The 227858-nt window shown below is 65.2% G+C and carries 225 protein-coding genes, 2 tRNA genes and 2 pseudogenes (2 of these 229 only partly in view); 152 read left to right on the top strand and 77 right to left on the bottom strand.

Going from position 1 to position 227858, the window contains the following annotated elements; all coding sequences use genetic code 11:
- The 4 genes from WDM91_11660 to WDM91_11645 all read left to right on the top strand — a co-directional run.
- A protein-coding gene (locus WDM91_11660; protein ID MEI9995242.1) for a TonB-dependent receptor crosses the window boundary here: on the top strand, positions 1-1083 show its final stretch. The gene continues 2238 nt to the left of window position 1, outside the view; the window shows 1083 of its 3321 coding nt (coding positions 2239-3321); the start codon falls outside the window, past its left edge; its stop codon occupies positions 1081-1083.
- Between the two features lie 168 nt (positions 1084-1251).
- Entirely contained in the window at positions 1252-3078 is a 1827-nt protein-coding gene (locus WDM91_11655; protein ID MEI9995241.1) for a S9 family peptidase, read from the top strand.
- The gene (locus WDM91_11650) at positions 3075-4886 is read left to right on the top strand and encodes a DUF885 domain-containing protein (GenBank protein MEI9995240.1); all 1812 of its coding nucleotides are present in this window, start codon (positions 3075-3077) and stop codon (positions 4884-4886) included. The genes WDM91_11655 and WDM91_11650 overlap by 4 nt, the downstream gene beginning before the upstream one ends.
- Positions 4887-4909: 23 nt before the next feature.
- Positions 4910-6040 carry a membrane dipeptidase gene (locus WDM91_11645; protein ID MEI9995239.1) on the top strand — a complete coding sequence of 377 codons (1131 nt, stop codon included), beginning with the start codon at positions 4910-4912 and terminating at the stop codon, positions 6038-6040.
- Between the two features lie 295 nt (positions 6041-6335).
- Here the strand turns inward: WDM91_11645 and WDM91_11640 are convergent, their stop codons facing one another.
- The gene (locus WDM91_11640) at positions 6336-8027 is read right to left on the bottom strand and encodes an alpha/beta hydrolase-fold protein (GenBank protein ID MEI9995238.1); all 1692 of its coding nucleotides are present in this window, start codon (positions 8025-8027) and stop codon (positions 6336-6338) included.
- 176 nt (positions 8028-8203) lie between these two features.
- On the opposite strand from WDM91_11640, the gene WDM91_11635 reads away from it, so the two are divergent.
- The 3 genes from WDM91_11635 to WDM91_11625 are packed head-to-tail and all read left to right on the top strand — an operon-like array spanning position 8204 to position 13779.
- Complete coding sequence (locus WDM91_11635) at positions 8204-11020, top strand: pitrilysin family protein (protein MEI9995237.1); 2817 nt, start codon at positions 8204-8206, stop codon at positions 11018-11020.
- A 39-nt stretch (positions 11021-11059) separates the two neighbouring features.
- The gene (locus WDM91_11630; GenBank protein MEI9995236.1) at positions 11060-12472 is read left to right on the top strand and encodes an amidohydrolase; all 1413 of its coding nucleotides are present in this window, start codon (positions 11060-11062) and stop codon (positions 12470-12472) included.
- Positions 12469-13779 (top strand): amidohydrolase family protein, encoded by a 1311-nt coding sequence (locus WDM91_11625; protein MEI9995235.1) that lies wholly within the window; start codon positions 12469-12471, stop codon positions 13777-13779. Before WDM91_11630 ends, WDM91_11625 begins: the two co-directional genes overlap by 4 nt.
- On the opposite strand, the gene WDM91_11620 is transcribed toward WDM91_11625, so the two are convergent.
- The 3 genes from WDM91_11620 to WDM91_11610 all read right to left on the bottom strand — a co-directional run bounded on the left by WDM91_11620 (position 13776) and on the right by WDM91_11610 (position 17051).
- Positions 13776-14483: a hypothetical protein gene (locus WDM91_11620; protein ID MEI9995234.1), complete on the bottom strand. Its 708-nt coding sequence runs from the start codon at positions 14481-14483 to the stop codon at positions 13776-13778. The two genes, WDM91_11625 and WDM91_11620, sit on opposite strands and share 4 nt — an antisense overlap.
- 444 nt (positions 14484-14927) lie before the next feature.
- Positions 14928-16058: a hypothetical protein gene (locus WDM91_11615; GenBank protein ID MEI9995233.1), complete on the bottom strand. Its 1131-nt coding sequence runs from the start codon at positions 16056-16058 to the stop codon at positions 14928-14930.
- 24 nt (positions 16059-16082) lie between these two features.
- Positions 16083-17051, bottom strand: coding sequence for a hypothetical protein (locus WDM91_11610; protein MEI9995232.1), 969 nt, complete (start codon positions 17049-17051; stop codon positions 16083-16085).
- Positions 17052-17305: 254 nt separating this feature from the next.
- On the opposite strand from WDM91_11610, the gene WDM91_11605 reads away from it, so the two are divergent.
- The 5 genes from WDM91_11605 to WDM91_11585 are packed head-to-tail and all read left to right on the top strand — an operon-like array spanning position 17306 to position 29381.
- A complete protein-coding gene (locus WDM91_11605) occupies positions 17306-20974 on the top strand; it encodes a DUF6603 domain-containing protein (GenBank protein MEI9995231.1) in 3669 nt (1222 codons plus the stop codon).
- Between the two features lie 3 nt (positions 20975-20977).
- Positions 20978-22441, top strand: a complete 1464-nt coding sequence (locus WDM91_11600) for a hypothetical protein (protein ID MEI9995230.1) — start codon at positions 20978-20980, stop codon at positions 22439-22441.
- A complete protein-coding gene (locus WDM91_11595) occupies positions 22438-23319 on the top strand; it encodes a hypothetical protein (GenBank protein MEI9995229.1) in 882 nt (293 codons plus the stop codon). Before WDM91_11600 ends, WDM91_11595 begins: the two co-directional genes overlap by 4 nt.
- The gene (locus WDM91_11590) at positions 23316-27524 is read left to right on the top strand and encodes a hypothetical protein (protein MEI9995228.1); all 4209 of its coding nucleotides are present in this window, start codon (positions 23316-23318) and stop codon (positions 27522-27524) included. Before WDM91_11595 ends, WDM91_11590 begins: the two co-directional genes overlap by 4 nt.
- A 36-nt stretch (positions 27525-27560) precedes the next feature.
- A complete protein-coding gene (locus tag WDM91_11585; GenBank protein ID MEI9995227.1) occupies positions 27561-29381 on the top strand; it encodes an FISUMP domain-containing protein in 1821 nt (606 codons plus the stop codon).
- A gap of 285 nt (positions 29382-29666) precedes the next feature.
- Here the strand turns inward: WDM91_11585 and WDM91_11580 are convergent.
- A tRNA-Val gene (locus WDM91_11580) sits at positions 29667-29741 on the bottom strand.
- Positions 29742-29783: 42 nt separating this feature from the next.
- On the bottom strand, positions 29784-30443 hold the full coding sequence (locus WDM91_11575; GenBank protein MEI9995226.1) for an HAD-IA family hydrolase: 660 nt from the start codon (positions 30441-30443) through the stop codon (positions 29784-29786).
- Positions 30444-30538: 95 nt separating this feature from the next.
- Here WDM91_11575 and glmU point away from each other — a divergent pair, with 95 nt between their 5' ends.
- Positions 30539-31879: a bifunctional UDP-N-acetylglucosamine diphosphorylase/glucosamine-1-phosphate N-acetyltransferase GlmU gene (gene glmU, locus WDM91_11570; protein ID MEI9995225.1), complete on the top strand. Its 1341-nt coding sequence runs from the start codon at positions 30539-30541 to the stop codon at positions 31877-31879.
- Positions 31880-32030: 151 nt separating this feature from the next.
- Positions 32031-33860, top strand: a complete 1830-nt coding sequence (gene glmS / locus WDM91_11565; GenBank protein MEI9995224.1) for a glutamine--fructose-6-phosphate transaminase (isomerizing) — start codon at positions 32031-32033, stop codon at positions 33858-33860.
- Here glmS and WDM91_11560 read toward each other — a convergent pair.
- A complete protein-coding gene (locus WDM91_11560) occupies positions 33847-34350 on the bottom strand; it encodes a shikimate kinase (protein MEI9995223.1) in 504 nt (167 codons plus the stop codon). The genes glmS and WDM91_11560 overlap by 14 nt on opposite strands.
- Positions 34351-34430: 80 nt before the next feature.
- On the opposite strand from WDM91_11560, the gene WDM91_11555 reads away from it, so the two are divergent.
- Both WDM91_11555 and rpiA read left to right on the top strand, forming a co-directional pair.
- Complete coding sequence (locus WDM91_11555; protein MEI9995222.1) at positions 34431-35567, top strand: acyltransferase; 1137 nt, start codon at positions 34431-34433, stop codon at positions 35565-35567.
- Positions 35564-36271, top strand: coding sequence for a ribose-5-phosphate isomerase RpiA (rpiA, locus tag WDM91_11550; GenBank protein MEI9995221.1), 708 nt, complete (start codon positions 35564-35566; stop codon positions 36269-36271). Before WDM91_11555 ends, rpiA begins: the two co-directional genes overlap by 4 nt.
- Here the strand turns inward: rpiA and WDM91_11545 are convergent.
- Complete coding sequence (locus WDM91_11545) at positions 36252-37436, bottom strand: alpha/beta hydrolase (protein MEI9995220.1); 1185 nt, start codon at positions 37434-37436, stop codon at positions 36252-36254. The genes rpiA and WDM91_11545 overlap by 20 nt on opposite strands.
- A gap of 99 nt (positions 37437-37535) precedes the next feature.
- On the opposite strand from WDM91_11545, the gene gor reads away from it, so the two are divergent.
- On the top strand, positions 37536-38924 hold the full coding sequence (gor, locus tag WDM91_11540) for a glutathione-disulfide reductase (GenBank protein ID MEI9995219.1): 1389 nt from the start codon (positions 37536-37538) through the stop codon (positions 38922-38924).
- A 13-nt stretch (positions 38925-38937) separates the two neighbouring features.
- Here gor and WDM91_11535 read toward each other — a convergent pair whose 3' ends face one another.
- Together WDM91_11535 and WDM91_11530 are read right to left on the bottom strand one after the other, a co-directional pair.
- A complete protein-coding gene (locus WDM91_11535) occupies positions 38938-39321 on the bottom strand; it encodes a hypothetical protein (protein MEI9995218.1) in 384 nt (127 codons plus the stop codon).
- 82 nt (positions 39322-39403) lie between these two features.
- Positions 39404-40987 carry an AMP-binding protein gene (locus tag WDM91_11530; protein ID MEI9995217.1) on the bottom strand — a complete coding sequence of 528 codons (1584 nt, stop codon included), beginning with the start codon at positions 40985-40987 and terminating at the stop codon, positions 39404-39406.
- Positions 40988-41153: 166 nt separating this feature from the next.
- Between WDM91_11530 and WDM91_11525 the strand changes: the two genes are divergently transcribed.
- From WDM91_11525 to WDM91_11510, 4 genes are all read left to right on the top strand, one after another.
- Complete coding sequence (locus tag WDM91_11525; protein MEI9995216.1) at positions 41154-42029, top strand: transglutaminase-like domain-containing protein; 876 nt, start codon at positions 41154-41156, stop codon at positions 42027-42029.
- Between the two features lie 119 nt (positions 42030-42148).
- The gene (locus WDM91_11520) at positions 42149-42505 is read left to right on the top strand and encodes a hypothetical protein (GenBank protein ID MEI9995215.1); all 357 of its coding nucleotides are present in this window, start codon (positions 42149-42151) and stop codon (positions 42503-42505) included.
- Between the two features lie 75 nt (positions 42506-42580).
- Complete coding sequence (locus tag WDM91_11515; GenBank protein MEI9995214.1) at positions 42581-43975, top strand: 3-deoxy-7-phosphoheptulonate synthase class II; 1395 nt, start codon at positions 42581-42583, stop codon at positions 43973-43975.
- 166 nt (positions 43976-44141) lie between these two features.
- Positions 44142-44894 carry a hypothetical protein gene (locus WDM91_11510; protein ID MEI9995213.1) on the top strand — a complete coding sequence of 251 codons (753 nt, stop codon included), beginning with the start codon at positions 44142-44144 and terminating at the stop codon, positions 44892-44894.
- A gap of 47 nt (positions 44895-44941) precedes the next feature.
- Here WDM91_11510 and WDM91_11505 read toward each other — a convergent pair whose 3' ends face one another.
- Positions 44942-45961, bottom strand: a complete 1020-nt coding sequence (locus tag WDM91_11505) for an NADP-dependent oxidoreductase (GenBank protein MEI9995212.1) — start codon at positions 45959-45961, stop codon at positions 44942-44944.
- Positions 45962-46108: 147 nt separating this feature from the next.
- On the opposite strand from WDM91_11505, the gene WDM91_11500 reads away from it, so the two are divergent.
- The 6 genes from WDM91_11500 (at position 46109) to rarD (ending at position 54736) form a co-directional block, all read left to right on the top strand.
- Positions 46109-47077: a Gfo/Idh/MocA family oxidoreductase gene (locus tag WDM91_11500; GenBank protein MEI9995211.1), complete on the top strand. Its 969-nt coding sequence runs from the start codon at positions 46109-46111 to the stop codon at positions 47075-47077.
- A 209-nt stretch (positions 47078-47286) separates the two neighbouring features.
- Positions 47287-48954: an NAD+ synthase gene (locus WDM91_11495; protein MEI9995210.1), complete on the top strand. Its 1668-nt coding sequence runs from the start codon at positions 47287-47289 to the stop codon at positions 48952-48954.
- Positions 48955-49119: 165 nt separating this feature from the next.
- Positions 49120-50460, top strand: a complete 1341-nt coding sequence (gene gltX, locus WDM91_11490; protein MEI9995209.1) for a glutamate--tRNA ligase — start codon at positions 49120-49122, stop codon at positions 50458-50460.
- A gap of 274 nt (positions 50461-50734) precedes the next feature.
- Positions 50735-52069: a cysteine--tRNA ligase gene (gene cysS / locus WDM91_11485; protein ID MEI9995208.1), complete on the top strand. Its 1335-nt coding sequence runs from the start codon at positions 50735-50737 to the stop codon at positions 52067-52069.
- Positions 52066-53664 carry a citramalate synthase gene (cimA, locus tag WDM91_11480; GenBank protein MEI9995207.1) on the top strand — a complete coding sequence of 533 codons (1599 nt, stop codon included), beginning with the start codon at positions 52066-52068 and terminating at the stop codon, positions 53662-53664. The genes cysS and cimA overlap by 4 nt, the downstream gene beginning before the upstream one ends.
- Positions 53665-53827: 163 nt before the next feature.
- Entirely contained in the window at positions 53828-54736 is a 909-nt protein-coding gene (rarD, locus tag WDM91_11475) for an EamA family transporter RarD (GenBank protein ID MEI9995206.1), read from the top strand.
- Here the strand turns inward: rarD and WDM91_11470 are convergent.
- Positions 54713-55390 (bottom strand): TIGR00730 family Rossman fold protein, encoded by a 678-nt coding sequence (locus WDM91_11470; protein MEI9995205.1) that lies wholly within the window; start codon positions 55388-55390, stop codon positions 54713-54715. The genes rarD and WDM91_11470 overlap by 24 nt on opposite strands.
- Positions 55391-55435: 45 nt before the next feature.
- On the opposite strand from WDM91_11470, the gene WDM91_11465 reads away from it, so the two are divergent.
- Positions 55436-57298: an ABC transporter ATP-binding protein/permease gene (locus WDM91_11465; protein MEI9995204.1), complete on the top strand. Its 1863-nt coding sequence runs from the start codon at positions 55436-55438 to the stop codon at positions 57296-57298.
- Here WDM91_11465 and WDM91_11460 read toward each other — a convergent pair whose 3' ends face one another.
- From WDM91_11460 to WDM91_11440, 5 genes and pseudogenes are all read right to left on the bottom strand, one after another.
- A complete protein-coding gene (locus WDM91_11460; GenBank protein MEI9995203.1) occupies positions 57299-60511 on the bottom strand; it encodes an efflux RND transporter permease subunit in 3213 nt (1070 codons plus the stop codon).
- Complete coding sequence (locus WDM91_11455; GenBank protein ID MEI9995202.1) at positions 60508-61647, bottom strand: efflux RND transporter periplasmic adaptor subunit; 1140 nt, start codon at positions 61645-61647, stop codon at positions 60508-60510. The genes WDM91_11460 and WDM91_11455 overlap by 4 nt, the downstream gene beginning before the upstream one ends.
- A gap of 17 nt (positions 61648-61664) precedes the next feature.
- Positions 61665-62198 (bottom strand): PadR family transcriptional regulator, encoded by a 534-nt coding sequence (locus WDM91_11450; GenBank protein MEI9995201.1) that lies wholly within the window; start codon positions 62196-62198, stop codon positions 61665-61667.
- Between the two features lie 160 nt (positions 62199-62358).
- Positions 62359-62856, bottom strand: a complete 498-nt coding sequence (locus tag WDM91_11445) for a cold shock domain-containing protein (protein ID MEI9995200.1) — start codon at positions 62854-62856, stop codon at positions 62359-62361.
- A pseudogene (locus tag WDM91_11440) lies at positions 62842-63087 on the bottom strand (cold shock domain-containing protein). Before WDM91_11440 ends, WDM91_11445 begins: the two are co-directional and overlap by 15 nt.
- A 699-nt stretch (positions 63088-63786) precedes the next feature.
- On the opposite strand from WDM91_11440, the gene WDM91_11435 reads away from it, so the two are divergent.
- A complete protein-coding gene (locus tag WDM91_11435) occupies positions 63787-65049 on the top strand; it encodes a DEAD/DEAH box helicase (GenBank protein MEI9995199.1) in 1263 nt (420 codons plus the stop codon).
- On the opposite strand, the gene WDM91_11430 is transcribed toward WDM91_11435, so the two are convergent.
- Both WDM91_11430 and WDM91_11425 read right to left on the bottom strand, forming a co-directional pair.
- On the bottom strand, positions 65046-65360 hold the full coding sequence (locus WDM91_11430; GenBank protein ID MEI9995198.1) for a hypothetical protein: 315 nt from the start codon (positions 65358-65360) through the stop codon (positions 65046-65048). The genes WDM91_11435 and WDM91_11430 overlap by 4 nt on opposite strands.
- Positions 65353-65973, bottom strand: a complete 621-nt coding sequence (locus WDM91_11425; protein MEI9995197.1) for a hypothetical protein — start codon at positions 65971-65973, stop codon at positions 65353-65355. Before WDM91_11425 ends, WDM91_11430 begins: the two co-directional genes overlap by 8 nt.
- Positions 65974-66029: 56 nt before the next feature.
- Between WDM91_11425 and WDM91_11420 the strand changes: the two genes are divergently transcribed.
- From WDM91_11420 to WDM91_11405, 4 genes are all read left to right on the top strand, one after another.
- A complete protein-coding gene (locus tag WDM91_11420; protein ID MEI9995196.1) occupies positions 66030-66497 on the top strand; it encodes a YaiI/YqxD family protein in 468 nt (155 codons plus the stop codon).
- A gap of 55 nt (positions 66498-66552) precedes the next feature.
- Entirely contained in the window at positions 66553-67755 is a 1203-nt protein-coding gene (locus WDM91_11415) for an acyl-CoA dehydrogenase family protein (protein MEI9995195.1), read from the top strand.
- A gap of 3 nt (positions 67756-67758) precedes the next feature.
- Positions 67759-68448: a glutathione S-transferase family protein gene (locus WDM91_11410; protein ID MEI9995194.1), complete on the top strand. Its 690-nt coding sequence runs from the start codon at positions 67759-67761 to the stop codon at positions 68446-68448.
- A gap of 125 nt (positions 68449-68573) precedes the next feature.
- Positions 68574-69413 (top strand): L,D-transpeptidase, encoded by an 840-nt coding sequence (locus WDM91_11405; GenBank protein MEI9995193.1) that lies wholly within the window; start codon positions 68574-68576, stop codon positions 69411-69413.
- On the opposite strand, the gene WDM91_11400 is transcribed toward WDM91_11405, so the two are convergent.
- On the bottom strand, positions 69414-71009 hold the full coding sequence (locus WDM91_11400; GenBank protein MEI9995192.1) for an NAD(P)/FAD-dependent oxidoreductase: 1596 nt from the start codon (positions 71007-71009) through the stop codon (positions 69414-69416).
- Between the two features lie 185 nt (positions 71010-71194).
- Here WDM91_11400 and WDM91_11395 point away from each other — a divergent pair, with 185 nt between their 5' ends.
- Positions 71195-72307: a TIGR03862 family flavoprotein gene (locus WDM91_11395; protein MEI9995191.1), complete on the top strand. Its 1113-nt coding sequence runs from the start codon at positions 71195-71197 to the stop codon at positions 72305-72307.
- A complete protein-coding gene (locus tag WDM91_11390) occupies positions 72304-73062 on the top strand; it encodes a PIG-L family deacetylase (GenBank protein ID MEI9995190.1) in 759 nt (252 codons plus the stop codon). Before WDM91_11395 ends, WDM91_11390 begins: the two co-directional genes overlap by 4 nt.
- A gap of 80 nt (positions 73063-73142) precedes the next feature.
- Here WDM91_11390 and WDM91_11385 read toward each other — a convergent pair whose 3' ends face one another.
- Together WDM91_11385 and WDM91_11380 are read right to left on the bottom strand one after the other, a co-directional pair.
- Positions 73143-74660: an altronate dehydratase family protein gene (locus WDM91_11385; protein ID MEI9995189.1), complete on the bottom strand. Its 1518-nt coding sequence runs from the start codon at positions 74658-74660 to the stop codon at positions 73143-73145.
- A 45-nt stretch (positions 74661-74705) separates the two neighbouring features.
- Positions 74706-76169 (bottom strand): NAD-dependent succinate-semialdehyde dehydrogenase, encoded by a 1464-nt coding sequence (locus WDM91_11380; GenBank protein MEI9995188.1) that lies wholly within the window; start codon positions 76167-76169, stop codon positions 74706-74708.
- A 112-nt stretch (positions 76170-76281) separates the two neighbouring features.
- Between WDM91_11380 and WDM91_11375 the strand changes: the two genes are divergently transcribed.
- From WDM91_11375 to WDM91_11360, 4 genes are all read left to right on the top strand, one after another.
- Positions 76282-77310 carry an aldo/keto reductase gene (locus WDM91_11375; GenBank protein ID MEI9995187.1) on the top strand — a complete coding sequence of 343 codons (1029 nt, stop codon included), beginning with the start codon at positions 76282-76284 and terminating at the stop codon, positions 77308-77310.
- 260 nt (positions 77311-77570) lie between these two features.
- Positions 77571-78791 (top strand): acyltransferase family protein, encoded by a 1221-nt coding sequence (locus WDM91_11370; protein MEI9995186.1) that lies wholly within the window; start codon positions 77571-77573, stop codon positions 78789-78791.
- Positions 78788-79405 (top strand): hypothetical protein, encoded by a 618-nt coding sequence (locus WDM91_11365; GenBank protein MEI9995185.1) that lies wholly within the window; start codon positions 78788-78790, stop codon positions 79403-79405. Before WDM91_11370 ends, WDM91_11365 begins: the two co-directional genes overlap by 4 nt.
- A gap of 4 nt (positions 79406-79409) precedes the next feature.
- Complete coding sequence (locus tag WDM91_11360; GenBank protein MEI9995184.1) at positions 79410-79715, top strand: transcriptional regulator; 306 nt, start codon at positions 79410-79412, stop codon at positions 79713-79715.
- Here WDM91_11360 and WDM91_11355 read toward each other — a convergent pair.
- Both WDM91_11355 and WDM91_11350 read right to left on the bottom strand, forming a co-directional pair.
- Positions 79712-81118: an oligopeptide:H+ symporter gene (locus WDM91_11355; protein ID MEI9995183.1), complete on the bottom strand. Its 1407-nt coding sequence runs from the start codon at positions 81116-81118 to the stop codon at positions 79712-79714. The genes WDM91_11360 and WDM91_11355 overlap by 4 nt on opposite strands.
- A gap of 211 nt (positions 81119-81329) precedes the next feature.
- On the bottom strand, positions 81330-81566 hold the full coding sequence (locus WDM91_11350) for a hypothetical protein (GenBank protein ID MEI9995182.1): 237 nt from the start codon (positions 81564-81566) through the stop codon (positions 81330-81332).
- Between the two features lie 162 nt (positions 81567-81728).
- On the opposite strand from WDM91_11350, the gene WDM91_11345 reads away from it, so the two are divergent.
- Both WDM91_11345 and WDM91_11340 read left to right on the top strand, forming a co-directional pair.
- Positions 81729-82094 (top strand): metalloregulator ArsR/SmtB family transcription factor, encoded by a 366-nt coding sequence (locus tag WDM91_11345; protein MEI9995181.1) that lies wholly within the window; start codon positions 81729-81731, stop codon positions 82092-82094.
- Positions 82095-82104: 10 nt separating this feature from the next.
- Complete coding sequence (locus WDM91_11340; GenBank protein MEI9995180.1) at positions 82105-82599, top strand: SRPBCC family protein; 495 nt, start codon at positions 82105-82107, stop codon at positions 82597-82599.
- A gap of 95 nt (positions 82600-82694) precedes the next feature.
- Here WDM91_11340 and WDM91_11335 read toward each other — a convergent pair whose 3' ends face one another.
- Genes WDM91_11335 through WDM91_11325 form a run of 3 tightly spaced genes read right to left on the bottom strand, consistent with a single transcriptional unit; the run spans position 82695 to position 87097 of the window.
- Positions 82695-84962, bottom strand: a complete 2268-nt coding sequence (locus tag WDM91_11335; protein MEI9995179.1) for a transferrin receptor-like dimerization domain-containing protein — start codon at positions 84960-84962, stop codon at positions 82695-82697.
- A 36-nt stretch (positions 84963-84998) separates the two neighbouring features.
- Complete coding sequence (locus WDM91_11330; GenBank protein MEI9995178.1) at positions 84999-86576, bottom strand: AMP-binding protein; 1578 nt, start codon at positions 86574-86576, stop codon at positions 84999-85001.
- The gene (locus tag WDM91_11325; protein ID MEI9995177.1) at positions 86573-87097 is read right to left on the bottom strand and encodes a MaoC/PaaZ C-terminal domain-containing protein; all 525 of its coding nucleotides are present in this window, start codon (positions 87095-87097) and stop codon (positions 86573-86575) included. The genes WDM91_11330 and WDM91_11325 overlap by 4 nt, the downstream gene beginning before the upstream one ends.
- A gap of 219 nt (positions 87098-87316) precedes the next feature.
- Here WDM91_11325 and WDM91_11320 point away from each other — a divergent pair, with 219 nt between their 5' ends.
- From WDM91_11320 to WDM91_11310, 3 genes are all read left to right on the top strand, one after another.
- On the top strand, positions 87317-88885 hold the full coding sequence (locus WDM91_11320) for an alpha/beta fold hydrolase (protein ID MEI9995176.1): 1569 nt from the start codon (positions 87317-87319) through the stop codon (positions 88883-88885).
- Positions 88886-88946: 61 nt separating this feature from the next.
- Positions 88947-89939, top strand: coding sequence for a threonine/serine dehydratase (locus tag WDM91_11315; GenBank protein ID MEI9995175.1), 993 nt, complete (start codon positions 88947-88949; stop codon positions 89937-89939).
- A complete protein-coding gene (locus WDM91_11310; GenBank protein MEI9995174.1) occupies positions 89936-90943 on the top strand; it encodes an asparaginase in 1008 nt (335 codons plus the stop codon). Before WDM91_11315 ends, WDM91_11310 begins: the two co-directional genes overlap by 4 nt.
- Positions 90944-90972: 29 nt before the next feature.
- Here the strand turns inward: WDM91_11310 and WDM91_11305 are convergent, their stop codons facing one another.
- Entirely contained in the window at positions 90973-92430 is a 1458-nt protein-coding gene (locus WDM91_11305) for an MFS transporter (GenBank protein MEI9995173.1), read from the bottom strand.
- 263 nt (positions 92431-92693) lie between these two features.
- Between WDM91_11305 and WDM91_11300 the strand changes: the two genes are divergently transcribed.
- The 8 genes from WDM91_11300 (at position 92694) to WDM91_11265 (ending at position 104902) form a co-directional block, all read left to right on the top strand.
- Positions 92694-93461 carry a TetR/AcrR family transcriptional regulator gene (locus WDM91_11300; GenBank protein MEI9995172.1) on the top strand — a complete coding sequence of 256 codons (768 nt, stop codon included), beginning with the start codon at positions 92694-92696 and terminating at the stop codon, positions 93459-93461.
- Positions 93462-93616: 155 nt separating this feature from the next.
- Entirely contained in the window at positions 93617-94747 is a 1131-nt protein-coding gene (locus WDM91_11295) for a hypothetical protein (GenBank protein MEI9995171.1), read from the top strand.
- Positions 94747-96819, top strand: coding sequence for a prolyl oligopeptidase family serine peptidase (locus WDM91_11290; protein MEI9995170.1), 2073 nt, complete (start codon positions 94747-94749; stop codon positions 96817-96819). The genes WDM91_11295 and WDM91_11290 overlap by 1 nt, the downstream gene beginning before the upstream one ends.
- A gap of 338 nt (positions 96820-97157) precedes the next feature.
- Entirely contained in the window at positions 97158-98441 is a 1284-nt protein-coding gene (locus WDM91_11285) for a hypothetical protein (GenBank protein ID MEI9995169.1), read from the top strand.
- A gap of 75 nt (positions 98442-98516) precedes the next feature.
- Entirely contained in the window at positions 98517-100397 is a 1881-nt protein-coding gene (locus tag WDM91_11280) for a serine hydrolase (GenBank protein ID MEI9995168.1), read from the top strand.
- Positions 100398-100434: 37 nt separating this feature from the next.
- Entirely contained in the window at positions 100435-101589 is a 1155-nt protein-coding gene (locus WDM91_11275) for a serine hydrolase domain-containing protein (GenBank protein ID MEI9995167.1), read from the top strand.
- Positions 101590-101797: 208 nt separating this feature from the next.
- Positions 101798-104038: a TonB-dependent receptor gene (locus WDM91_11270; GenBank protein ID MEI9995166.1), complete on the top strand. Its 2241-nt coding sequence runs from the start codon at positions 101798-101800 to the stop codon at positions 104036-104038.
- Positions 104039-104209: 171 nt separating this feature from the next.
- Positions 104210-104902 (top strand): XRE family transcriptional regulator, encoded by a 693-nt coding sequence (locus WDM91_11265; protein ID MEI9995165.1) that lies wholly within the window; start codon positions 104210-104212, stop codon positions 104900-104902.
- A 13-nt stretch (positions 104903-104915) separates the two neighbouring features.
- On the opposite strand, the gene WDM91_11260 is transcribed toward WDM91_11265, so the two are convergent.
- Positions 104916-106283 carry a serine hydrolase domain-containing protein gene (locus WDM91_11260; GenBank protein ID MEI9995164.1) on the bottom strand — a complete coding sequence of 456 codons (1368 nt, stop codon included), beginning with the start codon at positions 106281-106283 and terminating at the stop codon, positions 104916-104918.
- 192 nt (positions 106284-106475) lie between these two features.
- On the opposite strand from WDM91_11260, the gene WDM91_11255 reads away from it, so the two are divergent.
- The 3 genes from WDM91_11255 (at position 106476) to WDM91_11245 (ending at position 109854) form a co-directional block, all read left to right on the top strand.
- A complete protein-coding gene (locus WDM91_11255) occupies positions 106476-107663 on the top strand; it encodes a diaminopropionate ammonia-lyase (protein ID MEI9995163.1) in 1188 nt (395 codons plus the stop codon).
- A 5-nt stretch (positions 107664-107668) separates the two neighbouring features.
- Entirely contained in the window at positions 107669-109414 is a 1746-nt protein-coding gene (locus tag WDM91_11250; GenBank protein ID MEI9995162.1) for a D-aminoacylase, read from the top strand.
- A gap of 62 nt (positions 109415-109476) precedes the next feature.
- Entirely contained in the window at positions 109477-109854 is a 378-nt protein-coding gene (locus WDM91_11245; protein ID MEI9995161.1) for a hypothetical protein, read from the top strand.
- 279 nt (positions 109855-110133) lie between these two features.
- Here WDM91_11245 and WDM91_11240 read toward each other — a convergent pair.
- The 21 genes from WDM91_11240 to WDM91_11140 all read right to left on the bottom strand — a co-directional run bounded on the left by WDM91_11240 (position 110134) and on the right by WDM91_11140 (position 120242).
- Positions 110134-110207, bottom strand: a tRNA-Gln gene (locus WDM91_11240).
- A gap of 153 nt (positions 110208-110360) precedes the next feature.
- Positions 110361-111521 (bottom strand): hypothetical protein, encoded by a 1161-nt coding sequence (locus WDM91_11235; GenBank protein ID MEI9995160.1) that lies wholly within the window; start codon positions 111519-111521, stop codon positions 110361-110363.
- Positions 111472-111783, bottom strand: a complete 312-nt coding sequence (locus WDM91_11230; GenBank protein ID MEI9995159.1) for a hypothetical protein — start codon at positions 111781-111783, stop codon at positions 111472-111474. Before WDM91_11230 ends, WDM91_11235 begins: the two co-directional genes overlap by 50 nt.
- Positions 111780-112202 (bottom strand): DUF4326 domain-containing protein, encoded by a 423-nt coding sequence (locus tag WDM91_11225; protein ID MEI9995158.1) that lies wholly within the window; start codon positions 112200-112202, stop codon positions 111780-111782. Before WDM91_11225 ends, WDM91_11230 begins: the two co-directional genes overlap by 4 nt.
- Complete coding sequence (locus tag WDM91_11220) at positions 112178-112393, bottom strand: hypothetical protein (protein ID MEI9995157.1); 216 nt, start codon at positions 112391-112393, stop codon at positions 112178-112180. Before WDM91_11220 ends, WDM91_11225 begins: the two co-directional genes overlap by 25 nt.
- Positions 112394-113323: a hypothetical protein gene (locus WDM91_11215; GenBank protein ID MEI9995156.1), complete on the bottom strand. Its 930-nt coding sequence runs from the start codon at positions 113321-113323 to the stop codon at positions 112394-112396.
- Between the two features lie 5 nt (positions 113324-113328).
- Entirely contained in the window at positions 113329-113748 is a 420-nt protein-coding gene (locus tag WDM91_11210; GenBank protein MEI9995155.1) for a hypothetical protein, read from the bottom strand.
- Positions 113741-113941 carry a hypothetical protein gene (locus WDM91_11205; protein MEI9995154.1) on the bottom strand — a complete coding sequence of 67 codons (201 nt, stop codon included), beginning with the start codon at positions 113939-113941 and terminating at the stop codon, positions 113741-113743. The genes WDM91_11210 and WDM91_11205 overlap by 8 nt, the downstream gene beginning before the upstream one ends.
- Entirely contained in the window at positions 113938-114918 is a 981-nt protein-coding gene (locus tag WDM91_11200) for a reverse transcriptase/maturase family protein (protein MEI9995153.1), read from the bottom strand. The genes WDM91_11205 and WDM91_11200 overlap by 4 nt, the downstream gene beginning before the upstream one ends.
- Before the next feature lie 37 nt (positions 114919-114955).
- Positions 114956-115330 (bottom strand): hypothetical protein, encoded by a 375-nt coding sequence (locus WDM91_11195; protein ID MEI9995152.1) that lies wholly within the window; start codon positions 115328-115330, stop codon positions 114956-114958.
- Positions 115331-115645: 315 nt separating this feature from the next.
- Positions 115646-116017: a diversity-generating retroelement protein Avd gene (avd, locus tag WDM91_11190; protein ID MEI9995151.1), complete on the bottom strand. Its 372-nt coding sequence runs from the start codon at positions 116015-116017 to the stop codon at positions 115646-115648.
- A 35-nt stretch (positions 116018-116052) separates the two neighbouring features.
- Positions 116053-116970 (bottom strand): hypothetical protein, encoded by a 918-nt coding sequence (locus WDM91_11185; protein ID MEI9995150.1) that lies wholly within the window; start codon positions 116968-116970, stop codon positions 116053-116055.
- Positions 116971-117012: 42 nt separating this feature from the next.
- Positions 117013-117906 (bottom strand): hypothetical protein, encoded by an 894-nt coding sequence (locus tag WDM91_11180; protein ID MEI9995149.1) that lies wholly within the window; start codon positions 117904-117906, stop codon positions 117013-117015.
- Positions 117907-117914: 8 nt separating this feature from the next.
- Positions 117915-118076: a hypothetical protein gene (locus tag WDM91_11175; GenBank protein MEI9995148.1), complete on the bottom strand. Its 162-nt coding sequence runs from the start codon at positions 118074-118076 to the stop codon at positions 117915-117917.
- Positions 118073-118411: a hypothetical protein gene (locus tag WDM91_11170; GenBank protein ID MEI9995147.1), complete on the bottom strand. Its 339-nt coding sequence runs from the start codon at positions 118409-118411 to the stop codon at positions 118073-118075. Before WDM91_11170 ends, WDM91_11175 begins: the two co-directional genes overlap by 4 nt.
- Entirely contained in the window at positions 118408-118905 is a 498-nt protein-coding gene (locus tag WDM91_11165; GenBank protein MEI9995146.1) for a hypothetical protein, read from the bottom strand. Before WDM91_11165 ends, WDM91_11170 begins: the two co-directional genes overlap by 4 nt.
- Entirely contained in the window at positions 118902-119186 is a 285-nt protein-coding gene (locus WDM91_11160) for a hypothetical protein (protein MEI9995145.1), read from the bottom strand. Before WDM91_11160 ends, WDM91_11165 begins: the two co-directional genes overlap by 4 nt.
- 18 nt (positions 119187-119204) lie before the next feature.
- Positions 119205-119462 carry a hypothetical protein gene (locus WDM91_11155; protein ID MEI9995144.1) on the bottom strand — a complete coding sequence of 86 codons (258 nt, stop codon included), beginning with the start codon at positions 119460-119462 and terminating at the stop codon, positions 119205-119207.
- 35 nt (positions 119463-119497) lie between these two features.
- A complete protein-coding gene (locus tag WDM91_11150; protein MEI9995143.1) occupies positions 119498-119638 on the bottom strand; it encodes a hypothetical protein in 141 nt (46 codons plus the stop codon).
- On the bottom strand, positions 119635-119970 hold the full coding sequence (locus WDM91_11145) for a hypothetical protein (GenBank protein MEI9995142.1): 336 nt from the start codon (positions 119968-119970) through the stop codon (positions 119635-119637). Before WDM91_11145 ends, WDM91_11150 begins: the two co-directional genes overlap by 4 nt.
- On the bottom strand, positions 119967-120242 hold the full coding sequence (locus WDM91_11140; GenBank protein MEI9995141.1) for a hypothetical protein: 276 nt from the start codon (positions 120240-120242) through the stop codon (positions 119967-119969). The genes WDM91_11145 and WDM91_11140 overlap by 4 nt, the downstream gene beginning before the upstream one ends.
- Before the next feature lie 9 nt (positions 120243-120251).
- Between WDM91_11140 and WDM91_11135 the strand changes: the two genes are divergently transcribed.
- Together WDM91_11135 and WDM91_11130 are read left to right on the top strand one after the other, a co-directional pair.
- Positions 120252-120389: a hypothetical protein gene (locus tag WDM91_11135; GenBank protein ID MEI9995140.1), complete on the top strand. Its 138-nt coding sequence runs from the start codon at positions 120252-120254 to the stop codon at positions 120387-120389.
- Positions 120390-120540: 151 nt separating this feature from the next.
- Positions 120541-120900 carry a hypothetical protein gene (locus WDM91_11130; protein ID MEI9995139.1) on the top strand — a complete coding sequence of 120 codons (360 nt, stop codon included), beginning with the start codon at positions 120541-120543 and terminating at the stop codon, positions 120898-120900.
- On the opposite strand, the gene WDM91_11125 is transcribed toward WDM91_11130, so the two are convergent.
- Complete coding sequence (locus WDM91_11125) at positions 120897-121208, bottom strand: hypothetical protein (GenBank protein MEI9995138.1); 312 nt, start codon at positions 121206-121208, stop codon at positions 120897-120899. The genes WDM91_11130 and WDM91_11125 overlap by 4 nt on opposite strands.
- A gap of 150 nt (positions 121209-121358) precedes the next feature.
- On the opposite strand from WDM91_11125, the gene WDM91_11120 reads away from it, so the two are divergent.
- Positions 121359-121745 (top strand): hypothetical protein, encoded by a 387-nt coding sequence (locus WDM91_11120; GenBank protein ID MEI9995137.1) that lies wholly within the window; start codon positions 121359-121361, stop codon positions 121743-121745.
- Between the two features lie 4 nt (positions 121746-121749).
- Here the strand turns inward: WDM91_11120 and WDM91_11115 are convergent, their stop codons facing one another.
- Positions 121750-122409 carry a S24 family peptidase gene (locus WDM91_11115; GenBank protein ID MEI9995136.1) on the bottom strand — a complete coding sequence of 220 codons (660 nt, stop codon included), beginning with the start codon at positions 122407-122409 and terminating at the stop codon, positions 121750-121752.
- 85 nt (positions 122410-122494) lie between these two features.
- Here WDM91_11115 and WDM91_11110 point away from each other — a divergent pair, with 85 nt between their 5' ends.
- Positions 122495-122767 carry a YdaS family helix-turn-helix protein gene (locus WDM91_11110; GenBank protein ID MEI9995135.1) on the top strand — a complete coding sequence of 91 codons (273 nt, stop codon included), beginning with the start codon at positions 122495-122497 and terminating at the stop codon, positions 122765-122767.
- Positions 122768-122986: 219 nt separating this feature from the next.
- Here WDM91_11110 and WDM91_11105 read toward each other — a convergent pair whose 3' ends face one another.
- A complete protein-coding gene (locus tag WDM91_11105) occupies positions 122987-123133 on the bottom strand; it encodes a hypothetical protein (GenBank protein MEI9995134.1) in 147 nt (48 codons plus the stop codon).
- Between the two features lie 127 nt (positions 123134-123260).
- Positions 123261-123524, bottom strand: a complete 264-nt coding sequence (locus WDM91_11100; GenBank protein MEI9995133.1) for a hypothetical protein — start codon at positions 123522-123524, stop codon at positions 123261-123263.
- 47 nt (positions 123525-123571) lie between these two features.
- Between WDM91_11100 and WDM91_11095 the strand changes: the two genes are divergently transcribed.
- From WDM91_11095 to WDM91_10815, 57 genes and pseudogenes are all read left to right on the top strand, one after another.
- Positions 123572-124018 (top strand): hypothetical protein, encoded by a 447-nt coding sequence (locus WDM91_11095; protein ID MEI9995132.1) that lies wholly within the window; start codon positions 123572-123574, stop codon positions 124016-124018.
- Positions 124015-124317, top strand: a complete 303-nt coding sequence (locus WDM91_11090; GenBank protein MEI9995131.1) for a hypothetical protein — start codon at positions 124015-124017, stop codon at positions 124315-124317. The genes WDM91_11095 and WDM91_11090 overlap by 4 nt, the downstream gene beginning before the upstream one ends.
- A 115-nt stretch (positions 124318-124432) precedes the next feature.
- Positions 124433-125017, top strand: coding sequence for a hypothetical protein (locus WDM91_11085; protein ID MEI9995130.1), 585 nt, complete (start codon positions 124433-124435; stop codon positions 125015-125017).
- On the top strand, positions 125010-125294 hold the full coding sequence (locus WDM91_11080) for a hypothetical protein (protein MEI9995129.1): 285 nt from the start codon (positions 125010-125012) through the stop codon (positions 125292-125294). Before WDM91_11085 ends, WDM91_11080 begins: the two co-directional genes overlap by 8 nt.
- Positions 125291-125755 carry a hypothetical protein gene (locus WDM91_11075; protein ID MEI9995128.1) on the top strand — a complete coding sequence of 155 codons (465 nt, stop codon included), beginning with the start codon at positions 125291-125293 and terminating at the stop codon, positions 125753-125755. The genes WDM91_11080 and WDM91_11075 overlap by 4 nt, the downstream gene beginning before the upstream one ends.
- Positions 125756-125768: 13 nt before the next feature.
- Positions 125769-126095, top strand: a complete 327-nt coding sequence (locus tag WDM91_11070; GenBank protein ID MEI9995127.1) for a DUF2312 domain-containing protein — start codon at positions 125769-125771, stop codon at positions 126093-126095.
- 54 nt (positions 126096-126149) lie between these two features.
- The gene (locus WDM91_11065; protein ID MEI9995126.1) at positions 126150-126656 is read left to right on the top strand and encodes a hypothetical protein; all 507 of its coding nucleotides are present in this window, start codon (positions 126150-126152) and stop codon (positions 126654-126656) included.
- Positions 126653-127408, top strand: a complete 756-nt coding sequence (locus WDM91_11060) for an RNA ligase family protein (GenBank protein ID MEI9995125.1) — start codon at positions 126653-126655, stop codon at positions 127406-127408. The genes WDM91_11065 and WDM91_11060 overlap by 4 nt, the downstream gene beginning before the upstream one ends.
- On the top strand, positions 127405-129996 hold the full coding sequence (locus tag WDM91_11055; GenBank protein ID MEI9995124.1) for a DNA cytosine methyltransferase: 2592 nt from the start codon (positions 127405-127407) through the stop codon (positions 129994-129996). The genes WDM91_11060 and WDM91_11055 overlap by 4 nt, the downstream gene beginning before the upstream one ends.
- Positions 129993-130190, top strand: coding sequence for a hypothetical protein (locus tag WDM91_11050; GenBank protein ID MEI9995123.1), 198 nt, complete (start codon positions 129993-129995; stop codon positions 130188-130190). Before WDM91_11055 ends, WDM91_11050 begins: the two co-directional genes overlap by 4 nt.
- A 29-nt stretch (positions 130191-130219) precedes the next feature.
- On the top strand, positions 130220-130780 hold the full coding sequence (locus tag WDM91_11045) for a hypothetical protein (protein MEI9995122.1): 561 nt from the start codon (positions 130220-130222) through the stop codon (positions 130778-130780).
- The gene (locus WDM91_11040) at positions 130777-131193 is read left to right on the top strand and encodes a hypothetical protein (protein MEI9995121.1); all 417 of its coding nucleotides are present in this window, start codon (positions 130777-130779) and stop codon (positions 131191-131193) included. The genes WDM91_11045 and WDM91_11040 overlap by 4 nt, the downstream gene beginning before the upstream one ends.
- Entirely contained in the window at positions 131190-133163 is a 1974-nt protein-coding gene (locus tag WDM91_11035; GenBank protein MEI9995120.1) for an MT-A70 family methyltransferase, read from the top strand. Before WDM91_11040 ends, WDM91_11035 begins: the two co-directional genes overlap by 4 nt.
- A pseudogene (locus tag WDM91_11030) lies at positions 133160-134062 on the top strand (DNA methyltransferase). The gene WDM91_11035 and the pseudogene WDM91_11030 overlap by 4 nt, the downstream one beginning before the upstream one ends.
- 67 nt (positions 134063-134129) lie before the next feature.
- Positions 134130-134318, top strand: a complete 189-nt coding sequence (locus tag WDM91_11025; protein ID MEI9995119.1) for a DNA methyltransferase — start codon at positions 134130-134132, stop codon at positions 134316-134318.
- Positions 134315-135061 carry a DNA N-6-adenine-methyltransferase gene (locus WDM91_11020; protein ID MEI9995118.1) on the top strand — a complete coding sequence of 249 codons (747 nt, stop codon included), beginning with the start codon at positions 134315-134317 and terminating at the stop codon, positions 135059-135061. The genes WDM91_11025 and WDM91_11020 overlap by 4 nt, the downstream gene beginning before the upstream one ends.
- A gap of 238 nt (positions 135062-135299) precedes the next feature.
- A complete protein-coding gene (locus WDM91_11015) occupies positions 135300-135821 on the top strand; it encodes a hypothetical protein (GenBank protein MEI9995117.1) in 522 nt (173 codons plus the stop codon).
- On the top strand, positions 135818-136375 hold the full coding sequence (locus WDM91_11010) for a Rieske 2Fe-2S domain-containing protein (GenBank protein ID MEI9995116.1): 558 nt from the start codon (positions 135818-135820) through the stop codon (positions 136373-136375). Before WDM91_11015 ends, WDM91_11010 begins: the two co-directional genes overlap by 4 nt.
- Positions 136372-136632, top strand: a complete 261-nt coding sequence (locus WDM91_11005) for a DUF4031 domain-containing protein (GenBank protein ID MEI9995115.1) — start codon at positions 136372-136374, stop codon at positions 136630-136632. The genes WDM91_11010 and WDM91_11005 overlap by 4 nt, the downstream gene beginning before the upstream one ends.
- Positions 136629-137147 (top strand): hypothetical protein, encoded by a 519-nt coding sequence (locus WDM91_11000; protein ID MEI9995114.1) that lies wholly within the window; start codon positions 136629-136631, stop codon positions 137145-137147. Before WDM91_11005 ends, WDM91_11000 begins: the two co-directional genes overlap by 4 nt.
- The gene (locus tag WDM91_10995; GenBank protein ID MEI9995113.1) at positions 137147-138577 is read left to right on the top strand and encodes a replicative DNA helicase; all 1431 of its coding nucleotides are present in this window, start codon (positions 137147-137149) and stop codon (positions 138575-138577) included. The genes WDM91_11000 and WDM91_10995 overlap by 1 nt, the downstream gene beginning before the upstream one ends.
- Positions 138574-138993 (top strand): hypothetical protein, encoded by a 420-nt coding sequence (locus WDM91_10990; protein ID MEI9995112.1) that lies wholly within the window; start codon positions 138574-138576, stop codon positions 138991-138993. The genes WDM91_10995 and WDM91_10990 overlap by 4 nt, the downstream gene beginning before the upstream one ends.
- Positions 138990-140024, top strand: a complete 1035-nt coding sequence (locus WDM91_10985; protein MEI9995111.1) for a helix-turn-helix domain-containing protein — start codon at positions 138990-138992, stop codon at positions 140022-140024. Before WDM91_10990 ends, WDM91_10985 begins: the two co-directional genes overlap by 4 nt.
- A complete protein-coding gene (locus WDM91_10980) occupies positions 140021-140515 on the top strand; it encodes a hypothetical protein (protein MEI9995110.1) in 495 nt (164 codons plus the stop codon). The genes WDM91_10985 and WDM91_10980 overlap by 4 nt, the downstream gene beginning before the upstream one ends.
- Before the next feature lie 44 nt (positions 140516-140559).
- Positions 140560-141114, top strand: coding sequence for a hypothetical protein (locus WDM91_10975; protein ID MEI9995109.1), 555 nt, complete (start codon positions 140560-140562; stop codon positions 141112-141114).
- 112 nt (positions 141115-141226) lie between these two features.
- On the top strand, positions 141227-141574 hold the full coding sequence (locus tag WDM91_10970) for an HNH endonuclease signature motif containing protein (GenBank protein ID MEI9995108.1): 348 nt from the start codon (positions 141227-141229) through the stop codon (positions 141572-141574).
- A 164-nt stretch (positions 141575-141738) separates the two neighbouring features.
- Complete coding sequence (locus tag WDM91_10965) at positions 141739-142350, top strand: hypothetical protein (protein ID MEI9995107.1); 612 nt, start codon at positions 141739-141741, stop codon at positions 142348-142350.
- Positions 142347-144101: a terminase TerL endonuclease subunit gene (locus WDM91_10960; protein ID MEI9995106.1), complete on the top strand. Its 1755-nt coding sequence runs from the start codon at positions 142347-142349 to the stop codon at positions 144099-144101. The genes WDM91_10965 and WDM91_10960 overlap by 4 nt, the downstream gene beginning before the upstream one ends.
- Before the next feature lie 3 nt (positions 144102-144104).
- Positions 144105-144281, top strand: a complete 177-nt coding sequence (locus WDM91_10955) for a hypothetical protein (protein ID MEI9995105.1) — start codon at positions 144105-144107, stop codon at positions 144279-144281.
- Positions 144282-144283: 2 nt separating this feature from the next.
- On the top strand, positions 144284-145567 hold the full coding sequence (locus WDM91_10950) for a phage portal protein (GenBank protein MEI9995104.1): 1284 nt from the start codon (positions 144284-144286) through the stop codon (positions 145565-145567).
- Positions 145568-145594: 27 nt separating this feature from the next.
- Positions 145595-146485, top strand: a complete 891-nt coding sequence (locus WDM91_10945; GenBank protein MEI9995103.1) for a S49 family peptidase — start codon at positions 145595-145597, stop codon at positions 146483-146485.
- Positions 146486-146576: 91 nt separating this feature from the next.
- A complete protein-coding gene (locus WDM91_10940) occupies positions 146577-147914 on the top strand; it encodes a phage major capsid protein (protein MEI9995102.1) in 1338 nt (445 codons plus the stop codon).
- A 61-nt stretch (positions 147915-147975) separates the two neighbouring features.
- Positions 147976-148446, top strand: a complete 471-nt coding sequence (locus WDM91_10935) for a hypothetical protein (GenBank protein MEI9995101.1) — start codon at positions 147976-147978, stop codon at positions 148444-148446.
- Between the two features lie 96 nt (positions 148447-148542).
- Positions 148543-149250, top strand: coding sequence for a hypothetical protein (locus WDM91_10930; protein ID MEI9995100.1), 708 nt, complete (start codon positions 148543-148545; stop codon positions 149248-149250).
- Positions 149251-149255: 5 nt separating this feature from the next.
- Positions 149256-149909, top strand: coding sequence for a hypothetical protein (locus WDM91_10925; GenBank protein MEI9995099.1), 654 nt, complete (start codon positions 149256-149258; stop codon positions 149907-149909).
- The gene (locus tag WDM91_10920; protein ID MEI9995098.1) at positions 149906-150241 is read left to right on the top strand and encodes a hypothetical protein; all 336 of its coding nucleotides are present in this window, start codon (positions 149906-149908) and stop codon (positions 150239-150241) included. Before WDM91_10925 ends, WDM91_10920 begins: the two co-directional genes overlap by 4 nt.
- 6 nt (positions 150242-150247) lie before the next feature.
- Positions 150248-150934 (top strand): hypothetical protein, encoded by a 687-nt coding sequence (locus tag WDM91_10915; GenBank protein MEI9995097.1) that lies wholly within the window; start codon positions 150248-150250, stop codon positions 150932-150934.
- A gap of 3 nt (positions 150935-150937) precedes the next feature.
- Positions 150938-151384: a phage tail terminator-like protein gene (locus tag WDM91_10910; GenBank protein MEI9995096.1), complete on the top strand. Its 447-nt coding sequence runs from the start codon at positions 150938-150940 to the stop codon at positions 151382-151384.
- Between the two features lie 11 nt (positions 151385-151395).
- Positions 151396-151617: a hypothetical protein gene (locus WDM91_10905; GenBank protein ID MEI9995095.1), complete on the top strand. Its 222-nt coding sequence runs from the start codon at positions 151396-151398 to the stop codon at positions 151615-151617.
- Positions 151618-151689: 72 nt separating this feature from the next.
- The gene (locus tag WDM91_10900) at positions 151690-153177 is read left to right on the top strand and encodes a phage tail tube protein (protein ID MEI9995094.1); all 1488 of its coding nucleotides are present in this window, start codon (positions 151690-151692) and stop codon (positions 153175-153177) included.
- A gap of 53 nt (positions 153178-153230) precedes the next feature.
- Positions 153231-153956 (top strand): hypothetical protein, encoded by a 726-nt coding sequence (locus tag WDM91_10895; protein MEI9995093.1) that lies wholly within the window; start codon positions 153231-153233, stop codon positions 153954-153956.
- Positions 153957-154099: 143 nt separating this feature from the next.
- Positions 154100-154549 (top strand): hypothetical protein, encoded by a 450-nt coding sequence (locus WDM91_10890; GenBank protein ID MEI9995092.1) that lies wholly within the window; start codon positions 154100-154102, stop codon positions 154547-154549.
- 170 nt (positions 154550-154719) lie between these two features.
- Positions 154720-154914 carry a hypothetical protein gene (locus WDM91_10885; GenBank protein ID MEI9995091.1) on the top strand — a complete coding sequence of 65 codons (195 nt, stop codon included), beginning with the start codon at positions 154720-154722 and terminating at the stop codon, positions 154912-154914.
- Positions 154914-155213: a hypothetical protein gene (locus WDM91_10880; GenBank protein ID MEI9995090.1), complete on the top strand. Its 300-nt coding sequence runs from the start codon at positions 154914-154916 to the stop codon at positions 155211-155213. Before WDM91_10885 ends, WDM91_10880 begins: the two co-directional genes overlap by 1 nt.
- Positions 155213-158998 (top strand): phage tail length tape measure family protein, encoded by a 3786-nt coding sequence (locus WDM91_10875; protein ID MEI9995089.1) that lies wholly within the window; start codon positions 155213-155215, stop codon positions 158996-158998. The genes WDM91_10880 and WDM91_10875 overlap by 1 nt, the downstream gene beginning before the upstream one ends.
- A 3-nt stretch (positions 158999-159001) precedes the next feature.
- Positions 159002-159478 carry a hypothetical protein gene (locus WDM91_10870; protein MEI9995088.1) on the top strand — a complete coding sequence of 159 codons (477 nt, stop codon included), beginning with the start codon at positions 159002-159004 and terminating at the stop codon, positions 159476-159478.
- Positions 159475-159972: a hypothetical protein gene (locus tag WDM91_10865; GenBank protein MEI9995087.1), complete on the top strand. Its 498-nt coding sequence runs from the start codon at positions 159475-159477 to the stop codon at positions 159970-159972. Before WDM91_10870 ends, WDM91_10865 begins: the two co-directional genes overlap by 4 nt.
- A 1-nt stretch (position 159973) precedes the next feature.
- Positions 159974-160276: a hypothetical protein gene (locus WDM91_10860; GenBank protein MEI9995086.1), complete on the top strand. Its 303-nt coding sequence runs from the start codon at positions 159974-159976 to the stop codon at positions 160274-160276.
- The gene (locus WDM91_10855; GenBank protein MEI9995085.1) at positions 160273-162921 is read left to right on the top strand and encodes a host specificity factor TipJ family phage tail protein; all 2649 of its coding nucleotides are present in this window, start codon (positions 160273-160275) and stop codon (positions 162919-162921) included. The genes WDM91_10860 and WDM91_10855 overlap by 4 nt, the downstream gene beginning before the upstream one ends.
- A gap of 11 nt (positions 162922-162932) precedes the next feature.
- The gene (locus WDM91_10850) at positions 162933-164051 is read left to right on the top strand and encodes a hypothetical protein (GenBank protein MEI9995084.1); all 1119 of its coding nucleotides are present in this window, start codon (positions 162933-162935) and stop codon (positions 164049-164051) included.
- A gap of 63 nt (positions 164052-164114) precedes the next feature.
- The gene (locus WDM91_10845; GenBank protein MEI9995083.1) at positions 164115-167204 is read left to right on the top strand and encodes a GDSL-type esterase/lipase family protein; all 3090 of its coding nucleotides are present in this window, start codon (positions 164115-164117) and stop codon (positions 167202-167204) included.
- A 21-nt stretch (positions 167205-167225) separates the two neighbouring features.
- Positions 167226-167777, top strand: coding sequence for a hypothetical protein (locus tag WDM91_10840; protein MEI9995082.1), 552 nt, complete (start codon positions 167226-167228; stop codon positions 167775-167777).
- A gap of 89 nt (positions 167778-167866) precedes the next feature.
- On the top strand, positions 167867-168115 hold the full coding sequence (locus tag WDM91_10835; protein MEI9995081.1) for a hypothetical protein: 249 nt from the start codon (positions 167867-167869) through the stop codon (positions 168113-168115).
- Positions 168116-168296: 181 nt separating this feature from the next.
- Entirely contained in the window at positions 168297-169082 is a 786-nt protein-coding gene (locus WDM91_10830) for a hypothetical protein (protein MEI9995080.1), read from the top strand.
- Between the two features lie 42 nt (positions 169083-169124).
- Positions 169125-169418: a hypothetical protein gene (locus tag WDM91_10825; GenBank protein ID MEI9995079.1), complete on the top strand. Its 294-nt coding sequence runs from the start codon at positions 169125-169127 to the stop codon at positions 169416-169418.
- Positions 169419-169473: 55 nt separating this feature from the next.
- Entirely contained in the window at positions 169474-169839 is a 366-nt protein-coding gene (locus WDM91_10820) for a hypothetical protein (GenBank protein MEI9995078.1), read from the top strand.
- Positions 169840-169970: 131 nt separating this feature from the next.
- Positions 169971-170228 (top strand): hypothetical protein, encoded by a 258-nt coding sequence (locus WDM91_10815; GenBank protein MEI9995077.1) that lies wholly within the window; start codon positions 169971-169973, stop codon positions 170226-170228.
- 320 nt (positions 170229-170548) lie between these two features.
- On the opposite strand, the gene WDM91_10810 is transcribed toward WDM91_10815, so the two are convergent.
- From WDM91_10810 to WDM91_10780, 7 genes are all read right to left on the bottom strand, one after another.
- Positions 170549-170740, bottom strand: coding sequence for a hypothetical protein (locus tag WDM91_10810; protein ID MEI9995076.1), 192 nt, complete (start codon positions 170738-170740; stop codon positions 170549-170551).
- 123 nt (positions 170741-170863) lie between these two features.
- A complete protein-coding gene (locus WDM91_10805; protein ID MEI9995075.1) occupies positions 170864-171073 on the bottom strand; it encodes a hypothetical protein in 210 nt (69 codons plus the stop codon).
- Between the two features lie 10 nt (positions 171074-171083).
- The gene (locus WDM91_10800; GenBank protein ID MEI9995074.1) at positions 171084-171548 is read right to left on the bottom strand and encodes a hypothetical protein; all 465 of its coding nucleotides are present in this window, start codon (positions 171546-171548) and stop codon (positions 171084-171086) included.
- Positions 171549-171551: 3 nt separating this feature from the next.
- Positions 171552-171785 (bottom strand): hypothetical protein, encoded by a 234-nt coding sequence (locus WDM91_10795; GenBank protein ID MEI9995073.1) that lies wholly within the window; start codon positions 171783-171785, stop codon positions 171552-171554.
- A 97-nt stretch (positions 171786-171882) separates the two neighbouring features.
- The gene (locus WDM91_10790; protein ID MEI9995072.1) at positions 171883-172065 is read right to left on the bottom strand and encodes a hypothetical protein; all 183 of its coding nucleotides are present in this window, start codon (positions 172063-172065) and stop codon (positions 171883-171885) included.
- A complete protein-coding gene (locus WDM91_10785; GenBank protein MEI9995071.1) occupies positions 172062-172373 on the bottom strand; it encodes a HigA family addiction module antitoxin in 312 nt (103 codons plus the stop codon). Before WDM91_10785 ends, WDM91_10790 begins: the two co-directional genes overlap by 4 nt.
- Before the next feature lie 10 nt (positions 172374-172383).
- The gene (locus WDM91_10780; GenBank protein MEI9995070.1) at positions 172384-172662 is read right to left on the bottom strand and encodes a type II toxin-antitoxin system RelE/ParE family toxin; all 279 of its coding nucleotides are present in this window, start codon (positions 172660-172662) and stop codon (positions 172384-172386) included.
- Positions 172663-172870: 208 nt separating this feature from the next.
- Between WDM91_10780 and WDM91_10775 the strand changes: the two genes are divergently transcribed.
- The 6 genes from WDM91_10775 (at position 172871) to WDM91_10750 (ending at position 177039) form a co-directional block, all read left to right on the top strand.
- On the top strand, positions 172871-173389 hold the full coding sequence (locus WDM91_10775; GenBank protein MEI9995069.1) for a hypothetical protein: 519 nt from the start codon (positions 172871-172873) through the stop codon (positions 173387-173389).
- 8 nt (positions 173390-173397) lie between these two features.
- On the top strand, positions 173398-174084 hold the full coding sequence (locus WDM91_10770) for an SOS response-associated peptidase family protein (GenBank protein MEI9995068.1): 687 nt from the start codon (positions 173398-173400) through the stop codon (positions 174082-174084).
- A 468-nt stretch (positions 174085-174552) separates the two neighbouring features.
- Positions 174553-175569: a Ppx/GppA phosphatase family protein gene (locus WDM91_10765; protein MEI9995067.1), complete on the top strand. Its 1017-nt coding sequence runs from the start codon at positions 174553-174555 to the stop codon at positions 175567-175569.
- Entirely contained in the window at positions 175566-176252 is a 687-nt protein-coding gene (locus WDM91_10760) for an RlmE family RNA methyltransferase (GenBank protein ID MEI9995066.1), read from the top strand. Before WDM91_10765 ends, WDM91_10760 begins: the two co-directional genes overlap by 4 nt.
- A 257-nt stretch (positions 176253-176509) precedes the next feature.
- On the top strand, positions 176510-176713 hold the full coding sequence (locus tag WDM91_10755) for a cold-shock protein (protein MEI9995065.1): 204 nt from the start codon (positions 176510-176512) through the stop codon (positions 176711-176713).
- A gap of 71 nt (positions 176714-176784) precedes the next feature.
- Positions 176785-177039: a hypothetical protein gene (locus tag WDM91_10750; GenBank protein MEI9995064.1), complete on the top strand. Its 255-nt coding sequence runs from the start codon at positions 176785-176787 to the stop codon at positions 177037-177039.
- Positions 177040-177117: 78 nt separating this feature from the next.
- Here WDM91_10750 and WDM91_10745 read toward each other — a convergent pair whose 3' ends face one another.
- Positions 177118-177603: a DUF992 domain-containing protein gene (locus WDM91_10745; protein ID MEI9995063.1), complete on the bottom strand. Its 486-nt coding sequence runs from the start codon at positions 177601-177603 to the stop codon at positions 177118-177120.
- Positions 177604-177827: 224 nt separating this feature from the next.
- On the opposite strand from WDM91_10745, the gene guaB reads away from it, so the two are divergent.
- Entirely contained in the window at positions 177828-179303 is a 1476-nt protein-coding gene (guaB, locus tag WDM91_10740; protein MEI9995062.1) for an IMP dehydrogenase, read from the top strand.
- Positions 179304-179344: 41 nt separating this feature from the next.
- Here guaB and WDM91_10735 read toward each other — a convergent pair whose 3' ends face one another.
- Positions 179345-180616: an NAD(P)/FAD-dependent oxidoreductase gene (locus WDM91_10735; protein ID MEI9995061.1), complete on the bottom strand. Its 1272-nt coding sequence runs from the start codon at positions 180614-180616 to the stop codon at positions 179345-179347.
- A gap of 39 nt (positions 180617-180655) precedes the next feature.
- Here WDM91_10735 and WDM91_10730 point away from each other — a divergent pair, with 39 nt between their 5' ends.
- Together WDM91_10730 and guaA are read left to right on the top strand one after the other, a co-directional pair.
- Positions 180656-181912 (top strand): RsmB/NOP family class I SAM-dependent RNA methyltransferase, encoded by a 1257-nt coding sequence (locus WDM91_10730; protein MEI9995060.1) that lies wholly within the window; start codon positions 180656-180658, stop codon positions 181910-181912.
- Positions 181913-181987: 75 nt separating this feature from the next.
- On the top strand, positions 181988-183532 hold the full coding sequence (gene guaA / locus WDM91_10725; GenBank protein ID MEI9995059.1) for a glutamine-hydrolyzing GMP synthase: 1545 nt from the start codon (positions 181988-181990) through the stop codon (positions 183530-183532).
- Between the two features lie 197 nt (positions 183533-183729).
- Here the strand turns inward: guaA and WDM91_10720 are convergent, their stop codons facing one another.
- Both WDM91_10720 and WDM91_10715 read right to left on the bottom strand, forming a co-directional pair.
- Positions 183730-185802 carry an ATP-binding cassette domain-containing protein gene (locus tag WDM91_10720; GenBank protein ID MEI9995058.1) on the bottom strand — a complete coding sequence of 691 codons (2073 nt, stop codon included), beginning with the start codon at positions 185800-185802 and terminating at the stop codon, positions 183730-183732.
- 539 nt (positions 185803-186341) lie between these two features.
- On the bottom strand, positions 186342-186845 hold the full coding sequence (locus WDM91_10715) for a hypothetical protein (GenBank protein ID MEI9995057.1): 504 nt from the start codon (positions 186843-186845) through the stop codon (positions 186342-186344).
- Between the two features lie 232 nt (positions 186846-187077).
- On the opposite strand from WDM91_10715, the gene WDM91_10710 reads away from it, so the two are divergent.
- A complete protein-coding gene (locus tag WDM91_10710; GenBank protein ID MEI9995056.1) occupies positions 187078-189912 on the top strand; it encodes a hypothetical protein in 2835 nt (944 codons plus the stop codon).
- A gap of 194 nt (positions 189913-190106) precedes the next feature.
- Here the strand turns inward: WDM91_10710 and WDM91_10705 are convergent, their stop codons facing one another.
- Complete coding sequence (locus WDM91_10705) at positions 190107-191699, bottom strand: MFS transporter (protein ID MEI9995055.1); 1593 nt, start codon at positions 191697-191699, stop codon at positions 190107-190109.
- A gap of 197 nt (positions 191700-191896) precedes the next feature.
- Here WDM91_10705 and WDM91_10700 point away from each other — a divergent pair, with 197 nt between their 5' ends.
- A complete protein-coding gene (locus tag WDM91_10700) occupies positions 191897-192388 on the top strand; it encodes a MarR family winged helix-turn-helix transcriptional regulator (GenBank protein ID MEI9995054.1) in 492 nt (163 codons plus the stop codon).
- A 594-nt stretch (positions 192389-192982) separates the two neighbouring features.
- On the opposite strand, the gene WDM91_10695 is transcribed toward WDM91_10700, so the two are convergent.
- Both WDM91_10695 and WDM91_10690 read right to left on the bottom strand, forming a co-directional pair.
- Positions 192983-194149 carry an MFS transporter gene (locus tag WDM91_10695; protein MEI9995053.1) on the bottom strand — a complete coding sequence of 389 codons (1167 nt, stop codon included), beginning with the start codon at positions 194147-194149 and terminating at the stop codon, positions 192983-192985.
- Positions 194150-194156: 7 nt separating this feature from the next.
- The gene (locus tag WDM91_10690; GenBank protein ID MEI9995052.1) at positions 194157-195191 is read right to left on the bottom strand and encodes an aldo/keto reductase; all 1035 of its coding nucleotides are present in this window, start codon (positions 195189-195191) and stop codon (positions 194157-194159) included.
- An 86-nt stretch (positions 195192-195277) separates the two neighbouring features.
- Between WDM91_10690 and WDM91_10685 the strand changes: the two genes are divergently transcribed.
- The 17 genes from WDM91_10685 (at position 195278) to WDM91_10605 (ending at position 215685) form a co-directional block, all read left to right on the top strand.
- Positions 195278-196183 (top strand): LysR family transcriptional regulator, encoded by a 906-nt coding sequence (locus tag WDM91_10685; protein ID MEI9995051.1) that lies wholly within the window; start codon positions 195278-195280, stop codon positions 196181-196183.
- A 196-nt stretch (positions 196184-196379) separates the two neighbouring features.
- Positions 196380-197360, top strand: coding sequence for a hypothetical protein (locus tag WDM91_10680; GenBank protein MEI9995050.1), 981 nt, complete (start codon positions 196380-196382; stop codon positions 197358-197360).
- A 255-nt stretch (positions 197361-197615) separates the two neighbouring features.
- Positions 197616-198968, top strand: coding sequence for a metallopeptidase TldD-related protein (locus WDM91_10675; protein MEI9995049.1), 1353 nt, complete (start codon positions 197616-197618; stop codon positions 198966-198968).
- A 17-nt stretch (positions 198969-198985) separates the two neighbouring features.
- The gene (gene tldD, locus WDM91_10670) at positions 198986-200443 is read left to right on the top strand and encodes a metalloprotease TldD (protein ID MEI9995048.1); all 1458 of its coding nucleotides are present in this window, start codon (positions 198986-198988) and stop codon (positions 200441-200443) included.
- 1 nt (position 200444) lies between these two features.
- Positions 200445-201566: a PLP-dependent cysteine synthase family protein gene (locus WDM91_10665; protein MEI9995047.1), complete on the top strand. Its 1122-nt coding sequence runs from the start codon at positions 200445-200447 to the stop codon at positions 201564-201566.
- Between the two features lie 168 nt (positions 201567-201734).
- Positions 201735-203549 (top strand): ATP-binding cassette domain-containing protein, encoded by a 1815-nt coding sequence (locus WDM91_10660; GenBank protein ID MEI9995046.1) that lies wholly within the window; start codon positions 201735-201737, stop codon positions 203547-203549.
- 61 nt (positions 203550-203610) lie between these two features.
- A complete protein-coding gene (locus WDM91_10655) occupies positions 203611-204198 on the top strand; it encodes an RNA polymerase sigma factor (protein ID MEI9995045.1) in 588 nt (195 codons plus the stop codon).
- Positions 204199-204224: 26 nt separating this feature from the next.
- A complete protein-coding gene (locus tag WDM91_10650; protein ID MEI9995044.1) occupies positions 204225-205157 on the top strand; it encodes a FecR domain-containing protein in 933 nt (310 codons plus the stop codon).
- Positions 205158-205239: 82 nt separating this feature from the next.
- Positions 205240-207822: a TonB-dependent siderophore receptor gene (locus WDM91_10645; GenBank protein ID MEI9995043.1), complete on the top strand. Its 2583-nt coding sequence runs from the start codon at positions 205240-205242 to the stop codon at positions 207820-207822.
- An 87-nt stretch (positions 207823-207909) separates the two neighbouring features.
- Positions 207910-209106, top strand: a complete 1197-nt coding sequence (locus tag WDM91_10640) for a LuxR C-terminal-related transcriptional regulator (GenBank protein ID MEI9995042.1) — start codon at positions 207910-207912, stop codon at positions 209104-209106.
- Between the two features lie 431 nt (positions 209107-209537).
- Complete coding sequence (locus WDM91_10635) at positions 209538-210047, top strand: RNA polymerase sigma factor (protein MEI9995041.1); 510 nt, start codon at positions 209538-209540, stop codon at positions 210045-210047.
- Positions 210048-210134: 87 nt separating this feature from the next.
- The gene (locus WDM91_10630) at positions 210135-211043 is read left to right on the top strand and encodes a FecR family protein (GenBank protein MEI9995040.1); all 909 of its coding nucleotides are present in this window, start codon (positions 210135-210137) and stop codon (positions 211041-211043) included.
- Between the two features lie 34 nt (positions 211044-211077).
- Entirely contained in the window at positions 211078-211434 is a 357-nt protein-coding gene (locus WDM91_10625; GenBank protein MEI9995039.1) for a hypothetical protein, read from the top strand.
- Positions 211435-211611: 177 nt separating this feature from the next.
- Complete coding sequence (locus WDM91_10620; protein MEI9995038.1) at positions 211612-213234, top strand: ATP-binding protein; 1623 nt, start codon at positions 211612-211614, stop codon at positions 213232-213234.
- A 320-nt stretch (positions 213235-213554) separates the two neighbouring features.
- The gene (exbB, locus tag WDM91_10615; protein MEI9995037.1) at positions 213555-214376 is read left to right on the top strand and encodes a tonB-system energizer ExbB; all 822 of its coding nucleotides are present in this window, start codon (positions 213555-213557) and stop codon (positions 214374-214376) included.
- A gap of 5 nt (positions 214377-214381) precedes the next feature.
- Positions 214382-214810 carry a TonB system transport protein ExbD gene (exbD, locus tag WDM91_10610; protein MEI9995036.1) on the top strand — a complete coding sequence of 143 codons (429 nt, stop codon included), beginning with the start codon at positions 214382-214384 and terminating at the stop codon, positions 214808-214810.
- On the top strand, positions 214807-215685 hold the full coding sequence (locus WDM91_10605) for a TonB family protein (protein ID MEI9995035.1): 879 nt from the start codon (positions 214807-214809) through the stop codon (positions 215683-215685). The genes exbD and WDM91_10605 overlap by 4 nt, the downstream gene beginning before the upstream one ends.
- On the opposite strand, the gene WDM91_10600 is transcribed toward WDM91_10605, so the two are convergent.
- Complete coding sequence (locus WDM91_10600) at positions 215669-216301, bottom strand: helix-turn-helix domain-containing protein (protein MEI9995034.1); 633 nt, start codon at positions 216299-216301, stop codon at positions 215669-215671. The two genes, WDM91_10605 and WDM91_10600, sit on opposite strands and share 17 nt — an antisense overlap.
- Before the next feature lie 93 nt (positions 216302-216394).
- On the opposite strand from WDM91_10600, the gene WDM91_10595 reads away from it, so the two are divergent.
- Positions 216395-217441 carry an aldo/keto reductase gene (locus WDM91_10595; protein ID MEI9995033.1) on the top strand — a complete coding sequence of 349 codons (1047 nt, stop codon included), beginning with the start codon at positions 216395-216397 and terminating at the stop codon, positions 217439-217441.
- 190 nt (positions 217442-217631) lie between these two features.
- Positions 217632-218282, top strand: coding sequence for a heme-binding beta-barrel domain-containing protein (locus WDM91_10590; GenBank protein MEI9995032.1), 651 nt, complete (start codon positions 217632-217634; stop codon positions 218280-218282).
- An 85-nt stretch (positions 218283-218367) separates the two neighbouring features.
- On the opposite strand, the gene WDM91_10585 is transcribed toward WDM91_10590, so the two are convergent.
- The 3 genes from WDM91_10585 to WDM91_10575 form a co-directional block, all read right to left on the bottom strand.
- A complete protein-coding gene (locus WDM91_10585) occupies positions 218368-218868 on the bottom strand; it encodes a Spy/CpxP family protein refolding chaperone (protein MEI9995031.1) in 501 nt (166 codons plus the stop codon).
- A 25-nt stretch (positions 218869-218893) separates the two neighbouring features.
- Positions 218894-219256, bottom strand: coding sequence for a hypothetical protein (locus WDM91_10580; GenBank protein MEI9995030.1), 363 nt, complete (start codon positions 219254-219256; stop codon positions 218894-218896).
- A 157-nt stretch (positions 219257-219413) separates the two neighbouring features.
- Positions 219414-219818 (bottom strand): MerR family transcriptional regulator, encoded by a 405-nt coding sequence (locus WDM91_10575; protein MEI9995029.1) that lies wholly within the window; start codon positions 219816-219818, stop codon positions 219414-219416.
- 71 nt (positions 219819-219889) lie between these two features.
- Between WDM91_10575 and WDM91_10570 the strand changes: the two genes are divergently transcribed.
- Positions 219890-220762, top strand: a complete 873-nt coding sequence (locus WDM91_10570; GenBank protein ID MEI9995028.1) for an aldo/keto reductase — start codon at positions 219890-219892, stop codon at positions 220760-220762.
- 70 nt (positions 220763-220832) lie between these two features.
- Here the strand turns inward: WDM91_10570 and WDM91_10565 are convergent, their stop codons facing one another.
- The 3 genes from WDM91_10565 to WDM91_10555 are packed head-to-tail and all read right to left on the bottom strand — an operon-like array spanning position 220833 to position 221697.
- Positions 220833-221087, bottom strand: a complete 255-nt coding sequence (locus WDM91_10565) for a hypothetical protein (protein ID MEI9995027.1) — start codon at positions 221085-221087, stop codon at positions 220833-220835.
- Positions 221084-221545, bottom strand: coding sequence for an alpha/beta fold hydrolase (locus WDM91_10560; GenBank protein MEI9995026.1), 462 nt, complete (start codon positions 221543-221545; stop codon positions 221084-221086). The genes WDM91_10565 and WDM91_10560 overlap by 4 nt, the downstream gene beginning before the upstream one ends.
- The gene (locus WDM91_10555; protein MEI9995025.1) at positions 221545-221697 is read right to left on the bottom strand and encodes a hypothetical protein; all 153 of its coding nucleotides are present in this window, start codon (positions 221695-221697) and stop codon (positions 221545-221547) included. The genes WDM91_10560 and WDM91_10555 overlap by 1 nt, the downstream gene beginning before the upstream one ends.
- A 61-nt stretch (positions 221698-221758) precedes the next feature.
- Between WDM91_10555 and WDM91_10550 the strand changes: the two genes are divergently transcribed.
- The 5 genes from WDM91_10550 (at position 221759) to WDM91_10530 (ending at position 225873) form a co-directional block, all read left to right on the top strand.
- Positions 221759-222376, top strand: a complete 618-nt coding sequence (locus WDM91_10550) for a TetR/AcrR family transcriptional regulator (GenBank protein MEI9995024.1) — start codon at positions 221759-221761, stop codon at positions 222374-222376.
- Positions 222377-222468: 92 nt separating this feature from the next.
- Entirely contained in the window at positions 222469-223293 is an 825-nt protein-coding gene (locus tag WDM91_10545; GenBank protein ID MEI9995023.1) for an alpha/beta hydrolase, read from the top strand.
- Between the two features lie 190 nt (positions 223294-223483).
- Entirely contained in the window at positions 223484-224020 is a 537-nt protein-coding gene (locus tag WDM91_10540; GenBank protein ID MEI9995022.1) for a hypothetical protein, read from the top strand.
- Between the two features lie 10 nt (positions 224021-224030).
- The gene (locus tag WDM91_10535; protein MEI9995021.1) at positions 224031-225590 is read left to right on the top strand and encodes a radical SAM protein; all 1560 of its coding nucleotides are present in this window, start codon (positions 224031-224033) and stop codon (positions 225588-225590) included.
- Positions 225591-225708: 118 nt separating this feature from the next.
- The gene (locus tag WDM91_10530; protein ID MEI9995020.1) at positions 225709-225873 is read left to right on the top strand and encodes a hypothetical protein; all 165 of its coding nucleotides are present in this window, start codon (positions 225709-225711) and stop codon (positions 225871-225873) included.
- A 13-nt stretch (positions 225874-225886) separates the two neighbouring features.
- On the opposite strand, the gene WDM91_10525 is transcribed toward WDM91_10530, so the two are convergent.
- A complete protein-coding gene (locus WDM91_10525; GenBank protein ID MEI9995019.1) occupies positions 225887-227773 on the bottom strand; it encodes an asparagine synthase-related protein in 1887 nt (628 codons plus the stop codon).
- Positions 227774-227791: 18 nt separating this feature from the next.
- Positions 227792-227858, bottom strand: the 3' end of a protein-coding gene (locus WDM91_10520; GenBank protein ID MEI9995018.1) for a PqqD family peptide modification chaperone. 209 nt of this gene lie beyond the right edge of the window; the window shows 67 of its 276 coding nt (coding positions 210-276); its start codon lies beyond the right edge, outside the window; its stop codon occupies positions 227792-227794.

Genomic DNA, 227858 nt, shown 5'->3' with positions numbered 1-227858 from the left:
ATCTCGGGCTGGGGCGACGGGCTGGTGTTCCGCGGCGTGTTCATGCACGCCATCCGCTCGCCCGCCATCACGGAGTTGTTCTCGGGTGTCACCTCGGCCCGCAGCGGCATCTCCGATCCCTGCGATGCAAGCCTCTACAACGCGGGTCCGAACCCGACGGTGCGCGCCGCGAACTGCGCCACGGCGCTCCAGGCGTTCGGCTATGCGAGTCCGGCGGATTTTCACTCCACGACGGCGGCGATTTCGGCGCTGGGCACGATTTCGGGCAATCCCGATCTCAAGAACGAGACGTCGAATTCGTGGACGCTCGGGTTCGTTTACCAGCCGAGCCTGCTTCCCAGGTTCAGGTTCTCCGCCGATTGGAGCTCCATAAACCTGACGGGCGGCATCGAGAATCTGAGCATCAACCAGGTTCTGCAGGCCTGCTACGACAGCCCGAACTATCCCAACGACCCGGCTTGTTCGGCCGCCCGGTTCATGCGCCTGCCGGCAGCCAATGCGGGCGCCGGAACGGCGAACCCGGTACGCGTGGCCGGAGATATCTCCGACGGCTACAACACCGGCTATATCAACACCTCCTCGATCAAATTCGATGGTCTGATCGTTTCCGGCGAGTATGGCTTCGACCTCGGCGACCTCGATGAAGATTGGAGTTCCGACGGCAGCGTGACCCTTGGCACGAAGATGTTCTACACCGCCAAATACGACATGGTGGCGTTCGAGGGGCAGACCGTCCTGCACCGCGTGGGCAATGTCGGAACGCCCGCTTTTTCCAGCCAGTTCAACGTCGATTACACGTTGCACAAGCTGGATGTGATGCTGCAAGGCCTGTTCATCAGCGCGGTCAAGAACAACACCACGCTCGACAGCTCGGTGCTCTCCGATCACTGGAACGACGTTCCGGGCTATTGGAAGTTCAACGGCTCGATCGGATACCAGATCACGCCCGAGCTGCGGACCCAGCTGGCCGTCAGCAACCTCCTGGACAGGAAGCTGACCGACTCGCAGCTCTACTCCGACTCCTATTCGACCTACGACCTCATCGGCCGCAGTTTCATGATTTCTGTGACCGCCAACTACTGATTTGAGGCGCCGGGCGGCGGGATGAACCTTTCCCGCCGTCCGGCGCAGGATCGCAGGATCATGCAGCGCGTCGCACCCCGTTTTCTTCTCGCCCTTCTTTGCCCGGCACTTGCGGGGACGGATGCTCATGCCGCGCCCCCCGTCCGGAGCTACAGCATCGAAAGGCTGATGGCGTCGAATGCCTATGGCGGGCTGTCGTTCTCGCCCGACGGAGCCACCCTGCTGGTGGACAGTGCGGAGAGCGGAATTCCCAACCTCTATGCCGTACCCGTGGCAGGCGGCGCGACGGTCGCGCTGACGCATTCGACGACGGATCCGATCGGCGCGATCGGCTATTTCGCCGATGACAACCGCGTTCTTTACATCAAGGATCATGGCGGGGACGAACGCAATCACGTCTTCGTCCTGAAACCGGACGGCTCCAGCGTCGATCTGACGCCGGGCGAGACGCTCAAGGCGAAATTCGTCGCCTGGGCGGCGGACCATGAATCCTTCTTTCTGGCGACCAATGAGCGCGATCCGCGCTTTTTCGATCTCTATGAGTACGATGCCGCGAATTACGCGCGGCGTCTTCTGTTCAAGAACGATGGTGCCTATCAGATTTGCGCGGTCAGCCCCGACCGCCGCCATGTCGCGCTCATGCGGATCGTCGACAACGCCAACATCCATGCCTATCTGTACGACACGGCGACCGGCTCGCTACGTCAGCTGACGCCCGACAATTCCGGAATCTCGGAGGTGCCGCAGGTCTTCACCGCTGACGGAAAGGGCCTGATCTATACCAGCGACGCCGGCAGCGAGTTTGCCTATCTCGAACGGCTCGATCTCGAGACCGGCGGCAAACGCGACGTGTATCGGACCCATTGGGACATCCAATCCGCGGGCTTGAGCAGGGACGGCCGCTATCTGGCTGCCGTGGTCGACGAAGACGCGCGCGAAACGCTTCGCCTGTTCGACGCCGCGACGCTGCGGCCGGTCGCCGTGCCGGATCTCGGCCCCGGCGCCGTCAAATCCGTCGCGATCGCGAATGGCGCGCCGCTGGCCGCGGTGGTCGAATCCGATGGCCAGACGCCCGGCGACGTGGTGCTGGTCGATTTCAAGGCCGGCACGAAGCGGCTGCTGCTGCAGTCGCTTTCGCCCGACGTCGCGGCGTCGGACCTCGTTCTCGGCAAGGTCGTGCGCTTCAAGTCGTATGACGGGCTTGAAATCCCGGGAATCCTCTTCATACCGCACCAGGCGGAAGCGGCTGGGCGCGGTCCGGCCGTCATCTTCGTTCACGGGGGACCGGGCGATGAAAGCCAGGTCGGCTACAAGCCGCTCACGCAATATCTCGTCAATCGCGGTTATGTCGTGTTCGAGATCAACAACCGCGGCAGCCGCGGCTCGGGAAAGACCTTCTCCCATCTCGACGACCACCATCACGGCAGCGTCGATCTGGACGATGTGGTGTCGGCGAAGACGATGCTGGCCGCTACCGGCTATGCCGATCCGGCGCGGGTCGCGATCATGGGCCAGAGCTATGGCGGGTTCATGGCTTTGGCCGGACTTGCGTTCCGGCCGCTCGCCTTCGCCGCGGGCGTCGATCTCTACGGCGTTTCCGACTGGGTGCGCCTTCTGCCGAACACGCCAAGCTGGTGGGAAGATCTGCGCCGGTCCCTGATGAGCGAGATGGGCGATTGGCGCGATCCGGCGCAATTGCAGCATCTCAAGGACATTTCGCCGGTCCTCCACGCCCGGAGCATCCGCCGTCCGCTTCTGGTGCTGCAGGGAGCGAACGATCCGCGCGTGCTGCCGGATGAATCGAAAAGCATCGTTGCGGAGGTCAAGGCCAACGGCGTGCCGGTGCAATACGTCGAATTCCCCGACGAGGGACACGGCTTCCGCAAGAAGGCGAATCAGATCGTCGCCTACGGCGCCATCGCGGCATTTCTCGACACCTATGTCGGCGACGGCATTGCGCCGAAGCCGCATGCTTCTCAGGAGACTGGCCGATGAGGTTTAGGGCGCCCAACCGCCGCGAGATTCTGGCTTCCGGCGTGGCCATGCTTGTCGCGGCGCCGATGCCTCTTCGTGCCGGCCAGTCCGAGGATGCGCGGCTCAACACCTTCCTGGACGACGCGTTCGACAGGCTCATGGCGCGAAGCCCGATCCGGCAGTCGCGCATCGGCGTCAAGACGCAGCAGGACCGGTGGGACGACATTTCCGAAGCCTACGCGATCGAAGGCGCGGCTGAAGCCCGTAGCGATTTGGAAGCGCTAAAGGGCTTCAACCTGTCTCGATTGTCGCACGAAGCGGCGATCAGCTATCGCATGTTCGCGTTCGAGACGCGGCAGCAGCTGGAGGATTTCCGCTGGCGCCGGAACAATTATCTGGTGAGCCCGATGGGCGGCATCCACAGCACCGTGGCCGTCACGCTTCAGAACAATCACCCGATCGAGACGCGTGCGGACGCCGCCGCCTACATATCGCGGCTGTCGCGCGTGCGCCCGCTGATGGGCCAGCTCGTCGTCGAACTGGAGCGGCAAGAGGGGGCCGGCGCGAGCCTGCCGCGCTTCTCGTACGACCTCGTCATCAGCGATGTCGAGAACCTGTTGAGAGGCGCCCCGCTCGAAGCCGGCGCCGCCGACAACCCGATCTTCTCCGACTTCAAGACCAAGATCGCAGATCGCCCATGGCCCGATTCCGAAAAGGCCGCGTTCATCGCGCAAGCCGCTGCAGCTCTGCGCGACGATTTCGGGCCGGGCTATCGCGATCTTCTGGCCCATCTCAAGCGTGCGCAGCTGCGCGCGACCGACGACGCGGGCGTCTGGAAATTGCCGCAGGGCCAAGCCTATTACCGCTACAAGCTGGAGGAGGCCACCACGCTGCCGGAGACTGCCGCGGCGCTGCACGCCTTGGGACTGCGGGAGATGGAGCGCATTCACGGCGAAATGCGCGGAGTGATGAAGGATCTGGGCCACACCGGTTCGCTGCGCGACTTCTTCGAATTCATCCGCAGCGATCCGGCGCTCTTCTACCCGAACGATGATGCCGGCCGCGCCCAATTCCTGAGCGACGCGACGGCCCTGTTGGCCGAAGTGGTGGCCCGCGAGGACGAATTCCTGTTGCACAAGCCGAAATCTCCCATCGTGGTGCAGGCGGTGGAGGCTTGGCGCGCAAAATCGTCGCCGAAGGCGTTCTATCATCACGCGCCGCCCGATGCGTCGCGGCCCGGCATTTTCTATATCAATCTGTACGACATGCGCGCCGCGCCGAAATACCAGTTGGCAGCAGAGCTTTTCCATGAGGCCGTGCCGGGTCACCACATCGAAACCATGCTGGCCTATGAGAGGACCGGCCTGCCGAAATTCCGCAGATTCGCGAGCATCGCGGCCTATAGCGAGGGATGGGCTCTTTACTCCGAAGGGCTGGCCAAGGAGCTCGGCCTCTACAAGGACCCGTATCAGGAGTTCGGCCGCTTGTCGCTGGCGGCCATGCGGGCGGGCCGGCTTGTCGTCGATACGGGCATCCATGCGATGAAGTGGACGCGCGAGCAGGCCACGAAATATTTCGACGATAACATTCCAGGCACGCATTACGACAACCTGCGTGAGATCGATCGCTACATCGTCGATCCGGGGGTGGCGACGGCCTATTACGTCGGCATGATGAAAATCCTTGCACTGCGCACCAAGGCGAAGGCGGCGCTCGGTGCGAAGTTCGACCTGCGCACGTTTCACGACGCGGTTCTGCGCGAGGGGCCGCTCCCGCTTCCGATGCTCGAGGGCAACATCGATGCCTGGATCGCGTCCGCACGCTCCTGACATTTTCATAGGTGGCTGAAACCATGCTGAAATTCGATCGTAGGGAATTCATCGCGGCCGCAAGCGCCACGGCTCTGGCCACCGCCGCGCGCGCGACGGCCGGGACCGGCTTCGGCGCGGAACGCTACCGCAACGCCGTCGTCATCGATGCTATGGGCGACATCGTGGACCCCGACCGGACATTGCCGCTGGAGGCGCCGCCTTCGCCGCGAATGCTTGACGACATCAAGGCGAGCGGCGTCACGGCCGTCAGCTTGACCTTGAGCGTCGGCCTTAGCGGCGACCGCATGGCGAAGGCGATCCGCCTGATCGCCGTGCTGGACGAGAAATGCGCCGCCGCGCCGCAAGCGCTGCTGCGCGTGCGCACGGCGGCGGATTTGAAGCTGGCCAAGAAGACCGGCCGACTGGGCCTCATATACAATTTGCAGGATACGGAGCTTCTCGAGAACGATCTCGGCCGGGTCGAAACCCTGGGGCTGTTGGGCCTGCGGCAGATCCAGCTCACCTACAACATCCGCAATGCTGCGGGCGACGGCTCCAACGAGCCGGCGAATTCCGGACTCAGCCTGTTTGGGCGCCAGCTCGTGGAAGAGCTCGAGCGCCAGCGCATCGTCATGGATTTGAGCCATGGCGGCCAGAACACCATCGCCGAGGCGATCGCGCGGGCGAAACGGCCGCCGGTCATCAGCCATACGGGCTGCCGCGACCTGATCGATCTCCCCCGCAATGTCTACGACCGCGAATTGCGCGCTCTGGCCGACAAGGGCGGCGTGGTCGGTATCTATCTCATGCCGTTCCTCGTGCTCAAAGGGGTGGCGCACAAGGAGGATCTGATCCGCCATCTGGAACATGCGGTGAAGGTCTGCGGCGAGGATCATGTCGGCATCGGCTCCGACAACGCGATCTCCACCACCGTGATCGACCAGGCCTACAGGGACGCCAAGCGGCGGTCGTTCGAGACGCGCAGCAAGCAGAACGTCGCCGCCCCCGGCGAAGGGCCGGATTCGATCGAGATCATACCGGAATACAACGATCCCCTGCGCTATCTGCACCTGGCGGACGATCTGGCCCGGCGCGGCTGGCCCGCCGCGCGCATCGAGAAGATCCTCGGCGCGAATTTCGCGCGCGTCTATGGTGAGGTCTGGGGCGCTTAGGGTCGGTTGTGATCAGATGGGGTTATCGAAACCGTGTCATGGCTCGCGAAAGCGGGCCACCCAGGTGACGCCTGCACCTGCTTCGGAAAGAAAACAGCCATTCATCTTGCCGAATTCGTACAGAGCCCAACTGGGTGGCCCGCTTTCGCGGGCCATGACACCGAGTTGGGGTTGCATCAACTTGAAAAAACCGGCTTTAAGGCCCGTCTGGTGCCTGATTTTGGTATCGGCTGCTTGCAGTCAGGACGGCGGCTTGGTTCGGCACGCGCCGCCGATCCAAGCCGCCATCCCGCCGTCAATAATGCCACTGCGCCGTGTTCTCGCCCGCCGGCGCGTTGCCCAACGCCTGTGCCGCCATCTCCTGTACGACGCCGGCCCAGTCCTTGTGATGCCAGTTGTGCCCTTTCTTCGGGCGGCCGAAGACGAAGCGCGCCGGGTAATCGGGCCCGCCCATCTTCTCGATCATGGCCTGGAAATCGTAGACGGCATTGTTCAGGTAGAACCAATCCATGTCGCCAGAGATGATGTTGAGCTTGCCCCGCAGCTTGGGACCCAGCGTCGCCCAGTTGCGTTCGGTGTAGTCGGTCAGGTCGTAGCCGTGGTCGCGCATATAGGCGGCGACCGAATGGTCGATCCGTCCGGTCGCCTTGTCCCAAAGCGGCTTGGGATAGCCGTCCTCGCCCACTGGCCCGTAGATCGCTTCCCAGCATTCGAGCTGGAAGCCGGAGCGGCCCTTGTCGCCCAGCGCCGCTTCCAGCGCCGAAAGCTGGCGAATGGTCAGAAGAACCTGGCCTTCCACCGTACGCTTCATGGACCGCTCCGCATGCATCCAGGACGAGAGCGGGACTTCGAACGCGTTGTCGTCCTTGTAGATGTCGATCAGCTGATAGTGGCGAAAGGAGATCGGATCGGGATTGAAGGTCCAGGTCCCGCCGAAATAGTCGGGGTATTTGAGCTGGAGCGCCAGCGATTCCCAGCCGCCGGTCGAGGCGCCCTCCACGAAGCGGGCATAGGGCTTTCCGATCGCGCGGAATTTCTTCTCGAGATAGGGGAACAGCTCCTTCGTCAGCGCCTCGCCATAAGGGCCGCAATTGGCCGAGTCCACGGAATAGGCTTCCACGAAATAGGGGCAGGGCTGCTCGACGGTCGCCGCGAGGATCCGTGGGAATTTGTCCCAGGTCCAAGATTGAAAGAACTCATATCCGGTCTGCAGATTGGCGTCGCGTAAGGCGGCATCTTCCGGACTAGGCCCCGGCTTGTCGCTGATGAAGAACGGATCGGCGCTGAAGCTCTGCAGATAGACGATCGGGTAATGCGCGTCCGGATGCTCGGCATAGCCTTTCGGCAACAGGACATTGGCGCCCAGATAGATCGGCATGCCCCAGAAGCGGCTGAGGATCTCGCTCTTGACGCGCACGCGCTTGATCCAGGCCGTATCCGGCTGTCGGCTCTCCGGGATGATCTGGTTCAGCTTCAGGCGCACGTCGAAGCCGGCGGCGGGATCCAGGTGAACCTTCACCGGTGCGCTATAGAGATTTCCGGGGAAGGCGAAGGGAACGCCCTGGCCCGGATGCGAAACCGCCCATATCGTGTGCCCGTCGGCGCGGTGCACCTGCCGGTAGGGCTCGACGATCGCCTGGACGTAGTAGTCGCCGGCCGGCAATTTGGCGGTGCTGGCCACGGGATAGCCGACGGCCGCGGCGCCAAGCGATGCGCTCTCGCCCGGCCTCAGACCATTGAGATCGATGCCGAAGATAGGCGCGCCATACATGCCGATCTGTTGGCGCGGCTCGGCCCCCGCCTTGTCGGTCACCACGACGAGAAGCCGGCCGGTCAGGGGCTCGCTGCGAAACGAGGCGTCGAAGCTCACCGTGAAGCGCGCCTCGGCCGCCGAAGCCGCCGCCGTCCCATAGGTCCAGATGGTGAGCGCGATGGCCGCAAGCCGCAAGCCCGCGCGCGCCAGCCGGATCGTTTTCAGATTTGTCATGGATGCCTTCCCTCTGCCGCCGGTCCCCTCCGGACCTGGCCGGAAGAACGACGCGCGGCCACTGCGTAATCCGCCATTCGCGGCTTACGGACCGGCGACATGTCGCGATTTATTGTCGGCGATGAATGGCGGCAATCCGGTTTTCGTTCCTCGTTCATGGACAGGAGGACTGGGTCATGAAAAATGCTGTCCACGGTTTGGTGGTCGTCGTTTCCGTACTTCTTTTGGCAGGGGCGGCCGCGGCGCCCGCGCCGGCCATCGTCGTTCCGCCGCTGCGCTATACGGAGCGCACGCTGGCCGACGGGTTGAAGCTCTATGCCTTGCCCGATCCGACAAGCTCCAGCGCGACGGTACATGTCTGGTACGGCGTCGGTGCGAAGGACGATCCGAAAGGGCGCGCGGGCTTTGCGCATCTGTTCGAGCACATGATGTTCCGCGACACCAAGAACCTGGCGTCGGAACAGGCCCGCGACCTCACCACCGGCGGCGGCGGCGAACACAACGGTTCGACCCTTTTCGACTTCACCGTCTATTCGTCGACCGCGCCGGCGGGATTCCTCAAGACGTTGCTGTGGTACGAAGGCGAGCGGATGGCGAACCTCGTCGTCGACGACGCCGCCTTCAATGCCGAACGCCATATCGTCGAGGAAGAGCTGCGCCAGCGCATCTTTGCGCCGCCCTATGGCCGCATCCTCTATATCCTGATGCCGAAATTCACCTACACCACCGAGCTCTACAAGCGGCCGTTCGGCGGCACGTTCGAAAACCTCGATGCGGCGACGGTGGATGACGCGCGCGCCTTTCACGAAACCTATTACCGGCCGGACAATGCCACCGTCGTGGTGTCGGGCAATTTCAATCCCAAGGAGCTCGACGCCTGGGCCGACAAATATCTGGGGCACATTGCCCATCCGCAAGCGCCGATCCCGCGGACCGCGATAACGCATGCCCCCCGCACCGTCCCGCTTCAGGTGACGACCTACGCCCCGAATGTGCCGTCGCCCGCGGTCGTTCACGCCTGGGTCGCGCCCAAGGTGGCCGATCCCGACACCGCGGTCATGCTCCTCATCGAAGCGATCCTGGGTCACGGCAAGTCGTCGCGGCTCTACGACGTGCTGGTGGGGCAAAAGCAGGTCGCGACGCGCGTCTATGTCTCCAACCTGCTCGCCAAGGACGGTGGCGTGTTCGCGCCGACCGTCATACTCGCGCCGGGAAAGACCGTCGCCGAGGGCGATGCTGCGCTTTCCGCCGTCATGGACGATTTGCGCAACACGCTCATTGGCGATGCCGAGCTGACCACGGCGAAGAACGAGCTTCTGGCCGATTCCCTGGCGATGCGCGAAACCACCTCCGGCCGCGCGCTGCTTCTGGGGCAGGGCCTCGCGCTCGCCGGCGATCCGGGCTGGGCCGACAGATCGCTCAAGCAGATCCAGGCCGTCACGTCCGCGGACGTCCAGCGCGTGGCGCGGAAATATCTGTCGGCCAATGGCGTGGTCGACATCCACTACCTGGACGAAGCCGCGCGCGCCACGGGTGCGCCGGAAACGCCGATGCCGTCGACGGACGATATCGGAACGACGATCCCGCCCGCGAAAATCGCGCCGGTTGCGCTGCTTCCAGCCGATCGCCGTGCCAAGCCGCCGACGCCCGAACCGCCCAAGGCACCCACGCCACCCGAAGTTTCCATGCGTACATTGCCGAACGGCCTGCGCGTGGAGGTGGCGAGATCGACGGAGGTTCCGATCGTCCAGCTCGCGCTCAGCGTGCAAGGCGGAACCGCCGCCGATCCCAGCGCCAAGGTCGGGCTCGCGCAGATCACGGCAAGTCTGCTCTTGCGTGGGAGCGAGACGCGAAGCGCTTCCGATATCGACCGGCGCGTCGAGGCGCTGGGCGGCAAGCTCGATGCCAGCGTCGCGCCGGACGGCGCCGCGCTGGTGCTGTCCGCGCCGGCGGCGAATATCGATGCGGCCGGTGCGATGCTGGCCGATACGGTCCTGCATCCCGCTTTCGCGCCGTCCGAATTCGCACGCGAACAAGGCCAGCAGATCGCACGATGGCGCGAGACGATGGGCCAGCCGCGCGAGGCGGCGCTTCAGTTCGTTCCGGCGCTGGAATTTGGCGCGTCCCCCTACGGCCAGCTCGCCACCGAAGCGACATTGCAGGCGATCACGCGCGACGACGTTCTTGGCGAATATCGCACGCTCTGGCGCCCCGACAATGCGACGCTCGTCATCACCGGATCGCTGAGCGCGGAGCAGGGCTTCGCCCTTGCCGAGCGCCTCTTCGGCGGATGGGCGCGGCCGGACGCGCCGCTGCCGCCGGTCTCTGGGGCGGCCGGCGCGGCCGGGCACCGTATCGTGGTGCTGGACATGCCGGGCGCGGGCCAGGCCATGGTGACGGCTGCGATGCGCGCCATCCCGCGGGGCGGCGATGATTACGCTCCGCTGACGATCGGAAATCTTCTGCTCAACAAAGTGATCGTCACCGAAGTTCGCTTGAACCGCGGCCTCAGCTACAGCGTGGATGCCACGCTCGATGCCCGCCGCGCCGCCGGCATGCTCTATGTCGCCGCCTCGACCAAGAACGAAACGGTGGCGGAAGTCTGCGATCTCATTCTTGAGAGGATGGCGAGGGCGGGAAGCACGCCACCGGATGCGGATGAACTGCGCAAGCGCGCCGTCTTCCTCGCCTTCTACACGGGCCGTCAGGTCGAGACCGCGGACGGCTTGAGCAAGGCGCTGGTGGAGCTGTCGCAGGACGGCGTGCCTGCCGCGGCCCTGGGCCGATATCTTTCGGGTGTTCTGGCCGCGACGCCCGAACAGGTGCAGGCCGCCGAAAGATCGCGGCTCGGTACCGGCGCGATCAGTGTGCTGATCGTCGGCGACGCTACGAAATTCATCGGCGCGTTGCGGCAGAAGCATCCGGCGGTCGAAGTCATCCCGCTCAAGGATCTCGACCCCGGCAAGCTTCGGTCACCGGGGAAAGGCGGGTAAGTGAAGCCGCCGCGATTTATCGCATGCGTTTCGGTCGGCTTGGCCGTAGCGGCCGTGCTGGGGCTTTGCGCTTGCTCGAAGAAACCGCAAACCTCCGGCAAGGGCGGATCGGCGCAGCTCGCGCGGGGCATCGATCCTCTCAAGGATGAAAATCCGTTTCCCAGCACCTATAAGCCACTGCCGAGCGTGCCGACCGCGATCACCGGCGTGACGATCCTGACCGCCACCGGCGAGAAGATCGACAATGGCACTGTCCTGATGCGCGGCGGCAAGATCGAGGCCGTGCGTCGCGGCATCGTCCGTCCGGCCGGCTATCGGATCGTGGCGTTGAAGGGCGGCTGGGTGACGCCGGGCGTGATCGACCCGCACTCGCATCTGGGCGTCTATCCCAGTCCCGGCATCGACTCGCTGGCCGACGGCAACGAGATGACCGATCCCGATACCGCGCAGGTCTGGGCCGAGCATTCCATCTGGCCGCAGGATCCCGGCTTCAACGCCGCGCGCGCCGGTGGCGTCACCACGCTGGAGATTCTGCCCGGCTCGAGCAACCTGTTCGGCGGCCGGTCCGTGATCCTGAAAAACGTGCCGTCCGAGACGGTTCAAGGCATGAAATTTCCCGGCGCGCCGCAAGGCCTGAAAATGGCGTGCGGCGAAAATCCCCGGCGCATCTACGGTGCGAAGGGGCGGGCGCCCTCCACCCGCATGGGCAGCATGGCCGGCTATCGCGAAGCCTGGATCAAGGCGGCCGAATACAGGCAGGCCTGGGATGCCTACGACGCCAAGGTCAGGGCGGGCGAGAAGGCCGATCCGCCCAAGCGGGACTTGCAGCTCGATACGCTGGCCGATGCGCTGCGCGGCAGGATCGGGGTCCAGATGCATTGCTACCGGGCCGACGAGATGGCCTACATGATCGATCTGGCAAAGGAATTCGGCTACCGCATCGTCGCGTTCCACCACGCCTCCGAAGCCTACAAGATTCCCGGCCTTCTGAAGGCGAACGGCATCTGCGCCGTCGTCTGGGGCGCCGGATGGTGGGGCTACAAGATGGAGGCGTTCGACGGCATCGAGGCGAACGCCGCCATGCTTCAGAAAGCCGGCGTATGCGTATCGCTGCATTCCGACGACGCGACGGTCGTTCAACACCTTCCACGCGATGCCGCCATTGCCATCGCCGCCGGCCGGCGCATGGGCATCGACATCGGCGAGGCCGACGCGGTGAAGTGGTTCACGATCAATCCGGCCAGGATCATCGGCGTCGCGGAGCGGACCGGTTCGCTCGAAAACGGCAAGGATGCCGATGTCGTCCTGTGGGATCGCGATCCGTTCAGCGTCTATGCCGTCGCCGAGAAGGTCTATGTCGACGGCGCGCTGGTCTATGACGCGCACGATCCGAAATACCAAGCCAAATCCGATTTCGACGTCGGTCTGCCGGCCGAGGAGGGGATGCCGTGAAGCTCCGTCCGTTGCTGCTCGCAGCCAGTCTTCTTGCCGCGCCCGCCTCCGCGCAGAGCATCGCGATCGTCCATGCGCACATCCTCAGCGAAGGCGCGGCCGGAGAGATCCCGTCGGGCACGTTGGTCCTGAAGGATGGCAAGATCGCCGCGCTGGGCGCCGGCCTTGCCGTGCCCGCTGGTGCCATCGTGATCGATGCCAAAGGCGGACCGGTCACGCCCGGATTTATCGCGCCGGATGCGCAATTGGGGCTGGTGGAAGTCGGGCAGGAACCGTCGACCGTGGACCTGGTCAATTACAACGACCAGCTGAGCGCGGCGTTCGACGTCGAATACGGCCTCAATCCCTATTCGGTGCCCATTCGCGCGGCGCGGCTCGGCGGCATCACCCGCGCCATCGCGACCCCGGGCTATGCCGATGAGCGGCCCGGATTTCATCCGCCGCCCGGCCGCCAGTTCCTGTTCGCCGGTCAGGCGGCGGCCATCCATCTGGGTGCGGCGGAAGACATTCTGGTCAAGCCGAAGGTCGCGATGGTGTTGGCGCTGGGCGAGTCCGGTTCGGCCCGGGCGGGCGGCGCGCGGGGTGCCGCGATCGGCCAGCTCGAAACCGTGTTCGACGACGTTCGCTGGTACGAAGGCCACCGGAATGCCTATAACAATGGGGCATCGCGCGCGCTTTCCCTGTCGCGCGCCGATCTCGAAGCGCTGGTTCCGGTGGTGCACGGAACCACGCCTGTCCTGATCTACGTGCATCGCGCGTCCGACATCCACGAAGTTCTCAGATTGGCGCAGCGCGAGAGGCTAAGAGTCATTCTGGATGGTGCCGAGGAGGGCTGGAAGGTGGCTGGCGAGATCGCCGCCGCCCATGTGCCCGTCATTCTCGGACCGTTGGACGATTTGCCGGCGACCTTCGAATCCATCGGCGCGACGCTGGACAACGCCGCGGCGCTGCGGAAAGCCGGCGTCCTGATCGCCTTTCACAGCAGCGCCGGCGGCAGTTTCCGTATCCGCGAGCTTCGCTACGATGCCGGCGTTGCGGTGGCCCACGGCCTTTCGCATGCCGATGCCTTGGCTGCCATCACCATCAACCCGGCGCGCATCTTCGGCCTTGACGAACAGGTAGGTTCGCTCGATCCGGGAAAGGAGGGCGACGTCGTGGTGTGGAGCGGCGATCCATTCGAACCCTATTCCCAGCCGGTTGCGATCTTCATTCGCGGCCGGCAGCAATCGCTCGGGAGCCGCGCGGACGACTTGGCCGCACGCTACCGCACGAGACCGGCCGGCGGCTATCCGCCGCAATACCGCTAGGGCGTGACCGTCTTTGTCACCTTGCCCGTCGCATCGACGAATTCGATGGCTGCTTTTCCATCCTTCGACACGGTCAGGCGCAGCCGGTCGTGGCCATCCTCGTCCTTGAGCGTCAGCATCGACGCACCGTCCTGCTTGCCCAGGAAGACGCGCGGGTGATTGCCGACGACCCCTTCGCTGACGAGCTTTGCAATGCCGGCCGTTCTCTCCGGCCCCTCGGGCAATGTCACGATGTCTTGAATCCCGGGGATGTTCATCGATTTGTCGGGCCGGTCGACGATCGTCAGCCCTGCCGTGCGGCGACCGTCGCTTTCGGCTTGCTCCAAAGTGACGACCTGGTCCTGTTCGTATTGGTCGAAGCTCAGATGGCCGAAGCTATGCACCTTGCCGTCATTGGCGCCGCCGAAGGTGAGCCCGCCATTCTCGGTACCTTCATCGTTGAAGAACAGCATGCCGGCGACATTGGTGCGGCTGGTATGCGGATAGTCCTTGTTGCGCCAGATAAGACCGGGAAAGCGGTCGCGGTCCGAGACGACCATTCTCAGCGTCCCGTCCCTTTCTCGGATGTTGATCCGTTGCACGTCGATCTCGCCGAAGCTCGTCTTGTCGGGTGCGCCGACAGCCTGGCCGACCTGCTGGCCGATCAGCAGCGTGGTGATCGCCGCCGAATATGCCGCCAACAGCTTGTAAAATGGAAGTTTCATGGCATCGCCCCTTTTCGTGTTTCGAACCGGTCTGCACCGGCTCCGAAAGGTTCGAGGCTTGATGGGCTCTTTTCCACTATTTCGAGGCCATGCGCAGCGCGCCGATGCGCAAGACAGGCCGCAAAATGGTGGGCGACAGGGATTGAACCTGTGACCCCTCCCGTGTGAAGGGGGTTGCGTCCGCAGAATTCCCGGTTTTTTGGTTGTAGGATGCGGTTTCCACGTCTTTTCCACGGGTTGTTCGGCGGACGTTCTTCACAATATCATTCAGCGGTTTGCACGCCTCCGTTGCATGTACGCTTAACCGGTGGCTTGCATCAGAACGGCGCAGTGCTCACCAAGACTTGCTCGAGCTAGCTAGCCGCGCACACCGGCGATGTCGGCGGCAACCAGCTCTGTCAGCGCCTCCGGCAATGTCCACGAATAGGAGTTTTGCGGCGTGCGTTATCTAGACGGGGCATTTCCGTCCGCCAGATAAGACATCTTCAGTTCCATTTTCTCCACCGTCAGCACGCTGAACAGGCCCAGGCTGCCCGACATGCCGACATCGAGGTCGAAGCCGGTCGCCTTGCCGCCGCTGTCGACGGTAATATCCATCTCGAGAGTGGTCAGGATGATGTCGTCGCCAAGGCCGATGCTGCCGACGCCCAAGTCCTGCAACGCCGTGTTGACCGTGATCGACTGCTCGTTCTCCAGGGTGGCCGAAACGGCGAAATTGTTCAGGTCCATGCTCATGTCGAGCGCGAGATCCGGATTCTGATAATTGCCGGGCCTCAGATGCGAGCAGAGCGCGAGCGTTCCCATGAGGGCCCAAGTGAAGGTGGGCGCGCCGTCTGGGGCGGCGATGGTGACCCAAACCGCCAGCGGGCTTAGATAGAGCACGTTCTCAATCAGTGCCTGGCCCGTGAAACCGATGCCGATGGCCACAGAGGCGAAGGCGATCGAGAACGGGTCCAGCGCAAGATACAAGTCCACTGAAAGGCCGATCAGCGTCAACGAGGTCTGCGAGAACGGACCGAGCTGGTCGGCGGGAAACCAGCCCGCGCCGACCTTGCTGGTCAGGAAGTCGAGATCGTCGATGCCGATCGCGATTCCGGTCGTCTCGACCTCGATCGTGCAGAGGCCGCCGTTCATCGGTACCGCGCCGGCGAGCGTCACCGTGTCGCCGCCCAGAGAGAGTGCGATCGAAAAGCTGAGATCGTCGGTACCCGGCCCGGTATCGGCGCTATCGCTCGCTGCGGCGATCGTGGACACGGACATGCCGACCGCGGTGATCTTCGGACCGAGCAGCGGGATCGCGCTTATGGCGTCGAGCCCGAACGCGCCGGTGGTTGAGGCCAGCGTCACGGTCAGCGTGGTGTCGTCGTCGCTGACACTGCCGGACAGGGGGATGGCGGTTGCGCCGCTCAGTTGGCCCAGCGTTTCCAGCGCGACCCCGCTCGCGGCCACGTCTAGCGTTCCGGCAAAGGCCGAGCCCGTCAGCGAATGATCGGAAAAGACAAGCAGGCTGAGAACGGAGCTGGCCAGCGCGGGGTAGCGCGCGGCGTAGTCGTCGGCGAAAGTCCAGTTCGGCATGATCTACGTCCGGAGAGCTGCGGCTTACCAGTTGACGCTAATCGGTAGGTGATCGCTGACGGTTCGGGCGGCGTTGAACGTCGCCACGGCGTTCTTGCTCCAGGTCGGGGCATTCTGGCAGAGATCGATCACCTTCACTGTCGCTCCTGGTAGTGCGCCGCACACGATATTGTCGTAGGGCTGGCTGAGATAGCCGGGCGGTTTGGTGGATTGATCGGCGCTTTGCAGCAGGCTGGTCTTGGTGCCGGTGAGCAACGGCACGGTGTAGGCGCAAGCGATCAGGTCGGCGAAGGCGCTGATCTTGGCGTTCTTGCCGTTGTTGCTCTTCGAATAGGTGTTAGCGCCGTCGCAATTGAAGTCGCCGCCGATCAGGGTGGCTTGCTTGGGGATAAAGCCGGTCTGCGCGATTTGCGCGATGTCGGCCAGCTTGTTCGTGTAGGAGACCGCCGCGGTATAGATGTCCGAGCTTGGTTTCGAGGTGGGACCGTGCACGCCGATCAGGTTCAGCGCCGTGGTTGTCGATCCCACGGTGAATTTCGCCCAGAGGGGCGAGCGTTTGGGAAGGAATTTGTTGTCCGTATCCCGCATGACCGCGTCGCTCACATAAGTCAGCGTGGCCGCGTTGTACAGGATGCCAACGGTCTCCCGATGTCCGGTGATCTTGGGGACAATGTGCCTGTAAGTCGGCAACGGGTTTAAATTTGCCGCAACGGCGGCCGCATTCAACGCGCCCTCGAGCTTCGTGAGCGCGGGCAGGCAAGTACCGGTGGCGTCACCCCCCTTGTCGCTGCCGCCGCTGACGAGCTCGATGATGACGAATGCATCGGCAGGCACGCCCGTCGCGGTCGCCCAGACCTTGTCGTCCAGAACGATCTTGACGACATAGTCCGCGACGTTGTTACCCAAGCCATTGGACCCGATGATAGCGGAGTTCAGATTCTTCTTGAGCTTGCCTTCCGACGCTTTCTGAATATTCCAGAATACGATCTTCATATGGATACTTCGATGTCTGCCAGCCAAAAATACTTATACGAAACATAACCTAATTTCCAAGATGGCTATCCCGAAATTTGTAGTGAAGGCGATTGACGTATTTAAATTGACGTATTTAAAATGATTGGGAGCTCCATAAGAAGGTCCGTGCACGACTTCAGTAGCACAAAAAGATCACGATTTCTTCCGTGGTTTGCATTTGATCGCCTGGTCATCAGACATCATTCTTTCGTCCTATCCAGCCGAGTGCAGAGATGTCGTTTGGTTTTTGTTTCTCGGTGCATCTGTGCGTCGGCGACGTTGCCGTCCCCTTGCTGTCGGAGCTGGTCGCCGATACGGCGGATGCAGCCGACGGGACATCCGCGGGGTTTCTGTTCCGGCTGGACCTGAAGCACACTTGCGGGCCGCTCCAATTCAACTTGGGCGATCTGATCGGCCTCGTCGAGCAGCAACTGGGTGCCGGAGTCGGCAGCCTGCGCAACGCGCCCGGCATCGGCGACATCGCAAGCGCCTTCTCCGACTTCCTCGACGCGGAGGCGTTCACCTCGGACAACGCGCTGCTGGTCCAGGTGAAGGCATTCGAGATCAGCTCGAGCGCGACGAAAAAGCTCTTCAACATCAGCGTCGAGGTCGAAAGCGCCGATCCCACGCAAGGCGCGATCCCCCTGCCGGCGCCCCTGGTACGCTGGCTCGCCATCGACAACCTGGCCATCGCTTTCAAGGCCACGGACACCGTGGCCGGTGGCGCTGCGACCGCAGTGAACCTGCAGGTCGGACTCAATGCTCTTCTCGCCGGCGTCCCCGTCGCGCTGGCGGCCACCGTCGACAAGACAGGCGACGGCAGCACGTTCACCTTCGACGGCAGCGTGCAGAGCGCAATCGTGCCGCTCGGCGAATTCCTGGCGCTGGTTGCAAGCCAGTTCGGCGTCACGGTCCAGCTGCCGCCGGAGCTGAATCTCGACGCGGCGATCGACTATGTCGTCGGGCAGGTGGTCCACACCGCGCCGTCCTCCGGCACCTCCAGCACGCAGTTCGGCGCGGCGGCGAAGTTCGGCCTGACGGTCGACGGCAACGGCTACACCATGATCTGCTTCGCGGCCACGGCGCCGGCTGCCCCCTCGGATACGTCGGGTCTCTTCGCGGTGGGTGCCACCTTCGCGCCGTCGGAGGGCGCGCTGCGGCTCTCCAGCCTGCCGCTTGTCGGCGACGTCCCCGGCTTCGGCCAACTGACGCTCGACCGGCTCGGCTTCACCTATTCCAGCGTGCCGGTCGGCGGGACACCGGTCGCGTTCGCGATCCCGCAAGTCGCCGCCGCATCCAATCCGCTCTATACGCGCAGCGACGCGAGCGCGCCGGAAGCATCCACCTACGCCATCATCGGCGGCACCACGCTGGGTGCGCCGGGCGCGGGCTTCTCCCTCACGGCCAGCCTGCTGGACCCGTCGGGGAATCCGCTGGGCACCTTCGCCTTGCCGCTTTCGCTGCCGGCGGCAACACCGCCCGCCGATCCGGCGTTGCCGGTTCCCTATTCCGCGACGAACACGTCCAGCCCGGCGAGCCCGGTGCATTGGATCCGGATCGGCAAGAGCTTCGGCCCCGTAACGTTGCAGCAGATCGGCCTGGATTACGATGCGAGCGGCCGCGCGACGTTCGGCTTGGTGGCCGCCTTCGCACTGGGAGGCTTCTCGCTCGACCTCGACGGATTGACCGTCGTGTTTCCGCTGCCGCTGCCCGGCGCCTCTGTCGGGAGCGATCTGTCGGTCGCCTTTGGGCTTCAGGGCCTTTCGCTGGGATTCGCCAGCGGCCCGCTCTCGATCGCCGGCGGCTTTCTGCGCGCCACGGGCGCCGAGCCGGGCTATTTCGGCGAAGTCAGCGTGCAAGTGGCCAATTTCGGTCTTCGGGCGATGGGCGGCTACGTCCCCGGACCGCCGGCGTCCTTCTTTTTATACGGCATGGTGGACGTGCCGTTGGGCGGGCCGCCCTTCCTCTTCGTGACGGGGCTCGCCGCCGGCTTCGGCGTCAACACCGCGCTGGTGGCGCCCACGCTAGCCACCCTGTCGGGCTATTTCCTGCTGCCGCAGAACGCGCCTCTGCCGGGCGCCACGCCCGCCGCGACCATGACCACGCTGCTGCCGCAGCTGCAAAGCAACTTCCCGCCGCAGGCCGGAGCCTATTGGGTCGCGGCGGGGGTCCAGTTCACCTCGTTCGAGATGATCGAGGGCTTTGCAGCCCTGACGGTCGCCTTCGGGGTCGACCTCCAATTCGGGTTGATCGGTAGCTGCGCCATGTCGTTGCCGCTCGGCGAGCCGGCCGCCTATATCGAGATCGACATGGCGGCGTCGTTCGGCGCCACGAGCGGCCAGCTCTCGGTGCAAGGCAAGCTGTCGCCGGCGTCGTATCTCTTCGGCAGCTTCTGCCGGCCGACGGGCGGCTTTGCCTTCAATATCTGGACAAGCGGCGCCAACGCCGGCCACTGCGTTGTGACGGTGGGCGGCTACAATCCCGGATTCACCCCGCCGGACGGCTACCCGGCCGTGCCTCGGCTCGCCATCAATTTCGGCCTTGGGGCCTTCCAGGTCACCGGCTCGGCCTATTTTGCGCTCCTGCCCGCCATGATGATGGGCGGCGTAGCGATGTCGGCTACCTGGAATTCGGGTGCGGTCAAGGCCTGGTTCAATGCCGGCGCCGACTTCCTGATCGCGTGGTCGCCCTTGAGCTATCAGGCCGATGCCTATGTGGCACTGGGCTGTGCGCTCAATCTGGGACTGCACACGCTCAAAGTGCAGGTCGGCGCGGATCTGCAGATTTGGGGTCCGTCATTCGGCGGCCAAGCTCATGTGCATCTGGACGTCGTCTCATTCACCGTTGCGTTCGGCTCCTCGGCTCCCGCGCAGGCGCCGCCTCTGGCTTGGAGCGGGTTCAAATCCTCTTTCCTGCCGACAGGCTCATCGTCGCCCCGGACTGGCCTGCTGAGAACCGGCCGGTCGGCCGCGACGGACGACACGCCGACGACGGACGCCGGCGTCGTACTGGCGAGCGTGCCATCCGGCCTCATCGCGAGCGGCCAGACCGCCGCGGATGGCACGGTCTACGATTGGATCCTGGATCCCGACACGTTCAGCCTCCTGACCAGCAGCGCCGTTCCGGCGAACTGCGCCGAATGGACCACCAACCCTACCGCGGGGACCGTCTACGTCATCCCCAACACCGTCACGAGCTACAACGTCGCGCCGGCGGCGGGCGATCCCTACCTGTCGCTGCCGGCCGGGACGCCGACTTATGGAGGCGTCGACCAAGACCACCCCGACGCCGTCTGGTGCCCTGATCTGGCGATCGCGCCGATGCACCTGAATTCGATTCAAAGCTTCCACACCGTCACGCTGATGACCGCCGCAGGGGTGCCGGTCACGAGCGTCTCGGTCCAGCCCATGCTGATGGCTTCGAGCGCCGCGCTATGGGCACCCGACAAGGGGGCAGGTCGCCAGCCGAACGACCCGCCCATGGTGCCGTTCGCGCTCACGGGCTTCCTGATCAGCCCAATCCCGCAGACGCCGGACACCTTGTCCGCCATCCCGGTATCCGACCTGTTGTTCCGCGAGGATCCGCCGCAGACCGGCTTCACCGATGGCAGCGCGGCGGTATCCACAGACTACGAAGTCGTAGGAAGGGTATCGGGTCCTCCCGGTGCTGCGAGCCTGTCGATCGCGGTGTCCGGCAGCGCGAGCGAGCAGCTCCCCAATGTCGACCACGTCCTGTCCTCGCTCGCCGATTCCTGGGTGGCGCAACAACGGACGGCCATCCTCGACGATCTGACGAGCAACGGCTTCGCGACATGGGCCTCGGCTGCCGTCGATGTGACCGCCATGTCGACGACGACCGCGCTTTGGGATTGGCCCGCCGTGGGCCTGTTGGGGAGCATTTGAGCGATGGCGACGCCCATGTCCGACCCTCTGCAAGACGAAACCGTGACGTTCATCCAGCACCATCTGCCCGGCCTCGACGACGGCGACTACACGCTCACCGTCGCGCAGCGCATCACCGGGATCAGCGACGATCCGATGTCGCATAGCTACGCCTTTGCCGTGCTCGGCGACCGTTTCACGTTGCGGTCGCCGGCCACGCAGGTGCAGTCCGTCTTTCCGCCCGACGGCGCGGTCGGCGAATTCACCAATGTGCTGCCGCATGTGGTCTTCTCCCAGCCGACTTTGCCGTGGAGTCGCCGGATCGGCGGGCCAGCGGACAAGGACGTCACGGCCGGCGCGCCGCCGGCCGACGTGTCCACCTGGCTCACCATCCTGTTGCTCGATGCCGACGACGTGGCGGCCCATCCAGGACTTCTGCTCGCGCCCCAGCCGGCGACGGTGGGCGACCTCTTTGCGACGAACGCATACGCCGCCAGCAGCCTGCCCGCGTCCGCCTATTCCTATTTCTGGCAGGCGATCGATACGAGCGGTCTGGAGCTGAACCAGACCACCGCCAGTCCCGTGCAGGTGCTCGACATTCCGTTGAGCCTCTTTTGGCAGATCGCTCCCACCGCCGCCGATCTGGGGCTTACGGCGCACGTTAGGCGCGTGAACCTGTGCAACAAGCCGACGGGGCAGCAACCCGGCGCGGGCGTTCCTACAGGGACTGTGTCGGTCGTCTTCGGCACGCGCCTGCCGCAGATGGGCAGCGACGGTGCCGGTCGCAAGACCTACGCCTATCTGGTCTCCCTGGAAGGACTGGAAAGTTTTCTGCCGACCGACGAGCAGGGAGGAGCGCCGTCCGGTTCCGACTTCACCGGCACGACGCTGCGCCTGGCCGTGCTGCAGAGTTGGACGTTCTTCACCTCCGGCGACAATAGCGGCTTCGCCGATCGCGTGCAGGCGCTCAACGGCCGGCCTGCGGGCGACACCGCCGATGCCGCGCAGACCATGCTCCAGGTGCCGTATGTCGGCGGCAACGTTGCGACGGCGGCGGCGCTGGGCATGGGCTATGTCCCGCTGAACGAGAGCTTGCGCGACGGCAGTAAGACCGTCTGCTGGTACCGTGGCCCGTGCCTGCCCTATCAGAATACCGCTCCGGCGTTGGCGCTGCCTTTTGCATCGTCCGACCAAGCCCTGGTTTTCGATCCGACGAGCGGAATGCTGGACGTGTCTTACGCTGCGTCATGGACGCTGGGACGATTGCTCGCGCTGCAGGACAAAGCTTTTTCCGTGGCGCTGTATAATTGGAAGAACGGGCTCACAGCGGCCGCCATCGCAACGGTGGAGGACGCGCTGCTTGCCGAATCGTTCCAGGCCGTGCTGTCAGGGAATTGGGCGCGGACCCCCAAGTCCGCAGCTCCCGCGACGACGCGAGCGCTTCTTTCCCACACCGTCCGCCGTCTGGCCGATCGGGGCGATCGATGAAGGCCCGTTTCTCGCGCCGGCAATTGAGACGCCGCATCGGCGAGGCCCTGTCCGATCCGGCGGTTTTCGGCGGCGTCACGGTCCCGGACACGATCGTCGACTGGCTTAATCGGCTCGCGTTGCTGAAGGGTGTCCCGTTGAACTATCTCGTGCCGGACGAGCGCATGCTCCCGCCCGAGTCGATCCGCTTCTTTTACCTGAATCCGAGCTGGATCGACGCCCTCGTGGACGGCGCCATGAGCATCGGCCGCAACCTGTCCGTCGCCACGGCGGCAGGGCTTCCGGCCGTAGAGCACGTCGCTGTCGCGGCGGCCCTGGCCGCCTTCCGGGCAAATGCGGGCCGGATGCGCGCGCGCAAGCTCGGGGTTGCAACGGCGACCGTCGCCTCGAACCTAGTGTCTGGCTTCCTGCTTCGATCCTCCGTGGTGCGGGATTTTCCCGGCCTGGGCGTGAACGCCTACAGTCAGGGAGGGGATGCCGGCACGCCGCTGACCATCCTAAGGCTGGAGCAGCTTGGGTCGCAGTCCGACACCATGATCTGTCTGGTGGATGGCGACGCACAGCGGTTCGACCTGCATGAGGCGCCCGAGGCCCTGCATTTCGGGTTGGACAGCTTCGATCCCGGCACCACGCCCGTCACCGCGACCAAGACGGTGTGGACCTTCGCGCCGGGACCGCCGCTGGACATTACCGGATCGGTCCCGCTTGCCGGCGTCTCCGGTTGCCTGCGCAGTGCGCAGCCGCGCAGCATGATGATGACGGCGTTTCAGCAGGCCATCAACATTGCGACGGGCAATCCGATCACCTCTGCGGAGATGGGCTTCGAGATGACTCTCGGCGTCGCGCAGGTCAGCTTCGTCAAGCGAGGGCCGGCATGACGGCCATAGTTCCGCTCAACATCGCCGCGCTGCGCGTGAGTCTGGCCGACAACACGCAGATCGCGCCGAACTTCAAGGGCCGGACGGCGGTGTTCGAGAAGATACCGTGGGTCGCCGACGCCACCACGGCCAGCACCGGCGACGCCATCGCGCGCCCGCTCGAGGACAACGACTCGCCCGCCGAGACCTTGGACATCGGCGTGCATCTGCACTGGGAATTGCCCGACTTCTTCCGCCGCGGCAGCCAGCTCTCCGCCGGCGGCCCCGTCGTCTTCCCGCAGGTGCCTAATCGCTGGCTGGTGATCCGCTACTTCAGTCTCTTCCAGGATGGCGGTTGGAGCGCTCCGACCGCCGCCGCCTTCCTGGTCGAGAGCGACTATCTCGCGGTCGCCGCGCCGTCGTCGCCGTGTGTTTCGGTGCCGCTGACCGACGCATCGACGCAGCAGCCCTATCTCTATATGGGACGCCAACGCGTCTACGGCCCGGCCACCGGGCCGGCGCAGTTTCTGCCCGACTATAACGACGAGGACGGCAACCCCTGCATGCTGACTTCGGTCGGCTTCGTGGGCCCGGGCTTCTCCAGCTTCTATCCGGAGTGCAGCAGCGTCTTCGGATTCTTCGACGACTTCTCCGATCAATCGATCGGGAATGGCCAAAACGTCGGCACGGTGCTGGCGGCGGGATCGGCGATCCACTTCAAGGCGAGCTACCAGGTGATCGGCTGGATCGATCCGACGGGCACCGATCCGCTGGCCGGTCTCCAGAAGACCGTCACCGAAGCCTGGACCGCCTACGCGACGCAGTGCTCCGATCAGGGTGTCGCGCCGACCCTGGCGCCGTCCGATATCCTCGACAGCATCGTGACGCAGCAGTTCGGCTGGCAGCTGCAGGGGCTCGATCCCACCCAGTCCATCGCCGGCCTCGCCGTTCCGTCGCAAACCCTGGTTGCGGGGATCATGCAGGAGCTGGTCTGGGACACGGCCGTCGCGCAGCAGAACGGCGGCTTTCTCGCCAGCACCTCGACGACGACGCCGGCGGTGTGGCGGGGCCAAGGCGAGGTGGCGATCGGCAACACGACCACCGAAGCCCTCTCGGCGCTGCTGCGGAACGATCTCGCCGGCGCGGGGGCCGTTCCCGCGGCGCTCGATGACTACGAATATCTGCTCAACGCGCTCCAGCTGGGCCTCGTCCAAAACGTCGAGAACGGCACTGCCCATCCGGCGCAGATGGACGAAGACCTGCACGGCAAAGCCTTCGCGACCGAATTCGGCGGCTGGATCTGGGAGCTCGTGCAGCCTTCATCACCCCAGGGCCAGGCCCCGGAGCCCGGCAGGGCGGCCGACCTGCAAGACGACATAGCGGCGCTGCTGGCCGCGCTCAACGCGGCGCAGAAGGCCTATGACCAGGATCGCTTCTCGGTCGAGCTGCAGCGTAAGCAGCTGTTCATGGACTGGTACCGGTACGTCACGATGTTCTTCACGATCGACCCCAACCAGCCGGCCTACTCGTTCGAGGAGCTCACCAATTTCCTCGACACCAACGGTCCGTGCGAGCTCAACGCCGTTCAGGGCGCGGGCAACCAGGTGGGCCTCCTGCAGTACAAGCTGGATGGGAGCGGCAACGCCGTCGCGCCGGCACCGCCCGCATCCACGACCAGCTTTGCAGGGGCCGTCTATGGTTGCTACGCTAGTCTGGTCGCGGCGTTGACAGCTCCGGGATGGAGCCTGCGAGCGGTGCCGGCTCCATCCTTCTGCATGCCGACCGACCCGGTGCTGCTTGCCGAAGGATCCCAGCTGCAGCGCGCGCAGCGCAACGGGCCGGGACCGACGATCGCGGTGCGGACCAGTGGGCAATTGCTGACGACGCTCGCCGCAAGCGGATCGGAAAAGACGACCGACCTCCCCAACCTTTCCTGGGGCGGGCTGACGACCGTCCTCGCCGGCACCCCGGCGCAAGCCGATGTGCAGGCCTTGATCACCGAGGCGGTTCTGCTGATCCCCATGTTGGCCACCGTGGTGCAGCAGGCCATGGCGGCCGTGGGTGGCGATGCGAATCCCGCGACTGCCTCGCCGGCGGATTTCGTCGCCGCTCTTCAAGCTGCACAGGGTGGCCTCAGTCCGCAGGACGGTGGGCCGGGCGCCGGTCTGTTCGCTTGGCTGCGCGCGCCGCCGCCGTCGGTGGCGCCGAATCCTTCCCAGTCCGTTGATGCGCCGATGGCCCTGACCTTCACCTGGAGCAATGCTGGCGGCACCGCCTATCCGCCGGACCCGGTCGGCTGGATGGCGCAGTGCGCCGTGCCCAATCTCAGTGCCTCCCGTTCGGACCCGTTCCTGCCGATCTTCATGATCTGGAATGCCTGGTTCTCGCCCTTGCAGATGCAGGGCAAGGACGCCAATTCTTGGCCGGCCTACAGCGCCGGCAACCTCACGCAGTTCTTCACGCTGGACGACGACGGTGCGGACTATGCCTATGTCACGTCCAACGGCTTCACACAGCCGGCCGATCAACTCTACGGCTACTCCGGCTCGGCGGCGCTTTCGACGCGGGCGGCCTACAGCCTGGGCTCGCAGATCCAGGCTTATCTGAACGCCTTTCCGTCGGATACCGAAGCCGATCCGTCGCTTCAGGTCGCGCAAGCCGCCTATAATAGCCGCAACTTCGTCTCGCAGGCGATGAGCGGTCTGGGCGCGCAGCAGATCCAGCAGGCCTTCCTGCCGCAAATCCCGGTGGAGAACCTGGTGAGCAACCCGGGCGGGCAGGGCGTCGATCTCGTCACCTCCGATATCAGCGCGGCCGCCCTGCTCACCGGAGACAATTGGTACGACGGCGCCTTCAACGCCGTGAAGCCCCTTTCCGCCGGCCGTGATTTCGGGCCGTTGCGCGCCGGCTTCCTGGCGCTGCGGTCGCTGCAGATCGTGGACGTCTTCGGCCAAACGATGCAGTTCGCGACGGGCGCCGGCAGCGTGAGCCTGACGCCGGTCGTCGCGGCAAGCCTGCAGCCGAATGCCGATGATGTCGCGCATCAGGGGCAAGCCTATCTTCCCCCGCGCCTCCTCACCCCAACCCGGCTCTGGTTCCGGTGGCTTTCCGCCCGGACCTTCGGCGACACGTCCGCCTCCGTGGTGGAGTCGAATTCGCATCCGGCCACCTCGCCCGTGTGCGGCTGGCTGATGCCGAACGACCTGAACGACAGCCTTTTCTTCTATGATGCCGACGGCTCGTCGATCGGCTCCATCGGCATCGAGCACGGGGCGGTCGTCTATCGCACCGCGCCGGGCAATCTCGAACCCTACGGCACGCCGATCACGACCGACACCGCCGCCGTCAACCCTTTCCTTTCCCAGTTCATGAATCACGTCTACGGCCAAAGCACCGGCTTCGTGCAGGATCTGCTGACCGCCATCGTCGGCGCCGCGGCCTTCAGCCAGCCAGCCGGTTCCGCGCAGGATGCCGCGCTCGCCGTCCTGCTGGGTCGCCCGCTGGCCATCGTGCGCTGTACATTGGGGCTCGAGACCAGCGGAAATCTGCTGCCGCTCAGCCAGGACAACAGCGCCGAGGCCGCTCCTTTCACGCAGGACGTCTTGGCGAGCGCGGCCAGCCCCGACCCCAACAACCCCAGCCAGCGGCAGCAGTACAGCCCCGCCCAGCGGCAACAGTACAGCACCGCAGCGCTCGGCGCGGTACAGTTCCCAGCGCGGCTGGGCGATCCGGTCGATATGAACGACGGACTGATCGGCTATTTCGTCGAGCAGACGCCCGGTGGCGCCTACGGCTCCTTCTATTCGCAGGCGGCGCCGGCGGAGGGAGGCAACGGCGTGGTGCAGCCCTCGGCGGCCGATCCGGCCCTTCTGCTGACGCTGAACGCGCCCACGACGCTGACGATGTTGGTTGACCCGCGGACACAGGTGCACGCGACGACGGGGGTTCTGCCCGTGGTTAGCCTCTCCATCCCGCCCGACCAATACAGCTCCGCCATGAGCAAGCTGGCGGCGACCTTCTTCACCGCGCCCGTGCTCTCGCCGGCCTCCGGCCTCGCGGTGCCGCTGCCGCAGGAGAACGGTTATGACTGGAGCTGGATCGCTCCGGGCGCCTCGGCTCCGATTTCGCTGTCGCCCGACGCCGTCACCGAGAACGCCGTCTTCGGATACTCGCCGCAAACGGTTCTGGAAGGATGGCTAGATCTAACCCCTGATCCGGCCACGTGAAGCGGCGCGACCCTAAGCTTCGATCGGAGAGCTGCCATGGCGAGTAGCATCACCTTTACCATCACCAATCCGGCGGTCAGCACGGAACCGGCCGCCGTGCTGTACATCAACGTCGCCGCGAATCTCACCATGGTTCTGACGAACGGCACGGGCCAAGATATCGACTTGCCAGCAAATGGGGATGCGTTTTCGCTGGTCGCTCCCCGCTGTTTCACCGTGACGCAGATTCAGGCCGCGACGTTGACCGTTCCCGCGGGACTGACCGCCACGCAGAATGGGAATGGCTTTGCGGTCAGCACGGGCTCGAGCGATTACATATGGTCCAACGGTGCGACCCTGACCTGCACGCTCTGCGCGATCCAGAGCGTCGGACCGGCCGGAACCTATTTTTTCAGCCTTGAGTTCGAAGCGTCCGGCTTGCCCAAGCAGTTGACGGCAAAAATCGCGTTGCAATCCGCGCCCGTGGTCGAGAATCCGGATCTTTCGAGCGTGCTCGCCGTCACCTTTCAGCCTGACGGCTTCAACGAAGTGTACGTTTCCACCATTCAGCCTTACCTGCAGAACACGCTCATCTTCAACATCAACAATCAAAGCAATGCGCCCATCTTTACGGGGAACGGAAACCCCGATTCGCCGCCCCAGGTCATCGCCAGCTTCACCTATGGCTCCGACGATGGCTCGCTGACGCCGACCGACGTCATTGTCGGCGCCAGCCTCTCCATCACCAGCACGGAAGGCAACGCCTGGACTTCCGCGTGGAATGCGGGCGACCTGAGCTGGACGCTGACGGCGCCGGCGGCCGATCCGATCGGCACCGGCTCCGGCGCCAACGTTACCTTTCAATTTCAGAACATCGTCGCATTGACCGCCGCGGGAAACATGACCCAGCTGATGCTGCAGTTCATCAATTTCCAGCAGACCGACACCATCGCCTACAATCCATGGCTCTTCTTTCTGCCCATCGACAAGCTCGTCGGCCCCGAAGACCGCGGCGTGTACAAATTCACGAGCCCCACGATCGAACTATTGGCCAACAGTCCGACCGACGAGCTGGAGATCGGATTCACCTGGATGATGAACTTCGTCGCCAGGGTGAAGCTCTGCTATGTCCTGGGCGACCAGACAGTCACGGCGATCGATCGGTCCTACAACACGCAAAGCTCCGGCGCGACGGATTCAGGCACCGTGACGGTGCCCGGCATCACGCAGGACGGCTCGATGAGCGTCACCCTGTGCGGCTATGACGAGAACGGCATCCAGATCAACTCGCAGCAATACAGGGTGTCCGTCCGGGCGTGTTACTTCTTGGATACCCGAGACCAAACGGTCTATCCCGCGACGCCGATCGGCCAGCTGCTCTGGATGACTCAAAATCTGACCTGGGACGCGCCCAACGCGGCTCCTCCCAACGGTTCCTCCGATAATGTGGCGGTGTATGGGCGCCTTTACCGCTATGACGACGCAAATTCCCTGCAGTCCACCGGCGGCTGGCGATTGCCGACGCAGGCCGACTGGCAGACGCTGACCGATACGCTCGATTTCGATCAACTGATAGCCTCCGGGCTGAATAGTCCCGCGCTCGAACTCGCGGGGTCTGCGATGGGCACCGCGCTTTCGGACTTGACCTATTACGGTTGCGGCGATGACGGCACATACTGGACGAGTACGATTGGCAATTCCACTTCGTTTGAATCTCCGATGGTCCAAATCCTGATCGTGGAGGAGAGCAGATACGGGTATGATCAGCTGCCGACGGAAACATTGGTCAAAGGAGGCGGCTATTTTTGGCTGGCAGTGCGTTACGTTCGCGATTTGCCGGTCCTTGACGACGCCGCGACCGGCCAGGCGACGACCTAACTCTTCGATGCCAATGAGCGCCGCTTTGAATGCGCGGCGGAGCATATCCGGTTCGGCGGCCGCGAAAGAAGCCAGATGTGATTCCATGCGCATGCGCACTCCGGCCTGCCTGCCGATCGCCTCTGAACGTCCTGCGAGGGCGTGCAGCGCCATCTCGGACGCGAGTGGCCGCGCGCGCCGGCGTCGATCTGTGAAAGGCCGGTGAGACGGCCAGAAGGCGGTTATGCCGCCAGATGCCGAACAGCGGGAGATCGACAATGCATAGCCGTTTGACTCGTTGGCGGCTGGTGGGCGCGACAGGGATTGAACCTGTGACCCCTCCCGTGTGAAGGGAGTGCTCTCCCGCTGAGCTACGCGCCCGCCTTGGCGGACCCGCCGTATAGGGTCAGCCTGCCCGGCCCGTCAAGCGAGGCCGGCCGCCAGCGCCGGGATCTGCCGGAAATCGTCGGTCACCGCATCGCCGCCCAGCGTGTGCGCCGGTTCGGGCGTGTAGCCGTACGAGACAAGGATCACCGGCGCCTTCGCCGCCCGCGCCGTCGCTACGTCGGTCACGCTGTCACCGATCATGATCGCCGCGTCCCCGCCGCCCAGCTCGCGCACCACGTCGTGGAAAATCCGCGCATCCGGCTTCACATAGCTCATCCGTCCCGCCCCATAGACCACCGGGAAGAAGCGATCGAGCTTCAGCGCCTTGAGCAGCAGGTCTGCCATCTCCTGCGGCTTGTTGGTCAGCACGGCCAACCGCATCTTCTGCGCCGCCAGATCCGCCAGCGTCTCCCTGACGCCCGGAAAGGGCCGGCTGTCGTCCGCGATATGGGCGCGGTAATGCACCACGAAGCGGTCGACCAGCTCGGCCAGGCGTGCGTCCTCGACGCCCGGCCCCGTCGCCGCCATGGCCTGCTGGATCAGCGAGCGCGCCCCGAATCCCACCATGTGCCGCAGCGTGGCGGGATCGACTTCCCGCCGCCCTTCCGAGCGCAGCACCGCGTTGGTGGCGCCCAGCAGGTCGGGCGCAGTATCCACCAGGGTTCCGTCAAGGTCGAAGATCAGGGCAGGGCGCATGGCGTGCAATTAACGAATCCGGCAAAAGCTGGGAGCAATATAGCGTCGCAAATCGTCATTTCTTCCTTTTTCTGAGGGGGCTTAAGGGAATCTCCATGGCGCGAGCATGCATCATCCTGGCGGCGGGTCAGGGCACGCGGATGAAATCCGCGACGCCCAAGGTCATGCACGCCGTCGCCGGCCTTCCCATTCTCGGCCATGTCATCGCCGCCGCGCGCGGGGCGGGGGCGGAGCGCATCGTCGTCGTCATCGCGCCCGGCGCCGCCGAGGTGAAGGCGTTCGCCGAAAAGCTCGGGGCGGAAACTGCGGTGCAGGACAAGCAACTCGGTACCGGCCACGCCGCGCGCTGTGCGGCGGAGGCCTTGCAGGATTTCGCGGGCACGCTGGTCGTCACCTATGGCGACATGCCCATCGTCACCGCCGCGACCTTCGAAGCGAGCTTCGCGGCCCAGGCCAGGACCGGCATGGCGATCGTCGCCTTCGAGTCCCAGAGCAAGACGTATGGCCGGGTCATCACCCGCGGCGACGGGCTGCTCGACCGCATCGTGGAGTATCGCGACGCCAACGCCGCCGAACAGAAGGTGACGCTGTGCAACGCCGGCATCATGGCCGCGAACGCGAAGAGTTTCTTCCGCTGGGCCGGGGAGCTGAAGGACGCCAACGTCCAGAAGGAATTCTACCTCACCGACATCCCCACCATCGCGCGGGCCGACGGCGTGGGCTGTGCCGTGGTGGTGGTGGCGGAAGCCGAGACCATGGGCGTGAACTCCAGGGCCGAGCTCGCGGCGGCCGAAGCGGCGATGCAGGCCCGTTTGCGCGCCCGCGCGCTGGACGCCGGGGTCGGCATGACCGCGCCGGAGACGGTGTTTCTGTCGTATGATACGGTGCTCGAGCCCGACTGCCATGTCGGCCCCTATATCGTCTTCGGCCCCGGCGTCACGGTGAGGAGCGGCGCGCAGATCAAGTCCCATTCCCATCTCGAAGGCGCCGTCGTCGGCGCCGGCGCGGTGGTCGGTCCTTATGCGCGGCTGCGCCCCGGCGCGGTACTGGAGGAAGACGTCCATGTCGGCAATTTCGTCGAGGTGAAGAACGCCCGCATCGAAAAAGGCGCCAAGGCGAACCATCTGAGCTATCTGGGCGATGCGCGGGTCGGTGCGGGCGCGAATATCGGCGCCGGCACCATCACCTGCAACTACGACGGCTTCGACAAGCACCACACCGACATCGGCGCCGGGGCCTTCATCGGTTCGAACAGCGCGCTGGTCGCGCCGGTGACGGTGGCCGACGGCGCCTATGTCGGCGCCGGTTCGGTGGTCACCAGGGCCGTGGCGAAGGACAGTCTCGCCGTCACCCGCGCCGAGCAGAAAGACATTCCCGGCTGGGCGGAGAAATTCCGCACCCGCAAGATGGCCGAAAAGGCCGCGAAGAAGAAATAGCCGCGTTCAGTTCTTGTTCAGGGTGGACCGGCGATGAACGTGTCTTGTGAGCAAACAAACCTGTCATGCCCGCGAAGGCGGGCATCCAGTGGGGCGGGCGACACCGGATTCCCGCCTTCGCGGAAATGACAGCCGACGAAAGGATTTGAATATGTGCGGCATCGTTGGCATCGCGGGCACGCGCGACGTGGCGCCGGTCATCCTCGACGCGCTCCGGCGCCTGGAATATCGCGGCTACGACTCCGCGGGCATCGCCACGCTGGTCGGCGGACAGATCTCGCGCCGCCGCTCGCCCGGCAAGCTCGGCAAGCTGGGCGAGGTGCTGCAGGGCAGCCCGCTCGCCGGCCACACCGGCATCGGCCACACCCGCTGGGCCACGCATGGCGCGCCGACCGAGGTGAACGCCCATCCGCATGCATCGTCCAAGGTCGCCATCGTCCACAACGGCATCATCGAGAACTTCCGCGAATTGCGCGAAGAGCTGGTCGCCAAGGGCCACGCATTCCAGTCTGAGACGGACTCCGAGGTCGCCGTGCACCTGGTGACCGACTATCTCGACCAGGGCATGAGTCCGAAGGAGGCCGCGATCACCGCGGTGCGCCGTCTCACCGGCGCCTATTCGCTCGCGATGATCTTCAACGAGCACGAAGGGCTCCTGATCGGCGCCCGCAAGGGCGCGCCGCTCGCCGTCGGCTATGGCGAGACCGAAGGCTATCTGGGCTCCGACGCCTTCGCCCTGGCGCCCTTCACGAACAGGGTTTCGTATCTGGAGGATGGCGACGTTGTGGTGGTCGACGGCCCGCAGATTTCGATTTTCGACGAGCAGGGCCGTCCCGCCAACCGGGAAGTCAAGGTCACCAGCGCTTCAGCGGCGATCGTCGACAAGGGCGGCAAGCGTCACTTCATGGCCAAGGAGATCGCCGAGCAGCCCGAAGTCATCGGCCACACGCTGTCGCATTACATCGATGCGGTCGGTCCGAACGTGGCGCTGCACGAACACGGCCTCGCGCATGCGCTGGCCTCGGCGCCGCGCCTGCTGATCTCGGCCTGCGGCACCTCCTACTATGCCGCCCTGGTCGGCAAATACTGGTTCGAGAAATACGCCCGCATGCCGGTCGAGGTCGATGTCGCGTCCGAGCTGCGCTACCGCGATCCGGTCTATGCCGAGGGCGGCGCGGCGCTCTTCATCTCGCAATCGGGCGAGACCGCCGACACCCTGGCGGCGCAGCGGCATGCGAAGGAACACGGCCAGGTCACGCTCGCCATGGTCAATGTCGTCGAGAGCTCCATCGCGCGCGAGGCCGATATCGTGGTGCCGACCTTCGCAGGTCCGGAGATCGGCGTCGCTTCGACCAAGGCCTTTACCTGTCAGCTTTCCGCCCTGGCGGCGCTCGCCATCGCGGCCGGCCGGGCGCGCGGCATGCTCTCGGCGGAGGAAGAAGCGCGGCTCTGCGCCGCTTTGCTCGAAACCCCGCGTCATATCGTCGAATTCCTCAAGCAGGAGCCGAAATTCGAGGAGCTCGGGCAGGAAATCGCCAAGGCCCGCGACGTGCTTTATCTGGGCCGCGGTCCGTCCTTTCCCATCGCGCTCGAGGGGGCTCTGAAGCTCAAGGAAATCTCCTATGTCCACGCCGAAGGTTATGCCGCGGGCGAGATGAAGCACGGGCCGATCGCGCTGATCGACGAGAACGTCCCAATCATCGTCATCGCGCCGCATGACGCGGTCTACGAGAAGACGATCTCCAACATGCAGGAGTCGATGGCGCGCGGCGGCAAGGTGATGCTGATCTCCGACGCCGAGGGTATCCGCAAAGCCGGCGACAAGCTGTGGCACGCCATCGAGGTGCCGGATGCCGATCCCCTGATCGCGCCGATCCTCTATTCGATCCCGGTGCAGCTGCTGGCCTATTACGCCGCCATCGCCAAGGGCACCGACGTCGACCAGCCGCGCAACCTTGCCAAGAGCGTCACGGTCGAATAGCCAGCCGAGCCCGCACGGCCTGGGTCAACCGGGTGGCGGTCTCGTCGAACGGGCCAGCGTCCGTGTCGAAGACGAAGTCGCTGAACGGCCTGGCGCCATAGCCTTCGCCGATCATCTCCCGGATGCGGTTGTGCTCCCACGGTGCGAAGACGCGACCGCGCGCCGGATTTGTGATGCTCTCATAGGAGGCCCGCAGCGATACGAACAGCGGTGTCGCGCCGGCATCGCCGAATTTGCGCCGGAAATAGATCCAGTTCATGCAGCCCAGCGGATAGGCAACGACCACGGCCGGGACCGTCTCCAGCGCCGACAGGCCGTTTGCGACGATCGCTTCGCTCGTCCGCTTGATGGAGCAGTACCACGGCCGCGTCTGATCCGTATATCCATCGCCGTCGATGAACTCACCGCCCAGCCGTTCCGCCAGAGCCCGGCCCAGCGTCGTCTTGCCGGTACCGATCGGCCCACTGAGAAAGATCGCATGTCCTCGCATCGCATCACCGATACCGCGTCGGCCCATTATCGTCGTTGTGCGCCGTTGCGGCGCGCCGATTTTGCGGCAGAATAGCCGTGATGGGGATGGTTCGCGACGCAGGAACGGAGGACGCGCCGGCGGCACTCGCCTTGCTGCCCAACAATTTCGATCTGCTGCGTCTCGCCGCCGCGGCGCAGGTTCTGATCGTCCATCTCTGGGACCAGTTCTTTTCCACCGAACCGCTGTTCATTCATCTTCTGCGCCAGGCGCCAGGCGTGCCGGTATTTTTCTTCATCAGCGGTTTTCTGATCTCAGCCTCCTGGGAACGCAATCCCGATCCTTCTGCTTTCGCGCGCAACCGGCTGCTGCGTCTCGCGCCCGCCTACCTGGCGGTCACGCTGTTCACACTTGCCTGCATCCTCGCCTTTGCGCATCTGCCGCTGGCGCGCGACGGCGGCCGGCTGGTCCTGTGGCTCGGCGCGCAGCTTGTGCTGCTCTGCGACTGGAATCCGCGTTTTCTGCGCCACTACGGCGACGGCGTCGCCAATGGCTCGCTCTGGACCATTCCGATCGAGGTCGCGTTCTACATTGCCACACCGATCCTCTATTGGCTGATGCGCAGGTCGGGGCGCGCCGCGACGGTCCTGGGCACCGCCATCGTGCTGTCCTTTGCGGTCGATTACCTGGACCATCGCATCCTGGGAAACGGCCTGCCGTTCAAGCTGCTCAGCCTCACCCCGCTGCCCTGGTTCGGCATGTTCTGCTGCGGGATCGCGGCGCGGCGCAACCTGACGGTCCTGATGCCGCTGCTGCGCGGCCGGGTTTGGTTGTGGGCGGCGTTATGCCTCGTGTTGATGGTCCTCTGCCTGCGCTGGCGCATTCCGCCGATCCTGATGAGCGGCAGCCGGTTCGTCGGGCTGGCGAATTTCGCGGTGCTGGCGATGCTGACGCTGTCGGCGGCCTATACCAGGCCCTGGCTGGCGACGCGGCTGCTGCGCCGCAACGACATCTCCTACGGGCTTTATCTGGTCCATCTGCCGGTCGGCAATGCGCTGCTCGCCAACGGTTTCGTCGGTCTTACCGGCGTCCTTGCGGCGGCCGGCCTCTCCGTCGCCCTGGCGATCCTGTCCTGGTTCGCCATCGAAAGGCCTGCCCTGGCCCGCCGCATCAGCGCGCTCTATCCACATGCGCCGCTTGTGACGGCCCGGACGCCGCCTGCTAGGCTCGCGCCATGACCACCGACCTGAACGCTCTCAAGCGTGCCGCGGCCGCCAAGGCTCTCGACTACATCCAGGACGGCATGAAGCTGGGTCTCGGCACCGGCTCGACCGCGGAGATATTCCTCGACCTCCTCGCACCGCGCCTGCGGGGCGGCCTCAATGTGCTGGGCGTCGCGACCTCCGAGAAGACGGCGACGAAGGCGCGCGCGCTGGGCATCTCGCTCGCCCCGCTGGATGATCTGGCGCCGCTGGATCTCGCGATCGACGGCGCCGACGAGGTCGACCGCGAGCTGACGCTGATCAAAGGCGGCGGCGGCGCTCTGCTGCGCGAGAAGATCGTCGCGGTCTCGGCCAGGCGGATGATCGTCATCGCCGATGAAAGCAAGCTGGTGGCGCGCCTGGGCAGATTCCCGCTGCCCGTCGAAGTCCTCGAGTTCGGCCACAAGACGACGGCGGCGCGGCTGGCGGCGGCCGCGGCGGCGCTCGGCTATGGCACGATCAGCATCACCCTGCGCAGCCGCGATGGCGCCACGGTGCGCAGCGATTCCGGCAATGTGATCTATGATTGCGCCTTCGGGGCCATCACCTCGGCGCCGAAACTGGCACAGGCCGTCGCCGAGATCGCCGGCGTGGTCGAGCACGGCCTGTTCACGGGCATCGCGACGACGCTCCTCATCGCCCATCCGGGCGAAGTGGAGATCATTGAACGCGGAAGATAAGCGGCCATAGCGCCCGCAGCAGCCGCGTCTGGAAATCCGGCCCACGCGTCTTGGCAACGCGCAGCACCCAATGTCCGCCGGGGCAGGCGGCGTCGCCGGCCGCCGCGCAGGCCAGGGTCGGTCCGCCCAAGGCCGCCGGATCCGCCCGCCGCGCGATGGGCAGGCCGGAAAGGACCCACATCATGTCGTCCATCATCTCGTAGGACAGCACGAAATACCCATGCCCGAAGGGATCGCCGGGGGCCGCGCTCGCGTCCACGATGTCGATCCTGTCGGCAAAGCCGGCCGCCGGATATTGCAGGTCGCGTTCGGGCACCCGCCCGGCGCGGGGAATCCCGCCATGCACGCCCTCGGAGGTGACCAGGATCAGATCGTTGTCCGAGGCATAGACCGTGGCGCGGTGCACGCAGGCCGCGCTGTGCTCCAGCATATGCCCGAAATCGTCATTGTCGTGCTCGGCGCTGACATCCGGCGCGGCCAGGATCAGCTCGTTCGCAATGGGGCTGGCGCCGTGTCCGCACAACGCGGCCAGCGCGCCCAGCGTCACCCGCGCCCCCATGCTGTGCGCCACGATGTCGACCTTCAGCCCGGCAGCGGCCAGCGCGCGCAGCGCGTCGATCAGCAGCGGCACGGCATAACCGCTGCGTTCGATGTCGGCGGCATAGCGGTCGTATTTGCCTTCGCTGCTCCAACTGAACAAGGCGGTGGCGCAGCGCCATTGCGTGTCGGTCGCGAGCTGACCCGCGCGCATCAGCGCCGACTGGAAGGTCTGGTTGTAGCCATGGACGAACAACAGCACCCGGTCGCAATGCCGCGCCTTCGCCGCATCGGCCACCGCCTGCGCGAACGCGCCCATATCGGTCCGGCCGTCGCATTTGAAGTCGCCGGTGCGCTCGGCTGCCGGCCAGTGAGGCATGGCGCGGGGCGCGAAAGCGCTGGGGATCGACAGCCTTGCCGTCCCGCAATGCGCTGCCGCGCTCCAGTGCAGGCCATAGCCCAGCGCGCTGCCGTCCGGCTCGCGGTCGGTGGCGAAGATCACGGTCTGCTCGACCACCGCATTTCCCGGCTGGGCCCAAAGCGACCGGATGTCGTCATGCCGCAGCGAATCCGACAGCGTGCAGGCCGCCGTCGCCAGCGCGGCGCATAGCAGGGCTGCGCAGCGCATGCCCGTCCGCCCCTGTCGCATGCCGGTTCAGCCCCTACATTGTGCGGAGATCAAAGCTCGTCTATGCGACGGCTGGCAAGTCCCACGAAAGCGCATCCCATGGCCCAGTACGATTACGACCTTTTCGTCATCGGCGGGGGCTCGGGCGGGGTGCGGGCGAGCCGCATGGCAGCCCAGGCCGGCGCCCGCGTCGCGCTGGCGGAGGAATCGCGGATGGGCGGCACCTGCGTGATCCGCGGTTGCATCCCCAAGAAGCTGTTCGTCTACGCCGCCGAATTCGCCGAAAGCTTCGAGGATGCCAAGGGCTTCGGCTGGACCGTCGGCAAGCCGGAATTCGACTGGCCAACCCTGGTCGCCAACAAGGACGAGGAGATCGCGCGGCTCGAAGGGCTCTATACCAAGAACGTCCTCGCCGCAGGCGTGAAGATATTCTCCGACCGCGCCGCGTTCGAGGGACCGCACACGCTGCGCCTGCTGAACGAGGACCGCACGGTCACGGCGGAGACCATCCTGATCGCCACCGGCAACCGTCCGACCCGCGAGCTCGGCACCAGCCATCTCATTCCCGGCGCAAATCTCTGCATCACGTCGAACGAGGCGTTTCATCTCGAAAAGCTGCCCAAGCGCATCCTGATCGCCGGCGGCGGCTACATCGCGCTGGAATTTGCGCATATCTTCCACGGCCTGGGTGCGAAGGTCTCGCTGCTCTATCGCGGCGAGAAGGTGCTGCGCGGCTTCGACGAGGACATCCGCGACGCGCTGCACGAGAACATGGCCAAGCTCGGCCTGCATGTCTCGGTGGGCTGCGAATTCACCAAGATCGAGAAGCGCGGCGACTGCCTCCACGCCGAGACCAACAAGGGCGACGTGATCGAGTGCGACCAGATCATGCTCGCCATCGGCCGCGCCCCCAACACCGAGGCGCTGCATGTCGACAAGGCCGGCGTCGAACTCGGCAAGCGCGGCGAGGTGCTGGTCGACCGCTATTCGCGGACCAATGTCGAGCACATCTACGCCATCGGCGACGTCACCGACCGGCTCCAGCTCACGCCGGTGGCGATCCACGACGCGATGTGCTTCGTGAAGACGGCTTTCCAGGGCATCCCGACGCCGGTCGACCACGCGGACATCCCGACCGCCGTCTTCACCACGCCGGAGATCGGTACCGTCGGCATGAACGAGACGAAGGCGCTGGGCCTGGGCCACAGCATCGACGTCTACAAATCGGTCTTCCGCCCGCTGAAGCACACGCTCAGCGGCCGCGAGGCGCGCAGCACCTTCAAGCTGATCGTCGACAGCAAGACCGACAAGGTGCTGGGCTGCCACATCTTCGGCGATCACGCCGCCGAGATCATCCAGATCGTCGCCGTCTGCCTCAAGATGGGTGCGACCAAGGCCCAGTTCGACTCGACCATCGCGCTGCATCCCAGCGCCGCCGAGGAACTGGTGACGATGCGGACCAAGAGCTACTCCAAGACGCCCGGCTGATGCTGCGGGCGCTTCAAGCCCGCTTGATCAGCATCGTCTGCGGCACCACCCGCACCCGCACAGTTTGCGCGCCGTCGCGGTGGAGCTTCGCCAGGCGGTGCACGCCGTCCAGCACGACCCAGCGGTCTTCGTGCCAGGCGATGTCGATCGGATAAGAGGTATCGGAGCGCGCCAGGCGGACGAATTCCGCGCTATGCACCTTGGGCGCCGCGAGGACCTCGAGCGGCGTCAGCGAATAGGGGCCTTGCGGTCCGGGCCATATGGGCAGTTCCAGCATCCATGCCAGATCCGCGATGGGGCGCTCCTCGACGCCGAGCGACAGTCCCCAGATCGCTTCGACATCCCAGTCGAAGGCATAGAGATAACGCTCGATGAGCTTGGATCGTCCGCTGGTCACGCCGCTGGCCGCTAAAGGGAACCGGCGCCGGTTCGGCGCCCGCCTCTCGATACACTCTTTGGCAGGCGAAGCGAAATCGCCCCTAAATCTGCACCTTGCGGCCCTCCCAGAAGGGCTTGCGCACGTCGCCGCGCTTGATCTTGCCGGCGGCGCTGCGCGGCAGCGCGGCGACGAAATCGATGCTGCGCGGAACCTTGAAGCCGGCCAGCCGGCCGCGCACCGAGGCGATGATCTCCTGCTTGAGGTCCTCGCTTCCCACCCAGCCCGGCTTCAGCATCACGACGGCCTTCACCGCCTCGCCCCATTCCGCGTCGGGCACGCCGATGGTGCAGACGTCCTCGACCGCCGGGTGCTTGAGGATCTCGTTGTCTACCTCCTGCGGATAGATGTTCACCCCGCCCGAGATGATGATCTCCGCCGAGCGCCCGGTGAGGAACAGATAGTCGTCCGCGTCGAAATAACCGATATCGCCCAGGGTGAAGAAATCGCCGCGATGCGACGCGGCGGTCTTCTTGTCGTCCCTGTAATAGGAGAACGGATTGGCCTTCTGCGTCTCGTGGTAGATCAGACCCGCTTGGCCGCTGGGCAATTCGTTGCCCTCCTCGTCGAGGATCTTGACCCGTTGCAGGGTCGGCCGCTTGCCCACGCTGCCGGGCTTCTGCAGCCATTCCTCGGCGCGGATATAGAACCCGGCGCCGCCCTCGCTGCCCGCGTAGTACTCGAAGAGCTTGGGTCCCAGCCAGTCGATCATCGCGCGCTTGATCTCCGGCGGGCAGGGCGCCGCGCCATGGATGATCAGCTTGAGGCTCGACAGGTCGTATCTCTTCTTCAGGTCGTCGGATGCCGCCAGCATGCGCTGCATCATGATCGGCACCAGATGCGCGTGCGTCACGCGCCGCGTCTCGATGGTGCGGAACACCTCTTCGGTATCCCAGCGCTCCCCCAGAAAGGCGATCGGCACGCCGCTGGCCTGCGGAACCGCGATGTCGAAGGCGAGCGGCGCGGCGTGATAGCCGGGCCCCGCGCACATCTGCACGTCGCTGTCCGGATCGTAGTTCGCGTTCGAGCCGGCGAATTGCGGCGGTGTTGCGACGCCATGCGGCCGGTGCACGCCTTTGGGCCGGCCCGTGGTGCCAGAGGTGTAAAGCATCTGGCTGCCCATCTGCGGATCGGGCAGGTCGCGCCCGTCGACGCCGTCGAGCGCGCTGTCGTAGTCCTCGAACCCGTCCGACAATCCGCCCACGGACAGTTTGAGGCCGATCTCCGGCGCCTGCTTCACCGCCTCGCGGAGGGTCCCGAACTTGGTCTCCGCCACCAGTGCGCGCGCCTCGCAGTCGTTCAGGATGTAGGCGATCTCATCGGGCGCCAGATGCCAGTTCACCGGCGTCACGCGCAGGCCCGAGCGGCGACAGGCGTTCAGCGTCTCCACGAACTCCGTCCGGTTGGTGCAGAACAGCGCCACGCCATCGCCGGGCTGCAGTCCCGCGCCGCGCAGTACCCGCGCCAGCCGGTTCGAATTGGCGTTAACCTCGGCATAGGAGTGTTCGCCGAAGCGGTCCCAGATCGCGGTCGCGCCCGGCTTCACCCGTGCCCAGAAGGCGCTGACCATCCCGACGCTCGCATGGGCGAGCAGCGCTTCGAGGAATTGCGGATCCGAGGTGTCCATGGTCTCTCCCGAATGGCGGCTCGGAAAGGCCGCGCTTGCGTTACGCTATCGTCCGCTCCCGGCGAACGCCACGGGTAACACCGCAAGCCCAAATTGTCGCAAGATCGGTCGGGAAATGCGCCGCGACCTTCGCTACCCTGACGACGGTTTCAGGAGACCTATCGCCATGCCGCTCCCGCTTGAGATCGCCGGTTTCTATACCCGCCAGCACTGCATGACCGATCCCGGCGAACGCGACGCGCTGCTCAAGGACGCACCCACCGACATCCCCGGCATCGTCGCCTACATCCAGAACCTGCTGCTGCATCAGCATTGGGCGCCCGCCTACCGCATGCGCCTGAACGAGGCGCGCATCGCCGAGACCCATACTCGTTCGGTCCCCGGCATGCTGGCGCTGCTGCACAGCCACGATCCGCGTCCGCTTGCGTTCGTGCGTACGCTCTATCAGCGCATGGTCGGCAATTGCCGCCATTTCTCGATCTTGGGCGTGAGCCTTTTTCGCCGTGCCGGCATTCCCGCCCGCGCCCGCTGCGGCTTCGCCCGCTATTTCGACGCCAAGATGGAAGTCGACCACTGGGTGATCGAGTACTGGAACGGCGACGCGTGGCAGTTCGTCGACGCCCAGCTCGACGCCGCCCAGCGCGCCATGCTGCGCCTGGAATTCGATCCGCTCGATGTCCCGCGCGCACAATTCCTCATCGCCGGCGAAGCCTGGCGCCAGATCCGCGCTGGCAAGGCCGACGCGAGCCGTTTCGGCATCATGGATATGAAAGGCGAATGGTTCGTCGCCGGCAACGTCCTGCGCGACTTCGCATCGCTGAACGGCATCGAGATGCTCCCCTGGGACGTCTGGGGCTTCATGCCCCAACCGGGCGAAGCCATCGCCCCGGCACGCGCCGAGCTGTTTGACAAGCTCGCCGCCCTGACCGCAAACCCCGACGCCAACTTCGCCGAACTGCGCCAGCTCTATGCCGCCGCGCCCATGCTCGCCGTCCCGACAGAGGTGTTCAACGCGGTGCGGCAGCGGAAGGAAGTCGTCTGACACAAACACACCACTGTCACGGCCCGCGCCCTTCGACGCCGCAGGCAGCGTCGAAGGGCGCGGGCCATGACAATGAGGGTGTATCCATCTAATCTCCCGCGCAAGGGTAGGGGGCTGCCATGCGTTCGTTCACCATCGCATTCGTCGCGCTAAGCATGCTCGCGGTCACCGCCGCGCGGGCGCAGGACGATTCGGCGCCTGCCATCCCGCCGCCCGCCGCTCCAGAGGCCCCCGACCCGCTCTTCGCGCTCGACGACGCCGGCTTCGACGCCCAGTTCCAGTGCCCCGACCCGCAGTCCAGCCCCGACGCGCGGCTGGAGGAGCTCGCTCGCTATACCGAATGGGCCAAACTCCACCATCCCGACTGGAATTTCAAAAAGCGGCTCGATGTGCGTTACAGCCTGCTACGCCGCCACGCTTGTGCCGCCACTCTGGCCAATATCGCGGCCAGTGCGCGCCCGCCTTTCGGTTCCTGACGGGCAAGACCGTTCACCACGCCGCGCCTGCCGTCTGGCAAAGCGCCGCCGCTTCCCATATATCCGGGGACCCAAATGGAGGTTTCCCGCGTGGCCCAGCCCTGGTCCCCGCAAAGCTGGCGTGCCAAGCCCATCCGGCAGGTCCCGGTCTATCCGGACCCGGCGGCGCTGGAGGCGGCCGAGGCGAAGCTGAGAACCCACCCCCCGCTGGTCTTCGCCGGCGAGGCGCGCAATCTTATGTCCAGCCTCGCCCAGGTGGCGGAAGGCAAGGCTTTCCTGCTCCAAGGCGGGGACTGCGCCGAGAGCTTCGCCGAATTCCATCCCGACAATATCCGCGACATGTTCCGCGTCCTGCTGCAGATGGCGGTCGTGCTGACGTTCGCGGCCGGCGTGCCGGTGGTCAAGGTCGGCCGCATCGCGGGCCAGTTCGCCAAGCCGCGCTCCGATGATTTCGAGACCCGCGACGGCGTCACGCTGCCCTCCTATCGCGGCGACAACATCAATGGCGGGGAGTTCACCGCTGAGGCCCGCACCCCCAATCCGCAGCGCCTGCTCGAATCCGTCGCGCAGTCCGCCGCGACGCTCAACCTGCTGCGCGCCTTCGCATCCGGTGGTTACGCCGACCTGCACAATGTCCACCGCTGGATGCTGGGCTTCATCGCGGGATCGCCGGCCGGCGAACAATATAAAGGTCTCGCCGCACGCATCTCCGAGACGCTGGAGTTCATGGCGGCCTGCGGCATCACGCCGGATTCGGTGCCGCAGCTGCGCACCACCGATTTCTACACCAGCCACGAAGCGCTGCTGCTCAACTTCGAGCAGGCGATGACCCGCGTCGATTCCACGAGCGGCGACTGGTACGACACCTCGGCCCACATGCTGTGGATCGGCGACCGCACCCGCCAGCTTGACGGCGCGCATGTCGAGTTCATGCGCGGCATCAAGAACCCCATCGGTCTCAAATGCGGCCCGTCGCTGGGCGAGGACGAGCTCCTCAAGCTGATCGCGGCGCTCAATCCCGACAACAAGCCGGGCCGCCTCACGCTGATCGCGCGCTTCGGCTCGGACAAGGTCGCCGAGAAGCTGCCGCCGCTGGTCCGCGCGGTGAAGCGCGAAGGTGCCAATGTGGTGTGGTCCTGCGATCCCATGCACGGCAACACGATCAAGCTGCAATCCGGCTACAAGACGCGTCCCGTCGACCGCATCCTCGCCGAAGTGCGCAGCTTCTTCGAGGTCCATCGCGTCGAGGGTACCCATGCCGGTGGCGTCCATTTCGAGATGACCGGCCAGGACGTCACAGAATGCCTGGGCGGCGCGCAGGCGATCCGGGAGATCGACCTCTTCGACCGTTACCAGACCGCGTGCGACCCGCGCCTCAATGCGAGCCAGGCGCTGGAGCTTGCTTTCCTGATGGCCGAAGGCCTGCGCGCCGAACGCATGAAAAGCGACCGCTTCGCGGCGTCCGCGTAAAACCATCGAAGGAAATCCCGTGCTGCTCATCCTTCGACAGGCTCAGGATGAGGTCTTTGACCGATCCTCGGTCTCACCGTCATCGGACGGCGGCATCATTCGCACATCCCTCATCCTGAGCTTGTCGAGGGATGAGGGGCTGCGCCGTCGATAGGGGCACGTTGGCATGGGCGTGGCGCGGCTTCTCGCCAAGGGCTGGATCGTATTCTGCCTGTTCGCGGGCGCCCATGCGTTCAATTTCGCGCTGGCACGGGGCGAAGCGCCGGCCGCCGCCGCGCAAAGCATCGGGATATGCCTCGCGCTGTTCGCGGCCACGGGTCTGTTGTTCGCCGCCGGCTTCGGGGCGTTCTCCGCGGGCGGCGGCAAGCCTTTCCTGGCGCGGCTGAAGCCGCATCACCTCGTCCCGCGCTTCAACGAGGTCGTGTTCCTGCTGTTCGTAGCGGCCAGCTTTGCGGCGCAGGTCGCTTACGCGCCGGCGATGCTGGGCGGCGCGATCCCCAACGCCGTGCAGGGAGCGATCGCCGCCGTGGTCCCCGGCCAGGTCGCACTCGCGGCCCGGCTGGACGCCTGCACGCTCGACGGCGGCCGCGTCTTCGCGGCGGCCTTCGCCTGGCTTCTCGCGATCATCTTCGTCGCCTCGGCCGTTTCGCGCATCGGCCTCACCGCGGGATTGCTGCGGCTGGAACGGACGTTGCGGCCGTCATCTTTCGGTCCGACGGTTCTCGCGGGGCTTTATGGCATCGCCGCGATCGTGGGCTTTCAGCTGCTCTTCGTCGGCTCGGCCTATCCGTGGATTCCCTGCAGCATCTACACCGATCTCACCGGCGCGGTGCTGATCGGGCTGGCGCCGCTGGCGCTGGCCTATCTCATCGTCACCGCGCTCGTGACCTTGCGGGCGAGCGCACCTGAGGCGGAGTAGAACCAACTTTCCTCCCCGTTGTTACGGGGAAGGAAAGCCGCCCCTTTTCACACCGCCTTGTCCGGACCTACCCGCACGACCATCTTGCCGAGATTGTCGCCCTTGAAGAGGCCAATGAAGGCTTGCGGCGCGTTCTCGACACCGTCGACCACCGTCTCGCGCCATGTCATCTTGCCGGCCTTGATCCACGCCGCCATGTCGCGGTGGAAGTCGGCCAGCATGTCGTAGTGGCTCGACACGATGAAGCCGCGCAACGTCAGCCCCAGCCCGATCGCCATCGCGAGGTTGCGCGGACCCGGCGGTGGCTCGACCGCGTTGTACATGTCGATCATCCCGCACAGCGGGATGCGCCCGAATTGCCGCATATGGGCGAGCGCCGCTTCCAGATGCGCTCCGCCGACATTCTCGAAATAGACGTCGATCCCTTCGGGGAAGGCCGCGCCCACCGCCGTGTTGAGGTCGCCGGCCGTGCGGTAGTTGATCGTCTTGTCGACGCCGAGGCTTTTCAGATAGTCCGCCTTCTCGTCCGACCCGACCGAGCCCACGACATAGCAGCCCTTGGCCTTGGCGATCTGGCAGACGATCGAGCCCACCGCGCCCGACGCCGCCGAGACGAACACCCGTTCGCCGTCCTTGAGCGCCCCGATGCGCAGCAGTCCGACATAGGCCGTCATCCCCGGCATGCCGAGCGCGCCGAGATAGGACTGGATCGGTGCCGCCGGCTCGAAGGCCTGTACGTGCCCGGCATCGGCGACATACCACTCGCGCCAGCCATTCATGCTCTGGACGAACTGCCCGACCTTCACGGTCTCGCTGTTCGACGCCACGACCTGGCCGACCGCATGGCCCTGCAGCGCCTCGCCCAGCTTGAAGGGCGCCGAGTAGCTCTTCCGGTCCATCATCCGGCCGCGCATATAAGGGTCGACCGAGATATAGGAATTGCGCACCAGCACCTGGCCTGGCCCCGGCGTCGGCACGGTCGTCTCGGCGACTTCGAAGTTGTCAGTGGTAGGCAGCCCGACGGGGCGGCTCTTGAGATGGATTTCGCGGTTGGTCTGGTTGGCCATGGACGCTCCTTAACCCTGGAAATGACGGATTTCTTCGTTGGCGGAACCCTATCAGGGGCAACCCGTGTAACAAGACGAAACATTTTATGAGTCGCTCCGGAGCGGCCGGCCGGGCCTTATCTCTCTGTAATTCCGGCGAGATTCATCTTGTCCCCTTTCCGCCTGCGCCCCAAAGGTCCGCTCAAGGCCGCCGTCATCGGCGCCGGCGCTTTCGGCCGCCATCACGCCTCGAAATACCGTCACCTCGACGGTGTCGAGCTCGTCGCCATCGCCGACCCGTCGGTGGAGGTGCGCAAGACCGCGCTCGCCACCCATGGCGTGCCCGCCGTCGCCGACTGGCGCGAGCTGCTGGGCGTCGTCGACCTCGTCAGCGTCTGCACCCCGGCCCACACCCATGCCGAGATCGTGCGCGCCTTCCTCAACGCCGGCGCCCACGTGCTGGTCGAGAAGCCCATCGCCACCTCGGTCGAAGAGGCCGATGCGCTGATCGCACTCGCCGCGAACACCAATCTCGTCCTGACCGTCGGGCACCAGGAACGCTTCGTCTTCGCCGGCACCGGCCTGCTCGACCACAAGGAAGTGCCGCTCGACATCTCGTGCTGGCGCATGGGTCCGTGGACCGGCCGCAGCGCCGACGTCTCCGTCGTGCTCGACCTCATGATCCACGACCTCGACCTGATGCACCAGCTGGTGCCGTCGCCCGTGACCGGCGTCGAGGCGCGGTCGAAGGCGCTGCACGGCGTTCTCGCCGACGAAGTCGCAGCCGAGATCACCTTCGCCAACGGTACCGTCGCCCATCTGGAGACCAGCCGCATCTCCGAAGCGCGCCGCCGCGGCATGCGCGCCGAGTACAAGGACGGGGTGATCGAGATCGATTTCGTTACCCGCAAGATCAAGAACACCACGCCGCGCCCGCTCAAGGCGCTGGAGCTCGGCGATCCGCTCGGCGAGTCCGTCGCCTCCTTCGTCCGCGCCGTGCGCCATGGCGAGACCACACTGGTCCGTCCCGAGGAAGCCCGCCTGGCGCTCAAGACCGCGCTGGCGATCGACGACGCCGCCGACCACGCCGACTCGCAATCCCTCGCCGGCTATGCCGCCCTGGCCGCGGCGCGCTGACTTACCCAAAGCAAGATTGTCATCCCGGCCAAGCGATGCGTGAGCATCGCGCCGAGCCGGGACCCATTGCAACACTTGCTCGATGGGTCCCGGATCGGCGCTGCGCGCCGTCCGGGATGACAACGGTGTTCGATGATCGCGGCCGGCGCTATGCCGCTCTGCGCATGCCGCGTCTTTCTCCCGCTCCAATTGCGCGCTAAACCCTCCCCATGACGGACTCCTTTCGCATCGCGCTGGCCCAGCTCAATCCGATCATGGGCGACATCCACGGCAACCTGACCAAGGCCCGCAAGGCGCGCGCCGAGGCGGCGGCCGGCGGCGCCGACCTCATCCTCTTTCCCGAGCTCTTCATCGTGGGCTACCCGCCCGAGGACCTCGTCCTCAAGCCCGCCCTCCAGGAAGACGCGCGCGAAGCGATCGAGAAGCTCGCCAAGGACACCGCTGACAGCGGACCCGCCATCCTGATCGGCGCGCCCTGGACTGAGGACGACAAGCTCTACAACGCCTGCCTCTATCTCGACGGCGGCAAGATCGCGGGCAAGACCTTCAAGGTCGACCTGCCCAATTACGGCGTGTTCGACGAGAAGCGCGTCTTCGTCCCGGGCCCGATGCCCGGCCCCTTCAACATCCGCGGCGTGCGCATCGGCGTGCCGGTGTGCGAGGACATCTGGACGCCCGACGTCGTCGAGTGCCTGGCCGAGACCGGCGCCGAGATCCTCCTCGTCCCCAACGGCTCGCCCTTCGAGGCCGGCAAGGAAGACGTCCGCCTCAACCTGATCGCCGCCCGCGTCACCGAGACGAAACTGCCGCTGGTCTATCTCAACCAGGTCGGCGGCCAGGACGAGCTGGTGTTCGACGGCAATTCCGTTGTGGTCAACGCCGATCTCTCGACCGCCCATCTTCTGCCCGGCTGGGAAGAGACGCTCGTGATCACCGAATGGACCCGCCAGCCGACCGGCGGCTGGGTCTGCGCCCCCGGCGGGCGCGTGAAGACCGAAGAGCGCAGCCACTCCGTCTATCACGCGATGATGCTGGGCCTGCGCGACTACGTGAACAAGAACCGCTTCCCCGGCGTGGTGCTGGGCATGTCCGGCGGCATCGACAGCGCGCTGAGCGCCGCCGTCGCGGTCGATGCGCTCGGCGCCGACCGCGTGCGCTGCGTGATGCTGCCCAGCAAGTATACCTCGGGCGAGAGCCTCTATGACGCCGCCGAATGCTCCGCCCTGCTCGGCGTGCATTACGACACGGTCGCCATTGAGGACGTCGTCGAGAGCTTCGGCAAGGCGCTCGCGCCCATCTTCGCCGGCAAGCGCGTCGACACGACGGAGGAGAACCTCCAGTCCCGCGCCCGCGGCGTGATCCTGATGGCGATCTCCAACAAATTCGGCCCCATGGTGCTCACCACCGGCAACAAATCCGAGATGAGCGTCGGTTACGCCACGCTCTATGGCGACATGTGCGGCGGCTACAACGTCCTGAAAGACGTCTACAAGATGGAGGTCTTCGCGCTCGCCCGCTGGCGCAACCAGTGCACCCCGCGCCATGGCCTCGGCCCGGCCGGGCGCGTCATCCCCGAGCGCATCATCGAGAAGCCGCCGAGCGCCGAATTGCGCGAGAACCAGAAGGACGAGGACAGCCTCCCGCCCTACGAGATCCTCGACGGCATCCTCGAATGCCTGGTCGAGAACGAAATGACCTTCGAGGCGACCTGCGCCAAGGGCTACCATCCTGCGACGGTCAAGCGCATCGAGCAGCTGCTCTACGTCAGCGAATACAAGCGCCGCCAGGCCCCGCCCGGCGTGAAGATCAGCGCCAGAAACTTCGGCCGCGACCGGCGGTATCCGATCACCAACGCGTTCCGAGACGCCCGTGATTAACCACCCCTTGTCATCCCCGGCGAGTGCGAGCGGAGCGAGCGCGAGGGAAGGGGACCCAGGTCGGTACGCATCCGTGGTGCGGACAGACCTGGGTCCCCTTCCCCTCGCAATGCTGACGCATTGCTCGGCCGGGGATGACAAGTTGTGCATGTGGCGAGGGACGCGATGACTGCCCCCATCGTTCGCATCGCCCCATCCCCCACCGGCCATCTCCAGGTCGGCAACGGCCGTGCCGCGGTGCTAAACGCGCTCTTCGCGAAGAAGACCGGCGGCCGCTTCATGCTGCGGATCGACGACACCGACGACACGCGCTCCACCAAGGAATTCGAAGCCGCAATCCTCGAAGACTACGCCTGGCTCGGCCTGCATCACGACATCTTCGCGCGCCAGTCCGACCGCGTGACGATCTACGAGGAAGCCGCCGCGAAACTCAAAGCCGCCGGCCGCCTCTACCCCGCCTATGAGACCGCGGACGAGCTCGAGCGCCGCCGCAAGCGCCAGATGGCCGCGCACAAGCCGCCGGTCTACGACCGCGCCGCCCTCGCACTCACCGCCGACGACCGCGCCCGTCTCGAAGCCGAAGGCCGCAAGCCCCATTGGCGCTTCAAGCTCAGCCACGCCAAGGTCCGCTGGACCGATGCGATCCGCGGCCCGGTCGAGATCGACACCTCCACCCTCTCCGACCCCGTCCTGATCCGCGAGGACGGCCGCTTCCTCTACACGCTGCCTTCCGTCGTCGACGACATCGACTTCTGCATCACCCACATCATCCGCGGCGAAGACCACGTCACCAACTCCGCGCCGCAGATCGAGATCTTCGAAGCCCTCGGCGCGCCGGTGCCCGTCTTCGCGCATTACCCGCTCTACCTCTCCGCCGAAGGCGGCAAGCTCTCCAAGCGCGACAATTCCCTCTCCCTGCGCGGCCTGCGCGACGAAGGCATCGAGCCGCTGGCCCTGGCTTCTTACCTCGCCAAGCTCGGCACATCGGACCCTATCGAGCCGCGCCAGACCCTCGACCAGCTCGCCCAGGAATTCGCGTTCGAGAAGATCGCCCGCGCCCCCGCCCATTTCGACACTGCCGAGCTCGCGGTGCTCAACGGCAAGCTGTTGCATCTTTTGCCCCACGACGCGGTCGCGGCGCGCTTGAACGCGGCCGGCATAACCGGCGGCCCACCCTTCTGGGAGGCGGTGAAGCCCAACCTGCTCAAGCTCGCCGACGCCGCGATCTGGTGGGCCATCGTCCACGCGCCTGTGACGCCAGTCCTCGAAAATGCCGAACTGACGACCAAGGCCGCCGCGCTCCTCCCGCCCGAGCCTTGGGACGAGACGACCTGGAGCCTGCTCACCAAAGCGGCAGCCGAGGCCACCGGCCTCAAGGGCCGCGCCCTGTTCCACCCGCTCCGTCTGGCTTTGACCGGCCGCGGCGATGGACCCGAGCTCAAAAAACTGCTACCCCTGATCGGCCGCGAGCGAGCGCTCGCGCGCCTCAAAGGGAACACGGCGTGAGCACTTCGCTCCACATTTGCGCGCTTATTTGCGGCTGACGCCGCGACACCTCCCTTTGCTCGACCCTCACCGCTAAACCTCAACTGTCATGGCCCGCGAATGTGGGCCACCCAGGTGACATCTTCGCCGGCCTCGAAGGGCGCGGGGACTGCAATTCCTGGATCGACATTTGAGGCGCCCCAGCTGGGTGGCCCGCATTCGCGGGCCATGACACTGGTGGGTGGGGCGGGCAGGGTAACCATCTAAGCATCAAATCATTGTAAGAAGACGCACCATGACCATTCGCCTGCACAACACGCTCACCCGCTCGAAGGACGTCTTCACGCCCATCGATCCCGCCAATGTGCGCATGTATGTCTGCGGCCCGACGGTCTACGACTACGCCCATATCGGCAATGCGCGCCCCGCCATCGTGTTCGACGTCCTGTTCCGCCTGCTGCGCCACACCTATGGCCCGGGTCACGTCACCTATGTCCGCAACATCACCGACATCGACGACAAGATAAACGCCCGCGCCGCCGAGCGCGCCGTCGGCCGCAACACGCCGATCCTCGACGTGCTGCGCGAGATCACCGAGGCGACCTACGGCGTCTACCGCGAGGACGTGAGCGCGCTGAACTGCCTCCCGCCCACGTTCATGCCGCGCGCCACCGAACACGTGCCTGGGATGATCGCGATGATCGAGACGCTGATCGCGGGCGGCCACGCCTATGCCAGCCAGGGCCATGTCCTGTTCGATGTCACCTCGAAGGCCGACTACGGCAAGCTCGCACGCCGCAGCCTCGATGACATGCTGGCCGGCGCCCGCATCGACGTCGCGCCCTACAAGAAGGGCGACATGGATTTCGTGCTGTGGAAGCCGTCCGAGGCCGAGCAGCCGGGCTGGGACTCGCCGTGGGGCTACGGCCGCCCCGGCTGGCACCTGGAATGCTCCGCAATGATCGAAGCGACGATGGGAGACACCATCGACATCCATGGCGGCGGCATCGACCTCGTCTTCCCGCATCATGAGAACGAGATCGCCCAGAGCGAGAGCGCCCATCAGGGTCATCCGCTGGCGCGCGTCTGGATGCACAACGGTTTCCTCAACGTCGAGGGCGAGAAGATGTCGAAGAGCCTCGGCAACTTCGTCACCATCAACGAGCTCTTGAAGGATTGGCCCGGCGAGGTCCTGCGCTTCAACATGCTGCGCACGCATTATCGCCAGCCGATGGATTGGACCGTCGCCGGCATGACCGAGAGCTGGAAGACGCTCGAGAAATGGTACGCCGTGACCGAGCCGCTGGCCGATCCGCCCATCGGCGCCGCTTTCCTCGAAGCCCTGAGCGACGACCTCAACACCCCCGCGGCCATCGCGGCGCTGCATCAGGGCACCGAGCACGAGCTGGCCGGCGGTTTGGGCCTGCTCGGCTTCTCCAACGTCCAGCTCAACCTCGCCGCCAAGAAGCAAGTCGACGAGGTCGCCATCGCCGACGCCATCGAAGCCCGCAAGGCCGCCCGCGCCCGCAAGGACTTCAAGGAATCGGACCGCATCCGCGACGAACTGCTGGCCAAAGGTATCGCGCTGAAGGACGGCCCCACGGGCACGACCTGGGAGGTCAAGCGATGAGCCGCGAGCGCCTCTATCTGTTCGACACGACCCTGCGCGACGGGGCGCAGACCCAGGGGGTGGACTTCTCGGTCGAGGACAAGCGCCAGATCGCGCTCGCGCTCGACGGCCTGGGCCTCGACTATATCGAGGGCGGCTGGCCGGGGGCGAACCCGACCGATACGGCCTTCTTCGCCGAGCGGCCGCCGCTCAAGACCGCACGTTTCACCGCCTTCGGCATGACCAAGCGGGCTGGGCGCAGTGCCGCGAACGATCCCAGCCTGGCGCAGGTCCTGGGTGCCGAGGCCGACGCGGCCTGCCTGGTCGGCAAGACCTGGGACTTCCAAGTCGATGTCGCGCTCGAGATTCCGCGTAGCGAGAATGTCGACGGCATCGCGGAGTCGATCGCCGCCGCGGTCGCGAAGAAACGCGAAGCGCTGTTCGATGCCGAGCATTTCTTTGACGGCTACAAGGCCAATCCGGATTATGCGCTGCAGTGCATCACGGCGGCGCATGACGCCGGCGCACGCTGGCTGGTGCTGTGCGACACCAATGGCGGCACGCTGCCGGAGGACATCTACCGTATCGTTTCCGACGTGAAGGCGAAGCTGCCGGATGCCGCCCTCGGCATCCACGCCCACAACGACACCGAACAGGCGGTCGCGGTCAGTCTTGCGGCGCTGCGGGGCGGTGCGCGCCAGATCCAGGGCACGCTCAACGGCTTGGGCGAGCGTTGCGGCAACGCCAATCTCTGCGCCCTGCTGCCGACGCTTCTGCTGAAAGAACCGTATACAGATCAATTTGAGACGGGCGTGAGTCGCGAAAAGCTCGCCGGCCTTACCCGTATCTCGCGTCTGCTGGACGAGATCCTCAACCGCGCCCCCAACCGCCATGCCGCCTATGTCGGGCCGTCGGCTTTCGCGCATAAGGGCGGCCTGCATTCCTCCGCCGTCGCGAAGGACCCGCGCACCTACGAGCACGTCCCGCCGGAGACGGTCGGCAATGTGCGCAAGATCCTGGTCTCCGACCAGGCCGGCCGCTCCAACCTGCTCGCGCGCCTCTCCGAAAGCGGCATCGATCTCGACGCCAAGGACCCGCGCATCGCCCGCCTGCTCGAAGACCTCAAGCAACGCGAATTCCTCGGCTACGCCTATGACGGCGCCGAAGCGTCGTTCGAGCTGCTCGCCCGCCGTGTCCTCGGGCAGGTGCCAGACTACTTCAGCGTCCAGAGCTTCCGCGTCATCGTCGAGCGCCGCCATAACGCGTTGGGCGACCTCGTCACCGTTTCGGAGGCCACTGTGCGGCTGACCGTGGACGGCGAAGTGCTGCACACCGCCGGCGAAGGTGTCGGCCCGATCGACGCGCTGGACGTCGCGCTGCGCAAGGACCTGGGCAAGTACTCGTCCTGGCTCTCAGACCTGCGGTTGGTGGATTACAAGGTGCGTATCCTCACGAGCGGCACCGAGGCCGTGACCCGCGTGATGGTCGAAAGCGCCGACGGCAAGGGCAACCGCTGGTCGACGGTCGGCGTCTCGCCCAACATCGTCGACGCGTCCTTCGAAGCCCTGTCGGATTCGATCTGCTACAAACTCTACCGCGACGGCGCCCGCGCGTGAGGCGTCGTGCGATAGCGCCGCTCTTTTCCTCCCCCCATTGTTACGGGGGAGGGGGACCATCGCGAAGCGATGGTGGAGGGGGGCGACGCCGGAGCTCGCCCCCTCCGTCACGCCGCTGCGCGGCGCGCCACCTCCCCCGCAACAGCGGGGGAGGAAAGATAGCGTGACCGCGCCCGCTCCCCACCAGGACGAAACCCGCGGCATCCTCTATGCCGGCGCCGCTTATGCCATATGGGGCCTGGTGCCGCTGTATTGGCGCCTGCTGGGCGGCATTTCGCCCGGCGAGATCACGCTGCACCGCATCCTGTGGTGCGCCCTGTTCGGGCTCGCCGTCACGGTGGGCCGGCGTCGCGTCTCTCATCTCGTGCTCGTCTTCCGCACCCCGCGCCTGCTGGGCGCGCTGGCCGCCAGCAGTGTGCTGATCACGGCGAACTGGACGCTCTACATGTATTGCGTGACGACGCACCAGCTGGTCGAGGCGGCGCTGGGCTATTACCTCACGCCGCTGGTCTCCATCGCGCTCGGCGTGGCGCTTCTGGGCGAAAAGATTTCGCGGCTGCGCGTCGTGGCGATCGCGCTCGCCACCATCGCCGTTGCGATCGAAGCCTTCGCGCTCGGCCATGTCCCCTGGGTCGCGCCTGCCCTGGCGCTCACCTTCGGATTCTACGGCTATGTGCGCAAGCTGACGCCGGTCGACGCGCTCGACGGTCTCACGATTGAGACGCTGCTGCTGCTGCCGGTGACGCTCGCGTTCATCGTGCTCTGGGCGGTGGACGGCACCGGCGCCTTCCCGGCGGCCGCGCCGAGCCGCGACGCGCTGTTGATCTTCACCGGTCCGCTCACCGCGCTGCCGCTGGTGATGTTCGCCGCCGGCGCGCGCCGCATCCGCATGACCACGCTGGGCTTCCTGCAATATCTCTCGCCCTCGATCACCCTGATCGTCGCGACGCTGATCCTGGCGGAGCCCTTCACGCGTCTCGACGCGATCGTCTTCGCCTGCATCTGGAGCGCGCTGGTCCTGGTCAGCCTCGACGGGCGTGTCCCGCTTCTAACGCGCCGGGTCGCCGAGTAGGGCGGTCAATTTTTCGGCGGCCTGTTCGGGCGTCTTCACGACATGATAGAGCGTGTCGATGGTCCGAAGGGCAAAGCCCTCGCGCACCACCCGCGCCAGCAACGGCCAGAGGGGCGCATAGAAATCGTCCGTGTCGACGATCACGATGGGCTTGTCATGCTCCTTGAGCTGCGCGATCGACAGCACCTCGAAGAGCTCGTCGAGGGTTCCCAGCCCGCCCGGCAGGATCACGAAGGCGTCGGATTCGGCGATCATCCGCTGCTTGCGGATCTGCATGTCTGGCACGATGACCTCGTCCACGCCGTCCAGCGGCGTTTCGCGCCGCCGCAGGAAACCCGGAATGACCCCGAAGACCCGCGCCCCGGCCGCGCGCGCGGCCCGCGAGCAATCTCCCATCAACCCGACGTCGCCGCCGCCGAACACCATGGCGAAACCCCGTTCCCCGATCAGCGTTCCAAGCCTTGTCGCCGCTGCGGCATAAGCCGGCTTGGCGCCGTGCGACGAGCCGCAGAACACGCAAATGGCAGCAGTTTTCTTGTCCATGTCATCCCAAGGGTTGCACGCCCGGCCCGCAGTTCCTAAACAGATTCGAACAGAAAGGTTAGTCGTGCGCCGCTCCCTCATCATCCTCGGAATCATCGCCGTGATCGCCATCGTCGCCGGGTTCCTCGCCTTCGGCGGCGGGAACATGGGCCACTGATGGCGCGTCCCATCGTCGAAGAGGGTGACGGCGCGCCGTCCTTCCGCCCGCTCTGGATGCTGCTGCCCTATCTGTGGCCCAAGGGCCAGCCGGAACTGCGCCTGCGCGTCGTCGTCTCCGTCCTGTTCCTGCTCGCAGCGACGGCGGCCACCAGCTATTCGCCGCTGTTCTACGGCTATGCCATCGACCGGCTCGGCGGATCGCCAGCCGCAATCGCCATCGGCTCGGTCGTCGCGTTGATCGCGGCCTACACCGTCAGCCGCATCCTGATGCAGGCGCTGGCACAGCTGCGCGACGGAATCTTCGCCAAGGTCCAGTATCATGCAATGCGCGAGGTCGCGGTCTCGACCTTCGCGCATGTCCACACGCTCTCGCTGCGCTTCCACCTGGAGCGCAAGACCGGCGGCCTCAGCCGGGTGATCGAGCGCGGCACCAAGGGCATCGACACGATGCTCTCCTTCGCGCTGTTCAGCATCTTCCCCACCATCCTGCTGCTCGTGTTCTACAGCGTCATCCTGTTCCGGAGGAACGGGATGTGGGTCGCGCTGACGACGCTGGTCATGGTCGTCGCCTATGTCTGGTTCACCTTCGCGATCACCCGCTGGCGCATCCAGTTCCGCCGCGACATGAACCAGAGCGACACCGACGCCAACACCAAGGCGGTCGACAGCCTGCTCAACTACGAGACGGTGAAGTATTTCAACAACGAAGGTCACGAGACCCGCCGCTTCGGCGTCTCGATGGAGAAATATTCGCGCGCCTCGATCCAGGCGCAGATCTCGCTCTCCGTGCTCAACACCGGCCAGGCGATCATCATGGCGCTGGGCCTCGGCGCCGTGATGGTGCTTGCCGCCTATGACGTCCAGGCCGGGCGGATCAGCGTCGGCACGCTGGTCGCCGCCAACGCGATCCTGATCCAGCTCTACCAGCCGCTGAACCTCTTGGGCACGGTCTATCGCGAGATCACCCAGGCGCTGGTCGACATGGAGGCGATGTTCCGCCTGCTGCACCAGCCCGTCGAGGTCACCGACAAGCCCGGCGCGCCGGACCTCGCCGTGACCGGCGGCGCCATCCGGTTCGACAACGTCGTTTTCGGCTATGAGCCCGCACGCACCGTGCTGAAGGGCATCAGCTTCACCGTCCCCGCCGGCAAGACGGTCGCGGTGGTCGGTCCGTCCGGCGCCGGCAAGTCGACCATCTCGCGCATCCTCTACCGCTTCTATGACATCACGTCCGGCAGCGTGACCATCGACGGCCAGGACATCCGCGACGTGAACCAGGCGTCGCTGCGCAAGATCATCGGCATCGTCCCGCAAGATACGGTGCTGTTCAACGACACGGTGAAGTACAACATCGCCTATGGCCGGATCGGCGCGACGGAGGCGCAGATCAAGGACGCCGCGCGCCATGCCCAGATCGACAAGTTCATCCGCGAGCTGCCGCTCGGCTACGATGCGATGGTCGGCGAGCGCGGCCTCAAACTCTCGGGCGGCGAGAAGCAGCGCGTCGCCATCGCGCGCACCATCCTCAAGAACCCGCCGATCCTGCTGCTCGACGAGGCGACCTCGGCGCTCGACACGCATACGGAGCGCGAAATCCAGGGCGCGCTGGCCGAAGTCAGCCAGGGCCGAACCTCGCTGGTGATCGCGCATCGCCTCTCGACCGTGATCGATGCCGACGAGATCCTGGTGCTCGACCACGGCGAGATCGTCGAGCGCGGCCGCCATGCCGAGCTCATCGGGCGCGGCGGCCATTACGCCGCGATGTGGAACAAGCAGAAGCAGGCCGCCGAGGCGCTGGAAGTGCTCAAGGCCGTCGAGAACGATCCGGACGTCGTGCGCTCGCTGCCCGTCGCCGGCTGATCACTCCGCCGGCTGCGGCTCCGGCGCGGCGCGCCGTCCGCGCACGGCCCGGATCGGCGCCGCCAGGCCGCTGCCAAGCGCCGCCAGGAAGCCGCCGCGCTCGCGCATGCGGTAGGGCAGGGCGAGCATCGCGGGGATCAGGCCCAGCGTGATCATCTTGGAGAACGCCAGGCCGAACACGATCGCGGTCGAAAGCGACACCCACATCAGCCCGTTCGGCCCGCCGATCGTCACTTCCCGCGTCGCGAAGTTGATCTCGACCGCGAACATCATGGGCAGCAGGCCGCCGATCGCGGTGATCGTGGTCAGGAACACGGGCCTGAGGCGCTGGGCGCTCGAGCGGATCACCGCCTCGATAGGGTCCATCCCGGAATCGCGCAAGCGGTGGAAGGTGTCGATCAGCACGATGTTGTGGTTCACCACGATGCCGGCCAGCGCCAGCATGCCGGTGCCCGTCATGATGACGGAAAAGGGCTGGCCCATCGCGACCATGCCGAGCAGGGCGCCGATCATCGCGAGCACCACCGCGCCGAGGATCAGTCCGGCGTGATAGAAGCTGTTGAACAGCGCCAGCAGCACGATCGCGATCAGGAACAGCGCGAGGAACGCCGCGACCACCAGGAACGCGCCCGACTCTTCCTGCTGCTCGCTGCCGCCCTTGAACGCGACGCGCACGTCGTGCGGAAAGGACTGCGTCGCGAGCCAAGACTTGATGAGCGCGATCTCGGCATTGGCGTTGAGTCCCGGCTTGACGTTGGCGCGCACGTGGTAGACGCGATGGCCGTCGACGCGCTCGATCGAGTTCACCTGCTGGGCCGGCTTGAGCGTGACGAAATTGCTGATCGGCACCATGCTGCCGTCGGCGGTCGAGATGCGCAGATCGTCCAGCGCATGGATGCCGCGCTGTGCGCTCGGGTAGCGGACGCGGATGTCGACCTCGTCCTGGCTGTCGTCGGGACGGTACTTGCCGACCAGGATGCCGTTGGTGACGAGCTGCACCGCCGTGCCGATCGACTGCGCATTGGCGCCGAAGCGGCTGGCGATGTCGCGCTTGATGTCGAGGTCCCATTCGATGCCGGGCAGCGGCCGGGTATCCTCGACGTCGCGCAGCTCCTTCATCTTGTCCATATGCGCCCGGATCGCCGCGGTGACGCCGGCCATCGCGGGATAGTCGTCCGAGCTCACGTCGATCATCACGTCCTTGCCGGTCGGCGGGCCGGGATCGGGCTCACGCACCTCGATGTGCACGCCGGGGATGTTCGCGGTCTTCTGGCGGATCTCCTCCTCGATCAGCTTGCCCGGACGGCGCTCGCGATAGTCCTTCATCTCGAGCCCGAGCTGGCCGATATTGTCGACCGGCACGCCGCCATTGTTGTTCATGACGCTGCTGTTCTGTCCGCCAGACGAGGCGTAGATCGCCCGCAGGCCCGGCACCGTCTGCGCGATGCGCGCGACGCCCATGACGATGTCGCGCTTCTCGCCGGCCGAGAGATTGCCGCGCGCCGAGATGAACACCTGGGCGAAGCCCTGGTCCGCGTCGGCGAAGAACACGGTGCCGCGATTGAACAGCACGAACAGGAAGATCACGCCGAACACGATGCCGCCGGCACCCAGCATGACCATGCCGGGCCGCTGCGTCAGCCACTCCGACAGATGCGCGTACCAGCCCGTGATGCCGGGGATCTCGCGCCAGTCGCCGGTCTCCGACGCCTCCACGGCGCGTTCGTGCTGTTCGTCATGCGGCGGCCGCTTGCCGAAGATGCCGCCCAGGACCGGGAGGAAGATCAGCGCCACGACCATCGAGGCCGACAGGATAATGATCAGCGTGATCGGAAAGAAACTCATGAACTTGCCGGCGACGCCCGGCCACAGCAGCATCGGCAGGAAGGCGCCGATCATGGTCGCGGTCGCGCTGACCACCGGCCAGAACATGCGCAGGGCCGCTTCCGCGAAGGCCTGTTTCGGCTTGTGCCCTTCGGTCATCTTCCGGTCGGCGTATTCGACCACGATGATCGCGCCGTCGACCAGGATGCCGACCGCGAGCAGCATGCCGAACATGATCATCTCGTTCAGCGACATGCCGATGCCGTTGAGCACCATGAAGGCCATCAGGAACGAGGTCGGGATCGCGACGCCCACGAGCAGTCCTGCGCGCAGGCCGAGCGCGGCGACGACGATGATCATCACCAGCACGATGGCGAGGATGATCGAGTCCGACAGCGACCCCAGCATGTCGCGGATCTGGGTCGAGAAATCGTACAGATAGGTGACGTGCACGCCGGGCGGCCAGGTCTTCTCCGCCCGGTCGACGATGTCGCGCACCGCCAGGTTGTTGGCGATGATGTTCGAGCCGATGCGCTTGGAGATGTCGAGCGAGATGGTCGGCTGGTTGTTGACCCGCGCATAGGTCGTGGGATCGTAGAAGGTGCGGCGCACCTCGGCGACGCTGCCCAGCGTGACGGTCGAGTTCGCCGTGGCGCGGATCGGCAGGTTGAGCAGGTCCGAAGCGTTGGCGATCACGCCGGGCACCTTGACCGCGAAGCTGCCATGCCCGGTGTCGATCAGGCCGGCGGCGATCAGCCGGTTGTTGTTGGAGACCGCGGCGAACATCTCCGCCTGCGAGATGCCGTAGCTTTCGAGCTTCGCCGGATCGATGACGATCTCGAGCTGTTCCTTGCGCTCGCCGTTGATGTTGACGTCCAGCACGCTGGGAATGAGGCGGATCTCGTCCTTCAGGTCGCGCGCCAGCTTGAGCAGGGTGCGGTCCGGCACTTCGCCGGACAGCGCCACGGAAATCACCGGCTGCAGCGCGGTGTTGACCTCCTGCACCGACGGCGGGTCGGCCTCCTGCGGCAGCAGGGAGCGCGCCTGGTCGACCTGCGCCCGGACGTCGGCCAGCGCCTTCTGCTTGTTGAAGTTCACGTCGAATTCGAGGATCACGACCGCGACACCGCTATAGGCGCGCGCGGTCATCGTCTTGATCCCCTCGACCGAGCGCAGCGCGGTCTCGAGCGGCTTGACCAGCAATCGCTCGCTGTCTTCGGGGCTGATGCCCGGATAGGTCACCTGGACCACCAGGATCGGGATCGGGATGTCCGGCTGCGCTTCCTTGGGAATCTTGATGAAGGCGACCACGCCCGCGATGATCACCACCGCGATCAGCGCGATGACCAGCCGCGTGTTGTTGACCGACCACTCGACGATCCGGGTCATGACGATTTTCCGCTCTTCTCGGGCACCGCGTCGACCTTCTGGCCGTTGCTCACGAATTCCTGGCCCACGATGATGACGGTGACGCGGTCCGGCAGGCCGGTCACCCAGGCGCCGGTCGGGTCATCCGACAGCACGGAGACCGGGATGAAGCGCACGATCCGGTCTTCCACGACGCGCACGCCGACCTGGCCCGAATCGTCGAGCACCAGGATACCGGGCGAGATGTGCTGGGCCTTCAGCCGCTTCACCGCGATATGGATGTCGGCGCTCACCCCGTCGCGCAGCTTGGCGTCCGGATTGGGAAGCTCGACTTCGATGCGGAAGGCGCGCGTCATCTGGTCGGCGCGGTCGGCCACGAAGCTCACCTTGCCGCGCACCGCTTCGCCCGACACGAGGTTGACGGTCGCGACGTCGCCGAGGCTGATCTGGCCGACGTCCTGCTCCGACACGGTGCCGACCGCGAGGAAGGGCTCGGGTGCAACGACCATCTCGCACTTGTCGCCTGGGCGCATGTAATCGCCGACATTGACATAGCGGTCGTCCACGAAGCCGGCGAAGGGCGCCTTGATGCGGGTGTTGCCGAGCGCGATCTGCATGGTCGAAAGTCCGGCCTGGGCCTGCGCATAGGCCGCTTCGGCCTGTGCCAGCTGGGTCTTGGAGCGGAAGCCCTCCTTGTAGAGATCCTGCGCGACCTGCAGCTCCTTCAGGGTCTGCGCCACCATCGCCGAGGCCTGCTGTACCTTGGCGCCGCGGTCGTTGAGCTTGATCTCGCACAGCGTGTCGCCGGCGCGCACCCGCTGGCCCTTGTCGAAATGGATGGCCTGCACCACGCCTTCGACCTCGGCCCGGACGTCGACCGCGTTCTTGGCCTGGGTCCGGCCGCGCACCGTGATGGTCGCATCGCGCGAGGAAGCGGTAAGGGTCGCGACCCGAACCATCGTGACGGCCTTCGACGCATCGGCCACCTTCTCGTCGTGCGGCGCCGCGCGCCCGGTCAGCTGGCCGCTCGCGATCCACAGGACGACGACGATTGCGATGCCGGCGGCCCACTGATAGGCCGGCTTCATGCGCAGCCAGAAGCCGGGCATGACGGCATCGTACAGGCGTCCGATCGTCTCTCCGATTTGCCTGAACATAGGCGTTCCCGCTCCAGCTATTCGGCCGCTTGGGCCAGTTGTTCTTTTTCGATCTCCGCCCGATGGCCGCGGAGGAATTCCAGGATCGCCTCATAGACCGTGCGTCCATAGCCGGCGACGAAGCGCTCGCCGCTCGACTGGGATGCGCAATCATGGGCTTTCAGATGCGCGAGCTTCTGCTCGATTTGCGCGATATAGCCGTCCAGCATGCCCGTCACGCGGCTCGCCGGCAGCATGTCGGCGAACAGCATGGCGAACACGAAGGGCGAGCGGTGACGGTCTTCCGGCAGCGGCTTGAGCAGTGAAGCGATGAAGGCCGAGCGCCCGGCCGGTGTGATGGAATAGACCTTGCGGTCCGGTCGCTTCTCCTGCGCTTCGGAGCGGACGGAGACATAGCCTTCATCGGTCAGACGGTTCAGCGCGGGATAGATCGATCCGAAGCTGGCTTCGACGAAATGCTCGTAGCCGTCGTCCTCGAACAACTTCTTGATTTCATAGCCTGTGGCGTCGCACCGGGTCAGAATCCCCAAGCAGATCGTGCGGACATCCATGGCCCCAAGCCCCTCGATCTATATAGGTCCGATATAGATCGACGCTATATATGTTCGCGGGTGCGCAATTCAAGCAGGCGCTGTCAATTTACCATGCGATACCGCGTTGCGCGGGCCGCAAGGCTCGCCAACTAGTAGAAGCGCAAAAGAAAACAGGCGCTTAGATGACCTCGACGCGGTCGACTTCGACACCCTTTTGGCCCTGGCGGGTGGAATAGCGAATACGCTGTTCCGGTTCCAGGACCTGCACGCCGGAGCGCCGGAGCGCGCTGGCATGGATGTAGACGTCGCCGCTGCCGCTGTCCGGCATCACAAAGCCGAAGCCCTTCTGGTCGTTGAAGAACTTGACCTTGCCTTCGACCATGGGACCCGAAGGCCCGGCATCGCGCTCGCGGCCACCGCCGAAGCGTCCACCGCCACCGCCGCCGCCACCGAACCGGTCGCCGCCACCGAAGCGATCCCCGCCGCCGAAACGGTCTCCGCCACCGAACCGGTCGCCACCACCGAAGCGATCGCCGCCACCGAACTGGTCGCCGCCGCCGAAGCGTCCGCCACCGCCGCGCCGGCCACCGCCGCTGTCCCCGAAGTCGCGACGGGGACCGCGCGGTCCGCCACCGCCACCGCCCGAGTCAGCGGTGCTGAGATCGACGCTGTGCACCGCAACGACCTGAAGGCCGCGCGGAGAATCCTGCAGGTCGCAGACGATCGTCGCTCCCTGGGGGACCTCCGCATGGCCTGCTGCCTGCAGCGCCGATGCGTGACAGAAGGCGTCGCCGCCATTCTCTAGAGTGATGAAGCCGTAGCCTTTGGTTCCATTGAACCACTTGACTGTGCCTTTGACCGATGCCTGCGCAAGACCGCCGCGCGAGCCGTTATCGTAGTTCGCCATGATGCCGCCGAATGCCATGCCCTGCCGGATCGCCCAGTAACCACGTCCGCTCGTCCGGCGACGGACGGTCGTGTTCCGCCCATCATGCGCAAAACTACGGTGAATCCGCAACAGGGTGCCGCCAACATGCTGCGGCATGAATGGATAATGTCGTTCGGAAGGCCCGTCTGCGTGGCCGCCTTGCGCCGATCCGCGAGGCCGGATCGTTCCTTCCTGATCATCTGATGAATACTTGGAAGTCCCGGGGATTATTGCGCTTTTGGCTATTTGAAGACGTCGAGCAGGATCACGTCGACGCGTCCCGTTCATCTTGCGCGACCCAAGGCGCCGCTTCGGGAAGAAGGTCGGCCCGGCGTCGGCGCAGAGCGCCTTGCTGGCCTCCGCCAGGACGGGGAGGGCATAAGGATCGTAGCAGCCCCAGACAATCTGCACCGGCGTCGTGATGCTGCCCGGCACAATCGGCGCGAAGCGATGGTCCGAAAGATCGAGCAAGTTCCGTCCTCCGGTGCCGTGACTTGACATTGAGACTCGCACCGACGATATAGCCGCCATCGCTTGACGGTCGCACGCGGCGTGCATGGCACGCTCTCACCGCAAGCCTCAGTAAATCTCCCGTTCGCTCCAGATGTGCGTGGAAGGCGGCAACAAGCCGTTATCAGCGCGTGCATCCCGCACGTTCATGCGGTTAAGGAACATTGTTTGAACACGACTTTCGAATCCCTCGGCCTTTCCGAGCCGCTCCTGCGCGCCCTGAACGAGGAGAACTACACCCATCCGACCCCGATCCAGACCCGCGCGATCCCCGCGCTGCTGGCCGGCCGCGACCTGCTCGGCATTGCCCAGACCGGCACCGGCAAGACCGCCGCGTTCGGCTTGCCGCTGCTCCAGCGCCTGAGCGAGAATCGCACCCGGCCCGAGCCGAAAGGCACCCGCGCCCTGATCCTCGCACCGACCCGCGAGCTCGCGGTCCAGATCGACCAGAGCCTGAAGACCTATGGCCGCCATCTGGGCCTGCGCCAGGCCGTGATCCTGGGCGGCGTCAGCCAGAACGCCCAGGTCAATGCCATGCGGGGCGGCGTCGACATCCTCGTCGCCACGCCGGGCCGCCTGCTCGACCTCGTCAAGCAGAACCACATCCGTCTCGACCGCGCTCAGGTCCTCATCGTCGACGAGGCCGACCGGATGCTCGACATGGGCTTCATCAAGGATGTCCGCCGCATCGTCGGGATGCTGCCCAAGGACCGCCAGTCGATGCTGTTCTCCGCCACCATGCCGGGCGAAGTCGTCCAGCTGATCGGCGATATGCTGCGCCAGCCCGAGCGCGTCGAAGTCTCGCCGCCGACCGTCACCGCCGATCGCATCGAACAGCGCGTGATCCATATCGCCCAGAAGGACAAGCGCACGCTGCTCAGCCATCTGCTGCGCGACGACGCCTTCAAGCGCGTCATCGTCTTCACGCGGACCAAGCACATCGCCAACCGGGTCAGCGAGCATCTGGAGAAACAGGGCTTCGCGACCGATGCCATCCACGGCAACAAGTCGCAGAACGCCCGCCAGCGCGCGCTCGACGGCTTCAAGTCCGGGCAGGTGCGCGTCCTCGTCGCCACCGACATCGCGGCCCGCGGCGTCGATGTCGACAACATCACGCATGTCATCAATTTCGAGCTGCCCAACGAGCCTGAAAGCTATGTCCACCGCATCGGCCGCACCGCGCGCGCCGGCTCGGAGGGCATCGCGATCTCGTTCTGCGATCCGGCCGAGCGCAGCCAGCTGCGCGACATCGAGCGGCTGGTGAAGCGCCAGCTTCCGGTCGTCGAGCACGGCCTGGCGCCCGACGCACTGGCCGCCGCCGGGAGCGTCAACGAGATGCCGCGTTCCTTCGGCCACAAGAAGCCGCCGGAGAACAGCTACAAGCGCCCCAAGCGCCGCTTCCAGCCGCGCGGCAGCCGCCGGGCCGCTTAGGGCCGGAGGTCCACCGAATAGGGCACGGGTATGTCCGGCGACCAGTCGCGCCGGACATACCCGTCTGCCGCCATGCAGGCCGTATAGGCACGATTATAGATTTCGTGCCGCGCGGTCTGAGGCTCGGTGATCCCCGGCAATTGATAGTCGCGCCGATTGTCCGCCTTCACGGTGCAGTCGGCGTTGTCGAGCACGAACCGCGATTGCGGGACATTGCCCGGCTCGAACGCGTCCGAGGTGAGGTCGCCGCGCGACTCGCAGCCGGCGAGCGACAGCATGCAGAGCGCCGCAACCCAAATCGGCTTAGGCATTGTGCACCGCCTTGGCCATGTCGTCGAAGGAGAAACGCGCGATCGGTTCGAGCTCCTTGACCACGCCCTTGAGCAGTGCGGCATTCTCCAGCACGTATTCGCACGCTCCCTTGCGACTCTCGGCGAGCGCGGCGATCCGTTTCTCGAGCCTGTCGCGTTCGGTGGCGGTGAGGCTTTCCGATTCGAGCTGCGTCTCGATCCCCGCAATCGTGTTCGTGGTATCGAAGATGCCGTCGACCGACATGTTGAGGCGCAGGATGAGCGTATGGATCCGCGCCCGCAGGTCGGCATGGCTGAGGTCGTAGAGTGTCTCGCGGTTGCGGTTGTAGATCTCGATCTCGCCGATCGCCGAGCGGAACAGGCGCAGCGTGATCGGCCCAAAGGGATCGCCGATCTTCGTCGCGTTCTCGGCGTAGCCGAGCAGGATGTTGAGCGTCGACATCACTTCGCCGAAGAACAGCGCCGCATTGCGCTCGCGCCGGCGCTTCTCGAGATACCATTCGAGCTGCGTCGCCACGAAGCCGCCCAGCGTCGCCAGGACGGCGCCGAGGAACACCGCCCACAGCGTCGAGAAATTCGAGATGAAGTCCATGTCTTCCGGGGCCAGCGCCACGCTATTCTCCCTGTCGCCGCTCCCTTATAGAAGCAGCGCGGCGGTGAGACAAAATCGTGCTTGAGATCTATGTCGACGGCGACGCCTGCCCGGTGAAGGCGGAGGTCGAGCGGGTGGCCGAGCGGCACGCCCTGCCGGTCGTCATCGTCAGCAATGGCGGTCTGCGGCCCAGCCGCAACCCGCTGGTGCAGCACGTCACCGTCGCGGCGGGGGCCGACGCCGCCGACGACTGGATCGTCGAGAATGCCGGCGAGGGTGATGTCGTGATCACGGCGGACATCCCGCTGGCGTCGCGCGCGCTGGGCAAGGGCGCACGCGTGCTGGGACCGACCGGCAAGCCCTTCACCGAGGCGAGCATCGGCGTGGCGCTCGGCATGCGCGACCTGCACCGCCATCTGCGCGAAGCGACGCCCGGCGGCCAGACCTTCAACGCCGGCTTCACCAAGCAGGACCGTTCGCGATTCCTCGGCGCGCTCGAAAATGAAGTGCAGGCAATCAAGCGAAAATTTCCGCGCTCCACTTGAGGAAGGCTTGCATTGCGGCTTGATCGCCGCGTGAGCCCGGAACACGCTGGTATCCATGAATCTCGATCTTTCCACTGAGGAAATCTGCTTTCGCGACGAAGTGCGCGCGTTTCTCGATGCCGCGCTGACGCCTGAGCTGTGCGAGGCCGGCCGCCGCGCGACCTCGGTCTTCATGGACAAGCGCTACAGCCTCGCCTGGCAGAAGATCCTGCACGCCAAGGGCTGGGCGGCGCCGAGCTGGCCCCGCCAATTCGGCGGCACCGGCTGGAGCGACATGCAGCGCCATATCTTCGCTGCCGAATGCGCGCGTGCGGGCGCGCCGGCCCTGGCGCCGATGGGGCTTCGCATGGTCGGACCCTGCATCATGCGCTACGGCACCGAGACGCAAAAAGCCCACTATCTGCCGCGCATCCTGTCCGGCGAGGACTATTGGTGCCAGGGCTATTCCGAGCCGGGCTCGGGCTCCGACCTCGCTTCGCTGCAGCTGAAGGCGGTGAGCGACGGCGATGACTACGTCCTCAACGGCTCGAAGATCTGGACGACGCATGCCCATTGGGCGAACCGCATGTTCTGCCTCGTGCGCACCAGGTCGGACGGCAAGGCGCAGGCGGGCATCACCTTCCTGCTGCTCGACATGGCGGCGCCGGGCATCACGGTGAAGCCGATCATCACCCTGGCCGGCGAGCATGAGGTGAACCAGGTCTTCTTCGACGACGTCCGCGTGCCGAAATCCGGCCGGCTCGGGGAAGAGAATGACGGCTGGACGGTCGCGAAATATCTCCTGGAGTTCGAGCGCGGCGGCGGTTCGGGCGCCGGCCTGAAGATCGCGCTCGGCCGCATCCGCGACCTGGCGGCGATCGAGATCGGCGACGACGGCACACGGCTGATCGACGACGAATCCTTCGCCGCGCGCCTGGCCGCCGCCGCCATCGCAGTGGAAGCCATCGCGATGACCGAGCATCGCGTGATGAGCGCGCTCAGCGCCGGCAAGAATCCCGGTCCGGCCTCCTCGATGCTCAAGATGCAGGGCACCGAGGCGATGCAGCGCCTCGACGCGCTCGCGGTCGAAGCGGTCGGCGTCTACGCCGCCGTGGACCAGCCCGAGGCGCGTCTTCCGGGCTCGAACACCGTGCCCGTCGGACCGCCGGAGGGCCTGCTGGCGATGGCGCGCTATCTCAACAACCGGGCCGCTTCGATCTATGGCGGGTCGAACGAGATCCAGCGTGATATCGTCGCCCGTCTCGTGCTGGGGTTGTGAGCGATGAAACTGCATCAGACCTATCTCTCGCCCTTCCCGACCCGGGTGCGGCTGGTGCTCTACGCCAAGGGCCTCGACATCCCCTTCGTCGAGCCGTCCGGCATCCATGACGGCAGCGGCAAGGGCGGGTATCTCGAGATCAATCCACTCGGCCGCGTACCGACGCTGGAACTGGACGACGGCCGCACGCTGCCGGAGTCCGAGGTCATCTGCGAATATCTCGAGGACGCCTATCCGGCGCCGACGCTGCGGCCGGCCGATCCCTGGGCGCGAGCCCAGGTCCGCCTGATCGCGCGGCTCTGCGATTTCTATCTGGTGATGGCGATGGTGCCGCTGTTCACCGCTGCCGGCCTGCCGCGCAAGAGATGGGATCTCGCAAAGATCGACCATGCGCTGGCCGAGGTGAAAAAGTCGCTGGACTATATCGAGCACTACGTCGGCGGCGACGGCTATGCGGTGGGCAATTCCCTGACCCAGGCCGATGGCGCGCTGGCGCCGCAGCTCCTGCTGGCCTTTGAATGGGCGCCGAAGCTGTTCGGCCGCCCGAGCCCGGAAAGCGCATTGCCGAAGCTCTCGGCCTATTGGAAAGCGATCCCGCACGATCCCATCGCCGGCCGGGTGATCCGCGAGACCTATGACGCGATCGCCGCGGCGCAGGGCCGGGTGCCGAAGGACAAGCAGATCCAGTCGTGAGGACGCTCGGCGGGATCTTCGAGGGGATCCAGCAGAACGCGCATCGGGACTCGACCGGTTTATCCTGTTAGGCTTGGCCAAAGAGCGGTGGGGATCGCATGTTGCGTTTGAGGGAACTGGCCGGCGTGGCTGCGATTGGCATCGCCGCGATGGGTGTTATCGCTGCAGCGCCGTTTTTTTCCGCCGTCCGTGTGACCTTTCGCCCCGACATCGCGGTCCACGCGGTGCGGATCGCTTCGAATGCGGCGCTCGGCTTCGCCATGGACGGTACCCAGCCGGCCGCACCCCAGAAGCAGCCGCAGCCCGTCGTCGTCCCCGATCCCGCGACGGCGCAGCAGGCCGATGCGGCAGACCGGTTGCGCGCCAAGATCCCGGCCGGTCTCTATCCCTATTTCGACGTCTATCTCTATGTCAGCAAGGCGGCCTCCGGCGCACTGGCGCAGCACATGTATATCTTCCACAAGGACGCGGCGAACGGCCTGGCCTTCGAGCAGAGCTTTCCCGTCTCCACTGGGCGCGAGCGGCATGAGAAGTACTTCACTGCCACGCCGGCCGGCCTGTTCGAACTCGATCCCGACCGCTTCGAGCGCATCCACTATTCCCACACCTGGCACGGCGCGGCGATGCCCTATGCGATGTTTCTCGATGCGGTGATCCGCGGCCGCCAGACCGGCGTCGCATTGCATTCGGCGACGACCCACACCGCCGAGCTCGGCAGCCGCGCTTCGGGGGGCTGCGTGCGCCTGCCGCCCGAGAAGGCGGCGGAGCTGTTCGAGCGCTTCCAGGCGAGCGAGCATGGCATGGTGCCGGTCTTTGCCTACGACGCCGCGCAACGCCGCACCGACGGCGACGGACGCCTGCTGCGCGACGCCGCCGGCCGGCCGGTCCTGGTGCCGGGCTATCGTGTGCTGTTGTTCATCGAGGACTATGACGGCGGTCCGGCATTGGTCGCAGTGGTCGCCTGATCAGCCGGCGATGCTCTTCGCCACGGCCTCGGCCACTTTGATGCCGTCGACGCCTGCCGAGAGGATGCCGCCGGCGAAGCCCGCGCCTTCTCCGGCCGGATAGAGGCCCTTGGTGTTGAGGCTCCGGAAATCGGCGTCGCGTCGGACGCGGATCGGCGACGAGGTGCGGGTCTCCACGCCGGTCAGCACCGCGTCCTCCATCGCAAAGCCCGGGATCTGCCGCCCGAACGCCGGCAACGCCTCGCGGATCGCCGCGACGGCATAGTCCGGCAGGCAATCGGAGAGATCGGTCCACTGCACACCGGGGCGATAGGACGGTGTCACTGTGCCCATGGCGGTCGACGCGCGCCCCGCGAGGAAATCGCCGACGCGCTGCGCCGGTGCGTTGTAGGTGCTGCCCCCGGCCTCGAACGCCTTGCTCTCCCAGCGGCGCTGCAGGTCGACGCCCGCCAGCACGTGCTCGGGGTAGTCCGCCGGCGTGATGCCCACGACGATTCCGGAATTGGCGTTGCGCTCGTTGCGTGAATACTGGCTCATCCCGTTGGTCGCGACGCGGCCTTCCTCGCTGGTCGCCGCCACCACCGTGCCGCCGGGGCACATGCAGAAGCTGTAGACCGAGCGGCCATTGGCGGCGTGATGCACCAGGCGGTATTCGGCGGCTCCCAGTTCCTTGATCGAGCGGCCATAGCGCGCCTTGTCGATCAGCGATTGCGGATGCTCGATGCGAAATCCGATGGAGAACGGCTTGGCCTCGAGGTCGACGCTCCGCGCGACCAGCATCGCGAACACGTCGCGGGCGCTGTGCCCGACGGCGAGCACGACGTGATCGGTCTCGATGCTCGAACCGTCCGCCAGCACCACGCCGCGCACCTGCCGGTCCGCATCGATGTCGAGATCGGTGACGCGGTGGCGGAAGCGGTATTCGCCGCCGAGGCTCTCGATGGTCGCGCGCAGCGACTCCACCATCGTCACCAGCCGGAAGGTGCCGATATGGGGATGCGCCTCGGTGAGGATCTCCTCGGGCGCGCCGGCCTTGACGAACTCGGTCAGCACCTTGCGGCCCAGATGGCGCGGGTCCTTGATCTGGCTGTAGAGCTTGCCGTCGGAGAAGGTGCCGGCGCCGCCCTCCCCGAACTGGACGTTGGACTCCGGATCGAGCACCGAGCGCCGCCACAGGCCCCAGGTGTCCTTGGTGCGCTCGCGCACCGCCTTGCCGCGCTCCAGCACGATGGGACGGAAGCCCGATTGCGCCAGGATCAGCGCCGCGAACAGCCCGCAAGGGCCTGCGCCGATCACGACGGGACGCTTGAACGGCGCCGCCGGCGCGTGCGCGACGAATTTGTAGGCGAGGTCGGGCGTCGGCACGACGTGCGGATCGCGCGCCAGGCGCTTGAGGACGGCCGTTTCGTCGGCGACCTCCACATCGACGGTATAGGCGTAGAGGATCGCCGATTTCTTGCGCGCATCGACGCCGCGCTTGAACACGGTGAAGCTTTTCAGGTCCTTTGCCGGTACGCGAAGCTTGGCGAGGATCGCGGCTTTGAGCGCGTCCGGCCCATGGTCGAGCGGCAGCTTGATTTCGGACAGGCGGAGCATGGCGGAGCTTTAGACCATTCGACGAGCAGGTTGAAGGCTAGTGCGTGCTTCGAGGCTCCGCTGCGCGGAGCACCTCAGCATGACGAGAATGCACAGACGTCATCCTGAGGTGCGAGCGCAGCGAGCCTCGAAGGATGGCGGGTGCCGGGCTTGCGTCGCGGATCGCGCCCATCGATATAGACCCCATGAAAACCGCCGCCATCATCGGAGCCGGCCCCGCGGGCCTGATGGCCGCCGAGGTGCTGAGCGCCGGCGGCATGGCCGTGACGGTCCATGATCGCATGCCGTCGCCGGGCCGCAAGTTCCTGATGGCGGGGCGGGGTGGGCTCAATTTGACCCATTCGGAGGACTTCGAGATATTCCTGACGCGCTATGGCACCGCCGCGGTGAAGCTGCGCCCGATGCTGGAAGCGTTTCCGCCCGCTGCCCTGATCGCCTGGGCGAATGGCCTGGGGCAGGAAACCTTTGTGGGCTCCAGCGGGCGGGTCTTTCCCAAGGCGATGAAGGCTTCGCCGCTGCTGCGCGCCTGGCTGAAGCGCCTGGAAGAGCAGGGCGTGCGGTTTCGCATGCGGCATGAATGGGCCGGCTTCGGCGACGGCAGCGCGGACGTCACCGTGCTGGCGATGGGCGGGGCGAGCTGGCCGCGGCTTGGCTCCGATGGGGCATGGGTTTCGCATATGGACGTTCCGGTGGCGCCGTTGCGCCCGGCCAATGGTGGATTCGACGTGGCGTGGACGCCGTATTTCCGCGAGCGTTTCGCCGGCCAGCCGCTCAAGAATATCGCGCTGCGCTTTGGCGGCCGTTCGGTGCGTGGCGAGGCGATGGTGACCTCTTACGGACTCGAAGGCGGCGCGATCTATGCGCTGTCGTCGGCGTTGCGCGAGGGATTGCCGGCGCGGATCGAGATCGATCTTCGGCCGGATCAAAGCGAAGACCAGATCGCCGCCCGGCTGGCGCGGCCGCGCGGCAGAGCGAGCCTCTCGACCTTCCTGCGCAAGGCGGTGAACCTCTCGCCGCTGGAGATCGCGCTGCTGCGCGCGGGCGGCCCAGGCGCGCGGATCAAGGCGGTGCCGCTGACGCTGACCGCCGCGCAGCCGCTGGCGCGCGCGATCTCGACGGCGGGCGGCGTGACGTTCGATGCGGTGGATGATGGTCTGATGCTGAAGGCGCATCCGGGGATCCATGTCGTGGGCGAAATGCTGGACTGGGAGGCGCCGACCGGCGGCTATCTGCTGCAAGCGTGTTTCTCCACCGGCGCGTTTGCGGCGCGGGCCATCCTGGATAGGATCGGCGCATGACGCATATCCTCGCCTTCCATGCCCATCCGGACGACATCGAGACGCTGGGCGCCGGTACGCTGGCTTTGCTGGCGGCGAACGGCCATCGCATCACCCTCGCCACCATGACCGCGGGCGATTGCGGCTCGACGGAATATTCGCTGGAAGAGACCGCGCGCATCCGCCAGGCGGAAGCCGCGGAATCCGCAAAGATGATCGGCGCCGAGTATCGCTGCGCCGGGGTGCCCGACTTGGCGGTGTTCAACGACGACGCGACGCGGCGGCGCACGACGGAGCTGATCCGCAGCGTGCAGCCGCAGATCGTGATCACCGCCTCGCCCGCCGACTATCACCCCGACCACGAAGCGACCAGCGTGCTGGTGCGCGATGCCTGCTTCGCCTCCACCGTCGTGAACTACAAGACCGGCCCGTCCGAGGCGCTGGTCCACATCCCGCACCTCTACTTCATGGACCCGATCGAGGGCCGTGACCGCGACGGCCATACGGTCGCCGCCGATTTCGCGGTGGACGTCACGGCGCACCGGGCGGTCAAGCGCGCCATGCTCGAATGCCATGCCAGCCAGCACCGCTGGGTGAGCAAGCAGCATGGGGTGAGCGACTTCACCCAGGCGATGGAGCGATTCATGGCCAAGCGCGGCAAGGCGTTTGGCGTGGAGTATGCGGAAGGCTTTCGGCAATATACGGGTACGCCTTATCCGAGATCGGGTGCCTTGCAGGAGCTGGTCGGCGCGGCGGTGTTGCAAGCGCGTTCATAACGACAACAGCCGTCATGGCCGGGACAAGCCCGGCCATGACGACATTTTTGAAGTGGCGCTTCGACAACGAGCGCAAGCGCTCACATCACCGCGCCGATCTGCCAGGGCACGAATTCGACGCCGCCATAGCCGAGGGCTTCGCTCTTGCTCTGCCGGCCCGAGGCGACGGCGAGCAGGTTGTCGAGGATCTCGCCGCCCTTCTGTTCGATGCTCGCCGCGCCGCTCGCGATCGTGCCGCAATCGATGTCGATGTCGTCCTTCATCTTCTCGTAGATCGCGCTGTTCGAGGCGAGCTTGATCGAGGGCGAGGGCTTGCAGCCATAGGCCGAACCGCGGCCGGTGGTGAAGGCGATCATCGTCGCGCCGGACGCCACCTGGCCGGTCGCGCTGCAGGGATCGAAGCCCGGCGAGTCCATGAACACCAGGCCGCGGGTGCGCAGCGGCTCGGCATAGCCGATCACGTCGGTGAGCGGCGAGGTCCCCGACTTCGCCACCGCGCCCAGCGATTTCTCGAGGATCGTGGTCAGCCCGCCGGCCTTGTTGCCGGGCGAGGGATTGTTGTTCATCTCCGCGCCGTGGATGCGGGTGTAGTGCTCCCACCACGCCATCCGCGCGTCCAGCCGCGCCGACACCTCCGGCGACACGGCGCGGGCGTGCAGCAGGTGCTCGGCGCCATAGATCTCCGGCGTCTCCGACAGGATCACGGTGCCGCCCAGCGCCACCAGCCGGTCCGAGGCGTTGCCCAGCGCCGGGTTCGAGGTCACGCCCGACCAGGCATCGGAGCCGCCGCATTGCAGGCCCAGCACCAGTTCGCTGGCCGGGATCGCCGTCCGTTCCTGCCGGTTGAGCTCCGGCAGGATCGCCCGCAGCCGCTCCAGACCTTCCTCGATGGCGCGCTTCGTACCGCCGACATCCTGGATCGTGTAGGCGTGGAAATCGCGGCCGTCGCCGAAATGCTGTTCCTTCAGGCGGTCGATCTGCAGCACTTCGCAGCCCAATCCGACCAGCATGATCGCGCCGAAATTCGGATTGGCGGCCGTGCCCCACAAGGTGCGGCGCAGGATGTCATAGGCTTCGCCGCTGCCCGCCATGCCGCAGCCGCTCGTATGGGTGATCGGCACGATGCCGTCGACGTTCGGGAACGCGTCGAGCAATCCGCTGCGCTCCGCCGCCTCCGCGATGTGGCGCGCCACCGTGGCCGAGCAGTTCACGCTGGTCAGCACCCCGACATAATTGCGCACGCCGGCGCGGCCGTCCTTGCGGCGATAGCCCTGGAACGTCCGGGCCGGCTCGGTGCGCGCCCAGGCATTGCCCTGCGGTGCGGCGGCGCTGCGTTCCTCCGACATCGCGATGTTGTGGACATGGACATGCGCGCCGGGCGCGATGTCCGCCGTCGCGACGCCGATCACCTGGCCGTATTTGCGCACCAGCGTGCCGGCCGCGATCGCATGCGTCGCGATCTTGTGGCCCATCGGAATCGAGTCGATCGCGACGACATCTTCGCGCGCGACCCGGTCGCCCTTGGCGATGCGGGCCGGCGCGACGACGACATTGTCGTCCGGATGCAGCCGGACCGCTTCGGCCTCGCGCGCACTCATACGGAACCATCCTCGAAAAGGCGACACACCATGACGGCCGCCCGACTAGGCGCCAAGTCCGCCCAGCAGCATGTACTTGATCTCGAGATAGTCTTCGATCCCGTATTTGCTGCCTTCGCGGCCGGTGCCGGACTGCTTCATGCCGCCGAACGGCGCGACCTCGGTCGAGATGATGCCCTCGTTGATCCCGATGATGCCGTATTCCAGCGCCTCGGCAACGCGCATCACCCGGCCCACGTCGCGGGCATAGAAATAGGCCGCCAGGCCGAATTCGGTGTCGTTGGCGATCCGGATCGCCTCGGCTTCGTCGTGGAAGCGGAACAGCGTGGCGACGGGTCCGAAAATCTCCTCGCGCGCGATATCCATGTCGGGCCGGGCGCCGGTGACGATGGTCGGCTCGAAGAAGGTGCCGCCCAGCGCATGGCGATGGCCGCCCTGGATCACCGTCGCGCCCTTCGCCGTGGCCTGGCCGAGCAGGCGCTCGACCTTCTCGATCGCCTCCAGGTTGATCAGCGGTCCCTGCATCACGCCGTCGTCGAAGCCGTTTCCGACCTTCAGCGCCGCGACGCGCGCCTTCAGCTTGGCCGCGAACGCGTCATGCACTTTGTCTTGCACAAGGATGCGATTGGCGCAGACGCAGGTCTGCCCCATGTTGCGGTATTTGGAGACCATCGCGCCGTCGACCGCGGCGTCCAGATCGGCGTCGTCGAACACGATGAACGGCGCATTGCCGCCGAGCTCCAGCGATACCTTCTTGATGGTCGAGGCGCATTGCGCCATCAGCAGCTTGCCGATCTCGGTCGAGCCGGTGAAGGAGAATTTGCGGACCAGCGGGCTGGTGGTCAGCTCCTTGCCGACCTCCGGCGCCTGGTCGGAGGTGAGCACGTTGAATACCCCCTTCGGAATGCCGGCGCGGTGCGCCAGCTCCGCCAGCGCGAGCGCCGAGAGCGGCGTCTCGGCCGGCGGCTTGATGATGAAGGTGCAGCCCGCGGCCAGCGCCGGCGCGGCCTTGCGCGTGATCATCGCATTGGGGAAGTTCCACGGCGTCACCGCCGCGACCACGCCGACCGGCTCCTTGGTCACGATGATGCGCTTGCCGGGGGCGAAGGTCGGGATCGTGTCGCCATAGACGCGCTTGCCCTCTTCCGCGAACCATTCGATGAAGGATGCGCCATAGGCGACCTCGCCGCGGGTCTCGGCCAGCGGCTTGCCCTGTTCGGCGGTCATCAGCCGGGCCAGGTCTTCCTGGTTGGCCAGGATCAGTTCGAACCATTTGCGCATCAGCCCGGCGCGTTCCTTTGCCGTCTTGTTGCGCCAGGCAGGCCAGGCCGCGTTCGCCGCTTCGATCGCCTTGCGCGCGTCGGCGGCGTCGCAATCTGCAACTTGTGCGAGGATGTCCCCGGTCGCCTTGTCGGTCACCGCGAAGCGCTTGCCGGAGGCGGCGCCGGTCCAGCCGCCGTCCAGATAGGACTCGCTGCGCAACAGGGTTTCGTCTTTCAGCTTCAACATGGCGATGCTCTCCGGCGGGGCGTCCGTAGATAGGGCTGTCGGGCGACGATATCCAGACGGTTTATCGCCGCCGCATGGCTGCCCTGCGCTTGCAGTTCCTTTGCGCATCGGCATGCTCCCGGCGATGTTTTCCGCCGCCGCCGCCCGCAATTTCGTCACCCGCCGCGGCAAGATGCTGCCGTTCACCACGCTCGGCTTCGGCGCGGCGACCTTCGGCAATCTTGGCCGCGTCTTCTCCGAGGCGGAGTGCGACGCCACGGTGGGGCGCGCCTGGGATGCAGGCCTGCGCTACTACGACACCGCGCCGCTCTACGGGCTCGGCCTGTCGGAGACGCGGGTCGGGCGCAATCTCGCGCGCCATCGCCGTGACGACTACCTGCTGTCGACCAAGGTCGGCCGCCTGCTGGAGCCCGGCGAGCCCAACGGCGGCATCTATGTCGGCACGCCGCGGCTTCGCTACATCTACGACTACTCCCATGACGGCGTGCTGCGGTCCTTCGAGGCGAGCCTGAAGCGGCTCGGCCTCGACCGCGTCGATATCCTGTTCGTCCACGACGTCGACGGTCCCAGCCATGGCGGTCGCGAAGGCTCCGAAGCGCGGATCCGCGAATTGATGGACGGCGGCGGCTGGCGCGCGCTCGACGATCTGCGCGCCGGCGGCGCGGTCGCCGCCATCGGCCTCGGCGTCAACGAATGGCAGCCCTGCGCCCGCATGCTCGAACTGGCCGATCCCGATCTCTTCCTGCTCGCCGGCCGCTATACGCTGCTGGAGCAGGCGCCGCTCGACACGCTGTTCCCGCAATGCGCCCGGGCCGGCGCCGGCATCGTGCTCGGCGGGCCGTACAATTCCGGCGTGCTCGCCGGCAAGGCGACCTTCGACTATGCCGCGATCCCGACCGAGGTCGCCGCGCGCGTGCGGCGGCTCGCGGCCGTTTGCGACGCGCATGGCGTCGAGTTGCGGGCCGCGGCGCTGCAATTCGTTGCCGCGCACCCGCTGGTGGCGAGCGTCATCCCGGGCGCCGCGAGCGCCGACGAAGTCGATGGTAATGCAGCCTTGCTGGCGCGCGCGATACCGGCCGCGCTTTGGCGTGAGATGAAGGCGGAAGGCCTGATCCGTTCGGACGCGCCGGTGACGGCATGATGCGCCGATAGCGAGAATCGACGCTTAGATTTATATCTAAAGTTGTGGCGATATGGACGAAATGGGATTTGGACCGACTCGGTTCAAGGGGCGGTCGACATATATTTTCGCGCGGAAATCCTCGGTTTCCGACCGCCAAGTATAGGAAAAAGAAATTTTCGAAGCCCGTCCGCTACCTATATCGCTATTAGACTAGTTTACAAATAAAACTTGTTGGCGTACTGAGCGGTTGCTCTCACGGCACCGCGAAGGAGATCGCCATGACCGACACCAGCCCCGAACGCCTGCATGCCCTCGATGCCGCGCGCGGCTTCGCGCTGCTGCTCGGCATCGTCTTCCACGCGACGCTGTCGTTCCTGCCGACGCCGCCGGGCGCCAGTCTGTGGATGGTGATGGACAATCAGCGCAGCCTGACGCTGGCTGCGACCTTCCACGTCCTGCACATCTTCCGCATGACGGCGTTCTTCCTGATCGCCGGCTTCTTCGCGCATATGAGCTTCCACAGGAAAGGCGCGCGGCGCTTCGTGCTCGACCGGCTGAAGCGCATCGGCATTCCTCTGCTGGTCGGCTGGCCGATCCTGTTCGCGGCGATCATCGCGGTGTCGATCTGGGGCGCGCGCGTCATGTCCCATGGCGGACCGCTGCCGAAGCCGCCCGCCTATCCGGGCTTCCCCGCCTTTCCGCTGACCCATCTGTGGTTCCTCTATGTGCTGCTGCTGCTCTATGCGGCGACGCTGCTGCTGCGCGGCCTGGTCGTGCCGGTCGACCGGCGCGGCGTTCTGCGCGCTGCGGCCGACCGTGTCCTGCGCACGCTGGTCGACAACCCGTTGGGCTTCGTCGTGCTCGCGGCGCCGACCGCGGCGGTGCTGTTTCTCACGCCGCCCTGGCTGATGTGGTTCGGCATCATGACGCCGGACTCGTCGCTGCTGCCCAATGCCGGCGCGGCGGTCGCGTTCTTCACCGCCTTCGCGTTCGGCTGGCTGCTGCACCGCCAGACGGGATTGCTGGAGGTGTGGCGCCGCCGCTGGCCGCTGAACCTCGCGCTGGCGCTCGGCTTCACCGTGATGCAGTTCGCCATCACCGGCATCGCGCCGCAACTTCATCCGGCGCCGCAGGACGCGACGACCGCGCTCTACGCCGCCGCCTTCGCCGCTTCCGCCTGGACCTGGACCTTCGCCTTCATCGGCCTCGCCATGCGGTTCTGGTCGGGCTACAGCGCCGCGCGCCGCTATATCGCCGATGCCTCCTACTGGCTCTATCTCGTCCATGTCCCACTGGTCATGGCGCTGCAGGTGGCGGTGGCGCAGCTCTCCTGGCCCTGGTGGGTCAAGTTCGCGGCGATCCTGGGCGTGACCTTCCCGCTGCTGTTCGCGAGCTACCATGTCCTGGTGCGCTACAGCGTCATCGGCGCCATTCTCAACGGACGGCGCGAATCGCCGCGCAGGCGCGCGGCCCGTCTCGCCCTGGAGCCTGTGCAATGAACAGCGATGCCCAATCCGCCCGCGACGATCTCGCCTTCCTGCGCGCCGTGGTCGGCGACGACGAGGCGCGGCAAGTGCGCAGCTTCGGCGAGGCCTATTTCGCCGCCGGCCTGATCTATGGCGGCCAGATGCTGCTGCACGCGGGACAGGCGCTGGGCTGGATCTCCGGCGCGCCGCCCTATGCGATCGCCATCGGGCTGGGTCCTACGGTCCTCTTCGCGCCGGTGCTGACCTGGATCATCCTGCGCAGCCGCAAGGATGCGGTGCACGGCACGGCCGGACGGGCCATCGCTTCGGTCTTCGCCGTGGTCGGGATCGCCAACCTGGCGCTCGTCGCGGTGATCGGCGCGGTCGCCTGGCGCGAGGGCAGCGCCACGACCTGGCTGATCTATCCGTGCAGCGTGTTCGTGCTGCAAGGCGCGGCCTGGCTCTTCGCCCATATGATGCGCAAGCGGGGCTGGTACCTGGCGGTCGCGGCCGGCTGGTTCGCCTGCGCCGTCGCCATGGCGCTCACCGTCACGCAGATGGGCTGGTTCATCCTGTTCGCCGGTGCCGGCCTGTGGCTCTGCATGGCGCTGCCGGGCTGGCTCATGCTGCGCCAGTCGCGGCGCTGACGCGATGAGCGCCTTCGACATCGGCCGCATCGACGATGTCATCCACGGCCGGCTGCGGCTGGGGATCATGGCCTATCTCGCCAATGCCGAGGTCGCCGATTTCACCGAGCTCAAATCGGCGCTGCAGGCGACCCAGGGCAATCTCTCGATCCATCTGCGCAAGCTCGAGGACGCGGGCTATATCGCGATCGAGAAGAGCTTCCTGGCGCGCAAGCCGCTGACCCGGGCGCGGATCACCCCGGCGGGACGCGCCGCCTTCGCGGGCTATCTCAAGGCGATGGCCAAGCTGATCGAGGGCGAGGCGGATTAGGCCGTCTCCGGCGCGGCATAGGCCGGCGCGAGCAGGCGGCCGAACACGAGCCGCACCAGCAGCAGGATCGCGCCCGCGGCGAGCATCAGCCCGACATGCAGCAGCCAGAACGACGTCGCCGGCATCTTCTCCAGAAGGCCGCCGAGCCAGCCGACCAGGAGATTGCCGAAGAACAGGTGCAGGTAATAGAGGCCGATCACCGCGCCGACGAGGTGCCGGGGCGCGGCACGCGAATAGAGCGCCAGGCCGACGGGAAAGACGTTGGCGAAGCCGAAATCGTTCACGATCTCGAACGCCACCGCCCAGCCGAGTCCCGCTTTCTGCCTGCTCGCCGCGATCAGCGCCGAGGCGGCCACCAGCAGCAGCGGCGCCGCCGCGCCGATCGCCACGCCGATGGTCATCTTGCTGATCTCCTCCGGCTCGCGCCAATGCCGGCCCCACCAGCGCCAGAAATAGGCCGAGCTCGCGATCGTTCCGGCACTGATGATCGAGCCGTAGGCGAGCAGGTCGGTGATCGGCATCGTCATGCCGAAGAAGCCGAGCTGGTAGTTCGCCTCGCCCCAGACGAGATAGGCGTTGAAGATCTCGCCGTTGCCGACCTGCCCCACCGCCAGCACCGGCAGCAGCGCGACGAGCACGGCGAGCGCGGCCCATTCGCGCCGCGTCACGGTGTGCACCGGCTTGGGCGCGGCGCCGGCGGTGCGCCGCGTCCGCTCCTCCTCGGGCAGCGTCGGGCGGCCGGCGAGATAGATGACGAGGCCGATGAGCATCCCGACGCCCGCGGCGCCGAAGCCCCAATGCCAGTCGTACCACACGGCCAGCCGGCCGCAGACGAGCGGCGCGAAGATCACCGCGAGCTGGACCGCGAAGAGATATATCTGGAACGCGTCGGCGCGGCGCGGATCGTCCTGGCGGTAGAGGTCGCCGACCTGCGAGGCGATGTTGCCCTTGAAGCAGCCGACGCCGAGCAGCAGGCAGAGCAGGGCCAGCAGGAAGCTCGCATCGAACGCCATGAGGAAATGGCCGAGCGCCATCAGGCCGGCGCCCAGCGCCACCGCGCGGGTCCGCCCCGTCACCTGGTCGGCGAGCAGCCCGCCCGCGATGGGCGTGAGATAGACGAGGCCGGCATAGAGGCCGTAGACCTGCGAGGCGAGGGCCTGGGGTGACAGCTTGCCGGTGACGCTCTCGATCAGGTGACGGAACGGCACGAAGCCCCAGATGTGCTCGACATGGCCGGGCTGGAGCAGGCTGTGGGTCATGTAGAGCACCAGCAGCGTGGTCATGCCGTAATAGGAGAAGCGCTCCCAGAACTCCGCCGCCGCGAGCCAGCCGAGTCCGGCGGGATGCCCGAGAAACGCGGTATCGCGGCGCGCCGCGCGGGCGTCGAGCGTGGTGTCGGTCATCTGGCGAATGCCCCTGGGATGCGCCGGCCGGCGGCGGCGGTTGTGACGATGCGGCGGAGCCTAAAGCACGTTGGGATGGAATTGCATCCGCCCAAACCGATCATTGGCCCGCGTCATGCGGACGACCCAGTAATTCTCGCCGAAACGAACTGTCCGGGCGTGGTGCCCGTCCGTCGACGCCGAGTTCGGATCCCGCGGCGGGAGGCGCGGCTCACGTCTTCTTGGGCGGTTCTGCCACGGCGGCCTTCTTGAGCGCCCAGCCGAAAAAGAGCGCCAGCAACGTGGCGATGCTCACCCCGAGGGCGACATCGGGCCATATCGTTTCGGGCTCGTTGCGCGTGGCGTACAGCAGGAAGGCGCTCACGAAGATGCCGGGCCCGCCGATGTAGTCGAGAAAAACACCGAATTTGTACATGGTGCCGCGTCCCTTCCATTCGCGCCCAAGCATGCGGAAGCCGCGGCAACGAGTCCAGAAGGCTCGTCACGGGTCGGCGAGCCGCCGATCCGACGAGGCCGCGCCGTCTCGATACGCACGAAGGCGGCCGCGAGGCGAGCCGCGCGCTCGGCCTTCCTTGCCTGCCGCCGATCCATATGTCACATACTGAACCGAATGGTTCAGTATAGCCGGGCCCGCTTCGATGCCTCGTTCGCCGCGCTCTCGGACGCCACCCGGCGCGGCGTTCTGGAGCGGCTCGGGCGTGCCGACGCTTCGATCTCGGATCTTGCCGAGACGTTCCACATGACCCTCACGGGGATGAAGAAGCATGTCGGCATCTTGGAGCAGGCGGGGCTCGTCGCCACGCGGAAGGTCGGTCGCGTGCGGACCTGCACGCTCGGCCTGCGCCGGCTGGAGGAAGAAGCGGCATGGATCGAGGGGTACCGCCGGCTCTGGGACGCACGCTTCGACGCGCTGGACGAGGTTGTCGAGGAACTGAAACGGAAGGAGAAGGTCGATGGACGCAAAAAGAGAGAATGAGCCCGCCCCCATGAAGAACCGCACGACGGTGGAACGGACGTCCGGGCGTGAGCTGGTCGTTACGCGAACCTTCAACGCCCCGGCGCGGATCGTGTTCGAGGCGTGGACCAAGCCCGAGCTGCTCAAGCGGTGGTGGGCGCCGAAGTCGATTGGGATATCCTTCATTTCCTGCGAGGCCGATGTTCGTACGGGGGGCACCTACCGTTTCGTGTTCGGCCATCCTGCCTCGGAGCAGCCCGTGGCGTTCTTCGGCAAGTATATCGAAGTGACGCCGCCCTCCCGCCTCGTATGGACGAATGACGAAGGTGGCGAGGGTGGACCCGTCACCACGGTGACCTTTGAAGAACGCGGTGCCGAGACCCTGGTGGTCATGCACGACCGCTATCCCTCGAAGGAAGCTCTCGACGAGGCCATCGCCTCCGAGAGTGTGGGTGAGTTTGGCGAGGCGTTCGAGCAACTGGACGAGCTTCTCGTCACCTTGGGCGCGAGCGTGGGGCGGTCATGACGCGAGCTCGAAGTCTCGGCGTCGTCGGCTTTTCTTCCATCGCCGCGATGCGCTTGGTCCAACGCGTCTGCTGATCCATTTCGCGCTTCGTCGGCTCAGTTCTTGGCGAGCACGGCCGCGGCCGCATCCACACGCGCCGCATACTCCTCCAGCGCCTTGGCCGTGCGCGCGATGTAGGTCTGGGCTTCCGTCCATCGGCGCCCCTCGATCGCTTCGCGCACGCCGGGCAGCGTCTTGACGCCGTATCCGCTGAGAAGTCCCGGGGCGTAAGCGAGGTTTTGGAACCAGGGCCGCCCCGGCAGACCGTCGGAGTCAAGGAGGCTCTGGTCGATGTTCTGCAGGATGCCGTTGAGCTTGGCCGCCCGGTCCGGTGAAAGGGCGCCGCCGCTCGCCGCCAGAGCCGAGTCATAAGCCATGGCGCTGGCCTCCAGCCGGGTCACCGCGGTGTCGAGCGAAGTGAAGTCCAGCGCCGGCGGCGCGGCTTCGGGTTCCGGCGGCCGATACGTCTTCTTGATCGGGTCGGCGGCAAGGGTGAAGGCGTGCGCCGAGATCAGCTTGTCCTGCGCCTCCGCCTTGCTCTTCAGACTGCCTTGAAGCGCCTTCAGCTCATCCACATAGGCCGCGATCATTCCGGCAAAGGCGCGGAACTGCAGCGGGAGAACCGCGGCGTCGGCCTCCCGAAGCACGAGCCGGCCCGCCGTCTGGGAAAGCGCGACCTCGTATCCAAAGGTCGGATCGCTGAAGCGGGAGAAATGCTCGAAGGTGTCGTAGAGCGAGTGAAAAATCCCCGCGTCCCCATCCTCGCCGGCATAGCCATAACCGAGATTGATGGAAGGCACGCCCAGATGTTGCAGGAAGACGGAATAGTCGGATCCCGAGCCGATCGGATAGACCGGGATGTCGCCGCCGCCGGCGATCATTTTCGCCACCATTGCCAGGTCTGGGTCGGTAAGCCCCTGCACCTGAATGTAAGCCCGCAAGCGTGCCTGGACGGACGCTCCGGTTTCGGGATCGCGAACGTCGGCGGACGCTTCGTTCACGAGCCGTTGAAGTTCATGGCTGGCGCCCGCTCCGAGTATGCCGCGCGCATTGTCGTCCGAATTGACGTAGATGACGGCCTTGCGTGACAGCTCCAGGGCGCGCTCTTCGGCCCACTCGGTGGAACCGATCATGCCGGGCTCCTCTCCATCCCAGCTGGCGTAGACGATCGTGCGTTTCGGGCGCCATCCGGTCTTCAATAGCCCGCCGATCGACTTGGCCTCTCCCAGGAGCGCGACGGTGCCGGCCAGGGGATCCCAAGCCCCGAACACCCAGGCATCGTGGTGATTGCCGCGGATCACCCATTGGTCGGGCGCTTCGGAGCCCCGGATGGTGGCGATCACATCGTAGATGGGCTTCAGGCTCCAATCCGACCGGACCAGGAGATGGACCTTCGCCTTGGAAGGCCCCAGATGATATGTGAGCGGCAGCTGTCCTCGGAACCCGCGGGGCGCCACGGGCCCCTCGATCGCCGCCAAAAGCGGCTCCGCGTCGCCGTAGGAGATGGGAAGAGCCGGTATCTTCAAAATCGTCGGCGCGTTTTCCCGCGTCAACCGCTTGGCGTCCTTCGTGGCGCCAACGCCTGGCGTCAGAGGATCGCCCGGATACACCATGACCTTCTGGACCGATCCCCGCTGAACGCCTTGCCGGGGCCGCCCCGAGCCTTTGGGATACGGGTCGTCCGTTCCGTAACCGTCGTCCGCGGGATCCGAGTAGATCAAACAGCCGACGGCGCCGTGTTCCTGAGCCAGCTGAGGCTTGAGGCCGCGCCACCCATTGCCGTATCGGGTGATGACGATCTTGCCTTTGACGTCGATCCCGGCGCGCTGCAGCGCCTCGTAGTCCTCCGGCATTCCATAGTTGGCGTAGACCACCTCGGCGGTCACATCTCCATCGCCCTGGTACACCAGGTAGGGCGGCAGCACGTCGGCGGTTTGCGCCGAAGAGGCGTCGCCGGGCAGCGGCGGCTCGTGCAAAGCGGCAGTGAACGGATGCTTGCCCAGAAGCTCGAGCTTCTCCGCCACCGGTGTCGGGTCCAGGGCATAAAAGGTTTCGATATGGGCCTCCCAGCCCCACGACTTGAACTGCGCCAGCATCCATTCGGCGTTGGCGCGGTCATGCGGCGTGCCGACGCTGTTGGCCTTGGATGCCAAGGCTTTCATCCACCGGCGCTGTTCCTCGGCGCTCAAGCCCGCGTCGAAGATGCGCTCCAGCGCCCGCTGACCGTCCGATCCGGCGGGAGAAAAGCCCAGCAGGGTCCCCGCCGGCGCTTGTACCGCTCCGCCGAAGGCCGTGGTCAGAGAGAGAACGGCAATGGCTGCCATGCCCGCACAACCGTACAGAAGACTACGAATCCGCATTCAGGCCGGTCCCTCTCCCGCAGCCGCGTCCTTCCGCAACGCGACCTTGTCGATTTTGCCGTTTGCGAGGATCGGAAGCGCGTCGACGATCTGGATGGTTTTGGGAATTTTGTAATTCGCCAGCTTGGTTCTGAGGAACACATCAAGCTCGTGCGCCGTGGGTCTGGTGTCGCCGCGCAGCATGACGAAAGCATGCCCGACCTCGTTGTAAAGCCGGTCCGCTTTCGGAACGACCGCCGCCGCTTCCACTGCGGCGTGGCTTTCAAGCGCGATCTCAACCTCTCTCGGATAGATGTTGAAACCACCGGACTTGTACATCTCGATCCGGCGGCCGACGAGGGTGAGGTTGCCGTCTTCGCGCCAAATCCCCAGATCGCCGGTGCGCAGCCACCCATCCTCGGTGAAGGCCTCCCGCGTTGCGTCCGGCTGTTTCCAGTAGCCCAGCATATTCGTCTCGGCCTTGAACTGAATCTCCCCGACCTCGCCGACGCCGCACAGGTGGCGATCCTCGGTCACGACACGGCAGGGGAAGGCGGAGCCCGGCTTTCCGATCGTCGAAACCAGGACGTCGAGCGGCGCGCCCGCGTCGGTCCAGGTGACGTTCGACGTCGTTTCCGTCAGGCCATAGAGGCCGCCGACGCGTGGCGCGAGGGTTGAAAGCCGTTCGATGACGTCGCGCGGCATGGCGCCGCCGCCCCAGCCGACCGCTTTGAGCGAGGACAGATCGAAACGATCGAAGTCGGGAACGGCCAAGGTCATCTGGACCATCGCGGGAATTCCGCCCCAGACGGTGACCCGTTCCCGTTCGATGATCTCCAATTGCTCCCTCGGGTCGAATCGCTCGGCCAGGATGGTCGTGCCTCCCGCCACCATGTTGGTGAGGCTGATGTCGCCGACACAGGCGATGTGGTTGATCGGGAAGGAATTGATCTGCACCGGACGCGCGGCCGCGGATCGTTCCATCTGCGCACGACTGCCTGCCACCAAGCCGTAATGGCTGAGAAGGGCGCCCTTTGGTCGTCCCGTCGTGCCGGAGGTATAGACGATGATGGCCGGATCGTCGGGGTCGACGAGCAAAGCCGCGTCGTTCACAGCGGCGGCACTCCCGCCGTGCTCCAAAAAGTCTTCCCACGACAGCGATCCGTCGAAGCCGCCATCAATCGTGACGACGTCCGCAATCGAAGCGGTGATGTCGCGGATTGCGCGCAGATCGTCACGGTAGTCGCGTCCTTCGAACTCCGAGAGGGAGATCAGGAGGCGCGGCTCGGCGTCTCCGACGACGAAGCTCAACTCATCGAGCTTGTTGCGCAATCCCAGCCCGACCCAGATCGCCCCGATCGCGCTCGTGGCGAGGAACGTCGTCCAGTATTCGATCCGGGTGCTGCAGAGCATCGCCACGCGGTCGCCGCGCACCACGCCCCGCGCCAACAGCGCTCCGGCGATCCGGTCGACCTCCGACCGAAGCTGCCGATAGGTCCACCGCCGGTCCTTGTAGACCACGGCTGTGTGAACGGGATCCTGGTCTTCTATCAGGCGCAGCGCGCCATACACGGTGAGGTCGGAAGGCGCCCCGGTCATGCGTTCGCTCGCCGAAAGCCGTCAAGGCGAACGCCCTTTTCGGGCATGAGGGAGACCGACAGCCAGCGCGCCACCAAGGCGGGTCGCGAGGCATTCTCCACGTCCACCGTCACATCCGTCCTGCGCAAAATGCGATCTGGCGCCGGCTGTTCGACGGAGACGAGCGTGGCCCGCGCGCGGATGCGGGCGCCGACGCGCACGGGCTCTATCAGGCGAAGACGGTCGCAGCCGTAATTGATGCCGATGAGTTCCTCGTGTGGCAGGGAAGGGCGATGGCTCATGCGGCTGAGTTCGCCGAGAAGAGTCGTGAGCATCGCGATCGTCCAAAATCCGAAGGCGATCGTTCCGCCAAAGGGGCTGTATCTCTTGGCCCACGCGACATCGATGTGCATCGGATCGGGATCATCGGTGCAGACGGCGAACGCGTTGATGTCTTCTTGGCGGACGTCGCGCCAGCGTGACGGCCCGACCTCAACGCCCAGCCTTGCCTGCTCCAGGCGAAGCAATTCCTCGATGGTCACGATTCGTCCCCTCCCTGATCTTTCGTCGGCCAGCCTAATACACGATGCATCATCGAGTATATATCATGTCCGAAATTTCGAAAGCCGCGGCAGCCCGCGCCTTCGGCCCATGCCACATCGATAAAGACGTCATATTTGGCGGTGAACTACGGAGGAAGTCGGGCGCGGCTCAGTCCGTGGAGTTCGCGCCGGTCCGGATCGTCATGTGAAAAAGTCGATATGAGTCGAGTTTTTCACGATTTTCAGCTTTACAAAATTGCAGAGCTGCAGTCCCATGTTTTGGGATGCGCGGCGCATCGTCTCTACGGGGAACTGTTGAAAATGGGTTTGCGGGCAAGCTGTTTGGTGGCGATTGCGGTGCTAGGGGCCGCGGCAATGATCTCGGGCGGCGCGACCGCCGCGCCTGAGACGGTCGACCTGTCTCTCGCGAAACTTGCTCCGGTCGCTTGCCCCTTTCACGCCCCGGCGCGCGTCAGATGCTCCACCCTGGAGGTGCCCGAGAATTGGAGCTTGGGGGCGGGCTCGAAGCGTATCCGAATCCTCGTCGCCACCGTGGCTGCGGCCGACAGCGCGGCGAGGCTCAAGGATCCGATCGTTCTCCTGCCCGGCGGCCCGGGAGTGTCTTCGCTCTTTTCCCTGCCGTTGATCGCCTCCTCCCCGGCCGGGCGAGACCGGGATATCATCGTGGTGGAGTCTCGCGGGTACGGCTATTCGGAACCGGCCCTGTCGTGCAACGGCGTCGACGACCTGGCCGCGTGCTACCGACGTTGGACGGCACAAGGTGTCGACGTCGAACAATACCGCAGCATTCCATCCACGCATGACGTGGAGGCGCTCCGCCGAGCGCTGCGCCTGGGTCCTTGGAACGTGCTCGGCGTTTCCTTCGGCGCTTACTATGCCCTTCAGTATGAGAGGCTCTATCCGGAAGCCTTGCGCTCGGTGACGCTGGACTCCGGCGATACGATGCAAGCCGGATACGATTGGACCCGGCCATCGACGCTGAACGCCTTTGCGCGCGTGTTCGACGACTGTCAGGCCGATCCGGCGTGCAACAAAGCCTACCCGGACCTTCGCAATCGCTTCATCGCCACGATGCGGGATGCAGAACGCAGCCCCGAGACGTATCAAGGCCAGCCGGTCACCGCGGCGCGCATCTTCGATCGCCTCTATCTGACCATGTACTACAGCTTCTCGCTTCGGTTCACGCCGATGCTCGTCGATGCGGCCGCGCGGAAGGACTACGCGACATTGTTCGCGTCTCGGGAAACGGCGGAGAGCGAGGGATACGGGCCCTTCGACCCAACGCGCCGCTCGGCGCTGGGCCTGAACGCGGCGACGCTGTGCGGAGATGACAATCCCTCTCCCGGTGTCCAGGAGGCCCGCGTCCCCTATAAGAACCCGTGGCCGGAGGATATCAAAGCCGACATCCGCCCTGAGGGATGGGACTTCGCTCGGCGGTGTGCAAGCTGGCCGGTCCGCCCCACGCCGCCCGAGCTGACCGGCCCGGTGCAAAGCGATCTGCCCACGCTTCTCCTATCGGGCAGCTACGATCCCATCTGTCCGACGGAATACTCCGAGGCGATCGCCCTTCACCTCGACCATCCGAACCTCGTTGTCGATCCCTCCAGCTCGCACTCCGTTCTCGCGTCGGGCAATCCATGCATCCTTCAAACCTATGTGGATTTTCTTCGCGACCCCCATGCGCCGGTGCGAACGGGTTGCGCCCTGCGGATCGCGCCCGTGGATTGGGCTATCTCGTCGTCTGGGGCGCCGGCTGAGGCGCCCTGAAAGACCAGGGTTCGGCGACAGCTCATTCCATTGATTCACCGCCATCCAGCGCGAGGTTTGCGTGTCTCTGTCATTCGCCATCTCACCGCATGAAATTCATTCTGCTGCCGCTCTCATCCGCGGCGTCGCGGTTCGTACGCCGCTGCTCGAATTCGAAGCTCTCAACGAGCGGGCCGGAAGGCGCGTCCTGGTCAAGTTCGAGGGCGCGCAGCGAACGGGCTCATTCAAATTCAGAGGCGCTTTCAATCGCCTGGCGCGATTGGACGACGAAGCGAAAGCCGGCGGCGTCGTCGCCTACTCGTCGGGAAATCACGCGCAGGGCGTGGCGGCGGCCGCGCGACTCCTGGGAATCCCGGCGACCATCGTCATGCCTGCCGATGCTCCCGGCATCAAGATCGCCAATACGCGCGCCCTGGGCGCCGAGGTCGTGTTCTACGATCGCTCGACCGACTCGCGTGAGCAGATCGCCGCCGATTTGGCGGTGCAGAGGAGGGCAACCCTGGTGCCGTCCTTCGACGATCCGTTCGTCATCGCCGGGCAGGGGACGGTCGGTCTCGAACTGGTGGAGCAGGTCCATGACGTCGGTGCTCTGCTTGCCGGCGTTTTCGTTCCCTGCGGCGGCGGCGGTCTCGTCGCAGGTGTCGCCACCGCGGTGAAGGATCTGGCGCCGGATGCGGACGTCTACGCGGTGGAACCCGCCGGATTTGACGACACCGCAATGTCGCTGAAATCGGGGCATCGCGAGACGGTCTCGAAGGGCGCAACGTCTATCTGTGATGCGCTTTTGGCTCCAAGCCCGGGTGAACTCACATTCCCCATCCTCAAGCGCCTGCTCTCCGGCGGTTTGGTGGTGACGGACGACCAGGTCAGAGCGGCAATGAAATTCGCCTTCGAAAAAATGAAGCTGGTCATCGAACCCGGTGGGGCGGTGGCGCTCGCTGCCGCGCTCACGGGACAGGGCAAAATGGGCACGGGTGCGCTCGCCGTGGTGGTTTCGGGTTCAAACGTCGATCCGGGACTGTACAGCGGGGTCATCGGCGGATCGGCCGGATGATCGGCGGCCGCGCACCGTCTGTCCCGCGGATACTGGTAATCGGGACGGGCGGGACCATCGCGGCCCGAACGGCGATGTCCGGTCCGCGGCGCTATGCCTATGGTCAAGTCGGCGTGGGGAGCCTGATCGCGAAGGCGCAGGTCGGCGCCTTCGCCGACATCCGCAGCGAGCAGGTGGCGGACATCGGATCGCAGGATATGAACACCGCCGTCTGGCACCGTCTCCACGACCGGCTGGTCGCGGCGTTGTCCGACAAAGCGACGGATGGGGTGGTGATCACGCACGGCACCGACACGCTGGAGGAGACCGCCTATTTTCTCGATCTGGTCCTTCCGGTCGGGCCGCCGGTCGTTTTGGTCGGCGCCATGAGGCCGAGCAACGCCGACGATGCGGATGGACCCAGCAACCTCGCCGATGCGATCCGCCTCGCCGCGCTGCCGGCTGCGCGGGATCGGGGCGTGCTTGTGGTCATGGGCGGGGCCATACACGGAGCGCGCGCCGCAACGAAGGTCAGCAACGCTCCGCCGGAAGCTTTTCGCTCTTTCCCCGAACGACCGCTTGGGGCGGTGTCCGCCAGTGGGGCATTCTTCTTCGCGCCGCCGCCGGGGGCGGTCCGCCGGGACAGATATCGCATGTTCGACCCTGGCGCGGAGCCGAGAGTCGATGTCGTCTACGCCCATGCCGGCATGGATTCGTCCATAGTCTCGGCGCTGGCGCGAAGGAAAACGGCCGGCATCGTCCTGGCCGGTCTCGGCAACGGCAATGCCCCCGCCGCGGTGCTCGATCGCCTTGGTGCAGCGGCACGCGACGGCATCGCCGTCGTTCGGTCGACCCGGCTCGGCGAAGGCCGGGTCGATCGCAACGTCGAAGTCGACGACGACGCGCTGGGCTTCCTCGCCGCCGGCGCGTTGAATCCGCAAAAAAGTCGAATTCTGCTCCAGCTTCTGATCGCCAACAGCATTGATAGCCTGGGGCAGCGGCAGCGAGCGTTCGACCTCGGCTAGGATGGAGGCCGATCTCCGCACGGCGGCCGCTACGCCGGTTTCAGACTGTCTTCAAGGTTGGCGTTTCTGATTTCCGCCAGTCTGGATTCCGTCAGGGGATATCGGCTTATGATCAGGGCCGACAGCGCGAAGAGGGCGGCCGGAACGACCGAGACCGATACGAGGATCGCCGCGAGAGCTGCGGAAGGTTCGGCCTGGCCCGCACCCCCGACATATCCCCCGAGCGCCAGCGCGCAAGCGGTCACCAGGGGGCCCAGCGCCAACCCCACTTTCTCCGTCGCCGTCCAAAGCCCGGTGTAGAGCCCTTCCCGTCTTCCCTCCCGCATCAATGCGTCGTGCTGGATCACATCGGTCAGCATCGCGAAGGGGAGAACCTGAAGGCCGGAGAAGCCGAAACCGGAGACGACAAATTGGGCGATGAGCAACCAGGATGGATAGCCCGGATGCACGAACACAAGGCTCATCGCCGTTCCGGCGGAAATGAGCGCGCCGATGACGAAGGCGCGGCGCTTCCCGATGCGTGCGGATATCGCCGCCCAAAGCGGGATGCAGAAGAAACTCGTCAGCACGAGCGCCAAGTAAAGGCCGCCCATAAATCCGGCGTTCTTGCCGAGCAGGTGCGTGGCGACATACGGCATCGCGGCGCCGGAGATGCTCGTGGCGACCACTTGGATGATGAACGCGGCCGTGAGGTGGCGCAGAATGGGATCGCCGATCGCCTTGGCCGCCTCGGCGCGAAACCCCGGAGTTCCGTTTTGTGCCGCCGTCTGCCTCACGGATCTCGACGCAAAGAATGCCGTCAGCATGGCGAAGCCGGTGATCGCGCCAAGAAGGAGCGACATTCCGCCATAGCCTTTGGCCCCCGATCCCAAGGCTTGAACGACCGCCGGTGCGCCCGCCGCGCCGATCAGGACGCCGGCGACGACAAAGCACATGCGCCAGCTCATGATCCTGGTTCGCTCATTCGGATCGTCGCTCATCTCGGCCGGCATGGCGACATACGGAACGGCGAAGACCGAATAGGAGGTGGCGCTGATCGCATAGATGCAGAGGACCCAGGCGAAACGCGCCATGGGGTCTGGAAACGCCGGAGCCCGGAACAGAAACACAAAGCTCAACGACAAGAGGATGGCGCCTGCCAGCAGCCATGGACTGCGGCGGCCCCAAGGGCTGCGGGTGCGGTCGGAGAGGGCGCCCATCAGCGGGTCCGTGAAGACGGCCAGGACCTTCGGCACCACCACTGCTGCGGCCGCCATGATCGGGCGCAAGCCGAGAATGTCGGTCATGTAGAAAAGCAGCAGAATGCTGGGCACGGTGTTGAAAATTCCGGTGCCGATGGAGCCCATGGCATATCCCACCAGGACCTTCTTGGAGAGGTGCTCCGGGGATTTGGCGGTCATGCTCGGTCCTTTTCGCGCGGCCCCGCCACTTAAGGTGGGAGAAACTGAAATAATATCGAGTTTCTCAGGCGCGGCCAGCGAATTCAATATGGAATCGTGCATGCGCCCGAACGGGTCGGCACAGAGAGAGGCCTAGTTGATTCCCATTGAAAATTTCGGACTGTCGGTCGAAGTGCGATGAATCGCGCAAGGGCGAGCCGCACCCCGGTGAGTCGCCCCCTCTCGGTCGCCAGCGTATTTTTTTCGGCGGAATCGAGTCGGGTGCGGTTATGGTTCGCGCCGATCCGGGACAGCTTGCGGGCGCCATGGCAGGTCGGCGACAATCCGCCTAAGCCATCGAAGGATGCGCAATGCGCAAGGTCCGTGCCTCTACGACCGACATCAAGAGACCGCGCCGCAAATTTCGGCAGGCGCGGGGCGATGCGCGCCGCAAGCTTCTCCTGGAGACGGCTCTAATTCTTGTCCGTCAACGGTACATAGACGACATCACCTACCAGGATATCGCACGCGAAGCCGACATGCCCCTGGCATCCTGCTACCACTTCTTTCCGGGTAAAATGGAGTTGTTTGCCGAGCTGATCGACTATGCCGGCCCCTGGCATAAGTTCGTCACCGTCACCGCGCTGACGAAGCCGGCGGAGACCTGGCCCGAGGTGTACGAACATCTCAGCGAGGCACTCATCAGCGCGTATGAGGCGGATCTCGCATTCTTGCAGCTCTTTTCGACATGGAAGATTCCCGGCAACGTCTATGCGGGTCGAGAACCGGGAATTTTGGAGGCGGCGGAACGCATCCGGCAAGCCGTCGATCGGCAGTTCATAAGGCCGCGATTTAAGGACGAGGTCGGTGTCTTCGCCTATGCCACCCGCATCAGCGACGCCATCTGGCGTTCTTCGCTGAGCGAGACGGGACATGTCTCGGATTTCGCCCGCCGGGAAGCCCAGCGGGCCGCCACCTCTTATCTCTTCAACTACGTACCGCCGATCCTCGAGCGCCGCGAAAATCCGATAGAAATGCCCGCTCTCGCGCTCCCGACGGCGATGCCGGAAATCGTTGCCGGTCTGATCGCCGATCCGCAAGGTGCGTCAAGGCGAAAAACTCGATTGCGTGTCGAGTAATTCGTCGCTACGGTGAGATACATCTGCGGCATCCCCGGATCGTCTTCGACTGACGCCATGGCATCCAAGTTCGCTTTCCATCTCCCCGAGGCGTTGCGGCGCCTCACTGCCGTTGGCTGCTTGAGAGTGGCCTCGGATCTCCTGTCGGTGCCCTGATGGCGGTGGCTGGCTGGCGCAAGTGGTTTGACCGGTTCGTCCTTCCCGGCCTTGCCTTCAAGGCGGTGGTGATCGGCGGCGGCTACGCGACCGGGCGCGAACTCGCCGAATTCTTTCTGCCGAGCGGCCCTGTCGGCGGCCTGATGGGCATGGTTCTCGCGATGGTCATCTGGAGCTGCGTTGGCATGGCCAGCTTCTGTCTCGCCTTCGTCACGGCCAGTCGCGACTACGATACGTTCTTTCGCAATCTTCTGGGACCTCTTTCGCCGATTTGCGAGCTGGCCTATGTCCTGACGCTCATCCTTATCCTCTCGGTTTTCGGTGCCACGGCCGGAGCGCTCGGAGCGGCGTTGTTCGGCGCGCCCCTATGGGTGGGCACGCTTGTCCTCGGCATGTGCATCGCGGCCGTGGTTGCCTTCGGTCAAAATGCGGTCGAGGGCCTCTTCAAGTATGTGAGCATCTTCCTCTACGCAGTTTACGGGCTTTTTCTCCTCCTCTCGCTTTGGCGGTTCGGCGGCGCGATCGGACGGGCGCTCACGCTTCATACGCCGACAACGGGATGGGTCGCGGGAGGAACTGCCTATGCCAGCTACAATATGTTGGCCGCGGTGGCGATCCTTCCGGTGCTGCGCCACTTGACCAGCCGTCGGGACGCCCTCATCGCCGGTGCTTTGGCCGGTCCCCTCGCGATGGCGCCGGCGATAGCTTTCTTTCTCTGCATGAGCGCCTTCTACCCCTCCATCGGGGCGGCCAAGCTTCCCTCGGATTTCATCCTGGTGCGCCTCGGCATGCCGTTTTTGCGCTACGTTTTTCAGACGATGGTCTTCTGCGCGCTGCTGGAAGGTGGAACCGCCGCCGTCCAGTCGATTAACGCGCGCATTGGCAAGGTTTACGATTGGCGGGGTTGGGCGTTTACGCCGGCGAAGAAGTTGGCCGTCGCCGCCTTGCTCCTGACCGCGTCGATGGTCGTCGCGGATCGCGTCGGCCTCGTCGCTCTGATCGCCAAGGGCTACCGGATCTTGGCCGTCGTATTCCTGCTCATCTATGTCCTCCCCGTTTTAACCTTTGGGGTTTGGAAGAGCGTCAGCAAAGCCGGCGCTGCCCAACCTTTGCAAGAAGGCTTCGATTGATGATCGCCCGAACCCTGGCTTGCTTCGTCATGTCGTCGGCACTGGTCATTTCGGCCGGTTCCGCTTCCACTGCACCCCTCGGAACGCAGGCGCTCGTGGCGGAGATGACGAGCTTCCCGTTTGCATCGGATCTGGTCCCGTCCCCAACGGACCGCAAGCTGGCGTGGGTATTGGAGAAAAACGGCGAACGAAATGTTTTCGTCGCGACCGCCTTGCGCTCGGGAGGCTTTCGCTCGCAGCAGGTCACCGCCTTCGCCGGCGACGCCGGCATGCAGACCGGACAGATCGCGTGGGCAGGCCACCGACTCGTGTTCGTCCGGGGCACCGCCATAGACGAGGGCAACGCTGCCGATCTCCTCGACCAACCCAATCCGCCGGCCGCTGCGGAGATATGGACGGTCCCGGCGGCCGGCGGCCATGCACGGAAGATCGCACTTGGCAGATCTCCCGCCGCGGCGCCGGGGCGGCAATTGATCGCCTACATCTCCCCGGATAAAGCGGCATGGCTCCTTTCGCTCGAAGGGGCGGGCCGCCCTTATCAGGTCTCCGGCGCCGGGGAGGTACTGAAAATCCTGTGGTCGCCGGACGGCTCGAAGCTGGCGATGGTCCTGAAGCGAAAGGACCATGCTCTCATCGGCGTCTTCGATGTCGGCTCGCGGACGCTTCGCTTGATGTCGCCATCCTTCGAATATGACCGCGAGCCGGAATGGTCGCCGGACGGTCGTCAGATCGCGTGGATTCGGAGCGACCAGCGGCGCGCGGGCGATTTCCTGGTCGGGCGGTCCGGTCCGCCATGGGCCTTATGGATTGCCGACGCTGCGACCGGGCAGGGCCGCCAAGTCTTCGTCGCACCGTCGGGACCCGGCAGCGTGTTCCGTGGCTTGGAGTCCTCCACGCAATCCCTGCGGTGGATGCGGGCAGACCGCATCGTGTTTCCCTGGGAACGGAATGGATGGCTCAATCTCTACGCGCTGGACATCCAATCCGGCGGCGTCACACCGCTTGTTCAGGGCGAATTCGAAGTCTTCACCAGCGAGCCATCACCGGACCGAGAGTCGATTTTGTACATGTCGAACCGCGGCGACCTGGATCGTTACCAGGTCGCCCGCGTCGATCTTTCGGGCAGGGATCAACTGGTCCGTGGCGAGGCGGCGGACGTGTACGATTCGCCGAAGTTCTTCGGCCATGACGTCGCCCTTATGGAAGGCGACGCCTTCACGCCGCTGCACCCGGCGATCGTCGCCGCCGGCGCCTCGAAGACGGTGGATCCCATCGAATGGAGCCCGAACGGGGGCATCAAGCTGGTGCAGCCGCGAGCGGTGGTGTTCACGGCGAGCGATGGTCTCCAGGTGCACGCGCAGCTGTTCTTGCCGACCACGAGGCCCGGCTCCGCCTCGCGCGGACCGGCAATCGTCTTTTTTCACGGCGGTCCCCAGCGCCAGATGCTGCTCGGCTGGAACCCGATGCACGCCTATTCCGAGATGTACGCCATGAACCAGCTGCTGGCGTCCCAGGGCTATCTCGTGCTTTCGGTGAATTACCGGGGAGGGACGGGGTATGGGATGGATTTCCGCGAAGCCAAGGGCTTTGGTCCGCTGGGCGCGAGCGAGCTCTTGGACGCGCAGGCGGCCGCGAATTACCTGGCCGGATTGCCCGATGTGGACCCGCAGCGCATCGGAGTCTATGGCGCGAGCTATGGCGGGTTGATGACCGCTCTTGCGCTTGCCCGCGCACCGTCGCAATACGCCGCGGGTGTCGACTTCGCCGGCGTGCACGATTGGGTCAGCTGGCTTGGTGACCGGCTGCCGCCGGAATATAGAGATATCGCTTGGAAATCATCCGTGGTTTCGGATGTGAGCGGTTGGCGGTCTCCCGTTTTGCTCTCGCAGTCCGATGGAGATCAGGATGTCCCCTTCTCGCAGTCCGTCGAGTTGTGGAACGCGCTGCGCGGCGGTTCCGTCGATAGGCAACAATTGGTCTTCACCGGAGAGCAGCACGATTTTCTCTTGAACCGCAGCTGGCTGACCTTGCTTTCCGCCACGACCGACTTCTTCAACGCGCATCTTCACTAAGCGCCCGCCTTCGCGCGCGGCTGCACCGTGGCGGCGGCTGCGCATTCGTTGTCTATATTATTGCCAAAACAGCAAGTTTTCACATAAGTTGCTTGACATGCAAATCTGGCGATGGCCAAGTTTGCGCTGGAGCGGGCGGACTCTGGCGCCGTTCCCAACACCGACAAATCGCTCGACGACGGGCGTCGGACGAAGGGAAATGACGGATCGTGTTCGCATGACGCGCAATCAGCGTACCTGCCGGCTGTCGCCGCCCGGCGAGGTTGGCATTCCCTCCGAAGCCCTGTGGCATCATCTCCCATCGTTGGCGGGCCGGGAGCCTTGCGGAGCTTCGGTCCATGGCGCCCGCTGAACAAGTCTTGGGCCCTTGGTTGAAGGGCATGGCCTCTCATGGCCCATGGCCGACAACGCAGACCATCGGCGCGCAGAATTGGAACCTGCTCAACGGCGACCTGACGCTGCCATGTGCGGTTCTGAAAAGCTCCGCGCTCGCGGCCAATTCCTCCGCGATGCGGCGCTTTCTGGAATTGACCGGCGCGGAGCTTTGGCCGCACGGCAAGACCACCATGAGTCCCGAACTCATGGCGCGGCAGCTCGAGGATGGCGCCGCGGGAATGACGGCCGCCACGGTCCAGCAGATGGAGGCGATGTTGCTGCACGGGCAGCGACGAATCCTGATCGCCAATCAAGTTGTCGGTCCCGCCGAGCTCAGGCTCCTGTCGGGCGCGCTGAACCGATATCCCGAACTCGAGCTCATGGTGCTCGTGGACTCCGTAGAAAGCGTCCAATTGCTTCAGCGCGGCTTGTCGTTCGTCCCCGACCGGCGTCTCGGCGTATTGGTGGAGATGGGGCAAGTCGGTGCCCGCACCGGCGTTCGCTCGGTCGCGGAGGGGCTGCGTGTGGCGGCGGCCGTAATGGACAGCGCCAAACTCAGGCTTAGAGGGGTTGAAACCTACGAAGGCATCGTCCCCGGCGCCGATCAGCTGGAGATCGAAAAGGCGATCACGATGCTTTTCGGTCAGACGGTCGAACTGGCGGAAGCGATGTCGGTTCGAGGCTATTTTCGGGAGGAGCCGATCATCTTGAGCGGCGGCGGCTCCTGTTACTACGACATGGCGGCCTTGTCTCTTCACCGGGCGAAAACCGGGGACGCAACCCGCATTCTTGTTCGGAGCGGCTGTTATCTGACCCACGACGATGGGTGGCTGGCGGGCTTCCATGAGCGGATGCGCCATCGCAGTCCCGAACTTACCCAAGGCGAACCGGTCCCCCGCCCGGCGCTCGAGGTTTGGGCTCACCTTCAGTCACGTCCCGAGCCGACGCGCGGTTACGCCACGCTGGGCAAGCGGGATGCATCCTACGACATCGACCTGCCGAAGCCGCTGCGCTGGTTCCGGCGAGACCTCCACAGCGAGCCGCAGGCGCTCCCGGAGAACCACACGGTCATCGCCCTGAACGACCAGCACGCCCATCTGGAATTCCCCGCCTCCTCGCCGCTTCAGGTGGGCGACTTGTTGTGCTTCGGCATCTCCCATCCGTGCACCACATTCGATAAATGGCGCGCCATTCCGATAGTCGATGATCGCTACAACGTCGTGTCTGTCGTCACGACTTGGTTCTGAGGCAAGCGCGGTGCGAAAGTCTTCGTTCATCGACCATCGGGCGGCGCAGTCGTGTTTTCAGCCATGGGGCAACCGATGAACCTCAGGTTCGGACTGATTGCCTGTGCCCTCGTTCTGTCGCCGGCGACGGCAGCGACAACGCAGCCGCAGGGTGCCGCCTACGATCGGGCAATGGAGAATCTGGGCGACACGATTCTGGGCCAAGCCGTAAGAGACGGTCGCACGAGCGGCGCGGTCATCGCGTTCGTCCGGGACGGACAGGTTCGGTTCGCCAAAGGATATGGGATCGAGGCCCCCGGCACGCGCGTGGCCGTTCGTCCGGACGTGACGCTGTTTCCGATCGCCTCGATCACGAAGACCTTCACCGCCGTCCAGGTCGCCCGATTGAAGTTGAAGGGCGGCATTCGCGACTACGACGACCCCGCCAACCGCTATCTCCAGGATGTTCGTCTTCCGAGCTGGGGCTCGCGACAGGTCACGATCCGAGATCTGTTCACCCAGACCAGTGGGCTGGATGAGTCCATGTTCGACCGATACCGCGGAACCCCGCCCAAAGGGCCCTTCAGCGCCGCCGCGCTCCAGGCGAGCATGCCGGTTCTGTTTCGCCGGCCCGGGGATTTTCCTGCCTATTCGAATTACGGAATCGATGTTCTGGGTGCCCTGGTCTCGAACGTGGAGAGGATCGGGTATGTCGAGGGCGTTACGCGCGACATTCTTCGGCCGCTGGGGATGGCATCGAGCGGCTTCATCACGGACGGACGCCGCCCAAAGCACTTGCTCCAGGCCTTCATCCCAAAGACGGGCGAAAATCTTCCTTATCTCTTCGCGCGCTACGACTCCGCCCCATCCGGGGGCCTGATCGCGACGGCCTCGGATATGGCCCGCTATATGATCGCGCTTCTCGGCAACGACAGAAGCGGCACGATAACCGAGGAAATGCGCCGCGACATCTTCGCGGTGCAGCGCCAGAACGCCGGTCGGACCGCCGTACACGGAATAATATTCGAGCTCAATCCCCTGGGCTCGAAGGTGCTCGTCCAGCACAGTGGGGCGCTCGGTCCCCATCGCTGCTTCATGGCCTTTGCCTTCGAACACAATTCGGGGCTGTTCTATTGCCACACGACTTGGGACGTCACGGTCCACAAGGGCGCGAACAAACCGCTGCCGTTGATGCCGACCGCCAGCGCGTTCTTTGCGACGCTCCTGTCCCCAGGAAATCCTCAAGCGTTGGCTCCGCCCCCGCGCGGCCGGACGGAGTGGACATCCCGATGGGACGGGTATCTGGGCAGTTACCTGACGATGCGGCGCCAACACGAGGGCTTTGGGCGTCTCATGACCCTGCTCGACGAGGGAACGATCAAGGTCCGCCATACCCAGGCGGGTCTGATGATCGGCGGCGACGGGCCGGCGCGAGAACTCTCCCCGGGCATCTTTGCGGCCGGGCTCAGCGTGGTCGCCTTCACCCCTGATCCCACGTCGCCGCGCATGATCATGACCACGAACATCGCTCCCGGCGGGTTCGAGCGGGTGCGTTGGCTGGATGATCCTGCGATCGCGATGGCGGTGCTGACGGCACTTCTGGCCGCCGGCCTAACCGGATTCCTTTATCCCGTCTGGGCGAGGGGCGGCGCGCGCCGGTCGCGCATGGGTTTGGGGGGCGCGCTGCTTTTGGCGGTAGCGGTGGGCGCTCCTCCGGCGATCCTGTATGCGAGCGGTTCGGTCGACCATTCCTATTTGTGGGGCGTTCTTTGGCCCGTCCGCACCTCGCAGGCTTTCGCCGCTTTGACGCTTCCTGCCGCAGTGCTCCTCTGGTGGGCGGTCCTCAGTGGCCCCGCTCATCCCACGACCTGGTGGAGCTGGATTGGGCGCGGCCATCTTGCGGCGCTCGCCGTGGTCTCGGTGTTGTCGCTCGCCATGTACGATTTTGTCGGCATGTTCAGCGCTTATGTGAATTGACCGAAACGGATGAATACGCGAAGGAGGCCGCAACATCATGGAGCTCAGTCGACGGAGCATAGTAGCGGGAGCGGCGGGTCTTGCCGCCGCCACGGCGGTGAAAAGCAAAGCGGCGTCGCTTGACCCGTCTTTCGCCGAGGTCCGTGCGGCCGCCGCGGATACGATCTCAAAGGGCGCCACGCCAGGGCTGATGATCGCCATCGCACATGGCTGGCGTACGGTGTTCCGGGAAGGATTCGGGAGCGCGAACCTCGAGTGCTTTACGCCGGTAGTGCCGGAGACGGTGTTCCACATTGGCTCGATGACCAAGCAGTTCACGGCTGCCGCGATCCTACGATTGCAGGAGCAGGGGTTGCTGGCGGTGGACGATCCGCTGTCGAGGTTCATCCCCGACTTCCCGGACGCGGCTGCCGTCACGCTTCGGCAGCTGCTGACACACACTTCCGGATTGCACAATTTCACCGCGGACCTGTTTCCGTACACGATGCTGCAGAGCCAGGATATCAGCCTTGCCAAGCTCGTTGCGTATCTCTCGAAGCAAGCGGTGGAATACGATTTCGAGCCGGGAACCGCGCACAGCTACAGCAATAGCGGATTTGTGCTCCTGGGGGCCGTGATCGAGAAGGTCACCGGCGAAACCTATTCGACATATCTGAAACGAGAAGTTCTGGATCGCGCCCGCCTCAAATCCACCGTGGTGGATCGGGTGTCGGACGTGGTTCCACACCGCGCGTCCGGCTACGAGGTCTGGGGACCGGGAAATTTCCACAATGCGCTTTTCATCTCGATGTCGATCCCGCGAGCGGCGGGCGCTTTGAGATCGACGGCCGAGGATTTGCTGGCCTGGCATCGCGCGCTATTCGCCGGAGACGTCATAACGCCGGCAAGTCTGGCGCTGATGCTCGAGCCGTCGCGATTGAAGAACGGGGATTTGGCATCCACCAACGCCAGGCCGGCGCCAAAGAAGCCCCCAACCAGCAATTATGGAATGGGGCTGATCGTCGACGAGTTGGAGGGGGAAAAATTCGTCCAGCACCCCGGTGCCATCAACGGCTTCACGGCGGACATGGTCACGTTTCCGCGTCTGGGCCTGAGCCTCGCCGTTCTCAGCAATGGTCCCGTCGCGGACGAATTGGTTGACCAGATTCTCCCCGGCGTGTTGCGCGGGGCCATCCGCGCCGATGGAAAGTGATGACCGCACGATAAATGTCGTCATCAACGAGTTGCACAAACTGCAAAATTATGCAAAATATGCAAATGTTGCGTGGCGACATGCAACGACAGGACGCCATGATTGCGGCGGACGGTTTGGGGGCGCTGCACAGTGCCGGCCGATGCGTCTTGCCTGGGCCGTCCGGTGGTTGGGGTGTGGGTTGGAGTCTAAACTTATGGAGGGGGGAATGCGTATCCTCGGTAGGACATATCTATTGGCCGCGACATCGAGCGTCGCTGTTCTTTACGGATTAAGCGCGCAGGCTCAGGCGGCCGATGCTGGCACGCGCGCCGACGACTCGAAGTCCGACCGGACGTCGGTCATTGAAACAGTGGTGGTCACGGCGCAGAAGCGTCTTGAACGCGTCCTGGACGTCCCCGCGACGGTGACGGCGTTGTCGGGCGCGGATCTCGTTCAGACGCATGCCGACAGATTCGAAGATTGGCTGACGCGGGTTCCTGGCGTTTCCTTCAATTCCATCCGCCCGGGCAACACACAGCCGGTCATTCGCGGCATCGCGACGGGTTCAAACTCTTCGACCACCGGAATCTACATCGATGAAACGCCCTACGGCTCATCGACGGGCTATTCGGACGCCGGCATCGAAACGCCCGATCTGGATCCCGCGGATCTTCAAAGAGTGGAGGTTCTTAGTGGCCCCCAAGGCACGCTCTACGGGGCCAATTCGCTCGGTGGATTGATCAAGTACGTCACAACGCCGCCGGACCCCACCTCATTCGCTGCTCGTGCCTCGGCGGAGTACGAATCCACCGACGGTGGCGGCGAGGGCGATGCCTTCCGCGGCATGGTCAACGTGCCGCTCATCCAGGATGAGCTCTCGCTGCGCGCGAGTGCTTACCAACGCGAAGACCCGGGTTACATCAACAATCCGGTGTTGGGTGAACGCAATGACAACGGCGCCTTCGTGAAGGGTGTGCGCGCGGCGCTCCGCTGGCAGCCGACCGACAACCTGACCATAGACGCGACCTATCTCGTGCAGGACCTTCACAGCAACAACCAGAACGTTGAAGACGTCACGCAGGATCTCAGGCCGATCTACGGCGCAGATATCGAGCGCCGCTACGCGAATGAGATTGGAAAGAATGAAAACCGGGTGGCCAGCCTTACAGTCAGCTACGACTTCGGCTGGGCCAAGCTGCTCGGAGTCTCGAGCTACGACACTTTGTCGGCCGACGACCACGCGGACCAGAACAACGGACCGGCTCCGGCGTCGCTCGATGCGGCGTTTGGCGCCACCGACCTCGGCGGTTACTACGGCACCATGACGCACACGGAGCGGGAGACGGACGAGGTCAGACTCGAATCGCCGACCGGTCAATTCATCGAATGGCAGGGCGGCTTCTATTTCGATCATCAGCGGAACAATCAATTCCAGTCCTTTGTCCCGATCAACATAAACACCGGCGTCGTCCAGACAAATCTGCCTGCGATCGAAGACAGTCTCCTTCTTGCGAGATACACCGAATACGCCGGATATGGCGACGTGCGCGTAAACGTCACCGATAAATTCGACGTACTTGTCGGCGGACGTTACGGTACCAACAATCAGAATTTTTCGCTGATCGGAACCGGCGTCGCCCAGGTGAACAGCAACTTGACGAGAACCTCCAGCGACAGCTCCTTCACCTGGTTGATCAACCCCCGCTATAAGTTCGACGACGATCTTATGGTCTATGCGCGGATCGCCAGCGGTTACAATCCAGGCGGCCCCAACCCGGTCGTACCCGGAGCTCCCGGCGCGGTCCCCGTCGCGTTTGGGCCGGAAACCATCGTCAGTTACGAAGCCGGCATCAAGCAGACGCTTCTCGACGGCAAGCTCAACTATTCCTTCGACGGTTTCTGGATCAACTGGTCCGACATTCAGCTCGGCACGACCGTCTTCGTGAACAATTTGAGCTATTTCGTGCTCGAAAACGGCGGACAGGCCGTGAGCAAAGGCGTCGAGCTCAGCGCCAACTACACGCCGTTCGACGGACTTACGCTCAATGGCTCTTTGGGCTATGTCGACGCGCGCCTGACGGCGGATGCTCCGGGCATCGGTGGCCTGACGGGCGATCGGCTTGCACGGGTTCCCCAAGTCAACGCGGCGGTCGGCGCCACCTATAGCTGGCTCATCGGGTCTGACTGGAGACCGTTCGTCGGCGCCAATTGGCGGTTTAACGGCGACGAGTTGACGGACTACTCCACGGTGTCAACACGGGTTCAACTGCCCAGCTATAATGTCTTGGACCTTCGCGCCGGTGTCGACTACGACCGCTACGACTTGTCGATCTTCGCCAAGAACATCAATAACTCGCGTGGGATCACCTTCTTGCAGGTGATCAATCCGAACTACCCGGGCAGCTATGACGCGGCGAGCTTGATCCAGCCGACGACGTACGGGGTCAATATCACGGTGAGTTACTAGGGGGCGTCGACTGCCGATGAATTAGATAAGTATTGAGTGGATACCGCGCCCGGTCGCCGAATGGCCGAGCGAATGAAAATCGGCCGCACCCGCTCGCCTCCATGGCGAGCGGGTTGTTGGCTTCATATACCGACCTGCAATAGGATTGCTGGCGAAACGGGAGCAGCAATAATGAAAACAACCGCAAAGCCAGGACTCGCCCTGAAGAACTTGCGGCTCGCCAAGGGCTGGACCCTTGGGGAGGTCGGCAGGCGAACCGGCTTTTCAGTACCGACGCTTTCGCGGATCGAAAACAACCGCATCAATCTCAGCTATCCGAAATTGGCGCGATTGGCCGACGGGCTGGACGTCGATATCAGCCTTCTATTTGCTCAAGGGGTGGAGGAGCAGCCTGTGGCGGCCACGACCGGAAGGCGCAGCATCACCCGGGCCGGTGAGGGACGAACAATATCCTCCGAGGCCTATACGCACACCTATCCCGCCTCGGAGCTTCTGAACAAAAGCTTCGTACCGATGTTCGTCGATCATCATGTGCGCTCGATGGAGGAGTTCGGCGAGCTCATCCGACATTCCGGAGAAGAATTTTCGGTTGTCTTGAGCGGCGCGATCATACTTTGCACGGATCTCTACGAGCCGCTGAAGCTGGAAGTTGGCGACTCTGTTTTCTTTGACAGCGGAATGGGCCATGCCTATCTCGCCGCCGCCGAAGGGCCGTGCCGGACGCTTTCGATCTGCACGGGGGGGCAGCGCCAAATCGCAGCCGAGTCGGCCGACAACAAGTCGATTGCGGTGCAAAAAGTCGAGAATTCGATCCGGCCGGCGGTTGCCGCGCCGCGACGCCGGAAAGCGGCGGCCGCGCGCTGAGGACCGGCTCACCTCACCGGGCAGCGCTGACCATGAATTCCTCAAGCTTGCCTTGCGGGAATCCCCGTTCAGTGACATCCGCAGTGCCTTTCGCGGTGATTATCTTCCAGTTTCGCGTCCGCATGCCCCCACGAAGGGTCTCGCTCGATAGGGTCAGTTGAAGCGGCCTTCCAAGTGGTGCAAGACCGGACCGATAATCTGCAAGCACCGCCGGGGTGAGGAAGGCGTTGCCGTTCGCGGTGAACAGGTTCCGATTCACCGCGCCGCGCTGAAAATCCGCGAAGACGGCCAAGGCCCGAGCCTCGGCAGGATCGGGCTTCAACACCAGAAACGCGATCCGGTCGACCAGCGAGTCCGGCCGGGCCCAGTCATTGTTGGTCAAGGCGACGATGGCGATCTTGTCGCCTGGCCAAAGCCGGTTGGCGGCGAGGAATCCCGAACCGCCCCCCGTGTGGCCGAGGCTTGGACGGCCCCGGTCGGTGACGACGTTAAGCCCGAGACTGTAATGCGTGTTCCGGCCATTCGTGAGTATTGTTGGTCTGTAAAACGCATCGTAGGAGCTTCGCTGCAGAAGCGATCGGTCGATGAGGCTGATGTCCCAAAGCGCGAGATCGTGTGGCGTCATCGCCAATCCGCTCGCAGCGAAGAGCCAGCCTGCCGCCTCTCTCGGCGCTGGCCGGATCGGCCCCTCCCCATACCGGGTGTAGCCGGCGGCGTCCGTAGTCCCGGGCGCGGTCGTGTCGTGCTCTACGACGTCGTTCATGTGCAACGGGCGAAAAATTCGCGTTTCCAGCAGCGCCATCAGGGATTCGCCCGAAACCTTCTCGGCGATCGCGCCCGCGATGACGAAGCCGGTGTTGGAATATTGCCAGTCCATCCCCGGTTTGAAATCAAGCGGCTTCCTGCCCCATTCGCTTAAAATGGCGGCGGTCGTTGTTGGCCGAGTCATCTCGGGCGGATTGAAATCTTGAGGCCAGTAGTCCCGGTATCCGGCTGTATGGCTCAATAGCTGCTTGATGGTGATATCTCGGGCACCCGTCAAATCCGGAAAATACTTCGCCACTTTGTCGTCGATATTCAGCCTCCCGCCTTCCTGCAGGGAGAGCAGTGCTGCCGCGGTGAACTCCTTGGACACGCTATCGATGGCGTACCGTGTCCTGGTCGTCGGGTGCTGCAGCGGGAAGAGACGGGCCGCTCCGTAGGCCTTTTCGTAAACGATCTGACCGTCCTTCACGACGGCGACGGAGACGGATGGCGCTCCGGTGGTGGCCAGCCACCGGTGCGCCGCGGCATCGATCGCCACCCCGACCGGAGAGGGGGCTGCCCAAGCAGCCAGCGGCGCCGTCAATCCAAGGGCCAGAGCAATGATCGCAGTTCTCATTCAACGTTCGCCCGCTCGCTGCAGCGCACCCTCGCCGGGCGGGATATCGCCGTGGCCACCGAAACGCTTGGAATTGCACTGTCTGCAAGTTTTGCATTGACTGCAAGTTTTTCATGTTGGTAACTGGCGAAGCGGTGCAGATCCGATCCTCGTCTCGGCGAGCAGTCACGGACAGGCGAGCAGGGCGGTCATATGCTGGTCTTGAACACTTTCACCCAAGCCGGTGCGCCGCTGGTCGAAGCAGACGCGCGGATTCTGACCGCTGCAGCGGCGCAGGACGCCGCCGCGTTCGCGGCTCTCCACTCGGCCTCCGGTCCCAGCCCCTTGGTATCACTTCCGGGGTTGGCCTCGAACCTGGGGATATCGGCGCTTTGGCTCAAGGATGAAGGCGACCGGCTTGGGCTGGGAAGTTTCAAGGCGCTCGGCGGTGCCTACGCCGTCGCACGCGTGATCAGCGAAGCGGCCTCCCGTCGCCTCGGCCGCCGAATCGGTTTTGGCGACCTCGATGATCCGGCAGTGAGGACAATTTCCGCCGAAACGACAGTTACCTGTGCCACGGATGGCAATCACGGCCTGTCCGTGGCCCAGGGTGCGGTTTGGGCCGGATGCCACGCGGTGATTTTCGCGCCGGAACGGGTCAGCGGTCCCAGGCTGGCCGCCATCTCAAGCCGCGGTGCGCGCGTCGTTCGAGTAGACGGGACCTATGACGACGCCGTCGCCGCCGCCGCTCGCGCGAGCCGTGAGCTGGGATGGACGCTCATTTCCGACATCGCCTCGCAGGAGGACGAGCAGGTGCCGCGGATCGTCATGCAAGGATACACGGTGCTCGCCGAGGAATGTCTCGGCCAGCTTCAGGAGCGTCCGACCCATTTCTTCGTGCAGGCGGGTGTGGGCGGTCTGGCGGCGGCCGTCGCCGGGCGGTTCGCAGACGCGCTCGGCGCGTCCAAGCCAAAGACCATCGTCGTTGAACCTTCGCGGGCGGCGTGTCTGTTCGAAAGCGCCCGCGCCGGGCGGCTGGTGGGGGTGGAGAGCGGCCCGGCGACCATCATGTCGATGCTCGAATGCTACAAACCCTCCGTGATCGCCTGGAACATTCTCTCGCGACTGGCGGACGCCTTCATGACCGTGGACGAGGCCGATGCGGTTCGCGCCATGCGGTGGCTCGCGCATCCGGTCGGCGGGGATCGATCGGTCGTCGCCGGCGCGAGCGGGGCGGCAGGACTGGCGGGTCTGATCCAGATTGCCCAAAGCGCGGAAGAACGCGCTCTTTTGGAACTCGGCCCGGAAGCCCGCGTGCTCGTGATAAATTCGGAGGGCGCCAGCAACGATGCTCTGCTCTATCGCGAGCTCGTCGGTCCTTCGGTGCAAGCCGGCGCGTGAGCCGCATGCAAGACTGGAAAAAGCTTTGTCTTTGCGCAGCGGCCCTGCTGTTCGTCGGCGCGTCCAAAAGCTCCTTGGCGGATGAGCATCCCCGTTATGACGTGATCATTCGCGGCGGGACGATCTACGATGGTTCGGGTGGGGCTCCGTTCGTCGGCGACGTCGCCGTAACAGGCGATCGCATCGTGGCGATAGCGCCCCATATTTCGGCGCGGGGTCGCGTCGAGGTCGATGCGCACGGCAAAGCGGTGTCGCCTGGCTTTATAAACATGCTGGCGCACCCGGAGGAAAGCCTGCTTGTCGACGGCCGCGCGCTCAGCGACCTCGTCCAGGGCGTCACGCTCGAGGTCACGGGCGAAAGCTCGATGGGACCGCTGTCGCCGGACATGAAGGCGAAGACGGCAGCCCGGGAAGGCGACATCAAATACAAGGTCGATTGGACGACGCTTGGAGAATTTCTCGACCGCCTGCAGAAGCGAGGCATTTCCCCGAACATCGCTTCGTTCGTCAGCGAAGCCACAATCCGAACGGATGTTCTCGGCGAGTCGAACGTGCAGCCGAACCCGGTGCAGCTCCGGAAGATGCGAACGCTTGTGCGCGAGGCGATGGAGCAGGGCGCGCTGGGACTGACCACCGCGCTGATGTACGCCCCTGCAAGCTTCGCGCAGACGCCCGAGCTGGAGGACCTGGCGCGGGTTTCCGCGGCGTGCGGCGGGATTTATATCGCGCATATCCGGAACGAAGGTGATCGCTTCGTCGAATCCGTCCAGGAGACGATCGACATCGCCCGCGCGTCGGGAGCTCCGGCCGAGATCTACCATTTCAAGCAGGCGGGAAGGAACAACTGGCCCAAGCTCGAACCGGCCATCGCGAAGATCGAAGCCGCTCGCGCCGCCGGCATCCGGATAACGGCCGACATGTACCTCTACACGGCGAGCGCCACGGGCCTGAGCGCGGCCATGCCGCTATGGGTCCAGGACGGCGGTTTGGAGCGATGGATCGAGCGCTTGAAGAATCCGGCGATACGCGCCCGGGTCGCCGCGGAGATGCGCAACGCCCATCCCAAGGACTGGGACAACGCCTACGGCGCCGCCGGCGCGGACGGCGTTTTGCTGTTGGGGTTCAAGAATCCGGCGCTCAAGCCTTTGACGGGCAAGACCTTGGCGGAGGTGGCGGCGGCGCGCCGGGAAAGTCCGGAAGAGACGGCCATCGATCTTGTGATCCAGGATGGCTCCCGCATCGAAGTCGCTTATTTCGAGATGAGCGAGGATAACGTCCGAAGAGAGGTGGCGCTTCCTTGGATGAGCTTCGGTTCCGACGAGGATGCGCCTGCGCCCGAGGGTGTTTTCTTGCTCTCCCAGGATCATCCCCGCGCCTATGGCAACTTCGCCCGGCTTTTGGGGCGCTACGTGCGCGACGATCGCATCATCCCGCTTCGCGAAGCCATTCGGCGGCTCACCAGCTTTCCCGCCGCGAATCTCTCGCTGAAGGATCGCGGGCGGCTCAAGCCCGGCTACTACGCCGACATCGTGGTATTCACCCCCCAAACGATCATCGACAAGGCAACGTTTTCCAAGCCGGCGCAACTCGCCACCGGCGTCGACGACGTGCTGGTGAACGGGGGCTTCGCTGTAAGAGACCGCCGCCCGACAGGATCGCCGACCGGCCGCTTCGTTCACGGCCGGGCTTGGACGGGGGCCCCCGGCGGCGGATGCCGCGCGAAGGCCGCGGATTGGAGCTGGACGCCATAACCGCTCACCGGGACCGAAACCTATGTGCCCGACCCGAGGCGCCGCTTAAGATGGAGACAAAGATGATGAAGCCCGTAATTTTTGCCGCCGCCCTCCTCGTGGCGCCAAGCGCGTTCGCGCAGAACGCATCCCCGCCCGGCATGCCTCCCGCTAAGGTGCCGGCCGCAGGAGATACAGCCGTGCCGCCAGCGGACAGGCCGCCCGTCCCGGCCGGCGGATTCGATGCCGACACACCGATTGAAGCCTTGGTCGCGGATCCGGCTGCGAAGGCCGTATTGATGAAAGACGTGCCGCACCTGCTTGAGCACCCCGACTATGAATCCTTCAAGATGATGAGCCTCAACGAGCTCCAACCGATTTCCAAAGGAACTATCACGGATGAAATTCTTGATCGCATCAACAAGGACCTGAAGGCGCTCGGCACCAGCCCCAAGCAGTAACGTCGCCGCTTTGGCCTTGCGCAATCGTGCCGGCGGCAACTCGGCGACCGCGCGCCTTGCCGGGTCTGTTCTGATTTGTCCGGTTGAAGCAGTTTCGCCGACGGAGCGCCGATCGACATCCTGATGGCGGGGGAGCTTCAGCTCAGCGAAGCGATCTGCCGGCTGATTCAAGGCTACGGTGCCGTGAACGAAACGGCACAGCCTCGAACGTTCGAGCGTTCCACATCTCGGACACCGTAATTCGCGGTTTTGAAAACGCCTGGTTTCCTGCGGAAATCTTGGCTGGGGGACTAGGATTCGAACCTAGACAGGCAGAGTCAGAGTCTGCAGTCCTACCGTTAGACGATCCCCCACTAAGCCATTGAGCCGAGTGGTATATTTCCGGCGTGTCAAACAGCGCCAGACAATTCCGTCCAACATCCGTTCGCCAAGGGCGGGGTCGTACCAACTTCCGGCAGGCGCGGCAAGCAGGTTTGCGGGCCCCCGCACCAGGCGCGCCGGCCGGGCTACCCGGCCGCGCCGGACAGCTTCCGCCGATAGTCCTCCAGCTTCGCCGTGGCCTTGGTCGCCACGACGCTGTCATGGGGCAGGTAGTGCTGGGCGAGCATGTCGCGCACCGACTTGGACGAGTGGCCGGTCTTCGACGCGATCTCAAATTCATCGAGCCCGGCGCGCTTGCCGTTGACGCAGAACGTATGCCGGAGATGGCGGAACTGCAGGTGGACGAAGCCGGTCTTCTCGCGCACCCGGTCGAAGTCGCGCGCAAAGACGCGCTCGTTGTACTTCTTGCTCGTGCGATGGTTGATGACCAGCATCAGCTGGGTATGGGGCTGCTGGCGCAGTCGCTCAAACACGCGCTGGCCGGCCGGGCTGACCACCCAGCCGTTGGTCTTGTTCTGGAAGTAGCGGAACGCGCCTTCGTTGGGTGTGTAGTCCCGTGGCCGCATGAACTTGCGAATGTCGCCCGGCCGTGGGCCTTCATCGTGCGCGATCGCGATGGCCGTGGCGATGCCCTCGATCCCCATCTCGTCCGCCGCGGCAATCATGGTCTCCGTCTCTTCGCCCGTCCAAATGTGGACGTGCGCGTCGGGCGTCTCCAGGCCGAGTTTGATCGCCGGGTTGTCCAGGCGCACGCCTTTGTCCATCGCATGGAACATCAGCTGGCGGAGATATCCAGCGACGTGCAGCCGCTTCGTCGGTTTGTCCATCATCGTGTCGAGAAATTGCAGCACGGCAGGGCGCGTGATCGCGCGGACATGTGGATGGCCCGATTCCTTCGACCACTCGATGAGCTGGCGCGCGGCCCATGCGTACTGGCGCGCCGTCGACTTCGCGATGCCTTTGCGCTTGCCCTTGCGAGGCTTCGTCTCGAGGTGCTTCTCAAACGATTTGACCAGCCATGGCAGCGTATGGAGGCGCGCCTTTTCCGGCTCGCCCGAGAGTTCGGCTTGCATCCGCCGATAGAGACTGGCGGCGTCGGCGGTCACGGCCGCGAGCTCGGCGGCGTCGCCCAGGCCGGTGCGTTTCGAATGTTCGAGCGGCAGCCTATGGGTGCCCGGCCACCCCAGCGGACGCTGGCGCTTGGGGACCTGGAAGTAGAAGACGGTGCCCGCCTTCCTATCCTTCGTGATGACGTAGGCCGGCAGCTCGACGCTCAGCGATGGCATGCGCGCCGCGCTCCCAGGGGTTTTCCGCACCCACATTGTCGGCACCCTCTGTTCGGATTCCAAGGTGTTCGTAGACGGCGCGTCGCTCGAAGATCATCTCCCGGCCGCGGTCGATTGCGTTAGGAAACTTTCCCGCTATGACGCGGCGCTGGATGGTGACCCGTGACACCCGCGCGATCGCGATGACCTCGGAGAGCATGATGCGGGGCGCGACGGCCGGAGATGGCAACACGAGCTCTTGATCCTGGTTGGTGGGCGTCATTGGTTGACGACCTCGAGCAGGACGTCGACATGGCAAGGATCCTCCGGAGCGCAGAAGCAGGCCGGGTTTGTGCGCCGCAGGATGAGGACACATCGCTCGCGCAGCGTCGCCTGCGCCGGCAACTTGAACCATGCTCGGAAAAGCTTCACCGACGCGGCTTGGGCCTCAGGTTTGGTTTCGAACATCCACACTTGGCTGTCGGTTTCGACCCACCAGGGCTTAATTGATCCGTCCTTGGCGCTGCCCATCTGCTTGTGAGGGCCCGTGATGCGGAATGGATTGCTCAACTCGTGCGGCCGCGTCACCTTCAGCGCCGGCAACCCGTTCCGCGCGCGCGACAGCGCTTGGAGGTCGAAGCCCTTGCGTCGCGAAAGCTGAAGTCGAACAGGTTTGGTCATCGCAGAAGCCTCGCGATCCACCCCGCATAGACGCTGACAGCCTTCCAATAGACCGCCATAGGCCCCTTGTTCTTTTTCCAACTGTGCTGAGCGCGTGCAGCAGCGTCGATCCGAAGATCAAGCAGGAGCTGACGCAATGCGCCGCGCACCTCAGGTGGAAGCGCGAGAAGTCCCTTGGCCGCTGGAAGATGCGCGAGCGGGTTCGCCTTCATTCACGCCTCCTCAGCGCGGGAGAGGGCGGGCTTGCACGGGCGGCTTAAAGCAGCGCCACGCATGTTGCAGATTGAGCAGCCAAGGCCCAAGCCGTCGTCAGGGAAATCTTCACCCGGAAAGGTGACGTCATGGCCAGGAAACGGCGTCGGATCGTCTTCCGCCTCCAGATATCCAGGTGCTGGATGTGGCGCGGGCTCGTCGCTAATGGCCGCTCTAAGGTTTGCGATCTGCTCGGCGTTAGTCAGCAGGCGCCCGCGGCGTACCGTGATGGCGGAGAGGAAGAAACCAGCCCGCTCGATGCCCCCGGGCAATTGTGATGCCCGCTCTTCAAGAAGCTTTGCCAGGCGCTTCCGTTCCTCCGCGCGTGCCGCATCAAGCAAAGCATCCACGCCCACCTGTGTCGTCGGTGCGACGGGGGAGGGAGCGGCGGCGATTGCGCTCCTGAGCCTTGCGATTGCTGGAGTGATATGCCCGTTCCACTCCCGCATGTCGTGGTCGCTCAAATCTTTGTTGCCCTCGAAGTGGGCGAGGCGATCCAGCAGAAACGATGCATCCGGCACTATCCCCGCTGCGGTGGGGCGACGGTATTCCGCCTGAAGCGTGGCAAGCAATTCGTCCTCGTTGACGGCTCGCGTGCCGCATTTATCACAGTGCCAGGAGACCCCCTCGTGACAGATCAAGCAACGAAGCGTTCGGTTGAACTCCTCCCCGCCAGGGAGAGAGGCGGCGGTGATGGCCTCTAGCGGAAGGGGGCAGATTCGCACAACCTCATCGATCATGCGGTCTGCCCAATCCGTCGCGGGCACGGACTCGTCTTCGTTGGCAACGTTCCAAACATGGTCAACGAGTTCGCGCAGGAACGGCCGAAGAATCGTCACCACTTCGTCTGTTGGGGTCATAGCGGGCCCTTCGTGGATGGGGATGGTCATGGTGATTATCCTTCGCCTTCGACGCTGCGGAGGTCGTACGCGCCTTCCATCACCTTGCGCAGATCATCCATACGCCGGACCGCCTCCTCGCGCGGGAGCGGCTTTCCGCCCGAGGCGGGCTTTGACGCGTCGGCGAGAATTTGACCACACGCGTTGACCTCTTCCGCAAGACGAGTCTCAAGAGCCGCCATCGCGCCGCAAAGCGTCACATAGACGGGGCAAGGGTCGTCGCTACGGTTGTCGGCCAAAACATAGCGGGCGGGCCCATCCTGCAGAATCGAGAAGTGCTCGCGGATCTTGTCGGTCTGGCGAGCGAGTTCTTGCGCCGCCGGCGTCATACCTCCGCAGTCGTTGTCCTCGGTCGCGTCACATACCGGGCAGGGGCCGGACCCGATGGGTACACCGGCAGCACAAACATCAGCCATGATGGTCTCCTTCGTTTCGTTCAATTGGCGGCATATGGTTCTGCGCGTGCAGCGTGACGATCATCGTCTCGCGGGTTATGTCGGACGCGCCATCGACGAACTCGACCAAGTATTCGCGCAGCAGGTTGGCCGGCATCGACTGGATGTGTTCCTTGAGCGCGTCTTCGCGCGCGGCCCGGCGTTCGGTGGTCATTGACGCCTCTCCGGCTGTTGCAGTCCTAAGCTCTGGATCAGATTGGCGCTGTCGGCCCAGCGCGCATGGCCCAGCCATGCGGCCGTGAACTTCCGCAGCCGCTCCGTTTCGCCGCGTGCGCGATAGGCCTTGAGCTTGTGCCTTGCCCGTGTGACGCTGGTCTTGCGCAGCAGCTTGTGCGTGGTCCAGATCCGATAGCCGAGGAAATTGACCCCGCGCGCGATGCTGGCGATGCCCCATTTCGAGAAGGCAAGGCCGAGCTGGTCGCGCGCGTAAGTTTCGATCGATGTCTTAAGGCTTCGCAGATGATCGGGATCCGCGCCGAGCACAACGATATCGTCCATGTAGCGATACCAGGTGTCCTCGCCGAGCGTCTGCTGCAGGTGACGGTCGAGCGTCGCGCCCAGGTATAGGTTGGCGAAGATCTGCGATGTCAGGCTGCCGATCGGCAAGCCAACGCCAGCGCGAGGGGCCATCGCCTCGATAAGCCGCAACGTCGCGCGGCAGGAAATCCTCGCTTCGATCAGCCGCCACAGGATCGCGCGGTCGATCGACGCGAAATAGCCGCGAAAATCGGTCTTGAGGAAATAGAGCGGTGCGCCGCCGCGCGTCAGATGGCGCATCTCGCTTTGCAATTGCACAACACCGGCATGCACGCCCTTACCGGGACGACAGGCGAAGGTCCGGGGCAAGAGCGCAGCTTCGAAGATCGGCCCGATGACGAGACAGAGTGCCTGCTGCGCGACACGATCGCGAAACGGCAGCGCCGAGATCAGTCGCTTCTTCGGATCGAACACATAGAATTCATAGGGGTCGCCGGCGACGTAGCTCCCCTCGGCCATATTGCCAGCGAGTTCAGCCAGGTTGAGCGGTGCGTATTCCTTGAACTCCAGGTAGGCGGACGTCTGCCGCTTGCCGGCGCAGGTAAGACGATACGCCTCGGCCAAGTTTGCCTGCGAGACGATCTGGCCGATCAAGTTACGGAATCGCCTGGTCATGTCATCGTCTCCGTTTCTATTCGTTGTACTTGCGGGTGAATACCGATCCGTCATCATCGATGTGACCCGAACCGCGACGCGACCCGATGCGCGCGATTGCCGATTGCAGTTCGGCGGCGAGAGCTTCGGCACAAGCGATGTTCTCGAAGGTGATGATCGTGCCACCGTCCACGACTCGGTTGGGCGGCAGGCCACTACCCGATGCGTCAGCTCCCGGTTTCCCGGGGGCCGGCGCTTGCTCGATGAAGAGCGCGGCCTGCTCACCATAGTACCCATGATTGATAATAAATCGGCCGGTGCCGAGGTTGATCGTGCGCAGGTTTTTGGGCCCACAGGAACAGTCCGCGTGGAGCGCGTCGTGCTCTGCAGGGCAGTTCGGTTCATGCTTCATGTCTGATGTTCCTTTGCGAAAAGAAAGCCGGCCGCGGGTCTCGACGGGTTGCCCCGCTACGCCCCGCTCTGCCGGACCGTGGAGTGTGTTCGCCGAAGCAGGACAGACGGGCTGACCACCGAACCCGCTTATGTGCGGTCGTGGAAGACCGGCGGGACCGTGATCGCCGCCGCGTCGAATTCCGGTCGTCACTGCGCCCGCGCGCGCCGATGTTGTCGTTCGAGTTGTCCGGCCAGTTGTCGAGGTTCGCGTAGCGCGAGCCCGCGTTCTCGTCGTTGAGCCAGGAACCGCCGAAGATCGAAGGACGCGGCATGCTTACCCCTTCTGCCCTCTGAGCTTCTTTTGCCAGGCGCCGAGCATGCGCCCCGGCTCCGAGAGCAGGCTCAAGGCATGAGCATGGTTCTTGGGCGTGAGGACGCGGATCTCGTGGCTGGCGAGGAAGCGCAGATAGGAACGCAGCGTCGCGAAGCGCGCATCGACCTGATAGAGCCGAGAGAGCTGCCGCGACTTTGCCGCGTGATAGAGATCGCCGACCGTGACGAACATTTCCGCAATCACGGCGTCCCGCAGGACGCCGTGATGCTTTGGGCTTCGCTGAACGATCGGGTAGGTATATTTCACAAACGCCTCATACTTCTCGACGATTGCCAGGGCATCGGTGCTGGTATTTTCATCCCTGGTGATCATCGCGCGATAACCTCGTGCCGCCGCTGTCGCGTCGGCTATCCAAGCTGCAGGTGGTCACTGCGCCCGCGCGCGCCGATGCCGCCGCTCGAGCCGGCCGGCCAGTAGTCGAGGGACGCGTAGCGCGAGCCCGCGGGCACGCCGACGAGCCAGGAACCGCCGAAGATCGAAGGACGCGGCACGGTGGGATGACCGTCTGTGCCCCACACCCACATGTTGCCGGTCGCCTGCATCAAGCCCCACCGGCTCGTTCGTTGCGCATCAAGACCCGTGGTTTTCGGCTCCGTCGGCGCAGCGGTTTTTTCGGTGACGCCATACGCTGCGGCGAAAAACTCTTCGGCGCCGAGCAGCTGCTTGCCGTGGTGTTTCATCACCGCGCATGCCGCCTCGTAGTCGAAGCGCGGGAAATAACCACCGGCCGGGTTCTGCGGCAGATCGGTGCCGTCGGCGATCGTCGCGCCATGCCGGCTCGTGCCGCTCTCGAGATGGTCCTTGCCGAGCAGATAGATGTCGAACCAGATACGGCCCTCGCTCGGTACGTCCACCAGCGTCATGCCGCGCGGATCGGCGCATGCGGGACGAAAATTCCGGTCCCAGGCCGAATACGGATTGATTGCCGGCGTGCTGTCACCGCCGGTGATGCCAAACGCATTGCCGCCAGGGGCGAAGTGAAAGCCACCGATCGCGTTCGCCGGAATGCTGTCCGACGCCATCGGCAGTGCCGCGGGCTTGCCGCGCGTTATCGTCACGACGTAATCGCAACCCGCCACGTAGCCGCCTATTGGTGCCTTGATGGGCGTGGGCTTCTTGAAGGTCACCCCACGAAACGTGACGCCCGCGCAAACCGCCGCGCCGAGACCAGCGACCTTGATCGCAGGGCTCGTCTTGTCGCGCTTGACGAGTGTCGCCTTCGGCGCGCCTGGCTTCTTCTTTGTGATCCGGCTTTTCATGGTCATGATTTCCCTGTTGAGAGTTTGAGGAAGCCGCTGTCGCGGCTTCTATCCAAGCTGCAGGTGGTCACTGCGCCCGCGCGCGCCGATGTTGACGACCGAGTCGTCCGGCCAGGCGCCGAGGTCCGCGCAGCGCGAGCCCGCGTCCTCGTCGTTGAGCCAGGAACCGCCGAAGAACGAAGGACGCGGCATGTCGGGGTCGGCGTCGTGACCCCAGGCCCACATATTGCCCGTCGCTTGCATCAAGCCGAAACGGCTGGTCCGCAGCGCGTCGAGACCGGTCGTGACAGGATCGCGCGGCGCAGCAGTCTTCTCGGTGACGCCGAACGCCGCAGCGAAGAACTCATCGACGCCGAGCAGCCCCTTGCCATGCGCCGCCATCGCGGCCTTCGCGGCCTCGTAGTCGAACCGCCGCACCGGGCTTCCATTGGAATCGCGTGGCAGGTCGGTGCCATCGGCGATAGTCGCGCCGAACTTGCTCGTGCCATCGGCGAGATGATTTGTGCCAGTCAGGTAGATGTCGCACCAGAAGCAGCCACCGGGCGCCTCGACCAGCGTCATGCCGCGGGGGTCGGGGCAGGCGGGGCGGAAACCAACGTCCCACAGGGAGTAGGGATTGATCGCGGGCACGTCGTCGCCGCCGCTTCGCGATGGCGCATTGCCGCCTGGCGCGTAATGGAAGCCGCCGAGCAGGGTCTCGCCTTCCGGGATACCGGTCGGGCGGGAAACAGACAGATCGGCGCCGTCGAACCTGACGATATAGTCGGCGCCCGGAATATAGCCGGGATCGAGGTCAGGCTTGACGTCGATGTCCTCGGCGAAGGTGTGCCCGGCGAAAACCGTTCCGGCCTTGACGACGAGGTTGTTGCGGCCAATCACCTTGAAGGCGGACGCAGTCGCGTCCGGTCTGATCAGCGCCGCCGCAGAGGCTTCCAATTTCACACTTGCGTTCATGGTTCGATGCTCCGTTGGTGATGATGGCCGCTAAGGCCGGGGTGATTGGTGAGATCGGCGATGCCGTAAGGCGCGATCAGCGGCAGGCATGCGCAGCCGGTCAGGAAGACCGCGAGCATCGCGCCGGCGATGGCGTCTTTGAGCCAGAGCCGGGTCATGCGCAGCCCTCGGTCGGAAGGCGGCGAAGCGCGAAGGTTTGGATGTATGCGTCGAGCTCGCGCTGGATCTTGTCCATGCGCGCCATATCGGCCGCGGTAGGCTCTTCTGAGCCGGGGTCCAGCACGATCATAATCGACGAGAACAGGTGCTTGGCGCCGGCGAAGAACGCATTGCGCATTTCTTCGAGCTGTACCTCCGGCGCGTCTGGCGGTATCGCTGCGATGCGCAACGAAACCCAGCCGGCCTCGATGAGAAGTCCCTGGTTCAGCAGCGCGTCGTGCAACCGCTGCAAGGTTGGGGCGTCGAGGTTCTTGATTGACAGACGATCCGTCATGCGGACTCCGGCATAGATCTGGGCGCCGGCATCTCAAGCGGCAGTAGCTGCCAGGCGATCAGACCCTTCTTGGTCTCGCCGACGGCGCGGAAGCCCGCGCGCTTGAAGCAGAAGCCTTTGACCAGCTCGCCGCGCTCATGAACGCCGCGCACCTTCTTCGGATCGACGAAGGATACGCAGCCGATCTCTGGCGGCGCGCCGTAGCCGTATTCGGTCTGCATCACGGCCAGCGCGTCGCGGATCATCTTCGACGCCAGCGGACCGGCGTCCTCATTGCGGAAGATCGAGACGATCCAGGCACCCGGCCAGGCGTGCTTCACGTACTCGGCCTTCGGGAAGCTGAGTCCGAACACCGCCTTGGAATTGCCGGCGACCAGCACGCGGCAAGACCCCGGTGGCATGAACTGCGGCGAGCCTACCTTCTGCCGGCTGTAGTGCCGATCGGCGAGAAGGCGCGCCGGCGTGTGGCCGCGGTTCGAAGGGGTCCAGATCATGCGAAGCTCCGTGCGCGCTGCGCCAGGCCTGGCCGCATCTCTTCCGCCGCCTTCATCGCTGCAGCGAAATGTTCGTCGATCGCGTATGGCGGGATGTTGGTGCGGAGCAGGGCGTCTCGCGACAGGGCTTGTGCCTTGTCGTCGGCGTCACAGATGGCCGTCACGATGCGCGCCCGGATTTGTGCCGATGTCAGGCCGTCCTGCTCGCGCTGCCGCCGACCGCGGCCAAGGACGGTACGGCTTCGTGCGAGCTGCCGTTCGGCATGCGAGCGATACCTCATAGCATGCTTATCCGCTTCTCACCCATGACCGCTAGCCGTGGGGTGCGGTTGCAGGGATTTCTCATAGGCCAGTTTCACGGCGTCGAGAGATTCAACGATGCGTTTCTCAACGTCACGCAACGGTCGCAGAATAGCCTCTCGCGCCGCGATCTTTCGCGTGTAGCGCGGATCAATCGGATAGTACGCGCGCGCATGGATTTCGGCGCGCACGGCTAAGAGGCCTGAAACAAGACCATCCCGCGCACCGAGCATTCGGAGATCGCCATCGCCCATCATCTAGACTCCTTGGGTGTCAAGCGGATAAGCATGCCTCATAGCAGCGCCTCGCCCATCGCCAACAGATAGAGCCCGATACCGGCCATGCCCCCGCAGAAGAGCAGGGTGAGGACAAAGAACACCTTCGCCTTGAGCGGGATGTCGGAAAACCCGAGGGACTGCTCCACGGTCCTCATGCGCAGCCCTCGCCGTTGAAGGCGCTGTCGCTCGGCCGGCCGTCATCCTGGCGCGGCGGAAGTGGCCGGAACGCCGCGACGGGTTTCGGCGCGTCGCCGATCCGCAGCTCGGTGATCACGACGGGCCCGCGTTTCGCGAGCTCGGCGATCTCTTGCAGGATCTGCTCCGCCGTCGTCATCGCATTGCGCAGCTGCGGCCGGCGGACGAGCGGCGCGTAGATCACGCCACCGTCCGGCATCGTCACCGCCGCGGCCTTGTCCATGCGGACGGCGATGCGGGTCAGCGTCGAGGCTGGCGCCGTCTTGCGCTCGGGAAGGGGGTGGACGCTCATATGGACACCTCACGCGGGGCCTTGTCGGCGAGGAGGGACGCAACCGTCCGCGACTTGAGCCAATACTGGAAAATGACGATGGCACCGTTGTCGCCGGGTGCTTGGACCCACTTGGTCAGCACATGACCCTTCTCGTTCTCACCGTGGTCGCAGACCGGCGCCGCGATATTGTCGAAATCTTCCCGGGAGGCGATCCCGACATAGACGAGCCCAGACCCAGCATGGACGCTGACGAACTCTGTCGGCCGGTGTTCAAAGCGCTCGATGCTCATGATGTCTCCTTGGTCGAAACGACCGTTGCTCTCGCGCTGTCGGGACTGATCGTGACGAGCCGCGCGGCCCTGCGGCCCGACGCGCAGTGGCTGGCCCAGGCCGCATCGACCATTGCGCGCGGCGCCGCAGGCTTGAACCCGATGTAACGGACCCATGCGCCGTGGTGCCGGATCTGGATTTCGTAGTGCCTCATGCCGCCACCTGCGCGTGAAGAGTTGACGAGCCGGACGACGCGTTGACCGCGCCGGCCGACTCGCCTTCCGTTGGAGTTGCGAAGCCCAACGAAAGAAGATTGCGATGACCAAAGGATATGGAGTGGATCTGCCTGACGGCGAGGTTCGAGCCACTCTCGAGAAACTTGTGATGGAGGTCTCGCGGCTTCACCGCGATATCCAAACCCTCGCTGTTCGCCTTAGGGTCGGTGCACCGGACCGGTTCGAGGCGCCGCATTGGGAAGCCGAGTTTGCGCGCATGTTCATTGAACGCGTGCCGAAGACCGCAGCGCAGTCGATGGTGATCCTGATGGCGATGGGCGATCAGATCAGGGGAGCGGAGCAACACCTCGGCGCAATCCGGGCGATGCTCGACGATCTGTTGTCCGACGCCGGCGAAAAGAAGCACTGGCGTGCCTGGCAAGGTGAACGTGATCGCGGCTAGAGAGGCCGGACACCGCGAGCCGGCACCATGTCTCGGGCCCAGCACCGATAGGGCGGCACTACGAGAAGTGCCTCGAGCAACTCCTCTTCCGTGACGGTCCGAAATGCCTGGCTGTCCGAAGCGGTCTGCGTCGCGTCCGGCGACATGAACGAGCTGGGGATATAGTCGTGCAACGCGCGGTTCAGCACGTCGTCCGCAAAGGCACTGGGGGAAATATCCCACTTCGCAAGACGCGTGAGGTTCCGCGCCACGATGTCGATGTCCTCTACCGTCAACGCCAGGCGTTCGTAGCGTTCCTGCTTGTGCATCCTCCCGGCCCATTCCGTTCCTCCATGCCCGCGCGAAGCGGGATCGGAGGTGATGGTTACCAGCAATCTGGTAAATGTCAACCAGAAGTCTGGTGGAGAAGAGTGTGGCTCGGTTGTCCTACCTTTTAGAGGCTTGACGGGGGACGGCCGGTGAATAGGCAAAAACAAATCGCTGCGATTGCGACCGCGCTTCTTCTAGCAAGTTGCGCCACCGAGTCGGCCAATATGCATATCGGTGGAGAAACGCCCTATACGAGTTTGGCAGATCAGCGAGCGGCCATGGATGTAAGAATTGTGGCGGATGTTCCGCCTGGCGCGAGAATCATCGGCGTCGTCGACGCCAGCAGATGCCATAGAAATATGCTCGATAAGCCGCCGTCGGCCGAGGACGTCGAGAATGATCTGCGCGTTGCCGCTTATGCGCGAGGCGCAGATGGCATCGCTGGTGTTCATGTAGAGACGCGCGTTCTCGGCAGCCTGCTTAAAAACTGCTGGCACACGTTGGTGGCGACAGGGACCGCCTATCGCACGCACTAGCGAATTAGTGCCGCCTTATCGACATAAACACCCGGCCAACGACCTGAAGGCGCTCAGGCTTCTTGATGGTCTGAGGAGGGTACTTTGCATTGTCGCTGATCAGGGTGACGGCACCGGTTTCGAGATGTTGAGCCGCGCGCTTGAGCAACCCGTCTCCTTCGAAAATCAGAGCATAGATACCGGGATTGGTGAGGCGCGTTTTGCGTCTGTCCACGAACACCCAATCGCGACTGAAAATCGTGTTTTCCATGCTGTCACCATCAGCCTGGAATACGGCAATTTGGGATACCGGTGCGTCCGTCAGCGAGTGCAGCATGCTCAAACTTATCAAATAGTGGTCGATAGGGGTCTCGTCTTCGTTGGATGAGCCCGCGCCCGCCGCGAACCGGATGTCGTAAACGGGCACTCGCGCATATTCGTTGCCCGAGAGTTCGACGACGTCCTGTCGAGATTTACCCACAGGATCGGTTGCCCCCTCCAGCCATTCCGGTGATCTCCCCAGCGCTCGCGCAATAGCAACGACGTGTACCGACGTCCGCGTGCGCCCTGATTCGATTTCCGCGATCGCTTGCTGGCCAAGCCCCGCACGCTTCCCAAGCTCCGCTTGGCTAATGCCCAAAGCGTTCCTTGCCTCGCGGACGCGTTTCCCAATGCCGTGCTTCATTACGCCCTTGTACCAATCCGCTGGTAATCGAGCGCCACCAGAGTTCTGTTGACAAAAACCAGAACGCTGGTATTTGCTTGGGCCCATGGCAGATGTGTTCGGCAAAGAAGCGTTGAAGCGCTGCATCGAGGTGCTCGGCAATCAGGCTGCGGTTGGCGAAGTCGTCGGACGTCGCCAAACGTCGATCAGCGAGTGCCTTCGCAAAGGCCAGGATATCCCCGCTGAATGGTGCATCCCGCTGGATCGCGCGACAGCGCAGGCCGGAAATCGCGTCAGCTGCCACCAACTCCGACCCGACCTTTGGCCGGAGACCTTCGCACCTGAAAAGCCTGTGCGCGCCAGACGGGCCGCCGCATGACTTGGTTGGCGCTGACATCGGCGATTGCGTTCGGATGCTACGCCGGCTGGCTTTTGCGGAGGCTTCATTCCGTCATCGCCGATAAGCGGATCGACTTCCGCTTGGCGCGCGCCAGGCTGAGCGAGGACGAGATCGAAGAGGTTGCCCGATATCACGAGAGCGGTATTCGGTTCGATCGGGAAATGCGCCTTCGGCGCATCGCGCGGATTACGACGGGGGCTAGGCCATGAGCCCATCGATACTGCTCTGCAAGGACTTGAGCGCCTCGACAATCTCGTCCTGCCGATCGAGCGTTCGTTTGACGTCGCGATGCAGGAACTCAATGCGCTCGAACATAGCTTCGAGCGTGTCCTGGTCGATTTCCATGATGTTCGCCTTTTGCTGTTTGCGTTGCGGCTTGCAGCAAAACTTGAGTCGGGTGCGTCAGCCAATGGCGCACCCGGTCTCTTGCATGGCCGCCGCATGAGCGCCCCTCACGACATCGTGGGCGAGTTCATCGCGCTTCGCCGGAAGATTTTGGCCGAGCTGACTCCAGCAGAGCGAGCGCATCTCGAAGGCCTTCCGATATCTCGGCCCGCCCGAGATCGAGCCTCCCAAAGCGCGCCGACTGTTCCACAAGGCGATTCTTCCGAAGTGCTGCCTCAAATGCTTCCGGGGACGTCTCATGCGTGATCTCCGCCAGCATGAACACGGCCAGGCGCAGCGCGCCGTTCGCGCGCTCAAGAGCCGCGACACGATCTGCAAGGTCGAAGGACATGCAAATTCTCCTTTGAAGGCTTCTGGTCGCAGACTTGGAGCCGCCGCATGAGCGCCCCTCACGACATCACCAGTGCGGCGGTCATGGAGGCGGACCTCGCCTCAATGGCGTGTTTCGCCCGCGTTGCGGAAGACGAAGGCGGCAAACTCAGCGCGCTTATTGCGATCGATGGCGGCGCCAACGGCCCAGCTGAGAAGAGCTTCGGGATCGATGAATACCTTCTGAACCGCGATCCCCTTATGCCGGAGTTCGTCGAATTGCATCTGCGCTTTCTTGCGCCATTCCTCGAAAGTCTCGGGAAGGCGGTACTTGTCGGCGCTGATTTCGAAAAGGCGGGCGTAGTCGCCTGGTCGGTACCACGCGAACGCAATGGGGTTCGTGTCGGGCATGAAAACTCTCCTTCGCCTGCTGTTGTGGTGACTCCAGGCGATGGCGAGTCGGGCGAGGCCGTCAAGGCAACGTCCGACTCGTCCAAATTCGGCGGTGCTGCATGAGCGCCGCGGGTCTCCGCTTGCAGCATTGGGAAGCATCGACCGTCGCGCCGGCGAGCGCCGGAACCGCTCCGTTCGTGCGCCCGAAGGAAGAGGCGATCGTCTCGCCAATGGGCATCTTCGTCGCGCGTAAGGACGTGTTCGACGTTTTCGTTGTCGGGCTGATCGGCGCGCCCAGGATCCTCGACCGCCTGTTCGACGAGCTGCCGCTGGTCGAACACGGCTGGAGCCGGAGCGGCACGGCGATCGTGCTCGGGCCGCGACATGGCGACGGCTTCATTTGGACCGTGAGGCGCACATGAGCTGCGCATCCCATTTCGCTTTCGAAGAAGGACGCGCGGCCGACGAGCCGCGCGCCAAGTTGGCGGGTACTGGAACGCTCGGCATTGCGCCGCGCGATCATCATCGGTGGCGGTCATGAGCGGTGCACTGGGAATTTCGCAGCGAAACAATCGCGGTGGGTTCGACCGAAACTCTCGCGGCGACCGCGGCCGAAGCATTCGGTATCAGGCCGGCAGAATATCTCGGGGAGAATCACCCCGAAATATTCTCTCCAACGAGGACATCTGCCGCCTGAACAGGACAGTCCTGCGCGAAGCGTATGGCGACGGGCGCCAGGCGCCGACGCAGGAGATCGCCGAGGACGCCGGCCAGTCGAAGAAAGCCGCGGAGAACTGGTGGAACGGCGAGAACCCGCAAGGCCTGACGGCCTTCGTGAACGCCTACCGCAACAACCCGCGCTTCGCCGCCTTCGCCCGCTACTACCTGCTCGGCCACACCGAGCATGACCCCATCCTCGAGATCCAGTTGCGCAACGCCATGGACAACATGGGCGCGGCCGCATCGCAACTCGGCATGCCGCAGCGCCAGTTCGCGGCCGCCATGGCCTACGCGCTCGGCCACGGAATCGACCCGCACCTGATCGACCCCAACGCGACCGACGCGGACATGGCCGATGCCGACGACGGCACCGGCGACCTGTTTGGAGGCCTCCATGACTGACGCCGAAAAAGCAGCCGAGTTCGCCCGGCGCCACCAGATCGCGCAACACGCCATGCAGGCGGGCGTAGCCTACGAGATCGCGCGCGACGATCACAGCGTGTGGCCAAAGCATCTGCGCGTCGGCATCAACACCGCGATGATCGACCACGCATCGCTGGTCAAGCTCCTGGTCAAGAAGGGCGTCATCACCGAGCTCGAGTATCTGCAGGCCATTGCGGAAGGGATGGAGGACGAGCGCGCCCGGTACGAGGAGCGCCACGGGGTGACGTTCGTATGAACCGCCCCCGTCGCCGGATCGTGATCGACTTCGCTGCGCCGAAGGCCCGGCCGCGCCGGCGCACGCGTCGCCAGCAGGAGCAGCAGCTCCAGATCGCTCTGGTGAAGGTCCTGGCGCTCGCGCTCACGCCGGCAACGCGGTTCTTCCATGTTCCGAACGGCGGTTTTCGCACGAAGGCGGAAGCCGGGATCCTCAAGGCGATGGGCGTCATCCCCGGGATGCACGACCTGGTGCTCCTGCACCGCCTGCAGTTCGGCGATCTCGTTGTCTGCGGCGCCTACGGCCTCGAACTCAAATCAGACGACGGCGACGTCACTGAAACGCAGAGCGATCTGCATGCCGACGTTGCGACGATCGGCATGCCGACGGCCGTGGCTCACACGATCGACGAAGCAATCGACGCTATCCGCAGTTGGGGCATTCCGCTGCGCATCAAGGATGAACGCCGCGCCGCGGCTTGAGGGGGTATCGACTATGGCTGCATCAGGCTTCGCGAAAGAACATCTGCGCTCCTTCGTCGAGCGCATCGAGCGGCTCGAGGAAGAGAAGAAGGCGCTCGCCGACGACATCCGCGAGGTCTATTCCGAGGCCAAGGGCACCGGCTTCGACACCAAGATCATGCGCCAGGTCGTGCGCCTCAGGAAGATGGACGCCGCCGACCGCCAGGAGCAGGAGGCGATGCTCGACATGTATCTCGGCGCGCTGGGCATGGCGGACAATCCCTACAGCGCCCTCCTGCGAGAGCCGCCGCCCACTGCCATTCCGCCGGCCGAAGAGCCTGATCCCAAGACGGCGGCATAGGGGCAGGACATGGGGCTGGCTGGATCACCGGAATCGACGGGGGCAGGGCGCGATATGCGCCGAGAGGCGCGCCATGCGGAGGCGACGCCCCTCAGTGCCGTTCACGAGACGGTGCTGCTCGCCGCGTCGCTCTATGGCGCCGCGCACACGACCTTCGCAGCGCGCGAGCTGCGCGAGTTCATGTACCAGACGGGGCGGACCGAACTCTCCACGGGCACCGTGGCCGGCGCGCTGGTCTATCTCGCCAACCGCGACAAGCTGCTCAAGATCGGCAAGGGCGAGTACGCGCGCAAGCCGGAGCGGAGCGCGCCGACCAAGTCGCACTTCGTGTCGTCGATCCCGGCGCCGACGAAAGACCAGCTGATGGCGGGTCGCGCGCATCCGCGTAGGCGCGTCGCCAGCGAGCCGCCCGCTCTGCCGCAACCGCAAGACCCGGCTGGGATGATCTTCGAGTCGCCCGCTTGCATCGGGTTCGCGCGCCCGTTCGACTTTCCGCCCACGCTCAACCATTCCGAATTGAAGTCGCTCATGGGCTTCGCGCCGCAGGGTGACGCGGAATGACCAAGCCAGCGAAACCTCTTGGCCGCAAGGGCTACGGCAGCATTCCGCACTTGCCAAATAGTCGCCTTGGGTCGGGTGATTGGAGTATCGGCACCGGGCAGGCGGCCATCTTGTGCGAGAAGAAACGCGACCGGCACGATCGGATCATCGTGACGGAGAAGCTTGACGGCTCCTGCGTCACCATCGCGAACATCGACGGCACTATCGTGCCAATTACGCGCGCGGGCTATCACGCCGCTGATTCCCACTATTTGCAGCACCATCGCTTCGGCACATGGGTGAGAGACCGCGCTGCCCAGATCGCCGCCGCTTTGCCGCCTGGCTCACGCATCGCCGGCGAATGGCTCGCTCAGGCACACGGCACCCGCTACCTGATTGCGGCCGAGAGTGATCTCTTCGTCGCATTCGATGTGCTGGCGGGGACCGATCGCTGGCCGCATGACGAGGCGCGAACGCTTTTCGGCAAATGTGATCTGCGTTCTGCGGCCGTGCTGTCCGATGGCGACGCCTTTCCCATCGATGCGGCTATGGCGGCTCTTGGTCCGACCGGTCACCACGGCGCGTGGGATGAGGTCGAGGGCGCTGTGTGGCGTTGCGAGACGCGGGGCGTTTTCAACTTTATCGCCAAATTCGTGCGGCCCGAAAAGGTTGACGGCAAATACCTCGCTGGCGTGACCGGTGGCGCCGACGTCTGGAATTGGGCCTTCGGTACCCCGCTCGAGCATCCGCTTTGGCAGGGTGACGCGGAATGATCCTCAGGCGCGAAATCCGGCACGCTCACATCTTCTGTGGCCTGGGCGGCGGCGCGAAGGGCTTCAACGCCGGCGAGGCGCGCGTCGGCAACATGGTGGCGAAGTTTCGCTGCCTGGGCGGGATCGACTCCGACGCGGCCGCGCTGCGGGACTTCCGCAAGCTGGCGGGCGTCGGAGGGACATGCCTCGACCTATTCAGCCGCGAGCAATACATCGCCTTCCATGGCAAGGAGCCACCGCGATCCTGGCGGCCGGCCATGCCGGACGACGTGCGGCGAGCCTTCGGCAACGAGCGGCCGCACATCGTGTTTCTCTCGGCCCCGTGCAAGGGCTTCTCCGGACTGCTCTCCGAGACGACGTCCAAGACAGCCAAGTACCAGGCGTTGAACGGCCTCACCCTGCGCGGCGTGTGGCTCGCGCTCGAAGCCTACAAGGACGATCCTGTCGAGTTGTTCATCTTCGAGAACGTGCCGCGCATCGCAACGCGCGGGCGGCATCTGGTCGACCAGATCATCGCGCTCTTCCGCGGCTATGGATACGCGGTCGCCGAGACGACGCACGATTGCGGCGAGCTGGGCGGTCTGGCGCAGAGCCGCAAGCGCTTCCTGCTGGTGGCGCGTCATGAGGCCAAGGTGCCGCCGTATCTGTATCAGCCGCCCAAGCAGCGTCTGCACGGCATCGGTTCAGTTCTCGAAAAGCTGCCGCTCCCGGGCCCGTGGAACACGCTCGGCGGCGCCATGCACCGCATGCCTGCGCTGCAATGGAAGACGTGGGTTCGGTTGGCCTTCGTGGAGGCGGGATCGGATTGGCGATCGCTGAACAAGCTGAACGTGCGCGATGGCCAGCTCGCGGATTACGGCATCGCGGTCGACGGCCTGCGCAACGAAGCCTTCAACGTCAAGCATTGGGGCGATCACGCCAATGCTGTCACGTCGAAATTCCAGCCGTCGTCGGGCGCCACGGGCGTTGCTGACCCCCGGATTGCTGAGCGCGATCGTGCCGACACGTTCGGCGTCAAGGCGTGGGAGCAGCACACCGGCGTCGTTGCGGGCAAGACCGCGCCTTCGAACGGCAGCTACTCGGTGGCCGATCCAAGGCTCGACCTGTGGAGTTCGAACCAGGCTGGTGTGATGAGTTGGGGCGAAAGCTCCGGCGTCATCAGCGGCGCGCGTTCGCCCCTCCAGGGCAAATTCTCCGTCGCGGACCCGCGCATTGAGGGTGCGGGCCTTCACTCTGCCGGGCTCGGCGTCCGGCCATGGGATGTGCATAGCGGTGTGGTGGCTGGTGAGACCTGGCCAACGAATGGCGCGTTCAGCGTAGCGGACCCCAGGCCGGCTAACGGCGGCATGTTCAACGGGGTGCTGCGCGTCACAGGGTTCGATGAAATCTCCCGCGCGGTGATCTCCGGGCGCCAGAACGGCGCCGCGATCGTCGCCGATCCGCGCCCCATGCGGCCTGCCAATGAGTTGCACGGCAAATGGCATGTGACGCCGTTCGATGACCACTCGCGCGCCGTCATATCGGGTCGGGAGAACGGTGCGTCCGTCGTCGCGGACCCGCGCGTGGACGGTCATCCGAAGTCGGTCCAGCTAGGGGTGCGGGAATGGGATCAGCCTGCGGGCACGGTGACCGGCCAGACTGCCGTCGGCGGCGGAATCAACGCGGTGTCGGACCCGCGCATCCTGGGCCGCACGCCCTTCAACAACATCTACCGCATCGTGCGCTTCGATCAGCACACCCCGGCCGTCGCCGGCGGAGGCGGTCCGGTGGGCGGGCTGGCCGTTGCCGACCCGCGGCCGACAGACCGGCCGGACTACAAGCAGACCAAGTACAAGGTGACGTCCTTCGACGGCGCTGCGGGCGCGGTCATCGGCGCCAGCACCACCGGTAATGGCGCCTTCGCGGTCGCCGACATCCGCTATCCCTGGGGCGAGGGCACGCACGCCAACAAGATGTTCGTCGGCGCGTTCGGCGACAGCGGCAAGACCGTCACCGGCAGTGACCGCGTCGGCAGCGGCGCGATGAGCGTCGCCGATCCGCGGCCGGAGGCGTTCAAGGCCGGACGCGAGCATTACAGGACTGGCGGACATTATGGCGTGCTGGGCTGGCCCCAGACCGCCTATGCAGTGCCCGGCTTCGCGAAGAACAACAACGGCTGGAATAGCGTTGCCGACCCGCGCGACTTCGCCGCGGCGCTCTTTGATCCGGCAGGATCCTCGATCAAGCTTCCGGCCGCGAATGACCGGCTCGTCTGCGTCATCCGCGCTCTCGACGGCACATGGCACCGCCCGCTGACCACGCTCGAGCTGGCAGCGCTCCAAAGCTTGGTGGACCCGGAAGAGTTCTTGGAGCTCGACGGGCTCTCGGATTCCGCCTGGCGCGAGCGCATCGGGAACGCGGTGCCGGCGAAGTCCGCACAGGCCATCGCGAGCGTCATGGGGCGCACGCTGCTGCTCGCCTGGTCGGGCGAGACGTTCATGCTGTCGGCGGAGCCGATATGGGTTCGCAACGTCGCGATCGCGCTGTCGGTCGCGCCGCAACGCGGCCCATGGGACGGCCTGCTCGCGCTCGATGGAGCGGCAGCATGAGCCCGCTGCTCGAAGTGTTCCGCCATCTGTCCAGACGCCACGGCCTGGCTGTGCGCCATCAGGCGAACATGGCCGTGCGCGGCAGCGTGGATCAGCGCGACGACGCGCTGGACCAGGTGAAAGACGTCGAGCGCGAGGCCGAGATGTGCCTCCAGCTCGTCCGTCGGCCCCCGAGCATGGGGAGCGCCGGATGAGGGCCCAGCGCCCCGCAAAAGCTCCGCGCATGCTGCGCCTCTGCGTCGAAGAGCACGAGGCGCTGGCGATGTTCGCCGGCACCATGACGCAGAAGCGCGTCCCGCTGCGCGTGCGCTGGAAGCCGCGGGGCGAGACGCAGGAGATCGAAACGCGCCGGCCGTTCGCCTCCGCCGACGTCGGCGAGATGTTCTGGGTTGCCGAGCCGTGCGTTTGGTATCAGGGCAAAGGCACCTGGGAAGCGATGGAGCACACCAACTACGGTTGGGGCGTCGGCCAGTGGACGCAGAAGCCGCCGCAGGTGCCGCGGTGGAAGTCGGAGCGCTTCCGGCCGGAGCACATGCCGCCGGCGCTGCATCGGATGCAGGTCCGCGTCCTTCACCACCGGACCCGCCCACTCGTCGACATCAGCGACGTCGATATGGCGCGCGAAGCCATTGCCGATCGCGCGAACTTCCTCCGCGAATATCGCGAGGTCTTCGGGGAGCGTTACGCCCAGCTCGGCTCGGAATGCTCGGTGGTCGAGTTCGAGGTCGTCAAGCGGCATCTCACGGCCGACGTCACGGTCAAGGCTGGGGAGCAGTTCGCATGAGTCTGGTTCAGTGGGTGCTCGCGATCATCGCCGCCGATGCACAGCCGCCGCGGCGCCGTCTTCCGGATCGCCGTCAAAGCGTTGTCGTCGACGTGACCTTCACCAATCATCGCGGCGAGAAGCGCTTGCTCGCGATCGGCTACAGCTGGGACGTCGACGGACGGATCCGCGAATTGTTCTGCCCCACCGGCGCGCAGAACGGCAGCGATATCGACCTGATCATCCATGACGGCTGCATCGCGATCTCTCGCGCGCTGCAGTTCGGTGACCGCATTGCGGACCTGGCGCGCTCCTTCACCAAGGAGCCGATGGATACGCCGGAGGGGACGGTGCTGGGGCAATCCTCGGTGTTCGGCGCCATCGCGCTCACCGGCGCTGAGATCGAAGCGGACCTGATGGGAGCCACGCCATGAGCGAACCCATCGGCTTTCATCCGCTGGCAAACCTTTTCCCGCTCATCGAGGGCGGGGACTTCGATGGGCTGGTTGCCGACGTCAAGAAAAACGGCGTGCACGAGAACGTCGATTTGTTCGAAGGCCTGATCCTGGACGGCCGCAATCGCTATCGCGCGTCGCAGGTGGCCGGAGTCGATGTGCGGTTCTCGCTCTTCGAAGGCACCTATGCCGAGGCGACGGCCTACGTCGTCTCGAAGAACATCCATCGGCGCCACCTGAACCCAAGCCAGCTCTCCATGGTGGGCGCCCGGATGGCGCAGATCGCGCCCGGCCGTCCGTCGGAAACACCCTCAACTGAGGGTGTTTCGGCCGAGACCGCAGCCCAGATGCTCAACGTCGGCAAGGCGTCGATCGAGCGTGCGAAGGAAGTTCTGCGGTCGGGCACCGAGGAGCTAGTTGAAGCCGTCGAGCGCGGTCTCATCGCAGTCTCGGCGGCGCAGAAGGCGGCGCGTCAGCCGGCGCACCTGCAGCGCGATATCGCGAAGGAGGCGGAGGCCGGCAAGGCCAACGTCGTTCGCAACATCATCAAGCGCGCCGAGCGGACGGCGCGAGAGAAGGCGCTGGGGAAGAAGCAGCGCGAGCTGCCGGACAAGCAGTACGGCGTCATTCTGGCTGATCCGGAGTGGGAGTTCGTCGTGTTCAGCCGCGCGACCGGTTTGGACCGGGCGGCGGACAACCACTATCCGACGAGCGACGAGCGCACGATCGCAGCACGCGACGTGCAGAAGATCGCTGCGAAGGACTGCCTTCTGCTGCTGTGGACCACGGACCTGGCGCGCGGCATCCGCGTGATGGAGAGCTGGGGGTTCACTTACAAGTCCTACGTCGTCTGGGTGAAGGACATCGTGCCGTTCACGCCGACGCCGGAGCAGGCGAAGACGGGCCTTGGCGGTCCGGGTCGTTTGTTCATCGAGGTCGGCGCGGCGGGCACCGGCTATTGGAACCGGGACCGCGACGAGATCCTGCTGATCGGCACGCGCGGCAACGTGCCGGCGCCATCGATGGGCACGCAGGGCGAAAGCGTGATCTTTGCGGCGCGGCCGAAGCTCGACGACGCGGACCGCGGCAAGCACTCGGCGAAGCCCGCCTATGTCCACGAGTGGGTCGAAGAGCACTTCCCCAACATGCCGCGTATCGAGTTGAACGCTCGTGTCGGCCGCCGCGGGTGGGATGTGTGGGGCAACGAGGCGCCAGAAGACGGCTCGACGAAAGCAGATGGAGCCGAGCCTGTCGTCATGGGCGTCGATCTTGGCGCGCCTGACGGTGACCGGACGGCCTATTTCGATCCGGAGACGGGTGAGGTCCTGGAGGACCTGCCGGCGCCCAATCCCGGCCGCAGCTCCTTGATGCCCGGTCCCGCGCGCGTCGCCGCGATCACGGACGACCGCGGCATGGTCCAGGTGGACGAGACGCATGTCGTCGCGGCGGCCTTCGTGACGGCCGGCGAGCTCGCGCAGGCGGAGGCGTTCACCACGCGCAGGGCGGCGGCGGATGAGGCTTACGAGACGCTGCTGTCGGCTGAGGACGAACTCGCGTTCCAAGAGTGGAAAGCTGAGCACGCCCCGACCGACAGCGGTGACGACTACGACCTGCGCGGCGCGTTCAAGGCTGGCGTGGAAGCTGATGCCGACGGCCACTGGCCCGACACCTTCAAGAAGCCGAACCACCCGACGTTCAGCGACGAGAGCATCTATGCAGAACGGTGCCCTGAGCGCGCCGGCCATTGGGATGGTGACCGCTTCGTGCCGCCCGACGCCGACAAGCCCATCGGTTTGTGGGTTGGCGCGGCGTTCAAGGCGACGCAGACCGACCCCACGCCGGCGCCGCAATTCGTCGAGCAGCCCGCCGCGGTCGAGCAGCGCCCGAAGGCGGACCGGCTCGAAATCCCGGCCTTCCTGATCCGAACGAGGCGGGAGGACGGCGAATGACCGTGCGGATCATCCAAGGCGATTGCCGGACAGCCCTGCGGATTCTTCCCGGGCGGTCGATAAACTGTTGCGTTACCTCGCCGCCTTACCTCGGGCTGCGCAATTATGAGATGGCAGGTCAGATTGGCCTCGAACACACCGTCGACGAATATGTCGAACAGATCGTTCGGGTTTTCCGCGATGTACATAGGCTGCTGCGCGACGATGGTGTCCTCTGGCTGAATCTCGGCGACTGTTACGCTGGGTCGTGGGGGGCACAATCGCGCGAGCACGCGGGGAAGCAAGCGTCCAACGTATCGGCGATCTCGGCAAATCAGGTGAAAGCGGCTCAGTGGCGCGCCGCAGGCACGGGCTCCCTCGCCCGCACACCAGGGCTCAAGCCGAAGGACCTGGTTGGGCTTCCGTGGCGCGTGGCGTTCGCACTTCAAGCTGACGGTTGGTGGCTGCGTCAACATTTGCCTTGGGTGAAAAGAAACCCAATGCCGGAGTCCACCACTGATCGGCCGACCTGCGCGGTCGAGGAAGTCTTCATGCTTACGAAGTCACGGCACTATTTCTACGATTACGACGCGGTGAGAAAGGGCATGGCGCCTGCCTCCGAAGCCCGGCTCTCCCAAAATGTGACCGAGCAGGCCGGCAGCACACGCGCCAATGGCGGCCGAAAGACCAACGGCGTGATGAAGGCCGTCAAAGGTGGCAAGCAGCGAGGACATTCGCGGCGGCACGTCGGCTTTAATGAGCGTTGGGACGAGTTGGATCGTGACGCGCAGCGAGGCGTGCGCGCCTTCCGCAACAACGATCTCTTTATTGCGAGCCTATCGGCTCCGCATGGAGCGGTGGGCACCCGCGACGACCTGGTCGCGATCGATGTGGGCACGCATTCCTTTAAGGAAGCGCATTTTGCCACCTTTCCGCCAGCGCTCATCGAGCCGTTGATCCTCGCTGGCTGCCCGCGGGGGGGGGGTAGTGCTCGATCCATTCGGAGGCGCTGGCACGACCGGCCTTGTCGCGGATCGGCTGGGACGCGATGCGACACTGATCGAGTTGAACCCGCGCTACGCCGAGATGGCCGCGCGGCGGATCAACGGCGACAAGGGCAATGCGATATTCGCACCGGCCAAGATCGAATGTTTCGCGGCGGAGGGCGCTGAATGACCCTCGGCTCCCATCAGCGCACTATCGGCAAAAGCCAAATCGCGATCACGCCCCGCTGGATACTCGATCCGCTCGGACAGTTCGATCTTGATCCTTGCGGCAACGACCCGCGTCCATGGGATTGCGCACGGGTAACGTTTACTGAGTCGGAAGACGGTCTCTCTCATGATTGGTTTGGCCGCGTCTGGCTCAACCCACCTTTCGACCGGCGCGTCGTCGGTCGCTTCATCGAGAAGTTGGCGCAGCACCATCGCGGCACGGCACTGATTCACGTTCGCACCGACACCGAGTGGTTTCAGCCGATTTGGGCAAATGCATCCGCCCTTCTGTTTCTCGCCGGCCGGGTGATCTTCCACCAGCCTGACGGCGACCGCATCCGTATCTCTGACCCCAAGGCGAAACACTTCGGCCAAGCCGCAAACTCTGGCGCCCCCGTCTTGCTTGCGGCTTTCGGAACAGAGGATGCCGATATTTTGGCGATGTCGGGCCTCACCGGTGCCTTCGTGCCACTTCGTCTCCCGCGGAGCGTGCTGGTCGCAGCAATAGATGTGCCCTGGCGATCGATTGTTGTGGCAGCCCTTCGCGATCTGCGCGGCTCGGTCGGCCTCGGCGACCTCTATCGGATGATCGCGGCGCACCCGCGCGCGCACCGCAACACGCATTGGCGCGCCAAGGTCCGTCAAACGCTTAAGCGCGGTGCTGGCCGGCGTGTAGCGCGTGGAAAGTGGGAGGCCGCAGAGTGATCAGCAGACGCATCACCGGCGCGACGAACAGGCTGGGGGCTCCTGCCAGCTGGGACCCAGAGCGGGATGGCAACTGCGCGCATCTTTGGGTGCGCATAGTCGGAAACGGCTGCGAGAGCGCTTGGGAGCCGACGCCGGAAGAACTCGCGGCGCTGAACGCTGGAGGATCCGTTGTGCTCCGGGTCATAGGCGGTCAGCCGCCAGTTGCGCTGTGGGTCGAACCCCCAGGGGAGGGCACATGATACGCCCGCAACCCACGCTGTTCACGGCCGAGGACGCGCAGCGCGCACACGATGAGTGGGGCGCGAACTGCGGCCCCGGCGCCCTTGCCGCGATCATGCATATGACGCTCGACCAGGTGCGCCCGCACATGCTCGGCTTCGACGGCAAGCGCTACACCAACCCGACAATGATGAGCGATGCGTTGCGCAGCATCGGGCGGCCTTGGCGCAAGATCGGTGCGCAATGGCCGGACTACGGTCTCGTCCGCATTCAATGGGAAGGGCCATGGACGTTGCCCGGTGTGCCGCTGCGCGCGCGCTATCGCTTCACACATTGGGTCGGCGCTGCGCGTCACGGCGCCACAATACCTGACGACGTCGGCGTCTTCGACATCAACTGCATCGCGAACGGTAGTGGTTGGACGGCATTCCGCTATTGGCACGGCAATCTCGTACCGTGGCTTCTTAACGAGTGCGTGCCGCGCGCGAGCGGTGGCTGGCACATCACGCACGCGATTGAGGTCGAGGTGCCGCGATGAGCAAAGGCAAGCGCGTCGACGAAATGAAGACGCCACCGATCGTGGGCCAGTACTACATGGTTGCGACGGTCCGTCATAAGCTGTTCGACCTCGCGCCACGCAGTTGGGCGGTGATGGGCGTCCGACACAGCGATGCCGAGCATCTTAATTTTCCATACCAGCACTACCACCTCGATTGGCGGTTCGTGCCTCAAGGCGCGTGGCGGAAGGCGACCAACAATCGCTATGGCGAGCAGGGTGTGTTCGGGATTCCGCTGCACCACGTCGGCATGGAGCACGGGCCGGTAATCTATCGCCGCCGCAAATGCCTCCGCGATGTCCCCGTCAATGTGATCTTCGCAACGATGCCGGGCGGCATCGATCTGCATCGCGCCTGGCACGGCAAACCCGCTGTGCAAGGGCAGCATGGGCTTATCTGCCCGCATCGCGGGACCCATCTGGGGTCAGTTCCAGCTAACCGGGACGGCACCGTCACCTGCCCGCTGCACGGGCTCAAGTTCTGCGCCCGCACCGGCGCCAGCGTCGCGACCCGCGACATGCAGGTGACGCCATGAGGGGCGGTCTCTCTTACGTCTGCGACAACCGACGCCACCTGATCTGCGTGCCGTACAGCGTGCTCAATCTCCACGAGATGGCGCGGCAGCTCGATATCAAGCGCTGCTGGTTCCACGCCGGGCGCCATCCTCATTACGACATCCCGAAAGGGCGCGAGGACGAGATCATGGCGCGATGCGTCGTTGTCTCGCCCAAGGAAATCACGCGCACGATCCAAGCGGCGATGCCGGACCTGTTTGCGAAGGCAACAACATGAGCCAGACGACAATTTCGAGCGCCAATATTCGCGATCCGAAGGAACGCGTGCTCATGTTGGAGCGCGCAGTTCGCGCGATATGCGAAGCGGCGGGTACCGATCCGGCCGACGGCACGATGATGCTGCTCACGGCGGCCGTGCACATGGCGATGGTCATGGCACGGAAGCCAGCGAAGGACGTGTTGGAGCTGCTGGCAAGTTCGCTTGGCTACGCCACGGTTGCCGCCGAGGATTGGTTCGCGTTGCGCGTCGTAGCCGCCAACGACGGAGCCAACGCCGCTCCTACTGCTCCAGCCGAGCCCACCAACGTCATCCAGCTCGACGTGCTCAGCGACACCGAGGCGCAGCGCCGCCGCTTTGAGGCATGGGCGGGCGGCCTCTGCACGCCGATCGAGCGCGAGAGCTACTTCATCCGCTCAAAGAGAGGCGACTACGTCCGGAGCGGAATGCGCATGGCGTGGTTGGCTTGGCAGGCGCGTGCGCTCGTCGACGCCACCGAGCGGAGGGCGCGCTGATGGATCAGGAAGCCTATCGGCACGTCCCCTACGACATTGAGGTCGAGCAGGCCCTGCTCGGCGCCATCCTGGTCGACAACCAGGCGGTGGAGCGCGTCAGCTCGATCCTGAAGGCGGAGGACTTCTACGATCCGCTGCACCAGCGCCTGTTTGAGGCGATGCTGGGCGCGGCGGAGCGCGGCGGCATGGTGCTGACACCACTTACGCTCCACGCCGCGATGAAGGCCGATCCCGGCTTGATGGAGGTGGGCGGCCACGCCTATCTCGCCGGCTTGGTCCAAGCGGCCCCGGCGATCCCGAACGTCCGCGACCTCGCGCGGATCCTGCGGGAGCTCGCCGTGCGGCGGGCGCTGATCGGGATTGGCGAGGGCATCGTCAACGCCGCCTATGAGGCGCCGCACGACCGTCCGCCCCAGGCTCAGATCGAGGCGGCCGAAAAAGCGCTCTACCGCGTCAGCGAGAGCAGCAAGTACGGCACCGGCCCCATGGACTTCGCCGAGAGCCTTCGGCGCACCGTCGAGTTGGCCGAGAAGGCCCAAGCGCGCGGCGGCCGCATCTCGGGCCTGGTCACCGGGTTCACCGACATCGACAGCCTGCTGGGCGGGCTCCAGCCGTCGGACCTGATCATCCTCGCCGGCCGGCCGGGCATGGGAAAGACGTCGCTCGCCACCAACATGGCGTTCCACACCGCGCGCGCATACCTGCAGGACATTGAAGCCGGAGCCGAGGTGCCCCGCGGCGCGCCGGTGCTGTTCTTCTCCCTCGAAATGGCGGCGCAGCAGCTTGGCGCCCGCATCCTGTCCGAGCAGACCGAGCTCGAGATGTGGAAGATCCGGAACGGTCGGTTCTCGGACACGGAGTGGGAGACCTTCGTGCAGGCCAACCAGGACCTGCAAAGCATCCCGCTCTACATCGACGACACGGGCGGCATCTCCATCGCGCAGATCGCGGCGCGCGCCAGGCGCATGAAGCGCGAGAAGAACATCGGCTGCATCATGGTCGATCACCTGCAGCTGGTCGCGGGCAGTGGCCGCACCGAGAACCGCGTGCAGGAGATCACCGAGATCAGCAAGGCGCTGAAGGTGCTGGCGAAGGATCTCGATGTGCCCGTGGTGGCGCTTTCGCAATTGAGCCGCGCGGTCGACAGCCGCGACGATAAAAGGCCAGTGCTGTCGGACCTCCGGGAATCGGGCTCCATCGAGCAGGACGCCGACGTCGTGATGTTCGTCTACCGCGAGGAATACTACCTCAAGAGCCGCGAGCCCGACCCCAGCAGCCCCGAACATTCGAAGTGGCTCGACAAGTGCGAGCGCGCCCATCGCCGCGCCGAGGTGATGGTGGAGAAACACCGGCACGGCGCCACCAACAAGATCGAGTTGTTCTTCGACGATCGCTTCACGCGGTTCTCCAATCTCGCGGAGGACGCATGAGCCTGCGGACGCCCCATGAGATCGCGCACCCGCCCGCAATCGTGCGGCCGGCGACGCTTGCCGTGGGGACGGTGTTCTTCTTCTGGGGAAGGCCGCTGCGCGTCGAGCGTGTCCAGGGGACGGACCCTGCGGCCCCTGTGATCGTGGAAGAGCTCGCAGTGCGCGCGACGACGGCGGAGTTCACCGAGCGTGGACAGGCGGTGCGCGAGCTCGATCTGCGTGTGTGCCAGGCGACCGGTATCGCGAAGGCCAAGCAGGTGGCGCAGTTCGTGCGGCTGATCGTCGAGGCCGGCGAGGCGGCGCAGATCGTCGATCCCCATCTCGGCGTCACCGTGGTGAACACAGACGACACAGGCCTCCAGGCGCTCGTGAAGCGGTACCTGAGCGTGCCGAAGAAGGCGCGAGGTGGCGCATGAGCGGCGAGGTCGTTGGATGGGCCATGAAGCAACTCACCGGTTCGCCGGCCGCGAAGCTGGTGCTGGCGAAGCTCGCCGACAACGCAAATGAACAGGGCCTTTGCTGGCCCTCCATCGATCTCATCGTGGAGCATACGGAACTCGCGCAATCGACGGTCTACAAGCACCTCGCCAAGCTTGAGGAGTTGGGGCTGATCAAATCGACCGAGATCACCGTCCGCGGCGAGCCAGTGAAGGGCTTCCAACTTACCGTTCCAGGCTTCGAAGAGAAGATTCCACCACGTAGAAAGACCAAAGACGCCGTTCTACCTGGTGGAATCGTTTCTCCACCGCATGGAAATTCCGCTCTACCAGGTGGAATCCTATATAAAGAAGAACCGTCACTTGAACCGTCAGTGAACCGTCATCCTTCGCCTGAGGAGGCGGTAGACGATGTTCGGTTGCCCTCTCGGGAAGAACGGGAAGCCATCGCCATCGCGAGTTGGCCACCGATCTGGAAGGCCTACATGGACCTTCCCGGCATGGCGAATGCGCCGGTCACCGAGAGCGAGGCACGAGACGCTTGGGTGCGCGTGGGTCTCGACGACGCGCCTCCGCCGGAGGAGCGACCGACTGGCCCCGAGATGGTCGACTGCATCGCCGAGTACGGGCGCTGGCTGGCGGCGGTGAACGCGACGCGGCCAAAGGATCGACCGCAGATGACACAATTCCCGCAAAATTGGATGCGGGAACGTAAATTCGTGCCCTACCTGGCGAAGGTGCGCGCGGCCGCCGCGGTTGCGCGCAAGGCGCCGAAGTCCGGAGTGCTGATCGACCGCGAGTTCATCGACGCGCTGCTCGCAGCCGGCACGCCGCCGATTGAGCTGGAGGCGTGGTTTCGGGGCGTCGTGTTGCATCGCGGCCCGCCGTTCCGGCTGGAGTGCCCGTATGGCGTCGTGGCCGAGCGCTTCGCCACGGCTGTCTGGCGTGCGCGCTTGGTGAAGGTGTTCGGCCATGATGTCGAAGTCGTCGCCATGAGGAAGGCCTCATGAGAGAAGGTTTCACGACAAACAATGGCGATAGTCCGCAGCAGACCTCGGATTGTTTCACGACTGTTAAGAAGTGTGGCGCTCGCGCCATGGCAAACGCCGCCAAACGCCTCGGGTTGATCACACCCCAGCCATGCGCTGACTGCGGATCGGAGAAATCCGAGATGCATCATCCGGATTACGACCGTCCTCTCGACGTGGTTTGGCTCTGCAAAGACTGTCACGCCCAGCATCATCGCGGCGATCCGCCGACGGGCCAATCGACGTGCTCATGCGGGCGGCCTAATCGCGTCGGCCAGAGAAATTGTCATCGCTGCCACGCTCTGGCGAACCAACTCTATCGAATCAGGCGGAGAAATGAGCTGGAGGAACTGCGTGCCGCGAAATGGCGCGAGTACTTCGCCTCAAAGACCATCACCGAAACACCCTCAATTGATGGCGTTTCCGGACCTTCAATTCAGACCAGCGAAAACAAAGAGGCGGGCGCAGCATGACAGGCAAACGGCAACCGGCGCCCACGGGCGCTCACGCGCAGGGCATGGCCCGCGCTGCAATCGAACAGGATCCGAAGCGCGCTGCGGACATCCGTGAACAGGCAGCGCGCCTGCGTGCCGCATATGGCGCCAAGGCGCCATGCGAGCCCGGTTACGACGGAAGCCGCGCTGTCGCGTGCAAGGTGCGTGATCCCGACGGCGACGGAAAGCGGGTGCTGGTTACGATGCGCAAGATCGATCGGCTGGAGTGGCTCTTCTCGAAGCGAAACATCGAGGAATACCACGTCGCGGCAGGCCATCGGCTCCAGGACTTGTTCCAGAAAGCGCGGATGCAGGGCTTCGTGCAATTGACTGGCGGCGGTGGCGGAATGCCGAGAACCACGCTGGCGGATGCCAAGCTCGACGCGATGGAGGAATACGGCGACGCAATCAGAAAGCTCGGCCAGCGATCTCGCCATGTAGTCGAGATGCTGTTGATCGATGATGGGAACGCCAGTCTCGAAGCATGCACGCGTGCAATCCGCGTCCATCCGAAGGCGGGGCTGCCTCTCTTGCTTGATGGGCTCGACGTGCTCGCGCGGCATTGGGGCTACATCTGATCTTCCTCCCCTTGCAAGGGGAGACGGTATGTGGCATGTGAATCGGCATGTTCAGTTGGTGCGCCCGGGGCTCGAAAGAGTTGACCGGGCGCAACCATGTTCGGGCGGACCCATGACCAAGCTGCGCATGATCGGTGCGCGCATAGGTACGTTGGACAGCCGCACCGCGAAGCCACCGCCGAAGGAAGCCGAGCGCCACTACCTAACGCCCGAACATCGCACTTGGTCCGACCAGGTGATTGGTCGCGCAGGCGGTCGCTGTGAAGACATAGACGAGCGTACCGGCCTGCGGTGTACGAAGGCTCAGCCTGATCACCGCGTGTTCGCGGACCACATCGTTGAGCGGCGCGACGGTGGTCAGCCCTTCGACCTGAAGAACGGCCAGTGCCTTTGCGGGTCACACCACGGCAAGAAGACCGCGATAGCCCGCGCGCGCCGCGCGCGCGCCTCGGCAGGCTGACCAGGGAACCTCGCGCCCGACCCCACCCCCCCGGGGGTGCAATCCCTACGACCGTAGGGGGCGGTAACCGCATACGGTAGCACGCGCAGATTTTTTTTAGCGTGTGATGTTTGGGATGCGAGCGGCGCACCGGCAACCGGAAAATAAATCGGACGGACACCGCCATGGCAGAACGTGGGCGGCCTCCGAAGGAGCCGACACCCGGACAACGGGGAAAAGTCCAAGAGTTACTAGGGGCTGGCGCGAAAATCGCGAAGGTCGCCAAGCTCTTCGATCTGTCGGTTCCTACCTTCCGCAAATATTTTTCTGCTGAGATTCTTGCCGTAAAAAAAATCGCAGAGGCTGCAAAGGCGGGGCAGTCGTCGTTCAAGCCGACGAAGACGCACCGCGATGACGTCGCGTTCTTCATCGGCTGCAACATGAAGCCGGTGGACGTGGCTCGCGCGATCGGTTGCACCGAGGATGAACTTCGCCAGCACTTCCCGGACGAGCTCGCGACCGGCAAGGCCTTGGCCCGCGCCGAGGTGCTGCGCAACCTGCGCAAGCAGATGGTCGATGATGGGCTCGTTGGGGCGACAAATCGGCTTGAGGCCCTAACGCAGATCGTGGATCTGGAAGCCCCGCCTGCCTCGGCCGCTCCGGGCTATGTCGGAAAGAAGGTCGCCGCCAGGGCCGACGCGGCAGCGGCCGTGGCGGCGGGAGGACGTTTTGCGCCACGGCCGGCGCCGAAGCTGGCCGCGGTCAACGGCGAAGCCGTAGTGGATGACGTCGATTGAGGCCGCCGACCTGGTCAACCGCGTGCCTTGACTGGCGCGAGCGTATCGTAGCGGGCAAGTCGCTGCTGCCCTGCGGCGCGCTCTTCCCGGACGAAGCTGCCGCAGCGCTCGACATCTTTCGGTCGCTCAAGATTATCGATGTGCTCGGCAAGCCCACGTTCGGCGAAGTCGCGCGGCCGTGGGTGTTTGACCTGCCGACCGCCGTCTTTGGCGCATACAACCCGGAGACCGGGCGCCGGGAGATCAATCGCTTCTTCGAACTGATCTCGAAGAAGAATGGCAAGTCCACCAAGGCGGCCGGCATCATGCTGACCGCCCTTCTTCTGAACTGGCGCCATTCGGCCAGCTTTACGATCCTGGCGCCGACGATCGAGATCGCGAAGAACTCCGCCGACCCCGCCATGGACATGGTGGCGGAGGATCCTGAGCTACGTCGCTTCCTCAAGCCGATCGTGCATGAGAGAACGATCAAGCACTTGGAGACGAATGCGACGCTAAAGATCGTCGCCGCCGATTCAGAGACGGTTGGCGGCAGCAAGGCAACTGGCGTTCTAATCGACGAGCTCTGGCTATTTGGGAAGCGAGCCAACGCCAAGAATATGTTTCGCGAAGCGATGGGCGGTCTAAAGAGCCGGCCGGAAGGCTTCGTGATCGCGCTATCAACGCAAAGTGATGAACCGCCCGCCGGCGTCTTCCTCGATTGGCTAAGGCGATTTCGCGATATACGCGATGGCAAGATCACCGTGCCGCGCTCGCTCGGCCTCTTGTACGAGTTTCCGGAGGAGATGGTTCGGGATACCGCCTACAAGGACCCGAAGAACTTCTACATCACCAACCCCAATCTCGGTGCGTCGGTCGACGAGCAGTCGCTGCTCGATGATCTGGATGAGGCGACCCGCGAAGGCCAGAAATCGCTCGTAGGCTTCTTCGCAAAGCACGCCAACGTCGAGCCTGGTATGGGCGCGCGCTCGGACAATTGGGCTGGTGCAGAACACTGGAAGAAGCGGGCCGACAGCGCGATCACGCTGGAAGTCATCTTGGAGCGCTGCGAAGTCGTCGTCGTGGGCCTCGACGGGGGCGGCCTCGATGACCTCTACGGATTGACCGTAGTTGGCCGCGAGACGCGCGAAGTCGACGTCGAGGTGAAGGGTGACGATGGCGCGGTAGTGAAGCGTCGTGAGAAGCGTTGGCTCAGTTGGTCGCACGCATGGTGTCATAAGGGCGTGCTTGACCGCCGCAAGTCCATCGCGACGGTTCTTGAGGAATTCGAGAAGGCTGGCGAACTCACGATCGTGGGCGACGAACTCAACGACATCTCTGACATCGTGGACGTCATTCGGAAGGTCAAGGACGCTGGAATTCTCTACTGCGTGGCGGTCGATCCGGCCGGCATCGGCGAAATGGTCGATGCGCTAGCTGAGATCGATATCCTCGAAGAGAACAAAGAGGCGGAGCAGAATTTCGTCATTGGTGCGCCGCAAGGATTTGCGCTGATGAACGCGATCAAGACGGCCGAACGCAAACTCGCTAACGGGACGTTACTGCACGCTGACCAGGCGGTGATGGACTGGACCGTCAGCAACCTAAAGATCGAGCCCACCGCCACCGCAATTCGGGCGACAAAGCAGAATGCCGGTGATGCGAAAATTGATCCGGCCATGGCCCTCTTCAACGCGGTTACGGTCATGTCGAGAAACCCAGACGCGCCGTCGGGGTTCTCCAAGGACTACAAAATGCCGGTATGGGGATGAACGATGACGCGTCCTGACCCCGCCGATATCGCCGACTATGCGCGCCTCGTCTTTGGTTGCGTTGGCATCGGCCTGATCGGGTACGGCGCTTGGTTGGTCTATCGTCCAGCCGCGTTCATCATCACCGGCGCGCTGCTGCTCGGCATTGCGGTCCTCGGCTCGATCCGCGCGGCACGCTGAAGATGGGATACTGGTCGCGCATTCTCGGCTCCGAAGGAGACGGCAGCCAGGACCGATATGTCGACGACTGGCTCAAAGGTCTCGACGATGGCGGGCTGATCAGCTCATCGGGTGTTCGTGTAACGCCGGAAGAGGCGATGACGGTGCCTGGAATTTCTGCCTGCACGAATGTGCTGGCAGAGGATCTCGCGAAGGTGCCGTGTATTCTGTACAAGCGGGGCGATGACCGAGAGCATGCCGTAGATCACCCGCTCTACAAGCTCCTGAAGTATGGGCCTGCGCCGTGGCTCTCTTCGTATCAGTGGCGCCGCGTTCTCATTGCCAATGCGCTGACGCGCGGGAATGGATATTCACGGGTTAGGCGGGATGACAGCGCGAGGCTGTCTCGATTGACGCTGATCCAGCCCGGCTCGATCAACCACAAATGGCAAACGGACGGCGAACCGTTCTTTGACTTCGCGCAAAACGGCCAACTCCAGCAGAACTTGAGTTGGCAGGACATCATCCACGTCGCCTATCGCGCGACGACCGACGGCTGCGCGAATGGCGGGGTCATCGGCATTTCGCCGATTGTCCGGAACAAAGAAACCGTCGCGCTCGCGATCGCAGCCGAGCGTTTTGCGGGCCGCTTCTTCAAGAATGGCGCCAAGCCGTCGGCCATTCTTGAGATGGACAAGAAGCTGCCTGACGACGAGGTCGCGAAGCGCATTCGCGCAGGCATCGAGCGTGTCTACGGCGGCGTAGAAAATTCGTTCAAGATCGCCATTCTGGAGATGGGGATCAAGCTCAAAGAGTGGTCGTTCGACCCTCAGAAGAGCCAGATGACCGAGACACGCAAAGAGCAGGCGGTCCAATGCTGCTCGATGTACGGCGTGCCGCCGCACAAGATCGGAATCCTCGACCGGGCGACGTTCTCCAACATCGAGCAGCAGGGGATCGACTACGTTACCGGGCCCGTTTCGGCCCTCGCGCAAAACGTCGAATCCGCGATCGAGATTGCGTGCCTCACGCCGTCAGAGCGGGAAATGTATTACGTCGAGTGCAACCTCGACGCATTGATGCGCGGCGATCTCGAGAGCCGCTATCGCGCGTATGCGATAGGGCGGCAGTGGGGTTGGCTGAGCGCCGACGATGCGCTTGAGCTTGAGAACCGGAAGCGGCTGCCGAATGGGCAAGGGCAGACCTATCTCACGCCGTCGAACATGATGCCTGCGGATACCGTGGACCAAAGCCGTCGTGGACAGCAGCGGCCGCCGGCCCCGCCTGCCAAAGACGGCCAGGACTAACTCACCGTACCAAGCGAGGACTTCGTAATGTCGCACATCTTCCGTGCGCTGACGGCAGAGCCGTGGGCGATCGAGCCGTCGTGGCTTCCGTTCCTGGCAGCGCTGGCTCAGCGCGATGCCGGCCATCCTGAGGTCCAGGCGCGTGCCGCAGAATGGCAGCAGCGCGACTACCGGCTGATGGCTGGCTCCGCTGCGCAGCCGCTGGCGGGAACGCAGCGCGCCTTTATCCAGGACGGTGTTGCGATCCTTCCGTTGACGGGTCCGATCTTTCCGCGCGCCAACATGATGACGCAGATGTCGGGCGCCACGTCCGTCGCGACATTCCAGTCCGATTATCGGGCGGCGCTCGCCAGCGCCGATGTCGGCGCGATCATGCTGCTGGTGGACAGCCCCGGCGGCCAGGTGCCCGGCGTCGCGAATCTCGCCGCCGTGATTGCGGCCGGCGCCAAGAAGAAGCTGACCGTCGCGCAGGTCACCGGCAGCGGCGCGTCTGCCGCTTACTGGCTGCTCTCGGCGGCGAGCGAAGTCTATCTCGATCGCACCGCGCTGGTGGGCTCGATTGGTGTGGTCGCCGCGGTGCCGAAGCAGGTTGCGCCCGACTCCGAGGGATTCATCGACATCGAGATCGTCAGCTCGAATGCGCCGAACAAGCGGGTCGATCCCGAGTCCGAAGATGGCCAAGCCCAGATCCGGGCGACGCTCGACGCGATGGAAGGCGAGTTCATCGCCGACGTCGCGAAATACCGCAACACAACGGCCACGCGGGTGAAATCCGAATTCATGCAGGGCGGCGTCGCAGTCGGCGCCGCCGCGGTCAACGCTGGCATGGCGGACAAGGTCCAGTCGCAGGATGCCACGCAGGCTTATCTCGCGCGTCACGCCGCCAACCAAGCGAAGCTGAACGCGCTGCGCAAATAGCGCCGCCCACAGCATCACCACTTCCTCGGCGAAGGCCGCGGTTAGTCGGGCGCGCTCGCGTCCATTCACAAGCGCAACAAAGGAGACCCCCATGCGCGATATCGTGAGCCTTCAGCAGGATCGCGTGAAGGCATATGCAGCCGCGGAAGCGGCACTGACGCTGACCGGCGACGACCGTCAGGAGAAGATCGACGCCGCATTCGCGGCGGTCGAGACGCTCGACGGCGAAATCGCCAATGCCGAGCGGCTGCAGAAGCTGCGCGGCACCAAGGCCAGCCCGGCCGTCGACCCGGAGACGATCGACCCCGAAGTGCCCGTCCAGGGCTTCCTCGCGAAGTACAAGAACCTGCCCACCAGCGCCCACACGCTGCATGACGGTCAGGTGCTCACGTCGGCGCAGACGGCGGCCTTCGGCGATTTCCTGACCGCCGTGCGGCGCGTCAAGGTGGCCGGGCAGCGGGACCCGCTCCTCGTGGAGGCGACGCTCGGGTCGAACGAGACGATCGCCGAGGATGGCGGCTTTCTGGTCGAGAAGGACATCGCGGACGGCTTGCTCGCCCGCACGTTCGACATCGCGCAGATTGCCGGCCGCGCGCGCCGCATTCCGATCTCTGCGAAGTCCAACGGCCTCAAGATCAATGCGCTCAAGGACGACAACCGGGCGACGGGTTCGCGCTGGGGCGGCATGCAGACCTACTGGATCGGTGAGGGAGATTCCCTCACGCCGACGCGCCCGAAGTTCCGGCAGATGAACCTGCAGCTCAAGAAGCTCGGCGGCCTGCTCTATGCGACCAGCGAGATGCTGCAGGACTCGACGGCCCTCGCCGGCGTGATCTCCGAGGCGTTCCCCGAAGAGTTCGCCTTCATGGTCGACGACGCGATGTTCGAGGGCAGCGGCGACGCGAAGCCCCTGGGCTTCATGAACGCGGGCTGCAAGGTCACGGTGGCGAAGGAGACCGGCCAGGACGCCAAGTCCATCGTCTATGCGAACATCACCAAGATGTTCGCGCGGCTCCCGGCGCGGTCGATCCCCAAGGCGGAGTGGTGGATCAACCAGGACTGCTTCCCGGCGCTCCAGGCGCTGCAGCTCGTCATCGGCACGGGCGGCGTTCCCGTGTATCTGCCGCCTGGCGGCTTGTCGCAGTCGCCGTTCGGCACGCTGCTCGGCCGCCCGGTCATGCCGATCGAGTATTGCAATACGCTCGGCACCGAAGGCGATATCGTTCTCGCCGACCCCACCAACTACGTCATGATCGACAAGGGCGACATCCAGTATGCCACGTCGATCCATGTGGCGTTCGTGAGCGATGAGCAGGCCTTCCGGTTCATCTATCGCGTGGACGGCCAGCCGGTCGACGACAAGCCGATCACGCCGTTCAAGGGAACCGACAAGCAGTCGACCTTCATCACGCTCGCGACCCGCGGGTAACCGGGCGACGGCGGCGCGTGCAACGCGTCGCCGGCACCCAGCCATCAACAGGAGCTAAGCAATGTCCAATCTCACCTTCGGTGAGCGCCACATCGTCCGTGGCCTCGACGCGGTCGCCGACGCCTTTTCGGGGACCGTCTATTCCGACGTCGTCAAGATGTCGGGCTACCACGCGGCGCGGTTCATTTTGCACAAGGCCGCCGGCGCGCTGGGCACGTCCACGATCACGGTGGAGGCCTGCGACGATGCGACCGGCGCGAACCCCGTCGCGCTCCCGTTCTACTATCAGGCCTACGCCGGCGCCGACGATGTGCCGTCGGACGTCGCCGCCGCGACGGCCGCGGGCTTCGCCACGACCGCCGGCGCCAATCAGCTCTACGTCGTCGAAGTCGAATCCCAGCGGATGGGCGACAAGAGTTGGCTGCGCCTGAAGGCGGTCGAGGTGGTGAACGATCCGGTCCTCGGCGGCGTCCTGGTAGAGCTGCTCAAGCCCCGTTTCGCGTCGCAGGTTCCCCTCACCGCGATCGCGTAGTCCAGGCGGCGGGCGCTGGCCGACGGCCGGCGCCCGTTCCCATCCTTCTACTTTCGCCAGCAATGGCGGCCAATCGGTCGGAAATAGGAGTTACCAATGTCCACGAAGTCCAAATTCCTCAACGGCATTTTGACCTTCTTCGAAGGCACCTCGCATGAGCGTGTGCTACCTCTCGCGCCCGTCGTGTTCTACGACGACTTTCTGGGGAACGCGCTGAACACCACGAGCTGGGGCGCGCGCGATACCGCGGGCGGCACCGAAGGCATGCTTGCCAATTCGGGAAATGGTGTTCTCGCGCTGGCGCTCAGCAGCACAAATGAAGTCCAGCTCGCGGGCGTCGATTGGGCCAACCAGCGCACGCTGGTGCTCAACCAGGGCTTGATCTTCGAGGCCAGGATCCGCCTGTCGGTTCTCCCGACCGGCGCCGTGATCGCGTGCATCGGCCTGTGCGGCGATCACAATGCCGCGGTCGACACCGTCGCGGAAAGTATCTGGTTTCGGGCCGATGGTGGCGGCGCGATCACGGTCGAGCACGATGACACGGCCAACGAGAGCACGAAGGTCGCGACCGGCAAGACCGTCACCGCAGTGGACTGGCTGATCGTGCGGATCGACTGCACCGACATCGCCAGCGTGAAGTTCTTCGTGAACGGCGATCAGGTTGCGGCCGGCACCAAGTTCGACATGAGCACTGTCGCCGGCCTCGCGCTCCAGCCGGTCGCCCGTATCGGCAAGGAGGGCGCTGCCACCTCGGTCGGCACGCTCCTGGTCGACTACGTGCGCGCCTGGCAGGCGCGGAGCTAAGCCAGGTGCTGCCGATCGTCACCATCATCGAGAAGGCGGACAACCGCCTTCTCGTGGCGCTAGATACGGTGAAGAACGAGCTGGGCATCGCCGACGGTTCGTCGGATACGCTCCTCGACACCTTCCGGGCGCGCGCCTCCCAGGCGATCGTCGGATATTGCCGTCGGGAGTTTGCGCGAGACCTGGTCGAAGAGAAGCATCGGGGTGTTCGGCGCGCGGAGGTGCTTGTCCTTGCGTCCGGGTTCCCCGACCCTTCACGGGCAACGGGCTTCTGCTCGATTACCAGTGTGATGGAAGGCGAGACGGCGCTGACGCCCGACGACTATGAGGTCGACCAAGGAGCAGGGTTGCTGTATCGGCTCAGTCAAGGCCGGCGCAGCCTTTGGCGTTGTCACGAGGTGACTGTGCGCCATCGCACGGGCTACGTGCTCCCCGACGATGACGACGATGAAACTCTGCCGGAGCAGGTGCAAGGTGCAGCGGTGCAGCTTGTGAAGGCGGCGAGGTTCGGCGCACAAAGAGACCCCGCGCTTCGCTCCGAAAGTGTGTTGAACGGCCTCTACAGCTACACCCTGTTCGACAGTGTTTTGGCCGGGTCGGATGTGCTGCCGAGTGTCGCGTCGCCGCTTGAGCGGTATCGAAACGTCGGTTTCGTATGAGCGCGAAGGACTCTATCGCCGGAGCGCTGCGCCGCTTCGGCCGGCCGATGCTGCTGAAGCGGCCGGCCATCGGAGCGGACCCGGCTGCGGAAGTGACGGTCTATGGATCGACCGACGGCGCGATGATCCAGCGCCTGGTCGGCTCCGTCGTCCAGCTCGGCAGCCATGTCATATTCTCGAATGTCGATATCGCCGCCGCGTCTTGGCCGGGGCCGCCGATGTCGGGCGACACGATGGTGATCGACGGCACTACGCGGACGATCGACGCTGCCGAACCGAAGTATCTCGGCACCGAGATCCTGGTCCACGTTTGCCAGGTCTCAGGCGGCTAACGCGCAATGGCTGTGCGGACGCGCATCGACACGATCGAGCGCGACGTGAGGCTTGCATTCGACGAACTCTTGTCGCCGGCGGCACGCGGGCGGCAACTTGCCGAGGGCGCACGGGCGCTGCTGGTGGAAGCTGACGAGACGAACAGGCGAGCGCTAGGACACCTGCCGACCAGCAGAACCTATGTCGACGGTGTCGAAGGGCGGGACCTGGACACGGTTCATGCGGATGGCGTCATCGTCCGCGAATATGACCTGGTTGCTGACCTATTGAAGCTCATTGCCGCTGAGCTCTGGGCCATCTCGCCGTTCCTGTCCGGTAGATATCGCAAGAACCACATCCTGTTCGCCGATGGGCAGGAAGTGCCGGTCGAATCCGCGCCGGTCGACGCTGTCGAGTACGTGTTCCTCAATCCGCTGCCCTACGCACGCAAAATCGAGGGTTTCGCCGGCCGGCCGCCACAGTCGAGGATGGCGCTGCAAGGCGTTTACGAGTTCACGGCCCTTAAGGTCGACGCTCGCTATTCGAATATCGCGAGGGTGCGCTTTAGTTGGCGCTCGCCGCTCTTGTCCTATGTCCCCGGTGCTTGGAACCGGATGCAGCGCGCCTCGCTGCGAGGGCAGGGCGCGAAACTCTCTGCGATGCGGATGGAGCGCGAAACGCGCGTGCCTGCGATCGTTGTCACGATGAGGTAGGGCATGGACGAGGTCTATGACGCCATCGTCGCCTATCTGAAGCGGCCGGAGACCAGTCCACTGATTGTGGACCCGATCACCAGCGATGTGCCGCCTATCCGGTACGAGAACGAGCCATTTGTGAAGCCCGAGCCGCCCAAACCATGGGTGGCGGTGTCGCTCAGCGGCATCGTCTACGGGCAGGCGTCGATCGGTGCGCACGAGCAGGCGGACAATCGGTGGGACGAGGCGGGCCAACTATGGCTGCCGGTCTTTGTCCCGTCGGGATCAGGCTCGTCTCGCGCCAGGCAGCTGGCAAAGCAGCTCGCAAACCTGTTTCGGGGCCTGACGCTTTTGGACGGGTCGCTCGAGTTCATGGACGCCTTCATCGGCACCGGCGCGCCATCGGAAGAGAAGGGCAGCTGGTACGAGCTGCCGGTCTCCATCGAGTGGCGAAGGATTGAGGCTTAGCGGAGATTCACATGCGGTATGTCGTCGAGATCACGTTCAATTCCCTGACGCAGCGGTTCCCGGCCGGCGCGCCCGTCAACAGCGGCGACGACCTGTCACCGCACTCGTTCTCCGACCTGGTCGAGCGCGGGTTCATCGCGGCGGCCAACGAGGATCCTGCGCCCGCCGCCGCCGCCGAGCCGCCCATGCCGCAGATCGCGGATATCACCCATGAGGGCGAAGACGCCGCCTAAGCCCTCAACACGCCGCCAACCCTCAACTCGTAGCAGCGTGCCGCGCGACCCGCGGCGCGAAAGGAGACCATTATGGCCAGCACCAACCGCGTTCAGGTCGCCTCCGTCAAGGAGACCACCGTCGGCACCACGCCCGCCAGTCCGCGCATGCGCGCGCGCCGGACCACGGGCGAGGGCCTGAAATGGGTCCCCACCTTCGTGGACTCCGAAGAGTTGCGCGACGACGGGATGAACGGCCCGCCGATCAAGACCGGCGAGGATTCCAACGGCGACATCAAGTTCGAACTGTCCTATCCCTACCCGGCGACGCCGCAGTCCACGGACATCGAGTCCGCGTTCCACAACACCTGGTCGGCCACGAACTTCCGCGACAATGACGGCACCGCCGACAGCGTCATCACCGCCGTTGCGACCACCAACGAGGTGCTCACAGTCATCACCGGCACGGCCTTCGCCGCGAACGAGCTCTACCGCTTCCTTGGTTTTGGTGTCGCCGGCAACAACAGCCCCAGCGCCTTCAAGTGCACGCAGGGCTCGGCGACGGTGCCGCGCTTCGTAGGCTCCGGCATCACGGACGAGGCGGTGCCGCCGGCCGGCGCGCGCGTCAAGTGTGTGGGCTTCCAGGGCGACGCGGGCGACATCAACGCGACGGCCAACGGCATCAGCTCGACGTCCCTCGACTTCACCACCATCGCGGCGCTGCAGCCCGGCAAGTGGCTCAAGATTGGCGGCACCGGCGCCGGCAACCGCTTCGTGACGGCCGCGCTGAACGATTGGGTGCGGATCATCGCGGTCGCCGCCCATGCGGTGACCTTCGACAACCTGCCGAGCGGCTGGGCGACGGAGACCGGCACCGGCCTCACGGTCAAGTTCTGGTTCGGCGACCAGATCAAGAACGGTACGACGCAGATCGGGCAGACGATCGAGAAAGGATTTCTCGGCCAGGCCGTCCCGACCTACATCAAGCAGCCGGGAATGGTGGTCAGCCAGTACACCCAGGACTGGACGGCCAAGACGAAGATCACCGGCTCCGTCACGTTCATGGGCATGGGTGGCGCGTCGCAGAGCATCGCGCCGCTCGATGCCGTCCCGGATCCGACGACGTCGCTGACGCAGTTCCCGGTGATGGCCGCCAGCGCCAACGTCGGCCGCATCGCCGAGGCGGGCTCGCGCCTGGCCGCTCCCAACTTCGTGCAGTCGCTGAAATGGACCATCGACAACCAGCTGACCGCGGTCGACGCGATCGACAGCATGGGGCCGGCGGCGATTAGCAGCCACTCGCGCAAGGTGACGCTGACCATCAACACCTATTTCGGCGACAACACGCTGCTCGCGAAGTTCTTCGCGGGCACCCTGACGTCGCTGAACGCCCGGGTGGCGAAGGACAGCCGCGCGGTCATCCTGTCGTTCCCGCAGCTCACCTACAACGGCGATGGCTCGCCCAATGCCGACGCGATGAACAAGGATGTGATGCTCTCGCTGCAGGCCGTGGCGTCGAAGGATGAGACCGTCACCGGCGCCATGATTTTGATGGACAGAATCGAGTGGTTTGAGAATTAGGCCGACGCATGGGCCTGCCTTGCTTGTCGGCGAAGAGTTGCGTAGGTCGTCCTGTGACGATCTACGCACTCTTCGACCCACGCGACTATTCGGCGTTTTATGTCGGGGCGACCACAAGGGCGATTTGCCGACGCTTTGGGTCTCACGTGCACGATGCCTTGCATCTGCAAATTCAAAGTCCTCGCTGCTCTAGAATTCGTGCAATCGCCGCGGACGGTAAGAGGCCGGAAGCTGAGGCGCTTGAGGTCGTTCCGTTTGAAAAGTGGGTTGAAGCAGAGCAGTTTTGGATTGTGCTCTTCAAATATCTCGGCGCCGAGCTGACAAATCGGGCCATTGGCGGCCCAGGTTCATCTGGTACGAAGCAGTCGCCAGCCACTCAGCGCCGGCGCTCGGTCGCTGCGCTGGGTCGCGATATGTCCGCCGTTCAAACACCGGCGGCGCGAGAGAAGGCTGCCAGCGCGCTGCGTCACGCAATTGAGGTGGACGGCGTCCGATATTCCGGCATCAAGGTCGCATCGAGCGCAACAGGTCTTGCGTACTCGACGCTGCAATATCGGCTGGACGTGGGCCTCGACGCGGAGCGGCTCACACCGAGGAAGGGCGATCGTCGACGCAGCCGCAAGGGAGGTCTCCCGCAGGGCGCGGCTCACCCTCGCTCGAGGCCGGTGATTATTGCGGACACGGCATATTGGGGCATTGCCGGCGCCGCGCGCGCTATCGGCGTTGATGTCGCCACTGTTCATCGGTGGCTGAAGGTCGGGCGCGCTCGATACGCGTAGCAGTTCAACCAAGCAGTTCTCCGCGCCCGAACGCGCGGGGTAAGGCCTCTCCGGTCGCTGTCACGGCCGGTGGAGGAGTGCGTACGCAACGGCAGGCGGCGTGTTCGGGCGCCGCCTGCCACTCTCCGAACAGAGGTGACACCATGGGATTGAAGATTTCGTCGCTCGAACACGTCGTCGATGACGAGGGCGAGTGGGAGGACATCAAGGTCTGGGGGCTCGATCCCTCGACCCAAAAATATCCGCGCGTCAAGGTCCGCTCTCTCCTGAGCAAGGACTACCAGACGGCACGCGAGATGCTGATTCAGAAGGAGACTTCCAACCTCGGCCGGGCGCCGACGTCGCCGGAGCTCGAACCGGCGCTCGGCGAGTTGGTGGCGACGCATCTGCTGCGCGGCTGGGAAGGTTTCGATGGCGATGACGGCAAGTCGCTCGCCTGGTCGATGAAGACCGGGATCGACTACCTGACCAATGCGGCTTACCGCGCCGTCGAGAGCCAGGTCATCCTGGCGGCCAGCCGGGTGGGCGACCGCGACGCCAAGTTCACGGAGGCGGCCGCAAAAAACTCCGAAGCGCCCTCCGCTACGATCTAGAGCGCAAGGGCACCGACGACTTTCTCGCCGACATCATCGCAGAATATCCCGACGCGGCGCTGCACTTCCAGGGCAGGGAAACGGACATCGCGCGGCCGAACGAGGCCAAATGGCCAGATTGGTCCGCGCATGTCCGCGACGCCTGGTACTCGCTGCGGGGCGACCGCAGCTTGGGCCAGTCGGGCGTCCTAGGCCGCGTCTGGTTCACGTCGATCAGCACCTACGCGCAACGGAGCGGCATCTCGGGGAGCGACTTCTGGCTCTTCGAGGTGATGCTCCGTGCGGTCGATGACGAATACCTGCTTTGGGCAGGCGAGAAGTACGAGGAAGAGTTGAAAAAGCTCAAGAACAAGGGGGGTGGCTGATGGCGGCAAATGACAATCTGCTCGACCTCGGCAACCCCCAATCGGTGGCCGCCTATATCGGCGGCCTTCGAGACTTGATCTCGGGCCTCATCATTGCGGGCCAGCGACTGGAAGCGCATGTGCGTGTCCTTGAGTCGACCATCGATCTCGCTGCCGCCGCATTGAGCGATGCGCACCGCTTGCAGGGTGACAAGAACGCTCAGGAGCGCGACGCCTTCACCAGGATCGCGCGCGACAGCGTTTCGAATCTCCTGAAGTTGCCGGTGTTCGATTGGCCCACGTCATCGGAGTATCGCTGATGGGGGTTTCCCTCGAAACAATCCGCCGGATCACGATCCAAGCCACAGAGACGGGTGTTTCCGAGACGACGGCTGGGCTGAACCAGCTGTCGGCGGCTTACGGAGGCGTGTCGAATGCCGCGGGCACGACAGCCACGGTCACCGATATCAGCTCCAAGCGCTCGCTGTCGGCCGCGGATGCTTATGCGCGGCAGTCGCTGACGGTAATCGAAGGCGCCCGCCAGCAAGACCTGTTTCAGCGCGCCATGAGGGTGACCGATGCCGCCTTCCAGCAGGGCATTATCAACGCCGACCAATATGGCATGCGTGTACAACAGCTCGCGCAGAAATACAGCAGCGGCGCGGTAGCCACAAATGCGTTCATTGCCACTCAGCTCGCGGCTGCGCGTGCCGTAATCTCGGCTAATCAGGGCACGCTCCAAGGCGTTCAGTCGGAGCAGGCGATGGAGGCCTTGCGCCAGCAAGCGCAGATTTCAACAACTGGCCTCAATCTGAGCTTGGCGCGCAGCAACGCCCTGATGCGCGACGCGGTATCGGCCGAAGCGACGCTGCGCCAGTCAAAGCAACAGCTGATCGCGCTGCAGCAGCAGTACAATGCCCAACTGGCGAGCCAGCCGGCGGCGCCGGCGCAGACGCAGTTCCAACAGAACCTGAATACGCGCCTGGGCGTGAAAGACGATTTCGACGCGGCCGGCCGGGCGCAAGACATCCAGGCCTATGGGGCCGCGCTCGACCAGCTGCAGACGAAGTTCGACCCGCTCTATGCCGCGTCGAAGCGCTACGAGCAGGAGATCGAGGCCATCGAGGCCGCTCAACGGGCAGGGGCATTCACCGCCGAAGGGTCCTATATCCGCGCCATCGAGCATGCCAACGCGAGCTATGCGGCCTCGGCGGCTCCCTTGGCGACCATGGCGGGCAAAACCAAGCTGTCCGCCAGCGAAATGACGAATTTGAGCTACCAGCTCAACGACGTCGCGTCGGGCCTCGCGATGGGCCAGTCACCGTTCATGATCCTGACGCAGCAGGGCGGCCAGTTCGTCCAGATCATGCAGCAGAGTGGGGTCGGTCCCGTCGGGATCATCAAGCAGGTCGGTGGGCTCATTGGCTCGTTCATCACGCCGGCGGTGCTGGCCGGCGGCGCCCTGCTCGGGGTCGGCGCCGCCGTGGCGTACATCGCCTATGAGGCGATCTCCAACGGCAAGGCGATGGAGTCCGCGCTCACCGGCGTTGGCCGCGGCGCCGGCGTGACGGCCAGCGGGCTCGACGCCCTTGCCGTCGCCGGCGCGCACCAGGGCAACATCGGTGTAGGTGCCGCACGCGGTTACGCCGAGGCCTATGCCTCGACCGGTCGGATCGTCGGCGGCCAAATCCAGCAGCTCACCGCGCTCACCGAGAACTATGCCGCGACGACGCGCCAGGATGCCGACGCAGCGGTGAAGGAACTGAGCACGTCGTTCTCCGATCTCTCGAAGGGCGTGGATACGCTCAACGCCAAGACTGGCTTCCTCGACGCGGCCACCCGTCAGCACATCATCGATCTGGAGGCGCAGGGCGATCACGCCGCAGCGGTGAAGGCCACCATCGACGCGCTGCAGCCGTCGCTGATCAAGTACGGCGAAAATCTCACCTGGCTCGGCCGCCGTTGGCACGACATCAAGACGTTCGGATCGGATGTTGTGGAATTTGCGACCCATGCTCCAAACACAAAAGAACAACTCGATGCAGCACAGGAACAGCTCGACGCGGTAAAAAATGCCGGCGGCATGATGTTTGTCAACGGCATGCCGCTTTACCAGGCCGGTGCGCAGGCTGAAGTCGACCGGCTGGGGAAGCAGCTTGCCATCGATACGGCCAAGGCCGGCAAGGACGGCCACGACGCCCTTCTGCGGAATCTCTCGCTCAGCGCGGATGACATCTCCAAGGCGTTGAACCCCGGAATCGATCAGATCAACAACGCCCTGAACAACCGAAATCTGCTGGTTACGGCGCAAAAGGCCGGGTGGCCGAACATGACACCCGATCAGAAGGCTAGAGGCGAACGCGGACTGGCCCAGGACCGCGGGATGATCGGCTCGCTTGCCGATCCTCACGGCGATCTCCACGTCCAGAACCAGACCTTCCTGTCAGACACGCAGCTCCGCATCAAATCGCTGCAGCTGGAGACGCAGGCGATTTATGCCAAGACGCCGGCGCAGAAGGCCGATTTGGCGATGCAGCAGTCGCTGCTCCAAACCGCGGGACAAGCAGTTGATCCCGCCGAGCGAATGACGTTGGCGCAACTCGCATCGACGAACGCCTATGCCACCGCCTCAAAGGCGATCCGCGACCAGATCGACGCCCTACACGACAATGTCACTGCATCATCGAGGTCCGCACAGGCATGGATTGGAGGCGCTGAGGGCGCGTCCTTGATGGCCAAGTCAATCGAGCAGGCGGAAAGCGCGGTCCGGCAGGGTGGTGGCCCGAGCGTGATGCAGTTCTTCACCCAGGCGGTGGCGCAGCAGGTGGATTCCGCAGCCCAGGCATACGGTGCGTTACAGCGGCAGGCGCAGGCGCAACGCGAGGCCAATTCCGCCGTGGCGGCCGGAACCATCGGTTACGGCCAAATCTCGACCTTCGTCCAGCAGCGGGTGCGTGACCTCGGCCTTGAGGCGCTGAGAGCCGAAGCCGTGACGACCGGCAATAAGGATCTGTTGAAGTCTGTCGATGCGCTCGCCGCCGGCTACAAGGGGCTCGATAAGCAAACCGAACAAGATCGCCTGAAGGCGCTCACGCGGCCCATCACTTCGCCCTACCAAGACGACTTGGACCGGCTCAACGACCTCAAGAAGGGCGGATTGTCCGGAGCGGACCTTCGCAGGGGTATGGCCGATACCGGGCTCATGCGGGATCTGGAAGCATTGCAGTCGCAGTTAGCACAGCTCAACCCATTTGGTCGGGCCGCAGGTGGTGTTTATGACGACAGCAAGGCCCAACTTCTCGACGGCAAGGATAAATATTCAAAGGCGATCGATGCGGCAAAAGACAACGGGCTGATATCGGAGCAGCGCTCTCTCGACCTGCGCGCCGGACTTGAAGATCAGTATCGCGCGAACTCGCTGGCCGCTTGGACCAAGTTCGAGGACGAAAAGCTAGCGCTCGGGCAGACCACCTTCGACAGCCTGGCGACTGGTTTAGGCGACATGTTCGGCAAGCAGAGTGCCGCCTACAAGATCGCGTTCGGCATTGAGAAGGCCTTCCAAATCGCGCGCACCGCGCTCGCGCTCGAGGTCGCCGTCGCCCAGGCGATGACGCTGCCCTGGCCGGAGAACATTCCCGCGATCGCGCAGGCCATCGCACTCGGCGGCCAAATCATGTCGGAGATCGCTTCGATCAACGGCCAAGGGTTCTTGGGCGGCGGATATACGGGCAATGGTCCAATCGACCGGGTTTCCGGCGTCGTACACGGGCAAGAGTTCGTCGCTCACGCGCAGGCGACCGCCGCCAATCGTGCAACCCTCACGGCGATGAACGCCGGCGTGTCGTTCGACAAGATGTTCGCAAGGCAGGTTGCGCCACCGGCAAATTACAATGCCGCGCCGACAGTCAAGGTCACGGTCAACGCACCGCCCGGCATGACGGTGAAGCGCCGGCAGCTCGGCGACGAGGAGATCATCGACATCATCGATGCGAAGTCGGAGGCCGCCGTCTATCAGCACGCGGGTAAAGCGCTGGAGAGCGAGCTCGCCAGCCGGAACAGCCGCGGCGCCGGCGCGGTCCGTCGCCTCGTGAACCCCAAGAGCTGATCCGTGCCGCTCGACAAGCTCCTGCTCAGGCCCCAATCGTCGGGCTATGCCGTGACGCCGCCTTCGGGCGCAATCATCCGGAGCGCGCTGCCCGGCGGCGCCGGGGAGTATTCCGCGGACGTTGAAGGCGGCACGTCCTTGGTCGACGTGAACTGGCTCGTTGACGCCGCGCGGTGGCAATACCTGAACGCGTTCTTCCGCAATCGCACGGGCGGCGGCGCTGAACCATTTCTGACCGACCTGTTGCTGGATGGCGCGCCGCTGCAGGAATACACGGCGTACTTCATTCCGGAATCGCTCAAGCTAACCGGGACCAGCGGCACCGCGCGTATGGCGTCTGCGCAGTTCGAAGTCCTGCCGGCCGAGGTGGACGACGACGCCGATTCCTCCATCGTCGACATCTTCGAGGCCAGCGGGGGCGACATGGCCGGATATCTGCAGGCGTTTGCCGACATCATCGCCAGATGGCCCCGTGCATGAGCGACCTTTCGCAATTCGTGCTCAACCGGCGCGGCCGGGTGCGGCCTTATGAATGCGTGATGCTGGCGCACCCGAATTTCACCCAAACCTACTACATCGTTCGCAACAAAGTCGGCGGCGTGACGATTACGATCGACGGCATACCGCGTGTCTTCCAGTTCTACCCATTGCGGCTGACCGAGCAGGATGATCGCGCCAACCTCGACTACGGTATGCAGGTCGATCTCGGCGACGTCGGAAAGATCGTTCCGGGCGAGATTGCCGCCATCGAAGCCGCCGATGGCTGGGACATCTGTCCGACGGTAACCTATTGGCTGTTTCGGGCCGACGATCTCTCCGCGCCCATTATCGGGCCGCTCAATCTCGAAGTGACGTCTTTTCCCATGACCCGGACGGGGACGTCATTCGTCGCCCAGGCTCCGTCCATGAACGTCAACCGCACCGGTGAGCTGTACCTGCCGTCTCGCTTCCCGATGCTGCGCGGGATTCGCTGACGTGCTCGACAGCATCGACGCCTATCTCGTCCGTCGCAGGCGCAAGAATTACGACTGCCGCGATCTCTCGGCGGAAGTCTGGCGCGCGCTCACCGGTGAGGAATTACTGGATCGCGACATCAAGACCATGCAGCGCCTCGATGCTCCGGTCGATCCCTGCATCGTGCTCTTCCGACGCCGCGGCGAGAACCACATGGGTGTCTTTGTGAGGGGAAAGGTCTTGCACCTGGCGGAGATGTCCGCGCGGTTCGAGCGCCTCGACATCGCAGGTCTTGGCTTTGTGGAAGCGAGATTCTACCGGTGACCGTCGTCAAGATCGTTCGGGACGAATACGCGCCGGAATCGGAATGGGAGGTCTTCGAGACAGAGAGGCCGTTGGAAGCGATCCTGGACCGTCTTGGCGGCTGGCCGGACTACGCGCGCCTCTACCATGGACGCTTCTGCAAGTCCTGTGACGTCACGCCGGACGACCTTGCCGACGTCGAAGCGCTGAGCAGACTGTCCGGACCATTCATTGCTGTGCTGCACGCCGGCGAACCAATAACGACCACAACATTGATCATCGCGGTGGCGATCGGTGTCGCCGGCGCGATCGCGGGCGTGCTCCTCCGGCCGAAAATTCCGTCGCCTAACGATCAGGCGCCGAGCAGCAACAATGCATTGGGCGATCGGACCAACCAGGCGCGTTCGGGTGGTCGCATTCCCGACATCTTCGGGGGCATCGAGGCGGTGCCCGATCTGCTTGGAGTCCCGCTGCGCCTGTTCACCGACAATCTCGAATACGAACTGGTCCCGCTTTGCATCGGCCGCGGCGCTTACGCAATCGACCCAGCTGATATCTTGGACGGCGGCACGCCGGTTTCGCAGATCAGCGGCGCGAGCGTCGAAATCTACAGCCCCAACACCTCACCGAACTCCGGCGACAGCCCGCAGCTCGCTATCGGTGACACAATCGGAACCGAAATCCAGACGGTCTACAAGATCAATGGCGTCAACGGCCAGACCCTCCTGCCACCGAACTACAAGACCTATACCAGCGGCTCGCGCGCCGTTCTCCGTTTCCGGTATGTCAGCGCGGGGGACGGCAGCCATGTCGTGAGCACCGACGACGACGAGCTCAACTTCACGAAGTTCTTTGAAGTCGGCGATTCGCTTGTGATCGCCAATTCGACGTGCACCGATAGCGGGCACACCGCAAACCTCGATAACGACCTCGGGCATCCCTATACGCTGCTCGCGGTCGGCCCGACGTCGATGCAGATCGACAATCCCGCAACAGTCAATTCGGACTGGAATATCGTCAACCTGATGGCGAGCCATCAGACGCCGGTGTTCGGCGGTATCGTGATCAACGGATCGGGGCTGGCGACCAAGGACGTCGGGCCGTTCTTTGTCGACGTCGCGGACGGAACGGGCGCCGTGCTCAATTTCGTCGCGCTGGGCGGGCTGTTCAAGACCACGGGCAAGACCAACGCCCCCGTCGACATCGACATCGAGATCGGCGTCACGCCGGCCGATGCGTCCGGCACGGCAACGGGCGCGGAAGTGGTGACGACCGTTACCATGCCGGGATCGGGTGTGGACAGGTCCCAAAGAGGCTACAGCGCAGCTGTGAGCCTTCCGGGCCGTTGCCTCATTCGCGCAACGCGGCTGACAAACACGGATTATGCCTATCAGGGCACCGTCAGCGACGAGGTCAAATGGCGGGATCTCTTCGTCACCGCGCCGATCGGCGTCGACCATTTCGGCAACGTGACGACGATCTGGGCCAAGCAATCCGTTACCCAGGCGGCCATCGGCATCAAAGAGCGCAAGCTGACCATTCGGAATTGCCGGCGCAAATTGCCCGCCCGGGACGGTGACGGCTTTGATGACGGCACGCTGGTTGCCAGCGGCGACGCCGCCGACATCATCTGTGCCATCGCGCGAGATCCGTATATCGGCCGCCGGAGCGACTTCGAACTGAATGTGCCGCAGATCCGCGACACCATCGCCGCGGTAAAGGCATATTTCGGAACCGACGCGGCCGGGAGTTTCGGTTACAGCTTCGACGACGATCAGACGTCCGCCGAGGACATGATTCAGGCGGTCGCGGAGGCGTGCTTCTGTGAGGCGGTGCGCCGTGGCTCAAAGCTGGAGCTGGTATTCGAGAAGGCCACCGACGACTCGACGCTCCTGTTGAACCACCGCAACATCATGCCCGGCACCCAGAAGAGGACCCCGATGTTCGGGCGGCTCAACCGGTATGACGGCGTCGAGCTCAACTATGTGATCACCACGAGCGGCGATGCACCCGCGACGGTCCGGCTCCCCGCCGACGGCTCGGCCACCAATCCACAAAAGGTCGACATGCACGGCGTCCGTGATTTCAACGTCGCTTGGTGGCTTGCCAGCCGCTATTACAACAAGGCCCGGTATCAGCGGCTAACCAGCGAGTTCACCGCCACGCAAGACGCGCTCATGCTGACCCGGCTGGAGCGGGTCATGATTGCGGATACGACGGCAAAATTCGATGGCATGAGCGGCGAGGTCGTTGCCCAGGACGGTCTCAACCTGACCCTCAGCCAGCGGACCCGTTTCGCTGACGGCACCGACTATGTGATGATGATCCAGTATCCGGACGGCACGGTTGGTGTCATCGACGTAACGCCCGGCCCCTCAGTAAAGCAGGTCGTATTGGCGGAGCCGCCCGCTGTCGACCTCTCGGTCGATCCGCGTAATGTCAGCCGCGCCAAATATTGGATACTCCCAGACGACAGCCAGGACTTCGGGCGGGCCTTTCTCATCACGGAAAAGTCCCGAGCCGACCAGAACACGTACGACATCACTGCGATCAACTACGACGCGCGCTATTACCAGGCGGACCACATCGATCCGCCGGCAATCGTCGACGTGACCGGCGGCATTATCCACGACACCGGCGGCGCAGAAATCCACGCAACCCGTTGAGGTATCCGACCATGCGTAAAGTGCTATTGGCGCTTCTGCTTTTGTTCGTGCCGGGCGAAGCCGCGCGCGCAACCTACACCATCAATCACGGCCTGTGTGTCAACGCGACCGTGAGCAGCGGCGTGGTCGCGAAGGACTGTGGTGGTATCCCACTGGTATCGGCCAACAACCTCTCCGATATCCTCAGCGCGTCTACGGCCCGCGCAAATCTTGGTCTCATCATCGGGACCAATGTGCAGGCCTGGGACGCTGACCTGGATGCATTTTCCGGCCTCACGAGCGCGGGCGACAGGCTGCCCTACTTCACCAGCTCGCACGCGATGGCGCTGGCAACGTTCACGTCGTTCGGCCGATCGCTGGTCGACGATGCGGACGCGGCGACGGCCCGTACGACGCTGGGCCTGGCGGTCGGCACCAATGTCGAGGCGTGGGATGCCGATCTCGATGCGCTCGCGGCGCTCTCGAGCTCGGCCGGTATCGTGAAGCGGACCGGCGCCGGCACTTTTGGGCTCGCCGCGGCCGGCGCCGACTTTGCGCCGGCGACCAGCGGCACAGCGGCGCTGCTTGGCAACGGCAGCGGCGGCTTTTCCAACTATGCCGGCGGCACTTGTATCAACCGGTTCATCCGATCTCTGTCGGCCGCTGTCGCGCCGACCTGCGCGAGCGTCGCGAACGCGGATATGACCAATTCCGCGGTCACGCTTAACGGCCATTCCCTTTCGCTCGGCGCCGGCCTGACGCTCGCTTTTAGCGATTTCTCGTCTGACTACGCGGAAGGCACGTGGACCCCGACCGACGCGAGCGGCGCGAGCCTGTCGCTCACCTCGGTCGATGCCGCCTATACGAAAGTCGGCCGCATGGTCTTTGCCTATTTCACCTTGACCTATCCGTCGACGGCCAGCGGCTCGACGGCGGTCATCGGCGGGCTTCCGCTCACCGTCGCGAACCGCGATGCGGCGCAGGGCGGGGGCTCACTATCGTTCCGCTCCGCGGCAGGCCCCAATACGGTGCGGCCCATCAAGAACACGACCACGTTCGCCTTCTACAGCAACGCCGGCGTCGCGCAGACAAATACCAATATGACCACCGTGACCGTGTCGGGGATGCTCGTCTATCCGACCACGCCTTAAAGGCGCCGCGGCACGTCTTCGAAGACACGACAATTGATCCAATCCCTCCGGGAGCGCTTCCGCATGACTGATGTGATCGATCGGACCGATCAAGAAAATGCAAAGCTCGACGTCGCCACGCTCTTCGCTGTCGTGACCAGTGCGCCGGACGCGACAATCGTCGATCGGTTCGGCAATCATCTCCGCCCGCTCTCGTCGCTCGGGACCGCCGATGGTGCCGTCCCCATCGCGGGCGCCGTGACGAAGTCCGGCGTGATGATCTTCGACGACGCGCCGATCATTCCCGACCCGTCGAATTCCAACGAGGCCGCGAGCAAGGGTTATGCGGACCAGGTGGCGGCGGCAGGGCGTGTTCCACCCTTGGGGGCGGTGCTCGCCGCGGCCACCGGCAACGTCAATCTCGCCACGCCGGGAAGCACCTTTGACGGTGTGACGCTCGCCAACAGCGGCGTGGATCGGTTTCTCGCGCTGAACCAGACGATACCTGCCGAAGGTGGCATTTATATCTGGAACGGCGCATCAAGCGCGGCGACGCGCGCAGGGGACGCAGATACGGCAGGAAAGATCGGGCTCGCGAGCGTCTATGTAAGCCCTGGCGGATCGACCAATGGCGGCCTGACATACCAGTGCCAGCAAAAAGCGGCCGATATCACGCTCGGCACGACCGCGCTGTCCTTCGCAAAGGTTAATGGCAATCCTTCGGAGACAAATTCGCGGATCGCCGGAGACGCGGCGATTGTGCAATCCGCCATGTACGCCGGCGCCGGTCTGTCGACGTCGACCTATTTCTACACCGGTACGAATTCAACCGGCGTTGCGATCCCGTTCGAATGTGGGACCGACATCGCGGCCGGTGCTTCGCTGTCGAACTTCTCGTTCCCGATGGCGCTGGACGCCACCGCGACCCACATGGTGTTTTCGCTCTACTCGCGGCTCACCGCGAGCGGCACGATCGACGGCCTGCCGCTCTTGGGCACCGACGTCCTGGTCTGCCCTGCCGTGACGCTTACGGTCGCTGCGCTTGGAATCACGCCCGGCGCCGGCGGCCGCACCTGCCAGGTGCAGTTCCCGCTCGCGCCCTTGGCCGATGCGACTCACACCTATTATGTCGTCGCCCAGGCCTTCGACGTCTCGAATGCCGTCGTCGAGATGGGGTTCGGAACGGCAACCCCTGGATCGGGCACCGGCCTTGGCGCGCACCGCCGCGGCTGGCTCCGGAATGACGCCGGCACCTGGGTCGCGATCAACACGACGGACCGCTGGGCCTGGACGCTGGGCCCCGGTGCGCAGCAGCTGGCGAACAACGCCGCCACCACCGCTGCCGCGGCCTTGCCGCAGAGCGCCAGCACCTTCGCCGGTGCGAGCCTGCCGGTCGCGTCCTACTATTTCCCGGGGATCGGCGTGTACGGCGCGGTGCCGACAGTCGAATGCGGCAGCGGCAAGGATATTCCGGCCGGCGTCTCTCTCGCGGCCTGGCAATGCCCGATTGCGGTGGCTATCGGCACCGACCACGTGACCTTCGCGCTATACTCGCGGATCACGACCGACAGCACGATCGACAGCCTGCCGATCCAGAAGGCCGACGCGAAGCTGGACACGGTCACCGTATCGGTTACGGATCTGGGATTGGTCCCGGGGGCGGCTGGGCAGATATGCCCGGTCATGTTCCCCAAAGCCGGCCTGTCGCAGGCGGGCACGACCTATTACATCATCGCTCTGTCCTACGACGCATCCAACACGCCCACGCAGATGGGATGGGGCTCGGCTGCGGCCGGCGCAGGAACCGGCCTGCCGGTCCATCGCCGTGGCTGGATCAGCTCGAGCCCGGGCACCTTCGTCGCGATCCTGTCGACGGATCGCTGGGCCTGGACGCTGCAGGGCGGCGCGCACTATCTCGCCCAGAAGAATGTCGCAAAGCCAACTGCGCCGCCGGCTGGGGCGAACATCGGCACCCGGATCCTGGGTGTCTTCGGCGCGTCCTTCGCGAATGGGACGCCGAAGACGTTCCAAAACGTCATGGAAACCGTCGCGCCTTTCACCGCGGTCCGGTTGATCATCGGATGTCCGGGCAGTCAGGCCTTCACGATCTCGAAGGCGGCCATCAGCACGCGCGCGGATACCAATCCGACGGACAACAACAATTCCGCGACCTGGACGGCCGTGACCTTCGGCGGCAATGCCACACTTGCCGTTCCGGCGGCCTTCGGGACATTTCGGACGAGCTGGCAGTTCTCAGATTGGATCAGCCTTGCCTCGGCCGTGCGCACCGATGGACACCCCGGCGGCGTCGCGATCGCGCGGGCCTATGTCAGCACGGCCGCGAACATCAGCATCCTGGCGCTGCCGGCCGGCTATGCCGACCCACTCGCGAACCGCACCGACAACCACGCCTTTGGGATGCGGTTCAATAATGGCGATTGCGTCACGACGATCGGCAATTTCACCAGCACGACCAACCAGCTCAACTCACCGATCCTGGGCCTGCAATACGTCGCGGCCACGGGCGCCGTCGTGAACGTGCTCATCAACGGCGACAGCATCACCGAAGGCGTCCATGACACCGTCGTCGGCGACGCCTACGGCATGCCCATCGTCGACGGCCTGAATGCCGTGATGCACGGCGCCGTGGCAGAGCTCTCCAATATCGGGTGGAGCGGCAGTCCTTCGGCTTCGTTCCTCGCGAGGATCCAGGATTTCATCGCGGCCGGCCTTCCCGCCGACTATTGCGTCTATTGCAGCGGCACCGGCAACGACACCGGCACCGGCACGGTCACTCTGACGGACGCGCATATCACCGCGTTCCGCACGAATCGGCTGGCCGCCGTGGCCGCGATGCGTGCGGCGGGGATCGTGCCCATCCTTTCGACATGGGGACCGTACGGCGCCCTCACGACACCAGGCACCATCTGGTACGACTACCAGCAGTCCGATTATCGCCGGGTCGCCGACAACCTCGCGATCATGCGCGGCGCCAAGGGCGGCGGATATCACGCTGTCGACTTCGCCGGCGTGCTCTACGGCTCGATCAACGGCAACGGACAGGTCCAGCCCTCGCTCTCGCTGATGTTCGACCAGCCGCATCCGAACCACACCGGCTATGCCGCGATGGCGGCCCCGCTGCTCGCGCTGATCAAGGCCGACCTCGGGCTGTAGCCCCGCCTCTGGAGATCGCCGATGACCGAACCCAGCGGCGCGCAATGGTGCGCGCGCTTTCCGACCAGCACGTCTCTCGATGACCTGGTCGAGCCGTTCCGGGACCGGGCGAAGGCGTTTATCGCGGCGCTCAAGGCGGCTGGCGCCTTCGTTACTGTCAGCGCGACCTACCGCCCGGCCGAGCGCGCTTACCTCATGCACTACGCCTGCCTGGTCGCAGGCTACCGGGACACGGATGGCATCCATCGGCAGATCGCACCGGCCGTGGCGCCGGCGATGGCCGGGGTGCCGATCGACTGGACTTGCGGAGGTCAGGATGCGCTCGCGTTCCAGAGGGCGCGCGAGATGGTCGCCGGCTATGGAATCGCCTATCCGGCCGCGCTCGTCAGCCGGCACACGCAAAGGCGTGCCGTCGATATGACGATCCACTGGCCCGAAACGCTGCTCGTCCAGGACGGAAACGGCGTGCCGCGGCGCGCGGCGACGCAGCAGGATCTGTGGCCGATCGGCGCGAGTTTCGGCGTCCATAAGCTGCCCAGTGACCCGCCGCATTGGTCCGACGACGGGCACTGAATCAACCACTGAATTCAATCCGCTCGCCTGGCCGGCGTCGTGCAGCTGGCCTGGGTTCCAACCAATGCACGCTTCACGAGGAGTATGACATGCATGACGCCAAGTCCCGCCCGCTGAGCAAGGGCGACGTCGTTCTGATTCCGGTGATCATCACCGATCTGTCCTCGGCCGAGGATTACTGCAACGTATCGGTGCAGAGCATCTTCGGCCGCCGTCCCGACGGCTCGAAGGAAAATATCAGCGCCATCAACACCGGCGTGCTTCTCCGCGCCAATGACGGCGACACCAACGACTGGCCCGAGATCCGCGATGCCGTCGCGGCGCGCGCGACCGGTTAGCCAACACACCGACAGAAAGCCGATCGCGCGGCCGGTCAAAGCCGCGCACCCTTCGCCACATCGGTGAGCCTGTCCCGTCCGCTGCCCCTCCGGGTCGGCGCCTGTCGCGCTGCGCGTGGCGGGTATGGCGGGACGGGCTCTCCGATGCGGCGGTCCCGCATCTCAACCCGGAGACACCACCATGGACTTCATCGCCAAATACAAACTCTATTTCGTGACGGCGGCGTCGGCGCTGATCGTCGCGCTGCAGATGCTTTGGCCAAACATCGCCGGCCATCCGCTCCCATCATGGTTCCTGCCCGTCCTTCTGCCGGCCGCCAGCGCGCTCGGCATCACGGCCTATCGCGTCGATCTGTCGAAGGTCGGCGCCGGATCGGGCTGGAAGAGCTACGCGACGGCCCTCGTTCTCGCGTTGTCCGCGTCCGCGCCGGCGTTCGGGATCACGATCCCGGACACGGTTTGGAGCGTTCTCAGCCTCGCGGGCTTCGGTTCTCTCGGCCATGCGCTGTCGAAAGCGACCGGCACGGCGCCGAGCTCCGATCTGGGCATCGCCGCCGCGGGAAGGATTGCACCGGTCTTTCTCGCCGGATTGATGCTGGCCGGCGTGCTCGGCCTTTCGGCCTGTTCGACGGCCGAGGTCGTGAACACCCTCGGCAGCATCGGCGTATCGGCGGTGGCCAACACGCCGGTGCCGGGTCAAGCCAAGACCGTGTTCGGTGCCGAGCTGACCTTCGACTATCTGGTCCGCCAGGCGCGGCACTATGTCGACACCGGCCTCGCGACGGCGGCGCAAAAGGCGACCATCCATGATGCCGTGGTGAAAGCGCAGGCCATCAACAAGTCGGCGCGTGCAGCGGCTGAGAGCGGCACCAACGCCGCGACGGCCACGCTGATCGCGTCGCTCAATGCCGCCAATCTCGATTTCGCGGCGGCGCTCGCGAAGCTCGGGGTGCCTACCGGCTCATAGCCCGCGCGCATCTCTCGAAACCTCATCATCCAGGAGTCCGACATGGACGTTCAGACCATCATCACCGACATCAACAAGGCCGTGCAGATCGCAAGCGCGATCGCTTCGGCGGTCAGCACCGTCGAGCCCGGGGCACAGGTCGCCGGCGTCACCCTCGACAAGATCGTCTCGGTCGCCCAAGCGGCTGCGGCGGGCTCGCAGGACGCGGCCGACTACATCGCCCAGATGCAGGCCCTCGCGGCCAGCACGCCCGATCCGACGCCGGAGCAATGGGCAGCGCTGGATACCAAGACCGACGCGGACGTCGCGGCGCTCGAGGCGAGCACCGAAGCGTGATGCACACAGCGGGCGGTCGAGCGCCCGCTGTTGTCCGGCAAAGGGACGCGAAGAGATGACAGAGACCGTTGCCGACGAGATCGGCCATGATCGACAGCGTGAACAGGTAAAGCGTTCGACCAGCAGGCTCTTACACGGCGATGGGGATATGATCGACCAGGAAGCGCGCGACCTTGCCAAGCAAGCCATGGCAAGAGGAGAAGCTCACGAGGACGTCTGCACAGAGCGGTGGACGCAATCCAGGGACGGACAGGCGCGGGTGGAGGGTGCCGTGGCGGCTCTTCAGAACGCCATGGACGAGCGCATCAAGGCGCTGGAGAAGGCGATGAACGATCGCATCGGCAAGATGCCGGCGAGCGTAATCGCCGCGCTGACGGGTCTGGTCGGGTTCCTCGCGGCACGAGCATTCCCAGTTCACTAGCGCGGATTCAACACGCAATATGCCGTGCCCGCTTCGTAATAGCTGATCAAGCCCTGGCTCTGACAATAAACATTCCACGCTGCCGCACTCGGTCCGGCGTCCAGGACCATCCAACAAGAAGGAAGAGCGGTATGAGCGTCATCGCGCGCATGCGTTGTCATGCGGTCAAAGAACACAGCTTCGACGGCGGAGCCACAATCGGATCGAAGAGTATCTATCTGTCGCCGGTCTATTCGTCCGATCCGGCCGATCCGAACTACAGCTTCTCGCAGGCAACACCGTCGGGCGAAGTCTATCTCAACGTCAGCAATCCCGCGGCGTTCGAGCAGTTCAAGCCGAATGCGATCTACGACATCACGTTCGAGGAACGCGTGCTGGCCGCGACCTGACCGGGCACAGCGCACCAACGCAGAGCGCCCCGCCTGGCGAAAGCCGGGCGGGGCTATTTGCTTTCCGAAACTCCCTCAATTGATGGTGTTTCGCTCGGCCGGGGGCTATGCGACGATCTTCTGCGCCAAATCCAGCAGGGCGCCGCCCCGAGCCTTACAGATCGCGGCTAGATCGGCCCAAACCCCATCGGGGACATCGCCAGCAGACGCCCATCGCCGGACGGTGCGGTCGGACACGCCCAGAGCAGCGGCCATTGGCGTCTGCCAACTCGGCCCCCAGGCGGCTTCGCCGATCTTCGTTAGGGTGGCTCCATCCCGCTTCATGTGCTGTCCTTGACCAAATCAGGCGTCTTGGCGGGCAAGATAGCAAGGGGCGAGGGAGCCTGCCACGCCTCGTCCTTGGTGCCGTCAGCGCCAGGATCCAGATGGCCGCCGATCTCGACCTCGTCGCCGGCGACGTCGGGCTTCAGGCTGAGCGAGCAGCCCAGCTCGTTCAGCCCGTTGTCGATCACCGTGCATGTCGTTCCCTCCGTCACTTCGAGGCCTTGGAAGGGATCGCCTCGCAAACACGACGCGCGATCCCGGTTCCAGATCGCGGGAGAGTTCGAAGTAGGTCAGCGGTTTCATGATGCCGCTCATTGATTCTTGATGTCTTGTTCGATGTGCTTCATCACGTGGTCGCGGATCGCACCCTCACAGACGTTGGCAGAGACCTCCCAGCCGGTCTGGTATCCAGAATCATCATCGGCCTCGAAGTTCTGGTGCTTGAGCGCGTAGCGGCAAGCCTGCTCCGCGCGCTCGATTACAGCGTCGACGATCTTTTGCTGTTCGGGCGTCAACGCCATTGGGTTCTCCTTAGTTCTGGTCTCTGCAATAGTCCACGACGGGTGGTGCCATGTCGACGTGCTCTGACAAGACGAGCGCGATAACGAGCGCCAGCGTCCGCGTCGAGCAATCGGTGATTGCTTCCACGCCACCGGCCTTGAGACGGCCGTAGACGGTGAAGAAATCGGCCTCGTGCAGGCAGCACGTCGACGTGGCCCCGCCGTCGTCGCGGCAGCAATTGACCTCAAGAGCGTCGTAGAGCGCCCAGTCTGGCTCGGCGCTCTCGGCGCAGCAATTGAACAGGGTTGCATTCACGGTGCGCTCGGCAGCCTCGTAGAACTCGCGCCCGCAGGCCTGACAGGTCATGCAGTCCTGCGTTCCGGCGATATCCCAACACTGCTCAGCGGCGCTCCACGCGGCCGTGGCGTCGCGTGTGATATGGAAAGACCCACAATTGGGGCAGGCCAGCGCGACAGCCTTGGATTGCTTGTTCATCGCTCAACCCTCCGCCTTCTCTTCCGTGTAATGGAGGTAGGCGTTGCGGTCGCAGGCCGCGTAGTCGACGTCGTTGAGATCGCACCAATGGCGGACGTTCCCGAGAAAGTCCGTCAGGATCTCGGCTTGGGTCTGCGCACCGCTCTTCATGCCTGCGAGCATCTGGAACTTGCGTAGTGCGCCGTTCGCGGTGCTCGCGCGCTTGCGGTTGGTGACGGTCGGAAATTGTTTCGGCATCGTTCGGGCCTCCTGCCCACTTCGGCGGGCCCATTGCCCATCCGGTATGTCCTAAATTTAGGACACGTCCGCCCGATATTCAAGGGCGGCCGTGCAATTAATTTTCATCGGTCTCCGAGATATAGAACAGCGGTGATGCGCCACCGCCGACGAACGTCGGGCCGTTGCGAACGAGCGTCTCCCGCGCCCATGTGCGATCTCCCTCGTCGGGAAATGCTTCCGCGATGGGGACCCCGCGATTGATCTCGATCCCGTCGAAGATATCGATCATCATGATCATGCCGCCTTCTTGAGCGGCTTGATCTTGCGCAGCTTTGCGCCCAATGCGGTGCGCGCGGTCCACAGGTCGACGTCGGCTTGCATGTTCAGCCAGAGTTCCGGCCCGTTGCCGAAATAGCGGCCGAAGCGCAGCGCCAGGTCCGGCGTGACAGTGCCGCCGCCGATGATCTCCCGCAGCTTGTTGGGCGAGGTGCCCATCGCCGCCGCAGCCTTGGCGACCGTGACGCACGCGCCTTCGATGGCGGACAGCAACACGGCTCCGGGGTGGGTGGGTGCCCGCTTGCGCGGGCCTGCTTTGTAGTCGGTCATGTTCGCCACCTTAGTGGTATTGTTCGAAGTCGACACGGTAGGCGTCTCCATCTCTAAATTCAAAAGTGATGCGCCATTGCGCGGTGACGCGGATCGTCCAGCGGATCGGATCGAATTGGTGCATCGGATGCAGCACGTAGCCGGGCAGATTCATCTGGTTTGTGTGCGCCGCCCGGTTGATCACGTCCAAAATCTCGCGGCAGCGATCATGGAAGCGCGTCGCGATGCGCGACGTGCGGCCGCGCTCGAAAAGCTCTTTCAGTCCTTTGTCCTTGAATGTCTTTATCACTCGGGCCTCCTGCCCACTTCGGCGGGCCCAACGCCCATCCGGTATGTCCTAAATTTAGGACATGACCCGGCGAGTTTCAAGGGGGCGCCGAATTTTTCGGCGGTTTTTGGTCGGCCGGCGCAGTTTGGAGGCCCTAGACTCGGTATGGACCGTATTCCTAGAATGCCGGCTCCCGTGGGTGGCGACGCGGCGTTGTACGGGTCTGCAAATGCCTGATATCCACAGGAAATTGACGGGCAAAAAGGCCTGGAGCGTCGCCGAAGCGGCGCGCGAGGACGAGCGCGTCTACATCCACTGCATGAGCTGCGGCCGGAGCCGCTGTCTCCGGGCGCGGCAGATCGCCGTCGACGTGCAGGGATTGCCCTTCGGCATGATCGTGGGCGGCCTCTATTGCCGAAGATGCGAGCAGAGCATCGCGGCCGTGTTCCCGTGGTGGGCGCCGACGCCGGCGGCATGGGCCGTCATCGTCCGCGCGAAACGACAATTCGCCGTCGACGTGCCGCGCCCATCGGGAACGCCGGCCGACTTCAACTTCCAGGTGGAGGAACGGACGCGCGACGACGACTATGTCGCGACGGTGACGCTCTGCATCTCACCGGCAATCGCCAACGCAGCGTTCGACCTGGCGCAAGCCGATCGTGCCAGGACGCGTTTCGTGATCGTGCACCATGCCCGCGTGGTTCGAGACAGCATGCGCGACTTCAAGGTCGTGAAGGAAAGCGAGTAGGCGGATCGATGTGCGGGAAGTTCACAGCGATGGCGAGCTGGGCGGCCGTGGTCGACTTCTCGCGCGCATTCACCAGGACATCGGAGGGCGGCGGCAACGATCACGTCGCTCACTATCGTGTCGGCCGGCCGGCGTCGGTCATCGTGTTCGACCAGGAGAACCAGGAACGGATCAGCGTCATGATGCGGTGGGGATGGCCGAAGGGTCGCGACCCTCACGCGATAGGCCTATTCCACTGCCGCTCCGAAACGCTGCATAAGCTGCCGACATTTCGCGATCAGTTTGCAGCTGGCCAGCGCGGCATCGTCGTGGTGCGCACCTTCAACGAGGCGCGCGATATTCTTCGTCCGCCGAAGAACAAGCCGACCGCGCCGGCAACGGTGAAGGAGACCGAACAGTTTGAGATCGATCCCGGCGACGACGCGCCGCTTGGTTTTGCCGTACTGTGGGACGCGTTCCCGATCGCTGGCAGCGGCGAGTTGCTGCGCGCGTTCATCCAATGCACCGTGCCCGCGAACGCGCTGATAGTTTCGACCGATCCGCAGATGGACCGGATGCCGGCGTTTCTGCGCTACGAGGATTGGACCATCTGGCTGGGAGAAACCGATGCGACGCTCGGCGAGGTGCAGGGGCTATTGCAGACGATGGAGGGCGTCCATTGGAAGATCGCCCCCGAAAAGCGCGCACCCAAATAGCGTCGCTTAACGCGCCGCGAGGATCCTGCGCGGTGTCAGACTTTTTCACGGCGTGCAGTAAAACGGGGGCTTCTAAAAGCGCGAACAGAACAGGAAAAGTCTGACGCGCATGTGCCGGATCAACGGCTTACAGAAAACCTACCGTTAGACGATCCCCCAACGGCGCAAGGCGGTCCGTTTAGCGGACCGGTCCGGCGGTTGCAAGGATGTCGCCCCGGGCGCCGCTTCTCCGCCCAGACCCAAATCCGGCCGTCCGGCGCGCATGTCCCGGCGCGGGGGGGAGGCGAGCGTCCGCGACGTCGCCCGGCCGTGCCGGCCGGCGATCAACACCTCACCGCGGCGCCCGCCGCCGATCGCGCCGGGCGGCCTTCCCCGCCTGCCGCCGGAGTTCCGAATTTCCCGCCGCGCCGCGCGTGCTAGCATCGCGCACGGTTCACCCGGGATGCGGGGCCGATTCAGGGGGGTCGCTTGCCGGAGGAGACACAGCGCGGCGCCGGACGCAGCCGCGGCGGCAGGGCGCGCAAGCCGCCGCCGCTGGTCGCCGCGCTCGACCTCGGGACCAACAATTGCCGCCTGCTGATCGCCAAATCGACCCGCAATGGCGAGCTGCGCATCGTCGATTCCTTCTCGCGCATCGTGCGGCTTGGCGAAGGCCTGGCACAGAGCGGCATGCTCTCGGAGGTCGCGATCGAGCGCACCGTCGGCGCGCTCAAGATATGCGCCGAGCATTTGCGCAACCGCAAGGTGAAGCGCTTGCGCGCCGTCGCCACCGAGGCCTGCCGCCGCGCCGGCAACGCCGACGTGCTGGTGGCGCGGGCGCGCGCCGAGACCGGCATCGCGCTGGAGATCATCGCCGCCGACGAGGAGGCGCGGCTCGCCGCCGTGGGCTGCGCCCCGCTGATCGATCCGCAGGCGGACGGCGCGCTGGTGTTCGACATCGGCGGCGGCTCGACCGAGGTGATCTGGATGCGGCGCGACGGCGCGGGGGCCGTGCCGCGCGCCATCGCCGCGATCTCGCAGCCCGCCGGCGTCGTCACGCTGTCCGAGGGCTGGACCGGCGGGCCGCTCGACCGCGCCGGCTTCGCCCGGATGTGCGCCGCGATGCGCGAGCGCTTCGCCGCCGTGAAGGACGCGTTCGCCAGGCACGGCGCGTTCGATCCGGCGCGGCACCACCTGCTCGGCACCTCGGGCACGGTGACGACGCTGGCGGCCGTCGCGCTCGGCCTGCCGCGCTACGACCGCGGCAAGGTCGATGCGAGCTGGCATCGTTGCGCCGATATCGGCGGCGTTATAGACCGCCTCGTGGACATGACCCTCGAACAGCGCGCCGCCATCGGCTGCGTCGGCGCCGACCGCGCCGATCTCATCGTGCCGGGCTGCGCGATCTTCGCCGCCATCGCGTCGCTGTGGCCCTGTGCGCAGCTGCGCGTCGCCGACCGCGGCCTGCGCGAGGGCATGCTGCGCGAATTGATGGGCCGGACATGACCAAGGTACAGCCGCCCTATTCCGGGCGCGGCCAGGTGCGCGCCAAGATCAAGAACCGCAAGGAGCGCACGGTCTCCTCCAAGCGCTGGCTGGAGCGCCAGCTCAACGATCCTTATGTCCATGCCGCGAAGAGCAAGGGCTTCCGCAGCCGCGCCGCGTTCAAGATCGTCGAGCTCGACGACAAATACCGCTTCTTCAAGCCGGGCGCCCGCGTCCTCGACCTCGGCGCGGCGCCCGGCGGCTGGAGCCAGGTCGCGGCGCAGCGCGTCGGCGAGAGCGGCCGCGTCGTCGCGATGGACATCCTCGAGATGGCGCCGCTCGACCGCGTGATCGTGCTTAAGCTCGACATGCTCGATCGGGAGACGCCGGATCTGCTGATCGACGCGCTGGGCGGGCCGGCCGATGTCGTGCTCACCGACATGGCGGCGCCGACCACCGGCCATCGCGCGACCGATCACCTGCGCACCACCGCGCTGCTGGAAGCGGCGGTCGACATGGCGGAGGCGACGCTGAAGCCGGGCGGCGTATTCGTCGGCAAGGCGTTCCGCGGCGGGACGGAGAACGCGCTGCTGCAGCGGCTGAAGACGTCCTTCGCCAGCGTCAAGCACGTCAAGCCGCCCGCGAGCCGTGCCGAATCGGTCGAGCTCTATCTCGTGGCGACCGGCTTTCGCGGCGCGCGGTAGCGGTGGCGCGGCGTTCCGGTTAACGGCGCCTGACGCCGCCCGGCGCGGCGGTCCGGCGCGGATGTTGTAATCACGCTCCGAAACGCGTATATAAGCGCTACGTGGTTCTGATGTCTGCCAGACGAAGCGCTCCTACTGTTACGACACGCTTCGCTGCGCGCCGAACCAAACGGATTTCTCCGCCAGCCGATCGAATTCTTTTCCACGTCCGCTCGCGCATGTCGCGCGGGCGGAACCCGATGTTTTAGGAAAATGAAATGACCATCGGTACCGTGAAGTTCTTCAATACCTCCAAGGGTTTCGGTTTCATCTCGCCTGAGGGCGGCGGCAAGGACGTGTTCGTCCACGCCACGGCCGTCGAGCAGGCCGGGCTGCGCAGCCTCGCCGAAGGGCAGAAGGTGTCGTTCGACATCCAGCCCGACGCGCGTGGCAGCAAGGCCGCCAACCTGAAGGCGCTTTGATTCCGGTCTCGCGGCCGGCGGCGCATGTCGCCGGCCGCGAGCCGTTTCAAGAACAGGAAGGAATCGGGCATATGGCCGAACCCGTCAGCCCGCCGCCGCGCGACCGCGAAGGCGCGCGCCGCAGGGCCCAATCGCATTTCGAAGTCGCCGACATGCGCACCGCGCTGGTGAAGCAGATCGTGGACGGCGAACGCGCCGCACTCGACGCGCGCACCGCCAAGCTGCGGGCGTTGCGGCTCGCGAAGGAAGAGACCGACAAGATCGAGAGCGCCAACGCGCCGCCGCCCGCGCCCAAGACGCGCAAGAAGGCCAAGCCCGCCGCGTAAGGCGGATCGTCTCTCCCCGCACAAAACAAAAGCCCCGCTGTCGCCAGCGGGGCTTCCGTCATGTCGTTGACGCCGTGCTTACGGCGCGGAGTGCAGCGAGATCGCGCCGACGCCGGCCGCCACGTTCAGGCCCTTGTTGCCTTCGACGCTGAGCGGCTGAAGCGCGATCGACTTGTCGAGACCGCCGATCAGCACGTTGGCACCGAGGCCGACGCCGACGGTGGCGGACGCCGAGACTCCGCCGTAGTCGCCTTCAAGCGCGCCCGGACGGATGTCGGACGACGGAGCGAACACGCCCCAGACCAGGACGCCGCCTTCGGTGTAGCCGATGTCGACGCCGAACTTGGAGATCGAGCCGGTGTAGTGCTCGCCATGGCTGCGATTGCCGCGGAAGGTGCAGTGCAGGTCCTTGGACGAACCGAACACGAAACCCCAGCCGCTGGCGACGTTGCAGGTCAGCGTGCCGACCTTGACGCCGTGCGGGGCTGCGTCGGCCGCGCCGGCGAAACCCAGTGCGCCGGCGACGAGCGCCGCGCCCATCATCAGGCGAAATTTGTTCTGCATGTTGGGTAGTCTCCTATCTCGTTTCTGTGGAATAGCCCTTCGTAAGGGCGAAGGGCATACCATGCCCGCCGCCCCTTGAAACGACCATTCTAGCGAACGGTTCCCATGCCGGCGCGACGTTAATGTTACAAAAAGGGTTGATTCCGGCGTTTTTGAAGACACTTGCCGAATCGCCCCGGCACTGGTAAACGCTCGGCGCTCCAAAGAGATGGAGCGCGCCGCACATGGTCATCCGCGAAGCCCTGACCTTCGACGATGTTCTCCTGGTGCCTGCCGCCTCCGAAGTCCTCCCTGCCCAAGTTGATACGCGAACCCGGCTGACCAAGACGGTCGAGCTGGGAATCCCGCTGATTTCCGCCGCGATGGACACGGTCACCGAAGCGGCGCTGGCGATCGCCATGGCCCAGGCCGGCGGCATGGGCGTCATCCACAAGAACCTCAAGATCGACGAGCAGGCCGAGCAGGTCCGCCGCGTGAAGCGGTTCGAGAGCGGCATGGTGGTGAACCCCGTCACCATCGCGCCCGACGCGACGCTGGCCGACGCGCTCGGCCTGATGGAGCGTCACCGCATATCGGGCATCCCGGTGGTGCAGGGCGCCAACGGCAACGGCACCGGCCGGCTGGTCGGCATCCTGACCAACCGCGACGTGCGCTTCGCAACCGATCCGCGGCAACCGATCTCCGACCTGATGACCAAGGACCGGCTGATCACCGTGCGCGAGGGCGTCAACGCCGCCGAAGCCAAGCGCCTGCTGCACGAGAACCGGATCGAGAAGATCCTGGTGGTCGACGACGCCTATCGCTGCGTCGGGCTGATCACGGTCAAGGACATCGAGAAGGCGCAGAAATTCCCCCACGCCTGCAAGGACGAGCGCGGCCGCCTGCGCGTCGCCGCCGCGACCGGCGTGGGCGATGACGGCTATGCCCGCGCCCAGGCGCTGGTCGACGCCGAATGCGACGTCATCGTGGTCGACACCGCGCATGGCCATTCGCGCGGCGTGCTGGATGCGATCACCCGCATCAAGAAGCGCTCGAACTACATCCAGGTTGCTGCCGGCAATGTCGCGACGGCGGACGGCGCACGGGCGCTGATCGAGGCGGGTGCCGATTGCGTGAAGGTCGGCATCGGCCCGGGCTCGATCTGCACCACCCGCATCGTGGCCGGCGTCGGCGTGCCGCAGCTCACCGCGGTGATGGATGCGGTCGAGGCGGCGCGCAAGGCGGGGATCCCGGTGATCGCCGATGGCGGCATCAAATATTCCGGCGATCTCGCCAAGGCGATCGCGGCCGGCGCCGACGTCGGCATGGTCGGTTCGCTGCTGGCCGGAACGGAAGAGGCGCCGGGCGAGGTCTTCCTGCACCAGGGCCGCTCCTACAAGGGCTATCGCGGCATGGGCAGCATGGGCGCGATGGCGCGCGGCTCGGCCGACCGCTATTTCCAGGCCGAGGTCTCGGATCAGCTCAAGCTGGTGCCCGAAGGCGTCGAGGGCCAGGTGCCGTACAAGGGACCGGTCTCGAACGTGGTGCACCAGATCGTCGGGGGTCTGCGCGCCGCGATGGGCTACACCGGCTGCGCCACCATCGCCGACTTCCACAAGCGCGCCGAGTTCGTCCGCATCACCGGCTCCGGCCTGCGCGAGAGCCATGTCCACGACATCATCGTGACGCGCGAGGCGCCGAACTACCCGGGCGGGCAGTAGAGCTCTCTTTTTCCTCCCCCGTGGTTACGGGGGGAGGTTGTTCACCGCTGCTCCCCTTGCTCCGCGATCAGCCGCGAGCCTCGCTCATAGGTCACGTAGCGCCAGAGCCATTGGATGGCCACCAGCAGGCGGTGCTGGAAGCCGACCAGCAGGTAGACGTGGATCAACGCCCAGAAGCTCCAGGCGAACCAGCCCTTGAGCTGCCACCAGCCGAAATCGAACACCGCGGCGTGACGGCCGATGATCGCGGTGTTGCCGCGGTTGTGGAAGGTGAAGGGCGCCGGCGCCGTGCCGGCTGTCAATTTCCTTGCCAGCGCCTGACCGAGATAGGCGCCCTCCTGCTTGGCGACCTGCGCCAAGCCGGGCAGCGGCTTGCCGTGTTCATCGGGCGCGAGCGCGAGGTCGCCGAGGACGTAAGTGTCGTCGAGACCCGGCACCGACAGATCGCGGTTCACGCTCACGCGGCCGACGCGGTCGGTGGGTACGCCCAGCATCGCGCCGAGCGGCGAGGCCGTGACACCCGCCGCCCAGATCGCCAAGCCGACCGGGATGTCCTCGCCCTTCACGGTCACGGCATGCGCGGTGATGCGCTCCACCGCGGCGCCGGTGCGCAGCGTGACGCCGATGGTGGCCAGCTTCCTCTGCGCATAGTGCGCCAGCGTGTCGGGAAAGGCAGCGAGGATGCGGGGGCCGGCTTCGAGCAGCAGCACGGTCGCGGTCTCGGCGCGGATGCGGTGGAAATCCTTGGCCAGGGTGTAGCGCGCCAGCTCGGCGATGGAGCCGGCGAGCTCGACGCCGGTCGGGCCGCCGCCGATCACCGCGATGGTCATCAACCGTTTCTGCTCGGCGGGATCGCGGCTCATCTCCGCTTTTTCGAAAGCGAGCAGCAGGCGCGAACGGATGGCGCGCGCGTCCTCGATGGATTTGAGGCCCGGCGCGAAGCGGGACCATTCGTCATGGCCGAAATAGGAATGCGTCGCGCCGCTGGCGACCACCAGGACGTCGTAGGGATAGCGCGTGCCGTCCGCGAGGATCACGGCGCGCGCCGCCTTGTCGATGCCGGTCATCTCGCCGAGCACGACCTCGACGCTCGGATGCTTGCGCAGCATTTTGCGGATCGGTTCGGCGATGTCGGCGGGCGAGAGCGCGGCCGTCGCGACCTGGTAGAGCAGGGGCTGGAACAGGTGATGGTTCTGCCGGTCGATCAGCGTGACCGCGATGCCGGCGGCGCCGAGCGCCCGCGCCACCTCGATCCCCGCGAATCCGGCGCCGATCACGGCGACGCGGCTGGTCTTGGAGAGGGCGGGCGGCATCGTTCGACTCGCTGCGCGGGGCTCTCTATATAGCGCGCCATGACCCCCGCCGCGCGCCTGCAGATGGCCATCGACATCCTCGAAACGATGGAGATATCCGATCAGCCGGCGGACCGCCTGCTGAAGGACTGGTTCCGCGCGCGGCGCTTCGCAGGATCCAAGGACCGCGCCGCCATCGCGCAGCGCATCTTCGACATCCAGCGCCATCGCGGCACGCTCGCCTGGACGATGCGGGACGACACGCCGCGCGCGCTGGTGCTCGCCTCGGTCGCGCAGGATGGCGACGACCCGGACCTTCTGTTCACCGGCCAGGCCTATGCGCCCGCGGCGCTGAGCGAGGACGAGCAGAAGCGCCTGCGCACGCCGCGGGGCGATGCGCCGCTTCACGTGCTCGGTGAATTCCCCGCCTTCCTCGAACCCGAGCTGACGCGCGTCTTCGGCGATGCGATCCTGCGCGAGATGGTGGCACTGCAAGAACGCGCGCCGGTCGATCTGCGGGTCAACACCATCCGGCGCGAGCGCGGCGAGGTGCTGGAGGCGCTGATCGCGCAGGGCTTCGCCGCCACGGCCACGCCCTGGGCGCCGCACGGCATCCGCATCGCGGCAGGCGAGGGCACGGCGCAGCTCGGCCGCTCGGCGATGTTCGAGAGCGGCGCCTTCGAATTCCAGGACGAGGCGGCGCAGATCGCGGCGCTGCTCTGCCGCGCGCGGCCGGACCAGCGCATCCTCGATCTTGCGGCCGGTGCTGGCGGCAAGACGCTGGCGCTCGCCGCCGCCATGCGTAACCAGGGCGAGATCGTCGCCTGCGACATCCGCCAGCCGGCGCTGCAGGAGCTTGCGATCCGTGCCAAACGTGCCGGCGCGACCAACATCAAGACCCATCTGCTCGACGAGCGGGCGCCGCTCGAAGGCCTGTTCGACACTGTTCTGCTCGACACGCCGTGCAGCGGCAGCGGCACCTGGCGGCGCCAGCCGGAGCTGCGCTGGCGCACCACGCCCGAACGGCTCGCCGATCTCGTGCCGCTGCAGGACCGCTTGCTGGCCCAGGCCGCCGGACATGTGAAGCCGGGCGGCCGCCTGGTCTATGCCACCTGCTCGATCCTGCCGCGCGAGAACGAGGATCGGGTTGCGACCTTTCTCAAGCGCAATGCGGGGTTCAAGCGTCTGCGCGCCGACGCCGCCTGGCGCGAATCGGCCAAGGGCGAGCCGCCGCCGGGCCTGGCGGAGTTCTTCCGCGCCAGCCCGCTCTCCACCGGAACCGACGGTTTCTTCGCCGCCATTCTGCTGCGCGAATAGCGGCAATGCGCGGATAGCCGCCCGCGCGGCGTTGTTTCGCTGGACAGGCCCATGGCCCCTCCACTAAATCCGGTCATGGCAGCTCCCGTCCTGATCATCGATTTCGGCTCCCAGGTGACGCAGCTCATCGCGCGCCGCGTGCGCGAGGCCGGCGTCTATTGTGAGATCGTCCCCTACAACAAGGCCGAGGCCGCGCTGGCCGCGAAACCGCAGGCCATCATCCTCTCCGGCGGCCCGGCCTCGGTGATGGAGGAGGGCGCGCCGCGTGCGCCCCAGGCGGTGTTCGATGCCGGCGTGCCGGTGCTCGGCATCTGTTATGGCGAGATGGCCATGGCGCAACAGCTCGGCGGAAAGGTCGAGGGCGGGCACCACCGCGAGTTCGGCCGGGCCGACATCCGGATCGCGGAATCGTCGCCGCTGCTGGCCGGCCTCGGCGACATCGGCGCGCTGGAGCCGGTGTGGATGAATCACGGCGACAAGATCACCGCCATGCCGCCGGGCTTCGCCGTGATCGCGACCAGCGAGCACTCGCCCTATGCGGTGATCGCCGATGAGGCGCGCAAGCTCTACGGCATCCAGTTCCATCCCGAAGTCGTGCACACGCCGCGCGGCAGCGAGATCTATCGGAATTTCGTGCTCGGCATCGCGGGCATCAAGCCCGAATGGAACATGCACGCGTTCCGCGCGCACGAGGTCGCCAGGATCCGCGCCCAGGTCGGCGCCTCCAAAGTGATCTGCGGCCTCTCGGGCGGCGTGGATTCGTCGGTGGCCGCGGTGCTGATCCACGAGGCGATCGGCGACCAGCTCACCTGCATCTTCGTCGACACCGGGCTGATGCGCGCGGGCGAGGCGGACGAGGTCGTGACCCTGTTCCGCGACCACTACAACATCCCGCTGGTGCATGCGCAGGCGCAGGACCTGTTCCTCGGCCGGCTCGCCGGCGTCAGCGATCCGGAGCAGAAGCGCAAGATCATCGGCGCGACCTTCATCGACGTGTTCGACGGCGAGGCGCACAAGATCGGCGGCGCCGATTTCCTCGCCCAGGGCACGCTCTATCCCGACGTGATCGAGAGCGTCTCGGCGACCGGCGGCCCCTCCGTGACGATCAAGTCGCATCACAATGTCGGCGGCCTGCCCGCGCGCATGAAGATGAAGCTGGTCGAACCCTTGCGCGAACTCTTCAAGGACGAGGTCCGCGCGCTCGGCCGCGAGCTCGGCCTGCCGGCCAGCTTCGTCGGCCGCCATCCCTTCCCGGGACCGGGCCTCGCGATCCGCCTGCCGGGCGAGATCACCGCCGAGAAGCTCGAGATCCTGCGGAAAGCCGACACGGTCTATCTCGACGAAATCCGCAAGGCAGGCCTCTACGACACGATTTGGCAGGCCTTCGCGGTGCTGCTGCCGGTCAAGACGGTGGGCGTGATGGGCGACGGCCGGACCTACGACCATGTCTGCGCCCTGCGCGCCGTGACGTCGAGTGACGGCATGACCGCCGACTACTATCCTTTCGAGCACAGCTTCCTGGCGAAGGTCTCGACGCGCATCGTGAACGAGGTCCGCGGCATCAACCGCGTGGTGTACGACATCACAGCCAAGCCGCCCGGGACGATCGAGTGGGAGTAGGGGAGAAAGGGCGGCGAAATCGTAGTTTCGCGTCGTCTCTTTTTCTCCGCAATTCGCGCCAGTCACCCAAGGCGATGACCTGCCTTTTTGCGCCAAGAGGGCATGGAAATGATGCGATCAACCAAAGCTCGTCGATATCCTGGTGCACCGGAATAAAGGAATATCGGGAAGCGGGTCATCGTAGATTCCGATAGGGCCTATCGCAACTCAACCCGTCCATCGGCGACGTGATAGATCCGGGTGGCGAAACGCCATACCTCGGGACGATGCGCGATGACGATCAGCGTTGCGCCGGTCGCGACGAGATTTTGAAATATTTGTCTTTCGCCCGCGACTTCGACACTGGACGTCGCCTCGTCCAACAACAGCAGCTTCGGATTCCCGATCAACGCCCGGGCGAGCAAAAGCCTTTGGCGCTGGCCGCCGGACAGGCCGGCAAGGCCTTCTGCGATCTTGGTCTCCAGCCGCAGAGGAAGAGCCCAGACGAAGTCCTTGATGGTTGCCATCTCAAGAGCAGTATAGATTTCGTCGTCGGAGATGTTCTTCCGGAAAAGGGAAATGTTTTCGCGAATCGTACCGGAAATCAGACGATCGCTTTGCAGCACCGCGCCGAAACCATGCATCGGAAGCCGAGGCGGTTCTCCGTCCACCAGAACCTCCCCCGTCTGCGGCGGAGCCAGCCCGCAGATCAGCTTCGCGATAGTGGATTTCCCCGCACCGGACGGTCCGGCCAGGACGACGAATTCCGCCGGCTCGGCGTCGAGAGAAGCGCCGGTCAGGACGGGCCTGTCCAATTCCCCATAGCTGAATGTGACATTCCGAAGCGACAACCGTCCAACACGGAGAGATCGCCCACCGTCATACGCAGCGGGCGCGGCGTTCATGATCTCGTGCGTGAGCAATCGATGCATCTTCAATACCTTATATTGCCGCCCGTATTGAAATAGCGACGACAGCGATTGCGCCAAGAGGTCCTTGTAGCTGCCGACCGCGACGAACGCGCCCAGCGTGAAGTGATCCTTGCCGATAAAAAACGCCACCAGAGATACGAAGGAAATCCCCTCCAGGCTTTTGACGATTGTCGTTATCGCCGTTCTCTGATTCTGGATATGGCTTGTGCGGGCCTGGGCTTCGGCGACACGCCGGACGATTTGCTTGTAGCGCATCCGCCCTTGCCACGCGCTCCCGAATCTCACGAACAGCGGGATTTGTGAAATCGTTTCAATGACGAACGCTTGCCGACGTCGCAATGCGTCAAGGTTCAGGGACGACACCTCTGCCTCGGTCCTGCCAAACGCCGTACCCAGGGCGATGGAGATGCCCAGCGAGAGAAAGCCTGGAACTGCCAGCCAAGGGGATATGAAGAAAAGTGCAAACACGCCGACGCATAACGTTACCAGCACGCCACTGCATGATACGAACATATCGCTCAGTTGACGGAGCTGGCTGTCCACGGAATTGACAAGGTTCGAAATGCTTGACGGGGAGTTGTTCTCGAACCAGGACGCGGGCCTGGAAGCCAAGCGGTCGAACAGGGCGCCTCCCATCGTGATGAACATGCGCTTGGACAGTTGGCGGCGCAAAAGGCTCGCAACGATGCCCGTGACGGTGCTGGTCACCGAAATTAGCACGAAGGCAAGTGCCAGCGTCCCAATAAGTCCCGCATGACCGCCGACATGAAAAAAATCGACGGACCGCATGGATACGAGTGGAATGGCCAGTGCCGCCAGTTGAGACATCAGGGAGATTGCCAGCACCCGGATTCCCAGTTTGCTGGCTGCCTCTCGAAAAAAAACCTGGATCAACGGGCTTTGCTTGAGCGCCGACAGCGCCGACAGCGTTGATGAGGCACGGGGCATTTTTTCCCGCGCCATGGCGACGACGTGAATTCCCGTTCCAATCGCCGACCTCGCCAGCTTTCCTGCCTTTATGCGGCTCCAACCGTGCCGGGGATCGAATACCTCCAGCCAGTCCTCGCCCTTTCGGGAAACAACCGCGAAATGGCCTCTTTGAAGCAGGATGATTCCAGGCGTGGGATAATCCGCTGCACGTTTTTTATCGAATTGCACATCCACAGCGGTCGCGCCCAAGCTGATCAGGAGGTCGCGCAGTTGGTCCGGCGTGAGACCGCGAGACGCATGGCCTGACATGCTCTGGATCTGCCGAACCGTGACGGAGATGCCATATAATGCGAAGATCGCCGAAGCGCATGCATAACCGCCATCCGCCGAAGAACTTTGAAGCTCTATCAGCGGGCGCACCCAACGCATGGGGATGCGCGGAATTACACTTCCAACAAAGCTGCGTAGGTTGGCACGAGGATAACTTTTCCGGAGCAAATTCAACACGGTGCCTAGCTGCCCACAGTCCCTGCGACGGTCATGTTCCGCCACAATGCGAGATCGTATGAAAAATCATATAACCGTACGGAGATCATGTAGAACTCATGGTTGGCAGCTGTCGAGATTTGTCGCACCGTCGCATACTCTTTGATTTGCGCAGAAGTCTATATTTGCGGAATTTTCACATGTTGAATCGTTGAGGCAGTCTTCATTAGTGCTATCTCGACAAGCAGTATCGTTAACGCAGAAGGCGCCGTTCTGTTTGGTGTCGCAAAAGCCATTACTTAAATTTCTGAAAGGCGTTACTTTGACCGCTCTTTCGATCAATAGCAGGTCGTTGTCATTTATGATCACGCGACCCGTCTGATCTACAGATATGCTGTTGATATCAAAAACTACAGTGCTCATCGGCGCCTCCATGAATTTCGAATCTAGACAAAAAGGACGAAGTTCATTTGTTGCAGGCGTCATCCCATGTCGCGAAGGGGGCATCCCATGGATTCCGGGTCCAACGTTCCGAAGCCGCGCAGCCACGGCCGCAATTTGACGTTGTTTAGCGCTATTGTGCCATCGGCATTCAGCGAGCCGATGTCGTTCCGCACATCGTCAAGGGCGACCGTGCACTTCCCAATTCGCCCGTTCGCCCGAATCAGAAGTGAGTTCGGCTTGGCGGCATAGCAGATGTAGGGCTCGCGAATGCCGGATGGCATATCTGCTTTCCGCGCCAAGGCGGTGTCCTTCGGAGCCGCTATCGAAGGCGTTTCCGACCGTTGATCTATGTCGAATGTGCTCCCCAGCGAACGGCACGCATCGTCGTAAACCAACCTCAGCGCCGCCTTGATGGCTGGCATTTCGTTGCGTCGTACGGGCTGCTGCACAGTCAGACCTCCCGTACCCCCCATATTTCGCAGATGCTGGAAATCCACACGAAACCGTTTGTCGCTGGAGAACGATTTTGCAATCTCGCGCATGAGGGTCGCCAGATTGTCCAGGTTGTCGCGCCTAACATGCACACGCAGTACAGCTTCGAAGGGCCCGCCCAAAGAGCACCGCAGTTCGGCGCACTGCCCGCGGGATGTGCTGCGGCATTGCCGTTTTGCCGGATGAGGCGATTTGCCCGTGCGGATCGCCCGTGCGGTATATTTGCGGTTTCGGTCCTTCATAATCGTTTTGCGGATAGAGGTGAGGGTAGGATTGCGCCGCTTGGAAGTGGTCGAGAACGCTTCACTATTGTCGATGCCAGCAGCGACGGCTTTTGATCCATACGCTGGCGATTTCAGGAAGGCGATATTCCGGCACGGGTATCGTGGTGAACGAATCGCGGTCCTCGCCGATCGATGCCGAATTCGACGCCATTTGCGACGACCTGCGGCGCTTTTTGCACGAGGGTGTCTGCTCCGAAAGTTCTTGAAAGCCTCGTTTCTTGGCGTAGTGATGACGATTTGTTCGTGTCGCGTTGTTCTTCCCGGCGTGGCTATGGGAGCTTTCGTACTCCTGGCCGGCTCGCGGGGCACGGCTCAGACGCTTCCGCCGACGGCCACGGCAACCAAGGACCATGGGCCTTCGATCGAGCTGGTTGTCGTGCCTGGACGTCGTCTGCGCGGTGCCGCACTCGGGGACATCGCGCCTCTGTTCGTGCTCGATCCCGCAGATATCCAATCCTTCGGCGCCGGGTCGATACCGGATCTGTTGGATGCCCTCAAGGCGCAGACCGAGGCCAACGGCGCCAAGCCGGTGATCCTGCTCAACGGACGACGCGTCTCGGGACGCGGCGTGATCAAAGACCTTCCGACCGAAGCAATCGAGCGGCTGGAGATCCTTCCGGAGCGGGAAGCCCTGAGATATGGATATGGGGCCGGCCAGCGTGTCGTCAATATCGTTCTTCGCGAGCATTTTCGCGCGCTGACGTCGGACTTCGAGGGCGAAGGCGCCACCCAGGGCGGCGCCGGAGCGAGCAAGGACGATCTCAATTTCACGCTGCTTGAAAATGAGCTGCGCTACAGCCTCGACCTGAAATACGAACATGACGATCCGATCCTGGCGAGCGAGCGGCATGTTCTCGTCGCGCCTGTGTCGCCGTTCGATATCGTCGGAAACATAACTGCGCCGCCGCAAGCCGCCGATCCGGAAATCGACGCCAGATTGAGCGCCCTGGCGGGCGTGCCCGTGACGCTCGCCGGCGTCCCGAAAGCACAAAACGGGCAGGCCTTGATGCTCGCCGACTTTGTCGGCCTAGCCAACGCTGCGAATGCGGGCGATCTGTCGCCCTATCTTTCGTTGCGTCCATCGACCGAGAAAATGTCCGCGAACGCCGTCATAAGCGGTTCCTTGTTCGGTTCGGTCACGGGAAGCTTGAACGCCGCTTTGGACGATACGCGGCGGCGTTCCGACCAAGGGCTGGCGACTGGCGCTCTGCTGATTCCGCCTTCGGATCCATTTTCGCCTTTTGCCGCACCGGTCGAGCTCTATCGCTATCTGGCGGAGGCCGGGCCTCTCGCTTCGACGCAGGAAAGCATACACGGCCACCTAGGCCTGTCGCTCGACGGTGTGCTCTCCGACTGGGTCTGGTCGATGACCGCCGGTGTGGACCACGACGTTGCGGACACGAGCACGCAGACCGGCATCGATGTTTCGCACATTCGGTCGCTGCTGGACGGAGGCGGCCCGGCACTCGATCCGTTCACGCCGTTTCCGGCCGGCCTGCTTACCGGCCGCATGACGGACCGGGCGAGATCGATCTCCGACACCGCGTCCGTCAGCCTTGTGGCAAACGGCGACATCGCCGAGCTTCCCGCAGGCCGTGTCTCCGCAACCGTCCGGCTTGGCGGGGACGTCGCCCGCACGGCGTCGCGATTTTCCGCCAATGGAACGACCGATGCCGGCGCGCTCTCGCGCAATGAGGGCGACGCGGGGCTGACCCTCGACGTGCCGCTGACGAGCAAGGAGAACGGCGTGCTGCCCATGATAGGGAGCCTGTCGTCGAATCTGGATTTGGACGTCCGTCGGATATCCGATTTCGGAACGCTCAAGAACGCCACGATCGGCCTCGCCTGGGCGCCCATCGAACGAATCGGCTTCGTCGCATCGCTCGCCACCAGCGAGGACGCCCCCCAGATGGCGATACTGGAAAATCCAACCGTCATCACGCCCAACGTGACCGCTTTCGACTTTCTGCAGGGCCGGACGGTCGAAGTGACGGAAGTCGCCGGCGGGAATCGAAACGTCGTGGCGACCCGCAATCATGTCTCAAGCGCCACCTTGACCGTCATCCCCTTTGCGCAATCCGCGCTCAACCTGATTGCGACCTATAGCCATAGCAATGTGAGCAATCCGATCGAATCCTTGCCGGTCCCGACGGCCGCGATCGAGGCGGCTTTTCCGGATCGCTTCGTTCGAAACGGCGCCGGCCAGCTCGTCACGATCGACACGCGGTCCGTCAATTTCGCCGGCCAGCGCACCGATCAATTGCGCTGGGGCCTTTCCTATTTTGCCCCGCTGTCTTCGCTGATCGGCGGAAATCCAGCCGCCACGCCGGTTTCTGCGAACGGGCCGGGCAAAGACCACGAGGTGGTGCAGTTTTCCATCTTCCACACCTGGGTCTTCACCGACCGCATGCTCATTCGCCAAGGACTGCCGGCGGTGGATCTGCTCAATGGCGGTTCGGCCCAAGTCGCCGGCGGTCAGCCGGCACACCAGGTCGAATTCCATGCTCTGGTGTCAGGCCGGGGAATGGGCGAAGAGCTCGACGTCAAATGGCAAAGCGCAACCTGGACCAACAACGGCTCCGCGATCGGCAATCTCTTTTACTCCAGCCTGGCGACGGCCGATTTGCGCCTTTTCGCAAATGTCGACGCGATCGGAGCGTTCGGTCAGGCGCCTTGGGCACATGGAATGCGCATCACTTTGACGGTCGACAACATCTTCGACGCTCGACAGCGGGTTCATAATGGCTTGGGAGAGACGCCTGAGGCATTTCAGGCCGGATATATCGATCCTGTCGGCAGGCTTGTGCGTCTTGATTTGCGTAAGGCCTTTTAGTCTCAACGGCTAAACGGCAGCCGCTCGTTCCAGGTTTTTGAAGACCCGAGTTGGGTGTTTTTCCGCCTTTGTGGACCGGTTGCTGGCTGGCGCCATGTCATTCGTTGACCGACGAATAACCGGCCGATGCATGACCCCTATCCGGCCGAGCCCGACAATTCCAAAGATCGGCAGACACGGCAGGGTAAAATCGATCATGCAGCCGTGGCTGACGGATCGCTTGCCGGAAGGTGATTGCTGCCATCCGTGACCGGCAACGTCTCGGCACGCCGCACCAAGAGCAGCGTAAGCAGCGCCATCGCCGCGGCGATCGCGGCCGCCAGCAGCAGCGCCGCGGCGAATCCGTCGGCGAAGGCCGCATTGCCGATTTGCCGGACGCTCGTTCGCAGGGCCTCCGGCACCGTATCGATGATGCCCGCGACGTCACCTGACGTCACGCGCTTGGAGAGTTCCGCCGCCGTCTCGGCACCGAGCCCGGCTGCGACACCGTTGGCGATGAAGCTGCGCGAAGCGACGTGCGCCAGTACGGCGCCGAGTGCCGCGATCCCGACCAGCAGGCCGACAAACCGCGTCGTGGCGGTGAGGCCCCCCGCCATGCCGGCGCGCTGCGCCGGGACCGCGCCCTGCATGACCTTCGCCGTCTCACTGTTGAGCAGCCCGGCGCCGGCGCCGGCAATCAGCATGCCGAGGAGGAAAGCAGGATAGGGCAGGGAAAAGTGCGCGAGCGCCCACAGCAGCAGGTTGCCGATCAGGGTCGTCGTCAATCCGACGGTCAGCAGGGCGCGTCCGGAATAGCGGCGCGCCAGCCCGGCGGCGAGAAGCGGCGTGAGGAACATCGGCAGGGCGAACGGCAACATCGCCAGCCCCGCCATCGCCGGCGAGAGATCGAACGCGTTTTGCAGGAATAGCGGCAGGTAGAAGATCATGACCTGCGCGCCACCGGCATAGCCCAGCATGGCGAATACCGATCCGAGGAAGGTCGGCTGGGCAAACAGGGTGAAATCGACCATTGGCCGCTTCTGGGCAAGCTCGACGAAGAGGAACGCGACGAGAAGCCCGGCCGCGCCTGCGAAGCGCTCGACGATGGGTCGCGCCGCCCAGCCGAGCGCATTGCCGTCGATCAGCGCCCAGATCAGCAGGAAGAGCCCGGCGCTGAACGTCAGGATTCCGGCATAATCCAGGCGCTTGGCTTCGTGATCGCGCGATTCCTCCACGAAGGCCGCGATCGCGACGAACAAGGCGATGCAGATCGGCAGGTTGATGAGGAAGGCCCAACGCCAGCCGAAGAGATCGGTGACGACGCCGCCGACGATCGGGCCGCTGGTGAGCGCAATGCCGAGGCAGGCGCCCCAGAACGCATAGGCTTTCGCCCGTTCCCGCGCTGCGAACGCATGATTGATGATCGCAAGCCCCGCGGTCACCAGCAAGCTCGCGCCAATACCTTGCAGCGCCCGCGCGAGGTCCAGCATCAGGGCGGATTGCGCCAAGCCGCAGAGACCGGACGCTGCCGCAAAGACCGCGAGGCCGATCAGCGTCGCGCGCTTGCGCCCATGCCGATCGGCATAGGAGCCCGCTCCGAGCAATAGTGCCGCGAAACTCAGCAGGTAGGCGCTGATCACCCATTCGATGTCGGCGAAACCGGCGCCGAGCGTGCGCGCGATCGACGGCAGCGACACGGCGACGATGTTCGAATCGAACATGCTCAACGACGTCGCCAGCGAGGCTGCAACGAGAATGCGGCGCTTGGCGCGCGCGGCCTGATCGGCAGGGACGGAAGAGGTGTTCATGCACGGGCTCCTGAGACGGAAGCGGGATGCCCAATATGTTGCATATGCAAGTTATTGCGCGAAGTGGCGGCGCCGAAGATCGCATATGCGGATTGCGACGATTGCATATGCAAATTATCGGGCGCACCTGCAACCTTGCACGTGCTAAGGTCGGCGCACTCCCATGTGAACGGGAGAGCCGCTTGCGGGAGTCGGGAATGCCCAAGACCATCCGGAGGGCCGTGGGGCCTCGCTTTGCCAAGGTGGAGAACAGTTGTAATTGTACGGCGCTGAGAAAAGCGTCGCGACGCGTGTCGCAACTCTATGATGAGGCGCTTGCGTCCTGCGGTCTTCGTGTGACGCAGTTGGCGATCTTGAACCAGATCCTTCGCATGGGAACGCCGGCAATGGGTGAATTGGCCCGCGCTCTCGTCATGGACCGCGGCGCGCTGGCGCACAACGTAAAGCCGCTTGAACGGGATGGCCTCATCGAGACCGTTGCGGATCCCGCCGATCGGCGCAATCGGCTCATCGCACTCACACGCGCCGGGCGCGGAAAGCTCGTCGGGTCTGAACGCGCGTGGGCGCGTGCTCAGGAACGCTTCGAAGCTTCGTTTGGCGCGAAAGAAGCTGCGGCGCTGCGTCGGGCCCTCGCCTTCATTGCATCGGATGGATTTTTGGAGGGGTTCCAAAGACCAGCGGCGCGCTAGGGTCCGGACTCAATTGGGATTCGCAGTGTCACTGTCATGGCCCGCAAAAGCGGGCCATCCAGGTGACGCTGCCACAATCGTCGAAAGCACGAGCGCACCAACGGGATGGCCCGCTCTCCGGCGGGCCATGACAAGCCTTTGAATGACTCAGGGCAATTGAGTACGGACCCTAGCAGGCTATTGGAGAAGTCTCGGTTTCTCTCCGCTTGATTCCAATTGCGCGGACGCGCGGGATAACCGCGATCGTCGCGACGTCTTGGTCAGGCGAGCCTGGTTTATCGACCGAGCAACATCGCCACCCGCGATGCGAGAAGCCTAACGACGAGCCCCGGAGGGTAGCCCCGGTGGCTCGGCACGTCGTCGGGAAGTCCGACGCCGGCCTGCCGGACGCTTCGAGTTCGACGCCACCGCAGGAGCACGTTGCGGTCATGATGGATGCGCGTGTCACCTGCTGGTGATCACCATGCGAACGCCTTGGCGCATTTCTGGTCGAACACCGGAAACTCCGCGAGTTGGACGTGCATCGCCGATCCTCCCATTGCATCCCCCGAACTGGCAAGGGCGCCCTTTGATGGCGGACGTATGCTCCTCTCGTCATACGGCAAGCGAGGCCCGTGCATTCCCCCGACGGCCGAGCAGGACCGCCGCCAGCCCGATGGCCGACGCGCTCGCGCCCGCCAGCGCGACCGCCGGATAGCCGAGCCCGCCCGCGATCACGCCGCCGCCCAATGCGGCCCCGATGGCGTTCCCGAGGTTGAACGCGCCGATGTTGACCGACGACGCGAGGTTCGGCGCATCTGCGGCGGCGGTCATCACGCGCAACTGCAGCGGCGGCACCAGCGCGAAGCTCGCAACGCCCCACAGGAAGATCAGGACGGCAACCGGTCCGGCATGGGGCATCAAGATCGCGAAGGCGACGAGGATCGCGCAAAGCGACGCCAGCGTGACGATGAGCGTGCGGTCGACCGAGCGGTCGGCGAACCTGCCGCCCAGCCAGTTCCCCACCGTCAGCCCAACACCATAAACGACGAGCATCGCCGTCACGAAGCCGAGCGAGGCGTGGGTCGCGTCGCGCAGGATCGGCGCGATATAGGTGAAGACCGTGAACATCGCGCTCGCTCCCACCACCGTCAGCGCCAGCGCGCCGAGCACCTTGCCGCGCAGCAGCACGCGCAACTCGTCCATCGCGTTGCCGTCCTGCGGCGCGCGAAGCTCCGGCAGCGTCAGCCGCAGCGCAGACATGGTCGCGACGCCGAGCGCCGCGATGCCCCAGAAGGCGGCGCGCCAGCCGAGATGCGCCCCCGCCCAGGTTGCCAGCGGCACGCCGACGACATTGGCGATCGTCAGCCCCATGAACATGGCCGCGACGGCGCCGGCCTGACGCTGCGGCGGCACGAGGCTCGCGGCCACGATCGAGCCGACTCCGAAGAAGGCGCCATGGTTGAACGATGTGAGGACGCGCGCGGCAAGCAGCATGCCGTAGCTGCCGGAGACGGCCGCCAGCAGGTTGCCGACCGTGAAGATGCCGGCCAGGCCGATCAGCAGTGTCCGGCGCGGCACGCGGCCCGTGGTGAGCGTCATCAGCGGCGCGCCGACCACAACGCCCAGCGCATAGGCGCTGATCAGAAGGCCGGCCGTCGGGATCGAGACGCCGAGGTCGTTGGCGATGATGGGCAGCATGCCCATCGGGGCGAACTCCGTCACGCCGATGCCGAAGGCGCCGACCGACAGGGCTATCAGTCCCGGGTTGAGCTTTGTCATGACCTCCTCAGACCAGCGCCGGGTTGAGGCGGGCGAAGCCCTCCTGCTGACGATAGGGCGTATGGGGATAGGGTGGCAGCACGTCGCTCGCCGCGTCGAGCGCCGCGACCTGCTCCGGCGTGAGCGACCATCCGACGGCAGCGAGATTCTGGCGCAGTTGCTCCTCGTTGCGGGCGCCGATGATCACCGAGGACACCGTCGGGCGCCGGAGCAGCCAGTTGATCGCGATCTGGGGCACGGTCTTGCCGGTCTCGGCGGCGATCTGCTCGATCGCATCGATGACCCGATAGAGATGTCCGGTTTCGACCGGCGGCGCGAATTGCTCGGTCTCGTGCAGCCGGCTGCCTTGCGGCACGGCGCGGCCGCGACCGATCTTGCCCGTCAGCCGTCCCCAGCCGAGCGGGCTCCACACCAGCGCACCGATGCCCTGGTCGCGTCCGAGCGGCATCAATTCGTGCTCATAGGCCCGGCCGATCAGCGAATAATAGACCTGGTGCGCCACGAGCCGCGGCCAGCCTTGGCGCTCGGCGGCCGCTTGCGCCTTCATCAGCTGCCAGGCGGGATAGTTGGAGACGCCGGCATAGCGGACCTTGCCGGCCGCAATCAGCAGATCGAGGGTCCCCATCAGTTCCTCGACCGGTGTCGACGCGTCGAACGCATGGAGCTGGAGCAGGTCGATGTGGTCGGTGCTAAGCCGCCGCAAGGAGTCGTCGACCGCCCGAAGCAGCCGGGCGCGTGAAGCTCCCCAATCCTGCGGCCCGTTTCCCATAGGCAGCCCGGTCTTGGTCGAGATCAACACTGCGTCCCGCCGGCCTCGGACCGCCTCGCCCAGGATCTCCTCGGCGGCGCCGGTCGAATAGACGTCCGCGGTATCGAACAGCGTCACGCCGGCATCCAGGCAGACATCGATCAGCCGGCGGGCTTCGGCCGCATCGCTCCGCCCCCAGGCGCTGAACAGCGGTCCCCGGCCGCCGAATGTGGCGGTCCCGAAGCTGAGTGCCGGCACGCGCAGTCCGGACGATCCGAGTTGGCGATACTCCATGATATACCTTTCATTGTCATCCTGGCGCATAGATGCAGGCGGCCGGTGCACCTGAGTACCGCCCGTCGGCGCGAAGGAATTTTGCAATGGACGCAAAGCCGGCCGGCGGAGCAGATCGGGCACGCGCATTGGCGCTGTTTGCCGCCGTGGTGGAGCAGGGCAGCTTTTCCGGCGCCGGCCGCTTGCTGGGATTGAGCCCGTCCGCCGTCAGCCGGGCGGTCGATCGGATCGAGGAGCGGCTTGGCGTGCGGCTGCTGCTGCGCTCTACGCGCACGCTGTCGCTGACCGCCGAAGGGCAGACCTATCTTCAGGCCGCGCGCCGCATCCTCGCCGATCTGGACGATGCCGAACAGCAGATCGCCGACCAGGGGGCGCCGCGTGGCCGATTGCGCGTCAGCGCCGCGCTGTCGCATGGGCGGCTCTGCGTGGTGCCGCTGTTGGGGGTGTTCGCGGCGCTCCATCCGCACATCCTGACCGACATCGCCCTGACCGACGCGCTGGTGGACGTCGCCGCCGGCCAAGCCGATGTTGCGATCCGCTTCGGCCCGTTGCCCGACAGCGCGCTGACGGCCCGCAAGCTCGGCGAGACGCGCCGCGTGATCGTCGCTTCGCCCGACTACCTCGCAAGGCACGGCACGCCGCGGACGCCCGAGGACCTGCACGGGCACAATTGCCTGAACTTCAACTTCCGCAGGGCCGAGCCGGTCTGGCCGTTCCGGCGGGAGGGGCGGGAGTTCGCCTTGTCCGTCCGCGGAAACATCGAAGCGAACAATGGCGAGACGCTGGGCCAGCTGGCGGCGGCGGGCGTCGGCATCGCGCGCGTGGGCCATTTCAGCGTCGCGGCGGAGATCGCGAGCGGCCGGCTCGTTGCGATCCTCGAAGACTTCAACCCGGGCGACGTCGAGGTGATTCACGCCGTGTTCGTCGGCGGCGCCAGCACGCCCGCCCGGATCCGGGTCTTCGTCGATTTCCTGGCCGCCAATCTGCGCTGACGCCTGCTGCGCGTAAACGGCGTGCCGCCCGAGGTCGTCCGGGCAGGACGGGCGGTGCCGGAGGATCGCCCGCTCGGGAGGAAGGGTTGGTACAACGCGGCTTTTGCGCGATTATTCCGTTCGGCATCTCGCGTCCGGATGAGCGGAACGCGCGACGAACGCGCCGAGCCGTGCGAGGCGCAACGCAGGAGCGGTCATGACGGGTCGGCAAGTCGCGTTGTATTTCGCCTGGAGCCGCCCGGACGAAGCTGCGGCGCCGCTCGGCGTTCTGGAGGATCGGTTTCCGGCGCTGTTCGAGCTCCGCCGGATGTTCTGGCCGCGGCACGAGCAATTCGCCGATCCGGCGAAATTCGATCAGGGCATCGGCGGCTTTCTGGACAACATACAGCTGAGGAATTTCACGCTGTTCGCCGACTTGGTGGCGTCATGGACCGGAAATCCCGTCCGTTGCGCCGAACGCAGGACGGATGCCGGTCGGTGCGCGCTCGACGCCGAATATCTCGCCGGGGTCGACACGCTCATCGTCATCAGCTTCGATTCCTCGCGAACGCAGCAAAGGCCGAGCGACGCCGAGATCGCCGCCGTCCGGTCGTTTCTCGACAAGCCCGATCACACGCTTTTTGTGTGTCCCCATCATAATATCGGCAGCACGGACGGGCTTCCCGAGAGCGAATGGCTGGCGCGTCGGGAGCTCGAATTCCACCACCATGGCGATCCGGCCATCCCGGCGCGGCAGTCCTTCGGCGATTTCGGCCTTTCGCTTCTCGGCGGTCTTGGCCTGGCGGTCGAAAACCGCTTCGGCTTGCACCCCGCGAAGATGCCCGACGGCGCGCCCGCGCCGCTCGAAATCGCTGCTGCGTTCGATCGCGCGGGGCTGATGGCGGGCGTCACGACCTTCAACCTCCATGCCCACCTGCCGCATTTCGAAAGGCTCGGCGACAGTGTGGCGAAGCTCGACGTGTTGGCGCGCCAGCCGATCGATCCGGACGCCCCGCCGCATCCCTTCACCGCAACAGGACGGCGCGATTTCGACGCTTTGCTGCAGACCGGACCCGATGTGTTTCCCGGCCGCGTGCTGGTCTGCGATACGACGACCTGGAGTTCCACCGTCGGCGGCCTCGACAGCCTCCAGCGCTTCTGGCGAAACGTCGCGCTGCAGAAGCGCGGCGTCAGTTAGTTGTCCGCATTATTCCACGAGCTGCGGGCCATGGCGCGCGCGACATAGCCGCGGCAGGCGGGATGCCCCGCCAGCCCCGGCCCCTCCGATCGAGATACCCGAGATCGCCGGCCGCCGATGTGTCGTCTTTCCCGCCTTTTGGTGGATGGGTTGCGGACCGGCGCCGTGCCATTCGTTGACGGCACGAACAACCGGCAGACGCATGACCTCGACCGTTCCACCCGTTCCGCTTTCCCCCGCCGTGCCGAAGACCGCATGAGCGGCTATCTCCTCCATGACGAGGCGATGCTGAGCCAGATCGCGCGCGACGCCGTCGCCCATGCGCGCCGGCTGGGCTTCGATCAGTCCGTTTGCGTCGCCCGGGAATTCGCCGGCCTGACGATCAAGGTGAAGGACGGCCGTCCCGAAACCGCGGTGCGGGACGGCGGTCAGTCGGTCTCGGTCACGGTGTTCGACGGCGGGCGCACCGGCACCGCCGGCACATCGACCCTAACGCCGCAGGCCATCCACACCGCGGTCGAACGCGCCGTCGCCATCGCGCGCCAGGTCGAGTCCGATGCCGATGCGGGATGTGCCGATCCCGAATGGCTGGCCCGGAACGGGCGGGAAGTGGAGCTTTACGCGCCATCCGGCCTGTCGGCGGCGGATATCGCCGCGGCCGCCAAAGCGATCGAAGACGCGGCTCTCGCGGCCTCCGCCGCGCGACCGGTGCGCATCATGGAGGCGGGCGCGACGAGCCATGACAGCCGCTGGGCCCGCGCCATCGGCGCCGATTTCTGCCGCTCGGCCAGCGCCTCCAACCAGAGCCGCTGGTGTGTCGCAATCGCCGAGCGCGACGGCGCGATGAGCCGCGCGGCGTGGCGCTCGGTCGAGCGGCGGACGGATCATCTTCTCGCGGCCGAGACCATCGGCGCGACGGCGGTCGCCCATGCGGTGCGCAAGCTGGGGGCCCGCGCGGTCGCGACCCAGGCCGCGCCGGTCCTGCTCGACGCCGCCATCGCCGGTTCGCTGGTGCGCGAGTTCTGCGGCGGGCTCTTCGGCGCGGCGCAGCACCAGAAATCGACTGTCCTTGCCGATGCGATGGGCCGCCGCGCGCTCGCGGCGCATCTCGATCTGGTCGAGGATCCTTTCGAGCCCTTCGGCATGGCGAGCGGCGGATGCGACGGCGAAGGCGTGGCCGGGATGCATCGCTTCGTGGTGCGCGAAGGCGTGGTGGAAGGCTATTTCCTCTCCTCGCGCTGGGCCCGCAAGCTCGGCCTGCGCTCCACCGGCAATGCCGACGGCACCTGGAACCTGTTTCTCACGAGCCGGCTGGCCGGCAAGGCCGACGATACCGCCGCGATGCTGCGGCGGCTGGATCGCGGCTTGTGGGTGACGGAATTCCTGGGCGGGCGATGCGATCCCGTCACCGGCACCTATTCCAAAGCCGTGGCCGGATTCTGGGTGGAGGACGGCGAGGTCGTCTTCCCGGTGCAGGACGTCACCATCGCGGGCGATCTCGCGACCATGCTCGGCCATATCCGGTTCGTGGGCAGCGATGTCTATCGCGACGGCGCGGTGCGCACCGGCGCGATCCTGCTCGACGACATGAAGATCGCCGGTTGCTGAGCGCCAAGGAGAACAGGATGGACGTCCAGGGCAAATATCCCGCCGCCGAGCGTTTCGCGCGCGTCGAGGAACGCCTGCTGCACCAAAACGATCTCGACGTCGAAGCGCTGGGCCCCTTGCTGGACAGGCTTCTCGGCGGCGGCGATTTTTCGGATCTCTATTTCGCGGCGTCGAGCCGCGAAAGCTGGCAGTTGCAGGACCGGAAGGTCACCGGCGGCAGCTTCTCGACGTCGCAGGGCGTCGGCGCACGCAGCGTCAGCGGCGACCGCACCGGTTTCGCCTATTCCGGCGACATGTCGCCGCGCGCGCTCGGCGCCGCGATCGAAGCCGCCGCGAGCATGAGCCGCACCGGGTCCGGAAACCGTCGCGGGATCGCGATCGGCGCGCCCGGGCCTGCGCATGCGCTCTATCCCGGCATCGATCCGACCGCGACGGCCGAGGCCGCGCCCAAGCTCAAGCTGCTGCAGGAGGTCGACCGGCTTGCGCGCGCCGCCGATCCGCGCATCGTCCACGTCTCGGCAGGTCTGCAGATGTCGCACGCCTTCATGCTGGTGGCGGCGAGCGATGGCGCGCTGGCGGGCGACATGCGCCCCGAGGTCCAGCTCAGCCTGACGGTGCTGGCCGAAGCCGGCGGGCGGCGCGCCAACGGCACGGCCTCGGCCGGCTGGCGCGCCGGGCTGGAGCATTTCGACGAGGCCCGGCTGGCGGCGCTGGTCGCGCGCGCCACGCGGATCGCGCTCGTCAATCTCGATGCGCGGCCCGCGCCGGCCGGGGTGATGACCGTCGTGCTGGGCTCCGGCTTTCCCGGCGTGCTGCTGCACGAAGCGGTCGGCCACGGTCTGGAAGGGGATGCCCATCGCAAGCGGTCCTCGGTGTTCACCGGGCGCATGGGCACGGCCGTCGCCGCGCCCGGCGTCACCGTGGTCGACGACGGGACGCTGCCGGGCCGGATCGGCTCGCTCAACAGCGACGACGAAGGCACGCCCACAAGGCGCAACGTGCTGATCGAGGACGGCAAGCTCACCGGCCTGATGCAGGACCGGCTCAACGCAAGGCTGATGAACGATACGGTCACCGGCAATGCGCGGCGCCAGTCTTATGCCCATCTGCCCATGCCGCGGATGACCAACACCTTTCTCGCCGCGGGCGGGCACGATCCCGCCGAGATCGTCGCCTCGGTCGGTCGCGGCATCTATGCGGTCGGGTTCGGCGGCGGCCAGGTCGACATCACCAGCGGGCAGTTCAACTTCTCGGCGACCGAAGCCTATTTGATCGAAGACGGACACGTCACCGCGCCGATCCGGGGCGCCACGCTGATCGGGCTGGGGCATGAAGCGCTGCATCGCATTTCGATGATCGGCAACGACCTCGAGCTGGAAAACGGCATGTGCGGCAAAAGCGGGCAGAGCGTTTCGGTCGGCGTCGGCCAGCCCACGGTCAGGATCGACGACATGGTGGTGGGTGGCACGGGCTGAGATGACACCTCACTTGCAGCGGCTGCATCGGCCCGAGCCGGACCGGCCGACCGCATCGGCCTTGCGGCGGGCCTGGACGCAGGATGCGGTGCAGCTGATCGCGGCGGATGCGCGACGCACCGCGGACACCAATCTCATCCGCCTGCCGTTTTCCGGGGCGCCGGGCATCGCGCTCTATCTGAAGGACGAATCCACCCACCCCACCGGAAGCCTCAAGCACCGGCTGGCACGTGCGCTGTTCCTCCATGCGCTGTGCAGCGGCTGGATCGGCCCGGATTCGACCATCGTCGAGGCGTCGAGCGGTTCGACCGCGGTCTCGGAAGCGTATTTCGCCAGGCTTCTGGGTCTTCGTTTCCTCGCCGTCGTGCCGCGGTCGGTGGCGGCGGCCAAGGTGGCGGCGATCAGCCGTCACGGCGGGGAGATCCGCTATGTCGACAGTGCCGCCGACATCCACCGCGCGTCGCTTGCGCTGGCCTGCGAGACCGGCGGCCACTACATGGATCAGTTCACCTATGCCGAACGGGTCTGCGACTGGCGCGGCGAGGACAACATCGCCCGTTCCATCTTCAGCCAGATGAGCGCCGAAGCCGATCCGATCCCGGCTTGGCTCGTTTGCGGCGCAGGCACGGGCGGCACTTCGGCGACCATCGGACGCTTCATCCGCTACCGGCGGTTGCCGACGCGGCTTTGCGTCGCCGATCCGCAGGATTCCGTTTTCCATCGCCATTATCACGATCGCGCGACGATCGCCGTGCCGGATGGGGAGCAATCCTGCATCGAAGGCATCGGGCGCGGCGCGGTCGAGCCCTCCTTCATCCCCGAACTGATCGACCGCATGCTGCCCGTCAGCGACGCACAGAGCATCGGTGCGCTGCGGGCCGTATGGGAGCTTCTGGGGCGGCGCTGCGGCGGATCGACGGGCACCAATATCTGGGCTGCGGCGCAGCTCATCTCCGAAATGAAGCGCGCGGGCGAGACCGGCTCGCTCGTCACGATCCTGTGCGACGACGGCGAGCGTTACGCCGACACGTATTTTTCGGACGCCTGGCTGCTGGAAAGAGGCGTCGACTGGCGCCCCGAGCGGGCCCGCATGACCGCATTCTTCGAGAGCGGCTGCTTGTGAGATGCCAGCGCCGCTTGCGGCATCCGGCCTTCCGACTCGTTTTGCCTTTGCCCGGTCGCCCGAGGCGTGGGCGCCACATTGCCGTTTGCGATTCGCAAGGCCGCCGTCCGGCATGGGCATCTTGCGCCCATGTCGCGCCGGGACGCGCGAAACAAGGATCTATCTGACGTGATACAGCCCCGCCATCTCCGCATCGACCCGCGCAGCTACCGCCTCGATGGCAGGTTCTTCCGGCGCGTCTACAATCTTTCCAAGCTGTATTGGCTCCGCAAAGATGCTTGGAAGTCGTGGCTCGCGCTGGGCGTCCTCATCGCCTTCGTGGCGTCCTACAGCGTCTCGGGCGCCTATTACTCCTACCTCACCCGCGATCAGACGAACGCCCTGCTGGCGCGCCATGCCAGCCTGTTCTGGTACCTCCTGGCGATGACCATCGTCTTCGTGATGGTGCGGCACGGCATCTACGCGATCGAGAGCTATATCGACGGGCGGCTCAACCTGCATTGGCGGCAATGGCTGTCCACGCATCTGATCGACGAATACCTGTCGCGACGCACCTATTACGAAATCGTCATGGACGAGGTGATCGACAACCCCGACCAGCGCATCCAGGAAGAGGTCGGGCCGTTCTGCCAGACGATCGCTTATCTGCCGCGCCAGGCCTTCGGGATGGTGCTCGACATGAGCGTGCAGGCCTTGATCCTGATGTCCATCTCGCGCGCGCTCTTCTGGGTGGTGGTCGTCTTCGCGGCCGTCAAGACGGTGGCCATCCTTCGGCTGTACAAGCCCACCGTCCGGCAGAATTACGATATCACGGTGTCGGAGGCCGACCTGCGCTACGGCATCCTGCACGTGCGCGACCACGCAGAGACCGTCGCCTTCTATCATGGCGAATATGCCGAGCGCGCCCATATCCTGATTCGCCTTGCCACCGCCGTCCGCAAGAACCTCGTCAACATCGTATATTCGGTCTGGCTGTCCTTGGCCGAATCCGGCTTCTCGGTGGTTTGGATGGTGATGCCGTTCCTGTTCCTTGCGCCGCTCTATCTCAGCCATCGCATCGAATACGGCACCATCGCCCAGGGCAGCGCGTCGGCGTTGGCTCTGCTGAATTCGCTGTCGCTCCTGATGCGGTTCATCCCGACCCTCACCCTCGCGGTGCCCAAGGTGATCCGTCTGGCCGAAATCCAGGAGAAGTTCGAGGAGATGGGCCGCGAGCGCGTCTCCACCGCCGCGGTGCCGCGCATCGGCTTTCGCGAGGACAAGCAGATCGCGCTCGACCATGTCTCGCTCCAGACGCCCGGCGGCGAGCAGAGCCTCGCCCGGGACGTGAGCTTCAGCATCGCGCCGCGCGAGCATATGGTGATCGTCGGCCGCACCGGCGTCGGCAAGAGCTCGCTGCTGCGCGCGATGGCGGGCTTGTGGACGCGCGGCAGCGGCCAGATCGTCATGCCGCCCCATGACGTGACGCTGTTCCTGCCGCAGAAGCCCTACATGATCCTCGCCAATCTGCGCGAGCAGTTGCTGTATCCGCGCCGCCGCACCGATGTGAGCGATGCCGAGCTGCAAGCCGTCCTGGAGCGCGTCACCTTGCACGACCTCGCCGAACGCCATGGCGGGCTCGACGCCGAGAGAGATTGGGGCCGCGTCTTGTCGCTCGGCGAGCAGCAGCGCATCGCCTTCGCGCGCGTCCTGATCAGCCGGCCGGAGTTCGTCCTGATGGACGAGGCGACGAGCGCCGTCGATGTCGAGACGGAGCGGCTGCTCTATGGCCTCCTGGTGCGCTCGGGCGCCACCTTCGTCAGCGTGGGCCATCGCCCGACCATCTTCAAATACCACAAGACGGCATTGCGCCTGTTGCCGGGCGGGGCGTGGGAAGTCCTGCCCGCAGGCAATCTCCAAGCCGCCGACGTCGAGGAGGTCGAAGATCTGGAGGCGGGCGTCGATGCAGTTCAAACCGGCGCCAGGCTCGACGCGGCGCAATAATCCTTCTGCGGTGTCTGCGCGGCACGCTCGTTTAGGACAGTGGGTGTGTGGCGTAAGGCGAATGGCGGAGCCGGATCTGCGGGAGTTGACGGGAGAGGGGCTCGTTCCCGACGCCGACATGTTGTTCGCGGCCTATGGCCGCAACCGCGCGCGACTGTTGCGGTTCCTGTCGCGCCGGCTCGGATGCCGCGCCACCGCCGAGGACCTGGCGCAGGACATCTGGTTCAAGCTCGCGCGGGTGCGCGGCCCGGTCCGCGATCCCAGCGCGTTTCTCTTCCAGATCGCCGCCAATCTGGTGCGCGATCACGCCAAGGTCGAGCGGCGCCGCGCCGAACTTCTCAACCAGGCGATGGATATCCTGTGGCGCGAGGAAGACGTCGTCACGCCCGAACATCATTTGGTGGCCGCCGACGCGCTCGCCAGCATGGACAAGGCGATCGCGGCGCTGCCGCCGCTCAGTCGCCAGATCTTCGTTCTGGTCTACTTCGACGGATTGACGCAGGGTGAGGCCGCCAAGCGGCTTGGGTTTTCGCGGGTGACGGTCAACCACCATGTGCGACGGGTGCTGGACCGGCTGGCGGAGGTCCGCGCCGGCTTGGCGGACGAACCGCACCGGATGCTTAACAGCATGCGGTGCCGGATCGTCTAAGTCTTGTCCGTGGACGGTTCGTAACAATGACCGCAGACCCCAGCAATGCTGCCGACACGCAGCTTCGACGCCAGGCGCGCGCTTGGCTGGCGCGCCTGACCACGGGCAAGGCGGCGGACCTCGCGGCGTTCGAGGCGTGGCGCGCCGATCCGGCGCACGCGGCCGCTTTCGAGGAAGAAAGGCGGCTGTGGCGCAGCCTCGCGGCCCATCGCGCCGCTTTTGCGGCGGGCCTGCCGGCCGTCCTGCCGCGCCGGCGGCGGCTTTGGCTGCCGATAGGCGCCATGGCCGTGACCCTTATGCTCTGCGTGCTGACGCTCGGGCAGCCGCTGCTGTGGCTCGAAGCCGACCGCATCACCGGGCCGGGCGAGATCGCGCCCGTGACCCTGCCCGACGGCTCGCTGGCGATGCTGAACACCAACTCCGCGCTGGCGATCGATTTCCGTTCCGGGCGGCGCGATGTCGCGCTGCTGCGCGGCGAGGCGTGGTTCTCGGTGCGTCACAATGCAGCGCATCCTTTCCGCGTCACGGCCGCAGGCGGCGAAATCCGCGATGTCGGAACCGCTTTCGACATACGCCGCGATGCAGGCGGTCGCGTCACGGTTGCAGTCACCGCCGGCGAAGTTGCAGTCGGCAATGCCGGAATCCGCGCGCATGCGCATGCGGGCGAGATACTGCGATACGGTGCAGGCACGGCGCCGCACGCCGGGTCCGGCAATATCGCGGCCCTTTCAAGCTGGCGAAGCGGCCGCGTGGTGATCGACGGCCGTTCCTTGGGCGATGCCGTCGACGAATTGGCACGCTATCGTCCCGGTGTGGTATTTCTCCTGAGCAGCAAGGCGAGCCAGAAGGTGAGCGGCAATTTCCGCATCTCCGCCATCGATCAGGGTCTCGAAGGTCTTGCCGCGGCGCGCGGACTGACCGTGACGTATTTCACGCCTTTCGTGGTCGTCCTGCGTTGAGCCGCTGCGTTTACACATCGCACGCGCCAGTCGTCCTAGAATCGAGCGCCGGACTTCCCGTCGCTCTGAGCGAGGGATGATGATGCGTATCGGGGGCTTGAAGAGTGCGTGGTTGTGCGGCGTGGCCTGTGCCGCCGCGATCGTGTTGGCGTCGCACGGCGCATATGCGCAGGGCGAAGGCGTCGAAAGCTTCGCCATTCCGGCCGAGCCGCTGAGCCAGGCGCTCGACGCCTTCGCCGAGAAGACGGGATTGCAGCTCGCCTATCCGGCGGAATTGGCCACCGGCATCAAGAGCCGCGGTCTCACCGGCAGCTATGCGGCGAGCGAGGCGCTCCGCCTGCTGCTCGCCGGCAGCGGCCTGACCTTTCATTTCGCCAACGCCACGACCATCGTGATCGAGCGGCCCGATACGCATGGCGCGCGCGCCTTGGGGCCGGTGGAAGTGCAGGGCGCCGAAGGCGTCGCCGCCAACGGTTCGACCGATCCGACCGCCACCGAAGGCACCGGCAGCTACACCACCACCGCGACGACCATCGGCTCCAAGGCGCCGCTTTCGATCCGCGAGACGCCGCAGAACGTCAGCGTGATGACGCAGCAGCAGATGCAGGACCAGCATCTGGAAAGCATGGCGGATGTCCTCAACCAGATGCCCGGCGTCACGGTCCTCAACAATGACGGCAATGTGAACCCGTCATTCTATTCGCGCGGATTCGAGATCACCAATTTCCAGATCGACGGCGGTGCGCCGCTCAACATCAGCAACACGATCACCACTGCGGTCAACATCCTCGGCTTTACCGCCGGTTTCGACATGGCGGAATACGATCACGCCGAATTGCTGCAGGGGCCGGACGGTCTGTTTTCGGGCGTGGGCAACCCGAGCGGCACCGTCAATCTCGTACGCAAGCGTCCGCTGGATCACGACCAGGTCGGCCTCGAAGGGGCTGTCGGGTCATGGGACAATTATCGCGCCGCGGTGGATGTCACCGGACCGCTCGATATCGCGGGCCTCGGCGACAAAATCCGCGGCCGTTTGGTGGCAAGTTATCAGTCGCAGGACTATTTCTACAAGACGGCGACCACCAATCACCTTCTTCTCTACGGCGTCGTCGAGGCCGATCTTACGCCGGAGACATTGCTGACCGTCGGCGCCAGCTTCACCAAGCAGGACTCGTTGCCGTGGTTTGCCGGCCTGCCGCGCTATGCGAACGGCGACGACCTGCACCTGCCGGTCGATACCTCGTTTGCGCTGCCTTGGAGCCGATATCAAACCTCGACGCCGGAGATCTTTGTCCAGCTGAACCAGAAGCTCGCCGGCGACTGGACGGTCCATGTCAATCTCACGGATACGGCGCAAGACACGAATTCCAAATATGGCTTTCTCACCGGCGGCGTCACCGACAATCCCATTACCGGAACGAAGATGGAGGGCTATCAAGCCAAGAGCGTCAACCGCCAATATCTGGCGGACGCGACCGTCACGGGATCCTTCGATCTTTTCGATCGCCACCACCAACTGACGGCGGGCGCCAGCTATGGCTATGTCGACGGCGTGGGTTCGCTGGATTATTCGACGCTCTATCCCGCGCCCTATCCGCCGGTGGATATCTTCCATTTCGATCCCGGCGCATGGCCCGAGCCGGCTTCCCTGGTACCGTATCAAGGGTTTGCCGCCGAAAATCAGTCCCAATGGCGGGCCTACATGACCCTGCGCCTGGAGCTTTTGCATGATCTGCATGCGACCGGGGGCTTCTCCATCAACACGTTCGATTTCAAGGAAATCGATCAGCCGCTCGACGCAACGGGCCATCCCGACGGCCCGCCAAGCGCCCCACTCAGCTACGGCGATCACTCCGTGGTCATACCCTATGGCGCGGTGACGTATGACATCGACGATGCCTGGTCGGCTTATTTCAGCTACACAAAAATCTTCCAATCCGTGGCCAACTATTTTGGCGGACCGCCGCCGGGCCACCCGCTGCCGCCGATCCTGGGCGCCAGTTACGAAGCCGGCATCAAGGGCGAACTTCTCGGCGGGGCGCTCAACACCACGCTCTCGGTCTACCGCACCAACGAGACGAGTTATCCGACGATTCTGGACCCGACCTATCCGCCGATCCAGAACGGCCTCAGCCTCTGCTGCCTTCTCGACAACGGCGACTTGAAGAGCGAAGGCGTCGAAGCGGCGGTGGCGGGGCAAATCCTGCCCGGTTGGCAGATATCGACCAGCTTCAGCTACAATTACAATGTGACCGTCTATGACGGCACCGCTACCGACACCGGAGAGGTGTTCTCCAACCAGACGCCGAAATATCTCTTCAAGCTGTGGACGACCTACCGCTTGCCGGATGACTTCAAGCGCTGGCAGGTGGGCTTCGGGGCCAACGCGCAGTCGGCGGCTTTCGGCAAGGGGTCTGTCTGCGTGGTCTATCGTCCTGCGCCCAGCACGAGATGCCTGACCCAGGTGCCCTATGTGGTCGACCAGCCTGGCTATGGCGTGTTCGGGGCGAGCGTCTCCTACGATATCGACGATCACTGGCACGCCATGCTCAACGTCGACAACATACTCGACAAGACTTACTATCAGAGCATCGGGACGGCCGCCGGGGGCAACTGGTACGGCAATCCGCGCAATTTCATGTTCACCGTCCGCTACCAGAACTGAACACGGCGCCCTCCCTGCCACGCGGCGGGGAGGGCGTTCGCCGCAGCCGAGCTTGCGGAGTTTGATCGTTCCGCTCGTTCTCCTGGCATGGTTGTCTCCGCCCTCCGTCGCACCGGCCGGTCCGCCGTCAAATCGCATCCCATTCCCATGCCGCACGGCACGATCTCCGCCGACGCCATCGCCGCCCTGGCGCCGCTCGCCTGCGCCCGCGATGTCTCGGAATTCTGGGACGCGGCGCTGGCACTGATCCGCGCCGCGGTGCCGTTCGACACCGCCTTCCTGTGGTACGACTATTACGACTTCGCCAATTCGAGCCAGAGCTCGCTGGTGCTGGAAGCGCCGTGGCGGGAGCGCGATCCGGACTACTGGCACGCCAGGCGGGCACATCACCCCACGCCGCAATTCCTGAAGGATCATCCCGGCGCGCCGCTGCACCGGGTGAGCGACGCCTTGTCGGCCGAGGCGCTGCCGCACAGCGCCTTCTACCGCCGCTTCATGCAGCCGGAGGGCTGGGAATTCGGCATTACCTTGAGTTTCTGGCAGCGCCAGGAGGTGCGCGCCAATATCGTGATCTACCGCACCGCGGCCCAGGGCGATTTCTCGGCCGAAGAAGAGGCCTGGCTGCGCGCCCTTCATCCCTTGATCCGGTCGGTGCTGTTCCGTCTCATCCACGAGCAGCAGCAGCGCGCGCTCCACGCCAGCCTGTCCAATTTCGTCGCCGGATTGCCGATCGGCGTGATGCTGGTCAACTGGAACCTGCAGCCGGTGTTCGTCAACGACGAGGGTTACAAGCAGGCCTTCTTCTGGGTCCACGGCACCGAGCGGCCTTACACCGTGCTGCCGCGCAAGATGCTGCAGGTGCCTCCCGACCTGGCGGCGGCGTGCGAAGTTTTGCGCCGGCGCTGGCTGGAAATGGACGAGCATGGCGACATGCCTGCCGAGCATACCGTGCCATCCAAACATTCCGATTTATACGCCGTGGTGCGCGCCCAGCAGGTGCACGGCGTCTCGGCGCACCGGCCCAGCTTCCTGATCCGCTTCGGCGGACTCGGCTCGCGCGCCCATGACGCGTTCCAGCCGAGCGACGAGCAGCTCAAGATCCTGTCCCAGCTCACCCCCGCGGAGCGCAAGGTCGCGATCCTTCTCGTCCGCGGCCTTTCCAATCGCGAGATCGCCGAAAGGCTCCATCGCGAGCGGTGCACGGTGAAGGACCATCTCAGCCATATCTACGGCAAGCTCGGCGTGCGAAACCGCACCCAGCTCACCAGCCTCCTGTCCCGCTGACCCTGGCGAACGCAAGGCGGCGCGCGAGCCCGTGTCGCATAAGTCTACTTGACTGATAGACTATGGAGACAATACCTTGGGCGCTATGTCGCGCATGAATCCGCCACATGGAGGGGATGGTGAGACGGGCGATCGCATCGGCCGCCGCTCTGCCGTTCCTGCCCAGGAGGCGGGCGGATTGCCTAGCGCGGTTGCCTCGATTTCGCGCAGTGCCCGCCGGCGGGCCGCGTTGCCTTCGCCGCAAGACTTGGAATCCGGCGTTTTTCCGTCGGACCCGCGCGGTCGACTCCAATCGCCAAAACTCTCGGCTGCGGCCGCCCCGTCGGCATATCGGTTTGCGCAGAGGCCGGAGACGAGACGGGCGTTGCATTGCAGTCCGCCGCGTATGGCCCCACACTTGTCGCCATCTTGTCATATGGTGGGCGTTGGGGATGGCTGAAGTTCTGACATTTTCGGATCTTGAATCGGTCTTCCTGGAAGCGCGCCCCGACCTGGAGCGGATGCTGCGCCGCCGGACCGGTTCATCGCCTCTGGCCGCCGATCTCGCACAAGAACTCTATCTCAAGCTCCGCCGCATCGCGGCGCCGCTGCCGAACCGGCACGAAGCGCGGGCCTATCTCTTCCGCATGGCCGCCAATCTGGCGACCGATCACAGGCGCGTCGAAGGACGGCGCATGGAGCTTCTGGCGGGCAACGTCTCGCTGTTTTCCGGGATCGGGGCAGGCCCCGAGGATGACGCGCTCACACGCGGCCAGATGCGGCTGGTGGAAGCGGCGCTGGCGGAGCTTCCGCCGCGCTGCAAGGACGTCCTTTATATGAGCCGGATGCTGGGCATGACCCATTCGGAGATCGCCGCCGAACTCGGCGTTTCGCGCAGTTCGGTGGAAAAATATGTCATGCGCGCGTTATTGCATTGCCGCGAGCGTTTGGCCGGGTCATAAACCGGATATTGTCTTGTGGTTCTTGCCACGCCGGTTCGTTCTTTCACCATGGAAATACAGTTATCCGATCCGGCGGGGGGCTTGGACGTGCCCTCCGATATAGACGAGCAGGCGATCGCCTGGCTTGTCCGGCTCACCTCTGGCGAAACCGTCGCCGAAGATCACGCCGCCTTTGCGCGCTGGCGCGCGCTCAGCCGCGACCACGAAGCGGCCCTCGCGCGGGCGCGGCAATTGTGGGTGGGCCTCGGCAATGCCTGGGTGGAGCCGGTCCAGGCGCCGCCGCTCCGGCGGACGGCCATGCACGCCTATTTCGCGACTGCGGCTTGCCTCGTCCTCGCCGTGGCCTTGATATTCCAATATCGCCAGGACTGGCGGCACGACTATGTCACGGCCGCCGGCCAGCGCGAAAGCTTCACGCTCGCCGATGGCAGCCGTGTCGAACTGGATGGCGGAAGCGCGCTCGACGTGCGCTTCGCCGACGGCGCGCGCAAGGTCGTGCTGGCGCGGGGCGAGGCGTTTTTCGACGTCGTGCACGATCCGCGTCGTCCCTTCACCGTGATCGCCGGAGCGGGCGTCATCCGCGATGTCGGGACCGCTTTCGGCGTGCGGCTCGAGGATCAGGAGCGTGTCACCGTCACGGTGGCGCGGGGCAGCGTCGAGGTGAACGACGGCGTGGCCGGCGCGAGGCTGGTGCCCGACCGGCGCCTTGCGTATGGACCCGAAGGGCTCGGTGCCGTCGAACGGATAAAGGCGGACGAGGCGCTGGCCTGGACGCGCGGGCGCCTGATGCTCGAAGATCTGCCGCTCACCACCGTGCTCGCCGAGCTCGACCGCCATACCGACCAGCGGATCGTCTTCCTCGGCAGCCCCAAGTCGGGCCTTCGCCATGTGAGCGCCGCGATCGATCTCGACCATACGGCCGACTGGCTGGATGCGTTGCGCAGCTCGCAGAATCTGCGCGTCGTCCGGCTGCCGGGCCTCGTCGTCGTCTACTGACGGGCCGTTCGTCCATTCCAACCGGAGATATGAGATGAGATACGCCCTCGCCGTCGCGGGCTTTTTGGCCGTCGCACCCGCCTTCGCGCAAACCGCGCCCAGTGCCGTGCCGCTTGCCAATCCCTGCGTGCAGCCCGCCCTGCCGCAGCGTTTTTCGCTTCCGCCCGAAGACATCGCCTACCTGCACAAGCAGGTGAATGCCTATGGCGAGTGCATCGCGAAATATGTGTCTGCGCGCCAGTCCGCGGGCCAGGACTATGCCGGTCGCGCCCGGGCCGAAATCGATGCCGGCAACGCCGCCGCGACCGAGGCAAACGCGTATATCGCCAAGGTCAGGGATTTCGAGAGCCGGCACCGCGACAAGGGCGCCGCGTCGGCCGGCGCGAACTGATGTCACGCCCATTGCGGTGTTCGGCCGGCCGGATCGTTATGGCGAAGTGAGGGCGAAGGCATCGGAAAACCCAGCCGTGGCGCACATTTCACGCCCGTTGGCGGGTATGCCGCCGCGGTTTCCGCTCCTAGCCTCGGCGTCGAAACCATGGCGGCTTTCCGGTCGCCGCAACGATGGATGAAATCCCGCAAGATGAACGTCAGTCCCAAAATTGGCTTTCCGCCCGCAACGCGCGATCGTGCGAACGATCCGTCTCTCTCGCCGACGCAGGCGGCGGCGGATGCCGAGCTCGACGTCCTGCTCAAGGTCGCGCCGGTCGTCGGCCTGGTGAGCACGGTGGGCATGGGCCGGACGCTGATGCTGACGGCCCAGATCGCCAAGCGCGGCGGACATCTGATCACGCTCGCCGAGATGGCCGATGCGTCGGCGGCAACCGATCCGCTCGCCTTCGCCGACGCGGTGGGCAAGCTCATCGACACGGCGCTCACCGAAAACGATTTCGTTGCCGTCGACGACTTCAATTTCATCACCCGCATCGGTCAGAGCCCCACCGCCCCCCGCGGCGGCTACACCGCGATGGTCGCCAAGCGGCTCCTCGAACGGATGGCGCAGGAGCCGCACAAGCGGCTGCTCATCGCCGGCCCGCCGGCCAACCAGTATGGCCAGTTCTTCCTCGACACCTTGATGGATCGCGGTGCCGTGGCGACGCTCAATTCCTTCCGCGTCGAGGACTATGCGGCCATCGTCGGCAACATCCTCGGAGCGCGGGCGAGCGGCATCGATTTTCAGCAGCTCTTCCGCCATGCCGCGCGGCTGACCGGCCATCAATTGCGCCTCGCCAGCGCTCTCCTGCAGGACGTGCCCGCGCCGACGACCGAGCAGTTCATCGACGTCCTCAACCATCACATCGTCGCCAGCAATGTGCGCACCAATGAAGTCGAGGACATCACCTTCGACCGTCTGCCCGGCGCCGAGCACATCGCCGAGGCGCTCGAAACCGCGATCGTCCTGCCGCTCGAGAACCGCAAGCTGGCGCAGGAGATGGGCCTGAAGGCCAAGCGCGGGGTGCTGCTCTATGGCCCGCCCGGCACCGGCAAGACGGTGATGGGCCGCGCCCTGGCGCACCGCATGAAAGGCAAGTTCTTCCTGGTCGACGGCTCCTTCATCAGCGAGCCGCCGGGCACCTTCTTCGACAAGCTCCAGGCGGTGGTGGCGGAAGCCAAGGCGAACTCGCCTTCCGTTCTGTTCATCGACGACGCCGACGTGCTGTTCAAGATCGAGCATATCCAGGGCGTGGTGCGCTTCCTGCTCTCCCTGCTCGACGGACTGGAGAGCGAAACGGCCAACAATGTCTGTGTCATGATGACCGCGATGGACGTGCGCCATATTCCCGACGCGGTGCTGCGGTCCGGCCGTGTCGAGGTCTGGCTGCAGACCAAGCTGCCAGACGCCGACATCCGTGCGCGCATCCTCAAGCGCTATCTCAACGAGGACAAGCACCTGCCGGACGTCAACATCATCGATTTCGATCGCCTGGCGTCGGCGACCGAAGGCTTCACCCAGGCCGATCTGCGCCGTGTGGCCGGCGATGCGAAATCGCTCTACGCCTCCGACCTGGTGAAGGGCCGCGTGCCCGTCACCGCGGTGGACTACGTGCTCAATGCGGTGGACGCGGTGATCGAGGTGCGCGGCCGCATGGCCGACAGCCTGGGGGACGAAAAGCTCCGTCTCACCGGCGGCAAGAGCAAATACTTCAACAAGGCGGCGGCGACGAGCTGCGGAGAAGCCTGCGGCTATTGACGCCGGCCGCGGGTTCCCGACGCGCGGTGCTCGCGCCTAGGAGCGATGCCGACGTTTACCTTATGACCCCTTCGCTGCCTGCAGCGGAGGGGTTTTCGTTTGTCCCTTCGTCGCGGCCGTTCCCGTCTTCCGGCGGATGGAAGCCCCGGCGCTCTCCATCGCAGACTTGATCTGTCGCGGCAATTGGTCTCCGGGGCAGGGGCTTGCGGAGTCTGGGCCGACCACTCGTTTCCGTTTCAAAGTCCGATCGGGTGGTTGCTATCTCGTCGTCATTTTCGGACCGCGGTTTTCCGGCCGGTCCGGCAGGTTTGGAGTGTATCATGCGTCTCGTCAGCCCGGTCCGGTTGGTCAAAAGGTTGCGGCGCCGGGTGAGCACGGGCTTCATCGCGGGCGGGGCGGCCTTCGCGGCGGCGATGCTGGCGCCCGGCGCGGCCTCGGCCGACGGTGTCCTCGCCCATATCGCGAACCGGACGCTTGTCGTCGGCTCGTTGCCCCAGAACCTGTCCATCATGGGGATGTTCATGAACGCCGGTCCCATCGTGAAGGGCGTGATCCTGATCCTCCTGCTCGCCTCGCTGCTGACCTGGACGGTGTGGATCGCCAAGAACGTGGAACTGCTCGGCGCCTCGCGGAGTCTTCGGCGCGCCGTCGAATTGCTGGCGGGCGCCAGGTCGTTGAACGACATCGCCAAGACCGGCGACCGCGTCGTCGATGCCTTGCTGCAGGAGGCGCGCACCGAATTGAAGCTGTCCGAAGGGCTGAAGGGCGGCAGCGTCAACGACCGTATCGAGGTCCGGCTGGAACGCGTCGAGGCTGCTTCGACGCGCCGCATCCAATCGGGCACCAATCTGCTCGCCTCGGTCGGTTCGGTCTCGCCCTTCGTCGGTCTCTTCGGCACGGTGTGGGGCATCATGTACAGCTTCATCGGCATCAGCCAGGCGCACACCACCAATCTGATGGTCGTGGCGCCGGGTATCGCCGAGGCGTTGCTCGCAACCGCCTTCGGCCTCGTCGCCGCGGTGCCGGCGGTCGTGATCTACAACGGCTTTGCCCGCGCGATCGCCGGCTATCGCGGTCTGGTGGGCGACGCGGCAACGCTCGTCCTGTGCCTTGCCGGGCGCGACCTCGATCGGCGGGCCTGAGCGCGATGGCCGTCAAGTTTCATCCCGAATCCGAAGATCTGCCGGTCAACCACGAGATCAACGTCACGCCGTTCATCGACGTGATGCTGGTGCTGCTGATCATCTTCATGGTGGTGGCGCCCTTGGCGACGGTCGACGTACCGGTCGATTTGCCGGTGTCCTCGGCCGGGCCGGCGCCCGACGTCGAGCCGGTCTTCGTCACGCTCCAGGCCGATCACGGCGTCTCCATCGGCGACACGCTGCTGAAGAACGCCGATGTCGGCGCGGCGCTGGATGCGGCGACCAAGGGCAAGAAGGACACGCGCATCTTCCTTCGCGCCGACAAGCGCGTCGACTACGGCGACGTGATGGGATTGATGGACCAGCTGCGCAAGGCGGGATATCTGAAGGTCGCCCTGGTCGGCCTGGACGCAGCCGACGCGGCCGCGCCATGAGCGCACATTCCAAACCGATGCAGATGGCCCTCCGTCCCTCGGGCGGCGCGCTCGTCCAGCCGCGGCTGACGATCGGCGGCGGGGCCGGGCCCGACCCGTTGCCGCCGGCGAATGGCGGAGTCGCGCACAGCATCTTCGGCAGCCGCGTGCGGGCCGATTTCGCCCGTTACGGCATGAGCGCCCTTGTCGCGTTCTGCCTGCATATCGCGATCGCACTCGTCTGCCTGCTGGAATGGATGAGTACGCCCGCGATGCCCTCACAGTCTGCGGCGCTGATGGTGGATCTGGCGCCCACGCCGTCCTCGCCGACCGCGGTCTTCAAGGAGACGCCCCCCGGTCCGCACCAGGTCCAGGCCCAGCCGAAGCCCCAGCCGCAGCAAAAACCGCAGCCCAGGATCAAGCAGCCGCCCGTGATGCATGGCGAGGTCGTCCTGCATGAGGACGCACGCAAGACGCCGCCGGCGCCGCCCGACCGGCCGCCCGCGCCGCGCAGCACCGACGCGCCGACCTCGGTCGCGCCCAAGAACGACGTCGCCGCGGCGCCCGCTTCGGGCGCCGCATCGGACCCGGCGCGCACGGCGGAGGAAAGCTGGGAAGGCGCGATCCTCGCCAAGCTCGAGCGCGCCAAGCGCTATCCGGGCCTCGCCCAGATGCGGGCGGAGGAAGACGTCGTTTATCTGCGCTTCACCGTCGATCGGAGCGGTCAGGTGCTCACGGCGAGCATCGATCGCAGCCGCGGCTTCGCGCTCCTCGACGACGAAGTGCTTTCCCTCATCCGGCGCGTGCAGCCCCTGCCGCCGCCTCCGGTCCAGGTCAAGGGCGACAGCATCGAGCTCGTGGTGCCGGTGGAGTTCTTCATCAGGCACGGCCGCTAAGCGCAGTCGGCGGCCGCGCCTTCCTTGATCCGGCCCGGCCAGCGCCGCCGAGGACGGTCTTTCGAACGGCTTGCAGCACCTCATCCGCGAGCGCGGCGTCCGTCTTCGCGACCGCGCGCGACACGGCGACGGCACCGATTTGCGCGGCCACGGACGCAATGGCGAGGCGGCGCCTTCGCGCGGCGGGAATCGTCTTCTCGAGAGAACCCTCGACCATCGCCACCATCTCGTCGAAGGCGCGCGTGAAGCTGACGCTGACGGCCGCGCCCTGCCGCGCGATTTCGCTGGCGGACGCGGTCATCGGGCATCCCGTCTCCAACCCGTCGCGCATGCCTGTCGAGAAAAGCGCGGCGAGGTGGTCTTCGAACGCTATGCGCCGCCCGCCCGCCCGCGCCCGGACCTGCGCCATGTTGCCTTCGAAGCCATGGGAGAAAGCTTCGGCCGCCAGCGCGTCCTTCGATGGAAAATGCGCATAGAGGGCGCCATGGGTCAGTCCCGCCGCCTTGGCGATCTCCGCCACGCCGACGCCGTCGATGCCCCGCTTGCGGAACAGCCGGCTGGCCGCCCGCAGGAGGGCATCGCGGTTTTCCGCCGCTCTTTCCCTGGAAACACGCATTCCGGAAACTCCCGAACCGAGAATCCTTTTAGTTGCGGTCGCCGCCAAAATCAATTAGTTGTGCTCGCAATCAATATGCGATGGAGACGGGCCATGCGTTACAAGCTCTTCGGCAAGCATACGGGCCTGCGGGTCTCCGAACTGGTGCTGGGGGCGGGCAATTTCGGCACGCGCTGGGGCCATGGCGCCGAACCCGACGAGGCGCGCCGCATCTTCGACGCCTATGCGGCCGCCGGCGGCAATTTCATCGACACCGCCAATGGCTACCAGTTCGGCCAGTCCGAGGAGATCCTGGGCGACCTGCTGACCGGGCGGCGCGACGACTTCGTGCTGGCCACGAAGTTCACCATGGGGACCGACCCGAAGGCCGGCATCCTCGTCACCGGCAACAGCCGCAAGGCGATGGCCGCGTCGGTCGAGGCGAGCCTGAAGCGGCTCAAGACCGATCGCATCGACCTCTACTGGGTCCACATGTCCGATGGCGTCACGCCGGCCGAGGAGATCGTGCGGGGCTTCGACGATCTCGTGCGGGCCGGCAAGATCCTCTATGCGGGCCTTTCCGACTTTCCCGCCTGGCGGGTGGCGCGGGCCGCGACCATTGCCGAATTGCGCGGCGCCGTCCCCATCGCGGCTCTTCAGGTCGAGCACAGCCTCGTCGAGCGCACCACCGAGCACGAGCTTCTCCCGGCCGGCCATGCGCTCGGCCTCGGCATCGTGGCGTGGTCGCCGCTCGGCGGCGGCATGCTGACCGGCAAATACCGCCAGGGCGAGAAGGGCCGCGCCGAGGGCTTCGGCGGGCGGGTGTTCCAGCCCGAGAATTCGGCGCAGCGCACCGCCATCCTCGACGTGCTGATCGCGGTCGCGAAGGACACCGGCGTCACGCCGGGCGAGATCGCCATCGCCTGGGTCGCGGCCAAGGGCTCGCTCCCGATCATCGGGCCGCGCACGCTGGCCCAGCTCGAAAGCAATCTCGGCGCGACAAAGTTTACGCTGTCGCCCGGGCAGGTCGCGCGCCTTGATGAGGTGAGCGCGATCCCGGCGATTTTCCCCCACACGGTGCTCGACGATCCGGGGACGCGGCAGGGCTTCACGGGCGGCAAGCTCGCGCAATTCGACGCGCCGGCGCAGAGCGCGGCCTGAGGCGACTCACCCGGCGACGACCGAAAGTCTTGTCTGGGGCGCGAATGACGGCCACGCCCTTTCCATATCGGCGTCCTTTTTGCGTCGCGAACGCGATGCGCCGCAGCCGGAATATTTTTCCGTGGCGGTTGCGACGGGCTGGCCGTTAAGAGGAGACTCGCGCGGGCGCCGAACATTGGGGTGTGATCGCATGAATCCCTTTCCTGAGGATATTTTCACCGAACCGGCGGATGTCGATCCGGACACGCTGGCCAATCTCGGGCCGCTGCGCCGGCTAGCCGGCGTGTGGCAGAGCAGCAAGGGCGTCGATCTCAATCCGAAGGCCGACGGGCCGGAGCGGCGCCAATTCATCGAGCGCATCGAGATGCAGCCGATCGATCCGCAGGCCAATGGGCCGCAGCTGTTCTACGGCCTGCGCTATCACGTCCACATCAACACGCCCGAAGAGGCCATCACCTTCCACGACCAGGTCGGATACTGGCTGTGGGAGAAGTCGACGGGCCTGGTGCTGCAGTCTCTCACCATCCCCCGGGGCCAGACCGCGCTCGCGTCGGGCTTTGCGAAGCCGGACGATATGGGACTGGTGGTGACCGCCACGCGCGGCCGGACCGATTACGGCATCTGCTCCACCGACTTCCTCGAATATGCCTTCCGTACCGACGCCTACCGGCTCGAGATCACCTTCAGTCCCGACGGCAGCTGGAGCTACGTGTCCGATACGACATTGGCGGTGCGCGGTCAGACGGAGCCGTTCCGGCACCGCGACGTGAACACGCTGGTGCGGATCGGAGAGCCGCAGCCCAATCCCTTGATGCTCTTGCAAGCCGAAAAACCGGCATGACGATGCGGAAGCGGCGCGCCTTTACGCGCGGCCATCTTTTCTCGCCGCGCGGCTGGCGAGAGGTCCGGGACTCGACGACCGGCGCCTAGCGACGCGCGCGCAATCTCGACGCCGTCCGATGGCCGAATACGGCATCGGCGATTCTCTGTTGCGGCTCGGGCATGGCGGCATAGAGCGGCGCGAAGGCGGCGGCCAATTTCTTGAGACCTTCGGCATGTGCGACGACGATGGCCTGATAGGACAGCAGATCGTCCACGGCGCTCATATGTCCGGCCTTTGCGGCACGTGCCTCTACCGCATCGTCGACCGCCGAAGCATTGTCGAGCATCACCTGCGCGACGCCGCTCCACTGGGCTTCCTGTTCCGGCGCGATCTTCAATTGATCGTGCAGATGCTTGATGCGGACGGCCACCGACATATGCCGCCCATGATCGCCGGCATCGTGCGTGTCGCAGGCGGACATGGCCGGGAGCGGCGCGGCTTGTCCGCGACCGGCTGCTGCCGCCGGATTGCCGATCGCAAGGGCGCAGATCGCGGCGGACGACAGGAGTATCAGGCGTGTTTTGGCCGATAAAAGGATGGTCATGAGATACCTCGTTTTTCGTTGGATTTCAGTGATGCGCGCCGCCGCGGCCGCCGCCGCCATGGCCGCCTCCGCTGCGACCACCGCCGCCATGACCGCCGCCGCCATGACCGCCGCCGCGATGTCCGCCACCGTGCGAGCGTCCGCCCAACCCAAAGCCGAAGCCGAAGGTGTCATAGACCGGTGGCCCGACATCGTAGTCGGGATCGCCATATAGATCGCCATAGGCCGGCGCATCCGGAACGCAGCCATAGCCGTAGGAATAGTAATAGCCATAGGGACAGGGCGCATCGTCGGAGCTCGCGGCCGCCGGTGTCGCGGACAGCGCCGCCGCAGCGAGTATCGCGCAGGCGACGCCGAGTCTTTTCAGGGGATACAGGGGATGTTTCATGGGGACTCCAAAAGGCGTCGCGCGGTCGGCACCGATCCGCGGCAGGCGATCATTGCGTGCAAGAGACATATAGCCCGATGGCATACAACAACCGGCGCGCGCGACCGTTCCACGGCCCGTCGCGTTAAGCGCGCGGATTACGCAGAAGACACGCGGATCACGCGGCCGGGTCCAGGTAGCGCTCCACATCCGGTGGAGAGCCTTGTTCTCCACCGGCCAGCCATTCCAGTTTTGCGGACAGATAGCGGCGCAGGGCGGCGACCTGCCTGGCCTTGGCCTCGACTTCGTGAAGCTGCGCCGTGAGCACCGCGATGCTGCGGTCGCGCGACATGCGTCCGGCGCGCCGCGCCTGGCTGATCGCCGCGATCTCCTTCAGCGACATGCCGAGCGATTGCGCGGTGCGGATGATCTTCGCGGCGCGGACATGGTCCGCGGTGAAGAGCTGATAGGGATTGCGGCCGCCTTTGCCATTGGTCTCCGGCGTCAGCAGGCCGCGGCGCACATAAAAGCGCACCGTATCCGTGGTCAGGCCGGTCCGCCGCGCGAATTCGGAAATCAGCATCCTGCCGCCCTTGAGCATGGACCAAGGTCCAGGGTTATAGCCCGTCCGTCTGGTTCGCGAAAGGAAACACGATGGCGGCGACGAGTGGCACCTTCAACATCGGCGGCGACATGCCGGTTCGGCGCATGGGGTTCGGGGCGATGCAGCTTACGGGGCCCGGCGTGTGGGGGCCGCCGAACGATCCCGAGAACGCACGGGCGGTCCTGCGCCGGGCTGTGGAGCTTGGCGTCGACTTCATCGACACTGCCGACGTCTACGGTCCCGGCGACAATGAACGGCTGATCCGCCAGGCGCTGCAGCCCTATCCCAGGGGCCTCGTCATCGCCACCAAGGCCGGCCTTGTCCGCAGCGGACCGGCGACGCGCGAAAACCCCGGCCTGTCGATGAACGGCACGGAAGCCCATATCCGCCGGGCGGTCGAGGGCAGCCTGCGCGACCTCGGCGTATCGTGCATCGATCTCTACCAGCTCCACCGCGTAGATCCCGCGACGCCGATCGAGGAGACGATGCGCGTGTTTCGCGCCCTGCGCGACGAAGGCAAGATCCGCCATATCGGCCTGTCGGAAGTCGGCATCGCCGAGATCGAACGGGCGCGGGCTGTGGTCGAGATCGCCACGGTCCAGAACGTCTTCAATCTCGCCTATCGCAAGCATGACGACGTCCTGGCTTATTGCGCGCGGGATGCCATCGGCTTCATCCCGTTCTGGCCGCTGCATATCGATGCCGTCGCCGGAGCGGAGCCGCTGCTGCGGATCGCCGCGCGGACCGGCGCCACGCCGGCCCAGGTCGCGCTCGCCTGGCTGTTGCAGCGCTCGTCGGCGACGATCCTGATTCCCGGCACATCCTCACTCGCGCATCTCGAAGAGAACGTGGCCGCCGGCGACATCGCACTGTCGCCGGCGGATATGGACGCATTGGAGCGGCTCGCGCCCGCCGCTGCCTGACGTCGTGCTCTGGATTCTTGATTGGCGTGCCGTTCCGCCACCGAAGCGAAGTACGTTCCTCCATTGCGCCTCAGGCCGCCGCCATGACGCGCGCGTCGGCCAGCGTGTCTTCGAACCAGCCCAGCACCGTGCTGTTCATCAGGTCGCTGGCGCCGACATGGCAATGCGCCGACGCCGAATCTTCCTGCCGGAACACCTTATGGGTGGCACGGCGACCCAGCGCTCTCGCCAGGGCCTCTGGCTGGCCTTTGAAGAATGCGTCGTCGTCGGCATCGCAGACCAGCACCGGGCAGGCGATCTCGCCGGCCCGGTCGCTGAGCGTCATGGTCTGCACGCGCTGCAGGAAGTCGAAAGGCGTCCGGCAGCCGAAGACCCAGCAACCGTGCTCGACCGCCCATCTGAGATTGGTTTGCATGCGCATCGCTGCCGCAGCGGCGGCGGCAGCACGTCCGTGAACGCCTGGCCGGCGTCGAGGATTCCGTCGATACAAGCGACGGCAGCGATGCGCCGCTCGCGTGTCGCGGCGCGCGCGACCAGCCATCCGCCGAACGAATAGCCCAGGAGCCCGATCCGCGAGGCGTCCATGCCGGGCTGGGTCTCGCACCAGTCGACGACGGGGCTCACGACCTTGTCCCAATCGTCGATGAAGGCGAGGCCCTGGTCGCGGATCACGGTCGGCTGGCCCGGTCCTTCGAAGGCGACGACGTTGAAACCGCGGGCGAGTGCGGCCAGTCCGCTGACATGCAGCATCTCCTCCTGGCTGCCATCATAGCCATTGCACATCAGGATGGTCGGGCGAGGACGGACGATGCCCGGGGCCCAATGCGGGCGGCGGCGGCGAGGACCTCGCCGACATCGGCCCCCAGATCGCGCGATGTTTCGAGAAGCCTGAGCAATTCGTAGTGGAAGGTCGGATCGGGGCTGAGCTGGAGCATGGCAATGCCTTTCTAGACAGTGTATAGATTGCATATGGCCAATGATTTAGACGATGTCAAGATGAAGCCCTATCACCATGGCGCCTTGCGCCAGGCGCTGATCGCGGCGGCCGAGGCGGCGCTGGCCGAACACGGCCTGGAAGGCTTCAGCTTGCGGGACGTCGCGCGCCGGGCGGGGGTATCGCACGGCGCTCCGGCCCATCATTTCGGCGATGTGCGCGGATTGCTGACCGCCGTCGCGGCACACGCCTTCGCGGATCTGATCGCGCGCCTCGAAGCGGTGGCCGATACGCCAGACCGGCCGGACCGGCTGAAACGCATGGCCGTCGCCTATGTGGACTTCGCTGTGCATCAGCCGGCACGGTTCGATCTGATGTGGCGGTCCGCGATCCTCGATCCCGACGATCGCGAATACCGTGACGCCGCCGATCGCGCCTTTGCCATCCTCAACGAGGGCGTGACCGGATCGGAGGTGGTGGTGGAGATACCATCCGATCCGGCGCTCGCTTCGCCGGTCGCGGTCTGGTGCCTGATGCACGGCTTTGCCCGCGGCATGCTCGACGGCGCGTTCGGCCGCGATCGGGCGGCGCTCGATCATGCAGTGAAGGTTTTGTTGCCGGCGGTGCTGGCCGCCGCCGCCGGGCTCTTTGCGGAGGACATCCATCCGCCGACGCGATAGATCGGCTATGGCCGATCGTGGCAGGCTTGCGAACGGTATATTCTCGCCTCGTCAGACGCGTTCGATTTTCCCAGCAGCGAAAGGACCAGACCATGCCCACGATCACGACCAAGGACGGTACCGAGATTTTCTACAAGGACTGGGGCACGGGGCAGCCCATCGTGTTCAGTCACGGCTGGCCGCTCTCGGCGGACGACTGGGACGCGCAGATGCTCTTCTTCCGCAGCAAGGGATTCCGCGTGATCGCCCATGACCGGCGCGGCCATGGCCGCTCGACCCAGACCGATGGCGGTCATGACATGGATCACTATGCCGACGATCTCGCGGCCCTGACCGCGCATCTGGACCTGAAGAACGCCGTGCATGTCGGCCACTCCACCGGCGGCGGCGAGGTCGTGCACTACATCGCGCGCCACGGCGAGAGCCGGGTGGCGAAAGCCGCGATCCTCAGCGCCGTCCCGCCCCTGATGGTGAAGACGGACGCCAATCCCGGCGGCCTGCCCAAGGAGGTTTTCGACGGGCTCCAGGCGCAGCTCGCCGCCGGCCGATCGCAGTTCTATTACGACCTGCCGGCCGGGCCGTTCTACGGCTACAACCGGCCGGGCGCGAAGCCGTCCGAGGCCGTGATCTGGAACTGGTGGCGCCAGGGCATGATGGGCGGCGCCAAGGCGCACTACGACGGCATCGTCGCCTTCTCCCAGACCGACTTCACCGAAGACCTGAAGAAGATCACGGTGCCGGTGCTGGTGATGCATGGCGACGACGACCAGATCGTGCCCTATGCCGATTCCGGTCCGCTGTCGGCAAAGCTGCTGAAGAACGGCACGCTGAAAACCTATAAGGGCTTCCCGCACGGCATGCCGACGACCGAGGCGGCGACCATCAACGCCGACCTTCTGGCCTTCATCACGGGCTAGATCGGGGCCGTGCCGGGACACCGTCCCGGCACGGCCCGCCGGCGTCATGAAAATCTCTCTGCAAGCGATATCCTGCATCGGAGATCCAAGCCATGGCCGCTTCCTCTTTCGCCCCGCAGCGCGCAGCCGATCCGGAGAGGGCGATCGGCGCGCGCCTCGAAGACTCAAAATATTGTTTTCCGAAGTCCTCATGATCGAAGTGGCGATAAAGAAGGCGATGGTCTACCGCAAAGCGGTCGACCGCCTCGCCGCCAATCCCGGGATCGCCGAGCAGGCAGGGCCTCTCCCGGTACCGGCCGACGATCAGGATCGTTTCTCCGAGGAAGCCTATGCCGCGTCCATTCGGGCTGTTGTCCATGAGTTCGACTCGCTCGACGCGAAAGACCGCAAGGTCGCGCTCTGTCTCGCGATCGCGCCGACGCCCCGGTCGGCGGCGGAGTGGTGGTCGTTGTCGGAAAGCCAGCTCGACGAGGTGATCCTGCAGGCCAAGCTCGCGCGATGGCGGGAGAACCGCCAGCTCTGGACGCCGGAGCAGGCGCAATGGGCCGCGGCGCCGCGCCGCTCCCTCCTGCGCCGCATGACGCAAAAGTTGAAAGCGGGCCGCCGCGTGCTTTCGGACCGCGCATTGCCGCTTCGCACATGGGCGGCCTTGACGGCGGCGTTCGTCTATGAGGAATGGACGGTGGTCACGCAAGACGCGGCTGCGGAGGCATCCGCGTCGTCATAGGGAAGGCGGAATGTTCGAGCCCGACGCTTGCATGGAGGACGATGGCGCGGGCGCCGCTTCCGCGCTGCCTATGCCGCTCGCCATCGACTGCTGCGACGGCGGTGCCGGCTTCGGCGCGTTTCGCTTCGACCGCGACGACATCGTCGCGCTGCCGCGCCATGTCGGACACTCGACCGCCCTCGGCGCGGAGCTGGTGCCGGTGATGCAATGCCTCGCCGGCGCACCGGCGGGACGTTTCCGCAACCTGTCCGAGCTCTACGCCGCCATACCGGGCGGCCCGTCCGTCCCCAGCGCGCGCGGGGTCGCGGCATTGCGCAACATTTTTCTCGGCAAGGTCGACCGCCGCTTGCAGGATCTCTATCGCGGCCATCTGCGCGCCCATCCGCCCGCGCCCGGCGCGCGCCACGACGAAAAGATCGCCGCGTTCGCGGCGACGCGCGCGCAGGCCGCGGCCATCGTGTCCGCGCATGACTGGCTGTGGCTGGCGCAATGGCTGGAGCTCGGCGAGCCGCAGGCGGCGGCCCAGGGTCTCCTGCGGCGCCTGTCGAATTTCGCCTTCGCGGTCGGGCGGGTGAATTTCCGCTTCACCTACCACTGCAACATCCGCTGCCGCCATTGCTACAACGGTTCCGGTCCGGAATTGAAGGCGCAGCGCATTGCGCTGGAGCCCATGCTGGACATCGTCGCCCAGATGCCGGCGGCGGGCATCGGCCATCTCAACCTGACGGGCGGCGAGCCGTTCCTCTATCCCGATCATCTCATTGCCCTCATCGCGGCCGGCCGCGCTGCGGGACTGCGCGGCATCAGCATCTTCACCAACGCCTATTGGGCGGCGACGCGCGCGCGGACCGACGCGATGCTGCAGCGCCTGGTTGCGGCAGGCTTCATGCGCGGCGCGTCCGATTTCATCAAGGTGAGCACCGGTGTCTACCATCAGGAATTCGTCGCCTTCGATCGTGTCCTGACCCTGGCGGCGGCCTATCGCGCGATGTTCGGACGGCCGCTGCGCGTCGACTGCGAACTGGCGCCGGACGCGCCGGAGGCGGAAGGTCGCGTCCGGCAGCAGGTGGCGGCCGCCGCCCTGCAGGATGGCGTCGCCCTGATGTTTCGCAAGGTCGCCCCTCTGGGACGCGGTGCGGCGCTGGACGGAATCGCGCTGTCGCCGATCGACGTCCCGTGCCGGGCGATCGACCAGATCGTGTTCGATCCGGACGGCAGCGCGCGGCCCTGCTGCGGCATGAACAACGAGAACCGGGGTGTCGTCGTCGGCCGCCTGGATCGCGATACGCTCGGCACGCTGGTCAAGCGCATGCAGAACGATCCGATCCTGCAATTCCTCGCCGCCAATCCGATGCGCGCGATCTTCGATCATGTGCGCGTGCCGAAGAGCGCTGCCGGATATTCGGGCACTTGCCATCTTTGTCAGCACGCTCTGGGTAGGCTCACGCGCAAGGAGGAGTTGCAGGCCGCGCTGTTCGACAAGCAGGCGTATTATCCATTCTGGTTCGCGCTGGCCGGCGTCGCGCAAAACGTCCCGATGGGAGACGATGTGTCGGACAATGTCGATTGAGCGGCAAGTTGTCAGCGCCTTGTCGTCGTTTCGAGGTTCCCACCGCGAAAATTTCTTTGTATCTTTTCATACGCAAATCACGCGTGCGATCGCGTGCGATGAAGAGGATTGTTGCGAGATGACCACCCCAGACCTTGAGAACGACACCACCGGAACGCCTCCGGTTGCGCGCAAGGCCTGGTCGACGCCGGAGATCATCATGGCGAAGGTCGCGACCAGAACGGCCAGCAAATTCGCGCATTATCTCGAGAGCTCGACGCCCACGGGCACGCAGTTCTCCTGAGGCGGGGCGGCGCTCAAGCGTTTTCTCCGTTGAACCAGGCGACATAGCGGGCGACGCAGAAGCTGCGCAGGGCGAGCTTCTGTGCCTCACCGCCCTTCGACAGCGCAGCGTGCATCTTGTCGAAGTCGAAATAGCCGCGCAGCGTCGGGTTTTGTGCCATGCCGGCGATGCCGGCTTCGATACCGGCGCGGCCGTCCTGCATCATCCCGGCGAAATCCGGCTCGAAGGAATCCTGGCGCGGCGCGCGCCGCTGGAATTCCCGCGGCAAGACATCGGCCAGCGCGCGGCAGGCGAGATAGCGGAGCTGCCCGTCCCGGACATGGAGTTCGCGTGGCACGGCGAGGGCGAATTCGACGACGCGCTTGTCGAGCAGCGGCTTGGTGAGGACGAGGCCGCGCGCCGCCGCCGCGGTCACATGCAGCCGGCGCGGCGCCAGCGCGGTGCGGCGCAGATATTCCGGCGGCACCGTGGGCGTGGCCGCACGCGGTGCGGCCGCGCCATACAGATTCGCTTCCGCCACCCCTCCGTCCTTCAGCAGTCTCGTCACGAACGCCGCGGCCAGCGGTATCGTCGCCCAGGATGTCGCCGAACCGCGTCGCCGGACGCGTCTCACCCAGGACGGGACGAAGGGCGCCGCGACCGCGTCGCGCAGCACCGTCGCCAGCGGCACGCCGGCGGCCCGCGCATAAGGACGCAATTCGGCGGCCAGGCGCCGGAGCTGTCCGGTCCGGAGCAGATGGGCCAGGAAGCCGCCGCCGCGTGGATTGAGCCCCTCGTCGCCGCCGGTGCCGTCCATCACCAGCCTTGCGCCGGCTGCCCGCGCCTCGCGGAACAGCGCGTCGACCACGTAGTGCATGTTGTTCGGCAGGCTGTCGCCGGCCAGGAAGGTCTGCTCCAGGTTCGACAACACGGTCGCTTCGCCGCGTGCGACATAACGGATGTCGAGATGCGGCATGTCGCGGCGGCAAAGCTCGACCCAGCGGCGCGCGCTCGGCAGCGGTCCGTCATAACCGGCGGGCAGCACGGACGAGACGGCGACGAGCTTGCCGCCGGTGGTGAGCGCCGGGCCGGCCAGCCCCGCGATGGCGGCGCTGTCGAAGCCGCCGCTCAGGCACAAGGCCGGCGGCGCGAGCAGGCGGCGTACGCGGCACGCCACGGCTTCCGCGAAGATCGCGCGGTAGTTCTCGACATAATAGCGCTCGTCGCGGCCTTCATGCTCCCGCGCGGCTTGCGGCTCCCAATAGCGCCGCCGCGCGACGTTGCCCGCGACATCCGCCGACAGCGTCTCGCCTGCCAGGACATTGCGGATCGCCTCGTAATGGGTCTCGCCGTCGCCCGGCGTGCTGTCGAACAGCAGGTATTTTCCGAGCTGCGTTTCGTCCAGCTTGCGCGGCACGCCGTCCAGCGCCCACAGCGCCTTGATCTCGCTGGCGAAGGCCAGGAAGTCCTTGCCGCGATGATAATGGAGCTGGCGCTGGCCCATATGGTCGCGGCCCAGGACGAGTTTGCGGGCGCGCCCATCCCAGATCGCGAAGACGAAATCGCCGAGCAGGTGCGCGGCGCAGTCCTCGCCCCATTTGCGATAGGCCCGCAACAGCAGCGCGCTGTCGGGCATCTCGCGCAGCGCGGCGGCGCCAAGCCCGAACGCGGCGCCGAGGTCTTCGCGGTTGTCGAGCCGCAGGTCGGCGACGAGCGCGATGTCGGCCACGCGCAGGGGTTGCGTCTCGAACCGGTCCTCCCGGGTGATGCGCAATAGGCCATGGCCGAGCCCGGCGGGTCCGTCGCTCAGCGACGCCCGTCCGTCCGGCGCGCAATGCGCCAGCGTGTTCGCCATGCGCTCCAGCGCGCGGGGCGAGACCGGCGCGCCGTCGAACCGCAGGACTCCGAAGATCGCGCTCATGCCCGCGCGGCGCGACCGCTAGGCGGCCGGGGAAGAGGCGAGCACGACCGCGCCATGCGATTCCAGCTTGTTCAGGAAGGCTTCG

It is taken from the genome of Rhizomicrobium sp. (assembly GCA_037200385.1).
Classification (GTDB): Bacteria; Pseudomonadota; Alphaproteobacteria; order Micropepsales; family Micropepsaceae; genus Rhizomicrobium.
This window is presented reverse-complemented; position numbering and strand designations above follow the sequence as displayed.

Bases quoted from the DNA above. Each gene is read 5' to 3' on its own strand.
- WDM91_11465 (MEI9995204.1), top strand. From the start codon at position 55,436: ATGGCGCGTCCCATCGTCGAAGAGGGTGACGGCGCGCCGTCCTTCCGC.
- WDM91_11100 (MEI9995133.1), bottom strand. From the start codon at position 123,524: ATGTCCTTCGACCTTGCAGATCGTGTCGCGGCTCTTGAGCGCGCGAAC.
- WDM91_11130 (MEI9995139.1), top strand. From the start codon at position 120,541: ATGACCAAAGGATATGGAGTGGATCTGCCTGACGGCGAGGTTCGAGCC.
- WDM91_10830 (MEI9995080.1), top strand. From the start codon at position 168,297: ATGGACTTCATCGCCAAATACAAACTCTATTTCGTGACGGCGGCGTCG.
- WDM91_10530 (MEI9995020.1), top strand. From the start codon at position 225,709: ATGACCACCCCAGACCTTGAGAACGACACCACCGGAACGCCTCCGGTT.
- WDM91_10985 (MEI9995111.1), top strand. From the start codon at position 138,990: ATGAGCGGCGAGGTCGTTGGATGGGCCATGAAGCAACTCACCGGTTCG.
- WDM91_11155 (MEI9995144.1), bottom strand. From the start codon at position 119,462: ATGATGGGCGATGGCGATCTCCGAATGCTCGGTGCGCGGGATGGTCTT.
- WDM91_11345 (MEI9995181.1), top strand. From the start codon at position 81,729: ATGGTTCAGTATAGCCGGGCCCGCTTCGATGCCTCGTTCGCCGCGCTC.
- WDM91_10845 (MEI9995083.1), top strand. From the start codon at position 164,115: ATGACTGATGTGATCGATCGGACCGATCAAGAAAATGCAAAGCTCGAC.
- WDM91_11050 (MEI9995123.1), top strand. From the start codon at position 129,993: ATGAGCCCGCTGCTCGAAGTGTTCCGCCATCTGTCCAGACGCCACGGC.
- WDM91_11005 (MEI9995115.1), top strand. From the start codon at position 136,372: ATGAGGGGCGGTCTCTCTTACGTCTGCGACAACCGACGCCACCTGATC.
- WDM91_10635 (MEI9995041.1), top strand. From the start codon at position 209,538: ATGGCTGAAGTTCTGACATTTTCGGATCTTGAATCGGTCTTCCTGGAA.
- WDM91_11390 (MEI9995190.1), top strand. From the start codon at position 72,304: ATGACGCATATCCTCGCCTTCCATGCCCATCCGGACGACATCGAGACG.
- WDM91_11185 (MEI9995150.1), bottom strand. From the start codon at position 116,970: ATGACCATGAAAAGCCGGATCACAAAGAAGAAGCCAGGCGCGCCGAAG.
- WDM91_11265 (MEI9995165.1), top strand. From the start codon at position 104,210: ATGAAAACAACCGCAAAGCCAGGACTCGCCCTGAAGAACTTGCGGCTC.
- WDM91_10640 (MEI9995042.1), top strand. From the start codon at position 207,910: ATGGTTGTCTCCGCCCTCCGTCGCACCGGCCGGTCCGCCGTCAAATCG.
- WDM91_10730 (MEI9995060.1), top strand. From the start codon at position 180,656: ATGACCCCCGCCGCGCGCCTGCAGATGGCCATCGACATCCTCGAAACG.
- WDM91_11375 (MEI9995187.1), top strand. From the start codon at position 76,282: ATGCTCCCGGCGATGTTTTCCGCCGCCGCCGCCCGCAATTTCGTCACC.
- WDM91_10560 (MEI9995026.1), bottom strand. From the start codon at position 221,545: ATGTGCAATGGCTATGATGGCAGCCAGGAGGAGATGCTGCATGTCAGC.
- WDM91_10540 (MEI9995022.1), top strand. From the start codon at position 223,484: ATGATCGAAGTGGCGATAAAGAAGGCGATGGTCTACCGCAAAGCGGTC.
- WDM91_11085 (MEI9995130.1), top strand. From the start codon at position 124,433: ATGAGCGGTGCACTGGGAATTTCGCAGCGAAACAATCGCGGTGGGTTC.
- WDM91_11455 (MEI9995202.1), bottom strand. From the start codon at position 61,647: ATGTTCAGGCAAATCGGAGAGACGATCGGACGCCTGTACGATGCCGTC.
- WDM91_10545 (MEI9995023.1), top strand. From the start codon at position 222,469: ATGCCCACGATCACGACCAAGGACGGTACCGAGATTTTCTACAAGGAC.
- WDM91_11170 (MEI9995147.1), bottom strand. From the start codon at position 118,411: ATGACGGATCGTCTGTCAATCAAGAACCTCGACGCCCCAACCTTGCAG.
- WDM91_11470 (MEI9995205.1), bottom strand. From the start codon at position 55,390: ATGGCGATCACGGCGATGATTCCGAGGATGATGAGGGAGCGGCGCACG.
- WDM91_11360 (MEI9995184.1), top strand. From the start codon at position 79,410: ATGAGCGCCTTCGACATCGGCCGCATCGACGATGTCATCCACGGCCGG.
- WDM91_10755 (MEI9995065.1), top strand. From the start codon at position 176,510: ATGACCATCGGTACCGTGAAGTTCTTCAATACCTCCAAGGGTTTCGGT.
- WDM91_10790 (MEI9995072.1), bottom strand. From the start codon at position 172,065: ATGATCATGATGATCGATATCTTCGACGGGATCGAGATCAATCGCGGG.
- WDM91_11295 (MEI9995171.1), top strand. From the start codon at position 93,617: ATGGCGGTGGCTGGCTGGCGCAAGTGGTTTGACCGGTTCGTCCTTCCC.
- WDM91_11355 (MEI9995183.1), bottom strand. From the start codon at position 81,118: ATGACCGACACCACGCTCGACGCCCGCGCGGCGCGCCGCGATACCGCG.
- WDM91_11515 (MEI9995214.1), top strand. From the start codon at position 42,581: ATGGAGGTTTCCCGCGTGGCCCAGCCCTGGTCCCCGCAAAGCTGGCGT.
- tldD (MEI9995048.1), top strand. From the start codon at position 198,986: ATGGACGTCCAGGGCAAATATCCCGCCGCCGAGCGTTTCGCGCGCGTC.
- WDM91_11280 (MEI9995168.1), top strand. From the start codon at position 98,517: ATGAACCTCAGGTTCGGACTGATTGCCTGTGCCCTCGTTCTGTCGCCG.
- WDM91_11250 (MEI9995162.1), top strand. From the start codon at position 107,669: ATGCAAGACTGGAAAAAGCTTTGTCTTTGCGCAGCGGCCCTGCTGTTC.
- WDM91_11385 (MEI9995189.1), bottom strand. From the start codon at position 74,660: ATGAGTGCGCGCGAGGCCGAAGCGGTCCGGCTGCATCCGGACGACAAT.
- WDM91_11075 (MEI9995128.1), top strand. From the start codon at position 125,291: ATGAACCGCCCCCGTCGCCGGATCGTGATCGACTTCGCTGCGCCGAAG.
- glmU (MEI9995225.1), top strand. From the start codon at position 30,539: ATGGCGCGAGCATGCATCATCCTGGCGGCGGGTCAGGGCACGCGGATG.
- WDM91_10955 (MEI9995105.1), top strand. From the start codon at position 144,105: ATGACGCGTCCTGACCCCGCCGATATCGCCGACTATGCGCGCCTCGTC.
- WDM91_11195 (MEI9995152.1), bottom strand. From the start codon at position 115,330: ATGAAGCATGAACCGAACTGCCCTGCAGAGCACGACGCGCTCCACGCG.
- WDM91_10590 (MEI9995032.1), top strand. From the start codon at position 217,632: ATGAATCCCTTTCCTGAGGATATTTTCACCGAACCGGCGGATGTCGAT.
- WDM91_10950 (MEI9995104.1), top strand. From the start codon at position 144,284: ATGGGATACTGGTCGCGCATTCTCGGCTCCGAAGGAGACGGCAGCCAG.
- WDM91_10565 (MEI9995027.1), bottom strand. From the start codon at position 221,087: ATGACGCTCAGCGACCGGGCCGGCGAGATCGCCTGCCCGGTGCTGGTC.
- WDM91_11115 (MEI9995136.1), bottom strand. From the start codon at position 122,409: ATGAAGCACGGCATTGGGAAACGCGTCCGCGAGGCAAGGAACGCTTTG.
- WDM91_11080 (MEI9995129.1), top strand. From the start codon at position 125,010: ATGACTGACGCCGAAAAAGCAGCCGAGTTCGCCCGGCGCCACCAGATC.
- WDM91_11645 (MEI9995239.1), top strand. From the start codon at position 4,910: ATGCTGAAATTCGATCGTAGGGAATTCATCGCGGCCGCAAGCGCCACG.
- WDM91_10940 (MEI9995102.1), top strand. From the start codon at position 146,577: ATGCGCGATATCGTGAGCCTTCAGCAGGATCGCGTGAAGGCATATGCA.
- WDM91_11125 (MEI9995138.1), bottom strand. From the start codon at position 121,208: ATGCACAAGCAGGAACGCTACGAACGCCTGGCGTTGACGGTAGAGGAC.
- WDM91_10995 (MEI9995113.1), top strand. From the start codon at position 137,147: ATGGATCAGGAAGCCTATCGGCACGTCCCCTACGACATTGAGGTCGAG.
- WDM91_11275 (MEI9995167.1), top strand. From the start codon at position 100,435: ATGGAGCTCAGTCGACGGAGCATAGTAGCGGGAGCGGCGGGTCTTGCC.
- WDM91_11070 (MEI9995127.1), top strand. From the start codon at position 125,769: ATGGCTGCATCAGGCTTCGCGAAAGAACATCTGCGCTCCTTCGTCGAG.
- WDM91_11255 (MEI9995163.1), top strand. From the start codon at position 106,476: ATGCTGGTCTTGAACACTTTCACCCAAGCCGGTGCGCCGCTGGTCGAA.
- cysS (MEI9995208.1), top strand. From the start codon at position 50,735: ATGACCATTCGCCTGCACAACACGCTCACCCGCTCGAAGGACGTCTTC.
- WDM91_11235 (MEI9995160.1), bottom strand. From the start codon at position 111,521: ATGCCATCGCTGAGCGTCGAGCTGCCGGCCTACGTCATCACGAAGGAT.
- WDM91_10875 (MEI9995089.1), top strand. From the start codon at position 155,213: ATGGGGGTTTCCCTCGAAACAATCCGCCGGATCACGATCCAAGCCACA.
- WDM91_10585 (MEI9995031.1), bottom strand. From the start codon at position 218,868: ATGACCATCCTTTTATCGGCCAAAACACGCCTGATACTCCTGTCGTCC.
- WDM91_10645 (MEI9995043.1), top strand. From the start codon at position 205,240: ATGCGTATCGGGGGCTTGAAGAGTGCGTGGTTGTGCGGCGTGGCCTGT.
- WDM91_11010 (MEI9995116.1), top strand. From the start codon at position 135,818: ATGAGCAAAGGCAAGCGCGTCGACGAAATGAAGACGCCACCGATCGTG.
- WDM91_11160 (MEI9995145.1), bottom strand. From the start codon at position 119,186: ATGAGGTATCGCTCGCATGCCGAACGGCAGCTCGCACGAAGCCGTACC.
- WDM91_10750 (MEI9995064.1), top strand. From the start codon at position 176,785: ATGGCCGAACCCGTCAGCCCGCCGCCGCGCGACCGCGAAGGCGCGCGC.
- WDM91_11615 (MEI9995233.1), bottom strand. From the start codon at position 16,058: ATGCCGAACTGGACTTTCGCCGACGACTACGCCGCGCGCTACCCCGCG.
- WDM91_11215 (MEI9995156.1), bottom strand. From the start codon at position 113,323: ATGACCATCCCCATCCACGAAGGGCCCGCTATGACCCCAACAGACGAA.
- WDM91_10905 (MEI9995095.1), top strand. From the start codon at position 151,396: ATGCGGTATGTCGTCGAGATCACGTTCAATTCCCTGACGCAGCGGTTC.
- WDM91_10825 (MEI9995079.1), top strand. From the start codon at position 169,125: ATGGACGTTCAGACCATCATCACCGACATCAACAAGGCCGTGCAGATC.
- WDM91_10705 (MEI9995055.1), bottom strand. From the start codon at position 191,699: ATGAACACCTCTTCCGTCCCTGCCGATCAGGCCGCGCGCGCCAAGCGC.
- WDM91_11530 (MEI9995217.1), bottom strand. From the start codon at position 40,987: ATGGACACCTCGGATCCGCAATTCCTCGAAGCGCTGCTCGCCCATGCG.
- WDM91_10880 (MEI9995090.1), top strand. From the start codon at position 154,914: ATGGCGGCAAATGACAATCTGCTCGACCTCGGCAACCCCCAATCGGTG.
- WDM91_11230 (MEI9995159.1), bottom strand. From the start codon at position 111,783: ATGACGCCCACCAACCAGGATCAAGAGCTCGTGTTGCCATCTCCGGCC.
- WDM91_10675 (MEI9995049.1), top strand. From the start codon at position 197,616: ATGAGCGGCTATCTCCTCCATGACGAGGCGATGCTGAGCCAGATCGCG.
- WDM91_11610 (MEI9995232.1), bottom strand. From the start codon at position 17,051: ATGAAGATCGTATTCTGGAATATTCAGAAAGCGTCGGAAGGCAAGCTC.
- WDM91_11040 (MEI9995121.1), top strand. From the start codon at position 130,777: ATGAGTCTGGTTCAGTGGGTGCTCGCGATCATCGCCGCCGATGCACAG.
- WDM91_11635 (MEI9995237.1), top strand. From the start codon at position 8,204: ATGAAAAATGCTGTCCACGGTTTGGTGGTCGTCGTTTCCGTACTTCTT.
- glmS (MEI9995224.1), top strand. From the start codon at position 32,031: ATGTGCGGCATCGTTGGCATCGCGGGCACGCGCGACGTGGCGCCGGTC.
- WDM91_10815 (MEI9995077.1), top strand. From the start codon at position 169,971: ATGAGCGTCATCGCGCGCATGCGTTGTCATGCGGTCAAAGAACACAGC.
- WDM91_10620 (MEI9995038.1), top strand. From the start codon at position 211,612: ATGAAATCCCGCAAGATGAACGTCAGTCCCAAAATTGGCTTTCCGCCC.
- WDM91_11555 (MEI9995222.1), top strand. From the start codon at position 34,431: ATGGGGATGGTTCGCGACGCAGGAACGGAGGACGCGCCGGCGGCACTC.
- WDM91_10840 (MEI9995082.1), top strand. From the start codon at position 167,226: ATGACCGAACCCAGCGGCGCGCAATGGTGCGCGCGCTTTCCGACCAGC.
- WDM91_10820 (MEI9995078.1), top strand. From the start codon at position 169,474: ATGACAGAGACCGTTGCCGACGAGATCGGCCATGATCGACAGCGTGAA.
- WDM91_10735 (MEI9995061.1), bottom strand. From the start codon at position 180,616: ATGCCGCCCGCCCTCTCCAAGACCAGCCGCGTCGCCGTGATCGGCGCC.
- WDM91_11525 (MEI9995216.1), top strand. From the start codon at position 41,154: ATGCCGCTCCCGCTTGAGATCGCCGGTTTCTATACCCGCCAGCACTGC.
- WDM91_11270 (MEI9995166.1), top strand. From the start codon at position 101,798: ATGCGTATCCTCGGTAGGACATATCTATTGGCCGCGACATCGAGCGTC.
- WDM91_11020 (MEI9995118.1), top strand. From the start codon at position 134,315: ATGACCCTCGGCTCCCATCAGCGCACTATCGGCAAAAGCCAAATCGCG.
- WDM91_11290 (MEI9995170.1), top strand. From the start codon at position 94,747: ATGATCGCCCGAACCCTGGCTTGCTTCGTCATGTCGTCGGCACTGGTC.
- WDM91_11145 (MEI9995142.1), bottom strand. From the start codon at position 119,970: ATGAGCGTCCACCCCCTTCCCGAGCGCAAGACGGCGCCAGCCTCGACG.
- WDM91_11065 (MEI9995126.1), top strand. From the start codon at position 126,150: ATGCGCCGAGAGGCGCGCCATGCGGAGGCGACGCCCCTCAGTGCCGTT.
- WDM91_11060 (MEI9995125.1), top strand. From the start codon at position 126,653: ATGACCAAGCCAGCGAAACCTCTTGGCCGCAAGGGCTACGGCAGCATT.
- WDM91_11460 (MEI9995203.1), bottom strand. From the start codon at position 60,511: ATGACCCGGATCGTCGAGTGGTCGGTCAACAACACGCGGCTGGTCATC.
- WDM91_11285 (MEI9995169.1), top strand. From the start codon at position 97,158: ATGGCGCCCGCTGAACAAGTCTTGGGCCCTTGGTTGAAGGGCATGGCC.
- WDM91_11045 (MEI9995122.1), top strand. From the start codon at position 130,220: ATGCTGCGCCTCTGCGTCGAAGAGCACGAGGCGCTGGCGATGTTCGCC.
- WDM91_10605 (MEI9995035.1), top strand. From the start codon at position 214,807: ATGAGCGCACATTCCAAACCGATGCAGATGGCCCTCCGTCCCTCGGGC.
- WDM91_10945 (MEI9995103.1), top strand. From the start codon at position 145,595: ATGTCGCACATCTTCCGTGCGCTGACGGCAGAGCCGTGGGCGATCGAG.
- WDM91_11600 (MEI9995230.1), top strand. From the start codon at position 20,978: ATGGCGACGCCCATGTCCGACCCTCTGCAAGACGAAACCGTGACGTTC.
- WDM91_11620 (MEI9995234.1), bottom strand. From the start codon at position 14,483: ATGAAACTTCCATTTTACAAGCTGTTGGCGGCATATTCGGCGGCGATC.
- WDM91_11400 (MEI9995192.1), bottom strand. From the start codon at position 71,009: ATGCTCCGCCTGTCCGAAATCAAGCTGCCGCTCGACCATGGGCCGGAC.
- WDM91_11140 (MEI9995141.1), bottom strand. From the start codon at position 120,242: ATGAGCATCGAGCGCTTTGAACACCGGCCGACAGAGTTCGTCAGCGTC.
- WDM91_10715 (MEI9995057.1), bottom strand. From the start codon at position 186,845: ATGCGCGAGATTGCAAAATCGTTCTCCAGCGACAAACGGTTTCGTGTG.
- WDM91_10680 (MEI9995050.1), top strand. From the start codon at position 196,380: ATGACGGGTCGGCAAGTCGCGTTGTATTTCGCCTGGAGCCGCCCGGAC.
- WDM91_11370 (MEI9995186.1), top strand. From the start codon at position 77,571: ATGACCGACACCAGCCCCGAACGCCTGCATGCCCTCGATGCCGCGCGC.
- WDM91_11205 (MEI9995154.1), bottom strand. From the start codon at position 113,941: ATGACCACCGAACGCCGGGCCGCGCGCGAAGACGCGCTCAAGGAACAC.
- WDM91_10970 (MEI9995108.1), top strand. From the start codon at position 141,227: ATGACCAAGCTGCGCATGATCGGTGCGCGCATAGGTACGTTGGACAGC.
- WDM91_10760 (MEI9995066.1), top strand. From the start codon at position 175,566: ATGACCAAGGTACAGCCGCCCTATTCCGGGCGCGGCCAGGTGCGCGCC.
- gor (MEI9995219.1), top strand. From the start codon at position 37,536: ATGGCCCAGTACGATTACGACCTTTTCGTCATCGGCGGGGGCTCGGGC.
- rpiA (MEI9995221.1), top strand. From the start codon at position 35,564: ATGACCACCGACCTGAACGCTCTCAAGCGTGCCGCGGCCGCCAAGGCT.
- WDM91_11650 (MEI9995240.1), top strand. From the start codon at position 3,075: ATGAGGTTTAGGGCGCCCAACCGCCGCGAGATTCTGGCTTCCGGCGTG.
- WDM91_10720 (MEI9995058.1), bottom strand. From the start codon at position 185,802: ATGCGTTGGGTGCGCCCGCTGATAGAGCTTCAAAGTTCTTCGGCGGAT.
- WDM91_10980 (MEI9995110.1), top strand. From the start codon at position 140,021: ATGAGAGAAGGTTTCACGACAAACAATGGCGATAGTCCGCAGCAGACC.
- WDM91_11380 (MEI9995188.1), bottom strand. From the start codon at position 76,169: ATGTTGAAGCTGAAAGACGAAACCCTGTTGCGCAGCGAGTCCTATCTG.
- WDM91_10555 (MEI9995025.1), bottom strand. From the start codon at position 221,697: ATGCTCCAGCTCAGCCCCGATCCGACCTTCCACTACGAATTGCTCAGG.
- WDM91_11450 (MEI9995201.1), bottom strand. From the start codon at position 62,198: ATGGATGTCCGCACGATCTGCTTGGGGATTCTGACCCGGTGCGACGCC.
- WDM91_10850 (MEI9995084.1), top strand. From the start codon at position 162,933: ATGCGTAAAGTGCTATTGGCGCTTCTGCTTTTGTTCGTGCCGGGCGAA.
- WDM91_10665 (MEI9995047.1), top strand. From the start codon at position 200,445: ATGACACCTCACTTGCAGCGGCTGCATCGGCCCGAGCCGGACCGGCCG.
- WDM91_10745 (MEI9995063.1), bottom strand. From the start codon at position 177,603: ATGCAGAACAAATTTCGCCTGATGATGGGCGCGGCGCTCGTCGCCGGC.
- WDM91_11520 (MEI9995215.1), top strand. From the start codon at position 42,149: ATGCGTTCGTTCACCATCGCATTCGTCGCGCTAAGCATGCTCGCGGTC.
- WDM91_10575 (MEI9995029.1), bottom strand. From the start codon at position 219,818: ATGCTGATTTCCGAATTCGCGCGGCGGACCGGCCTGACCACGGATACG.
- WDM91_10655 (MEI9995045.1), top strand. From the start codon at position 203,611: ATGGCGGAGCCGGATCTGCGGGAGTTGACGGGAGAGGGGCTCGTTCCC.
- WDM91_11335 (MEI9995179.1), bottom strand. From the start codon at position 84,962: ATGGCAGCCATTGCCGTTCTCTCTCTGACCACGGCCTTCGGCGGAGCG.
- WDM91_10525 (MEI9995019.1), bottom strand. From the start codon at position 227,773: ATGAGCGCGATCTTCGGAGTCCTGCGGTTCGACGGCGCGCCGGTCTCG.
- WDM91_10920 (MEI9995098.1), top strand. From the start codon at position 149,906: ATGAGCGCGAAGGACTCTATCGCCGGAGCGCTGCGCCGCTTCGGCCGG.
- WDM91_10570 (MEI9995028.1), top strand. From the start codon at position 219,890: ATGGCGGCGACGAGTGGCACCTTCAACATCGGCGGCGACATGCCGGTT.
- WDM91_11310 (MEI9995174.1), top strand. From the start codon at position 89,936: ATGATCGGCGGCCGCGCACCGTCTGTCCCGCGGATACTGGTAATCGGG.
- WDM91_10865 (MEI9995087.1), top strand. From the start codon at position 159,475: ATGAGCGACCTTTCGCAATTCGTGCTCAACCGGCGCGGCCGGGTGCGG.
- WDM91_11510 (MEI9995213.1), top strand. From the start codon at position 44,142: ATGGGCGTGGCGCGGCTTCTCGCCAAGGGCTGGATCGTATTCTGCCTG.
- WDM91_10770 (MEI9995068.1), top strand. From the start codon at position 173,398: ATGTGCGGGAAGTTCACAGCGATGGCGAGCTGGGCGGCCGTGGTCGAC.
- WDM91_11150 (MEI9995143.1), bottom strand. From the start codon at position 119,638: ATGAGGACCGTGGAGCAGTCCCTCGGGTTTTCCGACATCCCGCTCAAG.
- WDM91_10600 (MEI9995034.1), bottom strand. From the start codon at position 216,301: ATGCGTGTTTCCAGGGAAAGAGCGGCGGAAAACCGCGATGCCCTCCTG.
- WDM91_11055 (MEI9995124.1), top strand. From the start codon at position 127,405: ATGATCCTCAGGCGCGAAATCCGGCACGCTCACATCTTCTGTGGCCTG.
- WDM91_10890 (MEI9995092.1), top strand. From the start codon at position 154,100: ATGGGATTGAAGATTTCGTCGCTCGAACACGTCGTCGATGACGAGGGC.
- WDM91_11505 (MEI9995212.1), bottom strand. From the start codon at position 45,961: ATGGCCAACCAGACCAACCGCGAAATCCATCTCAAGAGCCGCCCCGTC.
- WDM91_10935 (MEI9995101.1), top strand. From the start codon at position 147,976: ATGTCCAATCTCACCTTCGGTGAGCGCCACATCGTCCGTGGCCTCGAC.
- WDM91_11605 (MEI9995231.1), top strand. From the start codon at position 17,306: ATGTCGTTTGGTTTTTGTTTCTCGGTGCATCTGTGCGTCGGCGACGTT.
- WDM91_10685 (MEI9995051.1), top strand. From the start codon at position 195,278: ATGGACGCAAAGCCGGCCGGCGGAGCAGATCGGGCACGCGCATTGGCG.
- WDM91_11410 (MEI9995194.1), top strand. From the start codon at position 67,759: ATGAAACTGCATCAGACCTATCTCTCGCCCTTCCCGACCCGGGTGCGG.
- guaB (MEI9995062.1), top strand. From the start codon at position 177,828: ATGGTCATCCGCGAAGCCCTGACCTTCGACGATGTTCTCCTGGTGCCT.
- WDM91_11430 (MEI9995198.1), bottom strand. From the start codon at position 65,360: ATGCCTAAGCCGATTTGGGTTGCGGCGCTCTGCATGCTGTCGCTCGCC.
- WDM91_11545 (MEI9995220.1), bottom strand. From the start codon at position 37,436: ATGCGCTGCGCAGCCCTGCTATGCGCCGCGCTGGCGACGGCGGCCTGC.
- WDM91_10965 (MEI9995107.1), top strand. From the start codon at position 141,739: ATGGCAGAACGTGGGCGGCCTCCGAAGGAGCCGACACCCGGACAACGG.
- WDM91_10695 (MEI9995053.1), bottom strand. From the start codon at position 194,149: ATGACAAAGCTCAACCCGGGACTGATAGCCCTGTCGGTCGGCGCCTTC.
- WDM91_11640 (MEI9995238.1), bottom strand. From the start codon at position 8,027: ATGACAAATCTGAAAACGATCCGGCTGGCGCGCGCGGGCTTGCGGCTT.
- gltX (MEI9995209.1), top strand. From the start codon at position 49,120: ATGACTGCCCCCATCGTTCGCATCGCCCCATCCCCCACCGGCCATCTC.
- WDM91_10535 (MEI9995021.1), top strand. From the start codon at position 224,031: ATGTTCGAGCCCGACGCTTGCATGGAGGACGATGGCGCGGGCGCCGCT.
- WDM91_11210 (MEI9995155.1), bottom strand. From the start codon at position 113,748: ATGGCTGATGTTTGTGCTGCCGGTGTACCCATCGGGTCCGGCCCCTGC.
- WDM91_10975 (MEI9995109.1), top strand. From the start codon at position 140,560: ATGGCCCGCGCTGCAATCGAACAGGATCCGAAGCGCGCTGCGGACATC.
- WDM91_11655 (MEI9995241.1), top strand. From the start codon at position 1,252: ATGGCGTCGAATGCCTATGGCGGGCTGTCGTTCTCGCCCGACGGAGCC.
- WDM91_10595 (MEI9995033.1), top strand. From the start codon at position 216,395: ATGCGTTACAAGCTCTTCGGCAAGCATACGGGCCTGCGGGTCTCCGAA.
- WDM91_11590 (MEI9995228.1), top strand. From the start codon at position 23,316: ATGACGGCCATAGTTCCGCTCAACATCGCCGCGCTGCGCGTGAGTCTG.
- WDM91_11340 (MEI9995180.1), top strand. From the start codon at position 82,105: ATGAAGAACCGCACGACGGTGGAACGGACGTCCGGGCGTGAGCTGGTC.
- WDM91_11395 (MEI9995191.1), top strand. From the start codon at position 71,195: ATGAAAACCGCCGCCATCATCGGAGCCGGCCCCGCGGGCCTGATGGCC.
- WDM91_10690 (MEI9995052.1), bottom strand. From the start codon at position 195,191: ATGGAGTATCGCCAACTCGGATCGTCCGGACTGCGCGTGCCGGCACTC.
- WDM91_10650 (MEI9995044.1), top strand. From the start codon at position 204,225: ATGACCGCAGACCCCAGCAATGCTGCCGACACGCAGCTTCGACGCCAG.
- WDM91_10915 (MEI9995097.1), top strand. From the start codon at position 150,248: ATGGCTGTGCGGACGCGCATCGACACGATCGAGCGCGACGTGAGGCTT.
- WDM91_10835 (MEI9995081.1), top strand. From the start codon at position 167,867: ATGCATGACGCCAAGTCCCGCCCGCTGAGCAAGGGCGACGTCGTTCTG.
- WDM91_10900 (MEI9995094.1), top strand. From the start codon at position 151,690: ATGGCCAGCACCAACCGCGTTCAGGTCGCCTCCGTCAAGGAGACCACC.
- WDM91_10910 (MEI9995096.1), top strand. From the start codon at position 150,938: ATGGACGAGGTCTATGACGCCATCGTCGCCTATCTGAAGCGGCCGGAG.
- WDM91_11035 (MEI9995120.1), top strand. From the start codon at position 131,190: ATGAGCGAACCCATCGGCTTTCATCCGCTGGCAAACCTTTTCCCGCTC.
- WDM91_10795 (MEI9995073.1), bottom strand. From the start codon at position 171,785: ATGCCGAAACAATTTCCGACCGTCACCAACCGCAAGCGCGCGAGCACC.
- cimA (MEI9995207.1), top strand. From the start codon at position 52,066: ATGAGCCGCGAGCGCCTCTATCTGTTCGACACGACCCTGCGCGACGGG.
- WDM91_11585 (MEI9995227.1), top strand. From the start codon at position 27,561: ATGGCGAGTAGCATCACCTTTACCATCACCAATCCGGCGGTCAGCACG.
- WDM91_11495 (MEI9995210.1), top strand. From the start codon at position 47,287: ATGACGGACTCCTTTCGCATCGCGCTGGCCCAGCTCAATCCGATCATG.
- guaA (MEI9995059.1), top strand. From the start codon at position 181,988: ATGGCAGCTCCCGTCCTGATCATCGATTTCGGCTCCCAGGTGACGCAG.
- WDM91_10800 (MEI9995074.1), bottom strand. From the start codon at position 171,548: ATGAACAAGCAATCCAAGGCTGTCGCGCTGGCCTGCCCCAATTGTGGG.
- exbB (MEI9995037.1), top strand. From the start codon at position 213,555: ATGCGTCTCGTCAGCCCGGTCCGGTTGGTCAAAAGGTTGCGGCGCCGG.
- WDM91_11320 (MEI9995176.1), top strand. From the start codon at position 87,317: ATGAGTCGAGTTTTTCACGATTTTCAGCTTTACAAAATTGCAGAGCTG.
- WDM91_10700 (MEI9995054.1), top strand. From the start codon at position 191,897: ATGCCCAAGACCATCCGGAGGGCCGTGGGGCCTCGCTTTGCCAAGGTG.
- WDM91_11165 (MEI9995146.1), bottom strand. From the start codon at position 118,905: ATGATCTGGACCCCTTCGAACCGCGGCCACACGCCGGCGCGCCTTCTC.
- WDM91_10580 (MEI9995030.1), bottom strand. From the start codon at position 219,256: ATGAAACATCCCCTGTATCCCCTGAAAAGACTCGGCGTCGCCTGCGCG.
- WDM91_11330 (MEI9995178.1), bottom strand. From the start codon at position 86,576: ATGACCGGGGCGCCTTCCGACCTCACCGTGTATGGCGCGCTGCGCCTG.
- WDM91_11575 (MEI9995226.1), bottom strand. From the start codon at position 30,443: ATGCGCCCTGCCCTGATCTTCGACCTTGACGGAACCCTGGTGGATACT.
- WDM91_10805 (MEI9995075.1), bottom strand. From the start codon at position 171,073: ATGGCGTTGACGCCCGAACAGCAAAAGATCGTCGACGCTGTAATCGAG.
- WDM91_11300 (MEI9995172.1), top strand. From the start codon at position 92,694: ATGCGCAAGGTCCGTGCCTCTACGACCGACATCAAGAGACCGCGCCGC.
- WDM91_10625 (MEI9995039.1), top strand. From the start codon at position 211,078: ATGAGATACGCCCTCGCCGTCGCGGGCTTTTTGGCCGTCGCACCCGCC.
- WDM91_10775 (MEI9995069.1), top strand. From the start codon at position 172,871: ATGCCTGATATCCACAGGAAATTGACGGGCAAAAAGGCCTGGAGCGTC.
- WDM91_11260 (MEI9995164.1), bottom strand. From the start codon at position 106,283: ATGAGAACTGCGATCATTGCTCTGGCCCTTGGATTGACGGCGCCGCTG.
- WDM91_11105 (MEI9995134.1), bottom strand. From the start codon at position 123,133: ATGGAAATCGACCAGGACACGCTCGAAGCTATGTTCGAGCGCATTGAG.
- WDM91_10785 (MEI9995071.1), bottom strand. From the start codon at position 172,373: ATGACCGACTACAAAGCAGGCCCGCGCAAGCGGGCACCCACCCACCCC.
- WDM91_11365 (MEI9995185.1), top strand. From the start codon at position 78,788: ATGAACAGCGATGCCCAATCCGCCCGCGACGATCTCGCCTTCCTGCGC.
- avd (MEI9995151.1), bottom strand. From the start codon at position 116,017: ATGATCACCAGGGATGAAAATACCAGCACCGATGCCCTGGCAATCGTC.
- WDM91_11015 (MEI9995117.1), top strand. From the start codon at position 135,300: ATGATACGCCCGCAACCCACGCTGTTCACGGCCGAGGACGCGCAGCGC.
- WDM91_11245 (MEI9995161.1), top strand. From the start codon at position 109,477: ATGATGAAGCCCGTAATTTTTGCCGCCGCCCTCCTCGTGGCGCCAAGC.
- WDM91_10930 (MEI9995100.1), top strand. From the start codon at position 148,543: ATGTCCACGAAGTCCAAATTCCTCAACGGCATTTTGACCTTCTTCGAA.
- WDM91_11095 (MEI9995132.1), top strand. From the start codon at position 123,572: ATGAGCGCCCCTCACGACATCACCAGTGCGGCGGTCATGGAGGCGGAC.
- WDM91_11560 (MEI9995223.1), bottom strand. From the start codon at position 34,350: ATGCGAGGACATGCGATCTTTCTCAGTGGGCCGATCGGTACCGGCAAG.
- WDM91_11175 (MEI9995148.1), bottom strand. From the start codon at position 118,076: ATGACCCGGCTCTGGCTCAAAGACGCCATCGCCGGCGCGATGCTCGCG.
- WDM91_10550 (MEI9995024.1), top strand. From the start codon at position 221,759: ATGAAGCCCTATCACCATGGCGCCTTGCGCCAGGCGCTGATCGCGGCG.
- WDM91_11350 (MEI9995182.1), bottom strand. From the start codon at position 81,566: ATGCTTGGGCGCGAATGGAAGGGACGCGGCACCATGTACAAATTCGGT.
- WDM91_11090 (MEI9995131.1), top strand. From the start codon at position 124,015: ATGAGCGCCGCGGGTCTCCGCTTGCAGCATTGGGAAGCATCGACCGTC.
- WDM91_11110 (MEI9995135.1), top strand. From the start codon at position 122,495: ATGGCAGATGTGTTCGGCAAAGAAGCGTTGAAGCGCTGCATCGAGGTG.
- WDM91_11595 (MEI9995229.1), top strand. From the start codon at position 22,438: ATGAAGGCCCGTTTCTCGCGCCGGCAATTGAGACGCCGCATCGGCGAG.
- WDM91_11220 (MEI9995157.1), bottom strand. From the start codon at position 112,393: ATGAAGGCGAACCCGCTCGCGCATCTTCCAGCGGCCAAGGGACTTCTC.
- WDM91_11415 (MEI9995195.1), top strand. From the start codon at position 66,553: ATGAATCTCGATCTTTCCACTGAGGAAATCTGCTTTCGCGACGAAGTG.
- WDM91_11000 (MEI9995114.1), top strand. From the start codon at position 136,629: ATGAGCCAGACGACAATTTCGAGCGCCAATATTCGCGATCCGAAGGAA.
- exbD (MEI9995036.1), top strand. From the start codon at position 214,382: ATGGCCGTCAAGTTTCATCCCGAATCCGAAGATCTGCCGGTCAACCAC.
- WDM91_10990 (MEI9995112.1), top strand. From the start codon at position 138,574: ATGAGCCTGCGGACGCCCCATGAGATCGCGCACCCGCCCGCAATCGTG.